The 230686-nt window shown below is 54.9% G+C and carries 225 protein-coding genes and 4 tRNA genes (2 of these 229 cut by a window edge); 69 read left to right on the top strand and 160 right to left on the bottom strand.

The annotated features are described in order from the left end of the window. Positions 1-1153 carry the 3' portion of an efflux transporter outer membrane subunit gene (locus QQJ87_RS03695; protein WP_284280027.1) on the top strand. Its footprint begins 284 nt before the window's first position, so 1153 of the gene's 1437 nt are visible here — the last part of the coding sequence; its start codon lies off the left edge, out of view; it ends in the stop codon at positions 1151-1153. Between the two features lie 6 nt (positions 1154-1159). Here the strand turns inward: QQJ87_RS03695 and QQJ87_RS03690 are convergent, their stop codons facing one another. The 6 genes from QQJ87_RS03690 to QQJ87_RS03665 all read right to left on the bottom strand — a co-directional run bounded on the left by QQJ87_RS03690 (position 1160) and on the right by QQJ87_RS03665 (position 8891). Next, the gene (locus QQJ87_RS03690) at positions 1160-2440 is read right to left on the bottom strand and encodes a M20 family metallo-hydrolase (RefSeq protein ID WP_284280026.1); all 1281 of its coding nucleotides are present in this window, start codon (positions 2438-2440) and stop codon (positions 1160-1162) included. Continuing rightward, positions 2437-3732 (bottom strand): amidase, encoded by a 1296-nt coding sequence (locus QQJ87_RS03685; RefSeq protein WP_284280025.1) that lies wholly within the window; start codon positions 3730-3732, stop codon positions 2437-2439. Before QQJ87_RS03685 ends, QQJ87_RS03690 begins: the two co-directional genes overlap by 4 nt. 144 nt (positions 3733-3876) lie before the next feature. After that, complete coding sequence (locus QQJ87_RS03680) at positions 3877-6579, bottom strand: L,D-transpeptidase Cds6 family protein (protein WP_284280023.1); 2703 nt, start codon at positions 6577-6579, stop codon at positions 3877-3879. A gap of 127 nt (positions 6580-6706) precedes the next feature. Next, positions 6707-7396, bottom strand: coding sequence for a response regulator (locus QQJ87_RS03675; RefSeq protein ID WP_284280021.1), 690 nt, complete (start codon positions 7394-7396; stop codon positions 6707-6709). Beyond that, on the bottom strand, positions 7389-8543 hold the full coding sequence (locus tag QQJ87_RS03670) for a sensor histidine kinase (protein ID WP_284280020.1): 1155 nt from the start codon (positions 8541-8543) through the stop codon (positions 7389-7391). The genes QQJ87_RS03675 and QQJ87_RS03670 overlap by 8 nt, the downstream gene beginning before the upstream one ends. A 3-nt stretch (positions 8544-8546) precedes the next feature. After that, positions 8547-8891, bottom strand: a complete 345-nt coding sequence (locus tag QQJ87_RS03665) for a DUF2845 domain-containing protein (protein ID WP_284280018.1) — start codon at positions 8889-8891, stop codon at positions 8547-8549. A gap of 111 nt (positions 8892-9002) precedes the next feature. Between QQJ87_RS03665 and QQJ87_RS03660 the strand changes: the two genes are divergently transcribed. Next, a complete protein-coding gene (locus QQJ87_RS03660; RefSeq protein WP_284280017.1) occupies positions 9003-10880 on the top strand; it encodes a c-type cytochrome in 1878 nt (625 codons plus the stop codon). Between the two features lie 15 nt (positions 10881-10895). On the opposite strand, the gene QQJ87_RS03655 is transcribed toward QQJ87_RS03660, so the two are convergent. Then, complete coding sequence (locus QQJ87_RS03655) at positions 10896-11453, bottom strand: glutathione peroxidase (RefSeq protein WP_284280016.1); 558 nt, start codon at positions 11451-11453, stop codon at positions 10896-10898. A gap of 132 nt (positions 11454-11585) precedes the next feature. On the opposite strand from QQJ87_RS03655, the gene QQJ87_RS03650 reads away from it, so the two are divergent. The 3 genes from QQJ87_RS03650 to QQJ87_RS03640 all read left to right on the top strand — a co-directional run bounded on the left by QQJ87_RS03650 (position 11586) and on the right by QQJ87_RS03640 (position 13978). Then, complete coding sequence (locus tag QQJ87_RS03650) at positions 11586-12074, top strand: DUF6795 domain-containing protein (protein ID WP_284280015.1); 489 nt, start codon at positions 11586-11588, stop codon at positions 12072-12074. 77 nt (positions 12075-12151) lie between these two features. After that, positions 12152-12322: a hypothetical protein gene (locus QQJ87_RS03645; protein WP_284280014.1), complete on the top strand. Its 171-nt coding sequence runs from the start codon at positions 12152-12154 to the stop codon at positions 12320-12322. Between the two features lie 57 nt (positions 12323-12379). Further along, entirely contained in the window at positions 12380-13978 is a 1599-nt protein-coding gene (locus tag QQJ87_RS03640) for an alpha/beta hydrolase family protein (RefSeq protein ID WP_284280013.1), read from the top strand. Here the strand turns inward: QQJ87_RS03640 and QQJ87_RS03635 are convergent. The 3 genes from QQJ87_RS03635 to QQJ87_RS03625 form a co-directional block, all read right to left on the bottom strand. Continuing rightward, positions 13975-14403: a hypothetical protein gene (locus QQJ87_RS03635; protein WP_284280012.1), complete on the bottom strand. Its 429-nt coding sequence runs from the start codon at positions 14401-14403 to the stop codon at positions 13975-13977. The genes QQJ87_RS03640 and QQJ87_RS03635 overlap by 4 nt on opposite strands. 65 nt (positions 14404-14468) lie before the next feature. Next, positions 14469-14981 (bottom strand): single-stranded DNA-binding protein, encoded by a 513-nt coding sequence (gene ssb, locus QQJ87_RS03630; RefSeq protein ID WP_284280011.1) that lies wholly within the window; start codon positions 14979-14981, stop codon positions 14469-14471. A gap of 28 nt (positions 14982-15009) precedes the next feature. After that, positions 15010-16251: an MFS transporter gene (locus tag QQJ87_RS03625; RefSeq protein ID WP_284280010.1), complete on the bottom strand. Its 1242-nt coding sequence runs from the start codon at positions 16249-16251 to the stop codon at positions 15010-15012. Positions 16252-16364: 113 nt separating this feature from the next. Between QQJ87_RS03625 and uvrA the strand changes: the two genes are divergently transcribed. Both uvrA and QQJ87_RS03615 read left to right on the top strand, forming a co-directional pair. Continuing rightward, on the top strand, positions 16365-19244 hold the full coding sequence (gene uvrA, locus QQJ87_RS03620) for an excinuclease ABC subunit UvrA (protein ID WP_284280009.1): 2880 nt from the start codon (positions 16365-16367) through the stop codon (positions 19242-19244). Between the two features lie 13 nt (positions 19245-19257). Further along, positions 19258-20142: a mechanosensitive ion channel family protein gene (locus QQJ87_RS03615; protein ID WP_284280008.1), complete on the top strand. Its 885-nt coding sequence runs from the start codon at positions 19258-19260 to the stop codon at positions 20140-20142. 28 nt (positions 20143-20170) lie between these two features. On the opposite strand, the gene QQJ87_RS03610 is transcribed toward QQJ87_RS03615, so the two are convergent. From QQJ87_RS03610 to QQJ87_RS03600, 3 genes are read right to left on the bottom strand one after another with little or no spacing between them, the layout of a single operon-like run. After that, on the bottom strand, positions 20171-20995 hold the full coding sequence (locus QQJ87_RS03610; protein ID WP_284280007.1) for a copper resistance protein B: 825 nt from the start codon (positions 20993-20995) through the stop codon (positions 20171-20173). A gap of 43 nt (positions 20996-21038) precedes the next feature. After that, entirely contained in the window at positions 21039-22937 is a 1899-nt protein-coding gene (locus tag QQJ87_RS03605; protein ID WP_284280006.1) for a copper resistance system multicopper oxidase, read from the bottom strand. Between the two features lie 18 nt (positions 22938-22955). Continuing rightward, on the bottom strand, positions 22956-23501 hold the full coding sequence (locus QQJ87_RS03600; RefSeq protein ID WP_284280005.1) for a c-type cytochrome: 546 nt from the start codon (positions 23499-23501) through the stop codon (positions 22956-22958). 158 nt (positions 23502-23659) lie between these two features. On the opposite strand from QQJ87_RS03600, the gene QQJ87_RS03595 reads away from it, so the two are divergent. Continuing rightward, positions 23660-24337 (top strand): heavy metal response regulator transcription factor, encoded by a 678-nt coding sequence (locus QQJ87_RS03595; RefSeq protein ID WP_284280004.1) that lies wholly within the window; start codon positions 23660-23662, stop codon positions 24335-24337. After that, on the top strand, positions 24334-25731 hold the full coding sequence (locus tag QQJ87_RS03590; protein ID WP_284280003.1) for a heavy metal sensor histidine kinase: 1398 nt from the start codon (positions 24334-24336) through the stop codon (positions 25729-25731). Before QQJ87_RS03595 ends, QQJ87_RS03590 begins: the two co-directional genes overlap by 4 nt. 12 nt (positions 25732-25743) lie before the next feature. Here QQJ87_RS03590 and QQJ87_RS03585 read toward each other — a convergent pair whose 3' ends face one another. From QQJ87_RS03585 to QQJ87_RS03530, 12 genes are all read right to left on the bottom strand, one after another. Beyond that, positions 25744-26457 carry a DUF4396 domain-containing protein gene (locus QQJ87_RS03585; RefSeq protein WP_284280001.1) on the bottom strand — a complete coding sequence of 238 codons (714 nt, stop codon included), beginning with the start codon at positions 26455-26457 and terminating at the stop codon, positions 25744-25746. A gap of 128 nt (positions 26458-26585) precedes the next feature. Continuing rightward, the gene (locus QQJ87_RS03580) at positions 26586-28073 is read right to left on the bottom strand and encodes a glutamate synthase subunit beta (protein WP_284280000.1); all 1488 of its coding nucleotides are present in this window, start codon (positions 28071-28073) and stop codon (positions 26586-26588) included. 30 nt (positions 28074-28103) lie between these two features. Beyond that, positions 28104-32825, bottom strand: coding sequence for a glutamate synthase-related protein (locus QQJ87_RS03575; RefSeq protein WP_284279999.1), 4722 nt, complete (start codon positions 32823-32825; stop codon positions 28104-28106). Between the two features lie 202 nt (positions 32826-33027). Then, on the bottom strand, positions 33028-33723 hold the full coding sequence (locus QQJ87_RS03570) for a hypothetical protein (protein ID WP_284279997.1): 696 nt from the start codon (positions 33721-33723) through the stop codon (positions 33028-33030). A 10-nt stretch (positions 33724-33733) separates the two neighbouring features. After that, positions 33734-34873: a deoxyguanosinetriphosphate triphosphohydrolase gene (locus QQJ87_RS03565; RefSeq protein ID WP_284279993.1), complete on the bottom strand. Its 1140-nt coding sequence runs from the start codon at positions 34871-34873 to the stop codon at positions 33734-33736. Next, positions 34873-35961, bottom strand: coding sequence for a 3-dehydroquinate synthase (gene aroB / locus QQJ87_RS03560; protein ID WP_284280085.1), 1089 nt, complete (start codon positions 35959-35961; stop codon positions 34873-34875). Before aroB ends, QQJ87_RS03565 begins: the two co-directional genes overlap by 1 nt. Further along, complete coding sequence (locus QQJ87_RS03555) at positions 35961-36515, bottom strand: shikimate kinase (RefSeq protein WP_284279992.1); 555 nt, start codon at positions 36513-36515, stop codon at positions 35961-35963. The genes aroB and QQJ87_RS03555 overlap by 1 nt, the downstream gene beginning before the upstream one ends. 53 nt (positions 36516-36568) lie before the next feature. After that, positions 36569-38629, bottom strand: a complete 2061-nt coding sequence (locus QQJ87_RS03550; RefSeq protein WP_284279990.1) for a type IV pilus secretin PilQ — start codon at positions 38627-38629, stop codon at positions 36569-36571. After that, positions 38626-39153, bottom strand: coding sequence for a hypothetical protein (locus QQJ87_RS03545; protein ID WP_284279989.1), 528 nt, complete (start codon positions 39151-39153; stop codon positions 38626-38628). Before QQJ87_RS03545 ends, QQJ87_RS03550 begins: the two co-directional genes overlap by 4 nt. Continuing rightward, positions 39150-39794, bottom strand: coding sequence for a type IV pilus inner membrane component PilO (locus tag QQJ87_RS03540; protein ID WP_284279987.1), 645 nt, complete (start codon positions 39792-39794; stop codon positions 39150-39152). The genes QQJ87_RS03545 and QQJ87_RS03540 overlap by 4 nt, the downstream gene beginning before the upstream one ends. Then, complete coding sequence (locus QQJ87_RS03535; RefSeq protein ID WP_284279986.1) at positions 39781-40404, bottom strand: PilN domain-containing protein; 624 nt, start codon at positions 40402-40404, stop codon at positions 39781-39783. The genes QQJ87_RS03540 and QQJ87_RS03535 overlap by 14 nt, the downstream gene beginning before the upstream one ends. Further along, positions 40395-41375, bottom strand: a complete 981-nt coding sequence (locus QQJ87_RS03530; protein WP_284279985.1) for a hypothetical protein — start codon at positions 41373-41375, stop codon at positions 40395-40397. Before QQJ87_RS03530 ends, QQJ87_RS03535 begins: the two co-directional genes overlap by 10 nt. Positions 41376-41555: 180 nt before the next feature. Here QQJ87_RS03530 and QQJ87_RS03525 point away from each other — a divergent pair, with 180 nt between their 5' ends. Beyond that, entirely contained in the window at positions 41556-44003 is a 2448-nt protein-coding gene (locus QQJ87_RS03525; protein WP_284279984.1) for a penicillin-binding protein 1A, read from the top strand. A 4-nt stretch (positions 44004-44007) separates the two neighbouring features. On the opposite strand, the gene cyaY is transcribed toward QQJ87_RS03525, so the two are convergent. Then, complete coding sequence (gene cyaY, locus QQJ87_RS03520; RefSeq protein WP_284279983.1) at positions 44008-44337, bottom strand: iron donor protein CyaY; 330 nt, start codon at positions 44335-44337, stop codon at positions 44008-44010. Here cyaY and lptM point away from each other — a divergent pair. Both lptM and lysA read left to right on the top strand, forming a co-directional pair. Next, positions 44336-44506 carry an LPS translocon maturation chaperone LptM gene (gene lptM, locus QQJ87_RS03515; RefSeq protein WP_348534572.1) on the top strand — a complete coding sequence of 57 codons (171 nt, stop codon included), beginning with the start codon at positions 44336-44338 and terminating at the stop codon, positions 44504-44506. The two genes, cyaY and lptM, sit on opposite strands and share 2 nt — an antisense overlap. Positions 44507-44529: 23 nt before the next feature. Then, positions 44530-45837 (top strand): diaminopimelate decarboxylase, encoded by a 1308-nt coding sequence (gene lysA, locus QQJ87_RS03510; RefSeq protein WP_284279982.1) that lies wholly within the window; start codon positions 44530-44532, stop codon positions 45835-45837. On the opposite strand, the gene msrQ is transcribed toward lysA, so the two are convergent. The 5 genes from msrQ to QQJ87_RS03485 form a co-directional block, all read right to left on the bottom strand. Continuing rightward, positions 45834-46445: a protein-methionine-sulfoxide reductase heme-binding subunit MsrQ gene (gene msrQ, locus QQJ87_RS03505; RefSeq protein ID WP_284279981.1), complete on the bottom strand. Its 612-nt coding sequence runs from the start codon at positions 46443-46445 to the stop codon at positions 45834-45836. The two genes, lysA and msrQ, sit on opposite strands and share 4 nt — an antisense overlap. Further along, complete coding sequence (gene msrP, locus QQJ87_RS03500; RefSeq protein WP_284279979.1) at positions 46436-47476, bottom strand: protein-methionine-sulfoxide reductase catalytic subunit MsrP; 1041 nt, start codon at positions 47474-47476, stop codon at positions 46436-46438. Before msrP ends, msrQ begins: the two co-directional genes overlap by 10 nt. A 68-nt stretch (positions 47477-47544) precedes the next feature. Next, the gene (gene ccsB, locus QQJ87_RS03495) at positions 47545-48894 is read right to left on the bottom strand and encodes a c-type cytochrome biogenesis protein CcsB (protein WP_284279978.1); all 1350 of its coding nucleotides are present in this window, start codon (positions 48892-48894) and stop codon (positions 47545-47547) included. Beyond that, the gene (locus QQJ87_RS03490) at positions 48891-51077 is read right to left on the bottom strand and encodes a cytochrome c biogenesis protein ResB (RefSeq protein WP_284279977.1); all 2187 of its coding nucleotides are present in this window, start codon (positions 51075-51077) and stop codon (positions 48891-48893) included. The genes ccsB and QQJ87_RS03490 overlap by 4 nt, the downstream gene beginning before the upstream one ends. Positions 51078-51144: 67 nt before the next feature. Continuing rightward, positions 51145-51783, bottom strand: coding sequence for a c-type cytochrome (locus tag QQJ87_RS03485; protein ID WP_431310069.1), 639 nt, complete (start codon positions 51781-51783; stop codon positions 51145-51147). Between the two features lie 115 nt (positions 51784-51898). Between QQJ87_RS03485 and yihA the strand changes: the two genes are divergently transcribed. The 3 genes from yihA to QQJ87_RS03470 are packed head-to-tail and all read left to right on the top strand — an operon-like array spanning position 51899 to position 54618. Continuing rightward, the gene (yihA, locus tag QQJ87_RS03480; RefSeq protein WP_284279974.1) at positions 51899-52567 is read left to right on the top strand and encodes a ribosome biogenesis GTP-binding protein YihA/YsxC; all 669 of its coding nucleotides are present in this window, start codon (positions 51899-51901) and stop codon (positions 52565-52567) included. Next, entirely contained in the window at positions 52564-53559 is a 996-nt protein-coding gene (gene hemB / locus QQJ87_RS03475; RefSeq protein ID WP_284279972.1) for a porphobilinogen synthase, read from the top strand. Before yihA ends, hemB begins: the two co-directional genes overlap by 4 nt. A 6-nt stretch (positions 53560-53565) precedes the next feature. Then, positions 53566-54618, top strand: coding sequence for a magnesium transporter CorA family protein (locus tag QQJ87_RS03470; protein WP_284279971.1), 1053 nt, complete (start codon positions 53566-53568; stop codon positions 54616-54618). Between the two features lie 5 nt (positions 54619-54623). Here QQJ87_RS03470 and dsbD read toward each other — a convergent pair whose 3' ends face one another. The 49 genes from dsbD to QQJ87_RS03225 all read right to left on the bottom strand — a co-directional run bounded on the left by dsbD (position 54624) and on the right by QQJ87_RS03225 (position 90356). Beyond that, on the bottom strand, positions 54624-56507 hold the full coding sequence (dsbD, locus tag QQJ87_RS03465; protein WP_284279970.1) for a protein-disulfide reductase DsbD: 1884 nt from the start codon (positions 56505-56507) through the stop codon (positions 54624-54626). Between the two features lie 4 nt (positions 56508-56511). After that, positions 56512-57276 (bottom strand): ABC transporter permease, encoded by a 765-nt coding sequence (locus QQJ87_RS03460; RefSeq protein WP_284279968.1) that lies wholly within the window; start codon positions 57274-57276, stop codon positions 56512-56514. Then, positions 57269-58186: an ATP-binding cassette domain-containing protein gene (locus tag QQJ87_RS03455; protein ID WP_284279965.1), complete on the bottom strand. Its 918-nt coding sequence runs from the start codon at positions 58184-58186 to the stop codon at positions 57269-57271. The genes QQJ87_RS03460 and QQJ87_RS03455 overlap by 8 nt, the downstream gene beginning before the upstream one ends. 168 nt (positions 58187-58354) lie before the next feature. After that, the gene (gene rplQ, locus QQJ87_RS03450) at positions 58355-58750 is read right to left on the bottom strand and encodes a 50S ribosomal protein L17 (protein ID WP_284279964.1); all 396 of its coding nucleotides are present in this window, start codon (positions 58748-58750) and stop codon (positions 58355-58357) included. Positions 58751-58782: 32 nt separating this feature from the next. Continuing rightward, entirely contained in the window at positions 58783-59763 is a 981-nt protein-coding gene (locus tag QQJ87_RS03445) for a DNA-directed RNA polymerase subunit alpha (RefSeq protein WP_284279963.1), read from the bottom strand. A 67-nt stretch (positions 59764-59830) separates the two neighbouring features. Continuing rightward, positions 59831-60454: a 30S ribosomal protein S4 gene (gene rpsD / locus QQJ87_RS03440; protein WP_284279962.1), complete on the bottom strand. Its 624-nt coding sequence runs from the start codon at positions 60452-60454 to the stop codon at positions 59831-59833. 68 nt (positions 60455-60522) lie between these two features. Continuing rightward, positions 60523-60918 (bottom strand): 30S ribosomal protein S11, encoded by a 396-nt coding sequence (rpsK, locus tag QQJ87_RS03435; protein ID WP_284279961.1) that lies wholly within the window; start codon positions 60916-60918, stop codon positions 60523-60525. A gap of 26 nt (positions 60919-60944) precedes the next feature. Beyond that, positions 60945-61310 (bottom strand): 30S ribosomal protein S13, encoded by a 366-nt coding sequence (gene rpsM, locus QQJ87_RS03430; protein WP_284279960.1) that lies wholly within the window; start codon positions 61308-61310, stop codon positions 60945-60947. Positions 61311-61327: 17 nt separating this feature from the next. Next, on the bottom strand, positions 61328-61441 hold the full coding sequence (gene rpmJ, locus QQJ87_RS03425) for a 50S ribosomal protein L36 (RefSeq protein WP_284279959.1): 114 nt from the start codon (positions 61439-61441) through the stop codon (positions 61328-61330). Between the two features lie 23 nt (positions 61442-61464). Next, complete coding sequence (gene infA, locus QQJ87_RS03420) at positions 61465-61683, bottom strand: translation initiation factor IF-1 (protein ID WP_008249415.1); 219 nt, start codon at positions 61681-61683, stop codon at positions 61465-61467. A gap of 3 nt (positions 61684-61686) precedes the next feature. Further along, positions 61687-63009 carry a preprotein translocase subunit SecY gene (secY, locus tag QQJ87_RS03415; protein WP_414674810.1) on the bottom strand — a complete coding sequence of 441 codons (1323 nt, stop codon included), beginning with the start codon at positions 63007-63009 and terminating at the stop codon, positions 61687-61689. A gap of 16 nt (positions 63010-63025) precedes the next feature. Then, a complete protein-coding gene (gene rplO, locus QQJ87_RS03410) occupies positions 63026-63460 on the bottom strand; it encodes a 50S ribosomal protein L15 (protein ID WP_284279952.1) in 435 nt (144 codons plus the stop codon). Further along, the gene (gene rpmD, locus QQJ87_RS03405; protein ID WP_284279951.1) at positions 63460-63642 is read right to left on the bottom strand and encodes a 50S ribosomal protein L30; all 183 of its coding nucleotides are present in this window, start codon (positions 63640-63642) and stop codon (positions 63460-63462) included. Before rpmD ends, rplO begins: the two co-directional genes overlap by 1 nt. Position 63643: 1 nt before the next feature. Then, complete coding sequence (gene rpsE, locus QQJ87_RS03400; protein WP_284279949.1) at positions 63644-64168, bottom strand: 30S ribosomal protein S5; 525 nt, start codon at positions 64166-64168, stop codon at positions 63644-63646. A gap of 9 nt (positions 64169-64177) precedes the next feature. Next, the gene (gene rplR / locus QQJ87_RS03395) at positions 64178-64540 is read right to left on the bottom strand and encodes a 50S ribosomal protein L18 (RefSeq protein WP_284279948.1); all 363 of its coding nucleotides are present in this window, start codon (positions 64538-64540) and stop codon (positions 64178-64180) included. A gap of 18 nt (positions 64541-64558) precedes the next feature. Continuing rightward, positions 64559-65092 carry a 50S ribosomal protein L6 gene (gene rplF, locus QQJ87_RS03390; RefSeq protein WP_284279946.1) on the bottom strand — a complete coding sequence of 178 codons (534 nt, stop codon included), beginning with the start codon at positions 65090-65092 and terminating at the stop codon, positions 64559-64561. 10 nt (positions 65093-65102) lie between these two features. After that, entirely contained in the window at positions 65103-65498 is a 396-nt protein-coding gene (gene rpsH / locus QQJ87_RS03385; RefSeq protein ID WP_284279945.1) for a 30S ribosomal protein S8, read from the bottom strand. A 12-nt stretch (positions 65499-65510) separates the two neighbouring features. Beyond that, on the bottom strand, positions 65511-65816 hold the full coding sequence (gene rpsN, locus QQJ87_RS03380) for a 30S ribosomal protein S14 (protein ID WP_284279944.1): 306 nt from the start codon (positions 65814-65816) through the stop codon (positions 65511-65513). 8 nt (positions 65817-65824) lie between these two features. Next, positions 65825-66364, bottom strand: a complete 540-nt coding sequence (gene rplE / locus QQJ87_RS03375; protein ID WP_284279942.1) for a 50S ribosomal protein L5 — start codon at positions 66362-66364, stop codon at positions 65825-65827. A gap of 10 nt (positions 66365-66374) precedes the next feature. Beyond that, entirely contained in the window at positions 66375-66686 is a 312-nt protein-coding gene (rplX, locus tag QQJ87_RS03370) for a 50S ribosomal protein L24 (RefSeq protein WP_284279940.1), read from the bottom strand. Between the two features lie 7 nt (positions 66687-66693). After that, positions 66694-67062: a 50S ribosomal protein L14 gene (rplN, locus tag QQJ87_RS03365; RefSeq protein WP_284279939.1), complete on the bottom strand. Its 369-nt coding sequence runs from the start codon at positions 67060-67062 to the stop codon at positions 66694-66696. A gap of 106 nt (positions 67063-67168) precedes the next feature. Continuing rightward, a complete protein-coding gene (rpsQ, locus tag QQJ87_RS03360; protein ID WP_284279937.1) occupies positions 67169-67441 on the bottom strand; it encodes a 30S ribosomal protein S17 in 273 nt (90 codons plus the stop codon). Continuing rightward, complete coding sequence (gene rpmC, locus QQJ87_RS03355) at positions 67438-67632, bottom strand: 50S ribosomal protein L29 (RefSeq protein WP_284280083.1); 195 nt, start codon at positions 67630-67632, stop codon at positions 67438-67440. Before rpmC ends, rpsQ begins: the two co-directional genes overlap by 4 nt. A gap of 2 nt (positions 67633-67634) precedes the next feature. Then, a complete protein-coding gene (gene rplP, locus QQJ87_RS03350) occupies positions 67635-68051 on the bottom strand; it encodes a 50S ribosomal protein L16 (protein WP_284280082.1) in 417 nt (138 codons plus the stop codon). 13 nt (positions 68052-68064) lie between these two features. Beyond that, a complete protein-coding gene (gene rpsC, locus QQJ87_RS03345) occupies positions 68065-68865 on the bottom strand; it encodes a 30S ribosomal protein S3 (RefSeq protein ID WP_284279936.1) in 801 nt (266 codons plus the stop codon). Positions 68866-68874: 9 nt separating this feature from the next. Further along, entirely contained in the window at positions 68875-69204 is a 330-nt protein-coding gene (gene rplV, locus QQJ87_RS03340) for a 50S ribosomal protein L22 (protein WP_284279935.1), read from the bottom strand. A gap of 9 nt (positions 69205-69213) precedes the next feature. Further along, positions 69214-69489: a 30S ribosomal protein S19 gene (gene rpsS, locus QQJ87_RS03335; protein WP_284279934.1), complete on the bottom strand. Its 276-nt coding sequence runs from the start codon at positions 69487-69489 to the stop codon at positions 69214-69216. 14 nt (positions 69490-69503) lie between these two features. After that, complete coding sequence (rplB, locus tag QQJ87_RS03330) at positions 69504-70331, bottom strand: 50S ribosomal protein L2 (RefSeq protein ID WP_284279933.1); 828 nt, start codon at positions 70329-70331, stop codon at positions 69504-69506. Position 70332: 1 nt separating this feature from the next. Further along, on the bottom strand, positions 70333-70629 hold the full coding sequence (gene rplW, locus QQJ87_RS03325) for a 50S ribosomal protein L23 (RefSeq protein ID WP_284279932.1): 297 nt from the start codon (positions 70627-70629) through the stop codon (positions 70333-70335). Continuing rightward, positions 70626-71246 (bottom strand): 50S ribosomal protein L4, encoded by a 621-nt coding sequence (rplD, locus tag QQJ87_RS03320; RefSeq protein WP_284279931.1) that lies wholly within the window; start codon positions 71244-71246, stop codon positions 70626-70628. Before rplD ends, rplW begins: the two co-directional genes overlap by 4 nt. Before the next feature lie 11 nt (positions 71247-71257). Beyond that, entirely contained in the window at positions 71258-71902 is a 645-nt protein-coding gene (gene rplC, locus QQJ87_RS03315; RefSeq protein WP_284279928.1) for a 50S ribosomal protein L3, read from the bottom strand. A 110-nt stretch (positions 71903-72012) separates the two neighbouring features. Continuing rightward, on the bottom strand, positions 72013-72324 hold the full coding sequence (gene rpsJ, locus QQJ87_RS03310; protein WP_284279927.1) for a 30S ribosomal protein S10: 312 nt from the start codon (positions 72322-72324) through the stop codon (positions 72013-72015). Positions 72325-72421: 97 nt separating this feature from the next. Continuing rightward, positions 72422-73615, bottom strand: a complete 1194-nt coding sequence (gene tuf, locus QQJ87_RS03305; protein ID WP_284279908.1) for an elongation factor Tu — start codon at positions 73613-73615, stop codon at positions 72422-72424. Between the two features lie 38 nt (positions 73616-73653). After that, complete coding sequence (gene fusA / locus QQJ87_RS03300) at positions 73654-75756, bottom strand: elongation factor G (RefSeq protein WP_284279926.1); 2103 nt, start codon at positions 75754-75756, stop codon at positions 73654-73656. Between the two features lie 18 nt (positions 75757-75774). Beyond that, a complete protein-coding gene (gene rpsG / locus QQJ87_RS03295; protein WP_284279925.1) occupies positions 75775-76245 on the bottom strand; it encodes a 30S ribosomal protein S7 in 471 nt (156 codons plus the stop codon). 119 nt (positions 76246-76364) lie between these two features. Continuing rightward, positions 76365-76745, bottom strand: a complete 381-nt coding sequence (gene rpsL / locus QQJ87_RS03290; RefSeq protein WP_284279924.1) for a 30S ribosomal protein S12 — start codon at positions 76743-76745, stop codon at positions 76365-76367. A 121-nt stretch (positions 76746-76866) separates the two neighbouring features. Next, positions 76867-81105 carry a DNA-directed RNA polymerase subunit beta' gene (gene rpoC / locus QQJ87_RS03285; protein WP_284279922.1) on the bottom strand — a complete coding sequence of 1413 codons (4239 nt, stop codon included), beginning with the start codon at positions 81103-81105 and terminating at the stop codon, positions 76867-76869. A gap of 23 nt (positions 81106-81128) precedes the next feature. Continuing rightward, the gene (rpoB, locus tag QQJ87_RS03280; protein WP_284279921.1) at positions 81129-85238 is read right to left on the bottom strand and encodes a DNA-directed RNA polymerase subunit beta; all 4110 of its coding nucleotides are present in this window, start codon (positions 85236-85238) and stop codon (positions 81129-81131) included. Between the two features lie 133 nt (positions 85239-85371). Further along, positions 85372-85752 carry a 50S ribosomal protein L7/L12 gene (gene rplL, locus QQJ87_RS03275; RefSeq protein ID WP_284279920.1) on the bottom strand — a complete coding sequence of 127 codons (381 nt, stop codon included), beginning with the start codon at positions 85750-85752 and terminating at the stop codon, positions 85372-85374. Between the two features lie 45 nt (positions 85753-85797). Then, positions 85798-86328 (bottom strand): 50S ribosomal protein L10, encoded by a 531-nt coding sequence (gene rplJ / locus QQJ87_RS03270; protein WP_284279918.1) that lies wholly within the window; start codon positions 86326-86328, stop codon positions 85798-85800. Positions 86329-86522: 194 nt separating this feature from the next. After that, positions 86523-87221: a 50S ribosomal protein L1 gene (gene rplA / locus QQJ87_RS03265; protein WP_284279916.1), complete on the bottom strand. Its 699-nt coding sequence runs from the start codon at positions 87219-87221 to the stop codon at positions 86523-86525. Next, positions 87221-87652: a 50S ribosomal protein L11 gene (rplK, locus tag QQJ87_RS03260; RefSeq protein WP_284279914.1), complete on the bottom strand. Its 432-nt coding sequence runs from the start codon at positions 87650-87652 to the stop codon at positions 87221-87223. Before rplK ends, rplA begins: the two co-directional genes overlap by 1 nt. A 94-nt stretch (positions 87653-87746) precedes the next feature. Further along, positions 87747-88280: a transcription termination/antitermination protein NusG gene (nusG, locus tag QQJ87_RS03255; RefSeq protein WP_284279913.1), complete on the bottom strand. Its 534-nt coding sequence runs from the start codon at positions 88278-88280 to the stop codon at positions 87747-87749. After that, entirely contained in the window at positions 88280-88663 is a 384-nt protein-coding gene (gene secE / locus QQJ87_RS03250; RefSeq protein ID WP_284279911.1) for a preprotein translocase subunit SecE, read from the bottom strand. Before secE ends, nusG begins: the two co-directional genes overlap by 1 nt. A 57-nt stretch (positions 88664-88720) precedes the next feature. Further along, positions 88721-88796, bottom strand: a tRNA-Trp gene (locus tag QQJ87_RS03245). A 14-nt stretch (positions 88797-88810) separates the two neighbouring features. Further along, positions 88811-90004 (bottom strand): elongation factor Tu, encoded by a 1194-nt coding sequence (gene tuf, locus QQJ87_RS03240; protein ID WP_284279908.1) that lies wholly within the window; start codon positions 90002-90004, stop codon positions 88811-88813. Between the two features lie 56 nt (positions 90005-90060). Next, a tRNA-Thr gene (locus QQJ87_RS03235) sits at positions 90061-90135 on the bottom strand. A gap of 12 nt (positions 90136-90147) precedes the next feature. Then, positions 90148-90221: transfer RNA gene (locus QQJ87_RS03230), tRNA-Gly, on the bottom strand. A 49-nt stretch (positions 90222-90270) separates the two neighbouring features. Beyond that, positions 90271-90356, bottom strand: a tRNA-Tyr gene (locus QQJ87_RS03225). A 48-nt stretch (positions 90357-90404) separates the two neighbouring features. Here QQJ87_RS03225 and QQJ87_RS03220 point away from each other — a divergent pair. Next, entirely contained in the window at positions 90405-91631 is a 1227-nt protein-coding gene (locus QQJ87_RS03220) for an AmpG family muropeptide MFS transporter (RefSeq protein WP_284279907.1), read from the top strand. Between the two features lie 67 nt (positions 91632-91698). After that, positions 91699-92508 carry an SDR family NAD(P)-dependent oxidoreductase gene (locus QQJ87_RS03215; protein ID WP_284279906.1) on the top strand — a complete coding sequence of 270 codons (810 nt, stop codon included), beginning with the start codon at positions 91699-91701 and terminating at the stop codon, positions 92506-92508. Positions 92509-92534: 26 nt separating this feature from the next. On the opposite strand, the gene glmS is transcribed toward QQJ87_RS03215, so the two are convergent. The 11 genes from glmS to QQJ87_RS03160 form a co-directional block, all read right to left on the bottom strand. After that, the gene (gene glmS, locus QQJ87_RS03210) at positions 92535-94376 is read right to left on the bottom strand and encodes a glutamine--fructose-6-phosphate transaminase (isomerizing) (protein WP_284279905.1); all 1842 of its coding nucleotides are present in this window, start codon (positions 94374-94376) and stop codon (positions 92535-92537) included. A 7-nt stretch (positions 94377-94383) separates the two neighbouring features. Beyond that, the gene (gene glmU, locus QQJ87_RS03205; protein WP_284279904.1) at positions 94384-95757 is read right to left on the bottom strand and encodes a bifunctional UDP-N-acetylglucosamine diphosphorylase/glucosamine-1-phosphate N-acetyltransferase GlmU; all 1374 of its coding nucleotides are present in this window, start codon (positions 95755-95757) and stop codon (positions 94384-94386) included. Positions 95758-95760: 3 nt separating this feature from the next. Continuing rightward, on the bottom strand, positions 95761-97032 hold the full coding sequence (locus QQJ87_RS03200) for an FIST signal transduction protein (protein WP_284279903.1): 1272 nt from the start codon (positions 97030-97032) through the stop codon (positions 95761-95763). Beyond that, the gene (locus tag QQJ87_RS03195; RefSeq protein ID WP_284279902.1) at positions 97032-97706 is read right to left on the bottom strand and encodes a PhaM family polyhydroxyalkanoate granule multifunctional regulatory protein; all 675 of its coding nucleotides are present in this window, start codon (positions 97704-97706) and stop codon (positions 97032-97034) included. Before QQJ87_RS03195 ends, QQJ87_RS03200 begins: the two co-directional genes overlap by 1 nt. 34 nt (positions 97707-97740) lie before the next feature. Next, positions 97741-98628, bottom strand: a complete 888-nt coding sequence (gene argB / locus QQJ87_RS03190; protein WP_284279901.1) for an acetylglutamate kinase — start codon at positions 98626-98628, stop codon at positions 97741-97743. Positions 98629-98658: 30 nt separating this feature from the next. Next, positions 98659-99108, bottom strand: coding sequence for a copper chaperone PCu(A)C (locus tag QQJ87_RS03185; protein WP_284279900.1), 450 nt, complete (start codon positions 99106-99108; stop codon positions 98659-98661). A gap of 26 nt (positions 99109-99134) precedes the next feature. Further along, positions 99135-100466, bottom strand: a complete 1332-nt coding sequence (gene hslU / locus QQJ87_RS03180; protein WP_284279899.1) for an ATP-dependent protease ATPase subunit HslU — start codon at positions 100464-100466, stop codon at positions 99135-99137. 15 nt (positions 100467-100481) lie between these two features. Continuing rightward, positions 100482-101027 (bottom strand): ATP-dependent protease subunit HslV, encoded by a 546-nt coding sequence (gene hslV / locus QQJ87_RS03175; RefSeq protein WP_284279898.1) that lies wholly within the window; start codon positions 101025-101027, stop codon positions 100482-100484. 62 nt (positions 101028-101089) lie between these two features. Further along, positions 101090-102205, bottom strand: a complete 1116-nt coding sequence (locus QQJ87_RS03170) for a septal ring lytic transglycosylase RlpA family protein (protein ID WP_284279897.1) — start codon at positions 102203-102205, stop codon at positions 101090-101092. A gap of 20 nt (positions 102206-102225) precedes the next feature. Continuing rightward, positions 102226-102873: a thiol:disulfide interchange protein DsbA/DsbL gene (locus QQJ87_RS03165; RefSeq protein WP_284279896.1), complete on the bottom strand. Its 648-nt coding sequence runs from the start codon at positions 102871-102873 to the stop codon at positions 102226-102228. A gap of 19 nt (positions 102874-102892) precedes the next feature. Continuing rightward, positions 102893-103480, bottom strand: coding sequence for an SPOR domain-containing protein (locus QQJ87_RS03160; RefSeq protein WP_284279895.1), 588 nt, complete (start codon positions 103478-103480; stop codon positions 102893-102895). Positions 103481-103650: 170 nt separating this feature from the next. On the opposite strand from QQJ87_RS03160, the gene ilvA reads away from it, so the two are divergent. Next, on the top strand, positions 103651-105171 hold the full coding sequence (gene ilvA, locus QQJ87_RS03155; RefSeq protein ID WP_284279893.1) for a threonine ammonia-lyase, biosynthetic: 1521 nt from the start codon (positions 103651-103653) through the stop codon (positions 105169-105171). A 22-nt stretch (positions 105172-105193) separates the two neighbouring features. On the opposite strand, the gene ttcA is transcribed toward ilvA, so the two are convergent. The 3 genes from ttcA to QQJ87_RS03140 are packed head-to-tail and all read right to left on the bottom strand — an operon-like array spanning position 105194 to position 107259. Beyond that, positions 105194-106078, bottom strand: coding sequence for a tRNA 2-thiocytidine(32) synthetase TtcA (gene ttcA, locus QQJ87_RS03150; RefSeq protein ID WP_284279892.1), 885 nt, complete (start codon positions 106076-106078; stop codon positions 105194-105196). A 21-nt stretch (positions 106079-106099) separates the two neighbouring features. Next, positions 106100-106498 (bottom strand): dihydroneopterin aldolase, encoded by a 399-nt coding sequence (locus tag QQJ87_RS03145; protein WP_284279891.1) that lies wholly within the window; start codon positions 106496-106498, stop codon positions 106100-106102. Then, positions 106495-107259, bottom strand: coding sequence for an SDR family oxidoreductase (locus QQJ87_RS03140; protein WP_284279890.1), 765 nt, complete (start codon positions 107257-107259; stop codon positions 106495-106497). The genes QQJ87_RS03145 and QQJ87_RS03140 overlap by 4 nt, the downstream gene beginning before the upstream one ends. Before the next feature lie 74 nt (positions 107260-107333). On the opposite strand from QQJ87_RS03140, the gene QQJ87_RS03135 reads away from it, so the two are divergent. Then, positions 107334-108449, top strand: a complete 1116-nt coding sequence (locus QQJ87_RS03135) for a class I SAM-dependent methyltransferase (protein WP_284279889.1) — start codon at positions 107334-107336, stop codon at positions 108447-108449. 2 nt (positions 108450-108451) lie between these two features. Here QQJ87_RS03135 and QQJ87_RS03130 read toward each other — a convergent pair whose 3' ends face one another. Genes QQJ87_RS03130 through QQJ87_RS03120 form a run of 3 tightly spaced genes read right to left on the bottom strand, consistent with a single transcriptional unit; the run spans position 108452 to position 110801 of the window. Beyond that, entirely contained in the window at positions 108452-109204 is a 753-nt protein-coding gene (locus QQJ87_RS03130) for a hypothetical protein (protein WP_284279888.1), read from the bottom strand. A 2-nt stretch (positions 109205-109206) separates the two neighbouring features. Beyond that, complete coding sequence (locus QQJ87_RS03125) at positions 109207-110034, bottom strand: type III pantothenate kinase (protein WP_284279887.1); 828 nt, start codon at positions 110032-110034, stop codon at positions 109207-109209. Between the two features lie 2 nt (positions 110035-110036). Further along, positions 110037-110801, bottom strand: a complete 765-nt coding sequence (locus QQJ87_RS03120) for a biotin--[acetyl-CoA-carboxylase] ligase (RefSeq protein WP_284279885.1) — start codon at positions 110799-110801, stop codon at positions 110037-110039. A gap of 77 nt (positions 110802-110878) precedes the next feature. Here QQJ87_RS03120 and QQJ87_RS03115 point away from each other — a divergent pair, with 77 nt between their 5' ends. The 5 genes from QQJ87_RS03115 (at position 110879) to QQJ87_RS03095 (ending at position 114519) form a co-directional block, all read left to right on the top strand. Next, positions 110879-112024 carry a VanZ family protein gene (locus QQJ87_RS03115; RefSeq protein WP_284279884.1) on the top strand — a complete coding sequence of 382 codons (1146 nt, stop codon included), beginning with the start codon at positions 110879-110881 and terminating at the stop codon, positions 112022-112024. A 31-nt stretch (positions 112025-112055) separates the two neighbouring features. Then, on the top strand, positions 112056-112367 hold the full coding sequence (locus QQJ87_RS03110) for a (2Fe-2S) ferredoxin domain-containing protein (protein ID WP_284279883.1): 312 nt from the start codon (positions 112056-112058) through the stop codon (positions 112365-112367). After that, positions 112364-112999 (top strand): alpha/beta hydrolase, encoded by a 636-nt coding sequence (locus QQJ87_RS03105; protein WP_284279882.1) that lies wholly within the window; start codon positions 112364-112366, stop codon positions 112997-112999. Before QQJ87_RS03110 ends, QQJ87_RS03105 begins: the two co-directional genes overlap by 4 nt. Positions 113000-113112: 113 nt before the next feature. Next, on the top strand, positions 113113-114234 hold the full coding sequence (locus tag QQJ87_RS03100; RefSeq protein WP_431310070.1) for a D-alanyl-D-alanine carboxypeptidase family protein: 1122 nt from the start codon (positions 113113-113115) through the stop codon (positions 114232-114234). A gap of 12 nt (positions 114235-114246) precedes the next feature. Further along, positions 114247-114519, top strand: a complete 273-nt coding sequence (locus tag QQJ87_RS03095; RefSeq protein WP_284279879.1) for an HP0495 family protein — start codon at positions 114247-114249, stop codon at positions 114517-114519. A 28-nt stretch (positions 114520-114547) separates the two neighbouring features. Here QQJ87_RS03095 and pyrE read toward each other — a convergent pair whose 3' ends face one another. Next, positions 114548-115252: an orotate phosphoribosyltransferase gene (gene pyrE / locus QQJ87_RS03090; protein WP_284280081.1), complete on the bottom strand. Its 705-nt coding sequence runs from the start codon at positions 115250-115252 to the stop codon at positions 114548-114550. Positions 115253-115276: 24 nt separating this feature from the next. On the opposite strand from pyrE, the gene QQJ87_RS03085 reads away from it, so the two are divergent. Further along, on the top strand, positions 115277-116056 hold the full coding sequence (locus QQJ87_RS03085) for an exodeoxyribonuclease III (RefSeq protein WP_284279878.1): 780 nt from the start codon (positions 115277-115279) through the stop codon (positions 116054-116056). A gap of 12 nt (positions 116057-116068) precedes the next feature. Here QQJ87_RS03085 and gatB read toward each other — a convergent pair whose 3' ends face one another. The 3 genes from gatB to gatC all read right to left on the bottom strand — a co-directional run bounded on the left by gatB (position 116069) and on the right by gatC (position 119386). Next, positions 116069-117508, bottom strand: a complete 1440-nt coding sequence (gene gatB / locus QQJ87_RS03080; RefSeq protein WP_284279876.1) for an Asp-tRNA(Asn)/Glu-tRNA(Gln) amidotransferase subunit GatB — start codon at positions 117506-117508, stop codon at positions 116069-116071. A gap of 16 nt (positions 117509-117524) precedes the next feature. Continuing rightward, entirely contained in the window at positions 117525-119003 is a 1479-nt protein-coding gene (gatA, locus tag QQJ87_RS03075) for an Asp-tRNA(Asn)/Glu-tRNA(Gln) amidotransferase subunit GatA (RefSeq protein WP_284279875.1), read from the bottom strand. Between the two features lie 83 nt (positions 119004-119086). Beyond that, complete coding sequence (gatC, locus tag QQJ87_RS03070; RefSeq protein ID WP_284279874.1) at positions 119087-119386, bottom strand: Asp-tRNA(Asn)/Glu-tRNA(Gln) amidotransferase subunit GatC; 300 nt, start codon at positions 119384-119386, stop codon at positions 119087-119089. Between the two features lie 217 nt (positions 119387-119603). On the opposite strand from gatC, the gene QQJ87_RS03065 reads away from it, so the two are divergent. From QQJ87_RS03065 to QQJ87_RS03035, 7 genes are all read left to right on the top strand, one after another. After that, positions 119604-120647, top strand: coding sequence for a rod shape-determining protein (locus QQJ87_RS03065; RefSeq protein ID WP_284279873.1), 1044 nt, complete (start codon positions 119604-119606; stop codon positions 120645-120647). Between the two features lie 90 nt (positions 120648-120737). Further along, positions 120738-121745, top strand: a complete 1008-nt coding sequence (mreC, locus tag QQJ87_RS03060; protein WP_284279871.1) for a rod shape-determining protein MreC — start codon at positions 120738-120740, stop codon at positions 121743-121745. Further along, positions 121735-122259 (top strand): rod shape-determining protein MreD, encoded by a 525-nt coding sequence (gene mreD / locus QQJ87_RS03055; RefSeq protein WP_284279870.1) that lies wholly within the window; start codon positions 121735-121737, stop codon positions 122257-122259. The genes mreC and mreD overlap by 11 nt, the downstream gene beginning before the upstream one ends. Next, a complete protein-coding gene (gene mrdA, locus QQJ87_RS03050) occupies positions 122256-124145 on the top strand; it encodes a penicillin-binding protein 2 (protein ID WP_284279869.1) in 1890 nt (629 codons plus the stop codon). Before mreD ends, mrdA begins: the two co-directional genes overlap by 4 nt. Continuing rightward, positions 124142-125260, top strand: a complete 1119-nt coding sequence (gene rodA, locus QQJ87_RS03045) for a rod shape-determining protein RodA (protein WP_284279867.1) — start codon at positions 124142-124144, stop codon at positions 125258-125260. The genes mrdA and rodA overlap by 4 nt, the downstream gene beginning before the upstream one ends. Then, on the top strand, positions 125260-126096 hold the full coding sequence (locus tag QQJ87_RS03040; RefSeq protein WP_284279866.1) for an NUDIX hydrolase: 837 nt from the start codon (positions 125260-125262) through the stop codon (positions 126094-126096). Before rodA ends, QQJ87_RS03040 begins: the two co-directional genes overlap by 1 nt. A 12-nt stretch (positions 126097-126108) precedes the next feature. Then, positions 126109-128010 (top strand): ATP-binding cassette domain-containing protein, encoded by a 1902-nt coding sequence (locus tag QQJ87_RS03035; RefSeq protein ID WP_284279864.1) that lies wholly within the window; start codon positions 126109-126111, stop codon positions 128008-128010. A gap of 6 nt (positions 128011-128016) precedes the next feature. Here the strand turns inward: QQJ87_RS03035 and QQJ87_RS03030 are convergent, their stop codons facing one another. Both QQJ87_RS03030 and QQJ87_RS03025 read right to left on the bottom strand, forming a co-directional pair. Next, positions 128017-128877, bottom strand: a complete 861-nt coding sequence (locus QQJ87_RS03030) for a hypothetical protein (RefSeq protein WP_284279862.1) — start codon at positions 128875-128877, stop codon at positions 128017-128019. Positions 128878-128933: 56 nt separating this feature from the next. After that, positions 128934-130013 (bottom strand): phospholipase A, encoded by a 1080-nt coding sequence (locus QQJ87_RS03025; RefSeq protein WP_284279861.1) that lies wholly within the window; start codon positions 130011-130013, stop codon positions 128934-128936. Between the two features lie 61 nt (positions 130014-130074). Here QQJ87_RS03025 and QQJ87_RS03020 point away from each other — a divergent pair, with 61 nt between their 5' ends. Next, entirely contained in the window at positions 130075-130968 is an 894-nt protein-coding gene (locus QQJ87_RS03020; protein ID WP_284279860.1) for a MerR family transcriptional regulator, read from the top strand. Here QQJ87_RS03020 and QQJ87_RS03015 read toward each other — a convergent pair. Then, positions 130961-134143, bottom strand: a complete 3183-nt coding sequence (locus tag QQJ87_RS03015; RefSeq protein ID WP_284279859.1) for a response regulator — start codon at positions 134141-134143, stop codon at positions 130961-130963. The two genes, QQJ87_RS03020 and QQJ87_RS03015, sit on opposite strands and share 8 nt — an antisense overlap. Positions 134144-134151: 8 nt before the next feature. Continuing rightward, the gene (locus tag QQJ87_RS03010) at positions 134152-134484 is read right to left on the bottom strand and encodes an STAS domain-containing protein (RefSeq protein WP_284279857.1); all 333 of its coding nucleotides are present in this window, start codon (positions 134482-134484) and stop codon (positions 134152-134154) included. 225 nt (positions 134485-134709) lie between these two features. On the opposite strand from QQJ87_RS03010, the gene bcsB reads away from it, so the two are divergent. Genes bcsB through bcsR form a run of 9 tightly spaced genes read left to right on the top strand, consistent with a single transcriptional unit; the run spans position 134710 to position 147295 of the window. After that, complete coding sequence (gene bcsB, locus QQJ87_RS03005; protein WP_284279855.1) at positions 134710-136959, top strand: cellulose biosynthesis cyclic di-GMP-binding regulatory protein BcsB; 2250 nt, start codon at positions 134710-134712, stop codon at positions 136957-136959. Continuing rightward, positions 136960-138138 carry a cellulose synthase complex periplasmic endoglucanase BcsZ gene (gene bcsZ / locus QQJ87_RS03000; RefSeq protein ID WP_284279854.1) on the top strand — a complete coding sequence of 393 codons (1179 nt, stop codon included), beginning with the start codon at positions 136960-136962 and terminating at the stop codon, positions 138136-138138. Further along, on the top strand, positions 138095-140539 hold the full coding sequence (locus QQJ87_RS02995) for a cellulose synthase subunit BcsC-related outer membrane protein (RefSeq protein ID WP_284279852.1): 2445 nt from the start codon (positions 138095-138097) through the stop codon (positions 140537-140539). The genes bcsZ and QQJ87_RS02995 overlap by 44 nt, the downstream gene beginning before the upstream one ends. A 4-nt stretch (positions 140540-140543) precedes the next feature. Next, positions 140544-141959, top strand: a complete 1416-nt coding sequence (locus tag QQJ87_RS02990) for a hypothetical protein (protein ID WP_284279851.1) — start codon at positions 140544-140546, stop codon at positions 141957-141959. After that, positions 141956-142162 carry a hypothetical protein gene (locus tag QQJ87_RS02985; protein WP_284279850.1) on the top strand — a complete coding sequence of 69 codons (207 nt, stop codon included), beginning with the start codon at positions 141956-141958 and terminating at the stop codon, positions 142160-142162. The genes QQJ87_RS02990 and QQJ87_RS02985 overlap by 4 nt, the downstream gene beginning before the upstream one ends. A gap of 5 nt (positions 142163-142167) precedes the next feature. Then, positions 142168-142908, top strand: a complete 741-nt coding sequence (gene bcsQ / locus QQJ87_RS02980) for a cellulose biosynthesis protein BcsQ (protein ID WP_284279849.1) — start codon at positions 142168-142170, stop codon at positions 142906-142908. Continuing rightward, positions 142905-145412: a UDP-forming cellulose synthase catalytic subunit gene (bcsA, locus tag QQJ87_RS02975; protein WP_284279848.1), complete on the top strand. Its 2508-nt coding sequence runs from the start codon at positions 142905-142907 to the stop codon at positions 145410-145412. The genes bcsQ and bcsA overlap by 4 nt, the downstream gene beginning before the upstream one ends. Beyond that, positions 145412-147091: a cellulose biosynthesis protein BcsG gene (gene bcsG / locus QQJ87_RS02970; RefSeq protein ID WP_284279847.1), complete on the top strand. Its 1680-nt coding sequence runs from the start codon at positions 145412-145414 to the stop codon at positions 147089-147091. The genes bcsA and bcsG overlap by 1 nt, the downstream gene beginning before the upstream one ends. Next, positions 147092-147295 (top strand): BcsR/BcsP family cellulose biosynthesis protein, encoded by a 204-nt coding sequence (gene bcsR, locus QQJ87_RS02965; RefSeq protein ID WP_284279846.1) that lies wholly within the window; start codon positions 147092-147094, stop codon positions 147293-147295. On the opposite strand, the gene QQJ87_RS02960 is transcribed toward bcsR, so the two are convergent. Together QQJ87_RS02960 and QQJ87_RS02955 are read right to left on the bottom strand one after the other, a co-directional pair. Further along, on the bottom strand, positions 147292-148704 hold the full coding sequence (locus QQJ87_RS02960; RefSeq protein ID WP_284279844.1) for a WS/DGAT/MGAT family O-acyltransferase: 1413 nt from the start codon (positions 148702-148704) through the stop codon (positions 147292-147294). The genes bcsR and QQJ87_RS02960 overlap by 4 nt on opposite strands. Before the next feature lie 34 nt (positions 148705-148738). After that, complete coding sequence (locus tag QQJ87_RS02955; RefSeq protein ID WP_284279843.1) at positions 148739-149548, bottom strand: crotonase/enoyl-CoA hydratase family protein; 810 nt, start codon at positions 149546-149548, stop codon at positions 148739-148741. A 62-nt stretch (positions 149549-149610) separates the two neighbouring features. Here QQJ87_RS02955 and QQJ87_RS02950 point away from each other — a divergent pair, with 62 nt between their 5' ends. The 3 genes from QQJ87_RS02950 to QQJ87_RS02940 all read left to right on the top strand — a co-directional run bounded on the left by QQJ87_RS02950 (position 149611) and on the right by QQJ87_RS02940 (position 151598). Further along, positions 149611-150144 (top strand): thermonuclease family protein, encoded by a 534-nt coding sequence (locus QQJ87_RS02950; protein WP_284279842.1) that lies wholly within the window; start codon positions 149611-149613, stop codon positions 150142-150144. Then, positions 150141-150548 (top strand): acyl-CoA thioesterase, encoded by a 408-nt coding sequence (locus QQJ87_RS02945; protein ID WP_284279841.1) that lies wholly within the window; start codon positions 150141-150143, stop codon positions 150546-150548. Before QQJ87_RS02950 ends, QQJ87_RS02945 begins: the two co-directional genes overlap by 4 nt. A gap of 126 nt (positions 150549-150674) precedes the next feature. Next, positions 150675-151598, top strand: a complete 924-nt coding sequence (locus QQJ87_RS02940; protein ID WP_284279840.1) for a metal-dependent hydrolase — start codon at positions 150675-150677, stop codon at positions 151596-151598. Positions 151599-151619: 21 nt separating this feature from the next. Here the strand turns inward: QQJ87_RS02940 and QQJ87_RS02935 are convergent, their stop codons facing one another. Further along, positions 151620-152555, bottom strand: a complete 936-nt coding sequence (locus QQJ87_RS02935; RefSeq protein ID WP_284279839.1) for a DMT family transporter — start codon at positions 152553-152555, stop codon at positions 151620-151622. Positions 152556-152608: 53 nt separating this feature from the next. Here QQJ87_RS02935 and QQJ87_RS02930 point away from each other — a divergent pair, with 53 nt between their 5' ends. Next, positions 152609-153847: an NADH:flavin oxidoreductase/NADH oxidase family protein gene (locus tag QQJ87_RS02930; protein ID WP_284279838.1), complete on the top strand. Its 1239-nt coding sequence runs from the start codon at positions 152609-152611 to the stop codon at positions 153845-153847. Here QQJ87_RS02930 and QQJ87_RS02925 read toward each other — a convergent pair whose 3' ends face one another. Genes QQJ87_RS02925 through QQJ87_RS02910 form a run of 4 tightly spaced genes read right to left on the bottom strand, consistent with a single transcriptional unit; the run spans position 153848 to position 157310 of the window. Beyond that, entirely contained in the window at positions 153848-154597 is a 750-nt protein-coding gene (locus QQJ87_RS02925) for a class II aldolase/adducin family protein (RefSeq protein ID WP_284279836.1), read from the bottom strand. A 15-nt stretch (positions 154598-154612) separates the two neighbouring features. Beyond that, entirely contained in the window at positions 154613-155398 is a 786-nt protein-coding gene (locus QQJ87_RS02920; protein WP_284279835.1) for a glutathione S-transferase N-terminal domain-containing protein, read from the bottom strand. After that, positions 155399-156310 carry a DMT family transporter gene (locus tag QQJ87_RS02915; RefSeq protein WP_284279834.1) on the bottom strand — a complete coding sequence of 304 codons (912 nt, stop codon included), beginning with the start codon at positions 156308-156310 and terminating at the stop codon, positions 155399-155401. Beyond that, complete coding sequence (locus tag QQJ87_RS02910) at positions 156303-157310, bottom strand: acrylyl-CoA reductase family protein (RefSeq protein WP_284279833.1); 1008 nt, start codon at positions 157308-157310, stop codon at positions 156303-156305. The genes QQJ87_RS02915 and QQJ87_RS02910 overlap by 8 nt, the downstream gene beginning before the upstream one ends. A gap of 114 nt (positions 157311-157424) precedes the next feature. On the opposite strand from QQJ87_RS02910, the gene QQJ87_RS02905 reads away from it, so the two are divergent. Then, entirely contained in the window at positions 157425-158243 is an 819-nt protein-coding gene (locus QQJ87_RS02905) for a PaaX family transcriptional regulator C-terminal domain-containing protein (RefSeq protein WP_284279832.1), read from the top strand. A 75-nt stretch (positions 158244-158318) separates the two neighbouring features. Beyond that, the gene (locus QQJ87_RS02900; RefSeq protein ID WP_284279831.1) at positions 158319-159518 is read left to right on the top strand and encodes an alpha/beta fold hydrolase; all 1200 of its coding nucleotides are present in this window, start codon (positions 158319-158321) and stop codon (positions 159516-159518) included. 71 nt (positions 159519-159589) lie between these two features. Here QQJ87_RS02900 and pstS read toward each other — a convergent pair whose 3' ends face one another. The 7 genes from pstS to QQJ87_RS02865 all read right to left on the bottom strand — a co-directional run bounded on the left by pstS (position 159590) and on the right by QQJ87_RS02865 (position 167492). After that, positions 159590-160630: a phosphate ABC transporter substrate-binding protein PstS gene (pstS, locus tag QQJ87_RS02895; protein ID WP_284279830.1), complete on the bottom strand. Its 1041-nt coding sequence runs from the start codon at positions 160628-160630 to the stop codon at positions 159590-159592. Between the two features lie 91 nt (positions 160631-160721). Further along, complete coding sequence (gene pstB / locus QQJ87_RS02890) at positions 160722-161492, bottom strand: phosphate ABC transporter ATP-binding protein PstB (RefSeq protein ID WP_431310068.1); 771 nt, start codon at positions 161490-161492, stop codon at positions 160722-160724. 25 nt (positions 161493-161517) lie between these two features. Then, entirely contained in the window at positions 161518-162432 is a 915-nt protein-coding gene (gene pstA, locus QQJ87_RS02885; protein WP_431310067.1) for a phosphate ABC transporter permease PstA, read from the bottom strand. A 2-nt stretch (positions 162433-162434) separates the two neighbouring features. After that, positions 162435-163385 carry a phosphate ABC transporter permease PstC gene (gene pstC / locus QQJ87_RS02880; RefSeq protein ID WP_284279826.1) on the bottom strand — a complete coding sequence of 317 codons (951 nt, stop codon included), beginning with the start codon at positions 163383-163385 and terminating at the stop codon, positions 162435-162437. A gap of 127 nt (positions 163386-163512) precedes the next feature. Then, a complete protein-coding gene (locus tag QQJ87_RS02875) occupies positions 163513-165513 on the bottom strand; it encodes a peptidase U32 family protein (RefSeq protein ID WP_284279825.1) in 2001 nt (666 codons plus the stop codon). Between the two features lie 120 nt (positions 165514-165633). Next, complete coding sequence (locus QQJ87_RS02870; protein ID WP_284279824.1) at positions 165634-166512, bottom strand: AEC family transporter; 879 nt, start codon at positions 166510-166512, stop codon at positions 165634-165636. An 89-nt stretch (positions 166513-166601) separates the two neighbouring features. Beyond that, a complete protein-coding gene (locus QQJ87_RS02865) occupies positions 166602-167492 on the bottom strand; it encodes a LysR family transcriptional regulator (RefSeq protein WP_284279823.1) in 891 nt (296 codons plus the stop codon). Between the two features lie 107 nt (positions 167493-167599). Between QQJ87_RS02865 and htpX the strand changes: the two genes are divergently transcribed. After that, positions 167600-168478: a protease HtpX gene (gene htpX, locus QQJ87_RS02860; protein WP_284279822.1), complete on the top strand. Its 879-nt coding sequence runs from the start codon at positions 167600-167602 to the stop codon at positions 168476-168478. A gap of 14 nt (positions 168479-168492) precedes the next feature. Here the strand turns inward: htpX and QQJ87_RS02855 are convergent, their stop codons facing one another. Both QQJ87_RS02855 and QQJ87_RS02850 read right to left on the bottom strand, forming a co-directional pair. Further along, complete coding sequence (locus tag QQJ87_RS02855; protein ID WP_284279821.1) at positions 168493-169827, bottom strand: OmpP1/FadL family transporter; 1335 nt, start codon at positions 169825-169827, stop codon at positions 168493-168495. 103 nt (positions 169828-169930) lie between these two features. Then, positions 169931-171091 carry a methyltransferase gene (locus QQJ87_RS02850; RefSeq protein ID WP_431310066.1) on the bottom strand — a complete coding sequence of 387 codons (1161 nt, stop codon included), beginning with the start codon at positions 171089-171091 and terminating at the stop codon, positions 169931-169933. A 233-nt stretch (positions 171092-171324) separates the two neighbouring features. Between QQJ87_RS02850 and QQJ87_RS02845 the strand changes: the two genes are divergently transcribed. From QQJ87_RS02845 to QQJ87_RS02835, 3 genes are all read left to right on the top strand, one after another. After that, complete coding sequence (locus tag QQJ87_RS02845; protein WP_284279820.1) at positions 171325-172248, top strand: TAXI family TRAP transporter solute-binding subunit; 924 nt, start codon at positions 171325-171327, stop codon at positions 172246-172248. A 105-nt stretch (positions 172249-172353) separates the two neighbouring features. Continuing rightward, on the top strand, positions 172354-174486 hold the full coding sequence (locus QQJ87_RS02840) for a TRAP transporter permease (protein WP_284279818.1): 2133 nt from the start codon (positions 172354-172356) through the stop codon (positions 174484-174486). Then, positions 174483-175007: a DUF1850 domain-containing protein gene (locus QQJ87_RS02835; protein ID WP_284279816.1), complete on the top strand. Its 525-nt coding sequence runs from the start codon at positions 174483-174485 to the stop codon at positions 175005-175007. Before QQJ87_RS02840 ends, QQJ87_RS02835 begins: the two co-directional genes overlap by 4 nt. Here the strand turns inward: QQJ87_RS02835 and QQJ87_RS02830 are convergent. Beyond that, positions 174904-175422: an NlpC/P60 family protein gene (locus QQJ87_RS02830; RefSeq protein ID WP_284279814.1), complete on the bottom strand. Its 519-nt coding sequence runs from the start codon at positions 175420-175422 to the stop codon at positions 174904-174906. The two genes, QQJ87_RS02835 and QQJ87_RS02830, sit on opposite strands and share 104 nt — an antisense overlap. A gap of 10 nt (positions 175423-175432) precedes the next feature. After that, the gene (locus QQJ87_RS02825; RefSeq protein ID WP_284279813.1) at positions 175433-175774 is read right to left on the bottom strand and encodes a DUF4870 family protein; all 342 of its coding nucleotides are present in this window, start codon (positions 175772-175774) and stop codon (positions 175433-175435) included. 488 nt (positions 175775-176262) lie between these two features. Here QQJ87_RS02825 and QQJ87_RS02820 point away from each other — a divergent pair, with 488 nt between their 5' ends. Genes QQJ87_RS02820 through QQJ87_RS02805 form a run of 4 tightly spaced genes read left to right on the top strand, consistent with a single transcriptional unit; the run spans position 176263 to position 182138 of the window. Further along, entirely contained in the window at positions 176263-178692 is a 2430-nt protein-coding gene (locus QQJ87_RS02820) for a hypothetical protein (RefSeq protein ID WP_284279811.1), read from the top strand. 15 nt (positions 178693-178707) lie between these two features. Then, complete coding sequence (locus QQJ87_RS02815) at positions 178708-180477, top strand: hypothetical protein (protein WP_284279810.1); 1770 nt, start codon at positions 178708-178710, stop codon at positions 180475-180477. A 20-nt stretch (positions 180478-180497) separates the two neighbouring features. Further along, complete coding sequence (locus QQJ87_RS02810; protein ID WP_284279809.1) at positions 180498-181274, top strand: hypothetical protein; 777 nt, start codon at positions 180498-180500, stop codon at positions 181272-181274. 9 nt (positions 181275-181283) lie between these two features. Next, on the top strand, positions 181284-182138 hold the full coding sequence (locus QQJ87_RS02805; RefSeq protein ID WP_284279808.1) for a hypothetical protein: 855 nt from the start codon (positions 181284-181286) through the stop codon (positions 182136-182138). A gap of 4 nt (positions 182139-182142) precedes the next feature. On the opposite strand, the gene QQJ87_RS02800 is transcribed toward QQJ87_RS02805, so the two are convergent. Together QQJ87_RS02800 and QQJ87_RS02795 are read right to left on the bottom strand one after the other, a co-directional pair. Next, on the bottom strand, positions 182143-182562 hold the full coding sequence (locus QQJ87_RS02800) for an MAPEG family protein (protein ID WP_284279807.1): 420 nt from the start codon (positions 182560-182562) through the stop codon (positions 182143-182145). 103 nt (positions 182563-182665) lie between these two features. Next, a complete protein-coding gene (locus QQJ87_RS02795) occupies positions 182666-184228 on the bottom strand; it encodes a hypothetical protein (RefSeq protein ID WP_284279806.1) in 1563 nt (520 codons plus the stop codon). Between the two features lie 78 nt (positions 184229-184306). Between QQJ87_RS02795 and QQJ87_RS02790 the strand changes: the two genes are divergently transcribed. The 3 genes from QQJ87_RS02790 to QQJ87_RS02780 are packed head-to-tail and all read left to right on the top strand — an operon-like array spanning position 184307 to position 187120. After that, on the top strand, positions 184307-184861 hold the full coding sequence (locus QQJ87_RS02790; RefSeq protein ID WP_284279805.1) for a type VI secretion IcmF C-terminal domain-containing protein: 555 nt from the start codon (positions 184307-184309) through the stop codon (positions 184859-184861). A 1-nt stretch (position 184862) separates the two neighbouring features. Beyond that, complete coding sequence (gene tagF / locus QQJ87_RS02785) at positions 184863-185447, top strand: type VI secretion system-associated protein TagF (RefSeq protein WP_284279804.1); 585 nt, start codon at positions 184863-184865, stop codon at positions 185445-185447. Positions 185448-185449: 2 nt separating this feature from the next. Continuing rightward, positions 185450-187120: a serine/threonine-protein kinase gene (locus QQJ87_RS02780; protein ID WP_284279803.1), complete on the top strand. Its 1671-nt coding sequence runs from the start codon at positions 185450-185452 to the stop codon at positions 187118-187120. Here QQJ87_RS02780 and QQJ87_RS02775 read toward each other — a convergent pair. The 4 genes from QQJ87_RS02775 to QQJ87_RS02760 all read right to left on the bottom strand — a co-directional run bounded on the left by QQJ87_RS02775 (position 187081) and on the right by QQJ87_RS02760 (position 189304). After that, a complete protein-coding gene (locus tag QQJ87_RS02775; protein ID WP_284279802.1) occupies positions 187081-187911 on the bottom strand; it encodes an FTR1 family iron permease in 831 nt (276 codons plus the stop codon). The genes QQJ87_RS02780 and QQJ87_RS02775 overlap by 40 nt on opposite strands. Before the next feature lie 3 nt (positions 187912-187914). Continuing rightward, entirely contained in the window at positions 187915-188238 is a 324-nt protein-coding gene (locus QQJ87_RS02770) for a cupredoxin domain-containing protein (RefSeq protein WP_284279801.1), read from the bottom strand. Between the two features lie 83 nt (positions 188239-188321). Then, the gene (locus QQJ87_RS02765) at positions 188322-189086 is read right to left on the bottom strand and encodes a glutathione S-transferase C-terminal domain-containing protein (protein ID WP_284279800.1); all 765 of its coding nucleotides are present in this window, start codon (positions 189084-189086) and stop codon (positions 188322-188324) included. Then, positions 189065-189304, bottom strand: coding sequence for a hypothetical protein (locus QQJ87_RS02760; protein ID WP_284279799.1), 240 nt, complete (start codon positions 189302-189304; stop codon positions 189065-189067). Before QQJ87_RS02760 ends, QQJ87_RS02765 begins: the two co-directional genes overlap by 22 nt. 208 nt (positions 189305-189512) lie before the next feature. Between QQJ87_RS02760 and QQJ87_RS02755 the strand changes: the two genes are divergently transcribed. Beyond that, positions 189513-190109, top strand: coding sequence for a TetR/AcrR family transcriptional regulator (locus QQJ87_RS02755; RefSeq protein WP_284279798.1), 597 nt, complete (start codon positions 189513-189515; stop codon positions 190107-190109). A 14-nt stretch (positions 190110-190123) separates the two neighbouring features. Here QQJ87_RS02755 and lipA read toward each other — a convergent pair whose 3' ends face one another. Both lipA and lipB read right to left on the bottom strand, forming a co-directional pair. Beyond that, positions 190124-191113 (bottom strand): lipoyl synthase, encoded by a 990-nt coding sequence (lipA, locus tag QQJ87_RS02750; RefSeq protein ID WP_284279797.1) that lies wholly within the window; start codon positions 191111-191113, stop codon positions 190124-190126. Between the two features lie 31 nt (positions 191114-191144). Next, positions 191145-191786: a lipoyl(octanoyl) transferase LipB gene (lipB, locus tag QQJ87_RS02745; protein WP_284279796.1), complete on the bottom strand. Its 642-nt coding sequence runs from the start codon at positions 191784-191786 to the stop codon at positions 191145-191147. A 44-nt stretch (positions 191787-191830) separates the two neighbouring features. Between lipB and QQJ87_RS02740 the strand changes: the two genes are divergently transcribed. Beyond that, entirely contained in the window at positions 191831-192511 is a 681-nt protein-coding gene (locus tag QQJ87_RS02740) for a GNAT family N-acetyltransferase (RefSeq protein WP_284279795.1), read from the top strand. A gap of 10 nt (positions 192512-192521) precedes the next feature. On the opposite strand, the gene QQJ87_RS02735 is transcribed toward QQJ87_RS02740, so the two are convergent. The 14 genes from QQJ87_RS02735 to QQJ87_RS02670 form a co-directional block, all read right to left on the bottom strand. Beyond that, positions 192522-193172, bottom strand: coding sequence for a cupin domain-containing protein (locus QQJ87_RS02735; RefSeq protein WP_284279794.1), 651 nt, complete (start codon positions 193170-193172; stop codon positions 192522-192524). A 78-nt stretch (positions 193173-193250) separates the two neighbouring features. Continuing rightward, positions 193251-193949: a VIT1/CCC1 transporter family protein gene (locus tag QQJ87_RS02730; protein WP_284279793.1), complete on the bottom strand. Its 699-nt coding sequence runs from the start codon at positions 193947-193949 to the stop codon at positions 193251-193253. A gap of 20 nt (positions 193950-193969) precedes the next feature. Next, complete coding sequence (icmF, locus tag QQJ87_RS02725; RefSeq protein WP_284279792.1) at positions 193970-197287, bottom strand: fused isobutyryl-CoA mutase/GTPase IcmF; 3318 nt, start codon at positions 197285-197287, stop codon at positions 193970-193972. Further along, on the bottom strand, positions 197247-197558 hold the full coding sequence (locus QQJ87_RS02720; RefSeq protein WP_284279791.1) for a sodium/substrate symporter small subunit: 312 nt from the start codon (positions 197556-197558) through the stop codon (positions 197247-197249). Before QQJ87_RS02720 ends, icmF begins: the two co-directional genes overlap by 41 nt. A gap of 1 nt (position 197559) precedes the next feature. Further along, the gene (gene metW / locus QQJ87_RS02715; RefSeq protein ID WP_284279790.1) at positions 197560-198189 is read right to left on the bottom strand and encodes a methionine biosynthesis protein MetW; all 630 of its coding nucleotides are present in this window, start codon (positions 198187-198189) and stop codon (positions 197560-197562) included. Next, positions 198186-199325, bottom strand: a complete 1140-nt coding sequence (gene metX / locus QQJ87_RS02710; RefSeq protein WP_431310065.1) for a homoserine O-succinyltransferase MetX — start codon at positions 199323-199325, stop codon at positions 198186-198188. The genes metW and metX overlap by 4 nt, the downstream gene beginning before the upstream one ends. 41 nt (positions 199326-199366) lie before the next feature. Beyond that, entirely contained in the window at positions 199367-201112 is a 1746-nt protein-coding gene (ptsP, locus tag QQJ87_RS02705) for a phosphoenolpyruvate--protein phosphotransferase (RefSeq protein WP_284279789.1), read from the bottom strand. Positions 201113-201173: 61 nt separating this feature from the next. After that, positions 201174-201443 carry an HPr family phosphocarrier protein gene (locus QQJ87_RS02700; RefSeq protein ID WP_284279788.1) on the bottom strand — a complete coding sequence of 90 codons (270 nt, stop codon included), beginning with the start codon at positions 201441-201443 and terminating at the stop codon, positions 201174-201176. Next, on the bottom strand, positions 201412-201876 hold the full coding sequence (locus tag QQJ87_RS02695) for a PTS sugar transporter subunit IIA (protein WP_284279787.1): 465 nt from the start codon (positions 201874-201876) through the stop codon (positions 201412-201414). Before QQJ87_RS02695 ends, QQJ87_RS02700 begins: the two co-directional genes overlap by 32 nt. Position 201877: 1 nt before the next feature. Then, a complete protein-coding gene (gene gshB / locus QQJ87_RS02690; RefSeq protein WP_284279786.1) occupies positions 201878-202849 on the bottom strand; it encodes a glutathione synthase in 972 nt (323 codons plus the stop codon). Beyond that, a complete protein-coding gene (gene gshA, locus QQJ87_RS02685) occupies positions 202846-204135 on the bottom strand; it encodes a glutamate--cysteine ligase (RefSeq protein WP_284279785.1) in 1290 nt (429 codons plus the stop codon). The genes gshB and gshA overlap by 4 nt, the downstream gene beginning before the upstream one ends. 176 nt (positions 204136-204311) lie before the next feature. Further along, positions 204312-205727 carry an ammonium transporter gene (locus QQJ87_RS02680; protein ID WP_284279784.1) on the bottom strand — a complete coding sequence of 472 codons (1416 nt, stop codon included), beginning with the start codon at positions 205725-205727 and terminating at the stop codon, positions 204312-204314. A 22-nt stretch (positions 205728-205749) separates the two neighbouring features. After that, the gene (locus QQJ87_RS02675) at positions 205750-206088 is read right to left on the bottom strand and encodes a P-II family nitrogen regulator (protein WP_284279783.1); all 339 of its coding nucleotides are present in this window, start codon (positions 206086-206088) and stop codon (positions 205750-205752) included. Between the two features lie 73 nt (positions 206089-206161). After that, a complete protein-coding gene (locus QQJ87_RS02670) occupies positions 206162-206938 on the bottom strand; it encodes a TorF family putative porin (RefSeq protein WP_284279782.1) in 777 nt (258 codons plus the stop codon). 208 nt (positions 206939-207146) lie between these two features. Here QQJ87_RS02670 and QQJ87_RS02665 point away from each other — a divergent pair, with 208 nt between their 5' ends. Beyond that, positions 207147-207392, top strand: a complete 246-nt coding sequence (locus QQJ87_RS02665) for an accessory factor UbiK family protein (protein WP_284279781.1) — start codon at positions 207147-207149, stop codon at positions 207390-207392. A 79-nt stretch (positions 207393-207471) separates the two neighbouring features. Then, entirely contained in the window at positions 207472-209001 is a 1530-nt protein-coding gene (locus tag QQJ87_RS02660) for a YifB family Mg chelatase-like AAA ATPase (RefSeq protein WP_284279780.1), read from the top strand. Positions 209002-209037: 36 nt separating this feature from the next. Here the strand turns inward: QQJ87_RS02660 and QQJ87_RS02655 are convergent, their stop codons facing one another. The 5 genes from QQJ87_RS02655 to QQJ87_RS02635 all read right to left on the bottom strand — a co-directional run bounded on the left by QQJ87_RS02655 (position 209038) and on the right by QQJ87_RS02635 (position 213474). Then, positions 209038-209622 carry a DUF3501 family protein gene (locus QQJ87_RS02655; RefSeq protein ID WP_284279779.1) on the bottom strand — a complete coding sequence of 195 codons (585 nt, stop codon included), beginning with the start codon at positions 209620-209622 and terminating at the stop codon, positions 209038-209040. Positions 209623-209641: 19 nt separating this feature from the next. Further along, positions 209642-211024 (bottom strand): (Fe-S)-binding protein, encoded by a 1383-nt coding sequence (locus QQJ87_RS02650; protein WP_284279778.1) that lies wholly within the window; start codon positions 211022-211024, stop codon positions 209642-209644. A 114-nt stretch (positions 211025-211138) separates the two neighbouring features. Next, entirely contained in the window at positions 211139-211558 is a 420-nt protein-coding gene (locus QQJ87_RS02645; RefSeq protein ID WP_284279777.1) for a rubrerythrin family protein, read from the bottom strand. A gap of 106 nt (positions 211559-211664) precedes the next feature. After that, positions 211665-212942, bottom strand: coding sequence for an MFS transporter (locus QQJ87_RS02640; protein ID WP_284279776.1), 1278 nt, complete (start codon positions 212940-212942; stop codon positions 211665-211667). Beyond that, positions 212935-213474 (bottom strand): hypothetical protein, encoded by a 540-nt coding sequence (locus QQJ87_RS02635; protein WP_284279775.1) that lies wholly within the window; start codon positions 213472-213474, stop codon positions 212935-212937. Before QQJ87_RS02635 ends, QQJ87_RS02640 begins: the two co-directional genes overlap by 8 nt. A gap of 67 nt (positions 213475-213541) precedes the next feature. Here QQJ87_RS02635 and QQJ87_RS02630 point away from each other — a divergent pair, with 67 nt between their 5' ends. Continuing rightward, positions 213542-213877 carry a DUF1840 domain-containing protein gene (locus QQJ87_RS02630; protein ID WP_284279774.1) on the top strand — a complete coding sequence of 112 codons (336 nt, stop codon included), beginning with the start codon at positions 213542-213544 and terminating at the stop codon, positions 213875-213877. Between the two features lie 3 nt (positions 213878-213880). Here the strand turns inward: QQJ87_RS02630 and QQJ87_RS02625 are convergent, their stop codons facing one another. Beyond that, complete coding sequence (locus QQJ87_RS02625) at positions 213881-214390, bottom strand: Mpo1 family 2-hydroxy fatty acid dioxygenase (RefSeq protein WP_284279773.1); 510 nt, start codon at positions 214388-214390, stop codon at positions 213881-213883. Between the two features lie 120 nt (positions 214391-214510). Between QQJ87_RS02625 and QQJ87_RS02620 the strand changes: the two genes are divergently transcribed. Next, positions 214511-215221 carry a Crp/Fnr family transcriptional regulator gene (locus QQJ87_RS02620; protein ID WP_284279771.1) on the top strand — a complete coding sequence of 237 codons (711 nt, stop codon included), beginning with the start codon at positions 214511-214513 and terminating at the stop codon, positions 215219-215221. A 55-nt stretch (positions 215222-215276) separates the two neighbouring features. On the opposite strand, the gene QQJ87_RS02615 is transcribed toward QQJ87_RS02620, so the two are convergent. From QQJ87_RS02615 to QQJ87_RS02600, 4 genes are read right to left on the bottom strand one after another with little or no spacing between them, the layout of a single operon-like run. Continuing rightward, positions 215277-216002 carry an anti-sigma factor gene (locus tag QQJ87_RS02615; protein ID WP_284279770.1) on the bottom strand — a complete coding sequence of 242 codons (726 nt, stop codon included), beginning with the start codon at positions 216000-216002 and terminating at the stop codon, positions 215277-215279. Continuing rightward, a complete protein-coding gene (locus QQJ87_RS02610; protein WP_284279769.1) occupies positions 215999-216547 on the bottom strand; it encodes a sigma-70 family RNA polymerase sigma factor in 549 nt (182 codons plus the stop codon). Before QQJ87_RS02610 ends, QQJ87_RS02615 begins: the two co-directional genes overlap by 4 nt. Before the next feature lie 46 nt (positions 216548-216593). Continuing rightward, positions 216594-217112: a Dps family protein gene (locus QQJ87_RS02605; RefSeq protein WP_284279768.1), complete on the bottom strand. Its 519-nt coding sequence runs from the start codon at positions 217110-217112 to the stop codon at positions 216594-216596. 16 nt (positions 217113-217128) lie between these two features. Next, entirely contained in the window at positions 217129-218250 is a 1122-nt protein-coding gene (locus QQJ87_RS02600) for an SMP-30/gluconolactonase/LRE family protein (protein WP_284279767.1), read from the bottom strand. Between the two features lie 200 nt (positions 218251-218450). Between QQJ87_RS02600 and QQJ87_RS02595 the strand changes: the two genes are divergently transcribed. The 3 genes from QQJ87_RS02595 (at position 218451) to QQJ87_RS02585 (ending at position 221951) form a co-directional block, all read left to right on the top strand. Beyond that, positions 218451-218888, top strand: coding sequence for a VOC family protein (locus QQJ87_RS02595; protein ID WP_284279766.1), 438 nt, complete (start codon positions 218451-218453; stop codon positions 218886-218888). 127 nt (positions 218889-219015) lie between these two features. Continuing rightward, on the top strand, positions 219016-220560 hold the full coding sequence (locus QQJ87_RS02590; protein ID WP_284279765.1) for a DUF1800 domain-containing protein: 1545 nt from the start codon (positions 219016-219018) through the stop codon (positions 220558-220560). Between the two features lie 5 nt (positions 220561-220565). Beyond that, positions 220566-221951: a DUF1501 domain-containing protein gene (locus tag QQJ87_RS02585; protein WP_284279764.1), complete on the top strand. Its 1386-nt coding sequence runs from the start codon at positions 220566-220568 to the stop codon at positions 221949-221951. A 4-nt stretch (positions 221952-221955) separates the two neighbouring features. Here QQJ87_RS02585 and QQJ87_RS02580 read toward each other — a convergent pair whose 3' ends face one another. Genes QQJ87_RS02580 through QQJ87_RS02565 form a run of 4 tightly spaced genes read right to left on the bottom strand, consistent with a single transcriptional unit; the run spans position 221956 to position 229347 of the window. Beyond that, entirely contained in the window at positions 221956-223524 is a 1569-nt protein-coding gene (locus QQJ87_RS02580) for a carbon-nitrogen hydrolase family protein (protein ID WP_284279763.1), read from the bottom strand. 29 nt (positions 223525-223553) lie between these two features. Further along, a complete protein-coding gene (locus QQJ87_RS02575; RefSeq protein ID WP_284279762.1) occupies positions 223554-224972 on the bottom strand; it encodes an efflux transporter outer membrane subunit in 1419 nt (472 codons plus the stop codon). Beyond that, positions 224965-228099 (bottom strand): efflux RND transporter permease subunit, encoded by a 3135-nt coding sequence (locus QQJ87_RS02570; protein WP_284279761.1) that lies wholly within the window; start codon positions 228097-228099, stop codon positions 224965-224967. Before QQJ87_RS02570 ends, QQJ87_RS02575 begins: the two co-directional genes overlap by 8 nt. A 12-nt stretch (positions 228100-228111) precedes the next feature. Beyond that, on the bottom strand, positions 228112-229347 hold the full coding sequence (locus tag QQJ87_RS02565; protein WP_284279760.1) for an efflux RND transporter periplasmic adaptor subunit: 1236 nt from the start codon (positions 229345-229347) through the stop codon (positions 228112-228114). Between the two features lie 125 nt (positions 229348-229472). Between QQJ87_RS02565 and QQJ87_RS02560 the strand changes: the two genes are divergently transcribed. Continuing rightward, entirely contained in the window at positions 229473-230093 is a 621-nt protein-coding gene (locus tag QQJ87_RS02560) for a TetR family transcriptional regulator (protein ID WP_284279759.1), read from the top strand. Positions 230094-230096: 3 nt separating this feature from the next. Here QQJ87_RS02560 and QQJ87_RS02555 read toward each other — a convergent pair whose 3' ends face one another. Continuing rightward, a protein-coding gene (locus tag QQJ87_RS02555; RefSeq protein WP_284279758.1) for an SDR family NAD(P)-dependent oxidoreductase crosses the window boundary here: on the bottom strand, positions 230097-230686 show its 3' portion. Its footprint extends 94 nt past the window's final position; the window shows 590 of its 684 coding nt (coding positions 95-684); the start codon falls outside the window, past its right edge; its stop codon occupies positions 230097-230099.

The following is a 230686-nucleotide window of genomic DNA, read 5'->3' as shown; positions in this document are numbered from 1 at the left end:
GCAGGCGCTTGAACAGGGTGTACAGGCATCCACTGGCGTGCAAACCACCCTGACCGGCGGCGCGACAGTGGGCCAAACCAGCAACCTCGGTTTGGGCCATGCTGCGGGCGCGCACACCACCTTCGATGGGGGCTTGGGCGTGTCGTATGAAGTGGATGCCGTGGGCAGAATCAAACGGCTGCTGGAGGCATCAGCCGCCAGCACCGAAGCACAGGCTGCTGCAACCGACCTGGTCAAAATCACTGTGGTGGCCAATACGGTGGGGGCGTACAGCGACGCCTGCAGTTTCGGGGCGCGGCTGAATGTGGCCAAGCGCCTGATTCAGCTTCAAGAAAACAACCTGGCACTGTTGCAACGCGGCGTGCAGGGTGGCATTTACAGCGAACTGGATTTGACGCGCAGCCAGGCGCTGCTGGCGCAGTTGAAATCGGCTGTGCCCGTGCTGGAAAGCGGACAGACGGCTGCGCTTTACCAATTGGCTGTGCTGATGGGCAAACAGCCGGAGCAATACCCGCCAGAGGCCGCCCAATGCGACACCCCATTGGATGTAAAGGCGGCACTGCCCGTGGGCGACGGCACCGCACTGATTGCGCGTCGGCCCGATATTCGACAGGCCGAACGACTGTTGGCCGCCAGCACCGCCAACCTGGGCGTGGCCACAGCCGACCTTTATCCACGTGTCACCTTGGGTGCAAGCGTGGGCAGCACAGCACGCCAGTTCAGTCAGCTTTCTGAGAATTCTGCGGTGCGTTTCAGCGTGGGGCCTTTGATGTCATGGCAGTTTCCGAACACTGCTGTGGTGCGTGCCAACATTGCGGCCAGCAACGCCCAAGCCAAAGGCGCACTGGCCCAGTTCGACGCCACTGTGTTGAATGCGCTGCGTGAAACAGACACCGCTTTGAACAGCTACGCCAAAGACCTGGATGAACACCAGCAATTGCAGATTGCACTGGATGAAAGCCGAAAGGCCACCGAACAGGAAAACCGCTTGTTCAAGGGCGGGCTCGCCTCAGGGCTGGAGTTGCTGGACGTGCAGCGCAGCCTGGCCACGGCCGAAAATGCACTGGCCGTGTCAGAGGGGAAGTTGTCTTCAGACCGAATTCGCCTGTTTCTGGCGTTGGGTGGGGGCTGGGAACCGACTCAGCACCCCTGAGCCGACTCATTCACAGGCAAGCGCCACAACGGTGTAGGCCAGCGCTTGCACCCCCAACACGAGGTCTTTTAAATCGGTCTCCTCGGCGGCGTTGTGGCTGATTCCATTGACGCTGGGTACGAAAATCATGGCTGTTGGGCAATGGTCTGCCAGGTACATGGCGTCGTGAAAGGCACCCGATGTGAGCCGCATGGGCGGGTGGCAACCGGACTTGCCTGACGCGCGGGTGCAGCCCTTTTCAATGACTTGCAACATGCCCTCTGGAAAGTAAGTGGGCGCGCGGTGAAAGAACTTGCTGACCACCGCTGCCTCACTCTCGCCACTGTGTTTTTTGCAAGCGGCATACAGGGCTTGTTCGGCGGCATCCAGTTCACTGTCGTCCAGGCTGCGCATGTCGACGGTGAATTCGACACGGCCGGGGATGGTGTTGACAGAATTGGGCTCCACCTGCCAACGGCCCAGGGTCATTCTGAGTTCCGGGGTGCCCGGCGCTGTGGCTGTTCGGGGTGCCAGGGCATAGAGTTCGTTGGCGATGGCATTGGCGATCACCATGGCGTCGCGGCGCACACCCATGGGCGTGGTGCCTGCATGCGCCATGGTGCCAGTGCACTGCACGGTAAACCAACGCACCGCCTGAATGCCGCTGACAACGCCTAGGGGGGTGCCTGCACTTTCAAGCACTGGGCCCTGCTCAATGTGAAGTTCCACACAGGCCGCCATGGGTCGAGCCATGGCAACACGGGGTACATCCGCGCATTCGGCCAGCGCTTCGTCTAGCGCGTTGCCGAAGCGAATGCCTTGTGGGTCGACAGATTGGCGGTATTCAGCAAGACGATCCGGTTGTACGAATGCGCTGGAGCCCATGGCCCCAGGCCCAAAACGGCTGCCTTCTTCGTTCGTCCAGGAGACCACTTCAATGGGGCGCTCGGTTTGCACGCCAGCCTCGTTCAATGCCGCAATCACTTCAAGCCCCGCAAGCACGCCGTAGGCCCCGTCGTATTTGCCACCCACAGGTTGGGTGTCAGCGTGGCTTCCGGTTAATACCGGGGGCAGGTTTTGCAGGCCTTCACGACGGAAAAACAGATTGCCACAATCGTCGATGGACACTGTGCAACCCAGACTGCGGGCGTAGTCAATCAGATACCGGCGTGAAGCCTTGTCGATGTCGGTCAGTGTTTCGCGGGAAACGCCACCATCGGATCGGCCACCGAATTGGGCCAATTCAACCAGCGTGCGATTCAATCGGTCTTTGCTGACGTGGTCTTGTGCAAGTTCTGCAATGTTCACAACAAATTCTCCAAGTGATGCGCCACGGCCAATACACGAATGTCCGCATAGCGGGCACCGGTGACTGTGACGCCGACGGGCAGGTTGTACGCCCCAAGGCCGGTGGGTAGGTGCACACAGGGCGTACCCAGCAAAGTCCACATGCGGCAAAAAATGGGGTCGCCGGTGGCCTCCAGACCAACGGGGGCCACCCCTTCGGTGCTGGGTGCGATCAGGGCATCAAAACCTGCCACTGCGCATTGAAATGCGGTTCGAGCCTCTTCAGCCAAAGCCAGAGCCGCACGAAAACGCACCGCGCCCACAGCCTGCCCGGCCTGTAGAAAACGCGCAAACGCTGGACTGAAACCCGAGGGATTGCTTTGTGCCTCTGCCTCAAAAGCCGCTGCGGCTTCAAACGCCATGATGTCAATTTGCGCCTGAGTCAGCCCTTCGCAGGCCGTCGGTAATTCAAATTCATGCACCTGCACACCCTGCTTTTGAAGGGTCTGCACGGCCACTTGAACGGCAGCCCGTGTGTCCTCATCGGCTCGCTGCCAATGCGGCGTTCTACACACCCCCACTTTCAAAGACCCGATCGCCGGCTGTTGTGCGGCTTCCATGAGTGCAGGGTCACTCATCAAGGCACCCGCCGTGTAAGCCGCATCGTCCACAGTACGGGCAAACACACCCACGGTGTCCAGGCTGGGCGACAAGGGCTTGATGCCTGCCAGCGGCAACAAACCGTGCGTGGGTTTGTAACCAACCACTCCACAATAGGCTGCAGGCCGAACAATTGAACCGGCGGTTTGGGTACCGAGCGCCACTGGCACCATGCCCGCAGCCACGGCGGCAGCGGAACCGCTGGAGGATCCGCCGGGCGTGTGATTTGCGCCGGCCGGTGACCGCGGATTGCGGGTTTTGCCAGGATGAAAGGTGGCAAATTCAGTGGTAACCGTTTTACCGGGAAACACGGCGCCCAGTGACCGGGCCTTGGCCACCACCGCCGCATCCAGTTTTGGGCGATGACCTGCGTAAATGGGCGAACCGTACTCCGTGGGCATGTCGGCTGTGTCCATCAGGTCTTTGATACCCAGGGGCACGCCTGCCAATCCACCTTTTGGTTGATTGCTGGTATCCAGTAAACGGGCAGTGCCAAGGGCTGCCTGCGCAGCCAGATGCTGCCATGCCCGCACGTCCGGGTCACGCTCAGCAAGTGTGGCCAGACAACTGAGCATCAAGGCCTCGGCGCTTAGCCGACCACTTGAGATTTGCAGCGCTGTGTCACGGACAGAAAGGTTTATGGGGTGGGTCATTGTTGACTTGCTCAATCCAGTTGCTTAAGCGTACTGCAAATGCCGCTGCGTGACAGTTCTGGATGACCCTGAGACAAGCTGGCCCGCATTCAAACCATAAAAAAAGCGCCCCGCAGGGCGCTTGTGAAGGTCATGCAAAAAGTTTCAGTGACTTGCGGTTTCAGACACAATCAACCACTTGCCGTCCACCTTTTTCCAGGTCAGCAATTTCTTGGACTCGTCTTTGAAGTGATCGGAAGAATAGGATTGGTCAAAGGCAACCACGACCTTCTCACCCTCCATGTGCACCTGAACATTGCTCATTTCGATCTGGATCGACTTCTTGCCCTCGATCAAACGCTTGCGGGTGGCATCCCACTTGGGGCGGGCTTCGCCGTTGGCAGCCTTGAAATCGGGCGCATAAAAAGCCAGGTACGCGTCCACGTTTTTCGACTCCCAGGCTTGCGCCCACTGATCGGTCAAAGCCTGAACTTCAGCCATGGCGTTGCTGCCTGCGGCAGCCGGGGCTGGTGCAGGTGCTGCGGCAGAAGCGGGTGCACTGGCAGGTGCTGCGGCGTCCAGTGCAGAGGTGTCGCTGCTGGCTGGCGCAGGGGCTGGCGTTGCTGCCGGGGCTGCTGGAGCGGGTGCGGGCGTGGCCGCGCTGCTGGTGTCAGCCGGTGGTGCAGACCCACCCACGTCCGATTCAGCAGGCGCAATGATGTGCGCCAGCGGCTTTAAGGCATCGAACCGCTCCACAGCCAAAGGCAGGTAGGCTGTCACCAACAAGCCCACCGTCATCACGGCAGTGGGCAAAATCCACCGCTCATAGCGCCAGTAAAACGACTTGTTGCGCACCTCGTGGTCGGCCTTGCTCACCTCGTCCTCACCAATGACCAACCGGGTCAGCAACTGGTTCAGGGCCACAGGCGGCATCAAATAACCCAACTCAAAGGCGACCAACACCATCATCCAGAAGTGAATCGGGTTGATGCCATTGCTGTAAGCAATCGGGGCCAGCGTGCCAGACACCAAAATGACCGCACCAAACGGATCCATCACCATGCCCAGAATCACCTTGGTGATCATCAGGAAGGTCATTGCAGCCCATGGGCTGGAGAAGTGGGTTGGAGCCAGGCTCATGACGCCGGAACGCTCGACCAGACCACCCACCGCCAGCGACATGGCCATCAGCATGATCAGGGCGCCGATGTGGCCGATGGCCTCGTTGGTGGCGTAGCGAATGGAACGCTCAACACCTTCCTGCCTGTGGTCGGAGTGGTCTTTGTGAATCTCGGCTTCCAGAGTGGCCAGCTTGGGGTCCTTCTTGGCGCGCAGTTTGTCAAAAACCAACAGGAACAGCATGATGGTCGGCATGATCACGGGTGCCGTACTTTCGTTCAGCTTGCTGTCCAGCAAGTATTCGTAACCCAGCACGACCAGTGCAATCCCCACGAAGAATGGCACCACGGGCACCATTTCGCGCATCATCTTCGGAATGGCCACCAGTGGGCGTTCAACTGCTGCGCGCTTGCGGCGTGTAATTTGTGAGAACACCAAAAACAGGGTGGAAGTCAGCAGGAATACGAAGAAGCCCCAGTGATACAAGGCACTCGACGTGACCTGCTTGTTCAAAGCGGCAATCAAGACCACCAGCAAACAGGGGCGCAACACCACACCCAGAGAGCCTGACATGGCCGTTGCGGCCAGCGCGAACTGACGTGTTCCGCCCGCCTGACGCACCTCGTGATACACAATGCCGCCGGCGGCAATCACGAAAATACCGGACGCGCCCGTGTAAGCCGTTGGCAAGGCCGCAATCAGCAAAATGATGTAAGTCAGCAATTCAGGCGACAGCTTCCAGGGGCGAAGCGTGTTCATCAACAGGTCAACGATCGAGCTTTGTTTGAGGAGCATGCCCGCCCAGATGTACAGCGACAGGCTCAGGAAGATGCTGGGCAATTCCAGCAACTGGTTAATGTAAATCGCCAGCTCGGGCCAGTTGCCGTGGGCAAAAAAGTATCCACCGGTGATCATGCCCATCATGCCAAACAGCGGGATGGACAGCAGGGCTTGGCCCAGGCTTCCGCCGCGCTTCAAATGTGCCGGCGGAAATACGATTTGCTTGAGGCTGATGCCGGCCAGCACCAGAAACAAGGTGATCCAGATGTAGTGCGTCAACGGGTGTTCAATCGCAATGCCCGCCTTGCTGGAAAGCCGGTAATACGAAATCGAAGAGATCTCGGCAAACACGCTGGCAATGCCGATTGCGGCGGACGAGACTCGATAGTCGAGCACAGTTGACGGGGGTCGAATCACGACGTGGTGAGACCCGCGTGTCGTGATGATCGCAGCCAGTGCCACCATCAACAGCAAGGTCAATGGCCGGTTTTCTGTGCCCACGCGGAACACCTTGAAAAAGCCGGTTTCAAACGCCCTGTAGGCTTTCAAACCTGTGGTTTGAAGCTTGGCCACCTTGTTGTAGTTGTCAATTTCTTCCTGACACAACTGGTTGGCAGACACGATCGAGCTTTTGATTTCCTCGGGCTTAAGCGGGGCCTGATCGCCAAAAAGGCTGTCCATGTCCTTCTCGGACTGACTGGGCGCTGCGGTCAACTGCCGCTGAACCTCGGCGTCCACATCGGTGATCAATTTGCAGGTGGGGGGTGTGGGGTTTGAATCCCGCAGCATGAAATACTGAACGCCAACCTCTGGATGGCCAAACATGGCCTCGCCCATCTTGAGCAGCTTGCCATGCAGCATTTCACCTGTGCCGACCAGCAAGGTGAAGGCCAGCAAAATGAAAATGGGCAAGCCGAACAGCCATTCAGAAATTGAACGGCCGAGCAGCAAACGACCTTTTGTCTCCATGGATTTCCCCACGCAATTTGGATTGTTATGAATTTGTGATTATTTTGGGAAGCAATGTAATCACAAAGCGTGTAAAGAACGCGTAAAAATCCAGCGGGGTCAGGCGGGTGGAATCGGAGGATGCACTCTAAAAAGAGGCGTTCAGACGGTAGCCAACACCGGGTTCCGTCAGCAGCATGACGGGCTCGGACGGGTTTCGTTCCAGCTTCACCCGCAGCTTGCTCATCAGGATTCGAAGGTAGTGGGTGTCGTTGACGTACTCGGGGCCCCACACCGACTGAAGCAGCTCACGCTGGCGAACCAGCTTGCCCGGCGAGCTGGCCAGCACGTACAGCACCTGAAATTCTTTGGCAGTCAGGTGCACCTTTTGCCCGTCACGCGTGATCAATCCTTGTTGAAGGTCAATCACGACCGAATCACAAAACAGCTTGCCCCCCGCACTGGCGTGTGGCTGGTAACGTCGCAAAGTGGCCCGCAGCCGCGCCAGCAATTCGGGCAGGCCAAACGGTTTGCAAAGGTAATCATCGGCGCCGTTGTTCAAGGCATTCACCTTGTCATGCTCTTGCGACCGGGCAGACAGCACGATTACGGGGGCTGAATGCGCCACCCGAAAACGGCTGAGCCATTCAATGCCGTCGCCGTCCGGCAAGTTCAGGTCCAGCAGCACCAAACCGGGCGACTGCTTGCCCAAGGCCATCCAGGCCCCCGCCAACGTGGTTTCGCAGGCCACCCTGTAGCCTTCCACCATCAAGGCCCGTTCGATCAGGCCTGCAATGGCCTCGTCGTCCTCAACCAGCAAAACATCCAGCTCAGACAAGGTGCTCCCCCAACTCCGGTTCAAAAGCCTCAAAACGCAACACCACCCGCGCCCCGCCCTCTGGCCGGTTTATGCAGCGCAGCTGCCCGCCGTGCAAGTCCATGATGGTTTGAATAATGGGTAGCCCCAAACCAAACCCGCGGTGATAACCCGGGCGAATGTGCTCAAACATTTTCAGGTTGCGCGGTGAAAAATTGTCAGGAAAGCCCGGCCCTTCGTCCAGCACGGCCAAATCCACCCACATGCGCCCTGCCTCCTGCGTTTGGCGAATTTCAACCACAATCGGCGTGGGTTTTTTGTGCACAGCAAAAGCGTTGTCCAGCAGATTGCTCAAAGCCTGTGTCACGCTGCCCACGTCGGCGCGGATCAAACCCACGTCCTGCTGACAATCGGCCACAATCGCGGTTTTCAGGCGGCGCAGGCGATAACGGCGCACCACCTGCTCCACCAACTCCTGAGGCGCCTGCCAACCCAGCGGCTTGGGCAGTGCGGGCAAATTGCGAAGCGCAATCAGGGCGAGAATGTTTTCAGAGGACGACACCAAGTGAAAGGCCTCTGACTCAATTGACTCGACCAAGGCGCGCCGATCCGCGTCGTTCAACCGTTCAAATTGCTCGCTCAAGGCGGTGGATGCCGCAAGAATGGCCGTCAAAGGCGTGCGCATGTCATGAGAAAACGAGGCCAGCAGGCGGCTGCGAATTTCGTCGTCCCTTTCCTGGCGCAACTGACGCATGGCGGCGATGGCCTCTCGCGTCTTCTGATTCAGGCGATACACCAGTGAATTCACCAGCATGGACACCAGCAAGTAAGACACAAGCACACTGAGCGATTGCCAATCGTTCACGTGCAGGGAATAGCGCGGCTCAACCACCAAATAGTGGACCACACAAAACGACACCACCGCGATGAAAAAAGACACCTTGGGCGAGGCAAAGTAGGCTGCAGCCACCACCAACACCAAAAACAGCAAAATGGAAGTCAGCGGGCTGAGGTCGAGCAAAAAAAACTCAACACAGGCCGTGGCCAATGCAAGCGCCAGCGAGAACACCACAGTCTGTAAAAATGCCGAGCGCTGAAAGGCCGCACCCCACTCACGAAGATAGAGAACGCGAAAATGGCGAAACCGGCGCGCGAGTGTGTTTGACAAGTTTTACCCGGGGCTTTGACTGTATTGAATGGAGGTGACTTTGCCGGACCTGAACTTCACTGTGGCCACGAGATTGCCCTCCCCCCTGTTGTAAATCCAGGTTTCGACCGGAAAGCAAGGCACATAGGCCCGACCAATGGCGTCGGGCACAGGCTGATAGCTGCCTGAATAATACACATCGTCGCAGGCACTGTCTTTAAAAGCGGGTTCGCCACATTTGTAGAGCACAGAAACGCGCGAGTCTCCTTCCGTGGCGCTGCCCTTGGTGCAGCGAAGCGATTCGGCGTGCGCAGGCAGAGCCAGCCACAACAAGGCACCGACAGCGATCCATCGCACAAATGCACGCATAGCGAAACCACACCCGCCCAAATACTCTATGGGCCATTGTAACAAAATCAACTGTCGGCAGATGTGATAACTTGAAGCTTGGCCTCAACCTCAAGCACCCGCCTTTGTTGCATGAAATTCAAATTGCCCAATCCGTTTGAAGTGATGTTGGCCCTGTGGGTGTGTGCTGCACTCAGCAACACTGCCCATGCCCAAACCACCGCAAAAAGCCCGCTGGATGACAAACTGCAGGCCTGCACCACTTGCCATGGCGCACAGGGCAAAGCCACCCGCGACGGCTACTTTCCGCGCATCGCCGGCAAACCGGCGGGTTACCTGTACAACCAACTGCTGAACTTCAAGGAAGGCCGCCGGCAATACCCGCTGATGCAACACATGGTCAGCGGCATGTCGGGCGACTACATGCACGCCATTGCCGACTACTTTGCCGACCAACACCCGCCCTATGCGCCACCCGTGCCGGGCACAGCCACGGCGGCTGAACTGGCCTTGGGTGAACGCATCGTCAAGCACGGCCTTCCCAATCAAGAAATTCCTGCCTGCAGCGCTTGCCATGGTCAAAACCTGACGGGCAGGCTACCGGCCATACCCGGACTTGCGGGCATGCCCAAAGACTATCTGAACGCTCAAATCGGTTCATGGCGCTCTGGCAAACGCAAAGCGCAAGAGCCCGATTGCATGGCCCACATCGTTCAAAAACTGGGCAATACGGAGTGGAATGCCATTGCCAGCTGGCTGGCCAGCCAGACCGTGGCCGACCAGGCACAACCCGAGCCGCCATCGGACAGCCCATTGCCCATGGAGTGTGGCTCGTTAAAGCCAACCCAGGTGCCCAAAGCAACCGCCGGGGCAAACATGCCCGGCGAATACCTGGCCAAGGCCGGCAATTGTGCCGCCTGCCACACCGCCCAGGCGTCCAAGCCTTTCGCCGGTGGCGTACCCATTGAAACCCCCTACGGCACCGTGTACAGCAGCAACCTGACGCCGAGCAAAACCCATGGCCTGGGCCGCTGGACAAAAGCCGATTTTTGGCAAGCCATGCACCATGGCAAATCCAGAGACGGGCACCTGCTTTACCCGGCATTTCCGTACACCAGCTACACCAAGCTGACACGGGCAGACACCGATGCCTTGTTTGATTACCTGCAGGCTCAAACTGCTGTCGACAAACCGACACCTGAAGCGGACATGCGCTTTCCGTTCAACTATCGCCCCCTGCTGGCCGTGTGGCGTTGGGCGTGGTTCAATCCCGGAGAATTCACACCCAACGCACAACGAGGTGCCGCCTGGAATCGCGGAGCCTACTTGGTGCAGGGCCTGGGCCACTGTGCGGTGTGCCACAGCAGTTATGACACCTTGGCGGGTCAGGCTGAACCCTTGCAACTGGCAGGCGGGCTGGTGCCGGGGCTCGGTTGGTATGCGCCACCACTCACAGCCCGCGCCATGCAACAGCAAACCAGTGAGGAATGGCTGCACCTGCTGCAAACCGGAGCCAATTCCGACAAAGCCGTGTACGGCCCCATGGCCGACGTGGTTGCTCACAGTCTGCAACACCTTCGCCAAGCGGATTTGCAAGCCATGGTGGTTTATCTACAAAACCCGGGCGTTAAAGCCACAGCAAGCGACGATGCCACTTTAAAAGCCCTGCCTGACACAGCCTTTGGCATGGCCCAGGGCCAAGCGATCTACAACGCACACTGCGCCACTTGCCATCAAAAGGACGGCAGGGGCCAAGCCAGCGCCTACCCCAGCTTGCGATACAGCACGCCACAGAACGCAGACACGGCGGTGAACATGGTCAACATGGTGCTGTACGGCGGATTTGCCCCCAGCACAGTGGGCAATCTACAACCCTACGGCATGCCGCCCTACAGTTTGGTGCTGAACGACGACGAGATCGCCAATGTGCTGACCTACGTGCGTAACACCTGGGGCAACGCTGGCACGCGGGTAAAGCCCCATGAGGTCAACGCACTGAGAGGACGTTGAACAAACAGGCGGTGCCTAGCGCTTCAGCTCTTCGACGATCAAGTCTTCCAGTGGACTCCCCAAGGGCGGCACCTCAGACGGGAAGTATTTGATGCGGGTTTCGTCTTTGCTGATCAGGTACTTGTTGAAGTTCCACTGAACAGTTTGCCCCGTGGCTTTTTGCAGCGCCTTGAACAGGGGCGCGGCATTGGGCCCTACCACTTCCATGTTGGCGAACATTGGAAATTTGATGCCGTACGTGTTCTTGCAGAAATCTGCAATTTTGGCGTTGTCGCTGTATTCCTGACGGAATGAGGTCGACGGAAAACCCAACACCACCAAGCCCTTGGCTTTGTACTTGGCGTACAGCTTCTCGAGATCGTCGTACTGATTGGTAAAACCGCACTTGCTGGCCGTGTTGACCACCAACACCACCTTGCCTGCATAGCTTTTCAGATCAACAGGGGCATCGTCTTGAAGTCGCTTGTATTGGCCCACCAACACTGGGGCTGAAGGGGCTTGCTGCGCAGCCCAAACAGGCCCAACGAACGCCATGCACAACACGCTCAAAACCGGGGTAATCGACCACTTCATAGCTGCATCCTCCTACTGCTGAAGCCTTGATTCTAACTGCACGATAACCCGATTTAGGCATGCCCCAAGCCACTTTTTGCCCAGCGCCATACGCTGCCCTACACTTCAGGGTTTAGCACTGAATCAACCCACATGCGCGCGCGTTACCTTGTACCTGTCGTACTGCTTGCCGCAATTAGCCACCACCCCGCAGCCGAGGCTTTCATGTTCTTCAAGGAAAACTACTACTGCTCCCCAGTGCAAGGGCGAATTGTGTTGAACGGAAAGCCGTTGGGGGGAATCACCATCAAGCGACGAATCCTCAACAATGGTCTGCCAGGTGGCCAATTACGAGATCAAACAGAGACGGACAAAAACGGGAATTTCTCGCTCCCTTCCGTTAAAAATCGAACGTTTCTTCAACCCGACCTATTCGCCAGCGCAACCCTTATCGATCAAAGGTTGGAACTTGTTTACGAAGGCAAAGCCGTGTTGATTTGGGATCAAACCAAATCCGACTTCGATCCGTCTTCTGACGCCAACACGCCCAACGGCTTGATTAGCCTGAAATGCGAATTGGCCCACATTGAAGAAACAACCATTCCAGGTGTTATGCCCTTCGTCAAATGCTCTCCTGAATAAGCTATGCAAAACCAAAATCAAGTCTTAACACCCACTGAAGTGTTCGAATTCGCCATGTCATCATTTTCAAGTCATCCGTGTATGAGCTGACGGGCATCCTGTCGAGCATCATGCGGTTTTTGGGCAGACCCGCTGTTTCGGTCCAGCAAATGGGAATTACGCTGCTGAAATGGGCTTTTCACTTGCTGGCCCACGCGCTTCAGGCCATGGCGCAAAAAGCGATTGGCCTCTCAATGTTCAAAATGTGAATCCTATTTGAAGCGCGCGAAGTAACACTTCTAATTAACACCCTCCGAAGTGAAGCAATGCGCGCCAATCCCCACCCACTTTTAACCGCTCTGGCAGCGGCCAGCCTGCTGCTGAGCGCCTGTAACAGCCAGAATGACTCGAACTCTGCCAATGCCGTCTCGCCCAGTGGCGCATCGGTCAGCAGTTCCGAAGTAACAACCAGCAATCCAAATTTGAAACTGGATTTGAGTTGTGACGACGCAACTTTCCCTTCGACCCTGTTTGCACAATGTGAGCAAACCAACGTTGCACACACCTTTGAAGCCACGCAGGAACAGCTGAACCCCGCTTTTCAACAGCGCTTACAGGCCCAAAACGCAGCCAATCTGCAGGCCTCGCTTGAACGCTCAATCAACGACCCCAGCTGGAATTTGCCGCCTGCGTATGGCAACACGGGGGTCACCCCGCTGTGCGCCGCTGGTTTTGGTCCTTGCGTGGGTGACCCGTTTCGCTACCCTGGCGTAGACGGGCCCGATGGCAACACCTTCTACCAGAAAGAGGCTGAAGTGGTGCCCGTGGTGTATTACGACCAGGGCTGCGCGCGCATTTCCGGGCATGTGTGGCGGCCACGCAATGCGGGCAACAAAAAGCTGCCCGCGATTGTCGTGAAAAACGGGTCGGTGCAGGCCAGTGAACAACTGTATTGGTGGGCCGTTCAGGCGCTGGTTCGCGATGGTTATATGGTGCTGACCAGCGACCCGCGCGGGCAAGGTCAGTCTGATGCCGCCACCCCCACTGGTGAGCAGGGTGGCAACCTCAACGGCGCTGTATTTTTTCAAGGTCTGGTCAACGACATCGACTTTTTATTGTCCAGCCCCAACAAGCCCTACCCGCATCAAGCCCAATGCGCGGGCACCTACCCCACCAAAACGGCAAGCTTCAACCCGTTCTACGACAGTCTGGATGCCAACCGGATTGGCTTGGCTGGGCATTCCTACGGTGCAGGCGGTGTGACCTGGGTGCAAAGCTACGACGCGCCCGACAGCAAACCCTGGCCCGGGCTGCTGACCAAGAAAAACCCGGTCAAAGTGATTGTGGCTTGGGATGCGTTGGGTTCGCGTGAAACGCCCAACGCGGCCACACTGACCAGCCTGGCGGGCTCGGGTAGCGCTGGCGCATTGCCATCCAACCCTTTGACCGCCCCTACCGATGCGCCCCCAGTGAGCGCAAGAGTTCCAGCCCTGGGCTTTTCATCTGAATATGGCTTCACGCCGGTGCCCTTTGTCCGAAAGCCACCGCGTGAAGAGCATCTTGCAGCTTTCAATCAGTGGAGTGCCGCCAACGTGCCAGTGATGCAGATCACGATTGCAGGCACCACGCACCTGGATTACTCGCCTGGTTTTGGTTTGCCCGCCAGCTCTTGGTGCCCGAAGATCGAGAACAACGCCTGTGTGGGCGGCTGGGCCAAGCCCATGATTTTGCATTACACCTTGGCCTGGATGGACCGCTACCTGAAAAACCCGGATGAGCCAGGTTACGCCGATGCCGATGCCCGTTTGCTGGACGACACCGATTGGGCCAGCCGATTGAGTTTCCACTTCGCCAGTGCGCGCAAATTCACCACGCGCAATGGGCAACTCATCCAGAGCGACGACATTCGGGCTTTGTACCGCTAGGCAAACCGCGAAATCAGGAAAGCCACCGCCACCCAGGCAGCCCCCAGGGTGACGGGTATAAAACCCGCGTGTAACAGCACCTTCTCAAAGGTGCTTTGCGGGTTGGCTTTCTGGGGTGCAAACGCCAGCACGATAAAACCGGTCGGGTTGTACACCGCCCCCACGCAAAAAAGCACAATGACCCAATCGGGAATGCTCAGATCAACACCCTGAATGATGTAGTGCGCAAAACCCAACAAGAAGGTCATCATCAAAAAATCGATGTGGGCACGAATAAGCTGCCGGGGCGCTGCAATGCGGCGCTTGAGCCATTCCACCTTGCCGTAAATCACAAAGGCACTCACCCAGGCCAGCACCAGGGAGATCAAAATATTGAAGCAAGCCGTGCCCAGCAATGCGTTGGTTTGAAATTCGGAGGGGTTCATGGTTTGCCTTTGTTCAAAAAAAACCCGCCAGCCGGCGGGTTCGTTGCATCACATTCTCGATTCAATCAGAACGGAATATCGTCGTCCATGTCGCTAACGCCCATGGGCTGCTGCGGGGCCTGGCGTGCCGGGGCAGAGCGCATGCCACCACCAGAGGACTGCCGTGGGGAACCCATCGCTGGTGCGGAGTCGAAATCGTCGCCGCCCCCCATGGAGGACGATGAACCACCGCCACCACCGCCTTCACGACCACCCAACAACTGCATTTGATCAGCCACAATTTCGGTGGTGTATTTGTCGACACCACTTTGGTCCTGCCACTTGCGGGTTTTCAGGCGACCCTCGACGTAAATAGAGCGGCCCTTGCGGCAGTATTCGCCCGCAATTTCAGCCAAGCGACCGTACATCACCACGCGGTGCCATTCGGTTTCTTCGCGCTTTTCGCCTGAGGTTTTGTCACGCCAGTTTGAAGTGGTTGCCAAAGACAGATTGACCACGGCCCCGCCGTCTGGCAAATAGCGAACCTCTGGGTCTTTGCCGAGGTTTCCAACGAGGATGACTTTGTTTACAGACGCCATTAAGCACTTACTCCTGAATGAATTTGATTTATGAACTGGCCTTGGCCTGTTGCACGGCCTGTCCGCGGGGTGGCAATGCCTTGATTCCAGCCGCAGCCAAAAACCACAATGCGATCAACAGCAGCACCCCTTCGAACACGCCATCGGCACCGAAGTTGCGCAAGGCCCAACCCCCAAGGGCACCACCTGCAAACAAGCCCAAAGCCTGAGACGTATTATAAACACCCAGTGCCAGGCCCCTGTGACTGAGGGGTGCCACGCGTGATACCCATGAGGGGAGAGTCGCCTCCAGCAAATTGAAGCCCACGAAGTACATCAACAGCAAAGCCACCACACCCCAGCCCGAACCTGAAAACTCGATCAGACCAATCAAGACCAGCGCCATCAGGCCGATGGCAGCCAGTTTAACCACTTTGGTTTTGGCCTTTTTTTCAGACCAAACCATGGCTGGCACCATCATGATGAAAGAGACGATGACCACTGGCAAGTAAATTTTCCAGTGCTCGGCCAGCGGCAACCCCAGGTCTTTCACCAACAAACCGGGCAGCACCACAAACAGCGCCATTTGCGTCAAGTGCAAGCTGAAAATGCCAAGATCAAGACGCAGCAAATCGGGCTGAACCAGCACCTTCAAGGTGGACTTGAAGCCCTTGCCCCGCATTTCCTGATGCGCCACAACCGTCTGCTTTGGCAAGCGCCAAATGACCACGCCGATTGCAAACAGACTGAGCACAGCCGTTAGCCCAAACAGGCCGTTCAACTTGAAAAAACTGTACAACACCGGCGACAAAACCAGCGACAGGGCAAAGGTGACGCCGATGGACGCACCAATCATGGCCATGCCTTTGGATCGAACTTCATCCCGCGTTACATCGGCCAAAAAAGCAGACAGTGCGGCGGAAACGGCCCCTGCACCTTGCAAGGCACGTGCGGCGATGAGTTGCGGCACCGTGTTGGCTTCAAACCCCAGCACACAGCCCAGCGCAAAAACCAGCAGGCCTGCAATGATGACGGGCTTTCTGCCCAGTTTGTCGGAAGCCCAGCCCAAGGGAATTTGCATGACCGCCTGGGTCAGTCCATAAATGCCCATGGCCAGACCAATCAATTCCGGGTTTTTGCCCCCAGGCATGGACGCTGCATGCACAGCGAACACGGGCAGAATCATGAACATGCCAAACATGCGCAGGGCATAAATGCTGGACAGCCACGCGGCCGATTTGCGCTCAGCTGGCAGCATTTTGAATGCGTCAGATTGCGTAGTTGTGCTCATAGGGTCTGGCTAATCGTTGTGTTGTTGACCTCTGGAAGACCGGTTGAAGGTGCAACAGTTCCCGAAACCATCTATAGTAACAGGTTGCCTGTTGTTTCCTTAAGTTGTCACGTATGAACTCCATTCGCATTCGAGGTGCCAGAACACACAACCTGAAAAACGTGTCGCTGGACCTGCCGCGCGACTCGCTGGTGGTGCTGACCGGGCTGTCTGGGTCCGGTAAATCGTCTCTCGCATTTGACACCCTGTACGCTGAAGGGCAGCGCCGTTATGTGGAAAGTCTGTCGGCCTATGCGCGGCAGTTTTTGCAGCTGATGGAAAAGCCCGACGTGGACATGATCGAGGGCTTGTCGCCCGCCATCTCGATCGAACAAAAGGCAACCAGCCACAACCCCCGTTCAACAGTGGGCACAGTCACTGAAATTCACGACTACCTGCGCCTGTTGTTTGCGCGCGCCGGTACACCCTGCTGCCCAGAACACAATCTTGAGCTCAGCGTTCAAAGCATTTCAGAAATGGTAGACACCGTGCTGAACTGGCCCGAAGAGACCAAGGTGATGGTGCTGGCCCCGGTGATCAGCCAACGCAAGGGCGAGCACACCGACTTGCTGAATTCGCTGAGGGCACAGGGTTTTGTGCGCATCCGCCTGAAAAGTGGGCCACAGGCCACGGCAGACATTGTTGAACTGGACCGTCTGCCCGCCTTGGACAAGCACCACAAGCACGACATCGAAGTGGTGGTGGACCGCCTCAAAGTGCGCCCCGATGGACGCCAGCGCCTGGCCGAAAGTTTTGAAACCGCAACGCGCTTAAGCGACGGCAAAGCCATCGCGCTGAACCTGGACAACAACACCGAAACCGTGTTTTCAAGCAAGTTCGCCTGCCCGGTGTGCGACTACAGCCTGACCGAATTAGAGCCGCGCCTGTTTTCATTCAACAACCCGGCGGGCGCCTGCCCGGTGTGTGACGGTTTGGGGCATGAAACCTTTTTCGATCCGCAACGTGTGGTGGCTCATCCCGATTTGTCGCTGGCGGCAGGTGCCATTTCAGGCTGGGACAGGCGCAACGCCCTGTATTACCAGATGATTCAAAGCCTGGCCGAACACTACGGTTTTGACGTTGAAAGTCCCTGGAACGAATTGCCCGCAGATGTTCAACACGTGGTGCTGTGGGGGTCTGGCAATGATGAAATTCAATTCAGCTATGCCACCGAGCGCAACAAAAACGTGTTTAAAAAGCACCCTTTCGAGGGCATTTTGCCCAATTTGTCGCGCAGGCACCGAGAAACCGATTCACAAGCCGTACGGGAAGAGTTGGGCAAGCTGATGGCCAGCCGCCCTTGCCAGGCCTGCGAAGGCAGTCGCCTGAAAACAGGCGCACGCCACGTGTTTGTCGGTGAAGGCGAGCAACGCAAGGCGCTGCACCACATCACCGAGCTGCCCATTCACCGTGCACTGCAGTACTTTCAAACCCTGGCACTGAAGGGTTCAAAAGCGCAGATCGGCGAGCGAATCATCAGTGAAGTGCGGGCCCGCCTGCAATTTTTGGCCGATGTGGGCTTGAATTATCTGAGCCTGAACCGCTCGGCAGACACACTCAGCGGGGGTGAAAGCCAACGTATCCGCTTGGCCAGCCAGATTGGCTCAGGTTTAACGGGCGTGATGTACGTGCTGGATGAACCCTCCATTGGCCTTCATCAGCGCGACAACGACCGGTTGATACAGACGCTGTTGCGGCTTAAGCAACTCGGCAACACCGTGCTGGTGGTAGAGCACGACGAAGACGCCATTTTGCACGCCGACTACGTGGTTGACATGGGCCCAGGCGCGGGTGAACACGGTGGCCAGGTGGTGGCGCAAGGCACGCCCGCCGAAATTCTGAAAAGCCCAGAATCGCTGACTGGCCAGTACCTCAGCGGCAAACGCAGCATTGAACGGCTTACCCCGCTGAGAAAGCCTGACCCGGCGCGCATGTTGACCATTCACAAGGCCACAGGCAACAACCTGAAGAACGTCACTGCCAGCATTCCGGTGGGGCTGTTTGTGTGCGTCACCGGTGTGTCTGGTTCAGGCAAATCCACCCTGATCAACGACACTTTGCTGGCGCAAGCGTCACACGACCTGAACCGCGCACACCGCGAAGGCGCGCCGCACGAGTCCATCACCGGGCTGGAGCACTTCGACAAGGTCATTGCCGTGGACCAGAGCCCGATTGGCCGCACCCCGCGCAGCAACCCGGCCACCTACACAGGCCTGTTTACACCCATTCGTGAATTGTTTGCCGGCGTGCCTGCGGCCCGTGAACGTGGCTATGACGTGGGTCGTTTTTCATTCAACGTGAAAGGTGGGCGCTGCGAGGCCTGCCAGGGCGACGGCGTGGTCAAAGTGGAAATGCACTTTTTGCCCGACCTGTACGTGCCCTGCGACCTGTGCAAAGGCAAACGATACAACCGTGAAACGCTGGAAATTCAATACCGCGGCAAGAACATCGCCGAAATTCTGGAACTGACGGTGGAACAGGCCCTGGACGTGTTTTCCGCCGTGCCAACGATTGCGCGCAAACTGCAAACACTGATTGATGTGGGCTTGGGTTACATTCGTTTGGGGCAAGCAGCCACCACGCTGTCAGGTGGCGAGGCACAACGCGTCAAACTGTCGCTGGAACTTTCAAAGCGCGACACCGGCAAAACCCTGTATATTCTGGACGAGCCCACCACCGGCCTGCACTTTCACGACATCGCCATGTTGTTGAAAGTGCTGAACCCGTTGGTGGAACAGGGCAACACCGTGCTGGTGATCGAACACAATCTGGACGTCATCAAATGCGCTGACTGGATTCTGGACATGGGGCTGGAAGGCGGTGACAATGGCGGGCAGTTGATTGCGCAAGGCACACCCGAGGACCTTGCCTCGAATCCGGACAGTCACACAGGCCAATATCTGGCCAAAATATTGCGTACTTCCAAATGCTGTAAAATGGGTGGCCCCAGTTAACCCAAGGAGTGACATGAACCAGAAGTTGGAAACACTGTTTAAATACATCGAGCCTGCCAAACTGATTGAATGGGGCTTCATGGCCGTTCAGTTTGTCGCAGTCATCGTCATCGCGGTCGTCTTGCTGAAAGTGGTGAAAAAGAGCATTCACCGCATCGGTGACAGAATGCAGAACCGCACCGCAGACACCGGCGAGAAAAAGCGGATTGACACCCTGATGCGGGTGTTCGATTACCTCGCAAACGTAGTCATTTTGCTGTTGGGCACACTCATCGCCCTGGGCACCATCGGCATTTCAATTGGCCCCATCCTGGCCGCGGCCGGGGTTGTTGGTCTGGCGGTCGGCTTTGGTTCGCAAAGCCTTGTGAAAGACTACTTCACTGGTGTGGTGCTGTTGCTGGAGAACCAGATTCGTGCCGGCGACTTTGTTGAAATTGCGGGCAAGGCCGGCACTGTTGAAAACGTCACACTGCGGTATGTTCGTTTGCGCGACGGCCAGGGCAACGTGCACTTTGTACCCAACGGGCAAATCAGCTCGGTCACCAATTCCACCATGGACTTTGCCTACGCCATGATCGATGTCGGGATTGCTTACAAAGAGGACGTGGATTCCGCCATTCAAGTCATGCAAAAGGTCGGCACCGAACTGGCTGAAGACGCCGACTGGAAAGTCAAAATAACCGAACCCATGGCCACCTTTGGCGTGCAGGAACTGGGCGACTCAGCGGTGGTGATTCGCGTCCGCTTCAAAACCTTGCCCGGCGAACAGTGGGGCGTCAAGCGCGAGTACAACAAGCGCATCAAGGCGGCCTTTGACAAGGTGGGTATCGAGATTCCGTTCCCCCATATCACGATGTACAAAGGCGATGCAGAGCCTGCAAAGCTCGAAAACGCTTAAAGCATTGCGCGGTTGCCGGCGCGACGGATTAAAACCACATCCTAACGCCTGCAACCACTTTGGTTTCACCAGTTAACTTACCACCAGCGGCCAACATATCAGCAGTTTGGCCAAAACGCTCAACTCGCTCTATGCCAACATACGGTGCAAATTGCCGAGTAATTTCATAACGCAGTCGAAGCCCAATCAATCCATCGGACAAACCGCTTCCAATTTCACGTTCAGTATCTTGCTTGCCGTAGTAATTCATCTCAAAGCGAGGTTGCAATATGAGATGCTGCGTGAGTAGCAAATCGTATTCAGCGGAAGCGCGCGCAGCAGAACGTCCCTCAGTGCCCAAGTACACGGTTGCCTGTACATCAAACCAATAAGGTGCAAGGCCCTCTACGCCAAAGGCCAACCAATTCCGATTTGGGCCAACACCACTGTCGTTTCGAACACCAACCTGTGAATCAAAAAAACTGGAAATTGGATGCCCCCAAAGTGCCTCGGTGCGTGCCTCCTGAAACTTGCCTTTTGAATAGTCGCCCTCTGCCTTCAAAACCAGACGATTGTGATCGTTACCAAACCACCCCTGAAAATCATAGGCAGTTGATAAGTCGCCTGCGTTGTTTCTGCTGCGCTCCAAACGATCAAATCGAATGCTCTTGTAATTGTTGCTGTCTCCCAGCTTGATGGTTTGGTGACTTGGAAGTGCATATTCACCGCTGCGCAACGTGTATCCATCTGAGTAAGCATTCGGGTCTCTCCCGTCCACCGGGTTCTTGCTATTCATGTCTTGCTGCATCGCAAAGGCGGAGTGCAAACAGGCGGCCGTTAAAACTCCACCCAATGTAATTTTGGATTTTCTCATTGTCGTCTATGTCCAATTCTTGAATTGATGTCGATTCCTCAGTTCAGGAAACCACGATTTCCCTGAACATGCCTGCATGCATGTGAAAGGCCAAGTGACAATGCCAAGCCCAGCGCCCAAGCGCATCGGCAGTCACAAGGTAGCTAACGCGCTGCGCAGGTTGCACGGGGATCGTGTGCCTGCGAACCTGAAATTCGCCTTGATCTGTCTCCAACTCGCTCCACATACCATGCATGTGCATCGGGTGGGTCATCATGGTGTCGTTTTGTAAGATCACGCGTAAACGTTCGCCGTGTCTAAAATGCACCGGTGTACTTTTAGAAAACTCCAACCCATCGAAAGACCAAGTGTAGCGCTCCATGTTGCCCGTTAAATGCAACTCGATTTCCCGACTGGGAAGTCGCTTGTCCAAGGGGCCACCGATTGTAGAAAGGTCGGCCAAGGTCAGCACCTTTCTGCCATTTTTACGTAAACCTACACCAGGGTCATCCAAATTTGTTCTGGGTGTATTCACACGCATGTCGGTGCTAGGCCCATACTCAGTGCTTGCGTGGTGTACTGCTTCTGAAGGCTTGGCAAGTGGATTCGACATTGCACCGCCATGACCCATGTGCATGTCGTGCTTCTGCATGTCCATCTTCATATCCATAGGCATGTCGCCATGGCTCATACCACCCATCGACATACCACCCATCGACATACCACCCATCGACATACCACCCATCGACATACCACCCATCGACATACCACCCATCGACATACCACCCATCGACATACCACCCATCGACATATTGCCCATCATGTCGCTCATGCTCAGCCACTGCACGGCATCCAAAGGTGGCACCTCGGCTGACAGCCCTTCCCTCACAGCAAGGGTGCCTTTCGCGTAGCCAGTTCGATCCATTGTTTGAGCAAAAATAGTGTGCGCCTCATCGCGTGGCTGCACCAATACGTCATAAGTTTCACCGGGACCAAATCGAAACTCGTCCACAGAGACTGGCTCAACAGGCGTGCCGTCCGATTGAACCACCGTCATTTTCAAGCCAGGAATTCTCACATCATAAAATGTGTTGGAAGCCCCGTTAATAAAGCGCAAGCGTACCCGCTCACCCGGCTTAAAAAGTCCAGTCCAATTGCCGGCAGGCGTGGTGCCATTCATCAAAAAGGTATAGCCCATTGAGGACATGTCCGCCAGATCTGTGGGATTCATTCGCATTTGATTCCACATCTCTCGCTTCTTCACCGCTGAAGACAAACTCGAATGTTCAACATCGTCCACAAAGCTTCCCGCAGTGGGTTTAATAATATTGTAGTAATCGCTTTGAATTTTGAGCTTTTCAAAAACACGCTCGGGGTCTTCATCTGTCCAATCCGAAAGCTGAACGACATAGTCTCTGTCTGTGCGAATTGGATCACCGTGCTTGGGTTCAATGACAACCGCACCATACATGCCAGTTTGTTCTTGAAACCCCGAGTGCGAGTGGTACCAGTAGGTTCCACTTTGCTGTACTTTGAAGCGATAAACAAACGTTTCGCCTGGGGCAATGCCTTTGTAGCTAATGCCTGGCACACCATCCATCTGATAGGGAACGACAAAACCATGCCAGTGTATTGAGGTGGGCACCGACAACTTATTGGTCACGCGAATGATGACATCCTGACCCTCTTTCAATCGCAAGGTAGGGGCTGGAATTGAGCCATTGATCGCGGTGGCCACTCGACCGTTGCCGGTGAAGTTGACCGCTTTTTCCTCTATCACCATCTGAATGTCGTTACCAGACAAAACAGGCACTGGCAGTCTTGATCGCGTTTCAGAAGCCATACTGGCAGCCTGGGCCAAAGGCCCCCATGCGGCCGCTACCCCACCGGCGACCAAGCCCTGCACGAATCGACGACGGGGCGAACTAATTGATTTCGGATATTCCAGAAAAAACTTATTCATTGACTACTCCTGAACAAATTAATGTTGGTGGTGGTGACCGTCGCTGGATTCCACCAACGCGTCATATTGAGTTTTCGAAAGTGTCGGGGCTTTGCTCAAAAATGCGACCAAATTCCAAGCGTCGTCGTCGGACAAGCCCGCCTTTGACCAAGCGGGCATTGCCGAGCCCTTGATGCCGTGCTTGATGGTCCAAAAATGCATAGCCATGTGCTCGGGGGTTGATTCATGGCCTTCGCCTTCCATCAAATTGGGCGGCTGTGGGTATAAACCCAGGCTTAACTCAGTGTTTTGCTGGCCCGGTGCAAGATGACACTGCGCGCACATTGCAGCGTAATTGCCAGCACCTCTCACAATACGGGCTTGGCTGCTTAAGTCGCTGGGTGGCGTAATGCTGGCTGAGGCATTGGCCACAAACTGCTCACGCGACTCGTCGATTAAATTAAAAACAAAGGGTGAATGTGGGGTGTCTGCAGAGAAATCAATATATCCAAGGCGTAAACCGAGCAACATGGCCGAACCCAATAACAGCGCACCTAAAACAACGCCCAATACAAAATTTTTCATAAAAAAGTATGAGAAGAAGTGGATATTGACGTTGAGGTTAAGGCATTGCACCCAACGTCAGAATGACAGCAACATTACATTTTTGTCAGCTTGCCTTGATTCACAGCCTTGGAAAGCGAAAGTGCGCAATAATTCATGCGGACGATACTAGGCACACCATGAAAATTCTACTGATTGAAGACGAACCCAAAACGGGCAGTTATTTGCAAAAAGGATTGTCGGAGGCGGGGTTTACTGTCGATTTGGTGAGGGATGGCATAGACGGCTTACACCTGGCATTGACAGAGAACCCAGACATGGTGGTGCTTGATGTCATGCTACCCAGCATGGATGGCTGGCAAGTTTTAAAGCAAATTCGAGTAGCAAAAAAAGAGCTTCCGGTCATGCTGCTGACCGCCAAAGACGCGGTGGAAGACAGAGTCAAAGGGCTCGAACTTGGGGCAGACGACTACCTCATTAAACCCTTTGCGTTTTCTGAGTTGTTGGCGCGAATAAAAAACCTTTTTCGTCGAGGCAGTAAAACCAAAGAACCCGACGTGTTGACCTTTGCAGATTTAGAGCTCGATCTCATTCGAAGGCGAGTCAACCGAGCGGGCTCACGCATTGACCTAACATCCAAAGAATTCTCTTTGCTTGAACTGTTTATGCGACGGCCTGGCGAGGTCATACCCAAGTCCATTATTGCCTCGCAAGTGTGGGACATGAACTTCGACAGCGACACCAACGTGATAGAAGTGGCAGTTCGACGACTGCGCGCCAAAGTAGATGACCCTTTCCCCACCAAGTTAATAAGAACTGCCCGAGGCATGGGTTATGTTTTGGAGCAAGAAGCTTGAGCACATTCAACCGTACATCGCTCACCCTGCGCCTCACGCTGCTTTTTACTCTAATTTCGACGCTGGTGCTGCTCACGCTGGGTGGCACAATCAATTCGCTTGTGGAACAGCACTTTGTTAAGCTGGATAGCGAACTGCTCAACGGAAAACTCAGCCTGGTTCGTGCAGCACTTGCTGAATGTAAAAGTGCAAAAGAACTGCAAAAACTGCCCCCAAGGCTAAACGATGCACTCATCGGTCACCATGGCCTTTCTGTTGAAATTTTAGAGCCCTTATCTGGCATTGTGATATTTGCACACCGCCCAGAGGGCTTGCCGGCCAATATTGCTGCTCTGCCACTGAACAAGGTCATGAAAAAAGAAACGACCCGCAATGGTGAGCCCATTCGGTACTTGGGGGGCCAAGCAAACGCGGCCTATGCCAATTCACCAACACTTATAGTGGCCCTGGCCAGTAACTTAAACGAACACGAAGCCTTTATGCATTCATTTCGCATCACCCTTTGGGTAATCGTTCTGAGTGCCGCACTCGTAAGTGGTTTGCTGGGTTGGGCTGCGGTGCGGCGCGGGCTTGCACCGCTTAATGAAATCCGTAAAAACACCGCAGCGATCACAGCCAATAAGCTCAGTCAACGGCTGCTCACCGCCCACATGCCCGCAGAACTTGCACAGGTTACGCTCACTCTGAACGAGATGTTTGCACGCTTGGAGGACTCGTTTCAGCGTTTGTCACACTTCTCATCCGACATCGCCCATGAACTGCGAACGCCCGTTAATAACCTACTCACGCAAACTCAAGTCACGCTATCGAAAAACAGGTCAATTGAAGAATACCGCGACGTGCTGGCGTCTAACGCAGAAGAATTTGAGCGACTGTCTCGCACAATCCGCGACATGTTATTTTTGGCAAAAGCGGACCACGGGTTGGTGATCCCAAACCCACTGCCCGTTCATTTACACGAAGAAGTCCAGGGCGTATTGGATTTTTATGAACCCCTTACAGACGACAAAAAAATCACCGTTACACTGACCGGCGAAAGCACAGTGCGCGGCGACAGTGCCATGCTTGGCCGAGCGATCAGTAACCTTATTTCCAATGCGGTAAGACACACACCCGAAGGTGGTTACATCAATGTGTCGATCACCAGTGAGCGCAACCGTGTTTGCCTTTCAGTGATCAACAGCGGCCAAACCATTGCACAGGAACACTTAAAAAAACTGTTTGATCGTTTTTACAGAACAGACGCGTCTAGGCAACGTGACTCGGAGGGCTCTGGACTAGGGCTACCCATTACTCGATCAATCGTTAAAATGCACGGAGGAGATGTGTCAGTTCGTTCTGAGAACGAAAACACCCAGTTCGACATTTGGCTTCCAACACATACCCCCGATTGACAGCTAAAGCGACTACATCGCCTCTTTGATCCCCTTGCGCACCAACCACCAATTCACTGGGTAGCTGGTAGCAAACCCAGCCAGCATGGCGATTTGCATCATGAACCAAAAAACCGCGCTGCCTTTATCAAGTTCGTGACCAAAAATTACAAACGTAACGACAGCCATCCAGCCGTACATACCCACCTGCCATGCAGACAATGAAAGCGCATCCACTTTAAGTGCATCCAGAAGGACTTTACCGGCTGACATCTTTTTCATCGCAGCGATTGAAAAATACTGAAAAGCCACACCAAACAGGAATGCAGCCACAAAATCGACCAGCCAAGTGGCAAATATCGCGTGACCAAACAAGGTGAATGGAATCCAAGAAATCAGAAAACCTTCAACCACCAAATCGCCCAATGTACAGCCACTGCCGCAATGGGTAGTGGCCAGGCCCACCGACTGCCAAAATGGCCTTGAATGGCCCGAATGATTGTGATGAGCCTCGTTATGACCGTCATGATGATGCGTTGGCTTGGCAGCGCGCCCGATAGCCCAATATGCCCACAAACCAAGCGGTCCCGAGTAAAGCGCGGTTATGGGCCACACCACATTCATAATCCACATGTGCTGGCGACGACCAACGGCAATATCCAGCGTAATCACAAGTGCACAGACCAATGCCAGCACGAGCGAAACCACAGAAACGGTGCTTAACCACAAGGGCGGATTCATCAACATCAATATTCCTCCATACTATTTCAGCACTGTTTATGTTATCAGCCGAAATACGCCTGAAGGCCTAAGCAATAAAAAACCCCCAACCCTGTTGGGGGCTGGGGGTTTTCCGAGTGGTCTTAAAGTATGAATTAGCGCGGTAGTACAGTCGCACCCATAAGGTACTGGTCAACCTCACGCGCAGCCTGACGGCCTTCGCGAATGGCCCAAACCACCAGTGACTGACCACGGCGCATGTCGCCTGCAGCAAACACTTTGTCGACGTTGGTGCGGTAGCAACCTTCACCATCGGTGGTGGCTTTGGCGTTGCCACGGTTGTCTTTCTCAACGCCAAACGCGTCCAGAATACTTTTCGCGGGGTTGGTGAACCCCATCGCAAACAGCACCAGGTCGGCTGGAATTTCAAACTCGGACCCAGCCACTTCCTGCATCTTCATCTGGCCTGTGGCTTCGTCTTTGACCCACTCCACCTTGGCGCACTTGGCGGCGCGCACATTGCCTTTGCCGTCGTCGATGAATTCTTTGGTGGTCACGGCCCAATCGCGCTCTACACCTTCCTCGTGGGAAGACGAGGTGCGCATTTTCATGGGCCAGTATGGCCACACCAAAGGCTTGTTTTCGTGCTCGGGTGGCTGTGGCATCAGTTCGATCTGAACGACCTGCTTGGCGCCATGGCGGTTGGAGGTGCCCACGCAATCAGAGCCGGTGTCGCCACCGCCAATGACCAACACGTTTTTCTTGGTGGCCAAAATCTGGTCTTTCAACTTGTCGCCAGCATTCACGCGGTTCTGCAGGGGCAGGAAGTCCATCGCAAAATGCACGCCTTTCAGCTGACGGCCCGGCACGGGCAGGTCACGCGGCACTTCAGAGCCACCGGTCAACACCACCGCGTCAAACTGGGCCATCAATTCTTTCGGGCTGATGCTTTCTTTGGCCAGGTTGGTGATGCCACCCTCGACCAGCTTTTCTCCGACAAACACACCGGCCTTGAAGGTGACGCCTTCGGCCTGCATTTGTTCAACACGGCGGTCGATGTGCGTTTTTTCCATTTTGAAGTCAGGAATGCCATAACGCAGCAAACCGCCGATGCGGTCGTTCTTCTCGAATACGGTTACATCGTGACCCACGCGGGCCAGTTGCTGTGCAGCGGCCAAGCCGGCAGGGCCCGAACCGACCACAGCCACTTTCTTGCCGGTTTTTTGTGCAGCGGGCTTGGGCACGACCCAACCGTTGGCCCACCCTTTGTCGATGATGGCGTGCTCGATGGACTTGATGCCCACTGGATCTTCGTTGATGCCCAGCGTACAGGCTGCCTCACAGGGTGCAGGGCAAATACGGCCCGTGAACTCTGGGAAATTGTTGGTGGAATGCAGTGTTTCCAGCGCATTCTGCCAGTCCTGACGGTACACCAGGTCGTTGAAGTCGGGGATGATGTTGTTAACAGGGCAGCCGTTGTTGCAAAACGGAATGCCGCAGTCCATGCAACGCGCGCCCTGAATTTTGGCTTCGCTGTCAGTCAGCGTGACCACAAACTCTTTGTAATGCTTTACGCGAGACTCGGGTGCCTCAGAGGCTTCCTTCAGTCTCTCGAATTCCATGAAACCAGTAACCTTTCCCATTTTTTGAATCCTTTTTAAACAGGTGGTTAATCAAGCGGCAACTTTGCCAGCGGTTTGTGCAGCCACGTACAGCTCTTTCAGCGCGCGGCGGTATTCGGTCGGGAATACCTTCACAAACTTCTTGCGTTCAGTTGTCCAGTTTTCGAGAATTTCCTTGGCGCGTTCGCTGCCGGTGTAACGGGCGTGGCGCTCGATCAGGCCTTTCAAAATGGCCTCATCAGTCATGCGCTCCCCACCAGAGGTCAGGCTGTGCCAGATTTCGCGGTCGCCGCGGGCCTCCTGCTCAACGGCTGACACCACTTCCTCCAGCTCAACCTGCGCCAAGTTGCAGCGCTTGGCGAACAGGCCATCAATGTCGTACACATAAGCCATGCCGCCGCTCATGCCGGCTGCGAAGTTGCGACCGGTCTCACCCAGAACAACCACGGTACCGCCAGTCATGTATTCGCAACCATGGTCACCCGTGCCCTCGATCACAGCCGCTGCGCCCGAATTGCGAACCGCAAAACGCTCGCCTGCCACGCCACTGAGGAATGCCTCACCGGCAATCGCGCCATACAGCACCGTGTTGCCGACAATCATGTTTTCCTCGGACAGGCCACGGAAGTCGTTGGTTGGACGCACGATGATGCGGCCGCCGCTCAGACCCTTGCCCACGTAGTCGTTGCCTTCACCCACCAGGTCGGCGGTAATGCCGTGTGCCAGGAAGGCGCCGAAGGACTGACCCGCCGTGCCAGTGAACTGGATGTGGATGGTGTCGTCAGGCAGACCTTCGTGGCCGTACTTCTTGGCCACTTCACCCGACAACATGGCACCTACGGTGCGGTTGACGTTGCGGATCGGTGTAATGAAGGAGACGCGCTCGCCTTTTTCAATGGCGGACGCAGCCTGCTTGATCAGCTTCTGGTCCAAGGCCTTTTCAAGACCGTGGTCTTGTGAACCAGTGTGGTAACGGGGTTCGTCACCGCCCTCTGGGGCCCACAACAGGCGGCTGAAGTTCAAGCCCTTGGCTTTCCAGTGTTCAATGCCTTTCTTCATGTCCAGCAGGTCGGAACGGCCAATCAGCTCGTCCATCGTGCGGATGCCAAGTTGCGCCATGATTTCGCGCACTTCGTTGGCGATGAAGAAGAAGTAGTTCACCACGTGCTCAGGCTTGCCCTGGAACTTCTTGCGCAGTTCGGGGTTTTGCGTGGCCACGCCAACCGGGCAGGTGTTCAAATGGCACTTGCGCATCATGATGCAGCCTTCAACCACCAGCGGTGCAGTGGCAAAGCCGAATTCGTCGGCACCCAGCATGGCACCGATCACCACGTCGCGACCTGTCTTCATTTGGCCGTCAACCTGCACGCGAATGCGACCACGCAGGCCGTTCAGCACCAGCGTTTGCTGGGTTTCAGCAAGACCCAGTTCCCAAGGGGTACCGGCGTGCTTGATGGAGGACACCGGTGATGCACCAGTGCCACCGTCCTGACCCGCGATCACCAGGTGGTCGGCCTTGGCCTTGGACACACCCGCTGCAATCGTACCCACGCCGACTTCGGACACCAGCTTCACGGAAATGGAAGCGTGGCTGTTGACGTTTTTCAGATCGTGAATGAGCTGCGCCAGGTCTTCAATGGAATAAATGTCATGGTGCGGGGGTGGGGAAATCAAGCCCACGCCAGGCACGGAGTAACGCAATTTACCGATGTACTCGGACACCTTGCCACCCGGCAACTGACCGCCTTCACCCGGCTTGGCACCTTGTGCCATCTTGATCTGGATCTGATCGGCAGAAGTCAGGTATTCGGCAGTAACGCCAAAGCGGCCAGAAGCCACCTGCTTGATGCGTGAACGCAGGCTGTCACCCTTTTTCAAGGGGAAGTCAGCAACCACCACGTCACCCAGGAAGCTCTTCAGGGTTTCGCCTTCCTTGATCGGGCCGTTGCCGGGCGTGAAGTTTTCCAGGCCACCACGCAATTCGGCGCGGTAACGTTTCTGGTCCTCACCGCCTTCACCGGTGTTGCTCTTGCCGCCGATGCGGTTCATGGCCACGGCCAGTGTGGAGTGGGCTTCTGTTGAAATAGAGCCCAAAGACATCGCACCCGTTGCGAATCGCTTGACGATTTCTTCAGCAGGTTCCACTTCCTCAATCGGAATGGCTTTGCTTGGATCAATCTTGAACTCAAACAGGCCACGCAGAGTCATGTGGCGCTTGCTTTGATCGTTGATGATCTGCGCGTACTCTTTGTAGGTGCTGTAGGAGTCTGAGCGTGTGGAGTGCTGCAATTTGGCAATGGCATCGGGGGTCCACATGTGCTCTTCACCGCGGGTGCGCCAGGCGTATTCACCACCGGCATCCAGTGAATGTGCCAGCACGGGGTCGGGGCTGAACGCAGCTTGGTGAATGCGAATGGCTTCTTCAGCCACTTCAAACACGCCAATGCCCTCAACCTTGCTGGATGTGCCTGCAAAATAAGCGTCTACGAAAGCCTGGTTCAAACCCACGGCTTCGAAAATTTGCGCGCCGGTGTAGCTCATGTAGGTGGAAATGCCCATCTTGGACATCACTTTCATCAGGCCTTTGCCCACCGCCTTGATGTAGTTGTAAACGGCTTTGTCAGTGCTCAGTTCACCAGGCAGGCCTTTGCTCATCTCGGCAATGGTTTCCATGGCCAGGTAGGGGTGAACGGCTTCGGCACCGTAACCCGCCAACAGGGCGAAATGGTGGGTTTCACGGGCAGAACCGGTTTCAACCACCAAGCCGGTGGACGTGCGCAAGCCCACCTTCACCAGGTGCTGGTGAATGGCAGAAGTCGCCAACAAGGCAGGAATGGCCACGTGATCGCGGTCCACCAGGCGATCGGTGATAATCAGGATGTTCACACCCTGCTTCACAGCGTCGCGGGCTTCGGCACACAGTGACGCAATGCGCGCCTCAATGCCTTCCTTGCCCCAGGCAACCGGATAACAGATGTTCAATTCGTGGCTCTTGAACTTGCCGCCAGTGAATTCTTCAATGTTGCGGATCTTGGCCATGTCCTTGGAGGTCAGCACAGGCTGATGCACTTCAAGACGCATGGGCGGGTTGATGTTGTTCAGGTCCAGCAGGTTGGGCTTGGGGCCGATGAAGCTGTTCAGGCTCATCACCAGGTTTTCGCGGATCGGGTCGATCGGCGGGTTGGTCACCTGGGCAAACAACTGCTTGAAGTAGTTGTACAGGGGCTTGAGCTTGTTGGACATCACAGCCAAAGGGCTGTCATTGCCCATGGAACCCGTGGCCTCTTCGCCGTTTTGCACCATTGGCGCCATCAGGAACTTCAGATCTTCCTGGGTGTAACCAAAGGCTTGCTGACGGTCCAGCAGCGATTCACGCGGCTCGATCGGCTCAGGCTGGCCATCCACTTCATCCAGCTTGATGCGAATGGTGTCGATCCACTGCTTGTAGGGCTTGGCGTTGGCCAGCTGGTTTTTCAGCTCGTCGTCGTTGATGATGCGGCCGGCTTCCATGTCGATCAGGAACATCTTGCCGGGCTGCAGACGCCATTTCTTGACAATCTTGCTTTCAGGAATCGGCAGGGTACCGGATTCAGAGGCCATCACAACCAGGTCGTCTTCAGTGACGATGTAACGCGCGGGGCGCAAGCCATTGCGGTCCAGCGTGGCGCCAATCTGTTTGCCGTCGGTGAACGCCATGGCGGCGGGGCCGTCCCAGGGTTCCATCATGGCGGCGTGGTACTCGTAGAAGGCGCGACGGTTGTCGTCCATCAGGGTGTGCTGTTCCCAGGCTTCCGGCACCATCATCATCATGGCTTGGGAAATCGGGTAGCCTGCCATCACCAGCAGTTCCAGACAGTTGTCGAAACAAGCGGTGTCTGACTGGCCTTCGAAAATCAGGGGGTACAGCTTCTGCAGGTCGTCACCCAGCACGGCGGACTTCATCACGCCTTCGCGGGCGCGCATCCAGTTGAAGTTGCCCTTAACAGTGTTGATCTCACCGTTGTGGGCCAGCATGCGGTAGGGGTGGGCCAGGGGCCACTCGGGGAATGTGTTGGTCGAGAAACGCTGGTGAACCAGTGCCAATGCAGAAATGCAGCGGGGGTCTTGCAGGTCGAGGTAGTACTCGCCCACCTGGTTGGCCAGCAGCAGGCCTTTGTAAACCACGGTGCGCGCACTCATGGAAGGCGTGAAGTATTCAGTGCCGTGGGCCAGATTCAGGTTTTTGATGGCGTGCACAGCGCGTTTGCGGATCACATACAGCTTGCGCTCAAGTGCGTCGGTCACCATGATGTCGCGGCCACGGCCCACAAAGACTTGGCGGATCACCGGCTCTTTGGCGCGCACAGTGGGGCTCATGGGCATGTCGCGGTTGATCGGCACATCGCGCCAGCCCAACAGCACTTGACCTTCAGCCTTGATCGCGCGCTCCATTTCCTGCTCGCAAGCGATGCGGGAGGCGTTTTCTTTCGGCAAAAACACCATACCCACGCCGTATTCACCAGCGGGGGGCAATGTCACGCCCTGCTTGGCCATTTCTTCGCGATATAGCTGATCCGGAATTTGCACCAGGATACCGGCGCCGTCACCCATCAGTGGGTCAGCACCCACCGCGCCACGGTGGTCCAGATTTTCCAGAATCTTCAAACCGCCCTGAACGATGTCATGGGTTCGCTTGCCCTTGATGTGCGCCACAAAGCCAACGCCACACGCGTCGTGTTCGTTTTGGGCGGAATAAAGGCCTTTGTCTTCGGCAACTTTCCGAATGTCTTGCATCTGCATTCTCCGTTGGGAAGGGGCTGCGCAGCAAAAAGGCGCAAAAACCCCGTCAGTTCAGTACGGGCATACTGTACTGCAGTGCGTCAATCAAGACAAGGAAAATAATAGGGGTCTGACCCTATTTAGTTTCAATCAACCAAGTCTGCGATAAATAAATAGGGACAGACAAAAATACCGATCTTTCACAAACACTTGCAAATCAATCGCGTTGCAACCTGGGTCGTCCGCGCGGCTTGGGCCCCACACTTCGGTTTGCCAAGGCCTGAACCGCGTCTGCAAAGCCGGGGTCACTCCACAGCCAGCCTTTCTGCAAACAGAATTCAATGCCCTGCACGTCTTTCGACGACAAGCCCTGCTCGCTGAACTGACGGTATCGCGCCTGACGTTCAAAAGGCGTGTTACCCAACTGCCAGTAAACCGGCAGATCGGTTAGCCAAGGCTCATTGACTGCGCCGGTGTGCGCCGCGAAACTGGACCACGGGTAAGTGGTCAAATCTTGCGACTGCCCAATGCGCAGGGCCAACTGCTCAGTGAACAGGCAAGCTTTCAGACTGTGCTGCCCGGGCTGAATTTCAGTGGATTTGAACCGAGGGGTCCAGAGGCTGACCATGTCGGTTGACTTGATCAACTTGATGACTGGGGAGTAATGCCGATTGAGATTTTGCACAAAGCGCCCCACTTGGGCAGCCTCACGGCAGTTAATCAGCAACAGGGCCTGCCCGGCTGTCAGGCAGTAGGCATGAACATCCACGCCCTCCTCCTGCGCACTCAGTGGCAAACGGTCACGAAACGACGAGAATGCGCTTTTGTTGGGAAAGACAACCTGTCCTGCAACCCCTTGCAGCAAGATCAAGGTCGGGCAATCGGGTATGAACAAGCGTGCCTGGCGGGCCATTGCAACTCACCTAAACACTGTGACCAGGTACAGTCAGCCGCTGGTGCTCCTTCATGGCGTAGCGGTCTGTCATGCCGGCGATGTAATCGGCTATCGCACGGGGCACATCGCTTTCGGCCCGCTCAAAAAACTGGGGTGGCAACAAGCGGGGGTCGCCATGGAAGGTGTTGAACAGGTCTTTGACCACCATACGGGCTTTTAAGGTAGCGCGCAGCACTTGGTAGTGCTGGTACAAACCTTTGCGCAAAAAAGCCTTCAACTCGCGATTGAGTTCGTTCATTTCGTCACTGAAACCGATCAGCGGAGGGGCGTCCTGAACTTCAGCCACATTGGCTGGTTTGTGACGGGCCAAACGTCGTTCTGATTCCCGCAGCAAATCACCCACCAGGGCATTGATGATGCCTCGCACTGTTTCATGAATCAGACGACGGCCACTCAAACCCGGATGACGGTCTTTCACGCGATCCAGATGATGCTTGAACAAGCGAACCTCTGCCGCCTGTTCAAGCGTGATCAACCCGGAACGCAGGCCGTCGTCCATGTCGTGGTTGTTGTAGGCGATTTCATCGGCCAGGTTGGTGACTTGCGCTTCGAGCACGGGCCGCCGCCGGTCCACAAACCGCCTGGCCACGTCACCCAATCGCTGGGCATTGGGCAATGAGCAATGCTTCAAAATGCTTTCACGCGTCTCGAAACACAAATTCAGCCCATTGAAGTCGGCGTACTTTTCTTCAAGATCATCCACCACCCTCAGGGACTGCAGGTTGTGCTCAAACCCCCCGAACGGCTCCATGCATTCGTTCAACGCATCTTGCCCCGCATGCCCGAAGGGCGTGTGCCCCAGATCGTGGGCCAGGGCGACCGCTTCGGTCAATTCTTCGTTCAGTGCCAAATTGCGTGCAATGGAGCGGGCAATCTGCGCAACCTCAAGGCTGTGGGTCAGACGGGTGCGATACAAGTCGCCTTCCGTGTTCACGAATACCTGGGTTTTGTACTCCAGGCGCCTGAAAGCGGCGCTGTGAATGATTCGATCCCGATCGCGCTGAAATTCAGTGCGCCCCTGAGGTGCAGGCTCGGAAAACGCCCTCCCCTTGCTGTTTTTGGAAGTCACCGCGTAGGGTGCCAAATTGGCTTCGGGGTTGAAACTCATCAGGCACCCGCCCCCAGGTCAGTCAGGGTTTGCCGCACCAGCGCCTCATCGGCAGGCGAGGTGGACGCTTTGCCCAGCCCACTGAGCAACACATACTTGATGGCACCGGCGTCGTTCTTTTTGTCGTGGGCCATCAATTCCAGAAAGCGGTCAACGCCCAGCGCGGGTGGTATGGCCGGCAGTTTGGCCTCGATGACGATTTTTTTTAATCGGGCCGCCTCGTCAGCGGACAAGCGCCCCATGCGCAGGCACAGTTGCGCGGCAATCACCATGCCACAGCCCACCGCCTCGCCATGCAGCCATTGGCCATAGCCCATGCCTGCTTCGATGGCATGGCCAAAGGTGTGTCCGAAATTCAGGATGGCCCGCAATCCGCCCTCGCGTTCGTCTTTGGAGACCACATCTGCCTTGATTTCACAGGAGCGCTTGACCACAAGGGCCAAAGCCTCCGCGTCACGCGCGAGCAAGCGGGGCATCCATTGTTCAACCTGCAACAGGTAATCCGTGTCGGCAATCGCGCCATGCTTGATGATCTCGGCCAAACCGCAGGAGAGCTCTCGATCAGGCAACGTATTCAGGGTGGCGATGTCGGCCACCACCGCCTGCGGCTGGTAAAACGCGCCGATCATGTTTTTACCCGCAGGGTGGTTGATGCCTGTTTTTCCGCCGACGGAACTGTCCACCTGCGACAGCAGGGTGGTCGGCACCTGAATAAAAGGTACACCCCGCATGTAAGTGGCCGCGGCAAAGCCAGCCATGTCGCCGATCACACCACCGCCCAAGGCGACGATGACGGTTTTGCGGTCGCAATGCTGAGTCAGCAAGGCGTCAAAAATACGCTGCAAAGTCGGCCAGTCCTTGTAGGTTTCACCGTCGGGCAACACCACGGAATGGGCAGCTTTGGCTCCAGCCAACTGCAAGGTTCCCAGTATCCTTTCCAGATACAGCGGGCCTACGGTGGTGTTGGTGCACACCATGACGGTTCTGCCAGCGACATGCGGCGCAAACAGACCCTGCTGTTCCAGCAGGCCTGCACCGATGTAAATGGGGTAACTTCGATCACCCAGATCGACTTCTAAAGTGTGCATCATTCGGATGTTTGAACCTTACGATTGGCAGGATGGCCAGATTCCAGGCCCAGTGCCTTACAAATTTTCTGAACAATCAAGTGTACAGGCTGACGCCCGGTTTCGACCACCAGGTCGGCACAGGATTCATACAGGGGTTTTCTTTGGGCCAGCAACTCTTCAATGCGCTGGCGCGGATTCGGCGTTTGCAACAGGGGTCTGTTTTTATCGAGCTTTGTGCGTTGAAAAAGCTCTTGAACGGATGCCTTGAGATAAACGACTGGGCCAATTTGCTTCAGCAGGCGCCGGTTTTCCTCGGCCAGCACAATGCCCCCGCCCGTGGCCAGAACGACCGCAGACTTGTTCGAAAAATCAATCAGGCACTGGGTTTCTCGCCTGCGAAAGCCCGCCTCACCCTCAATTTCGAAAATGACTGGAATGGACACCCCGGTCTGATTTTCAATCACGTGGTCCGTGTCTGAAAACTCCCAGGACAAATGTCGGGCAAGTGCTCTGCCCACTGTGCTTTTTCCGGCGCCCATCATACCGATCAGCACAATACTCTGATTTGACACGGCAATACTTCATCGTTCTTAATCAGGGCATTGTACGGTATGACAGGCAATTTTTATTGATCTTCCATAACCTGCGGGGTGAGGAAAATCAGCAACTCGGTTTTGCGGTGATTGGAGCTGAGCGTTTTAAACAGATTACCCAGCACAGGGATGTCGCCCAACACAGGAATCTTGCCATTTTCATCGGTGTTTTGATCTTCAAAAATTCCGCCCAAAACCACGGTTCCGCCATCTGAAACCAGTACTTTGGTCTTGACATGACGCGTGTCGATGGCAGGGCCGTTGCTGGTATTTTGCCCCACCGAATCCTTCGCGACGTCCACGTTCAACAGAATGGATCCATCCGGCGCAATTTGTGGCGTGACTTCCAGTTTCAAATTGGCGGACTTGAATTCAGTGGCCGTGGCTCCGCTACTTGTGGCCACCTGATAAGGAATTTCCGTGCCTTGCTCGATCAAGGCGGTTTCCTTGTTTGAAGTGATCACACGTGGATTGGAAACCGTCTTGACCTTGGTGTCCTTTTCAAAGGCCTTCAACTGGAGATTAATCAACCTTGTGCCGTCGGCATTGAACAGGGTGTAGGCAAAATTGGTGGCGGCGTCCCCCCCACTGTCCACAAAAGAACCCCTGCCGAAATTGTCGCCCACAGTGACGTAATCGAGTGCCCGGCTTGAATCAACCTTCAACCTGACACCGATGTCTTTGGCAATCGTTGCATCAGCCAGAACCACCTTTGCCTCAATCATGACCTGCTTGACCGGTTTATCCAGGCTCTTGATGACCGAGGCGATGCGCTCCACCCGACTCAACGTGTCCTCGACAAAAATCTGGCTGGTTCGCTCGTCCGAAATCAGGGTGCCTCGACTTGACAAAAGCTTTGACTTGTCTGATTCAATTAACGCCACAAGATCCGCTGTTTTTTGATAACTGATGACAAACGTCTTTGAAACCAGTGGCTCCATGTCGTCGCGTGCCCGAATGGTGGCCTGAATGGCCTGATCATTGACCACATCGCTGGGCGTAGACACCAACAACACATTGCCCGACTGCGTACTAATCAGATTCTTCGACTTAAGCACGATGTCCAGCGCCTGATCCCAAGGCACGTCGTTGAGGAACACGGTCACTTTGCCTTGTACCTGATCTGTCAACACCAGATTCATGTGGGTAAAGTCGGCAAAAACACGCATCACAGTACGAATGTCTGCATCCTTGAAATTCAGCGTAATCGGTCTACCCGTGTATCTGGACACCTTGAAATCGTCGACTGGCGTCACAGACTTGGGTTTGGCGGGTTCCGCAGTCTGGTTTTCTTTCGGCGTCAGCACCACCTCAACCATGTTGCCAAGCTGTCTGACCATGTGCGTTGCATGCACCAGCGTTGCTGTCAGCACCAGGTTTTCCTCTCCCCCCTGAATTTGTACATTTGACACAAGGTCACCGTCTTTCGTCATCAACGCCTCGGAGACGCCATCGGCCAAAAGTCCATGGGAGAAGCGCACCCGCAATCGATCATTGTTAAGCAAGGCATCGGCCTTGATGTCACTCCGGTCAAACTTCAACCGGATCACCTCACGTCCATCCTCTTTGTGACCCAATGTCCACGACAACAGCTTTGGGCCCTCACTTGGCACAACTTTCACACCCAGTGCCTTTTCAGCCTCTTCCTTCAGACCGCTGTTGGCAGGCAAACTCACCGGATTGCTCATCTTGGGGTGAAAAGGCGCAGGGCCAGCCACTCGAATTTTCAGCGTATGACCCTGCTGTTCTTTGGTAATTTCATAATCAGAGGCCACCTGCAGCACGAGCCGTGTGCGGCCCTGCCCCTGAACCAATTCAGCCTTCACCAAACGGCCACCTGGGTTCAAAGTCAAAGGCAAGGCTTCATTGTCCAGCCGGACTGGAAAATCGACAATTTGACGAGCGGGCGAAGTCACCCGAAAAAAGCCCAAATGATCGGGAACTGGCCCATCAAACTGTAGAGTCAGTTCGGAGTGGTCGTTGTCGCTCTCAAGTTTCGCCGAGGTCACATCAAGTGCCCAAGCCGTTGATACGACAGAAGTCAAACCCACAAGCACCAGGAACCGCCCCATGCATTGAAATGCCTTTTTCATTGTGTACCCCCCGAGACTGACTCCCCGCTCAGTTGCAGCTCTGTAATCTGCCCCGTGCGGTCTTTGTTGATGCTGCGCAATTGCACCGATGTGCCCTTGACATCAACAACCTGCATTGATTTAAGAACGTAGCTACCTTTGGCAACCACAAAGTCTTCCGAACCGTTGTTTAATATCGCCACCAGCTCATGGCCGACCCGCAACACACCGGTCAAAACCAGTGGGTTTTGAGGTTGACTGTCCTCGACCCCAGAAGAGTCATGCGCAGCAGCCAATCGTTTGGGTGCGATCAAATCCTGAAGCAAGCGACCGTTGATGGGTTTGACCTGCACGCCCTGCTCATCCTCTTGATCTGCCTTGGCTTGCGCATTTGCAACCGCATCAATCTCCGCCTGGGTGGGAGGTGCACTGTCCTTTTCAAGTTGTTGAACAACCACCGACAACTGATTCGAGTAAGTGAGCTGTGGATCCGCCAATTGAGGAAAAAAGGGACCCAATAACAGCCCCAGCAAGAAGGACATCATTGACCTGTACTCCCTGTCAAAGGCGCCGATTTTTCAACAGCAGGCGGCGCACTGAGTCGAACCCCCAACTGTGCAAAGGCTGAAATCTGACCCGACAGAACCCATGCCTTTTGCTCGGCTTGATAGTTCATTTGAAAATTGGTGAGACTGACCTTTCGGGGAAATTCAGCCAGGAAGTTGGGAATTCTCGACACATTGCTTGAATCGCCTTGAATTCTCACTTTCACGGGAATAACCGTCATCACGTCGCGATCCATGGGCGACAATGGCTTGAACTCGCCCAAGGTCAGTGAATGACTCAGAATGCTGGCATTTAGACGATCCAGCAGAGCAGGCATTTCCTTGTCGTTGGGCAAGGCACTCTTTAGCTTGGGCAGTTGCCTTTCAAGTTGCGCCAACTCAATTTCCATGCGCGACTTGTCCTTGAGGGCAGTCACCTGACGATTCAGATCGCCCAATGTGGACCGTATGGTCTGATCCAGTTCAATGGCATTTTCAACAGCATCCACCCAAAAGACCATCGTAAAAATGGCCATGCAAACCCCCACAATGCCCAAATGAAGCGCCAGCTTGAACCTCCTCGGCTGTCGGTGCAGACCCTTTACGAAACTCTCCAGACTTTCCTGATCAAGTTCTATCACTGCCATCCTCCGCGGGTTGTCCCAAATCAAGCGAAGGGGCCGCCACCTTCAGCTGCAATTCAAAATCGTGGAGCGCATCTGCCGGTGCTATTCCTTTGTCGTTGGTCTTGGTGTCTTGGGCCAAGGTGACACTGATCAACGAAGCATCGCTGTACACTTTGGGAAACCGCTTTAGGTAGGCAACCCACCGTGCCAAGGTGTTGACATTGTCGGTACGCCCAATCAAAAACACCTTGTCTCGACTCACCACAATTCGCTTCAATGCCATACCTTGGGGAATGGACTGGTCGATGACAGACAACAGTTCACTGGAAAACCTGGAATCCGATTCAATCGATTTCAGGACACTCACCTGCCGACGAAGAGTGGTCAGCTTCTTCTTGATGCCATCCACCTCAGCCACACGGTCTGCCACAGTTTGTTGAAGGGCATGAATTCGATCCAGATACGCCTGTTTGGCGTTCACCTTTTCATCGAGAACCGAGTTCACTGACCAGCAAAGCAACAAGGCGCCGAGCAACACCAACATCGACTCACCCAGAAACAATTGCCGCTGCAATGCCTCGCGACGTTCCCGATAAGGGGTCAAATTGAAAAGGATTACGCGCATGGCATGCCCTCCAGCGCGCCATATGCAACCACATCGGCATGCCAGTGTTCCCGGATTTGTGGCAATGGACGAATTTCGAACAGCTTGTCAGCCAGTAAGCGACTGCGTTTGATGGTCGATATTGCAGTTTTGGATGCCATCAAATCGCCACCGACAATCAATCTGACTGTGCCCTCGCCCTGGTCTTGATCACCGCGAGCCCACACACCGACGAGCTTCTCCAGCGACGCTACAGACTGGACGACCGAAAAGCCCTGATCGCTGAAATCCTGACTTTCATGGCACAAAAAGCCCTCAATAAAAACCGCCAAGCGAACCCGGTGCTTGCAAATTTCTCCATACAACAAAAATTTGGGATTGCCCGTCTGGTGATGTTTGCTTGCAGCCTGTAAATAGCCGTTCACGGCCGCGATGTTGTCGAGTGTGACCCCCAAACATTTCAACTGGCTGGCCTTGCTGGCCTGCAAAATCTCATCCAGCAATTTTTTGAGAACTGCGGCCACAACCAGAGGATCGCCCTGATCATTTGTCGAAGTATCCAGCTTGGTTTGCCAGTCGTAGACCATCTCATCAGTCTGGTCGCCCACCGCTGCTGCCAGCAAATCTTCAATCTGAAACCGGAGGTCCTCCTCTGAACTTCCCGACTCAGAGACCAGCTCGCACATGAAGGCCCGACTTGCGGGTATTGAATAGACCACTGCGGAGGGCTTGACCAGGCCACAGGATGAAATCTTTCCCAGGGCATCTTGGATGAAACCACCCAATAGACCTGCGTTCAATGAATCACCGGAAATGCTTGTTCCCGATTCGAGATCAGATCCCCCCGAACAACGAATGGCATTGAATGACAATACGTTGGATTGACGCACCATTCCGTAGACCCATCTGCACCCATGCTCATGCACGGACATCGACAGGACAGGAACCAAGGGTTTTAACTTCTGTCTGAGATCAAGCAGATAATTTTTCATAACCAAACACTGGGATTGAAGACCTTCAGGTTAGTCAAAAAGCGGATTGATCCTAACCCTCATGCGAGGGTCAATCCGTTAGGGTGAGGAAGCAGCGCACCCCCACCTTGAGTCACCCCTCGGTTATTCCATCGGTTTGGCGATTACAATGTTGCAACCTTACTCACAGACAAACAGCCCGTGATCCATTCAAAATCATCCACGAAACAGGCCCAACAAGGATTTGTCACCAAATTGCTGATGGTGTTGGTCGGCCTGGGCCTGGCTGGTGCACTGCTGGTCGGCACCGCACTGGCCCTTGTGTACCCCAAGCTGCCCGATCTGGCCTCGCTCACAGACTACCGCCCCAAGGTGCCGCTGCGCGTGCTGACCTCCGACGGTGAACTGATTGCCGAGTTCGGAGAAGAAAGGCGTCGCCCGGTGGACATTTCCCAGGTGCCGCTGGTCATGCAGCACGCCATTCTGGCTGCTGAAGACGACCGTTTTTATGAACACGGGGGCATTGATTACCTGGGCGTGGTTCGGGCAGCTTTGTCCAACCTGATTCACGGCGGCAAAGGCCAGGGTGCCAGCACGATCACCATGCAGGTTGCGCGCAACTTCTTCTTGAGCCGCGAGAAAACCTGGACCCGCAAATTCTATGAAGTGTTGCTTTCTTACAAAATCGAAGCCGACCTTTCCAAAGACAAAATCCTGGAGTTGTACATCAACCAGATTTACCTCGGCCAGCGTGCCTACGGTTTCTCTGCAGCCTCACAGATTTATTTTGGCAAGCGTCTTCAGGACATCGACCCCGCCGAAGCGGCCATGCTGGCAGGGCTGCCCAAAGCGCCATCGGCATACAACCCGATCGTTAATCCAAAACGGGCCAAGCTGCGTCAAGAGTACGTGCTCAACCGCATGCACGAACTGAAATACATCACTGACGACCAATACAAGCAAGCGCTGACTGAAAAACTGGTTTACCGCGGCAAGCGGTCAGCCAGCCTTTATCCGGTTGACGCTGACTACGCCGCTGAAATGGCGCGCCAAGCCGCCGTCGAAATGTATGGAGATGAAGCCTACACAGCAGGCATCACCGTGATCACCACTTTGAAAGCCAAAGAACAGAACGCGGCTCAAACAGCCCTGCGTGATGGCCTGGAAGAGTATGAAACCCGCCAATACTATCGCGGCCCTGAAGGCTTCATTGAATTACCGGATGACGCTGCGAAAGCCGAAGAAGTGATTGCGGACAGCATCGGCGATTACCCGGACTACGACGAACTGCAGAGTGCCGTGGTTCTGTCAGCCACTCCACAGGAAGTGGACGTGTCACGAGGTGCAGGTGACGTCATCAAGCTGACTGGCAAAAACATCAAACCAGCCGAAAGCTGGTTGAACCCACGTGCCCCTTCCAACAAACGGCTGAAACGCGGTGCAGTGGTTCGTATTTTGGTCAAAGACGGGCAGGATCCGATTCTGACCCAGATCCCCGAAGTGCAGGGTGCACTGGTTTCACTAGACTCCCACAATGGCGCAATCCGGGCATTGGCAGGCGGTTTTGAATACAGTCTGAACAAGTTCAACCACGTGACGCAATCCACACGTCAACCCGGTTCGTCGTTTAAACCTTTTGTGTATTCCGCGTCGCTCGAAAAAGGCGTCACACCGACCACCATCATCAATGACGAGCCCATCAGTTTTCCGGCCAACACGCCAGGCGGCAAAGACTGGAATCCCAAAAACTACGACAACAAATACGATGGCCCCATGCTGATGAGGGACGGCCTGGCCCATTCAAAGAACATGGTGTCCATCCGGATTCTGCAATACATCACACCCGCCTACGCCCAGCAATGGGCAACCCGCTTCGGCTTTGACCCGGCAGACGTGCCCCCTTACCTCACCATGGCACTGGGTGCGATCACAACCAACCCGCTACAAATGGCCAGTGCTTACTCGGTCTTCTCCAACGGGGGTTATCGAATCAAGCCTTACCTGATTGAAAAAATCAAGGACGGACAAGGCCGCATTGTCGCCCAGGCTCGCCCAGCGGTCTCAGGCGACGAAGCCAACCGCGTGATCGATGCGCGAAACGCATTCATGATGCAACGCTTGCTTCGCGGTGTTGTTGAACACGGCACTGGCGTCAGGGCAAAGGCACTTGGCCGAGACGACATCATGGGCAAAACCGGCACCACCAACGACAGTCACGACGCCTGGTTCGCCGGATTTAACCCCGACCTGGTGGCCATTGCATGGGTGGGTTACGATCAACCCAAAAACCTGGGCAATCGCGAAACAGGTGGCGGTCTCGCCCTGCCGATCTGGCTGGACTACATGAAGGTGGCACTGAAAGATGCACCCGTGAAACCCCAGGTGGTGCCGCCCGGCGTGACCTTTGTAAACGATGAATACTATTACTCGGAATTCACACCAGGCAACGGTGGCATTGAAAAACTAGGTGTCAAGAACGATGGCGGTGACATTCCCAGCCTGTTCAATTTCCTGAAAGGGCTGGGCAATGCCATCACCGGGGGGGATGGCGCGAAAACCTCACCACCAGCCCCCCACAGCGACAACAACACGCCGTCCAAGTTTGACAAGCAAGGGCCAGATCAGATCGAAAAACTGTTTGGACGATGAAACGTCAGCTCAGCGGGGGGCATTGCTGCCCCAGCTGGCCTGACAAAATTTCAACGAAGTGGCTTGCAAAAGGCTGGCCCGTGCGTGTGTTGACCCATTCGTTGTCGGTCAGACGGTAGTGAAATCCACCCGATTTTGCGGCCACCCAAAGCTCGTGATTGGCAACCTGACTGTTCAGAATGATCTTTCCGAACCCATCGAAATCCAGAGTGAGTACGTTGCCCGCACGGCTTGAATCCGCATCAATATCAAGCGCATCCACAAGAGATTCAATATACTCTTCAACTTGAACTAGTGTGTTGTCAACCCGGTCGCCAAATTCTGAATCTGTCATGTCACTTAAACCTCTAAAAACTGTTGCCCTGATGATTGGGTTGCTGCTTGGCCTCAGCGCTTGTGGCCAACGTGGGCCGCTCTACCTGCCTAATCCGCCAGCACCTATGCAGAAACCGGCTGGCTATGATTCTCCGTCGCAACAACAGCAACCATCCAAACAGCCTTGAAACCTTTACAATCCGATTCTACCGTGCAAAACAACCAAGTCGCCCCAAGCAGCCTGTCGCGTCACCTTCAATTTCTGGGCTCGCCGGCCAAACTCCATATCGAACACGCCGACCTGCAGAGCCTGGCGACACAGTTCGGTACGCCTTTGTACGTGTACAGCGGGGCGGAAATTCGGGACGCCTTTCAGAGTTATGCCCAAGCCTGCAAAGGCCTGGCCGAGGTCACCATCTGTTACGCGGTTAAAGCCAACTCCAATATTCACATTCTGAAGTTGCTGGCCGATGAGGGTGCGGGTTTTGACATTGTCTCCGCCGGTGAACTTGCCCGCATCATCGCGGCCGGGGCTTCGCCAGCCAAAGCGGTGTTTGCCGGGGTTGGAAAAACAGTCGAAGAAATTACCTACGCCCTGAACCAGGGTGTGGGCTGCTTCAATGTCGAATCCGAACAGGAAATGCACCGCATTGCCGAGGTGGCTGAGAAGCTGGGCAAGCCAGCGAAGGTCTCTCTGCGTGTCAACCCCGATGTGGATGCCAAAACGCACCCCTACATTTCCACAGGCCTGAAAGAAAACAAATTCGGCATCAGCATGCAGCTGGCACCCCGCGTGTACGCTTTTGCAAACGCACACCCCTTCCTGCAGGTACACGGCATCGACTGCCACATCGGGTCTCAATTGACCGATGCCAGTCCCTACTTCGATGCCCTGGACCGTGTGTTGGCGCTGCTCGACCAATTGGCCACACAAGGTATTCACATTCACCACCTGGATCTTGGCGGTGGCATTGGTATTCGGTACCGAGACGAAACTCCCCCCAAACCAGCGGACGTGCTGCCCAAACTGATCGAAAAAATCCGGCACTGGGCTGCACAGTCCGGGCGCGCCATGCCCAGCCTTTCGTTCGAGCCCGGCCGCTCGATTGTCGGAAACGCAGGCGTGTTGTTAACGCAGGTTGAATTCTTGAAGCAAAATGAAGACAAGAATTTTGCCATTGTGGATGCAGCCATGAACGACCTGATGCGCCCCGCCATGTACGAGGCTTTCCACGGCGTCACACCACTGATCATCGAACAAGACAAGCCAAGCGCCGTCTATGACGTCGTAGGACCAGTGTGCGAATCGGGAGACTGGCTTGCACGCAACCGTGAACTGGCCGTCGCACCGGGCGACGTGTTGGCAATCCTGTCTGCGGGTGCCTACGGGCAAACCATGGCATCCAATTACAACAGCCGGGGGCGTGCTGCCGAAATACTGATCGACAAGGGTCAGGTTCGCTTGATCCGCAAGCGCGAAACCATCGAGGACCAGCTGCGTTGCGAGCAAAACCTCTAAGCTGAATCCAGTGCCGATCGCGAGGCTGACCGGCGCAGCCTTGCGACTACTCGGTAGCCCAGCAAACTGGTCAACACCGCTGCATAAATCAGCGGATCCTCCAGCAGGTTTTTGTCCCACTTCAACCACAGGTAATGCCCCACCGCCAAAGGCGCGGCCAGATAAGCCAGGCGATGAATCACTTTCCACCTTTGCGCACCAAGCCGCCGAACCACGCGCTTCGGCGATGTACAAGCCAACACCAGCAAAGTCAGCAAAGCGGCCATACCCAGCATCACATAGGGACGCTTGGTCAAGTCTTTCAATATCTCTGACCACAACAAAGACCTGTCCAAAAACAGGTAGATCGAAAAGTGCAAAACTGCATAGGAAAAGCCAAACAAACCCAGCGTTCTTCTTAAGGGGGCGAGCTCATGACGACCGGTGAGCGTCCGCAGAGGCGTAACCGCCAAACTGGCCAACAGAAAATTCAGCGCCCAGCTGCCGGTTTCGTGCTCCAGTGTCTCAACGGGGTTGGCACCCAGATTTACCGTGAATGCCCCTAGCAAAAGCCACAAAAAAGGCAGGCTGCACAACAGCCATGCCAGCCGTCTCACATTCAGAACCACTTTCGCAAATCCATTCCTTTGTAAAGGCTGGCCACCTGTTCACCATAGCCATTGAACATCTCGGTTTTACGTCGCGGAGTGAACAGGCCACCCAAGGCCCCCTCGCCCAATCGGCGCTCTGTGGCCTGGCTCCAGCGTGGGTGATCCACCGTCGGATTGACATTGGAATAAAAGCCGTACTCTCTGGGATTGGCGGCATTCCAGCTGGTTGCCGGTTGCTGCTCCACCAATCTGATTTTCACGATCGACTTCGCACTTTTGAATCCGTATTTCCAGGGCACGATGAGCCTGACGGGCGCACCGCTCTGATTCGGCAATACCTTGCCATACTGGCCAAAGGTCAGAAGGGTGAGTTCGTTGTATGCCTCGTCAATGCGAAGCCCTTCTTTGTAGGGCCATTCCAGCACGGGCGAGGCCACACCAGGCATCTGTTTGGGGTCGGCCAGTGAATAAAAGGCAATGTACTTGGCCTTGGATGTGGGCTCAACCGCCTTCAACAGGGCAGACAGCGGAAAACCAATCCAGGGCACAACGACAGACCAGGCTTCCACACAGCGCATCCGGTAAATGCGCTGCTCCATGGGTGCCAACTTCATCAGGGAGTCGATTTCAAATGTTCGGGGCTTTTTGACTTCACCCTCCACAATCACAGACCATGGCCTGGTTTGAAGGGTGTCGGCGTACCGAGCGGGGTCTTTTTTGTCGGTTCCAAACTCATAAAAATTATTGTAGGTGGTCACAATTTCAGAAGGGGTTGGCTTCTCGAGAGTCGACAAAGGACTGGGCCGAGCAGGCAGGTCGGGCAACTCCTCAAGCTTGGTGGACGACGCAAACGCATTGGCTGACCACAAGGTGCCTGCGGTGGCAGTGGCAGCCGCACCGAGGGTTGCACCCAAGCCAGACAACCCTTCCAAAGGCCCAGCCACAGAACCGGCACCCAGCGCCTGAATGAATTTGCGTCGCTTCATGAACACCTCCTCGGGTGTCACGTCCGACTCCTTCAGAAAATCCCAGCTGTGTCTGTTTGCCATAAAAAAACCCCCAAATGAACAACATCTAGGAGTTAGTCTAGCCGAAATACAATTTGTTCAATCGAAATTCACAGCTCACCGTAGGAATGCAAGCCCGACAGGAACATGTTGACCCCCAGAAACGCGAAGCCCGTGACCAGCAAACCGACCAGAGCCCAATAGGCAGCCACATTGCCCCGCAATCCCTTGACCAAACGCATGTGCAGCCAGGCTGCGTAATTCAGCCACACCACCAGCGCCCAGGTTTCTTTCGGGTCCCACTGCCAGTAGGCACCCCAAGCGTCAGCCGCCCACAGTGCGCCCAAAATGGTCGCTACAGTGAAAAACGCGAAGCCCACGGCAATCGACTTGTACATCAAGTCATCCAGCGTTTCCAGGGGCGGCAGTGCCTCTGCAATTCGACGCCTCATCAACAAAATGCCGCCTACAATCACGCACCCAATGCCGAAATACATACCCCAATAGACCGAGATGCCCTTGCCATGAAACACCAGAGGCTCGATGAACATCAATACGCCCAACGAACCAACCGGCACCAGGGCTTTCATGCTTGAGGTGTTGGCATGCACCTTTAACAGGTAAGCAAAAGCCACCATGGCCGCCAAAGAGAAAGTGCCATAACCAATAAAGTTTGCAGGCACGTGGATTTTCATCCACCAGCTTTGCAAAGCGGGCACAAGGGGCTGAATGGCATACGCCTGCCTTTCAACGCCATACCAGGCCAAAAAACCAACCGCACCGACCACCACCAGCAATACAAAAGCACCAAGCTGGCGGGTCTTGTAAACCTGTTCATAAAACAGATAAAACAAGCCAGTAATCAGCGAGAACAGCACGAACACTTCATACAGGTTTGAAACTGGAATGTGCCCCACATCCGCGCCGATCAGATAGCTTTCATACCAACGCACGAACATGCCAGTAAAGCCCATGCCAACAGCGCACCAGGTCAAGGCCGTACCCACAAAAGACGCCGTGGGTGACCTGCCCAGCAGCCCGAGCCAGTAACAGACTGTTGCGCAGACGAACATCACGCCCATCCAGAGAATGGCCGACTGACTGGACAACAGGTATTTCAGGAAGAACTTCTTTTCCCCGTTCTGCAAATCACCCGCATACGAAGACACACCGAGCAAACTGAGTGCAGCCACCACCAAGACGAGAATCTGCAAAGACCGCCAACGGTAGCCCATGTAGCTGACCACGGGCACAACAGCCCACAAAATGCCCATCTCATAGTAATTGATGGACTGCCCGTAGCGGTGCGTCACATACCCCGCAGCGGCTGCCATCAGTGCCGCAAACAGCACATCAAACCAACCCACCGATTTGCTAAACAATCCGGATCCCCGCGGATTTCCGCGTTCGCCACCCGCACCAGGTCCCGTGCCCTGTGCGTCAATCCAAGTTGAACTCATTCCTGCTTGCCTCCAGACTTCCCTTCATCCACGCCGTCGGCTCGTTCGTCGAGCTCTTTGACAATGCGCTGATATTCATTTTCAAAATCCATGGTCTTTCGCGTCGTCGACATTCCCATCCATACTTTAGACCCCTGCCCCTCTGGTGTCACCCAGAAAAACAAACGGCGCTCACGAATGTAAAACATCGAAAAGACCCCAATCACCAGCAGCAAACAGCCAGCGTACACCACCCATTGACCGGGTGCTTTGGCCACCTGAAATACACTGGCCTTCACTTCGTTGAACTGATCCATTTCGAGCAAAACAGGTGCACCGAAAAATGCGATGTCCGACAAACCCAATTGCGCATCCTGCACAAAGCGCCCCTCAAAGGCATTGGCTGCCACATCCGGCAATCCCGCTTTCTCGCGGGAAATCTGGTACAACTCCCACATGGAACCCTGAATCAGGCGAATCAACACGCTGCCAGCGGTTTCCCGATCCTTCTCAGGCACCGTTTTGTCAATGAAGCTGGCAATGGCGGCCAGACCACCAGGCTGACCATCCACGCCTGCAAATCGGTCCAATGCCTTGCTCGCACTGTCGGCAACTTTCGCCCGCAAATCTGGCGAATCGCCCTTCTGTCCAAAGGCCTGTGCCGCAAAACGCTCGGCGGCCTGACGCCGCAAAGCAGGGTCTTGCAACGCTGCCCGCAATCGCATGAATCCGGTGATTTGACCATCTTCATCCACAGGAATGCGCAAGTATTGAAAGTTGTCAGCGGGCGTGTCACGCATTCCCGCCAAGTAATACTGGGCACCATCCAGGGAGACCGGCAGCATGTAAGTCTTGAACTCTTTGGCCTGACCCGCCTTGTCCCGCAGTTTGTAAGTCACACTGGGCCCGATGTTCGTGAACCGATTTTTCTGATCGCGCTTAACCCCCGGGCCAACCACACTGGCCAGGTTTTTTTCAAACGCCTTCATGTCATCAGACAAGGCCACCGGGGCCGGGTTCCCCCCGTCCTTCGCACTTGCTTCCTTGTCGCTATTGTTGACCGGCATCGACTCCACGTTAATGGATTTAAAGCCCGTCAATTCCAGCGAGTACCGGTCATCGAACCCCTTCAGAGGCAGCGTGTCGCCAATCACACCGTTTAAAGACCCGGCGGTCGTGCCGGTTCCGCTCAGTGGAATGGCATTCAGCTTGACCTGCGTGCCACCATCGTCAAAGCTGGACTGATAGATGGTGACTCCGCGATAAACAAGCGGCTTGTTAACCTCAATGGTCGCATCAAAGCGCTTGTTGCGTTCAGGATCAAACACCTCAACATCGCTGGCAAACAGGCGCGGCATGCCAGTGCTGTAAAAATCAATCCTGAACTTTTTAAGCGTCAGCGAGAAGGGCAAATCCTGAATCAACAAACCATTGTCCGTGTTCAACACAGCCACTCGGCTGCTCTGGCCCTCCGGCAGCAGCAAGTTGGCCCGGTAACTTGGATTTGACACACCCAACCTGCTTTCTTGCGGAATCTGGTTAGAAATGAAACCACCCTGAACCGGCTTCTTATCCAGCGCCCAGATGGCCACTTTCAGGGGGACACCACTGTCCAGCAAGCCGCCAATGCAAATCACGATGATGGCCACGTGCGTAAACACATAACCGAGTCGATTCAGGCTGCCAGCCTTGGCAGCCACCATGGTGCCGCCATCCCTCTTGGACAATCGGACACGATAACCCTTGAACTTCAGCCATTCAGTGATTGTGTCAGGCAAAGTACCGGGCGATTGGGAAAACGTCCCCTGCCAACGGTGTGCAAAAGCATTCAGACTGCCTTCCCGGATGTTTTCGCGATAAACACGCATTTCCCGAATCATCTTCGGTGCGTTTCTCCACACACACAAAGAAGTAGAAGTCACCAGAAAAGCCATGACCGCGATGAACCAAGGGGCGTTGTAGATCTTGAAAAGCCCCAGAGACTGAAAAAACCCGGCCCAGAATGGTCCGAATTGATTGACGTAGTTCACCCATGGCTCGTTCTGGCGAACCATGGTGCCGATCGCGGATGCGACACAGATCAAAGTCAACAAGCTGATGGCAAAACGCATGGAACCCAGAAGTTCCATCCAGTTGGCCAACATGGATTGGCTTTTTCGGTGCTCTAGTCTGGGCTCACCCAAGGCACTGTTGCTTGCACTCAAACCCGGTCTTCCTCCAAAAAAAAGGGGCTAATCAGCCCCCTTTTCGACACTGTTTATACGCATTCGTTCAACGAAGGCCTGCCACATAATCAGCGACTGCTTTCATTTCCTTGTCGGACAGACGGGACGCGATCATGGACATGGCTTCATTGTTGTGACGTGTGCCCTGACTGAAAGCCACCAACTGGCTGTCTGTGTATTGCGCAAACTGACCACCAATGCGCGGATACTGTGACGGAATACCGGCACCAGTGGGCCCGTGACAACTGGCGCAGGCGGGCACCTTCTTCTCGGCGATTCCGCCCCTGTAGATACTCTGACCCAATTCAATCGTGTCTTTGTTCTTGGCTGAATCAGGCTTCATCTCCACGCTTGAAAGATAGGCTGCAATGTTGTGCATGTCCTCATCCGTCAGCGCCGCAGCCATGCCGTTCATGATGGCATTTTCGCGCTGGGGTTTTTGTTTGCCTGGCTCAACCTTGAAGTTTGCAAGCTGCTTGTACAGGTATTCAGGATGCTGACCAGCCAACTTGGGGTACATGGGTGAAGCGCTGTTGCCATCGGCCCCGTGGCACGCTGCGCACTGCGCAGTAAAAACGGTCTTGCCTTTGGCTGCATCATACTTTGGCATGCCGGCGGATTCCGCAGCATTTGCACTGGCACCGACGAAAAACAACGACGCAAAAATCGCAACGACATGTCGCATAGTTCAACCCATTTAAAAGTTAGCGAACCGCACCCGGACGAAATACCTGACAAAGAATTCTACAAACCTCAGATTATAAACACGCAAAATCATGATATGCATCTAAAATGCCGGTATGACACTCAATTTCCACAACACTCAGTTTGAAACCAGCGCCTCAAAAATGAGCGAATGCCCAGGCGCGATCGTGCCCGAAATCGTATTCGCGGGCAGGTCCAACGCAGGCAAATCAACGGCCATCAACACACTGTGCAAACAGCGCCAACTGGCCTACGCCAGTAAAACGCCCGGGCGCACCCAATTGCTGAACTTTTTTACCCTGCAGCTTCAAGGGCAAGTCATCGCCCGGCTGGTCGATCTGCCAGGCTACGGTTTTGCGCAACTGGCGCAAACAAGCCAAAGCGCCTGGGACCGCGAGCTGGGTGGTTATCTCGCCGAACGAGGCAGTCTGAAAGGCTGCGTACTTATTGTCGACAGCAGACGCGGACTGCAAGAACTGGACTTGGCCCTTCTGGATTGGGTGTCAAAGCGTCAACTTGCTGTTCACATTGTGCTCTCCAAATCAGACAAGCTGACCCGTCAGGAACAGATCCTGTGCAAGAGAAAAGTGGAATCGCAAGTCAAACCTTACGTTGAACTCGGACAGGCCGTTTCAGTCCAGTTGTGGTCTGCCTTGAAAAAATCCGGCATCGAAGCACTTGAGCTTCGCCTAAGCCACTGGATCTCACCAGAACAGTTTCCGCTGCCTGAAGTGCCACCTGCAACCAAACCCGTGACATCATGAGTCAAATTCTTCCCCATCGTCCCCGCAGACTTCGTCGAACCGATGCCTTGCGCCAGCTGGTCACCGAAAACCGATTAAGCAGCAGCGACCTGATTTATCCAGTGTTTCTGCTGCCAGGCTCAGGACAACGGCAAGCGGTGTCTTCCATGCCAGGCGTCGAGAGACTCTCGCTTGACCTTCTTTTCGAGCAGGCCGAACGCTGCCTGAAACTGCAGGTGCCCGTCATGGCGCTTTTTCCAGTCATCGAAGCCGAGAAAAAAACGGAAGATGGACGTGAGGCCACCAATCCGGATGGACTGGTTCCCACCGCGGTTCAAGCACTGAAAGCGCGGTTTCCCGAACTCGCATTGCTCACCGATGTGGCACTCGATCCTTTTACCACGCACGGACAAGACGGGGTCATCAATGATCAGGGTTATGTGCTGAATGATGAAACGGTGTCCATGCTCGAACAACAAGCGCTGGTGCAAGCCCAGGCAGGTGTCGACATCGTTGCGCCCAGCGACATGATGGATGGCCGAATTGGTGCCATTCGCCTTGCACTTGAGCACAAAGGCCTGATCCACACCAGCATCATGGCGTATTCCGCCAAGTACGCCTCCGGGTTCTATGGACCATTCCGCGACGCAGTGGGCTCTGGTGGCAATTTGGGCAAGGGCAACAAAAAGACCTATCAAATGAACCCGGCCAACAGCGACGAGGCCCTCCTTGAAGTCGGGCTCGACCTCGAAGAAGGGGCAGACATGGTCATGGTCAAACCCGGTATGCCTTATCTCGACATCCTCTGGCGCGTCAAAGAACACTTCGGACGCCCCACTTTTGCCTACCAAGTCAGTGGCGAATACGCCATGCTCAAGGCCGCTGCACTCAATGGCTGGCTAGACGAAAAATCCGTCGTGCTTGAATCGCTGCTGGCTTTTAAACGCGCAGGCGCAGATGGTGTACTGACCTACTTTGCACTTGACGTTGCCCAATGGCTTCGTGAGGGCTGATTAGGCATGGCATTCTGGTACCACCTGCAAAGCGGCGCAATCACGGCCCTGCAGCAGGCACCGACCGCACTGCCTGAGCAAGGGTTTTACTGGTTCGACTGCACGCTCGACGAAGATCTTGCCTGGGTGCCCGCCGTCGAATCGCTGTCCGGGTTGAGCATCGACGAGCTTCATCTTGAAGATCTCGCCAACCTCCAGCACCCCAGTCATTTCGACGTGGGGCCTGGCTACACCCTGCTGATCATTCGGTCACTGTCAACCAAACCCCTGTTCGATGACAACAACCGACTGAGCATTAAAACCCGTCCCGCATTCTTTGTGCTCAGCGACCGGCTTCTAGTCACCTATCGCTCTCAAGACAGCAAAACCTTTGAGGCGCTGCACCACTTCATTGAAAGTGGCACCATCCAGACCTCCAAGGGCGTCCGGTTTGCGGTCTCTGACCAGTTTTTAAAATTCAAAAAGCAACCCAAAAATGCCGAAGAAATGCTGATTCAAACCGTCAGCGGATTAATCGACCGGTATCTGGACATTCGTGCTGAAATTTCTGAGAAGCTAGATCGCTGGCAACGCGACCTATTGAATACACGCAGGCGCTTCGAAGACTGGGAGGCTCTTCTTTTTGCCCGAAACGAACTGATTCGTCTTGAGACAGTGGCAGAAGACCAAACAGACGCCCTGAGTGACTGGCTCGACTACCACTGCAAGAAAAGCAAATCCGACTCAACCATCGTTTTGAAGGCGAAAGACTCACTGGAGCATCTAGAGAGGGTGTCGGGCCTCGCTCGCAGACTGGGGGAAAGCACAGAAGCCGCCGTCCAGCTGCACTTTTCGGCAACTGCGCACAAGACCAATGAAATTGTCACCGTGTTGACCCTGCTGTCCGCCGTATTCATGCCCTTGACCCTGTTCACAGGTCTCTTTGGCATGAACTTCGACGACATGCCATTGCTGAAATCGCCTCATGGATTCTGGATCGCAGGTGCCATGATGGTTGCTTCCAGCCTTGGCCTGGTCATTCTGATCTGGCGTATACGCAACAAAGGCACTCGAAAGTAAAGGCTCTACAACTTTTGCTTCACGTCGCCCAGGGTTTTCAAAAACTTGTTGGCGTCTTCAAACCCGATCATCTGATGAACCGGATCCACCTGCCCTGGAGCAAAAAACAGCAAAGCGGGCGGTCCAAACAAGGAGTACCGCTTCATCAACGCCTTGTCGGCCTCTGAGTTCTTGGTCACATCGACGCGGTATCTGGCGTATCCCTCCAGACCCGCAGCCACCCTGGGGTCGGTCAACGTGAACAACTCAAACTCCTTGCAACTCACACACCATTCGGCGTAAAAATCCAAAACCACAGGTTTGGTGGATGCCTTCAAGGCTGCATCAACAGCGCTGCTTTCAATCGGCTGAAACTCAATGGCATGCCCGCTTGAAGCAGGTCCCGACTGGCCATACTTGGACGCCCCCAACCCAGCCAAAGGCGAGAGCAAACTGTTGGCCTGGGAAGCAAAACCCACCAAATAAATGGCAGCAGCCGCCGCCGCCAGCATCGCCAATGCTCGGGCCACTACTGCGCTACCGGCTTGTAGACTAATCGTACTTGGCAAACCAACCCACAAGGCTGACGCCACCGCAAAGCCAAGAACAGACCAGGCCAGCATCATCCACTGAGTGGAAGCCACAGGGGTCACAGTCCACAAGGCCACGCCGATTAGCAAGAAGCCAAAGGTTACCGAAATGACGTTCATCCATTGACCTGCTTTCGGCAATGCGCTGCCTGCGCCTGCGGCCACAAGAACCATGGGTAGCCCCATCCCCAAAGCCAGCAAAAACAGCGCCGCACCGCCTAACAACGCATTCCCGGACTTGCCAATAAACAGCAACGCACCTGCCAACGGGGGTGCCACACAGGGGCCCAACAACAAGGCAGACAGCACTCCCATCAACAACACGGGGGCGAACGAGCCACCCTTGAGTGCTCCAGTCTTGTTCTGCAACCAGGTCTGCAAACTCGCGGGAATCTGTATGGAATAACCAGCCAACATCGCCACGCCCAAGGCGGCCAACAATGCGCCAAAGCTCCAGAGCACCGCTGGTGTTTGCAGGGCTACAACCAGGCTTTCACCCGACAATCCGGCCACTACCCCCAACACTGAATAAGTGAGGGCCATGCCCAACACATAGACCAGCGCCAGCAAGACTGGCCGCCATCGACTGCTTGCCCTCTTTGCATCGCCCAACACAAGGCTGGTCACGATGGGCAGCATCGGAAAGGTGCAGGGCGTAAACGCCAGCAACAGTCCCAATCCAAAAAAGCTTAGCAAGACCACCCAAGCGGACTCTGTTGCCAGCTGATCTGCCAGTTGGCTTGCTGAATCTGTGGAAATGGCAGACCCGGAATCGGCTATCGGGAGAGGCTGAGGTCGAGATTTTTCGACAGTGGCGCCATCCAGCAATACATCTCTTGACGGACGATCTCTTTGAAAAAGCTTGTCCATCAATCCGGCCGACCGGAATGGAATCTCAACTGGCATGGGCGGGTAACACAAACCAGCGTCGGCACAGCCTTGCACCACCAGCTTCCCGGCAGGCTGATTCGTCGATTTGCCGAGGCTGTATTTCAACTGAAAGGACAACTCGCCCCTGAGCGCCTCGATTTCATGATTCAGATTTTTATCAAACTTCACCTGCCCATGGGGCAATCCAACAAACTCCAGTGCCTCAACACCATTGCCAGGTTGCAGGGCGAATCGCTCACGATACAGGTAATAGCCTTCATGCACCTGAATGCTGACATCGGCCAGACAGTCAGTCGTACAACTTGCATCCTGTGGCTTGATTTCCACCTTGAATGCCTGATCTGGCGGCAAGAAATCTTCCGCATGGGCAAGCCAGGCAGTCCCTGCCAACACGACCGCAAAAATGCTTTTGATCCAAAACCTGTCCATCTGCTTACCCCAATTTCACAAACCGCTTTCGGGTTAGATATACGGCCAGAGCCAAGCCAGCGACCATGTATGCAAAAACCCAAAACAACATCGACACACCATAAAGCCATTGCCCCTGATAAACGGCGCGCAGTGCATCCACCACAAATGACAAGGGTAGAACCTCCGCCACGGCATGTAACCAATCGGGCAAGCGGTCCCTCGGGAAGAATGCGCCCGACAGAAAGGTCATCGGCGTCACCACCAGCGTGAAATAGAACATGAAAAAATCATATCCCGGCGCCTTGGCATTGACACACAAAGCCAGGGCCGAAAACATCGCTCCTGCCACGATGAGGAACGGCCAAGCCATCAACCAGAAGGATGGTGTCCCAACCCCCAACACGGCAACCACCAACAACATCAAACCGGTGCTGATGGCGCTTTTGGTGGCTGCCCAAGCCCATTCACCCAACACCACTTCATGAAGTCGGACCGGTGTGTTCATGATGCCATTCCAGGTCTTTTGAACGTGCATTCGTGAAAACGCCGAGTAAAGTGCCTCAAACGTTGCGGCATTCATGGCACTGACACCCAATGCACCCACAGCAAGGTAATGCAAATAGGGAAGCCCCCCTACTCTGGGCAACATCGAGCCAAGACCCAACCCAAAAGCCAGCAAGGCCATCACAGGATCAATCACATTGCCCAGCAACGAGGGGACTGCCAATTTCCGCCAGACCAGTGAATTTCTGGCCCACACCCTGTACACAGCGAACCAATTAGTCATCGCGCAAATCTCGTCCGGTCAAATGAAAAAACACGTCCTCAAGGTTACTTGGACGGAAAAGGTATTCGATTCCATCGGGTTTCAGCGCATTCAACTTGTCCAGAAACTGCCTGGCAAGATCACCAAACAGGTAAAAGGTCTCACCGCGCTGCATCGGTGCTTCCTCTGCAGCGACCAAGCGAGTAACCCAATGCTGGGCCTTCATTCCCCAAACCTCCAACACAGGTCCCTTGACGAATTGCTCAATCAACTCCACGGGGGATCCTTGGGCCACAATGACGCCGCGATCAATCACAATCACGCGATCCGCTAGCCGCTGTGCTTCATCCATATAATGGGTGGTCAGGAAAAGCGACAAGCCTGCACGCTTGAGCTGGATTAACCGCTCCCACATCAAATGCTTGGCCTGTGGATCAAGCGCAGTGGTCGGCTCATCAAGAAACAACAACCTGGGTGTGTTGATCAAGGCACGTGCCAAAGTCAGTCGACGCCTCATGCCCCCCGAGAGCACGCTAACGCCCTCGGCACGTCTCGACTTGAGCGCGGCAAAGTCGAGCAGCTCCTCAGTGCGCTCTGCGAGTTGCGGCTTGCCAACGCCAAAATACGTGCCGAAAACCCGCAGGTTTTCCTCAACCGTAAAATCGGGATCAAGGGCATCATACTGGGGCACTACACCGACTTCATAGCGAGCCAGATGGGCGTCAGACTGATCGCGGGAGGCCAGCAAATGCACCTCGCCGCTGCTTGGGGTCATGAGCCCCAAGGCCAGTTGAATGATGGTGGATTTTCCAGCGCCATTGGGGCCCAACAAGGCAATGCATTCACCTTCTTGCAAACGCAGGGAAATGTCCTTCAATACTTCACGATCACCAAAACGCTTGGAAACAGAAGTGAAACTGAGTACATCCAAGATATCTACCTATCCAAAATACCTACAACCAAAATGGCCGACCGAGCTCATCATACAGCCCAAAACAAAAAGCCGCGCTGACCTGAAGTCAACACGGCTGATTGAATGCTTTCGCGAAGCCTACGTCAGATTGTCACTGAACGGCAATCAAACACGGGCAATCCGAATTTAAACCTCTTCGGAAGCTTCTACGACTTCGCCACCTTCTGGACGGTCAACAAGCTCAACAAGAGCCATAGGCGCATTGTCACCCTTGCGGAAGCCAAACTTCAGAACACGCATGTAGCCACCAGGACGGGTTGCGTAACGTGGGCCAAGCTCATTGAACAGCTTAACCACCATGTCACGATCACGCAGACGATCGAATGCAAGGCGCTTGTTGGCCAAAGTAGGCTTCTTGCCCAAGGTCAGGATAGGCTCAGCAACCTTTCTCAACTCTTTGGCCTTGGGGAGCGTGGTTTTAATGACTTCGTGACGCAGCAAGGCGTTGGTCAGGTTTCTGAACATGGCCAAACGATGGCTGCTTGTACGATTTAGTTTACGTAATCCGTGACGGTGACGCATTTCTCTATTCCTTCAATCTATCAAAGGCAAGCTCAAGGCTTGTCCAAACCAGCGGGCGGCCAGTTTTCTAGTTTCATACCGAGTGTCAGACCGCGTGCAGCCAACACCTCTTTGATTTCATTCAATGACTTGCGACCCAGGTTTGGAGTCTTGAGCAACTCATTTTCGGTGCGCTGAATCAAATCGCCGATGTAATAAATGTTCTCAGCCTTCAAGCAGTTCGCAGAACGCACTGTCAATTCCAGATCATCCACAGGACGCAACAGGATCGGATCAACCTGAGGTGCACGTGTTGCCACCTCTGGCTCTGCAGTATTCTCAAGGGCAGCAAACACAGACAGCTGCTCCACCAGAATACGGGCTGCATGGCGAATCGACTCTTCAGGAGACAGTACGCCGTTGGTTTGAATCGACATCACCAGACGATCCAGATCGGTGCGTTGCTCAACCCGGGCACTTTCCACCAGATAAGACACGCGCTTGACCGGACTAAAAGAGGCGTCCAACACGATGCGACCGATTGCCTTGCTTGGCTCGTCTGGGAAACGACGAACGGAACCCGGCACATAACCCCGACCTTTCTCAACCTTGATCTGCATATCAAGCTTGCCGCCTTGGGACAAATGAGCAATCACGTGATCGGGATTAATAATCTCGACGTCGTGCGGTAGCTCAATGTCACCAGCGGTGACAACACCCTCAGTTTCCTTTTTCAGAGTCACAGTGACAACGTCCCGTGATTCCAGTTTGAAAACGATCCCTTTCAGGTTCAACAGCAAATCGACTACATCTTCCTGCACGCCGTCCAGCGTGGAATACTCGTGCACCACACCCGCAATTGACACCTCAGTGGGCGCGTAACCGATCATTGAAGAGAGCAACACACGACGCAGTGCGTTGCCGAGAGTGTGGCCATAACCACGCTCAAACGGCTCCATCACGACCTTGGCACTGCCAGGACCTGTGGTTTCAACTTCAACAATCCTGGGCTTTAACAAGCTGGCATTAAACATCAAACATCCTCATCAATACCCTCGGCTCGTTACACCGATAAGGCTGGTTGGACCATTAAAAATCTGATTAGCGTGAATACAATTCGACGATCAAGCTTTCGTTGATTTCCTGAGACAAATCAGCACGATCAGGAACGCTCTTGAATGAGCCTTCCAGCTTCTTCGCGTCAACAGAAACCCATGAAGGGAAACCGCTCTGTTCAGCCAGAGACAGTGACTCTTGGATGCGCGCCTGCTTCTTGGCTTTTTCGCGAACACTCACGACGTCATTGGGCTTTACTGAGTAGGAAGGGATGTTCACAACCTGTCCATTCACAGTGATCGCCTTGTGGCTGACCAATTGGCGTGCTTCAGAGCGAGTCGCACCGTAGCCCATGCGGAACACCACGTTGTCCAAACGGGACTCGAGCAACTGAAGCAATGTTTCACCAGTATTGCCCTTGCGGCGTGAAGCCTCGGCAAAGTAGCGGCGGAACTGCTTTTCCAACACACCGTACATGCGCTTAACCTTCTGCTTTTCACGCAGTTGAAGGCCGTAGTCGGATGTGCGCGCACCAGAGGTGCGACCGTGCTGACCTGGCTTGGAATCGAGCTTGCACTTGGAGTCAAGACTACGACGTGTGCTCTTCAAACCCAGATCTGTCCCTTCACGGCGGGACAACTTACATTTTGGACCAATATATCTAGCCACTTGAAACCTCTTTCATTACGCGGATGGAACCGCTTCAGTTCACTGATGTGAACAATGGTCTTAAAAAATCAGATGCGACGACGCTTGGGAGGACGACATCCGTTGTGTGGTACAGGAGTAACGTCGCTAATGCTAGTCACTTTGATACCCAAACCGTTCAAGGCACGAACGCTTGACTCACGACCGGGACCAGGTCCCTTGATACGCACTTCAACTGTTTTAATGCCACATTCTTGGGCCGCTTTACCAGCAACTTCTGCAGCCACCTGTGCCGCAAATGGAGTGGATTTACGAGAACCCTTAAAACCCTGAGCACCAGAAGTTGACCACGCCAAAGCGTTGCCCTGACGGTCAGTAATTGTGATGATGGTGTTGTTAAATGAAGCGTGCACGTGCGCGATGCCGTCAGAAATATTCTTTTTGACTTTCTTGCGTCCACGTGAATTGGCTTGTCCTTTGGCCATGTCCTTAACCTTCCCTTATCTACGGATTATTTCTTCAAAGCGATACCAGCGCGCTTTGGTCCCTTGCGGGTGCGAGCATTGGTACGCGTACGCTGGCCTCGAACTGGCAAACCCTTGCGATGACGGAAGCCACGATAACAACCAAGGTCCATCAATCGCTTGATGCTCATGGTCACTTCGCGACGCAAATCACCCTCAACAACGTACTTGGCAACCTCGTCACGCAATCTTTCCAGATCGGCGTCATCGAGGTCCTTGACCTTTTTGTTCTCAGCAATTGAAGTCGCTTCGCAAATCTTGCGTGCGGTTGAGCGACCAATACCAAAAATAGCGGTCAGACCGATTACGGTGTGCTGATGGCTTGGAATGTTAATGCCGGCAATACGAGCCATATGGAATACCCCTTAAATTAACCTTGACGTTGCTTATGACGTGCATCTTCACAGATGACGCGAACAACGCCCTTGCGCTTGATTACTTTGCACTTCCTGCAAATCTTTTTTACAGAAGCCTGAACTTTCATGGCTAACTCCAATAAAGAGCGATTTACTTCGCTCGGAATACAATACGAGCTCGAGACAGATCGTATGGCGTTAATTCCACAGTCACCTTATCACCAGGCAAAATCCGGATGTAATTCATCCTCATTTTCCCTGAAATATGTCCGAGCACCACATGACCATTTTCGAGCTTCACTCGGAAAGTGGCGTTGGGAAGGTTTTCAACAACCTCACCCTGCATTTGGATTACATCGTCTTTAGACAATCATTACCTCGTCAACCCAGAACCCTTGAAGTTTGATTTCTTCAAGAGACTGTCATACTGCTGCGACATCACGAAGGCTTGTACCTGAGCCATGAAGTCCATAGCAACCACAACAATGATCAGCAAAGATGTACCGCCAAAATAAAACGGCACGCTGAGCCCCAAAACAAGAAACTCGGGTAACAAACACACCAAGGTGATGTAAACAGCGCCGACCAGCGTAAGCCGAGTCAGTACCTTGTCGATGTATTTGGACGTCTGTTCGCCTGGACGAATACCTGGCAAAAACGCTCCGCTCTTCTTCAAATTGTCTGCAGTCTCTCGGCTGTTGAACACCAAGGCCGTATAAAAAAAGCAGAAAAACACAATAGCGGACGCATACAGCAACATGTAAAGGGGATGCCCAGGCGACAGGGTCTGGGACACACCCTTCAGAAACTCCACAACTCTACCCGTACCTGTGCCGAACCAGCTTGACAGCGTAGCGGGCAACAAAATAATACTCGAGGCGAAAATGGGTGGGATGACCCCAGCCATGTTCAATTTCAGGGGCAAATGCGACGACTGACCCTGATAAACCCGATTTCCGACCTGACGCTTCGCGTAGTTGACTGTGATCTTTCTTTGGGCACGTTCAACGAAAACAACCACGTAGGTAACGCCAGCAGCAAGCACACAAATGAACAGGGCAACAAGCGCACTTAAGGCACCTGTGCGCACCAATTCAAACAACCCACCCAGCGCACCCGGCAAACCAGCTGCAATACCACCAAAAATCAGGATCGAAATGCCATTGCCCAGCCCACGTTCCGTGATTTGCTCACCCAACCACATCAAAAACATGGTCCCCGTGACCAACGAAACAGCAGTCGTGAAACGAAAAGCCATGCCGGGGTCAATCACCAAACCAGCCTGGGACTCCAGCGCCACAGAAATACCAATGGCTTGGAAGGTTGCCAGAAAGAAAGTACCGTAACGTGTGTACTGAGTAATCTTTCTGCGTCCCTGCTCGCCCTCTTTCTTCAGCGCTTCCAGAGAAGGCACTACAACGCTCATCAATTGCATAACAATCGACGCGGAGATGTAGGGCATGATCCCCAAAGCGAATACCGTGAACCTAGACAGCGCACCACCCGAAAACATGTTGAACATGCCGAGAATTCCGCCCTGCTGGGAGTCAAACAGACTCTTCAGCTGAACTGGATCGATTCCAGGCACTGGAATGTGTGCGCCCACTCGATAAACAATCAAGGCAAGCAGCAAGAAAACCAATCGTTTACGCAGATCGGAAAACTTGCTTGACCCTGCTAATGTTGACGGATTAATTGCCACTGGCTGCCCTTTACGCGCTTACAGAACCACCGGCTGCGGTAATCGCTTCCAGTGCGCCCTTAGTGGCTTTGATACCGTTCAGCGATACTGCCTTGGAAATTGTTCCGGCCAGAATCACCTTGACCGCCTGAGCACGCGCTGGAACCAGACCGGCACTCTTCAAAGTCAAAAGATCGATTTGATCAACAGCCAATTCCTGCAGATCACCCAACCTCACCTCAACTGAAAAAGGCGCAATACGAGACTTGAATCCACGCTTGGGAAGACGACGATGCATTGGCATCTGGCCGCCCTCAAAGCCGACCTTGTGAAAGCCACCAGCCCGAGATTTTTGACCCTTGTGTCCACGACCTGCAGTTTTACCGAGACCAGAACCAATGCCACGACCTACACGGCGCCTATTGAATTTACTGCCTTCAGCAGGCTTGATTGTATTCAGTTCCATCACGCAGCCTCCACCTTCAACAGGTAGCTTACCTTGTTGATCATCCCGCGAACTTCAGGCGTATCAACCAAGACGCGACTGCTGTTCAGTTTACGCAAACCCAAACCTTTAACGGTGTCTCTATGGGCCTGCTGGGTACCAATTACACTCTTCACAAGTGTTACTTTGACGTTAGCGCTCATATCAAGCCTCAAATAACTTTTCCACAGACAGACCGCGCTTCGCAGCAATCTCTGATGGAGTTTTCAACTTGGACAGCGCGTCCAGTGTGGCGCGCACAAGGTTGTAAGGATTAGAAGAACCGTGACTCTTGGCCACGATGTTTCTAACACCAACCACCTCCAAGACGGCACGCATGGGTCCACCAGCGATAATGCCAGTACCCTCTTGAGCGGGCGCCAAGAAAACCTTGGACGCACCATGACGACCAAACACCGTGTGGTGAATGGTGCCGTCTCTCAAAGACACGCCAGCCATTTGCCGACGAGCCTGCTCCATGCCCTTTTGAACAGCGACAGGCACTTCACGAGACTTGCCCTTGCCCATACCGACCTGACCATCGCCGTCACCAACTACTGTGAGCGCTGCGAAGCCCAGAATACGACCACCCTTCACCACTTTTGTTACGCGGTTAACGGCGATCATCTTCTCTTTCAGACCGTCATCGCGAGCCTCTGGAGCAGCATTCTTACCTTGCATTCTTGCCATGATAACCTCTTAGAATTTAAGACCGGCTTCACGAGCCGCTTCGGCCAATTCCTTGACCCGACCATGATAGGCAAAGCCAGAACGGTCAAACGCAACCTCAGTCACACCAGCCGCCAAGGCACGCCTCGCAACGGCAGCACCGACCAGCGCTGCAGCAGCTTTGTTGGAACCTGGCTTTCCGCCGAGTTCAGCCTTGATCTCTTTGTCGGTACTTGAAGCAGCGACAAGAACCTTTCCACCATCAGCCGAATGAACCGCCGCATAAATGTGCGAATTGGAACGGAATACACACAGTCTGCTTGCGCCAGCAAGCGCAATCCTTCTGCGAGTTTGCTTGGCACGACGAAGGCGTGCCTCTTTTTTAGTTTCCATGATTTATCCTTCGGAGCCTTATTTCTTCTTAGTCTCTTTGATAACCACACGCTCGTTGGCATAACGAACGCCCTTGCCCTTGTAGGGCTCTGGCGGACGATAACCACGAATCTCTGCTGCGGTCTGACCAATTACCTGCTTGTCTGGACCCTTCAAGATAATCTCAGTGGGAGTCGGGGTTTCCGCCTTCACTCCGGCCGGAAGCTGATGCTTGACGGGATGCGAGAAACCAAGAGCAAGGTTGAGCTCATTTCCCTGTACGGCGGCTTTGTAGCCAACGCCTACCAGTTGAAGCTTGCGCTCGAAACCCTTGTCCACACCCTGGACCATATTCGCCAGCAGAGCACGACTTGTACCTGCCTGAGCCATGGCGCCGGGAAGATCAGAAGATGTCGAAACTGACAGCACACCATCCTCAAACTTGGCGATAACCTGCGGATGCAAGTTCAGCTTTAGCTCGGCGGTAGACGATTTCACTGTAACCAACTGACCAGCCACTGTTACCTGGACAGACTTTGGCACCGCAATCGGAGCCTTCGCAACTCTTGACATTGCCCTCTCCTTAAGCGACGTAGCAGATGACTTCCCCACCGATACCGGTAGAGCGAGCCTTTCTGTCTGTCATCAAACCCTTGGATGTTGAAACGATTGCAACACCAAGACCATTCATTACCTGAGGAATGTCATTCTTGCCCTTGTAGATCCGGAGACCAGGCTTTGACACACGCTCAATCTTCTCAATGACTGGACGACCAGCATAGTATTTAAGCTCGACGCTCAAAACTGGTTTTGCAGCTTCGCCGATCACGGAGAAATTCTCGATATAACCTTCATCCTTCAACACTTGGGCAATGGCCACCTTCAGCTTTGAAGAAGGCATCTGGACAGACGTCTTCTCAACACCTTGCGCGTTGCGGATACGGGTCAACATATCGGCGATTGGATCACTCATACTCATATCATCAACCCCTTACCAACTTGCCTTTGTGAGCCCTGGAATTTCGCCACGCATGGCGATTTCACGGATCTTGTTTCTGGCCAAGCCAAACTGACGGAATGTGCCGCGTGGACGCCCTGTCAAGCCACAACGATTGCGGACTCGGGTAGGACTGGAATTTCTTGGAAGGGCCTGAAGCTTCAGACGAGCTTCATAACGCTCCACTTCGCTGACGGATTGGTCAGCGATAACGGCCTGAAGCGCCTTACGCTTTGCTGAGTACTTTTGTACGAGCTGAGCGCGCTTCTTCTCTCGATTAATTAAAGACAGTTTTGCCACAACTCACCTCAGTTACGGAAAGGGAACTTAAACGCAGACAGCAATGCCTTCGCTTCGTCATTGGTCTTTGCAGTCGTGGTAACACTAATGTTCAAACCACGCAGAGCGTCAATTTTGTCGTACTCGATTTCCGGAAAAATGATCTGCTCTTTGATACCGATGTTGTAGTTGCCTCGACCATCAAATGATTTGCCAGACACACCACGGAAGTCACGAACCCGAGGAAAAGCAATCGTTACAAGACGATCCAAGAATTCGTACATCTTTTCACCACGCAAGGTGACCATACAACCAACAGGATAGCCTTCGCGAATCTTGAAACCCGCAATCGCTTTTTTGGCCTTGGTTACAACGGGCTTTTGACCGGCAATTTTGGTGAGATCACCCACCGCCAACTCAATTACCTTTTTGTCATTGACTGCCTCACCGACGCCCATATTGAGGGTAATCTTGGTGATTCGGGGCACTTCCATGACAGACTTGTATGAAAACTGCTTGGTCAACTGACCAACGATTTCATTTCGATATAAATCTTGAAAACGTGACACGAAAATCCCCTTAAGCCAATTCGGCGCCAGTGGCGACCAATACTCTGACAGACTTGCCGTCTACCTTCTTAATGGCGACACGTGAAGGTTTACCAGTGGCCTTGTCGAACAGACTTACATTGGACTGGTCAATAGGCATGGTCTTTGTTACAACACCACCAACCTCACCCTTCATTGGGTTTGGCTTCTGATGCTTCTTCACTTCATTCACACCTTCAACCAGAAGATGCGTATCGTCTACGCGCGCCAAAACCACACCGCGCTTACCTTTGTCACGGCCACTCAGGACCACAACCTCATCACCTTTGCGAATTTTGTTCATAGCTTCCTCACAATACCTCTGGCGCCAGAGAAACGATCTTCATGAACTTCTCTGTACGGAGCTCACGCGTGACCGGGCCAAAAATACGGGTGCCGATTGGCTCAAGCTTTGCATTCAACAGCACTGCTGCATTGTCATCAAATTTGATCAACGCACCGTCAGGCCTGCGGACGCCTTTGGCAGTACGCACGACTACAGCGTTGTAAATTTCGCCTTTTTTAACTCGACCGCGCGGCGCCGCATCTTTTACGGAGACCTTAATGATGTCGCCAATTCCAGCGTAACGACGCTTGGAACCACCCAACACCTTAATGCACATAACTGCACGCGCACCTGTGTTATCGGCTACCTTGAGCCTAGATTGCATTTGTATCATTGATTTCTAACCAACTTAACCATCAGAATGGCCAGTTTTGGTCCCGCATGGGTTGAAAGGATAGCCTGCTATAGTAGCAGGCCGAATTTCATTTAACAAGCAAAAATTAGATAACTTTTGCTTTTTCCAACACTTTAGTCACACTCCAAGACTTGGTCTTGGAAATTGGACGGCCTTCAGAGATTTCAACCAGATCACCAGCCTGCACTTCATTGGACTCATCGTGCGCTGTGTATTTGTGTGACTTCACAATGTACTTGCCATAAATGGGGTGCTTGATGTTGTTCTCAACCTTCACCACCACTGACTTCGTCATCTTGTCACTGACAACGCGACCAACGAGCACCCTCTTCAGAGCTACTTTACCTTCTGTACTCATACAGACCTCTTCAATTCAGTCATCACAGTCTTAACGCGGGCGATGTCCTTGCGTACCTTCTTCAACTGTGAAGTGTTTGACAACTGCTGTGTTGCCACTTGCATTCTCAATGAAAACTGGGCTTTCAAAAGAGACTCCAGCTCCGCAGTCAATGCTGCCTTGTCTTTACCCCGTAATTCAGAAGCGTTCATCATTAACCTCCAATTTGACGAGTGACGAACACGGTGCGCAAAGGCAACTTTGCAGCCGCGAGGCGGAATGCCTCACGAGCAAGCTCTTCCGACACACCGTCCATTTCATAAAGAACCTTTCCAGGCTGGATTTCTGCAACGTAATACTCGACGTTACCTTTACCGTTACCCATACGAACTTCAGCGGGCTTGTTGGTAATTGGCTTGTCCGGGAACACACGAATCCAGATCTTACCGCCACGTTTAATGTGGCGGACCATGGCACGACGTGCTGACTCAATCTGACGGGCAGTCAAACGACCACGGTCCGTAGACTTCAGACCAAATTCACCAAATGAAACACTGGCGCCACGAGTGGCCAGACCGGTGTTACGACCCTTGTGTTCTTTCCTGTACTTGCGACGTGATGGCTGTAACATCATGCGCTCCTAACTACTGTTCCGAGGAAGATCCAGCAGCGGATGCTTCCTCCTTGTTAGACCCGCTAGCTGCTGCGCTAGCACCATCGGACTTCTTGCCACGACGAACGCCAGGACGACCGGCTGGACGACGAGGGCGACGATCTTCTTTTTCAGCTTCCGGGGCGGCGGCCAAAACGTCCGTGCGTCCCAAAGTGTCACCTTTGTATACCCAGACTTTGATACCGATGATCCCGTAGGTCGTAGAAGCTTCGCTGGTGGCGTAATCAATGTCTGCGCGCAGTGTGTGCAGAGGCACACGACCTTCGCGATACCACTCTGTTCGAGCAATCTCAATACCGTTCAAACGACCGGATGACATGATCTTGATACCCTGTGCACCCATGCGCATTGCATTTTGCATGGCGCGCTTCATAGCACGTCGGAACATAATCCGGCGCTCGAGTTGCTGAGAAATTCCATCAGCGATCAACTGAGCATCAATTTCAGGCTTGCGAACTTCTTCGATGTTCACATGCACAGGCACGCCGACCAACTTTTGCAAATCGGCCTTCAACAACTCGATGTCCTCACCTTTCTTACCGATGACCACACCAGGCCTGGCCGAATAAATGGTGACACGCGCGTTTTTCGCTGGGCGCTCAATCAATACACGTGCGACAGATGCGTTTTTCAACTTCTTCTTCAGAAAATCGCGGACCTTGATGTCCTCGATCAACATCTTAGAAAAATCGCGGTTTGAGGCATACCAACGAGAGGCCCAGTTGCGAGAAACTGCCAAACGGAATCCGGTTGGGTTAATTTTCTGACCCATGAAACCCCCTTAGTTACCAACGGTCACGTAAACGTGACAGGTTTGCTTCAAAATGCGGTTACCGCGTCCCTTGGCTCTGGCTGTGAATCGCTTAAGTACGGGACCCTCTTCGACGTAAATGGTCTTGACCTTCAGCTCATCGACATCAGCACCATCATTGTGCTCGGCGTTGGCAATAGCGCTCTCCAATACCTTCTTGACGATGAAAGCACCTTTTTGAGGAGAAAAAGCGAGAATATTCAACGCTTGGTCGACCTTTTTGCCACGGACCAAATCAGCTACCATTCGGCCCTTTTGTGCGGAGAGGCGCACACCCTTCAATACTGCACGAGTTTCCATGCTGCCCCCTTACCGCTTGGCCTTCTTGTCCGCCGCATGCCCTTTGAAAGTGCGAGTCAACGCAAATTCACCCAGCTTGTGGCCAACCATGTTTTCATTCACATAAACAGGAACGTGCTGACGTCCGTTATGCACCGCAATTGTCAAACCAATGAACTCTGGAAGAACAGTGGAACGACGAGACCATGTTTTAATTGGTCGCTTGTCCTTGGCTGCTACCGCGGCCTCAACCTTCTTGATCAGGTGGGCGTCGCAGAAAGGACCTTTTTTTAATGAACGTGACATATTAAATTCCCCGCTTAGCGCTTGTGGCGACGCTGAACAATCATGGAGTTGGTACGCTTGTTACTGCGCGTACGGTAACCTTTGGCAGGCACACCCCAAGGACTAACTGGTACACCACCTTCGCCGGTTTTACCTTCACCACCACCATGTGGGTGGTCAACCGGGTTCATGGCTGTACCACGGACTGTTGGGCGAATACCGCGCCAACGTGTCGCACCAGCCTTACCGATCTTGCGCAGGCTGTTCTCTTCATTGCTAACCTCACCGATCGTGGCGCGGCATTCAATGTGAATACGGCGGATTTCGCCGGAACGCAGCCTTACCTGAGCATAGGATCCATCTCGGGCCAGCAGCATGGCTGAACCACCTGCGGAACGAGCAATCTGCGCACCCTTGCCTGGCAGCATTTCGATACAATGAATTGTTGTACCAACGGGGATGTTACGGATAGGAAGCGTATTGCCGATCTTAATCGGAGCCTCGGAACCATTGACCAAAGTTTGCCCAATTTCCAGACCGCGCGGAGCAATAACGTACGAACGCTCACCATCAGCGTAACAAATCAGAGCGATGTGTGCTGTGCGGTTTGGATCATACTCAATACGCTCAACCTTGGCAGGCACACCGTCTTTGTTACGCTTGAAATCAACAAGACGATAGTGCTGCTTATGACCACCACCCATGTGGCGAGTGGTAACGTGACCATTGTTGTTACGACCGGCTGTCTTTGATTTCTTTTCAAGCAAAGGTGCGTATGCATCACCCTTGTGGAGATGCGGATGCACGACCTTGACCATGGCGCGACGGCCAGGTGATGTCGGTTTCAGTTTTACGAGTGGCATATTACGCTGCCTCCGAGAAATTGATTTCTTGACCGTCCTTCAGCGCAATATAAGCCTTGCGCACGTCTGAACGACGACCAATTGATTTGCCGAAACGCTTTTGCTTGCCTGCCTGGTTTAACACTCGGACAGACTCCACTTCCACTTTGAACAGAAGCTCAACAGCAGCCTTGATCTCCTGCTTGGTGGCAGTCGAAGACACTTTGAAAGCAATCTGGCTGTGATTATCGGCCAACATTGTGCTTTTCTCTGAAACCACAGGGGCCAACAGAATTTTCATTAGACGCTGGTTATTCATGCGAACATCTCCTGCAGTTTCTCAACAGCCGCACGAGTCACCACAATCTTCTTGAAATGAATCAAAGAGAGTGGATCTACATAGCGCGGTTCAACCACAGCCACGTGAGGCAAATTGCGAGAGGCGAGATACAGGTTTTCGTTGAAATCCTCAACAACAACCAGTACAGACTCAAAGCCCAAGGACTTGATTTTGTCATTCAGCAACTTGGTCTTGGGCGCCTCGAGATTGAGACTATCCACAACAACCAAACGCTCTTCACGACCCAGCTGAGACAAAATTGAACAAATACCTGCGCGGTACATCTTTTTGTTCAGCTTCTGCGTAAAGTTCTCATCAGCAAGGTTAGGGAACGTTTTACCGCCTCCGCGCCACAATGGGCTTGACGACATACCAGCACGGGCACGACCTGTACCTTTTTGCTTCCAAGGCTTACGTGTGGAGTGCTTAACGTCAGCACGACCCTTTTGGGCACGAGTACCTTGACGGGCATTGGCTTGATAAGCCACCACAAGCTGATGAATCAAAGGTTCATTGTATTCCCGACCGAAAACCACGTCGGACACCTGAACAGTCTGAGAGGACTGCCCAGAATCATTAATCAGTTTCAATTCCATCTGGGATCCCCTTAAGCCTTCGCTTTAATAGCTGGGCTAACCAACAACTGCCCACCCTTTGAACCGGGTACGGCACCTTTGATCAGCAGCAAACCGCGCTCAGCATCAACCCGAACAATTTCAAGGTTTTGAGTGGTGCGGTTTACATTACCGAGCTGACCGGCCATGCGCTTACCCGGAAATACACGACCCGGGTCCTGAGCCATACCAATGGAACCAGGCGCATTGTGGGACACAGAGTTACCGTGAGAGGCACGCTGAGAGCTGAAGTTGTGACGCTTGATGGAGCCGCTGAAACCCTTACCCTGGGTAACACCACTCACATCAACCTTTTGACCAACTTGAAATAGCTCGGCTGAAACAGCGGCGCCGGGGGCATACTGAGAGAGTGCATCTTCTTCAACGCGGAACTCAACGAGGCTGGAGGCAGCCTCGACTCCAGCAACAGCCAGATGCCCGGCGGCTGGTTTGCTTACACGACTCGCCTTGCGGGTGCCGTATGCAAGCTGAACGGCGGTGTAACCGTCTTTTTCTTTGGTTTTGAGCTGCGCAACACGGTTTGATGAAACGTCTACAACGGTCACCGGGATTGAAACCCCAGCTTCACTAAAGACGCGCATCATGCCAATCTTGCGACCAATAAGGCCTAGACTCATGATTTCTCCAATTCCAGCTACGATTGGCTGGATGATAAATTCACTGTTTGATAACTGGCCAATTCAAGCCAGCCAAGGAGTATAAACTAAAACAACAACTTATTGCAATCTTATTGCAGCTTAATTTCCACATCCACGCCAGCCGGGAGATCCAGCTTCATCAATGCATCAACGGTCTTGTCTGTAGGATCAACGATGTCCATCAAACGCTGATGGGTGCGAATCTCAAACTGATCACGTGATGTTTTGTTGACGTGAGGTGAACGCAAAATATCAAAACGCTTGATGCGGGTTGGCAGCGGAACCGGACCGCGCACAACGGCGCCTGTTCTTTTAGCGGTCTCTACGATCTCCAGAGCCGATTGATCGATCAACTTGTAATCGAAAGCTTTCAAACGAATTCGAATTTTTTGATTGTTCATGTTTATTCCAAAAAGAGCGACTGAGTATGCCCGGTGGTTTTCGGCGCATCTCAATAAATTCTCCGGTTACCGACTGGCAACCGGAGGCATGCATCAATTACTTAGTAATCTTGGCCACAACACCGGCACCAACTGTGCGCCCGCCTTCACGGATCGCAAAGCGCAGGCCTTCTTCCATCGCGATCGGTGCAATCAATGACACATTGATCGACACGTTGTCGCCTGGCAGTACCATCTCTTTGCCTTCTGGCAGAGAAATTGAGCCTGTTACGTCCGTTGTGCGGAAGTAAAACTGAGGACGGTAGTTGTTGAAGAATGGCGTGTGACGACCACCTTCGTCTTTGCTCAATACATACACCTCAGCACTGAAGTCTGTGTGCGGGGTGATTGTACCGGGCTTGGCCAGAACCTGACCACGCTCAACGTCTTCACGCTTGGTACCACGCAGCAACACACCCACGTTGTCACCAGCCTGACCCTGATCCAACAGCTTGCGGAACATTTCCACGCCTGTACAGATGGTCTTCACGGTGTCTTTGATACCCACGATTTCAATTTCTTCGCCAACCTTGACCACGCCGCGCTCGATACGACCTGTGACCACTGTACCGCGGCCAGAGATTGAGAACACGTCTTCGATTGGCATCAGGAACGCGCCATCAACCGCACGCTCTGGCGTGGGGATGTAGCTGTCCAGCGCATCGGCCAGTGCCTTGATGGCCACTTCACCGAGCTCGCCTGTGTCGCCTTCCAGCGCCAGCTTGGCTGAACCCTTGATGATGGGCACATCGTCACCTGGGAAGTCGTAGGAGCTCAAGAGCTCGCGCACTTCCATTTCAACCAGCTCCAGCAATTCGGCGTCATCAACCATGTCGCACTTGTTCAGGAACACGATGATGTAAGGCACACCAACCTGGCGGGCCAACAGGATGTGTTCACGGGTTTGTGGCATGGGGCCATCAGCGGCTGAACACACCAGAATCGCGCCGTCCATCTGCGCTGCACCGGTAATCATGTTCTTCACGTAGTCAGCGTGACCTGGACAATCTACGTGGGCGTAGTGGCGGGTCGCTGTTTCGTACTCAACGTGCGCTGTGTTGATCGTGATACCGCGCGCTTTCTCTTCGGGCGCTGCGTCAATCTGGTCGTAACCCTTGGCTTCACCTGAACCGTTCAGGCGCGCCAACACGGTCGTGATCGCCGCTGTCAACGTTGTCTTGCCGTGATCCACGTGACCAATTGTTCCTACGTTTACGTGCGGCTTGGTCCGCTCGAACTTTCCTTTTGCCATTGCAAATACCTCTCAATCTTTGATAGTTAAATTAACAATTACTTGCCGCGAGCGCTAATGACTGCATCCGCCACGTTTTTAGGCGCATCCGCATAGTGCTTGAATTCCATGGTGTAGGTTGCGCGACCCTGAGTCAGAGAACGCAGCGTTGTGGAATAACCAAACATTTCTGCAAGAGGAACCTCTGCGCGAATGGCCTTTCCGCCGCCCACCATGTCTTCCATGCCCTGAACCACACCACGACGTGAGGACAAATCGCCCATCACCGTACCTGCATAATCTTCGGGTGTTTCAACCTCAACAGACATCATTGGCTCAAGAAGCACAGGGTTTGCGCGACGCATACCTTCTTTGAAACCCATGGAAGCCGCGATCTTGAACGCAGTTTCGTTGGAGTCCACATCGTGGTAAGAACCGAAGTGCAAAGCAACCTTCACGTCAACCACTGGGTATCCAGCGATCACACCGCTTGTCAAGGCCTCTTCAATACCCTTTTGAACAGCAGGAATGTATTCGCGAGGAACTACACCACCCTTGATCTCATCAAGGAACTCAAAGCCTTTGCCAGCCTCGTTAGGCTCGACGCGCAGAACCACGTGACCATACTGACCGCGACCACCGGACTGCCGAACAAACTTGCCTTCCACCTCATTGACAGTTCCGCGAATGGTTTCGCGGTAGGCCACTTGAGGCTTGCCGATGTTGGCTTCAACACCGAATTCACGCTTCATCCGGTCAACAATAATTTCAAGGTGCAGCTCGCCCATACCTGAAATGATCGTCTGGCCGGTTTCCTCATCAGTGCGAACTCGGAAAGAAGGATCTTCCTGGGCCAGCCGGCTCAGCGCAATACCCATTTTTTCCTGGTCTGCCTTTGATTTAGGCTCAACGGCTTGAGAAATCACTGGCTCAGGGAACTCCATGCGCTCAAGCGTGATGATGCTTGCAGGATCACACAGGGTTTCACCGGTTGTTACTTCTTTCAAGCCCACACAGGCAGCGATGTCACCCGCGCGAATTTCTTCGATTTCCACACGATTGTTCGCGTGCATCTGCACGATACGGCCAATGCGTTCTTTTTTGCCACGCACAGGGTTGAATACGGAGTCACCCTTACTCAAAACACCGGAGTAAACGCGCACGAAAGTCAATTGACCCACGAAAGGGTCGCTCATCAATTTGAAGGCCAGCGCGGAGAATTTCTCCTGATCGTCGGCCTTACGAACGGCAGGCTGCTCGTCGTCATCAAAGCCTTCAACCGGTGGCACATCCACAGGCGAGGGCATGTAGTCGATAACCGCATCCAGCATGGCCTGAACACCTTTGTTCTTGAAGGCGGAGCCACAGAACATAGGCTGAATTTCACCCGCGATGGTGCGGTGACGGATGGCCTGCTTGATTTGCTCTTCTGACAGATCGCCGTTCTCAAGATAGGCGTTCATCAACTCTTCGCTGAACTCGGCTGCCACTTCCAGCAGGTTTTCGCGCCACTTGGCGCAGTCTGCCTTCAATTCGGCTGGAATTTCGCCGTATTCAAATTTCATGCCCTGTGAAGCTTCATCCCACCAGATGGCCTTCATTTTGACCAAGTCAACCACACCCTTGAAGTTCTCTTCAGCGCCGATTGGCACCTGCATAGGAACCGGATTGGCGCGAAGACGCAGTTTCATCTGGTCATAGACCTTGAAGAAGTTTGCACCTGTGCGGTCCATCTTGTTGACGAAAGCCAAACGTGGAACACCGTACTTATTGGCTTGGCGCCATACGGTCTCAGACTGTGGCTGTACACCACCCACTGCGCAATAAACCATACAAGCGCCATCCAACACACGCATTGAACGCTCTACCTCGATGGTAAAGTCAACGTGCCCTGGGGTGTCAATGATGTTGATACGATGCTCGTCGTAACCCATGTCCATGCCTTTCCAAAAGCATGTAGTGGCAGCGGACGTAATCGTAATGCCACGCTCCTGCTCCTGCTCCATCCAGTCCATGGTGGCAGCACCGTCGTGAACCTCACCAATCTTGTGACTTACACCGGTGTAGAACAGGATTCGTTCTGTCGTGGTGGTCTTTCCAGCGTCAATGTGCGCAGAAATACCAATGTTTCTATACCTTTCAATAGGCGTCTTACGAGCCATTTGACACTCCAGTTAAATTTAGAATCGGAAATGAGAGAATGCCTTGTTGGCTTCTGCCATACGATGTACCTCGTCGCGCTTCTTCATTGCGCCGCCACGACCTTCTGCTGCCTCAAGCAGCTCACCAGCCAAGCGCAAGTCCATTGACTTTTCGCTACGCTTTTTGGCTGCTTCACGCATCCAGCGCATGGCCAAAGCGAGACGACGTGAGGGACGAACTTCAACCGGAACTTGATAGTTCGCGCCACCTACACGACGTGACTTCACTTCTACCACTGGCTTGACGTTGTTAATCGCGGTGTTGAATACCTCAAGAGGATCTTTGCCAGTTTTCGTGGTGATGCTTTCAAACGCACCATAAATGATCCGCTCTGCAACAGCCTTCTTGCCTGACAGCATGATGACGTTCATGAACTTGGCTACTTCTACACTCTTGAACTTTGGATCGGGCAGAATGTCTCTGCGCGGTACTTCGCGACGACGTGGCATACTTCTATTCCTTTTTCTTCAGCGTAGGACAATTCCTACTTTTGCATCTGCTTACTCGACTCCCGCTAATCAGGGAGCCGCACGGAATGCGTTAATAATGGGCTCAAAACAAAACCGGCTTACTTGGCCTGCTTTGGTCTCTTTGAACCATACTTCGAACGAGCCTGCTTACGGTCTTTAACACCTTGAAGGTCCAGTGAACCGCGTACGATGTGATAACGAACACCGGGCAAGTCTTTGACTCGACCGCCGCGGATCAGAACCACTGAGTGCTCTTGAAGGTTGTGGCCTTCACCACCGATGTAAGAAATCACCTCAAAGCCGTTGGTCAAACGCACTTTGGCGACTTTACGCAGGGCTGAGTTGGGCTTTTTTGGAGTTGTAGTGTAAACACGGGTGCAAACGCCACGCTTTTGAGGACAGTTCTCAAGCGCTGGGCTCTTGCTTTTCATGGTCACACTGGTGCGTGGTTTGCGCACAAGTTGATTAATGGTTGGCATATTTCCAGTTCCGGTTAGAAAAAACAAAAGGGCTGCAAGATCACTTGCAGCCAATTTAGCCCGCGATTGTAGTCTGAAATACAACCGCAGGTCAATCCTGTTTCAGAATAATCTCAACGAGTTAGGACTCATCTGCAACATTGTTGCTGTCATCTGAAGGCATGTTGAACAGTGCCTCGGCCTGGGCGCGGGGATCCTGTTCGGCTTCGATTTGACGCAACTCTTCGGCCTCTCGCAACTCTTTGGCTTTTCTTGCCTTGTGGAAGGCAAGGCCAGAGCCCGCGGGAATCAGACGGCCGACAATAACGTTCTCTTTCAAGCCACGCAAATCGTCCCGTTTGCCCATGATCGCGGCTTCTGTAAGCACGCGCGTGGTTTCTTGGAACGACGCCGCAGAAATGAAAGAGTCTGTGGACAAGGATGCCTTCGTAATACCCAACAACACGTTTTGGTAGGTAGCAGGCTGCTTGTCTTCTTTGATTGCCAGATCATTGGCATCCAGCAACTCAGACCGCTCGACCTGCTCAGCAGGAATAAAGCCTGTGTCACCTGGATTTTCGACGATTACACGACGCAACATTTGACGAACAATCACTTCAATGTGTTTGTCGTTAATCTTCACGCCCTGCAATCGATACACGTCCTGTACTTCATCGACAATGTAGCGAGCCAGTGCTTCGATACCTAGCAGTCGAAGGATATCGTGTGGGTCTGCAGGACCATCAACGATCGATTCACCCTTGTTGACCACTTGACCATCGTGGACCAGTACGTGCTTGTCTTTGAGAATCAGGAATTCGTGAGAAACCCCATCCAGATCGGTGATCACCAAACGCTGCTTGCCCTTGGTGTCCTTACCGAATGAGACGGTGCCTGTGACCTCGGCCAGCATACCGGCATCTTTCGGAGAACGCGCTTCAAAGAGTTCAGCCACGCGAGGCAAACCACCTGTGATGTCACGGGTCTTCTGGCTTTCCTGCGGAATACGGGCCAGAACTTCACCCACAGACACCTGCTGACCATCACGCACGGTAATCAACGCACCCACTGGGAAGCTGATGTTCACAGAGTGATCACTGTTGGCAATTTTGACTTCATTGCCGGCTTCGTCAAGCAACTTGACCTGAGGACGCTCACCTTTACCACCCGCAGTACGGCGTTTGGCATCGATTACCACCAGGGTGGACAAACCGGTCACTTCGTCAATCTGCTTGGCGACTGTTGCACCTTCCTCAATGTTTTCAAACTTGATTTGACCACCGTACTCCGTCACGATTGGACGAGTCAGCGGATCCCAAGTGGCCAGATTTGTACCGGCCTTGACCTGGTTGCCATCCAATACGGCCAGTGTTGCACCATAAGGCAGTTTGTGGCGCTCACGCTCACGACCGAAGTCGTCGGTAATCAACAACTCACCAGATCGAGAGATGACAATCTGCTCGCCCTTGCCATTCGTCACATAACGCATGGTTGCGGTAAAGCGCACGATGCCGTTTGACTTGGCTTCAATGCCTGACGCTACAGCAGCACGTGACGCGGCACCACCGATGTGGAAGGTGCGCATCGTCAACTGGGTACCAGGCTCACCAATGGACTGGGCGGCGATCACACCGACAGCCTCACCGATGTTGACCAACGTTCCGCGTCCAAGGTCACGACCGTAACACTTGGCACACAAGCCATAACGGGTTTCGCAATTCAGAGGGGTACGAACACGCACTTCGTCAATGCCGTAATGGTCAATCAGTTCGACCGCAGATTCGTCAAGCAACACGCCTGATTCAAACACGGTTTCCTGGGTCTCAGGGTTGACCACCTCGGCAGCGGTTACACGGCCAAGAATACGATCACGCAAGGCCTCGATCACTTCACCGCCTTCCACCAAGGCCTTCATCGCGACACCGTTGCTGGTGCCACAATCCTCTTCAACCACGACCAGATCTTGGGTTACATCGACGAGACGTCGGGTCAAGTAACCGGAGTTGGCTGTCTTCAGGGCCGTATCGGCCAGACCTTTACGTGCACCGTGGGTTGAAATGAAGTACTGCAGAACGTTCAAGCCTTCGCGGAAGTTCGCAATAATCGGCGTTTCAATGATTGAGCCGTCGGGCTTGGCCATCAGACCACGCATACCGGCCAACTGGCGAATCTGTGCGGCTGAACCACGAGCGCCAGAGTCAGCCATCATGTAAATGGCGTTGAATGACTCTTGACGGACTTCATTGCCATTGCGGTCAACCACTGGCTCAGTAGAAAGCTGCTCCATCATGGCCTTGCCGACCTGATCGCCAGCACGACCCCAGATGTCCACAACTTTGTTGTAGCGCTCGCCTTGCGTAACCAGACCTGAAGTGTACTGAGCCTGAATCTCTTTCACTTCCGCTTCAGCTGCGGAAATGATGGTGTGCTTTTGCTCTGGGATAACCATGTCACCCATGGCGATGGAAATACCACCACGTGTGGCCAGACGGAAACCCATTTGCATGAGCTTGTCAGCAAAAATCACCGTCTCACGCAAGCCGCAGCGACGGAAAGAGGCGTTGATCAGACGGGAAATTTCTTTCTTCTTCAATGGTCGATCAATGAAGGAGAAAGGCAGACCTGGAGGCAGGATTTCAGACAACAGGGCGCGACCAACCGTCGTTTCATAGCGGTTTCGCTTGGTCGACTTCTCGCCAGTTTCTGGATCCACCGTCACTTCATCGATACGCACCGTGATTTTGGTGCTGAGCTCGACTTCCTTGTTGTCGTAGGCACGGTTCACTTCACAAACATCAGCGAAAACCATGCCCTCGCCACGTGCATTGACTCGCTCACGGGTGGTGTAGTACAGGCCCAGCACGATGTCTTGCGACGGAACAATTGAGGGCTCGCCGTTGGCTGGAAACAGAATGTTGTTCGAAGCCAGCATCAGCGTGCGGGCCTCAATCTGAGCTTCCAGTGACAAAGGAACGTGCACAGCCATCTGGTCACCGTCGAAGTCGGCGTTGAAGGCAGCACAAACCAAAGGATGCAGTTGAATTGCCTTGCCTTCGATCAGCACGGGTTCAAATGCCTGGATACCCAAGCGGTGCAAAGTTGGGGCGCGGTTCAGCAGAACCGGATGCTCACGGATCACCTCTTCGAGAATGTCCCAAACAATCGGCTCTTGGTTTTCAACAAATTTCTTGGCCTGCTTGATGGTTGTCGCGATACCCATCACTTCCAGACGGTTGAAAATGAAAGGCTTAAACAGCTCAAGCGCCATCAACTTCGGAAGACCGCATTGGTGGAGCTTCAATTGTGGGCCAACCACAATCACTGAACGACCCGAATAGTCAACGCGCTTACCCAGCAAGTTTTGGCGGAAACGACCACCCTTGCCTTTGATCATGTCTGCCAAGGACTTCAATGGGCGCTTGTTGGCGCCTGTCATTGCCTTGCCGCGACGACCGTTGTCGAGCAGTGAATCAACAGCCTCTTGCAACATGCGCTTTTCGTTGCGGACGATGATGTCTGGTGCAGCCAGTTCCAGAAGACGCTTCAAGCGGTTGTTACGGTTGATCACGCGACGGTAAAGGTCATTCAGATCAGAGGTCGCAAAACGGCCACCGTCCAGAGGAACCAATGGGCGCAACTCAGGCGGCAGTACAGGCAACACCTCTAGAATCATCCACTCTGGCTTGATTCCGGATTTCTGGAACCCTTCCAGCACCTTCAGACGCTTGGCAATCTTCTTGATCTTTGCTTCGGAATTGGTCGCAGCCAGTTCGTCGCGCAGGGTGTTGACCTCACGATCGATGTCGATGGACTTCAACAACTCACGAATACCCTCAGCACCCATCAGGGCACGGAAATCGTCACCGTACTCTTCCTGCTTGGCGAGGTAGTCCTCTTCGGTGAGCAACTGACAACGCTTCAAAGGGGTCATGCCGGGATCAACCACCACGAAACCTTCGAAGTACAGCACCCGCTCGATGTCGCGAAGTGTCATGTCGAGCACCATACCCAGACGGGATGGCAGTGACTTCAAAAACCAAATGTGGGCAACGGGTGAAGCAAGGTCGATGTGACCCATACGTTCACGACGCACCTTGGACAGCGTGACCTCGACGCCGCACTTCTCGCAGATCACTCCACGATGCTTGAGGCGCTTGTACTTGCCGCACAGACATTCATAATCTTTGATCGGGCCAAAAATTTTGGCACAGAACAAACCATCTCTTTCAGGCTTGAAAGTTCGATAGTTAATGGTCTCAGGCTTTTTGACCTCTCCAAAAGACCATGAACGGATTTTGTCAGGTGATGCGACCGCAATTTTAATTGCGTCAAACTGTTCGTCCTGCTGGACCTGTTTAAACAGATCTAGTAATGCTTTCATCTAAATACCTCCGTCTAGGTCGCTCAGAAGCGATCCAGATCAATGTCAATGCCCAACGAACGGATTTCTTTCACCAACACGTTGAATGATTCCGGCATTCCAGCATCGATTGTGTGATCACCTTTGACCAAATTCTCGTACACCTTGGTTCGTCCATTCACATCGTCTGACTTCACGGTCAACATTTCCTGCAGAACGTAGGATGCACCGTAGGCCTCAAGCGCCCACACTTCCATCTCACCAAAGCGCTGACCACCAAACTGGGCTTTACCGCCCAACGGTTGCTGAGTAACCAGCGAGTATGGTCCTGTTGAACGCGCGTGCATCTTGTCATCAACCAGGTGGTGCAACTTGAGTACGTGCATGTAACCCACCGTCACCTTGCGATCGAATGCTTCCCCTGTGCGACCGTCGTACAACGTCAATTGGGTTTTGTCTTCGTTGAAACCAAGGGCCTGCATGGCGGGATCATCGCTTGGATAAGCCAGATTCAGCATGGCTTTGATGTCGTCTTCCGTCGCACCGTCAAACACCGGCGTTGCGAAAGGCATACCCTTCGACAGGTTTTTGGACATGGCGACGATTTCGTCATCGGACAGCGAATCAAGATCAACCTTGGTGCCGGTGCTGTTGTACACACGGTCCAGATAGCTTCTCAACTTGGCCACACCTGCCTGCTGCTCAAGCATCTCGTTGATGCGATCACCGATGCCCTTGCCTGCCCAACCCAGGTGGGTTTCCAGAATCTGACCCACGTTCATCCGCGAAGGAACACCCAGCGGGTTCAGCACGATGTCAACCGGACTTCCGTCCGCCATGTAGGGCAAATCTTCAACCGGCACAATTTTGGACACAACACCCTTGTTACCGTGACGACCGGCCATTTTGTCACCGGGCTGCAGACGACGCTTAACGGCCAGGTACACCTTGACCATCTTGAGAACGCCTGGGGGCAGCTCGTCACCTTGTGTCAACTTCTTCCGCTTCTCTTCAAACGAAAGGTCAAACTGGTGGCGCTTGTCTTCAATGGACTTCTTCAAGCTTTCAAGCTGGCTGGCAACTTCCTCGTCTGCCAGACGAATGTCAAACCAATGGTGCTTGTCGATGCTGTTCAGATAGTCCGCTGTGATGGCACTGCCCTTGGCCAAACGACCAGGACCGCCATTGGCGATCTTGCCTGTCAGGAATCGCTCGATACGACTGAATGCGTCCATCTCCACAATTCGCATTTGATCGTTTAGATCAAGGCGATAACGCTTCAGCTCGTCATCAATGATCGACTGTGCTCGCTTGTCTCGTGTAATGCCTTCACGTGTGAACACCTGAACGTCGATCACCGTGCCGGTCATGCCGGAGGGCACACGCAGTGAGGTGTCCTTCACATCTGATGCTTTTTCACCAAAAATGGCGCGCAACAGCTTTTCTTCGGGAGTCAGTTGTGTCTCGCCTTTTGGAGTCACTTTACCGACAAGCACGTCACCCGCCTGCACTTCAGCGCCGATGTACACGATGCCGGACTCGTCCAGACGCGACAGCTGAGCCTCAGACAGATTGGAGATGTCACGCGTGATTTCCTCAGACCCCAATTTGGTGTCGCGGGCAACCACTGACAGTTCTTCGATGTGAATGGAGGTGTAGCGATCGTCTGCAACAACTTTCTCAGAAATCAAGATTGAATCTTCAAAGTTGTATCCGTTCCAGGTCATGAAGGCGACCTTCATATTTTGACCCAGAGCCAACTCACCCATGTCGGTGGATGCACCATCGGCAATCACGTCACCTTTGGCAATCACATCGCCACGATTGACGATAGGACGCTGGTTGATGTTGGTGTTCTGGTTGGAACGTGTGTACTTGATGAGGTTGTAAATATCAACGCCCACGGAACCCGGTTCGACCTCATCGTCGTTCACACGGATCACAATTCGGTTGGCGTCTACGTAGTCCACGACACCACCGTGATCGGCAACAATCACAGTGCCTGAGTCAACCGCCACCGTGCGTTCAATTCCAGTACCGGCAAAGGCTTTCTCTGGACGAAGACAAGGCACAGCCTGACGCTGCATGTTGGCACCCATCAACGCGCGGTTGGCGTCGTCGTGCTCAAGGAACGGAATCAAAGAGGCCGCTACAGAGACGATTTGTCCGGGCGCAACGTCCATCAACTCGACATTCGCGGGGTTCACCAATTCAAATTCACCAGCCACGCGGCAGGACACCAGATCGCCCACCAGGCGCTTGTCCTCTCCGATCTCTGCGTTCGCCTGGGCGATTACATAGCGACCTTCTTCAATGGCAGACAGGTATACGATTTCATCGGAAACCACCCCGCCCTCAACCTTTCGGTATGGAGTCTCGAGAAAGCCATACTCGTTCAGGCGAGCATACATGGCCATTGAGTTGATCAAACCAATGTTTGGACCCTCAGGCGTTTCGATTGGACACACACGGCCGTAGTGGGTTGTGTGAACGTCTCGAACTTCGAAGCCGGCACGCTCGCGGGTAAGACCACCAGGACCGAGTGCAGAAACGCGACGCTTGTGCGTGATTTCTGACAGAGGGTTGGTTTGGTCCATAAACTGGGACAACTGAGACGAACCAAAGAACTCCTTAATGGCAGCAGAGATTGGCTTGGAGTTGATCAGATCGTGGGGCATCAGGTTTTCCGCTTCAGCCTGACCCAAACGTTCCTTAACAGCGCGCTCAACGCGCACGAGGCCAGCACGGAACTGGTTCTCAGCCAATTCGCCGACACAACGCACGCGACGGTTTCCAAGGTGATCGATGTCATCGATTTCACCCCGACCGTTGCGCAGATCAACCAGAATCTTGATCACGGACAGAATGTCGTCGTTGGTCAAAACCATGGGCCCTTCAACTTCTGGGCGACCTACGCGACGATTAAACTTCATGCGCCCGACACGAGACAAATCGTATGAGTCTTCGCTGTAGAACAGGCGGTTGAACAACATTTCAACGGCTTCCTCGGTGGGAGGCTCGCCTGGGCGCATCATTCTGTAAATGGCTACGCGCGCAGCAGTTTGATCAACAGTTTCATCAGTTCTCAGCGTTTGAGAAATGTACGGACCATGATCCAGTTCATTGGTGAACAGAGTGAAGATTTCTTTCACACTGGCCTCACGAATCTTGGCCAGAAGGTCTTCAGTGATTTCATCGTTCGCGGAGGCAACAACTTCGCCTGTGTCCTTGTCGATCACGTTTTTGGCCAATGTGCGGCCAATCAGGAAATCTTCAGGCACAGAGATCTTCTCGAGGCCAGCGGCCTCGATGTCGCGTACATTCTTTGCGTTAATGCGCTTGTCCTTTTGGACAAGCACTTTTCCAGCCTTGTCCAGGATGTCGAACTTGGCAGTCTCGCCTTTAAGGCGGGACACGACCAAATCCATCAAGGCACCCTCTTCTTTGACTTCGAAACGATCGAAATCGAAGAAAGAGGAAAGAATTTGCTCCGAATTCATGCCGATTGCTTTCAGCAGAATGGTGACCGGCATTTTTCTGCGACGGTCGACACGGAAGTACAGAATGTCCTTTGGGTCAAACTCGAAGTCGAGCCATGAACCGCGATACGGAATGATTCTGGCGGAAAAGAGCAGCTTACCTGAGCTGTGTGTCTTACCGCGATCGTGCTCAAAAAACACGCCAGGAGAACGGTGCAATTGAGACACGATGACACGTTCGGTGCCATTGATCACGAAGGATCCGTTCTGGGTCATCAGGGGCAGCTCGCCCATGTAGACTTCCTGTTCTTTGACTTCCTTGACGGTGGGCTTGCTGGCCTCACGGTCAAGCAGAACCAGCCGCACGCGAGCACGCAAGGGCGAGCAGAAGGTCAGGCCGCGCTGTTGACATTCCTTAACGTCAAAAACCGGGTCGCCCAAGGTGTATTGAACAAACTCAAGCCGGGCGTATCCATTGTGAGAAGTAATGGGAAACACAGACTGAAAAGCAGCCTGCAAACCCTTCTCTTCACGGGAGACCACTGGGGTGCCCAGTTGCAGAAATTCTGTGTAAGAGTCGAGTTGAGTGGTGAGAAGGTAGGGCACATCCAGAACTGGAGGCCTTTTCGCAAAACTTTTACGTATGCGTTTTTTCTCGGTGGCAGAGTAAGACATATTTTCTGTCCTGATGTCGAGCGGATTAAGCGATATGCATTGTTACACACATGGCTTAAATCACTCTCATAGAGCGGGCGATTTAAGCGCAAAAAGCCCAGGAGTAAACTCCTGGGCGCAGGGGAAAGCGAAATTACTTAACTTCGACCTTCGCACCAGCTTCTTCAAGCTGCTTCTTGATGTCTTCAGCTTCAGCTTTAGATACACCTTCTTTAACGGGCTTTGGTGCACCGTCAACCAGATCCTTGGCTTCTTTCAGGCCCAGGCTAGTGATTGCACGAACAACCTTAATCACGTTAACTTTGCTTTCGCCAGCAGCTGTCAGAATAACATCGAACTCAGTCTTTTCTTCAGCGGCGGCAGCGGCACCACCACCAGCAGCAGGCGCAGCAACTGCAACAGCAGCGGCGGCAGCAGAAACGCCAAACTTCTCTTCCATTTCTTTGATCAGTTCGGACAGTTCGAGTACGGTCATGCCAGCGATGGCGTCAAGGATTTCGGCTTTAGTTGCCATTTTGATTTCTCCAGTAAAAATTTGATTTCAGCTATCTTTAAAAGTTCAAGCGCCTTGCGTTTCTTTCTGGTCACGCACAGCAGCCAAACCACGAACAAATTTGGACGGCACCTCGTTGAGGGTACGTACAAAAGTCGCGATTGGGGCTTGCATGGTGCCCAGCAATTTGGCGAGCAATTCTTCACGACTTGGCATTGTGGCGAGTGCTTTCACACCGTTCACGTCCATGACTTGACCGGGCATTGCACCGGCAGTCAAAACCAACTTGTCGTTTGATTTCGCAAAATTGACCAACACTTTCGCTGCCGCCACGGGATCAGCACTGATCCCATAGATGAGCGGGCCTACCATTTTGTCGGACAAAGCCTCAAATGGTGTGCCAACCACAGCACGGCGAGCGAGCGTGTTTTTCAAAACGCGCAGATAAACACCTGATGAACGGGCTTCTTGACGAAGCTTCGTTACACTTTCCACAGATAGACCACGATATTCGGCCACAACAATTGCTTGAGCATCCTTAAGCTTCTCGGACAGCTCTTCAATTACTGCAGCTTTTTCTTGGCGATTTAGTGCCACGGTCTTTCTCCAAAAAAGCGCTTATTGCACTGTTTAAAACAGGCGACCGAAAATGAAGTCAGGAAATCAAATTCACAACTTTTCTTCGGGACCGCCATCTACGCTGGATTGTGTTTTAAAGCACTAAGCTTCCAACGGTCTTTGATAACCCGAAGTGCATTGGCAAATAGCCATTGCACCCCGGCCCAAAGTTCTTATTGACCAAGCACGCTGGCTTGATCTACCCGAACACCACCACCCATGGTGCTCGACACGGCGATCTTCTTCAGGTAAACCCCTTTGGAAGATGCAGGCTTGGACTTGTTCAAAGCCTCGAGCAGTGCGTTCAGGTTTGTTTTCAATTGCTCCACTTCGAAAGAAGCACGACCGATTGTGCAGTGAATGATACCGGCCTTGTCGGTCCGGTATTGAACCTGACCAGCCTTGGCGTTCTTCACTGCAGTGGCAACGTCGGGAGTCACTGTACCGACCTTGGGGTTTGGCATCAGACCACGTGGACCGAGGATTTGACCCAAAGTACCTACGACACGCATGGTGTCAGGTGAAGCGATAACCACGTCAAAGTTCATGTTGCCAGCCTTGACTTCGGCAGCAAGGTCTTCCATGCCCACGATGTCAGCACCGGCTGCTTTGGCCTCTTCGGCTTTTGCACCCTGCGCAAATACCGCAACCCGAACAGACTTACCGGTGCCCGCTGGCAATACCACTGAACCACGGACAACTTGGTCAGATTTACGCGCATCGATACCCAGCTGAATTGCCGCATCGACCGACTCGTCAAATTTGGCTGTGGATGTTTCTTTCACCAATGTCAATGCCTGCTCAACCTGATACAGGGCATTGCGATCAATTTTGGCGCGCAGAGCCTGCACGCGCTTGGATACTTTAGACATTACAGACCCTCCACCAGAATACCCATGCTACGGGCAGAACCCGCGATGGTACGAACAGCTGCATCCATATCGGCGGCAGTGAGGTCGGGCATCTTGGTTTTCGCGATTTCTTCAGCTTGTTCACGTGTGATCTTCCCGACTTTGTCGAGGTGTGGACGTGGTGAACCCTTGGTGATTTTCGCAGCCTTCTTGATCAGAACTGTTGCGGGAGGCGTCTTCATCACAAAGGTGAAGGACTTGTCCGCAAAGGCAGTAATGACCACTGGAATTGGCAGACCTGGCTCCATGCCTTGTGTCTGGGCGTTAAACGCCTTACAGAATTCCATGATGTTCAAGCCGCGTTGACCCAAAGCTGGACCAATGGGAGGCGATGGGTTGGCTTTACCTGCAGGCACCTGCAGCTTGATAAAGCCGATAATTTTCTTTGCCATGATTTTCTCCGTGAGTACAAACGCAGCTTAAGCTGCTCCTCGTATTGCTACAAAGCGAATTCCCCGCCGCAATTAAAACGGGGCGCCAGAACTTTTAAACCTTTTCGACTTGATGAAAGTCGAGCTCAACTGGAGTGGCACGACCGAAAATGGTGACCGACACGCGCAGTTTACTTTTCTCGTAGTTGACTTCTTCAACGTTGCCATTGAAATCTGCAAACGGACCGTCTTTGACTCGCACCATCTCGCCAACCTCAAACAGCACTTTCGGACGGGGCTTTTCGGCGCCTTCCTGCATTTGCTGCATGATTTTGTCCACTTCTTTCTGGGAAATCGGCGCAGGCCTGTTGCCGGTGCCGCCCACAAAACCGGTCACTTTGGAGGTGTTCTTCACAAGGTGCCAAGAGTCGTCTGTCATCTCCATTTCAACGAGCACATAGCCCGGAAAAAAACGACGCTCAGTGATGGACTTTTGCCCACCCTTGACTTCGACAACCTCTTCAGAGGGAACCAGAATGGTACCGAACAAGTCGGAAATGTCTGACCTGTCGATCCGTTCCTGCAAGGCTCGCTGCACACTTTTTTCCATTCCGGAATAAGCATGTACTACATACCAACGCTTTGCCATTAACGAGTCCACCCCAAAATCAAGTCGTACAGTACGTATTCAAGCGTTTTGTCAACCACGAGCAAGTAAACCGCCATGATTGCCACGAACGCAAAGACCACACCAGTCATCTGAAGCCCCTCTTTTCGAGTAGGCCAGACCACGCGCTTGGCTTCGTTGATCGAATCTTTTGCAAAACCCACAAAACGCTTTCCGGTTTGGGACAGTACAAAACAAACCACCGCAAGCACGATGCCGAGCAATACTACGCCGGTTCGGATGAAAAAGTCTTGGGCGGAAAGAACCTGGAAGGCAATTGCCCCACCGACCGCAAACACAACCGCCAGGGCAAGCAGCGCTTTGTCCTGGAACGTTGAGACGGTTTGAATATCGTTTTGAGCCATATTGCTTAAATGTAATCCGCCGCTGAACAAGTTCAGCGGCGTAACTCCTACCAAATTTGGCAGGGCAAGAGGGAATCGAACCCCCAACCTTCGGTTTTGGAGACCGACGCTCTGCCAGTTGAGCTATTGCCCTAAGTAAACCACTAATTACTTAGTAATCTTGGCCACAACACCGGCACCAACTGTGCGCCCGCCTTCACGGATCGCAAAGCGCAGGCCTTCTTCCATCGCGATCGGTGCAATCAATGACACATTGATCGACACGTTGTCGCCTGGCAGTACCATCTCTTTGCCTTCTGGCAGAGAAATTGAGCCTGTTACGTCCGTTGTGCGGAAGTAAAACTGAGGACGGTAGTTGTTGAAGAATGGCGTGTGACGACCACCTTCGTCTTTGCTCAATACATACACCTCAGCACTGAAGTCTGTGTGCGGTGTGATTGTACCGGGCTTGGCCAGAACCTGACCACGCTCAACGTCTTCACGCTTGGTACCACGCAGCAACACACCCACGTTGTCACCAGCCTGACCCTGATCCAACAGCTTGCGGAACATTTCCACGCCTGTACAGATGGTCTTCACGGTGTCTTTGATACCGACGATTTCAATTTCTTCGCCAACCTTGACCACGCCGCGCTCGATACGACCTGTGACCACTGTACCGCGGCCAGAGATTGAGAACACGTCTTCGATTGGCATCAGGAACGCGCCATCAACCGCACGCTCTGGCGTGGGGATGTAGCTGTCCAGCGCATCGGCCAGTGCCTTGATGGCCACTTCACCGAGCTCGCCTGTGTCGCCTTCCAGCGCCAGCTTGGCTGAACCCTTGATGATGGGCACATCGTCACCTGGGAAGTCGTAGGAGCTCAAGAGCTCGCGCACTTCCATTTCGACCAGTTCCAGCAATTCGGCGTCATCAACCATGTCGCACTTGTTCAGGAACACGATGATGTAAGGCACGCCAACCTGGCGGGCCAACAGGATGTGCTCACGGGTTTGTGGCATGGGGCCGTCAGCGGCTGAACACACCAGAATCGCGCCGTCCATCTGCGCTGCACCGGTAATCATGTTCTTCACGTAGTCAGCGTGACCTGGGCAATCTACGTGGGCGTAGTGGCGGGTCGCTGTTTCGTACTCAACGTGCGCTGTGTTGATCGTGATACCGCGCGCTTTCTCTTCGGGCGCTGCGTCAATCTGGTCGTAACCCTTGGCTTCACCTGAACCGTTCAGGCGCGCCAACACGGTCGTGATCGCCGCCGTCAACGTTGTCTTGCCGTGATCCACGTGACCAATTGTTCCTACGTTTACGTGCGGCTTGGTCCGCTCGAACTTTCCTTTTGCCATGACGACCTCTTTACAAGCACCCACGACGATTTCGCAAGCGCGGTTATCAAAACGGTTGGTGCCCATGGCGGGAATCGGACCCGCGACCTCTCCCTTACCAAGGGAGTGCTCTACCACTGAGCCACATGGGCGCTATCTTTTTCTGGAGCGGGTGAAGGGAATCGAACCCTCGTCTTAAGCTTGGAAGGCTTCAGCTCTACCATTGAGCTACACCCGCGACCGACACGCCCCTTTTTAGGGGCTTGCTCAGTTAAACTTCAGATTCTTGGTGGAGAGAGCTGGATTCGAACCAGCGTAGGCGTAAGCCAACAGATTTACAGTCTGCCCCCTTTAGCCACTCGGGCATCTCTCCAAAAGAGAACCACGGATTATGTCTTCTTTTTAATTACCCGTCAACCCCATGCCACCATTACGCCTTATTTCAATCCTTATTCTCGGTTTTTCCAGTGGTTTACCGTTGGCTTTAAGTGGCAGTACGCTTCAAGCATGGCTGTCTGTCGAGAACATTGACATCAAAACAATTGGTTTGTACGCCATAGTAGGCATGCCCTACACCTACAAATTTCTATGGTCACCCCTGCTGGATTACCTACAGCCCGGATTTCTAGACCGGCGTAGAGGCTGGATCTTGATCATGCAACTGGTTTGTGCCGGCTTGCTGTGCGTGATGGCCACTCTGGATGTGCACAACGCCTGGCAAGTTGCTGCTGTCGCCATGGGCGTTGCACTGTGCTCGGCAACGCAAGACATGGCCATTGATGCCTATCGGACTGAATTGCTGCCGGAAGAAGAACGTGGGCTGGGGGCCGCTTACTACGTGGCGGGTTATCGCGTAGCCATGTTGACCTCCGGAGGGCTGGCGCTGATTTTGGCAGGCCAATGGCTCGGCTGGCGTGGCACCTATTTCCTGATGGGTGCTTTGATGGTTGCCGGCGCTGTGGCCACGGCCTTGAGCCCGGCGGTTTCGGGCCAGACCCACAGCAACACACGCGGCCCTAGCCTCTCGGAAATCGTCAAGGACTCCACCAAGGATTTCCTGACCAAGGATTCGGCGATCTGGATATTGATTCTGATCGTGCTCTACAAGATAGGCGATGCGTTTGCTGGCTCTTTAAGCACCGCCTTTTTGTTGAGAGGTTTGGGTTTTACCCTGACGGAAGTCGGAACGGTGAACAAGACGGTCAGTCTGGTGGCCACCTTGGGCGGTGCATTCATTGGCGGGCATTTGATGAAAAAAATGGGCCTGTTCAGATCGCTGCTCGTGTTCGGCATTTTACAAGGCCTGTCCAACCTGTCGTTTTGGGCGCTTTCCCTGTTTCCTGCCCATGTGTACAGCATGGCCGCTGCGGTCTTTGTGGAAAACCTGTGTGGCGGCATGGGCACTGCGGCCTTTGTCGGCTTGCTGACCACACTGTGCTCCAGACAGTTTTCAGCCACGCAGTACGCGCTTTTGTCTTCTTTGGCTGCGGTTGGTCGCGTTTATTTGAGTGCACCCGCGGGCTACCTGGTGGCCGCCACGAGCTGGGGTACATTCTTTCTCTTTTCAACGGCCGCAGCCGCACCCGGTCTGTTGCTGCTGGTGTATTTGAAGAAAAGCATCGACAAACTGACAATACATCATGCCTGAATTTCAGAATGCATTCCGAAACGTCTACACTGCTGGCTGATGGGTATTCAACAACAGGGGATAGACAGTGAAAGACAAAGTGGTGTTCATCACGGGGGCTGCTCGCGGCCTGGGCGCCGGGCTGGCTCAAAAGGTGGTTGAAAACGGCGGCTCTGTTTTTGTGGTCGATCTGAATGCCAAAGCAGTTGAAGCGCGAGTGCTGGCTTTGGGCAACTCTGCCGACGGCTGTGCGGGCGATGTGCGTTATCTGGATGACATGAAAAGGGCGATGCAACTGTGCATTGATTCATTTGGACGAATTGACGTGGTGGTGGCCAACGCAGGCATTTTGAGAATGGGCTCCATCGAAAAGATGGACCCCAAGGATTTTCAGATGACACTGGATGTCAATGTGGCGGGTGCGTTCAATACCATTCGGGCTGCCGTGCCCCATTTGCGGGCAAGCAAAGGGTATTTGCAGGTTGTTTCTTCACTGGCCGCCGCGATTCACACGCCATTGATGTCGCACTATGCGGCCTCGAAGGCGGCCGTTGAAGCCCTGGCCGATGTGGCAAGGCAAGAGTTGGCACTGGATGGCATCGGGGTTGGATGTGTACACCCCACGTTCACGAAGACGGCCATGATCGAGGAGGCCAAACCGGGGCAACTGTGGGGCGGTCACAAAGGCGCATTTGCAGCCATTGAACCCGAGCAGGTGGTCGAGGCCATGTACGAGGCGATTGTGAAGCGAAAACGCAAAACCATTGTACCCAAGCCCATCGCCCCACTGGTGCTTGCCCCAGGCCTGTTTCACTGGGCCGCCGAGCGCATCAGCAAAATGGAGGGCTCGGACAAGGCCATTCGGGCATTTCAGTCCACAGAGCACAATGACGAGTGAAAAAACCCGGCCTGAGCCGGGTTTTTTCATTCAACCGTAACAGACTTGGCCAGATTGCGCGGTTTGTCGACATCGGTGCCCTTGACCAGGGCCACGTGATAAGACAGCAATTGCAGCGGAAGGACATGCAATATGGGGGACAGGTGGCCTGCATGGTCCAACAAATTGATGACGTGTACGCCCTCTGAAGCCTCAATGCGGGTGTCTCTGTCCGCAAAGATATACAGCTCGCCGCCCCTGGCTTTCACCTCTTGCAAATTGGACTTGAGCTTTTCGATCAGGGTGTCTTTGGGTGCGATCGCCACCACCGGCATGTCGGCATCCACCAGCGCCAACGGACCGTGTTTGAGTTCGCCCGCTGCATAGGCTTCTGCGTGGATGTAGCTGATCTCTTTGAGCTTGAGCGCCCCTTCCTGCGCAATCGGAAAATGCACACCACGCCCAAGGAACAGGGCATGGCGCTTGGACGCAAAACGCTGGGCAAGGGCCTTGATTTCCGGTTCAAGGGAAAGCACATTTTGAATCGCCAAAGGAAGGTGGCGAAGCTGGGCCAACAGCGTCTTTTCCTGCTCAGCGGTCATCGTGGCACGCAACTTGGCCATCACCATGGTCAAGGTAAAGAAAGCAGCCAGCTGCGTGGTGAACGCTTTGGTGGAAGCCACGCCGATTTCAGGGCCTGCACGGGTCAAAAAGCGCAGGTTGCTGGCGCGGATCAAGGCGGACTCGGGCACATTGCAAATGGAAAGGGCGTTGGTCATGCCCAGACTTTTGGCATGCTCCAGTGCAGCCAGTGTGTCCGCTGTTTCACCGGATTGCGACACGGTAATGACCAGTGTGTCAGGGATGGGGACACTCTTGCGATAGCGATATTCGCTGGCGATTTCGACGGTGGTGGGCACGCCCGCAATGGATTCTAGCCAGTAGCGCGCCACCGATGCGGCGTGGAAGCTGGTTCCGCAAGCCAGAATGAGAATGTGCTGAACATTGGGCAGGATGGCTGCAGCCTCGGTGCCAAAGAGTTCTGGAGTGACTGCAGAGGCGTTGCTGACCATTTCCAGTGTTGCGGCAATTGCGCCAGGCTGCTCGAAAATTTCTTTTTGCATGTAATGGTCATAGGGCCCCAATTCGACCGCGTCGGCCGACAACTGGCTTTCGATGACCGGGCGCTCAACCACGCGCCCCTGTGCATCCTGAATGGCCAGACCCTTGGGGCTGATGCAGACCGTATCCCCGTCTTCGAGATAGGTGATCATTTTGGTTTGACTGACCAGCGCAGACGCGTCGGAGGCAAGGAAATACTCATCTTGCCCCAGCCCGACCAGCAATGGCGCACCCTTCTTGGCAGCCACCAAGGTGGCGGGCTCACGATCGCAGATGAGCGCGATTGCAAAAGCGCCTTCCAGCTGGGCAACGCTGGCTTGCACCGATGTCAACAGTGACAGGCCTGACTTGAGGTGCTTGTGGGTGAGATGGGCGATGACTTCGGTGTCGGTGTCCGAGTTGAACTGATAACCATCCACGCGCAACTGCCGACGAATGTCTTCATGGTTCTCAATGATGCCGTTGTGCACCACCGTGACAGCAACGCCCTGCCCGGTGCTGATGTGGGGGTGGGCATTTCGCTCACTGGGCACACCGTGGGTTGCCCAACGGGTGTGAGCGATGCCCAGGTGGGCTTCCAACCCCTTGGAAATGGTTTCAAGCTCTGCGACACGCCCAACACTGCGCGCGCGTTCAATGGCGTGGCTGTCATCGAGCTGAATGGCAAGACCCGCCGAGTCATACCCGCGGTATTCCAGTTTTTTCAGACCATCGATCAGGATGGGCACACAATTTTGCCTGGACAGGACGCCGACAATTCCACACATGAGGAGCCTACGCTTTCTTGGGTTGTTTAACGGGACGGACCCAACCGGTCACGGTGACCTGCTTGGCCCTTGAGACGGTCAGCGCATTGGCTGGCGCTTCTTTGGTGAGCGTGGTGCCGGCACCCAGCGTAGCCCCCTTTCGCACAGTGACTGGGGCCACCAATTGCGTGTCAGAGCCGATGAACACATCGTCTTCAATGACAGTGAGGTGCTTGTTGGCTCCATCGTAATTGCAAGTGATGGTGCCGGCGCCGACATTGACCCGCTCGCCAATGACCGCGTCGCCGATGTAGGCCAGGTGATTGGCCTTGGAAGCACGCGCAATGGTGGCGTTTTTGACTTCAACGAAGTTGCCGATGTGCACCTCGTCACCGAGCGTTGCGCCAGGGCGCAGACGGGCATACGGTCCGATGACGGCGGCGTTTCCAACTTGCGCATCTGACAGGCTGGAAAAGGCCTCGATTCGGGTGTTGTTGCCGACGCGCACATTCCTGAGGACGCAATTGGGTCCGATTTGAACACCATCACCCAACTCAACTTGGCCCTCGAATACGCAATTGACATCAATACTGACGTCTTGACCACACACCAGCGAGCCGCGAATGTCGATGCGGGCTGGATCCATCAACTGGACACCCCGATCAAGCAACACGCTGGCTTGATGGCCTTGCCAAATGCGCTCGAGTTCGACCTGCTGCGCACGAGAATTGACACCTGAGACTTCCCAGGCGAACCGTGGTTGACTGGTGCGAATGGTCACACCCTGTTGGTGGGCCATCGCGATGATGTCGGTCAGATAGTATTCACCCTGAGCATTTTGATTGCCGAGGGCACCGACCCACTCCACCAGCTTGTCAGTGGGGCAGGCCATGATGCCCGTGTTGATTTCCTGGATGTTGCGCTGCGCCTCTGAGGCGTCTTTGTGTTCGACGATGCCGCACACTTCACCGACCTGATTGCGCACAATACGGCCGTAGCCGGTGGGGTCATTCATGTTGAGCGTCATCAAGCCGATCGAGCCTTCTTCGGCAGCCTGAACGAGTGGCGGAAGACTTTCAGGCTGAAGCAGGGGGACATCGCCATACAGAATCAGGGTCACCGCGTGTTGAGCCAGCTCGGAAACCGCACATTGCACCGCGTGACCTGTGCCCAATTGTTCAGCCTGTTCCGCGAAATGGACGCCTGTTTCTGCGGAGCCAAAATGCTTGCGGATGTCCTCTGAACCATGCCCAATGATGACGATGACTCGGGCATCGGGAAGGGCTTTTGCTGTATTGACCACCCGCTGAACCATGGGAATGCCGCCGACAGGATGGAGCACCTTGGGCAGACGGGATTTCATTCGGGTGCCTTTGCCGGCCGCGAGAATCAATACGTTCATGGTTCAGAAGAACAGAGCCAAAACGCCAGTGTAACCGTAAAGCTCACTCTTGAAGATTTCACCATTTGCGGAAAAACCGATTAGAGGAATGTCTCCCAATTGTTCACGGACAATTTGCAACTCCACCCCCTGCTGACCAAACAGGGCTGCCCCTCTGCCATTGCAGGCGATGTAGACTGCGCCGCGAGGCCTGCGAACGGCAGAGATACCGCCAAAACCAGCGGCTTGAAGGGAGTTCAAGCGGGGAGCGGGTGCGTCCAGGTCTTCACGAAGCTCTGCGCACATGCGCGTGAGGTCGATGCGAGCGGAGTTTTCATCGCGGGTACAGAAGGCCAATCGATCGCCGACCTTGAAATCTTCCGCAATCGCGATGGCTCGATTTGCAGGGTCCATGCCCACAACGGGCCTGACCTTTAGCTGATGGGGCTCGGACCGCATGCTGGAAAAACGCAACAGGTCAGCAGACCGGGCAAGTGCCCCTTCGGTCAGTCCGACAAACAAACCGTGCGAAAAACGCTTGGCCAGCAAATCGGTCGCTTGGTCCAGCATGGCGTCTTGGCCGTCGCCAGCCGGCAACTCCAAATCCGACAACAGCACTTCCAGCGCAGGCCGTCCATCCAGCCCCATCACAAAATTGCCTCGCGCCTCCGTGATTTCATGCTCACTGCCGACCATTTCAACCCCTTGGGTCATTCGGACCTCAATGGGAATGTTTTCAGAAAACAGCACCCCCGAGACACCGCCGGCCAATGGCTCCATGGCGATGTGGGTAACCGGGGCGCCCGCACTGACCAGCCCCCCAAAGGTTTGGTTAGAGCCCAGCTTCAGGGCGAGATCTTCAAGCAGATCGTCAATTTCGTCGGTGAGCGGATCAATGTGCACCAAGGCCGCGGACATCGCGTTTCGACCCGCTGCGTTGACCTTGCCCGCCTTGGGCAGTGGGCGCTTGCCGGAGAAAACCTGTGCAGACTGCGCGGGAAGCTCCATGAGCATGATGGCGATTGCAGGTTCTTGATAGTACTCGACACCACTGCTGCATATGCCAGGCACCACCGCCCCCACCCAGTCCGGAAAACCGGTGCGTCGCTTCAAGGTGGCGAGAATGGCATCGACGTGCTCGCTGTAAGCCTCTGTGCAATACATGAGCCCCAGACGTTGGGGACGAGTCAGGTCGGAGGCAAATTGCTCAAGCTGCAGCTGCCCCTCCACCTGCACGAGCACCAGCTCAAGTGCTTCTCGCCAGTCGGGGTGTGTGGCATGACCGAATCGGAACATCAGGAACGGCCTGTGGAAGACTTTCGGGCAGCAGCGCGTCGCGGGGCAGAGGACTTCGAAGCAGCGGGCTTTTTCTCGGTGGCCGCCTTGCCTGCCGAGGACTTGGTCTTCTTGGCGGACTTGTCCGATTCAGCCCCACCCGAGGAAATGGCAGCGGCGGCGACTTTGTTGAATTGATCCTGCAGCAAGCCCCACCAGGCCGTTGCATTCGAGATCAGCGCTTTGGACGCCTCGGGCGTGGGGTCGCCTGAGGTTGTGCCCGGCGTCTTGCTTTGACTGGAAACCGAGGGCACCGGTGGCGGTGAAGCCTCGCGAACAGCCTCGGTGACTGCCTTGCGAAGGATTTCTTCGTCCATGTAAGAGGACACGCCGCTGAGATCAAGCTCACCGGCCTTGTCAACGGTGGCCCCTCCTCGCCCCAGGCTTGCGCCGAACGATTTGATGGTGGCAATGGTGCCGCGCTGAACCTCCAGGCCCTGGATTGTGGCGCGCAGCATACTCAGGTTGACGTTAAGCCATTGCTCAACAGCCTTGAGATCGGATATCCGTTTGTCCAGCTCTTCAAGATCGGTGGTGGGGGTCATGACGCTTGGCAGCGGCAGACTTCCCCAGATTTTCTTCACAAAATCGACACCATCGGTCACAGACAAACTTGGAATGAGCTTATTGGACATGGGACCTCTCAGGTTTGGTGAGCAACAAAGGCTGTCAATGGCTTCGGATCATTGTTCCAACGCCTTGATCAGTCAGGATTTCAAGCAATAAACAGTGGGGCACTCGGCCATCAACCACGTGAACGGAGTTCACGCCGTTTTTGGCGGCCTCAATGGCAGACGACAACTTGGGTAACATGCCGCCCGAAATGGTGCCGTCTTCAAACAACTCATCGATGCGTTTCGCAGTCAGGCCGGTCAGCAGGGTGCCACTTTTGTCGAGTACACCCGGCGTGTTGGTCATCATGATGAGCTTCTCGGCTTTGAGTACTTCCGCAATTTTCCCGGCCACCAGGTCTGCATTGATGTTGTAGGCGTGCCCGTCTTCACCGTAGCCGATGGGAGAAATGACCGGGATGAAGGCATCGTCCTGCAACGCTTTAACAATCGAGGGGTCGATGGATTTGATTTCACCCACGAAACCAATGTCGTGAAATTTGCCGGGTTCGGACTTGTCGGCCATCATCAGCTTTTTGGCCTGAATCAAGGCACCGTCTTTGCCGGTCAACCCCACCGCCTTTCCGCCATGTTCATTGATCATCATCACGATGTCTTGTTGCACCTGGCCGCCGAGCACCCACTCCACCACTTCCATGGTTTCCTCGTCGGTGACCCGCATGCCCTGCACGAACGAGCCTTGCTTGCCCACGCGCCGGAGCGCTTCGTCAATTTGGGGTCCACCCCCGTGGACAACAATCGGATTGATGCCCACCAGCTTGAGCAGCACGACGTCGTGCGCAAATGATTTTTGAAGTTCGACGTCGGTCATGGCGTTGCCGCCGTACTTCACCACCACGGTTTTGCCGTGAAACCGGCGAATGTAAGGCAGCGCCTCGGATAGGACTGTCGCCTTGACAGTCGGATTCAATGCTTCGGATGTCATGAAATGCCCGGTAATGTTCGTCTTCGGGAGTCAGCGAGCGATCAGACCACGCACCGGGGCGTTGAATTCACGCTCGACTATTTCCCCTTCCTTGCTTTTTATTTTAAGACGAATCTGAACGGTTTGCCCTGAGTGGACCCCCGAAGGTTTCAAATTCATCAGCATGATGTGATAGCCCTGATTGGCCAGCACGTTGACCTCATCGGAAGTAACGGGAATTTGCCGGAGTATTTTATTGGTGACGAAACCGGAGGGATGGCGCTGCACCTGTGCCAGCAATGCGCTTTTGGACACATTGGAAGAGGCCGCCACGATGGCGGCATCTTCATCGGCGCGAAGGGTCACGAATGCGGAGGTGACTTTTTCGCCACGGAGACTTTGCCTGACCCAGGCGTCAGTGATCTGCGGATCAAACGCGAAGGCTTGTGTGGCAAAAGCACACAACAAGGCCGTAGCACTGAAAGACACCCACCCACGCATGGCCGAAGCCCCCACGAACAATCGATTTAAAGGATGAATTGTGCCAGATCCTCGGACTTGGCCACTTCACCAAGGCGAGACTCGACAAATTCAGCCGTGATTTTAACGGTTTGGGCCTTTCCTGAGGCCTCAAAACACACTTCCTCCAATAAACGTTCCATCACCGTGTAAAGTCTACGCGCACCAATATTTTCTGTTTTTTCGTTCACGGAGTAAGCGATCTCGGCCAGCCGCTGCACGCCATCGTCCGCAAACTCGAGTTCAACTCCATCGGTTTTGAGAAGCGCGATGTACTGCTCGGTCAGGCAGGCGTCGGTGCTGGTCAGAATGCGCTTGAAATCGTCCACGGTGAGCGATTCTAGTTCAACCCGGATCGGAAAACGGCCCTGTAACTCGGGAATGAGGTCAGAGGGCCTCGACAGGTGAAACGCGCCACTCGCGATGAACAGGATGTGATCTGTTTTGATCATGCCGTATTTTGTGTTGACCGTGGTGCCTTCGACCAAAGGAAGAAGGTCTCGCTGAACACCCTGCCGGGAAACGTCACTGCCCTTGGCGTCGGTGCGGGTTGCAATCTTGTCGATCTCATCCAGGAAAACAATGCCGTCCTGCTCCACCCGCGAGAGAGCACTGGCTTTGATGTCATCTTCGTTGACCCGCTTGGCCGCCTCTTCTTCCTGAAGTACCTTCAAAGCCTCGGCCACTTTCATTTTTCTGAGCTTCTTTTTGCCGGATGACAGATTGGCAAACATGGATTGCAACTGGCCAGTCAGCTCTTCCATGCCTGGGGGGCCGACCACGTCCAGAGACGGATTGCTTGCCAGCACTTCAATTTCAATTTCCTTGTCATCCAGTTCACCCGCGAAGAGCTTTTCGCGAAATCGCAACCGGGTCTTGTTTTCTTCCTGACTGACCGAGCTTTCCGTGAAGCCAAAATCTCTGGCTGGCGGCAAGAGCGCATCAAGTACGCGATCAAAAGCAGCGTCCTTGGCCTGTTCGATCACCGCCTGCTGGGCCTCTTCACGCACCTGCTTGATTGCGATTTCCATGAGGTCGCGAATAATGGTGTCTACATCGCGGCCCACATAGCCCACTTCCGTGAATTTGGTCGCTTCAATTTTGATGAACGGGGCATTGGCAAGCCGAGCCAATCGGCGGGCAATTTCTGTTTTTCCCACACCTGTGGGGCCGATCATCAAAATGTTTTTGGGTGTAATTTCATGACGAAGCGGCTCGGCCACCTGCATGCGACGCCAGCGATTACGCAGGGCAACTGCCACTGCCCGCTTGGCGGCAGCCTGGCCAACAATGTTTTTGTCCAGTTCTTCAACGATGGTTTGAGGTGTCAATTGAGTCATTGTGTTTAATCCGGTTTATTCAGGGGCGCCCAGCGTCTCGATGATGTGATTCTGGTTGGTGTAGATGCACAGGTCGCCGGCGATCGTCAGTGCCTTTTTTACAATTTGATCGGGCGGCAGATCCGTATTTTCGAGCAGCGCCCTGGCGGCTGAGTGGGCATAAGAACCACCGCTGCCGATGGCAACCAGACCCTGTTCAGGCTCCAGTACGTCACCATTGCCCGTAATAATCAGGGAATGCTCTGCGTCGGCCACCGCCAGCATGGCTTCAAGTTTGCGCAACATGCGATCGGTCCGCCATTCTTTGGCCAGCTCGACCGCAGCCCTGAGCAGGTGACCTGAATGCTTTTCAAGCTGAGCCTCAAAATGCTCAAACAAGGTAAAGGCGTCGGCTGTGCCGCCCGCGAAACCGGCCAGGATTTTACCCTGATAAAGGCGTCTGATTTTGCGGGCAGAGCCCTTGACCACAATGTGTCCGAGCGTGACCTGGCCGTCGCCGCCGATGGCCACGTGGTTGCCACGACGCACAGAAAGAATGGTTGTGCCGTGATATTGCTCCATGATTGTCCTTTGGATGAGAAGCGCCACATCGAAGTGGCCAATGAGACAGATGGTGGGGGCGATCAGGGAAGAATCAAGTCTTCTTTGATGACCGGTTTGGCGGTGACGCTGGCAGTCAGCTGGATGGCCGCCTCGTTGGCTTGTTCTACAGATTGAAAAGGCCCCACTATGACCCGGTACAGCCCTTCTTTCATGAGTACCTGCGTGTTTTTTCCAAGTTCCGCATTGCTGGTCAACACGTCATTTTTCAAGGCCTGCGCATTCACCTGCTGACCAAATGCACCCAGTTGCAAAAACACATTCTTTGATGCGGAGGCGGTGCCAGCGGCTGTGGACACAGGCATGACAGGCTTGGCCACGACTTGACCAGCAGCTTGCCCCGCAGAACCAGAAGGCGGAACGGCGACCGCTTGCGCCGCTGCAGCCTGCGCCGGAGCAACTTGCTGGCTTACGGGTGTGGCATTGGCGACGGCTGTGGCTTGGGCGGGGCCCGACTGGGGTTTGGCCTGATATTGAGCAATCAAATCCGGGGTTAATTTTTCAACCTGCACCTCTGCGCTGCCGTGTTTGATCAAATCAAGTTTGAGGGCGGCTGCGTAACTGAGGTCGATGATTCGGCTGCGTAAAAACGGACCACGGTCGTTGACCCGGACGATGACCGACCTGCCATTGGTCAAATTGGTGACTTTTGCATAGCTGGGCAGCGGCAGGGTGGGATGCGCGGCCGTCATTTGATACATGTCGTAAATCTCGCCGTTGGCCGTTTTTGCACCATGAAATTTTCGACCGTACCAACTGGCGCGACCTGTTTCCTTGTAGTTCTCGTCCAGAGAACTCTGTGGCGTAAAGGTCTGCCCCATCACCTCATAAGGCCGGGTGTTTGCCGGATTGATTGGCTCGACATCGGGCACAGGATCGGGCATGTCGGCAAGATTGACAGGGCGTTGATCGCCGGGGCCGTCGTCGAGGTAATAGCCACCGCCTTTCTGAACGGGTTCCCAGCCGTAGGGGGCATCGCCTTTGCCGGCTTTGGCTGTGGTGCTGCCTTTGCTGGAGCGCTCAACCTTGGAGGGACCCAGCGGCACGCTGGAACAGGCACCCAAGACCAGGCAAAGCCCCAAAACCATCGCTGTCCAGAAAGGTTGCGAAACTTCGGGGGCTTTTGCGGATACTGGCATGGGAGTGTCTCTCAAGGCTGTCAGGTTTTGGAGGCTTGGCGCTCACGTTCAATGAGGGCGCTGGCCACGCGCAGAGCATTCTCTTCAGAGCCTGCCACTGAAGCCGAGGTCGTGAATTTGCCATCGATACCGAGGGTTGGCACACCGTCAACACCGTAAGCCGTGGCCAAATCGACGGCCTGTTTGCACTTGGCATTGACCGAGAATGACTTGAAAGTATTGGCAAATTGTTCGCGGTTCAAACCGAAAGACTGGGCAAGATCAAAAATTTCGGCGTCGCTGTCCAGGCGCTTTTTCTGAACGTGCATGGCGTCAAACACTTTGTCGTGATACTGGTCAACCAGCCCCATGGCTTCAAGGGTGAAATACAGCTTTTGATGGCCTGCAAAATTGACCCGTTTGCTGGGCCATGCCACTGGAATTCGGTGAAAATAGACATCCGCAGGCAGCTTCTTGACCCAAGCATTCAATGCAGGTTCAAAATGGAAACAGTGCGGACACCCGTACCAGAAAAATTCGATGACCTCAATTTTATTGGGCTTGCTGCGGGGAATGGGGCGCTCCACCTTGCGGTAGGCGCCTGCATCTTGAGACCACGCCATGGGCAATCCCATTTTGGCCATGGCACCCAGCAAAATTCCGTTTTTGATCCAGTTCCTGCGATCCATTCTTACTCCTTGATTGTAATTACTCCTTCACCACGGTGGCCTCGAATCCACCTTTGGTGAGGGGTGCGCGCGCGAGGTAGGCGTCGTTGGCTGAAGCAAACGGCCCTACGCGAACTCGGTTGACTTCGGTGCCGTTGGAGTCACCGACCACGATTTCAGATTCGGTGCCCACAAAGGCCAGTTTTGCACGAAGCTGTTCGGCGTCCTCACGATTGCGAAAACTGCCCAACTGCAGGTAATAGACCGTTTGAGCCACGGGCTGGTTCCCCGAGTTTCCGGCTGCAGCGGGCGCAGTGGCATCGGGTGGCGTGCTTGAGGTGACCGGGGCAACCGCATTGGCGTCACCCGAACCAGTTTTGTTGTACAAGGCTGAATTGGGGTCCGGGGGAATGTTGCCAGGGCCGGGATTGACATTGGCCACGGCACCTTGCGTGTCCACACCCGAAAAAGGCAGCTTGGCTTTGCTGACATACATGGCCACACCAAATGCGATGACCAAGCCAAACACCATTCCGAATACGAAGGCCACAATGGTGTTTCCACCCTGTCGCTTGCCGGGCTTCTTGGCGGATTTTCCGGAGGATGGGTTAGATTTCGCTTTTGCCATTGAAATGACCTGTGTGTCCAAAATAAAAGAAGATTATGCCCCATCCAACGCCGGGTAAACGCCGCAATTGTGCGTGAGCCCTTTTGAAATCCCCGGAACGCCTCGGGACAACATTCAAAATCAGCCAGTTGCGGTAAAGTGTAGCCTTCATCAGCCGGAAGGAATTTGTTGTGGGCCTGGATTACCTTAAACGCATTTTAAACGCCAAGGTTTACGATGTGGCCATCGAAACGCCACTGGAGCACGCCCACGCCCTTTCAGAGCGAACAGGCAACCGTGTCTACCTGAAGCGCGAGGACATGCAAAAGGTGTTCAGCTTCAAACTACGTGGGGCCTACAACAAAATGGCACACCTGACACCGGCCCAACTTGAACGCGGTGTGATTGCCGCCTCGGCAGGAAACCATGCACAGGGTGTGGCTGTGTCGGCGGCACGCCTGAAATGCATGGCCACCATCGTCATGCCCACCACAACCCCTTCGGTCAAAATCGAAGCGGTGAGGCGATTTGGAGGTGACTGGGTAAACATCGTGCTGCACGGCGAAAGCTACAGTGACTCGGCAACACGCGCATTCGAATTGGCCGCGCAAGAGGGTCTGACTTTTGTACACCCCTTCGACGACCCGGATGTGATTGCCGGACAGGGCACCGTGGGCATGGAAATTCTGCGCCAACATCAAGCGCCCATTCATGCCATTTTCGTGGCCATTGGTGGCGGCGGTCTGGCTGCAGGCGTGGCCGCCTATGTCAAGCAGTTGCGACCCGACATTCGGGTCATCGGCGTGCAAACCGCCGACTCAGACGCCATGGCGCAAAGCATCGAACACCACCGACGCGTCACACTCAATGACGTGGGGCTTTTTTCAGATGGCACGGCAGTCAAGCTGGTTGGTGAAGAAACCTTCAAATTGTGTGAGCAGTACCTGGATGGCGTGGTGCGTGTCAGCACCGACGAAACCTGCGCTGCCATTAAAGATGTCTTTCAGGACACCCGCAGTATTCTGGAGCCTGCTGGCGCACTGGCTGTGGCTGGGCTCAAGCAGTATGCAGAACTTCATGGTTTGAGCGATCAAACCTTGATTGCCGTCTCTTGTGGGGCAAACATGAATTTTGACCGGCTGCGTTTTGTGGCCGAACGGGCTCAGGTGGGTGAGCAGCGTGAGGCTGTTTTTGCCGTAACCATTCCCGAAGAGCGCGGCAGTTTCAGGCGTTTTTGCGAACTGCTTGGGCCACGAAATGTGACCGAATTCAACTACCGCATGGCTGACGATTCAAAAGCCAACATCTTCGTGGGTGTTGAAACGTCGCATCGCGGTGAGGCGGATGAGCTGTTGAAGCTGTTCACAGGCGCAGGATTTGACGCATTGAACCTGACCGACGATGAGTTGGCCAAGGCCCATCTGCGGCACATGGTGGGTGGCAGGTCGACTTTGGCCGACCACGAACTGCTGCACCGCTTTGAATTTCCGGAACGCCCGGGCGCTTTAATGCGGTTTTTGTCCAGCCTGAACCCCGGCTGGAACATCAGCCTGTTTCATTACCGGAACCACGGCTCAGACTACGGACGCATTTTGGTCGGCATCCAGGTGCCGCCAGATGACCGCCAGGAATTTGCGGACTTCCTGAGCAAGCTGGACTATCGCTTCTGGGACGAAACCGACAACCCCGCCTACAAGCTTTTTCTGAAATAAGCTTGATACGGCTTAATGAGGTTCAGCAGGCCTCGTCGTCGTCGAAAGCCTTGTCGCCGTCGGGTGCGGGCTGCCCCTCGGGCTGAATGGTTTCAAATGGAAACAGCTTCCTGTCCATCAAGTGCGAGGGCACCACGGTGGACAGAGAGGTAAACAGGTTGGCAATCCAGCGAGGATTGTGCTTCTCCCACTGCTTCAACAGGGCTGACATTTCTTTGCGCTTCAGATTTTCCTGACTGCCACACAGGTTACACGGAATGATTGGAAACTGTTTTTCTTCGGCATACCGGGCCAGATCCGATTCGCGACAGTAGGCCAGCGGCCGAATTACCGTGTGCTGGCCGTTGTCGCTGACCAGCTTGGGAGGCATGCCTTTGATGCGCCCACCGTAAAACAGGTTCAACAACAACGTCTGCAGAATGTCGTCTTTGTGGTGACCCAAGGCAATTTTGGTGGCGCCCAACTCAGAGGCAACGCGATAAAGAATTCCGCGACGCAGACGGGAGCACAGCGAACAGGTGGTCTTGCCTTCGGGGATGACCCGCTTGACGATGGAATAAGTGTCCTGTTGCTCGATGTGAAATGGCACGCCCAGCGCGGTCAGGTATTCAGGCAACACCTCTTCAGGAAAACCAGGCTGCTTCTGATCAAGGTTCACCGCGATGATCTCAAAATCAATGGGCGCACGCTGCTGCAGGATGAGAAGCAGATCCAGCATGCTGTAGCTGTCTTTGCCGCCAGACAGGCACACCATCACCTTGTCACCGTCCTGAATCATGTTGAAATCACCAATGGCCTCACCCACCTGCTTCAAAAGACGCTTTTGCAGCTTGTTGAATTCAAACGCCTCTTTCTGTTCCTGACGGGTCGGAAAAATGGTGATGGCCTGTACAGCAGTGTCTTGCATGGTATTTCTCTGAATGGAAGGTCAGGACTGACTTTTAAAACGGAATACTTCTACCCCAGCCGATTCGCAATCGGGATAGACCTCTGATTTTTCGGCCCGCACCCGGGCTGCCAGCACCTTGGGATGATCTAGCACCAGCGCAATGGTTTGATCGACCAGCCGTTCGAGCAGGCCAATGTGACCCGACTGAATCAGCCGATGAATGCCGGGCCGGACGAAGTCGTAATCGACCACGTCTTCAAGCACATCGCGATCAGATGGCGTGTCTGCACACTTCACCCAGAAATCGATGTTCATGCGAACAGCCTGGGTACGCCCCAACTCTTGAGGAAAAACGCCGATGGCCGCGGAGACGTCGAAATCGCGAATAAAAACCCGGCGGCAGCCCGCAAGGCGGGAATCAAAGAACCAGTCTGTCATGAATTCATCATACTAAAGTCGCGCGCCATGGGCACAAGGTGCTGGCCACCATCGACCAGCAGGGTGGTGCCGGTAATGGCTGGGCTGTCGACCAGAAAACACACTGCGCTGACAATGTCTTCTGGCTGGCTTGAGCGGTTGATCGGAGAAATTTGGTGAGCCTGTTCAAACTCGGCCTGGGTTTGCAGGTGTGAAATCAGGGTTAGACCGGGGGACACACCAACCACTCGCAAACGAGGCGCCAGTTCGGTGGCCAACAGGCGCGTGGCGGTGTTTAGACCGGCTTTGGCCAGCGTGTAACTCAAAAAATCGGGATTGAGATTGTCCAGCTTCTGGTCGAGCAGATTGACCACGACGCCCTGCTCGCCATCCGGAATGTGCTCATAGAGCTTGCGGGTCAGTACAAGCGGCGCCAGCAAATTGGTGGCCATGTGCCGATTGAAACTTTCAGGCTCAATGGATTTGCCACAATCAAACTCAAACAGCGAGGCGTTGTTAACGAGACAACGCACCGGACCACTTTCAATGGCACAGCGCATGAGTTTGTCCAAGTCTTCCGGTTGACTCATGTCGGCCTGACAAATGACGCATTGCACACCCAATGCGCGAACTTCAGCCGCCGTTTGTTCCGCCTCGGCTTGCGAATTGCGGTAGCCCAGTACAATAGACCAACCGTTGCGCGCAAGCCCCAGGGCAATAGCGCGCCCCAGGCGGCGGGCCGCGCCGGTAACAACTGCAAATCGTGGGGTGCCGGGGTTCATGGGTACAATCTTGATTTTTAAAGAAATTAGCCCGCCATTGTAAACCACTCACCGACACGACGACAGCCTTTCTGATGATGAACGCAACCGATGCCTTGAAGGAACGCTTGAAAAAACAAGGGCCTATGCGATTCGACGCCTTCATGGCCTTTGCACTTTACGACCCGGAATATGGCTACTACACCTCAGGACAAGGTATTTTTGGCCGACAGGGCGACTTTGTTACCGCGCCGGAACTGACTCCGCTTTTCGGCCAGACCCTTGGCCAAGCCATTCTCGAAGTGCTGCCATTGTGCAAGCCAGTCATCTATGAATTCGGGGCTGGAAACGGCAAGCTCGCCAGTGATTTGCTCAATACCCTTGGGGACACGGTCGAGCAATACAACATTGTGGACGTGTCCGGGGGTTTGAAGCAGGTACAAAGCGAAACCATCCGGGCCAGCGTGCCCGGGCATCTTGCAGATCGCGTGCAATGGCTTGAGCAATTGCCAGAAGGGCTGGAAGGAGTATTGATCGGCAATGAGGTGCTGGACGCCATGCCTGTGCGCGTGTTTGAGTACCACCACGACGCAAGCCTTGAATGGTGGATCAGTGAAGACATCACCCTCGAAAAAAGGCCCTTGCAAGTCAGTGACAGGGGCATTTTAGAAACCTTGCACACCCAACATGGCCCTTGGCAAGACGGTCACTTGGTCGAATGGGCCGAGCAAGCCCATGGTTTTGTGAAAACATTGACAGAACGCCTGAAAGGCCTTGCACTGATGATTGACTATGGCGACTGTGCCGAAAAATTGCTGCACCCTGCAAAGCGCCAAGGCACGCTCAGGGCGCACAAAAATCACGTTGCACACGATGGTTTTCTGACCGACATCGGAGAACAAGACCTGACGGCCCATGTGAACTTCAGTCAGATCTACGAAGCCATGCATTCTGAAGGTGGTCAATTGGAGGGCTACTGCACCCAGGCTTCCTTTCTGCTGGCCCACGGCATTCTTGAGCTGGCTGGCCAGAACCCCGCCCTCACTGACCCGGTGGCCGGTGCACAGACCCGCAAGGCCTTGAACACCTTGTTGTCAGAAGCGGAGATGGGTGAAAACTTCAAGGTGTTTGCATGGTCTCGCGGTGTGGATCTGGACGCCACCCGCTTGAATACCCTGTTTTTGATGAATGACCGCAGCGGCGAACTGTAGATTCAGGAAGCGGGACAATCGTCCAGACGCCCTAATCGGATTGAGGTCTGAATGCGTTCCAATTGGTTTATCTGCTCTGCAGTGCCTTTGGCGATGTAATACACACGGGGTGGCCCAGGTCTTTCGGCAATTTCGACGCCAGGTATGCCTTTGCTCGTCAGATTGTCCTGTTGCTGTTGGGCATGCTCACGGTCACGAAAAAGCCCCAGCGACACGGCGCCTTGCAGAGGCCCCGGAGAAGCCATGAAATACACCTCGGAAACCCCCTTGGCCTGCAATTGAGGAATACCCAGGCCCTTGGCGACCAGGTCTTTGGGCAAATAGACCACATACCCCACCGGCACCTGCTTTTCGGTTTGCTCAAAAGTACCCGACCACCCTTTCAGGCTGTCTGCGACCCGCCCCGACTCACTGGCCAGCAAGGGCCCCCAAACGCGGCAAAGCAAGGGGGCCGGTGTGCTTTTTTCAACCACGGCGGAACCTGTGCCCATGGCCTTCTCAAGTGCGGCCTGCCCCGATTTCAAGTCAATTCTTGGTGCTGACGGCTGAATGGTCTTCTGTGGCTCAGGCTGGGCCTGAGCGGTCTTGGCCCAGGGACGATCAACCTCAATCAGATCTGCCCGCATCCCCGGGCTGGTGGAGACCTTTTGAACCTCAGATGCATGCCAATTCATGGCCAGTGCGGTGGCCAAACCAAGGTTGAGAGCCCCCAGCAGAGCGAGCACGAGGTTCAAGCGGGACACTTTGAAATTCATGGTTAACATCTGCCAGCAGGTTGCGCATGGAACTGGCTAAAAAGACCGAGCAATACAGCGTCTGACAACACCGTCACAGGGGGATCAAAAGCGCCAACAAAGGCGTCGGTTGAACCACCGGTCAACCACAGCGCTGCGGATTGCCCATTTTTCTCCGCCAGGCGATTGCGCGCAGCCTGGATCAACTGGTACTGGGACTCAAACACCCCAGCCCCGATTGCCTTGGTGGTGGATGTGGGCCAATCGGTCTGGCACACAGAGGCCAAGGGCAATTGGGCAGTTTGCTGATGGAGACTTTGCAGCATGGTTGCCACGCCGGGTGCAATAAAGCCACCCAGATGGAGAAAAAAAGACCCGTCGCTGTGGTCAGAATCAAGTCTTACAACGGCATCCACCGTGGTGGCGGTACCCAAGCTGACCACCAGATTGCTCGCCTGGTCTGTTTGACAAGCCACGGCGTAGCAGGCCGACCATCGGTCTTGCCCAAGGGCGGCGGGATTTTGATAGGCAGTCACCAAGCGCGCCCCGACCTGCCCGACTGCCTGAGCCACAGGATTGAGAAAGCCAAGCCCCATGCGCAGGGCGAAACCACGGCAATCATCCACAACCCCATTCCCCCGAACCGAAGACACGGCGATGGCCTCGGGCTTGATGACACACCATGGAAACACCACCTGAGTGAGCCAGTCGGACACCCCCAGGGACTCCACATGCGCAGTGATCTCAGCCCCGGCTTTTAGCGTGCTGGCCCGTCCATCAAACAAGGCCCACTTGACGCGGGTATTGCCAAAATCCAGACACAACAAGGCTTGGGTTGAAAGGGAAGCCATGCCTACAACTCCTCGGCAAGTCTAAGCGAGAGATCGCCAACCACCATGGACTTCAAGGAACCGTCAGCCAAGGCAAGCAAATAAGTGCCATCGTCCGCAACACCCATGGCCTGGCCTTCCGCCAGCGCGTGCCCATTGTCGATGAATCGAACCGCCTGCCCGGCGAAGGCATCTCGCGCTCTGAAGCGTGCGGCAAATGTCTGGAACCCGTCTTTTGAAGCCCGATAGACTCCAAGTATCACCTGCTCGACCAGCGCCACATACAAAGCCTGTAAATGGTCAGCCTCCATTGAGAAACCAGCCTCGGAGAGAGACACCGGCGCCAGCCCACTGACGGAGGGCATCCCGCCGACTGGCTTTGTGTTCAGTCCAATGCCGGCAACCAACCAGGGCCGGCCCCCGACGGTGGTGGACTCACACAAAATGCCACCCAACTTTGCGCCATCGAACACCAGATCGTTGGGCCATTTCAGCCGCACGTCCAGCCCGGCTTTTGCCAGCGTGCTGGCGCACTGAACACCGACCACCAAAGACAACCAAGGCATGGTAGCCGCAGCCACCGGCATTCCGATGGAAAACCACAAACCCGCGTCTTGCGCACTTTCCCAGCTGCGCCCCCGCCTGCCACGCCCGGCCGATTGTGCGCGGGCACGCACAGCCACGGCCTGAGCCGAGAGCCAGCGGTCGTCAACCTGCTGAAGCAGAAAGTCGTTAGTGGAAGGGACTGTGTCCAGATCAATCCAGAGGACGTCGCCTTGGGTTACCATACCTGATGCCCGAATATGCCAGAGGCCCTCAGTTTAACGCCTTACCCCCATTTCCGGACGCTTCACACACACGCTGCATGAACACAATTCACCACACCCTGGCGAAAAACAGGCCATACCAAGGCATCATGATGGCCGCCTGGATGTATGCATTTTTAATTGTGCACCTCAGCCTGTACCCCTACAGCGACTGGCGCAACATCGGAATCGGCCCTTTTGAGTTTCTGTGGGGTCCCTGGATTCCCGTCTACCAAACGGTGCTTTGGAGCGACATCGGAATCAACATTGCCGGTTACATGCCACTTGGCATGCTGCTGACGGTCGGGCTGAATCTGAAGAACAGGAAACTGGATCAACTGGGCGCTTTTTTGGCGTGTGCTTTGCTGTCTCTGTCGATGGAGGCCATTCAAACCTATTTGCCCAGCCGAGTACCCTCCAAGATGGATTTGCTGACCAACGCCCTGGGTGGGCTGATTGGCGTGGTGATCGCGGGCAGGCTGATGGAGAAACGCGCCGCAGTGGCGCGCATCAACCAACGCATTGAACACTGGCTGATCGACAGGGCCTGGTTGGGCATGGCCATTCTCGGACTCTGGTTTTTGAGCATTTTGGCCCCACAAAACCCCGCTTTCGGCACTGGCCTGTGGCTGGGCAACCTGATTGATCCGAATTCAGACATGGTGTCAGGCACCCTTTTTGGTCTGCCGGGCAGCTTGATCTTGTGGATTGAAAATGCAGGCCCGGATCTGATCAACTACTGTTTTTTGATGTGCGCCTGGATGATCGGACTTGCCCAGACCCAATCGGGTGCCCCACGCACCCGCCTATTGGTCGTGCTGGTCACACTGACCATTTTCATTCGCTTGCTGGACAGCATGGTGGCCAACCCGCCGGGAGCCTGGCTCTATCAAATCAACCTTTGGTTTCAGCAAAACTGGGAAGGATTGCTGGCAGCCATTCTCATTGGAGCGCTGGTGGCACTGGTTCGTCTTTCCCATCGGACACTGGCCAGAATTGGAATAATCCACCTGTTGGCAGGCTGGGCAACCACCGCATTGATACCCGGCGTTTATTCGCCAGACATCGACACCCACGGCAGCGGAATGCTCCGTATTTTCTTTGTGTTGCAGGACGCTGGGCGCTGGGTCAGCGAGGTTTGGCCCCTGGCCGCACTGGCCGTTTTGACCTTCATCGCCAAGTCGAAGCCGCATTTTAGACGATAATGAGGCTTAGACGCTTTTAACGCCAAAACCCATGAGTTACTTCGAAAAACACGTCTTTTTTTGCACCAATCAGCGCGACAACAACGAACAGTCATGCGGCCAGTGCAATGCAGCCAGTCTGCACGCCTATGCCAAAAAGCGCATCAAGGACCTGGGACTCAATGGCGCAGGCAAAATTCGCATGAACAAGGCAGGCTGCCTGGATCGCTGCGAACTCGGACCGGTGCTCGTGGTGTATCCCGAAGCAGTCTGGTACACCTATCTGGATGAATCTGACATTGACGAAATCATCGACACCCATCTGATTGGCGGGCAAGTCGTCGACAGGTTGCGGTTGCCATGAACCCCAAAACACAGCACGAAATCTGGCAGGGAAAGGCTGGCCGGATCGAGGTTTCCATTGATCGGCCGGACCACAACCCAAAGGGTTTGGCAGTGATTGCGCACCCGCACCCTTTATTTGGCGGAACCAAAGACAACAAAGTGGTTCAAACGCTGGCCAGGGCTTATTTGCAATTGGGCTACATCTGCGTTCGGTTCAACTTCAGAGGCGTCGGAGAATCGGATGGTGTTCACGACCATGGCAATGCCGAAACACAGGACATGGTCGATGTGGTGCTGCGGGCGCACCAGGAGCTGCCCGCTGAGTTGCAGGCCGAGCCCATTGCACTGGCTGGGTTTTCGTTTGGCACGCACGTGTGTTCACATGCAGCCCCAGTGCTGGCGCAGGCGGGCCTGAAGCTTGGAAAAATGACCCTGGTCGGCACTGCTGCAAGCCGATTCAGGGTGGCCAATGTGCCTGAAGACACCCTGGTCATCCATGGGGAACAGGACGACACCGTGCCTTTGCAGTCGGTGCTGGATTGGGCTCGCCCGCAAGGTCTGCCCGTGCTGGTCATTCCCGGTGGAGAACACTTTTTTCATGGTCGCCTGCCTCAACTAAAACAGCTGGTTGTGCGTTACTACCCCAGCTAGTTTGTTTAACCTTTATTTACACAGGAGCTTTTTACTTGTTTACAACAGGCACAATCCGATTCAAAAACCACTTCAACCGCTTCTTCACCACCCTGGGTTGCGGCCTTGCGCTGATGACAGCGCAGTTGCCGGCCGCGCAGGCGCTGACACCCGTGCCCCCACCCGAAATTGCGGCCAAGGCGTATGTGCTGTATGACGCAACCACCGACCAAACCCTGGCGGAATTCAACAGCCATGAACGTCTGGAACCCGCGTCGCTGACCAAACTGATGTCGGCTTACCTGATTTTCGGTGCCATTGAAAACAAGCAGATCTCATTGAACCAGAACGTACCGGTCTCAGTGAACGCCTGGAAAGCCGAAGGTTCGCGCATGTTCATCGAGCCCAACAAACCAGTGACCGTGGCAGAACTCTTGAAAGGCGTGATTGTAGATTCGGGCAACGACGCAACACGCGCACTGGCCGAGTTGTTGGCGGGTGACGAATCGAATTTTGCTGCATTGATGAATCAGCAGGCCCAGCGCCTGGGCATGAAAGAATCACATTTCGTAAATTCAACCGGGTTGCCTGACCCACAGCACTACACCACGGCACACGACCTGTCTATTTTGGCCCGTGCCCTGGTTCGCGACTACCCTGAGTTTTACAAGTTGTATTCCACCAAGGAATTCACCTACAACGGCATTCATCAGAACAACCGCAACCGCCTGCTGTGGATCGACCCCTCCGTCGACGGCATGAAAACCGGTCACACCGACGCAGCGGGTTATTGCCTGATCAGCTCCGCCAAACGGACCCTGCCCAACAAGGCTGAACGACGGCTCATTTCAGTGGTTCTGGGCACAGCCAGCGACCAGGCCAGATCACAGGAAAGCCTGAAACTGCTGAATTATGGCTTCCAGATGTTCGACACGGTCAAACTGTACGCAAAAGACCAAGTCATCAGCACCACCCCCATCTACAAGGGTGAGGACAAGGAAGTGAATCTGGGCGTTCAGAAAGACCTGCTGATCAACGTGCCCCGCGGAATGTCCAAAGAACTGAAAGCCACCGTGGTGCGCAAAGAAAACCTGATTGCCCCCATTAAGGCCGGCACTGAATTGGGCACCCTAAACGTGACGCTGGACAAAGACACCATCGCCAAGATTCCACTGGTGGCCCTGAAAGATGTCAAGGAAGCAGGCTTCATCGGTCGCATGATCGACTCGACTCGCCTGTGGTTCAAGAAAAACTGACGAGATCTGCAGATGCCAGCAGGTGAACAAAAAAGCTTGATTGAATTTCCTTGCCACTTTCCCATCAAGGTGATGGGAAAGCGGGTGGACGAATTCACCCAGGTGATTTGCGACCTGCTGGTCGAGATGAGCCCGCAATTTGACGCATCCACCGTTGAGATGCGCCCAAGCAGGTCTGGCAACTACATCAGCCTGACCTGCAAGGTGTGGGTAGAAAACAAAACCCAGTTGGACAATATTTACATTGCCCTGTCGGGTCATGCGTTGGTGTCAGTGGTTCTTTGAGACCGCTGATTCGCCACGCAACGCTTGGTCAAACGCCATAACGGGCACGATATTCCTTCACTTTTTCATACCAGCCAGCCAGGCGCACATTGGCCGCCTGACGGGTCAACAGGTAACGCAACAAGTCCTGAAGACTGGCGATTGAAATGACCGGAATGCCGTAGTGCTGTTCAACCTCTTGGACGGCGGAGTGAACGGTGTCTTCACCGTTGCGCACACCCTTTTCCATTCGATCCAGCGCAATCAGCACGGCGGCAGGCTCCGCGCCATTGTCACGAATGATTTGAACAGACTCGCGCACAGAGGTGCCGGCAGAAATCACGTCGTCAATGATCACCACACGCCCTTCGAGTGGTGCGCCCACGAGTGAGCCCCCTTCGCCGTGGTCTTTCACTTCCTTGCGATTGAAGGCGTAAGGAATGTCCCGCCCTTTGCGGGCAAGTTCAATGGAGGTGCCAGCCACAAGGGGAATGCCTTTGTAGGCAGGGCCGAAGATCATGTCGAACTGCAAATCAAGCGCGGCTGTCTTTTCGAGCAGGGTTTGCGCGTAAAATTCACTGAGACGTTGCAAAGAAGACCCGGTGTCAAACAGGCCCGCATTGAAAAAGTAAGGAGACATGCGCCCCGCTTTGGTTTTGAATTCACCGAAGCGCAGCACCTGCTTTTCGACTGCGAACTGCAAAAACTGGTCTGACAGGGTTTGACCTACAGAATTGGACTCGACCACGATAATTCCTTCACAAAGCACAAGCTAATCATGACTCGCATTATCTCAGCAAATCTAAACGGAATACGCTCAGCCCACACAAAAGGATTTTTCGATTGGATGGCGCAAAGCCAGGCCGATGTGGTGTGCGTTCAAGAGATCAAAGCGCAGATTCCTGACATTGTGCCGGCCCACACGCCTGAAGGGTACAAGTCCTGGTTCGCAGCGGCTGAGAAACGGGGATACAGCGGCGTGGGCATTTACAGCCGGAAGGAACCGCTGTCCATTCGGTTTGGATTGGACAACGCCGAGTTTGATGCCGAAGGTCGCATGATCACCGCAGAATTTGACAACTTGATTGTCGCATCCATCTACTTTCCCTCTGGCAGCAGCTCTGAAGAGCGGCAAGAGGCCAAATTCCGGTTTCTCGATCATTTCAATCAGGAACTGGATCAGTTCGAGAAAGCCGACAAACCCGTGGTGTTGTGTGGCGACTGGAACATTGCCCACCGTGAAATCGATCTGAAAAACTGGAAAGGCAATCTGAAGAATTCAGGATTTTTACCTGAAGAACGCGCCTGGATGGATGAAGTTCTGAAAAAACGAAACTGGAACGACGCCTACCGCTGCCTGTACCCAGAGGAAACAGAGGGCTGTTACACCTGGTGGAGCAACCGCGGGCAGGCGTATGCCAAAAACGTGGGGTGGCGCATCGATTACCAGATCACCAGCCCTGAACTGGCGCCCGCCATTCAACACGCCAGTGTGTTCAAAGATGCACGGTTTTCAGACCACGCACCCCTGATTGTGGACTACGACACCCCGCTGTAAACAGGCGGGGCCTTAACCCGCCAGTTTGTCTTTGAGGATCTGGTTGACCTGCGCCGGGTTGGCCTTGCCGCGCGCGGCGCGCATCACCTGCCCCACGAGGAAGTTGAATGACGCTTCCTTGCCAGCCTTGTATTCCGCAACGGGCCCCGGGTGGGCAGCCAACACCTCGTCAATCATCTTTTCAACGGCGCCTGAGTCTGAAATCTGCTCAAGGCCCTTGCCTTTGATACAGGCGTCCACCTCTGCGAACTCGCCAGCCCACAACGCAGAAAACACCACCTTGGCCGTTTTGTTGTTCAAGGTGCCATCCACCACGCGAGCAACCAAACTGCCCATCAACGCGGGCGGAACGGGTGATTGCGCCGGCGTAAGATCTTCCCGATTCAAGGTGGCTGAGAACTCGCCCAACAGCCAGTTCGCCAAAGGCTTGGCATGCGAGTGACCCAGGGTGGCCAGTGCCGCTTCGAAGTAATCCGCCATGGCCTTGGACGCCGTCAGTGTGATGGCGTCGTATTCACTCAAACCCAGCTCAGACTGATACCGTTGCTGCTTTTGACCGGGCAACTCGGGCATGGTGGCCGCAACTTCCTGGATCCAGGAGGGTGAAATCACCAATGGAGGCAAGTCGGGATCGGGGAAATAGCGGTAGTCCTCAGAGTCCTCTTTGCTGCGCATGGATCGGGTTTCGTTGCGATCGGGGTCGTACAGACGGGTTTCCTGACGGACCACGCCGCCGTCTTCAATCAGCTCGATTTGGCGCTGGGCCTCGTATTGAATGGCGGCATGCAAAAACTTGAAGGAGTTCAAATTTTTGATTTCACAGCGGGTGCCATAGGTGTCGGACCCCTTGGGCCGAACTGACACGTTGGCATCGCAGCGGAAACTGCCCTCTTGCATGTTGCCATCGCACACGCCCAGCCAGGTCACCAGAGTGTGCAGCGTTTTGGCGTAGGCCACCGCTTCGTCGGCCGAACGCATGTCAGGTTCAGTCACGATTTCAAGCAAAGGCGTGCCTGCGCGGTTCAGGTCGATGCCCGATTGACCGGCGAAATCTTCATGCAGACTTTTGCCGGCGTCCTCTTCCAGGTGCGCGCGGGTCAGTCGGACAGTTTTCATTTGGTCGCCCACCAGAAAACTGATCGTGCCGCCCTGAACGACAGGCAATGCAAACTGGCTGATTTGGTAACCCTTGGGCAAATCCGGGTAGAAGTAGTTTTTACGGGCGAACACGGAAAACGGCGCCACAGTCGCGCCAATGGCCAGGCCAAACTCGATGGCACAGCGCACGGCCTCGCGGTTCATGACCGGCAAGACACCGGGCAGGGCAAGGTCAACGGCACAGGCCTGGGCGTTTGGCTCTGCGCCAAAAGCAGTGCTGGCCCCGGAAAAAATTTTCGAGCGGGTGGCCAGTTGGGCGTGGGTTTCAAGACCCACTACGATTTCCCATTGCATGGTGTGCTCCAAAGAATCAAACGGGTGTGCGCAAATGCCAATCGGTGCCCTGCTGATACCAGTCAGCAGTCTGCAGCAATTCGCTTTCCCGGAAATAGTTGCCGATCAGTTGCATGCCAACCGGGCGATTTTTGTCACCGAAACCCACAGGCACCGACATGCCCGGCAAACCGGCCAGGCTTGCGCCCAGTGTATAAATGTCCGCAAGGTACATTTGCGTGGGGTTGGCGGATTTTTCACCCAGGTTCCAGGCAACGGTCGGGCTGACCGGGCCCGCGATGAGGTCACACTGGGTAAAGGCGGCCTGAAAGTCTTGTGCGATCAGACGGCGCACTTTTTGCGCCTGCAGGTAATACGCGTCGTAGTAACCGTGTGAAAGCACGTAGGCGCCCACCATGATGCGGCGCTGAACCTCCAGGCCAAAGCCCTCGCTCCGGCTGTTTTCGTACATGCTTTTCAAATCGGTGTACTGCTCAGCCCGATGACCATACCGAACCCCATCAAAACGCGACAGGTTGGAACTGGCCTCGGCCGGGGCAATGACGTAATAAGCGGGAATGGACAGCTTTGTGCGTGGCAGGGAAATGTCGACCAGTTCTGCGCCCAATTGCTTGAGGTGGGTCAGGGCTTCATCAATGGGTTTGCGTACATCGTCGGCAAGGCCCTCGCCAAAAAACTCGACGGGCAGCCCGATTCGCAAGCCTTTCAAGGGTTGATCCAAAGACGCAGTGGCGCGCGGCTGACCCAGTTGGGCTGCAAAATCTTCAGCGGGCCGCTCCACCACAGTGCTGTCTTTGGGGTCAAAGCCGACCATGTGGTTCAACACCAGCGCACAGTCTTTCGCGCTGCGGGCCATTGGGCCAGCCTGATCCAGGCTGGAAGCGTAGGCGATCATGCCGTAACGGCTGCAACTGCCATAGGTGGGCTTGATGCCGGTGATGCCACACAGCGAGGCGGGTTGACGAATCGAGCCACCGGTGTCGGTGCCAGTGGCAAACGGCACAAGCCCCGCAGCCACCGCCACGGCAGACCCACCGGACGAGCCACCAGGCACAGCCTGGGTGTCCCAGGGGTTTAAGCATGGGCCATGGGCGCTTTTCTCGTTGGAGGAGCCCATCGCGAACTCGTCACAGTTCAATTTGCCCAGACTGACCGAGCCTGCCTTGTTCAGGCGATCAACCACCTCGGCGTCAAACGGGCTGACATAGCCCTTGAGCATGTTGGACGCCGCGGTGCTGGCCCACCCGCGGGTGACAAAAATGTCTTTGTGCCCGCAAGGGATGCCGAGCAAGGCACCGGTTTCACCACGCGCAAGGCGCTCATCGGCGGCACGCGCCTGCGCCAGCGTCAACTCGGGTTGAACATCCACGAAGGCGTTGAGCTGTGCGCTGGACTGAATGCGCTGCAAGGCGTCTTGCGCAAGTTCGGTGGCGCTGGCCTTCTTGTGATCAAGCAGGGCGCGCAGTTCGGAAATTTGTAATGCAGAAAAAGACATGGATTTTGCCGTAATAGTCGGATCAGAACAGAGCAGTGCGGTAAACCTGAACAGGGTGGTCGCCGTTGTTTATGGGCCGGTGGTTATTCAATCACTTTGGGTACGAGAAACAGGCCGTTTTGAGTGGCAGGTGCATTGGCCAGATTGGCCTCACGCTGGTCAGTCTCGGTGACTTCGTCGGGACGCAGGCGCAAGGCCACTTGCTGGACTATCGCCAAAGGGTGCGCCAAAGGTTCCACACCAGTGGTATCCTGCTCGCCCAGTTGATCGACTAAGCCCATGATATCATTGAGCTGTTCTTGAACCTGAAGCAGTTGTTCACCCGGCAATTTGAGGCGGGCCAGTGCAGCCACTTTGGCAACTTGGTCGGCATTCAATGACATTTCAAGGACTCCACGGCAATTTGGTTCGAAGAACTGTTCTAAACCCCAAAAGGCTTTCTTTGAAAGCGGAAGGTGTTTAAGGTCTTCATATTTTATAGGTTATCATCATCGATTACGCCAACCGACTCTGAAGTTCAGGATTTAGTGAGCGCATCGATTAACAAAAACCGGCCCTGCCAGGCGGGTTTTATTCTCTAGTACAGGTCAGAAATTCACCATGTTCGGTTTCTTACGCAGCTATCTTTCTAATGATCTAGCCATCGATCTGGGTACAGCCAACACACTGATTTATGCGCGTGCCAAGGGCATCGTGCTCGACGAACCATCAGTGGTGGCCATTCGCCAGGAAGGCGGCCCCAATGGCAAAAAAACAATTACCGCAGTGGGCCTGGAGGCCAAACAGATGCTGGGCAAAGTGCCCGGCAACATTGAGGCCATTCGCCCGATGAAAGACGGCGTGATTGCCGACTTCACTGTAACCGAGCAAATGCTCAAACAGTTCATCAAGATGGTGCATGAGAGCCGTCTGTTTTCTCCAAGCCCCCGCATCATCATTTGCGTGCCTTGTGGTTCTACCCAGGTTGAGCGCCGCGCCATTCGCGAAAGCGCGCTGGGTGCCGGTGCATCACAGGTGTACCTGATTGAAGAGCCAATGGCGGCCGCCATCGGCGCTGGCCTGCCCGTGTCGGAAGCCTCAGGCTCGATGGTGGTTGACATCGGCGGCGGCACCACGGAAGTGGGCATTATTTCATTGGGTGGCATGGTGTACGCAGGCAGCGTGCGCGTGGGTGGCGACAAGTTCGACGAGGCCATCATCAGCTACATTCGCCGCAACTACGGCATGATGATCGGCGAGCCTACGGCTGAAGCCATCAAAAAGCAGATCGGGTCTGCGTTCCCAGGCTCGGAAGTGAAAGACATGGAAGTCACGGGTCGCAACCTGTCAGAGGGCATTCCGCGCCGCTTCACCATTTCTTCCAACGAAATTCTGGAAGCACTGACCGAACCCTTAAATGCGATTGTGTCCGCGGTCAAGTCTGCATTGGAGCAGACGCCCCCCGAGTTGGGCGCCGACATCGCCGAGCGCGGCATGATGCTGACAGGCGGCGGCGCTTTGCTGCGCGACCTGGACCGCTTGTTGATGGAAGAAACCGGTTTGCCTGTGCACGTGGCTGAAGACCCGCTGACTTGCGTGGTGCGGGGCTGTGGCATGGCACTGGAGCGAATGGACAAACTGGGCACCATTTTCACCAGCGAATAAGCTGTAGCGAACTGCAACCAGCCCGCCATTTAGACGCAATAACCCAGCCTCTGATTCAGGGGCTGGTCTGGAAAGAAACCTGCATCCGTCATGGAGTATTCGCCACCACCTTTGTTCAAGCAAGGTCCGTCTGCCAGAGTCAGACTGACTTTCTACGTGGTGCTTTCCCTGACACTGCTTGTACTCGACAACCGCTACGGGGCGCTGGAAGTGCTCCGCAAAGCAATTGGCACCGGATTGTATCCACTTCAATCGCTGGCCAGCATGCCGGTACAGGCGGCCAAAGACATTTCCTCCTACTTCACCACCCTCACCAAGCTTCAAGCTGAAAACGAAGAGCTGATCAAGCAAAGACTGTTCGACCGGCAAAAGCTGCTGGAGCTAAAAACGGTAGAGGCTGAAAACGAGAATCTGCGCAAACTCAATCACGTCGGCAAAACACTGGAAGTTCAGCACGCCATTCTGACGGAGGTGACCAGCGATGCCAACGACCCGTTTTCCCGAAAAGTAATTGTGGGCAAGGGTCTGATCCAAGGCGTTCGTGAGGGCATGCCGGTCATTGACGAACTGGGGCTGGTCGGTCAGGTTACACGTGCATTTCCAAGCCGTTCTGAAATTTCACTGATTACCGACAAAGACCAGATCATCCCGGTGGAGAACCTCCGCAATGGCTTGCGCAGCGTGGCTTATGGCGGGCTGGATGGTGGCTTGCTGGAGCTTCGCTTCATGGCGAACAACGCTGACATTCAGAACAACGACCTGATGGTGACCTCTGGTCTGGATGGCATTTATCCACGAGGAATTCCTGTTGCGCGGGTCACTCGGGTTGAACGAAACGCCCGTTACGCCTTCTCGAGCATCTTTTGCACGCCCATTGCCGGCGTTGAACAACATCGGTTTGTGCTAATTCTTGACACGGTGAAACCACCCGAGATCGCACCACAAGGTCCCATTCCACCCAATGTACCCGTGATGGAGCCTCCGCTTCAGCCAGCCAAACCCGAGGCCCCCGCCGATCCGGCTAAAAAGGCCGACAATGACGCCGTGAAGAAGCCGCACACCGAGAAGAAACCGGAGGGCAAAAAACATGGCGCTTAATCCGGTTGGAGCCTCTCCCATTCTGCGACCGGTCAAACTGTGGTTTGTCATCGTGTCCCTGATGGTTTCTTTGCTGTTGAAGTTGGTGCCAGTGGATCGCAATCTGGTGCTGCCAGACATACTGGTGCTGGTTTTGGTGTTCTGGAATATCCGGCAACCCCGACTGGTTGGCATTGGCGTGGCCTGGACTCTCGGTATGATCATGGATGTGCATTCGGCCAGCGTCTTTGGTGAACACGCGCTGGCCTACACACTGCTGTCCTACTTCGCCATTACGATTCACAGGCGGGTGCTTTGGTTTTCTCCAGGCATGCAGGCTGTGCATTTGTTACCCCTGTTTCTGGCTGCACAAATCATGACCATCGTCGTGAGAATGGCAGTGGGTGGCATGATGCCCAGCCTCTGGATACTGTCCGAAAGTTTTATGACTGCTGCGCTTTGGCCACTGGCCCAGTTCGTATTGCTCGCACCGCAGAAGCTGCCTGAAAACCGCGACAACGATCGTCCGATATGACGGAATTCAAGCACCCCGAACAAACACTGAAAGAATTCCGACTTCGGTTGTTGATCGGAGCCGCCGCCGTTTTTCTTTTTTTTCTGGTGTTGCTTGTGCGTCTAACCTGGCTTCAGGTCATCAACTACGACAAGTACCAGTCCAAGGCCGAGGACAACCGAATCACCATTGTGCCACTGGTGCCGAACCGGGGTCTGATTCTGGATCGAAACAGAACCGTTCTGACCGACAATTATTCGGCCTACACACTGGAAATTACCCCTTCTCGAGTGAATCATCTCGACAAATTGCTGGATGACCTGTCCAAGATTGTCGAAATCACCCCACTGGACAAACGCCGCTTCAAAAAATTGCGTTTTGAATCCAAGCGTTTTGAATCGATTCCCATTCGCACACGCCTGACCGACCAAGAGGTGGCTCGCTTTGCCGTGCAAAGCTACCGTTTTCCGGGTGTTGAAATTCGGGCCCGTCTGTTCCGTCAATATCCTTTTGGCGAGGACGCTGCGCATGTGCTTGGCTACATTGGCCGAATCTCAGAGCGGGATCAGAACGCGATTGACGACTCGGACCAAAGCGACAATTACCGAGGCACGGTCTACATTGGCAAAGATGGCCTTGAAAAGCGCTATGAAACCGAGCTGCACGGCAAGACTGGCTTTGAAGAGGTGGAAACGTCTGCCGCAGGTCGGGCCGTCCGGGTGTTGTCGAGATCGCCTGCCATTCCGGGCAAGAACCTGATTCTTTCACTGGACATCCGCTTGCAGGAAGTGGCCGAGAAGGCCCTGGAGGGCAAGCGGGGCGCTGTGGTGGCACTGGACCCCAACACGGGCGACATTCTGGCCATGGTCAGCCGGCCCAGCTTTGATCCCAACCTGTTTGTAGAGGGCATTGACAGTGAAAACTGGAAGGCCCTGAATGAATCGCCCGACAAGCCCTTGTTGAACCGCCCCTTGGCAGGCACCTACCCGCCGGGCTCAACATTCAAACCGTTTATGGCACTGGCTGCGCTTGAAAAGGGCTTCAGAACGCCCTCTTACGCCATTCATGACCCCGGTTACTTTGATTTTGGCGAACGCCGTTTTCGGGATGACAAACCGGGGGGGCACGGCCTGGTGGACATGTACAGATCGATTTCTGAATCCTGCGACACCTATTACTACATGCTGGGCAGTGAAATGGGGATTGATGTCATCTCGGATTTCATGCCGCAGTTCGGGTTTGGCCAGAAGACTGGTGTTGATCTGGATGGCGAACGCACCGGCACGCTGCCCTCTCGCGCCTGGAAGGCGAGGCAGTTCAAACGACCTGAGGCACAACGGTGGTACTCGGGCGAAACCATTTCTGTGGCAATTGGTCAGGGTTACAACCACTACACGCCCATTCAGGTTGCGCACGCAGTGGGCGTGCTGGCCACGGGCGGTTTGGTGGCCAAACCCAGGCTGGTAACGGCCTACCAAAACCCGGTGACGGGTGAAATTACGCCCAAACCCCTTGAGGACATGCACCAATTGAACCTGAACCCGAAAAATGTGGAGGTGATCAAAAATGCCATGCAGGGCGTGGTGCTGGACGGAACCGCCAAAGCCGTGTTCGCGGGTGTGCCCTATACTTTGGGCGGAAAAACCGGCACGGCGCAGGTTTTCAGTTTGAAAGAGGGCGAAAAATACAAAGCCTCCGAGGTGGCCGACCGCTTGAAAGACCACGGCTGGTTTGTCGCATTTTCGCCAGTGGAAAAGCCGCAGATTGCCATTGCAGTGATTGTGGAAAACGGCGGTTTTGGTGCACAGGCGGCAGCGCCCGTGGTGAAGGCCACGCTGGATGAATACTGGAAAATTCACCCCATTCCCGGACAGCCTGCTGCCAACCCCCAGGGAGTCAACCAATGAACAAAACCATGGGTCGCGAGCCCCTGTGGCCCCGCTTCAAGAAGCTGTTTACCGTGTTTGACCCAGTGCTCAGCATGATTTTGCTGTCGCTTGTGGTGCTGGCCCTTGTGACCCAATACAGCGCGGCATTCGATTACGAAGGGCGGTTTCTGGATCAGGTGCGCAATTTCGCAGTGGCCTTTCTGGTGATGTGGGCTGCGGCCAATATTCCGCCACAAACCCTGATGAAAGCTGCGGTTCCCCTCTACACACTGGGGGTGATATTGCTGATCGGCGTAGCGCTGTTTGGTGACATTTCCAAAGGCGCAAGGCGTTGGCTCAATCTTGGTTTTGTGCGCCTTCAGCCCTCGGAAATCATGAAAATTGCCATGCCATTGATGCTGGCCTGGTTTTTCCAACAAAGGGAGAACATTTCAGGATGGCGAGAATTTCTGGTCGCCGCTGTGTTGCTGATTATTCCTAGCGTGTTGATTTTGAGGCAACCCGACCTCGGCACGGCCATGTTGGTGTTGGCAGCCGGGTTTTTCGTGATGTTTTTTGCCGGTATTTCATGGCGGGTGTTGGCCTGGATGCTGGTGATCGCATTGGCCAGCCTGCCTTTGGTGTGGTCGATGATGCACGATTATCAACGCGAGCGGGTTTTAACCCTGCTGGATCCGTCCAAAGACCCCTTGGGGAAAGGCTTTCACATTATTCAGTCGACCATTGCAGTGGGCTCTGGCGGGTTGACGGGCAAGGGGTTTCTCAAAGGAACCCAGACCCATCTGGAATTCATTCCCGAACGCACCACCGACTTCATCTTTGCAGTGCTGGCTGAAGAATTCGGATTGTTGGGCTGTGTGGTTCTTCTGGTGCTGTACACCTGCCTGATCATTCGTGGATTGGTGATTGCAGCCAATGCGCCGACGCTGTTTTCCAGATTGATGGCGGGCAGTATTTCCTTGATCTTTTTCACCTATGCTTTTGTCAATATCGGGATGGTTAGCGGCATCCTCCCGGTGGTGGGTGTGCCTTTGCCCTTGATGAGCTACGGAGGCACCGCCTTGGTGACGCTGGGCTTGGGGGCAGGTATCCTGATGAGTATCCAGAACACGAAAAAGCTGGTTCAAACCTGATGCACCAATCTGAAAACTGGGCAGATCGATTGCCTGCAGGTTTTGAAGGGCTGAAAACGCGCCTAAGCCAGGCGGCCCAAACCCGACCTGCCGGCTTCTATCATCTGTTCATCAACGGTCAATTGCTGGGTCGCTTGCATGGTGAGCTGGGTGAAATTGTGCGTCAACAGTCGACCGCATGGACCAGCCAATGGAATGCCCAACGGTGCGAGCTGTACTGGAACCTGCCCCTGGATACGCTGGTCAGTGCCTTGACCGACCTGGGCCGCTGGCTGGCAGATCAAGGTTGGGTGCCCAACTGGCGCGGCGAAACCCAGACCCTCTTTGACCGAAATGGCGTGGCAATCGGAGAACTGGAACGCGCACTGTTCAAGGTGTTTGGCTTGCGCAGCCAGGCTGTGCATTTGCATGTTGAAACGGGTGAAGGCCTGATCTGGGTGGGCGTTCGGGCAGACAGCAAAAAGGAACATCCCGGGCTGCTGGACAATCTGTGCGCAGGCGGTGTTTCATCGGGAGAAACACCTCAAGGTGCAGCCTGGCGTGAACTGTTTGAAGAGGCTGGGCTTGACTCAACACACCTGAGGGGGGCCTGCTTGACGCCATTGGGTGGCGTTGAGGTCAGCCGCGCCCAGGGTAATGGTTGGCACCTGGAACAATGCCACCTGTATTTCGCTACAATGCGCGAGGGCGTTCACCCCCACAATCAGGATGGGGAGGTCTGCGGCTTTCAACTGATGACGCCGATGGCTTGCGCCCAAGCGGTGAACCAAAACCGCTTTACACCGGATGCGGGTCTGTGTTGCGCGCTCGCCATGCGCCGCGCCCATGCTGTTTAACAAAGGATACTCATGCTGTTGGGATTGAAAGGGGTGACCTACCGGATAGGCACCACCGTGTTACTGGACCAGGTTGAATTCTCTCTGGAAGAACGCGAACGCGTGGCTTTGGTGGGACGCAATGGCGCTGGAAAAAGCACCCTGTTCAGGATCATCAGCCGGGAAATTCAGCCGGAAGACGGGCAAGTCATTCAACAAGACGGCCTGAAACTGGCACGCCTTGAACAGGCTGTACCTGAAGGTCAGGATTTGACCATTGAAGATGTGGTGGCGCAAGGGCTCGGCGAGATCGGCTCGGCAGTACTCACCGCAAAAAGGCTGGCAGAACGGATGGATGGTCTGTCTGATGCAGACATGCAGGCTTTGCATGAGGCGCAGACCCTGCTGGGTGAACACAACGGCTGGCATCTGCAAAGCGAGCTGGACCAGATGCTGTCGCGCATGAACCTGCAAGCGGATCTTCAATTCGCCAGCCTTTCAGGCGGCATGAAGCGCAAGGTGATGTTGGCCAAAGCCTTGGTGAACAAGCCCGATGTACTGCTGCTGGACGAGCCGACCAACCATCTGGACATTCCCAGCATTGAATTGCTGGAAGAACAAATCCGCCAGTTTCCGGGCGCGGTCATTCTGGTAAGCCACGACCGCGCATTCATGCGCAGGCTGGCCACACGCGTGTGTGATCTGGACCGGGGCTCACTGAAAAGCTGGTCGGGAGGCTACGAGGGTTACCTGAAAGGCAAGGCGGAATTTCTGGCCGCCGAAGAAAAAGCCAATGCACTGTTTGACAAACGCCTGGCCGAAGAAGAGGTTTGGATACGCCGTGGCATTGAGGCACGCCGCACCCGCAATGAGGGCCGCGTGCGTGCCCTTCTGGAAATGCGAAAGCAATACGCCGGGCGACGCAACTTTCAGGGTAGCGCCAAAGTACAGGTGCAAGAAGCCGACCGAAGCGGCAAGGTGGTTGCAGAGATTGAGCATGTCAACCTGACGCTGGATGACTTTGTGGTGCTGGACGATTTTTCGGCCGTGATTTTACGCGGGGAAAAAATTGGCGTATTGGGACCAAACGGCATTGGCAAAACCACGGCCCTGCGGGTATTGCTTGGGCAGATCAAGGCCGATTCAGGCTCGGTCAAATTGGGCACCAAACTGGAAATCGCCTATTTCGACCAGTTGCGCAACCAATTCAATGAAGAAGACACGGCAGTGGACATCATTGGTGGCGGCAAGGAATTCATTCAGCAAGGGGGCCAATCCAAACATGTAATCGGCTATCTTCAGGACTTCCTGTTCACCCCGGACCGAGCCAGACAACCGGTCCGCAGTCTGTCTGGTGGGGAACGGGCGCGCCTGCTGCTTGCGCAACTGTTTGCCCAACCCTCCAATATTTTGGTGCTGGATGAGCCCACCAACGACTTGGACATTGAGACACTGGAACTGCTTGAAGAAAAGTTGTGCGACTACACGGGCACTGTCATCCTTGTTAGCCATGACCGTGAGTTTCTGAACCAGATCGTGACCCGCTGCCTGGTGTTTGAGGGCGAAGGCCGGGTTGGGGACTATGTGGGGGGCTACGACGACTGGCTGCGCCAGAGAACAGTGGACCCCTGGTCTGCGAAAAAGGCCGACAGCCGGCCCCGTGCGACTGCCGCAACACCTGGAACGCCAGCAGCACCAGCCACAGCGCCCAAAACCAGAAAACTGAGTTACAAAGAAACCAGAGAACTTGAAAGCCTGCCCGGGCTCATCGAGTCACTCGAAAATGAGCAGGCCGAGCTGGTCAAGACCATGAGCGAGCCCGACTTTTACAATTCAGACCCGGCCAATATTCAAAATGTGAATGCGCGAATGGCCAACATTGAAAAAGCACTGACGCAAGCATACGCTCGATGGGAAACCCTGGAAGGCCAGTAAGGTCGACTACTGCAAATTGTGCAGGCTGGCCCAAACGTCTTGCGCCTCAGGGTAAGCGCCTGCCATTTGCAAGGTAAGGGCGTACAACACCAGATCAATTTTGGGGGTGTCGGGCAAAACGGGCACCTTCGCGCTGTAGAGCTGGTAGGCCTGTTGCTCGGTGGCAATTTTGAATCGACCTTTCAAGAGCGAGCCACCCGTGAAATTGCGGATTTCCCAGCTGTAGTTTTCGCCCCAGTGAAATTCGGCAGCGGGCGGAAAAGTGACGTGTTTGTCTTCAAGGGGTTCGACCCAGAATCGGCGATTGTCTTTGTCGTAAATCAGCAATTTGGCGTCTCGTGGCAGCGTGCCAGTCAACAGGAATTCAGGCTGGCGCGACAGAAAAAGCGCGCCATCCAGTGGTTTGATCACATCAAAGGTGAGCTTGCCCAAGCCTGTGGGTTTTGGCATGTCACCCAGTCCATTGGGATGCAAATTGAGCCATTGTTGAATGACTTTCAGTTGCTCAGGGGCAACCGGAAACACCTCGGGTTCTGCACCAGATCGCAAAGACACCGTGTCTTTGATCACACGCAGACTGGCCGGGCCGGTGTAGTCGCGCCGCGTGTTGTTGGAAAACACAATGACCGAGAGCTGGTCGCCTTTTTTCAGGCTGATTTGACTGCCGAATGTGAGCGTTGCCAGCGTGGGTAGGGGCACTGATTTTTTGGCACCCGGCACCCAAATTTGAGCACCCTTGGAGTAGGCCACCCAGCCCACCGATTTGGCCACTGGAGTGGCTGCATTTGAATGGGGAGACACCCCGACCAACAACAACAGACCCAACAGGCCGGCAAGACGTTTGAACAGGGTGCACGAGGCAATCACGGCTGAACTCTCAAGTAACAATGTTGTTAAACAATGGCACTGAGGGTAACACAGCCTCAGTACCAGTCAACCAGAGATAGCCCCAGCCCAAAGTAATCCGACCGATGGTTGTAATCGATCAGGCTTTCACCATAGCCGGAGAAGATCTGCATGTGCCCTTTCAGGCTGCTGCTGATGGGAAATGCCCAGTCAAATTGAACAGCCCCGCGCGACACATCCCCGCCGCGCAAGTTGTGGCGCAACAACCACGACAACTCATGGCCATGGGTTTTGTGCACGATGAGCATGTCGGCACGCCCCATGTAATCCTCAATGTCCGGGTTGTCGTCATTCTCAGGCTTTTCAGGAATACGGACCCACGGCCTGAACAGCACCATGGTGTTTTCCCGTTCCATGCCGATCATGCCGATGACTCGGTTCCAGGAACGAGACAGTGGATTGGCTCTTCCATTGGATTGGTGATTCAGGCTCAAGCCCAACAGGCGAGGATTCCAGCCGGTTTTCTCGGCAAAATCGTTCCAGCTGGCACGCCAGGTGAAAATCATTTCTGGCTCGTAATTTGTTTCACGGAAAGGCCTTGACTGGCCTGCGTTGTAGACCTGCCAGCGACTGGACTGCGTGTAAGCAAACCACAGGTCGCCATTGTCGCCAAACATGTTTTCCCACACCTTGGTTTTCAGACTGAGCTGAAACTTGGCCTCGTTTTGATCAAGATCCTGGGAGCTGGTTACGACGTTTGCCGGGTTGGGACTGCTGGGCAGATTGTTCGGTTTGCTGTTGTGAAACAGAGGCAGAAGGTACACTGGCTTGTATGGGCTGATGCTGAAGGTGCCACGTTTGGATTCAGGTGCCAGTTCCCAGCGACGGTCAAACCAGGACAACGTGGTGTCGCTGGCTTTTTTGTAAAGCAGCAAGCCCTGACCCAGCTTTTCGACCACCTGGGGTGGAGCACCGTTTTTGGAAACCTCGCTGCGGCCAGTGGCGTCGTCGAAGCAGCGAAGTCTCAATTGATCGTCTTCAATGAACAGGCAGGAACGAATGGCCTGCGCGTCGAGCTTGGTGTAGTAGGCGTCTTGCGCGTGACCAATGTGGGTGAACAAAATGAAAACTGAACCAAAAACCAGACGTCGTTTCATAATCACTGTTGCCTCAACTTATCATTGGCAAGATACACGGACTCTTGGATAAAATAGTCGCATGGTTTCATTTCGATTTAAAAAATCGCCTTCCAAAAACCCTGCTGGCAATCAGGCTCGGGAATTCACGATTGACGAGTTGGCCCGATCGGCCAACACCACCGTCAGAAATGTACGGGCCTACCAGGATCGTGGCTTGCTTGCGCCGCCGGAAAAACGCGGCCGTGTGGGTGTTTATCACGAAGACCATCTTTCCCGACTACGGCTGATTGGACACATGCTCGGCAAGGGCTACACCCTGAACAACATTCAGGAAATGCTGGACGCCATCGAGAAGGGCTATGACCTTCGCCAATTGCTCGGTTTAACCCACGCCATCACCAGCCCCTGGACCGACGAAGTTCCCAAGAACTACAACCCTGTTCACCTTGCAAGTCTGTTCGGCACCAACCTGAGCCGCACCGCATTGAGCAAGGCCATCAATCTGGGTCTGCTCGAACCGGACGGTTTGAGATACCGGGCACCAAGTCCGAAAATACTGCACGCCGGTGCAGAAATGGCCAAAGCGGGTGTGCCTCTGGCAGATCTGCTCGATCTGATTGGGTCGCTGCGTGAACACCTTGAAGTGTTTTGTGATCAGGCGGTGTCACTGTTCGTAAAGGAATTGGACAGATACGGCGATGGTTTACCCCCTCAGGAAGAGCTGCCTCGCCTTTCACAGCTGATCTGGAAAATCAGGCCATTGGCCATGACGGCCATTGAGTCGGAGGTTTCCCGCGCTTTGCAAAAGTCAGCCAGCAAATTCGTGGATGAGCGCATTCTTAACCTGCTGGACAAAATGTCTGCAAACGACACAGACCCGCAAGCAATCAGTGTGGCCAACTGGATTACTCCGCTGGCGCCCACGGACGAACCGGGTCAATTGCCGTCCGACGGCAGCTCCACCCTTAAATAAACAGCGCCAACTGGTTGTACTCAGCGCCGTCGTGGTGGGCTGGTGTGTAGGCAAATCGCCTTGAGGACATCCGGATGAATGTCAAGCCCATTCCACCCTCTGGCAATTCCTGAAGAGAAAGCTTGTCCATGTAGGCCATGTCACTGCGGATTGAAGCCACCACACGTTCAGGAATTCGAAGGCCTGTGTCTCTCAGTAAAATGGCCACACCTCGCTCAAACAGAATCAGTGTGAGGTGAATCGGTGCGGGGTACTGATTGCGGAACCCGTGATTCATGACGTTGGTCATCGCCTCGGAGAGCACGAGATCCACTTTGTACGACAAGGTGTCGTCGCATCCGTGACTTTCAACCCAATTGCGCACTTCCGTGCTGATTTGGCCGATGTTGGCGGTGTCTGCGACCGCCTCGTAGCTTAGCCATGCCTTGGCTCGGCCCGCAGTCAAGGCTTGTTCTGAAGGCTCATCAGGTGCAGCCTCCCCCAATTCAAGCAAGCGATCCACTTCCAGCAAGATGGCCTGCTTTTCAGTGTCTGACAAGGCTGGGCGATGCACCGGAAAATACTCTCGCCATTGAAAACCCATGATCGCAATGTCATCGGTCCCGGCCTGACCTGACAGAGGTAACTCACTGACCTCTGACTCAATGCCGATGTGGGGTTCTAAATCAGAGCCGGACTGCATGCTCAAAGCAGACAGCCTGGAAAAATCGTTGATCAGGATGGAGCCGTCCTGCTGCTTGTCGAGCACCAGTTCCATCCATTTGGACTCCGAACCTAGCCCCATGCTTTGCAGGGAAGAGTCTGGCAAGGCAAACACACGAGAGCCCGGTCGAATGACATCCCGGTACAAGATGGCCATTGGCTTTTTGCCCGCCTCTGCCTGATCGACTGTTTTCAGAAGCACAGGCGGTCTGCCCGGCTCGGCCAACAGCAATGACCAGTGGCCCACACCGGCCACCAACAAGGTGCCCTGATCCAGATTGATCAGCCCGTACAGCAAGTCGAACTCGAGCAATTCACGGTCAATGGTGGGGGAAAGCTCGCTGACCTGATCCCAAACCGCGTGGGGCTCGGCCAGATAGCGCCGGAACTTGCTGCTGAACTCTTCCACTGGAAACAGCACCTGGGTGGCCCGCGCCATTGAAAACCACCTTGCCAATGCCATGGCCTGTAGCGCGGTTGAGGTGCCATCGCCTTGCAATGACAACATGAAAAATCCAAGTTCATTGGCCTGGGTTTGCAAGGTGCCCATTTGCTTGCCACACACATACCGACGTGGCCGATACAGAGTCTGAGTGGTAATCGGCCAGGACGAAGTACGCCCTTTGGGCAACAATGAGCGCTGGATACGGGACACCTCGCGCATGTCGCGCTGCAGTGAGCGATACAGGTCGGAAAGCTCAAGGTGCTTCCTCTCCAGGTCTTTGTGCAGACTGGAAATGCGAAGCGCGGTTTTTAACCGAACCTTCAACTCACTGGGGTTGACCGGTTTGGTCAGAAAATCGTCGGCACCCACCCGAAGGCTGCGCAAGAGCTCCTCGCGGGAAGCAAAGCCGGTGATCATGATGATGTAAATGTAATTGCTTTGCTGGGAACTTCGAACCTGTTCGCACAGTTCGATTCCACTCATGCCGGGCATGTCCCAGTCGGTCAATACGAAGTCGGGCTGAACCTCTTCGATCAGGCGAACCGCTTCATCACCACTTTTGGCCGGATGAACCCGATAGCCCCAACTGCTTAACATGGCCTCGAAGATACGCAAAAAGCTGCGCGAATCGTCTACGATCACGATGGAGGGCTCGAGCTGGGATTGTTCGTCTGCCTGCAGGGCCTGCTCATCCATGACCTGCCAGGCCTGGCTTCTGAACACCGGATCGCTTGCAGGTTCCTCTTCGCAAAGCGCGTCCAGATTTTCACACGAAGGGTTGATCACCCCTTTTTCAGGCGTCAGCATCAAGATGGACACGTCATCCTCAAAACCGCGATCCAGCACGGCTCGCCCGCCCCACTGCTGCACCGCATCCTGAAGATGATCAATCAAGGCCGGGGTGTTGCCACTGGCCAGCTCTTTCTGCAAAAAGCTCAGCAGTCGGTCTTCACCAAACGGTTCTCCACTGGCGTTCAGCACCTCGGTTACGCCATCGGAATAAAGCATCAATGCGTCATGTGGACCCAGGTCAAGTTCAATGTCCTCGTATTCGTCCACATCAAACAGGCCCACCGGATAACCACCGTTGCCGATGGCGGTCACTGAACCATCGGCACGCAGCAGCAGCGGATTGGGGTGACCTGCCTGACACAGGGTGACATGACGCAATGGGGCATCAAACACCCCGTAAATCAGCGTGAAATAGGAAAGATCCGAATCGGTTTGCTGGAACAGACGATTTAAGCGAGCCACCACGTCGCGCGGACGCGCCACGGAACGACCGCCGATGCTTGACAGGGGAGGGTCGTAAACCAGGCTTGATGCAGACTGATCCGAGAACATTTGAACAAGTTGCATGGACTTGACGGCGGCCGGAATGCCGTGCCCAGACACATCCAACACGTAAAAGCCAAATTTGCCGCCGCCCAGCGCAAACACACTGAGGTGATCGCCAGACACATATTGCGAGGGAATGGACAGCCACCGGTAATCAAGCTCGGGGGTTTCACAGATTGCATCGGGTAGATAGCTTCGCTGCAGTTTTGAGACGGTCCGAAGGTCTTGCGCGATCAGATCGTAGGCTTGAACGAGACGGTTGTTTTGCTGAGCCAGGCTGGCCTGAAGACCGATTCGACGCACTGCAGATTGCAGGCGTGCTTCAAGCTCATTGTTGTCGACCGGTTTACTGAGCACGTCGTCCGCACCCGCATCAAGGGCCTTGATCAAGAACTCTTCAGCATTTTGCGCCGACATCAGGATGATGTAGGTGTAATGAGAAAGGCCGAGTTTGCGCAACCGGATACACAGATCAGTGCCCATCATGCCGGGGATTTGCCAATTTGCAAGCACCAACTGAATACGCTTGCTGCGAATGATCTCGATGGCTTGCTCGCCATCAGAAGCCACTTCCACCGGATAACCCCACTTCTCGACCATATTTACATACAAGGTTCGATCGACCAAGGAATCGTCCACCACCAGAACGGTGGGCTTGGTCAGATCGCGTGGGGCGGGGCTTGACTGCACGTGGGGCCTTATTTCATCAATTCAATCGCTTGATCCACCGACTCGGCCATTTTGAACTGGCGATCCATTCGGGACAATTCAAACATCAACTTGACCGACTTTTGCATGCCGACCAGCACGAGACTGGCCTGCTGGCTGGTGATGTTTTTCAAAACAGCCACCAAGGCACCCAGGCCACCCGAGTCCACGAGCTTGACGCTGGTCATGTCAAGTGCGAACTTTGAATGCGAGTCAAATTTGGAGACGATTGAGTTGCGAATGACCGTACCCACTGAACTGTCGAGTCGCACCGTTGACAATCGAATGACGCACACGTCGCCAATGTCATCTAGAGAAACCATGTTGTACCTTTTTAAATTTCTATTTCAATGACTGAAATATCCAATGGTTGAAGTTGCAGACCCACCACCTAGATATCACCGGGATTGATTATGATTACCTTAATATGGATGATAGCAAGGCAGCAGAAGCGATTCAGCCAAGGCCCCTCAAAGGTGTCATAAATACTATCTCAGTATTTCTAGCAGGGTTCGTTCTATAAACGCCACAATTATTGATCTATTTTAATGTTCAAAAAATCGCTGACCGTTGCGTCCATGTTCTGGCTAGCCCTGACTTCCGTCCATGCACAGGCCCCTGAACTTTCCCAACCCACGGCAGCGCAGCAGGCGGCTGCGCCGGTTACCGCATCAGGCCTCAAATCGAGGGTGTTGACGCTTGCCGCGATGGGACAACCGAACGGGATCAAGCTGACAGGACTGGTGAAATCGGTCAACCTGTCAACCGGTGTGCGTCTGGATGAATTCATCACCTCAGCAAAGCTGGATTTGAAGGCGATTTACCCGCCGGGTATGCGCCATGACCAGTCTTTCATTCGGGTGTATGTGAATGACCAACTGGCCGGCATGGCACAACTGAAAAAAGAAGACGCTGGCGCATTGCATGACATGCAAATTGACCTGAACCCGAACCTGTTCAGCGATTTCACCAACCTGCGCATTGAATACGACGGCACTTACGATGCGCAGTGCGTGTCGCAGGAAAACCCGACCCTTCGTTTCGACATCAGCCCGGACAGCACGCTGACCCTGGTTTCAAAGCCGCTGACACTGGTCAATGATTTGGCGCTTCTGCCGGCACCGTTTTTTGACCCTCGCGACAACAGCAAATTGAATCTGCAGGTGGTGTTGCCTGCCTCACACTCGGCGCAAGTGCTGAAGGCCGCTGGCATTTTGACTTCGTGGTTTGGTGCGCAAGCCTTCTATCGGCAAGCTGAATTTCATGTGGTGTCCGCGCCCGATGATGACCACAACACGGTTATTTTGAGCCTTGGCGACCAGTTGCCCCAAGGTCAGACCAAGGCTGACATCCGGGGCCCCACCCTTGAAATTGAAGCGGATCCTGTGAAGCCCTGGATCAAGCGGCTTTATGTGATTGGCCGAAACGAAGACGAACTGACGCAAGCAGTGCTGGGCCTTGTGCTGGAGGCGCAAACCCTGAGCGGGCAAAAAGCCGAAGTGAAGAAGGTGGACCTGGGACCAAACCGGAAGCCTTACGACGCACCCCGCTATGTGCCCACCAGCAGGCCAGTGCGATTTGCTGAACTGATGGATTACCCACGACAACTGGAGGTCAGCTCTGACAACCCGACAGCAACCCTGAACCTGCGCCTTCCTCCCGATTTGTTCAGCTGGGCGGGAAAGAACATTCCGATGTCGCTGAAATACCGATACACCGCACCATCCCGGTGGAATGACTCCTTGCTGAACATCGAAATCAACAACAATCTGATTCAATCGTTCAGGCTACCCCCGAGAGAAAGCCAGAACCAGAATCGATTGGGCTTGAACCTGTTGGGGCAGACCGAACTGGCTCAGGAAGAATCTTTTCAGATTCCAGCGTTCAGGGTGGGCGGATCCAACCAGTTGAGCTTCGGATTTGCATTCATGCCGGAAGGCGAGAAAAACTGCTCGGGCACCACACTGCCCGCGCGCGGCTCCATCGATCCGGAATCCACGCTGGATTTCTCTGACCTGCCGCATTACACCCCCATGCCAAACCTGACTGCATTTGCCAACGGCGGCTATCCATTTACAATTTATGCGGATTTGTCGCACACCGCTGTGGTTCTGCCTGTGCAACCCAACACACAGGAGGTGAATGGCTTTTTGAATGTGATGGGACTGTTCGGACAATGGACCGGGCTGCCTGGTACGCGCGTCACCGTGCTGTTTTCAGATCAGCTTGGTCAAATCCAGAACAAAGACTGGCTCGCCTTGGGCACCACAGACCGGATGGGATGGCTGGACAAAAGTAAACAATCCTTGCCCATGGTTTTGACTTCCATGCTGCGCACCATGAATGCGCCTTTGCCCATTCGGTGGTTTGATCAGTTCAGCAAATCCAGAAATCGCCCCAACAACCCGGAACAGGGTCGAGCCCTGATCGAGGCCAAAGGTGAGCTGGGTGCAATCATGGGCTTCGAATCGTCGTTTGCGGCCAAACATGCGGGGCTGGTCATTACAGGCACTGACTCCACCAGCTTTGAAAGAGCACTGGGCGGTTTGTCGAACTACGACGACGTGGCAAAAATCAGGGGCAACGTCACCTTGTTCCGTGGCGAACAAGTGGAAAGCTTTAACCTCGGACATTCCTACGTCAGCGGCAACCTGCCTTGGTGGCTGCGCGTTCGAATTGCGTTCTCGGAATACCCTGCGCTGATTGCCGTGACAGGTGCAGTGGCTGGCATCTTGATTGCTGTACTGCTGTTTGGCTGGCTTTCAAAGCGGGCAAGCCGACGCATGCAGGGTAAATAATTGAAAGGCTGGCGCATCGTCTTCGGCATGCTTGCGATGGGGGTGGCTTTGGCAACCACTGCCCCAAGCGCACGTGCGGGGGTCATGGGGACCATTGAATCCCTGTTTGGTGCCCACTCCGACTGGCCCGACTGGGCGCACTTCAAGCGCGCTTATCTCAGTGAAGACGGGCGAGTCGTCGATCACAGCGAGAGCGATCTTCGAACGGTCTCTGAAGGGCAGGCCTATGCCCTTTTCTTTGCACTGGCTGCCAATGACAAAGACAGTTTCAACCGAATTCTGACCTGGACGCAGAACAATCTGGCCGCGGGCGATCTTCGGAAAAACCTGCCCGCATGGATTTGGGGCAAAAGTGACAAAGGTTGGGCGGTCATTGACTCAAACAGCGCTTCGGACGCCGACTTGTGGATGGTTTTTACGCTGGATCAGGCCGGGCGCCTGTGGTGCAAGCCCGAATACACAGCCACTGCGAAGGCCATGGGCATGAATTTGCTCAACCGCGAAACCCAGGTGGTGACTGGTTTGGGGCTGTCACTGCTGCCCGGTGAAAAAGGATTCAGCAATTCGTCCGGCGATGTCCGACTGAACCCGAGTTATGCACCTGCATTTATTTTGGGCTATTTGGCCCAATCACAGGCCGAAGAGCCACGCTGGGCTGAGCTGTATCTCTCAAATCAGCGCCTTTTAATGCAAATGGCAAGTCATGGCAGTTTTGCAGACTGGGTCACGCTGAAAAACGGCCAATTGGGCCCGGCCGAGGACGGACGCGGAGATTACGACGCCATTCGAGTGTATTTGTGGCTGGGCATGGACGGTGGTGCAGACCCGATGGAGAAGAGCCTGATTCAACAAATCAAACCCTTTACCCGCGAAATTGCCAAGCGGGGTGCCGTGCCCTTGTGGGCCAACCCCTGGCAAGGCAAGGTGTCAGAAGACAACGGTCCAGCTGGGTTTCAGGTGGCTGCAGCGCCCTTGATGATCAAGCTGGGCGACAAGACACTGGCCCGGCAACTGGAATCAAAAGGCTTGACAAGCGATTCAAGCAAAGCATGGCTGGATTACGGCTACTACAACAGCGTTTTAACTTTGTTTGCCCGCGGCAATCTGCAGCAACGCTACAGCGTGAGCAGCCAGCATGGCATGCAACCCAGGACGTGGAAAGGCGGACATTGTGGCTAAACAGATCTGGACTTTGAGCACTGCCGGACTTTTGCTTGCAGCCACGCAAGGGGGGGCTTATGCCGTTGCCACGCCCAATGCGGGTACCCCCACGCAAAGTGTGGCTGAACAAACCTTGCTCTCCAAAGGCATTTATTGGATTAACCAGTACCGATATGATCTCGCCGTTCAGGCGTTTAATAAAATTTTGCTGACTGACCCGCACAATTCAGAGGCATTGAAATGGCAGGGCCTGGTTGACATGGCCAAAGGCAACACACGGTCTGCACAGGTTTGGCTGAACCGACTGCAAAGCGAGGCAGGTGCTGACGACCCCAACACGATTGAGTTGCGTCAGACCATTGAACTGGCCACCACCAAGCGGCAAAAATTCGCAGAAATCAAGTTCAGGGCCAATACCGAACAAGCGCGAAGCGGCCGTTGGGCTGACGATCTCAAGTCTCTTTTTGATCGCCCACCGCTGGGGCAGGCAGCCGTGGAGTACTACAAGGTTTTGAATCAAGACGCGAATTCAAGACCCGCAGTGCGCCAGGCGGTAGAGGCTCTAATTCGACAATTCCCTGAAGACCCCAGGTACCGGACCCTGCTGGCCGATCTGGGATATGGAAAAGGCGAGTTGAACTCGCCACCACAGGTGGCCAATTCAGCGCCTGCGCTGACCAAACAGACACCAAGAACCAAGACCAAGGCGCCTGACACACCCAAACCACCCGCGGTGGTCCAGCCGCCTAATCCGGAAACTGCCAAAGCGGCTGGGAATCCCGAAAAGACACCTGAGCTGTCAACATTTGACCAGGCCAAACAGCTCAGCGACGATGCAGACCAGCTGCTGGTCAAAGGTGAAACAGCCAAGGCTGAAGACAAATGGCGAGCCGCCATCGCGAAGGTGCCTGACTACGCCTGGTTCAGATACAGCCTGGCATCGGCATTGAATGACCAGAAGAAGCCTCAGGAAGCGCGAGACCTGATGGAGACTGGCCTTGCGCTGAAGCCGAATGACCCGGACATGATTTTTGCCAGCGTCCTGATTGCCAGTCAGCAAAACCGCGATCAAGACGCCCTGGCCTTGCTGAATCGCGTACCCAAAGACCAGTGGTCTTCGGGCATGTCAGGCATGGAAAGGCGGCTGAGCTACAACCAATATCTGGACCGCTTGAGGGCAGCACAGCGGCGCGATGACTACAACCAGGTGGCGGGCATTATTTCAGAGACCCCTCGCTGGCGGGCGGAACCTGAAGTGCAGGCGCTTGAAAAAGAAATCCGAATGCGAACCAGCCCGCGCATCCAAATGTCCACCGCGTCTTCAAAAATCGACGGCAGTGCAGGCGTGTCGGGCATCAAAACACAGGAAATTCCACTGCAGGTTGATTTGCCGCTCGACGCCAATCAAACCCTGTTTGTGCGGGCCGACTCATTGAAGGCAGAGGCTGGCACGGTTGACCCCGCCACCGCCAACACCTTTGCACAGGTGGGCACCGTGGTGACCAACTCGCCTGCGGTGCAACAGAATCTTTTGAATCAGAATTTCAGTGGCCAAGTGGTTGGCATTGGTCTGCAACAAGACCGACTGAGGCTGGACCTCGGCACGACAACCGGCAACTTGCCGGTGAATGACTGGGTGGGCGGTGTTCAATGGAAAACCGATCTGGGGCCGGGTTCGCTACGCTTGGAGCTGGCGCGGCGCATGGTGTCGGGCAGTGTGCTCTCCATGACTGGCGCAATTGACCCGGTGTCTGGGCAAGCCTGGGGTGGTGCTCGCCGAAATGGTGTGTCTGCCGTGGTGTATGAACCCATCACACCAACACTCGATTTTGTCGGCATCGCGCGGGCCAATCTGATTACCGGACATCATGTGCCCGACAACACCGAGCTGAACGCACAGGGCATTCTGAGCAAAACCATCTACCAAAAGGCGGGGCAGAAGGTCGAGGTAGGCGCCTCACTTTTTCTGTGGAAATTTGACAAGAATTTGCGCTATTACACCTATGGGCAAGGCGGCTATTACAGCCCTCAATCCTTCGCAAGCCTGACTTTGCCGATCACCTGGACTGGCAGCACCGAAAAATGGTCGTGGCAAGCGCAACTGGGCATTGGCGCAAGCCAATCGCGCGAAAGTGACGCGAACCTTTACCCACTGGACCCTCAACTGGCTCAGCAAGCTGCGGCACAGGGCAACCCCACGGTGATCGCTGGTGGCAAAGGTGGAGGGGCCAGTACCAGCTTTAAACTGGCGTTGGAGCGGCAAGTTTTGCCCTCGCTGGCCTTGGGAACCACGATCAACATTGATCGATCACAGGGCTACAACCCGGATGTGTTTTCGGTGTATCTCAAGTATTCGTTTCTGGATGAATTCCCGATCAGCCGACCACCGGAACCACTGGTTCCCTATTCAAGGTTTTGATGGCATGGACGCGCTGAATCCAGGGGTTTATGTCATCCAGACCCGATCCGTTGAAGGTCTAACCAAGCATTGGTTGAGGCTTTGGCTAAACAACAAGCACAACGGGCAATTCAAAGGCTGCTTGTGGTTGACCGGGCAACCTGCACATGAAGTTCAGGACTTTCTGGCCCCATTTCTGAAAGGGCCCAAACGCAATACCCGAGGTCTGGACGTGATCTCCATTCGCCCCACATTGAAAAACGGCAAGGCAGACACAGACATTCGAGGCCTGTGCAGGGCGCTGGACACCCACCTGTTGTTGACGCCCAATTTGGTGCTGATTGAAAGACCGGATTTGTGGATTCACTGTGACCGGATTTCACTGACTGAATCCAGTCCATTGAGGCAGATGATGCTGCTGCAACGTTGGGCTGCATTCCACAAAGCCTCCGTCATTCTGCCGCTGGCAGGGCGATTGAGCTCATGGGCGGCCTTTGCGGATGGACTTGCCAATTGGGACGCTCAAGCGGAAAAAACCACGCGATCTTGGTGGACGCAACCCTGGGGCAAAGTGTGCAATCTGTGGGGCGATTTGTCGGAAGACGCGGATCCAGCTGTATCAAAAATCGGCATCCGACTGACCAAAGCCGAGCATCTACACTTTCTTGCACGACGCGTATACCAGCTTCGATTTCAGAACGCGGAGCCCTGCGACATTCATGTCGTCAGCAATGGCCTGATCAGCGAGGCAGATAACACCATGCTGCTGCGCATGGGCGCCAACACAATCATCACCGACGAAGCGCGTTGGCGTCAGTCGCATGCGGAATTGGCTGAAGAGCGAATTCAGTGGATACCCGACTACAGCCACGACGACGCAGAACAATCCAGTAGCCACTTTGCCCAAGACCTTCATGAGGCGCTGACGCCCGGTCAACTGGTGCTCTTGAGTTCACGTGATTTTTCAGTCAACTGCCTGCAGGTGATTCATCAGGCCGCACGCTGGGGTATTTACTGCACCATCACCCGGCTGTCGCTGCTGAACCACGTGACGGCCAGCCAGGCTGCACGCCTGCTGAACCCCTTGGAGACTCGCGCCAGCGCCCTGGCCACCCTGGATGGGGTGTATTTGTTTCGGGTTTGGGCAAGCCCGCCTGACACAACGGCCCTTGACAACTGGTTGTCCGAGTGCTTTCAGGATGACCGAGCCACGTTGTTTGGCGGCCTGGTTCATTACGACGAAAAGCAGGCCCAGATCGAGCTGTTGCGGGCGCTCTCCAAGGAGCGGGAAGCTTTAAGCGCGATTGACCTGGAGCCCAAAGACCTCGGGGAACAGACCTCGCTGATTGACGTGTGGCGCGACGACCCGGCGCGCGGAAGGCTGAAGCGTCCCTGGATGCGAAGACTGGAAAAACTACTGCAAATGGAGCGACAATCGTGATCATCCTCGCATTCCTTGTCGTTGGCTTGCTGCTTGGCCTGTGCGTCAGTATTGTTCTCTTCCGTCTGATGCTGGCAATTCCGGCCACCCGGATCTGGCTAAGCGACAGGGTGAACTGGAGCAACAACGAACTACCCGACAACACCTATCAACTGGTCCGCCACGGCAAGTGGATTGCGGCCCCTAGCGACAGCGACGATTAAAACAGATGATCACCATCAACCTCATTTCATCCACAGGCGGCAGCGGCAGAACGAGCATTGCACTCAACCTGGCGCTGCTGCTGCACGAACTGGGTCGTGATGTGCTGCTCGTACAGGCAGACCCTGTGAACATGATGACTTATCAGCTGGGTCTGGAACATCGTTCTGCACTGGGCCTCGCACACTGCCTGTCTGAAGGGCGGGCGCTGTCAGAATCCATCGTAACGGCCGACAGTGGTCTGCGCTTGCTGCCCTTTGGCGACATGCAGGGGCAAGACCTTTACAGCGTTCAGAACCTTCTGGCCCGCACCGCAGATCCACTTCTGAACCTGATGGGGCAGCCCCCCCTTCATGAAAAGACTGTGATGGTGGTCGACCTGCCAAGGTGGCCCAATGTGTGGTGTGAGCGATTCATGGCGATCTCGGACATGAACCTGATCACCATGACCCCGGATTCAGGGTCGGTTCTGTCCTGCAACGCGCTGCTGCCCGCACTGCAAAACAGTCGCGGGGCGTCCTATTTTCTGATGAACCGATTTGAATCGACCCACGTACTGCATCTGGACATCTGGACCTTGTGCAAAATCAAGCTGGGACATCGATTGCTGCCGTTTTACCTGCATCAAGACCAGGCCCTGCCCGAGAGTTTTGCCACAGGCTCGCCCTTGAAGGACTATGCGCCGCTGTCACAACTGACGGAAGATTTTCAAAAGCGCTCCAACTGGATTGATCTGGAGATCGGATGAACGAGGAGACCATCAACCGCAGTCAGGTGATTCTTCAGTGGCTGGAAGTCAATCTCGGCCTGCGCGCTTACCCCCAACTGAACAGCCGCCAGCGGCTGCTCCGAATTTTCAGGGCGATCTGGTTCAAACCCGACAACCTGAATAGCGCGGGCTCGTCATTCAAAACTGGGCGCAACCTGTTTTTCGAGCTGTTTCTGATTGCAGGTCACATCCTCAAAACCGCAGTAATGGACCTGCTCGGGCCGCCACTGCGGCTGCTGTGGTGGCTACTCATGCCAGTGCGTCTGCTTCGGCACAGGCTTGCCAAATCAATCGACCAGTCGGTCCGACAAATGGGGCTGGTCAACCGGCTGGTTGAATTCAGTCAATTGAGTGTGTCCTCCAGATGGCTGTTCTTTCCGATCTTTCTGGCAGGTCTGGGGCTTTTTGCGTTCGTCGCGCAGGTGTCTCTACCGCTTTACGGTCAATGGGTATTCATTGGGGTGTGTTATGTGTTTGCCATGCTGTTCAAACGCATGCCCAAGCGGTTTGCCCACCTGTGCCTGATGATGCTGACCATGCTGGTGCTGAGTCGCTATGTGTTTTGGCGTTTCACCAGCTCGCTGGACCTGAATTCGGGCACCGAGCTGTTCTTGGGCTATCTTTTGGTGTTTGCAGAGGCCTACACCTGGTTGATTCTGGTTCTGGGCTTCATACAAACAGCCTGGCCATTGAACAGAAGGCCATTGCCCCTAACCAGCGATGTTGGGGACTGGCCGCATGTTGACGTGTTCATTCCGACCTACAACGAACCCCTTTCTGTGGTGAAACCCACGGTGTACGCCGCACGGGGTTTGGACTGGCCACAAAACAAAATTTCGATCTACATTCTGGATGACGGGCACAGGCCCGTGTTTGAGGAGTTCGCCAAACAGGCTGGCGTTGAATACATTTCCAGGCCAGACAATTCTCACGCCAAAGCGGGCAACATCAACTATGCGCTGAAGCACACCCACGGCCAGTACATCGCCATTTTTGATTGCGACCACATTCCCACACGGTCGTTCTTGCAGACCAATATGGGCTGGTTTTCCCGAGACCCCAACCTTGCACTGGTGCAAACACCTCACCACTTTTTCTCGGCCGACCCCTTTGAGCGTAACTTCAACCTGTTTCGCCAAATGCCCAATGAGGGCAGTCTGTTTTACGGTCTGATTCAAGACGGCAACGACTTCTGGGACGCCTCGTTTTTCTGTGGCAGTTGCGCAATCATTCGGCGCGATGCGCTACTGTCTGTGGGTGGAATCGCTGTAGAAACCGTGACTGAAGACGCACACACTTCTTTGAAGCTGCACTCGAAAGGGTACACCAGCGTGTACCTGAACAGCATTCAAGCGGCTGGCCTGGCCACTGAAACGCTGGCAGACCACATTGGCCAACGCATTCGCTGGGCCCGTGGCATGGCCCAGATTTTCCGGGTGGACAATCCCTTCTTCAAAAAAGGTCTGAATCTGTTCCAGCGGATCTGCTATGGCAACGCGATGCTGCACTTTTTCTATGGCATTCCGCGGCTGTTGTTCCTGATCATGCCACTGGCCTACCTGTACTTTGAACAACACCTGATCAATTCAGCCGCGGTCACCATCTTGAGCTACGCACTGCCCCAACTCATCATGGCCAGTTACACCAACTCGGCCATTCAGGGCAAATACCGTCGCTCGTTCTGGTCAGAAGTGTATGAAACCGTGCTGTCGTGGTACATCATTTTGCCAACCACCCTGGCCTTTTTTAATCCCAAACTGGGCAAGTTCAACGTGACCTCCAAAGGGGGGTTGATCGACTCCGACTACTTTGACTCAAACATTGCACGCCCCTACCTCGTGCTGATGCTGTTAAACCTCATCGGCTTTTTTGTCGGACTCGGTCGACTTGCTTTCTGGAACACCTACGAAACCGGCACCGTGCTGATGAACCTGCTGTGGTGCTTTTTCAACCTGGCCATTCTGGGCGCAGCGGTGGGTGTTGCCACAGAAGTCAGCCAGAAACACATTCACCACAGGGTGCGCATGGTGATACCCGCATTTCTGAAGCTGCCTGGGGGCTACACGCTGAATTGCCACACCGAAGAATACTCAGCCGCATCCATCACTTTGGCCGTGGCGCAAACCGAGCAATTGCGCGAATTCAGCGATGTGCAGGTGGGTCTGAATCGCGGCGATCGGGAGTTTCTGTTTCCAGCCAAACTGCGCCACATTGAAAGTGGCCGGGTCGAGGTGCACTTCACAGACCTGCGGTCCGAACAGGAGGCCCAACTCATTCAGTGCACCTTCGGGCGTGCCGACGCCTGGTTAAACTGGCAAGAACTCGAAGTCAAAGACCGAGCACTGAATGGCTTGAAGGACGTACTCCAACGTGGTCTGATCGGCTACGGGCGTCTGTTCAAGTGGATTGGGCGCGGTGTGAACGCGGGCGTTGAACGCCTGGTGCGAGGAAAGACCTCAACCCGCAGGGAGTGGGAACTGTAATGCTGTTTTGGAACCTTTATTTTTTAGTCAAAATAGGCTTGCAACTGGGTGGCAAACTTCAAATGTCCCCCTGGCTCAATCTCTTGCTGTTTGTCGCCCTGCTGGCGTTCCAGTGGATGCCCATTCGACGCGCTGGCCTGAAGGTGGCCTTGTCATTGCTGATTTTCCTGCCCTTGGCGTTTGTACTCGCGCTGCACGAATTTGGACTGGTGTTGTCCACCCAACTGTTTGACGAAATTCTGGCTCTTCGCAACTTTTCAGGTGACTACCTGCTGGAGCTGGTTCAACGGTCGATCTCGCCCACCCTGCTTTGGGGCGTTGCCATTGGCCTGTTGGCTTTGCGGGTGTTGTATCGCTATTTACGCATCACTTCCTGGGTGGGCGGCACACTGGCTTTGGTCTGCATCGGCCTGCTGCTGCCAGGCAAGTCGCAAAACCAGGCCCCACTGCAAGCCGCGCATTACACACCGGTCAGAGATGGCGCCTTGGCGGCTGAACAAATCGCGCTGGGCCCGCAGGATTTTGCAAAGCTGCAAAAGGCCAGAAATCTGCTGGATGGTCAAGGTGCGCCCGGCAGCGAAAGCACAGACAGCCCGCAATCCATCTTGACCCTATTCTTCCAGGAGCAAAAAGCAATCGCGCTGAATCACTTCACCCGAGGCATCGGGCAGCCCGACTTCGATCTTGTGTTTTTGCACATCTGCTCGCTCGCTTGGTCAGATCTTCGTTTCGCCAAACAAACTCAGCATCCACTGCTCAAGCAAGCCAATTTTGTCTTCACGCATTTCAATTCCGCCACCAGTTATTCCGGCCCTGCTGCGCTCAGACTTCTGCGCAGCAGTTGCGGACAGCCTGAGCACAATGCGCTGTATCAACGAGCCGACCCATCATGCCTGCTGTTTAATCAGCTGAATCAGGCGGGCTACAAAATTGAAGTGGGCCTGAATCACAACGGCAGTTTCGACAATTTCAAGACTGAAGTGCTTGACAACATTGGCGCACCCTACACGCAGCCCATCCAGTACAACCAGGTGGCCTTGGGCACGGTGGCCTTCGATGGCTCACCGGTGGCCCGAGACGGCGACTACCTGAAAGCCTGGTGGAAACAGAGAATGGCCAAGGACGCTGGCCCTGTTGCTTTGTACTACAACACCATCACCATGCACGACGGCAATCAGCTGCCCAACCATCGCATGAGCAGTGTACAAAGCTACCCGATTCGACTCAGCGGTCTGCTTGACGACATTGAGAGCGTGATTGCCCTGATCAGGCAATCGGGCAAACGCGCCCTGGTGGTTGTTATTCCGGAACACGGTGCAGGCATGACGGGCGAGTACGGGCAACTGGTGGGTCTGCGTGAATTGCCCACCCCAGCCATCACAGAAGTGCCTGTGCTGGGCTACTGGATTGATCCACAAGCGACCGAACAATCGACCAACAGCGCACCGATTGAAATCAAGCAGCCAACCAGTTACTTCCAACTGACCCGGCTGATTGACAACTGGATGACCTTAAGCCCGACCGATCAAGACAAAAACAACTGGGCACAGGTTGCAGCAGGTCTGAAGACCACACGGTTTGTGGCACAACAGGGCGACATCACCATTCTGGAAAAGCAGAATCAGTTTTTGATTCACACCCCGGGTGAGCCCTGGAAACCTTTGGGAGCAGCCAAATAAATGAGTCAACCATTCGACCCCGACAGCCCACCGTTTATTTTTATGCCGCCGGTTGACACGGCACACGACATCTACACCTTGAGCGCGCAGCTCGAAGGTTTCGATCACAACATGTATCAAGACATCCAGTATGACCAGGCTGTGTTCGACTCATTCCAGCGCTGGCCATTCCTGTTTCAACTGGCCATGAACCCCCAAAACTAAGCGGCCCGCTTGGCCTTCACCCCCGTTTTTTCGGGAATGCGCGCTGCGGCCTCCAGCTCCTCAAGACCCTCTTCAAGAAATTGCAGCAACTTCTGCATCGAGGGCAGTGTTCGCCGGCAAGCCACCAAACCGAACTCCAGCTTGCCGTCGTAACTGTTCAAAGTAATGTTCAAGGCCTGACCGTCCAGCAACAGAGACACAGGATAAACGCCATCCACCCCTGCGCCGTTGAAATAAAGCTTGTGCTTCGGCCCGGGCACATTGGAAATGACAATGTTGAATGCCTGTAGCTTCGGGGCGATACCCGTCAACATGTTGACACCACTGATTCCCATCATCGTGGCCACATAATTCATGATCTCGGTTTGCGACATGTTGGCAAAGCGCTGCTTTGAGTCGTTCACGGATCGGGCCACTTTTTCAATGCGCTCCACAGGATCTTCCGTGTCTGTGGCCAGGTTGGCCAACAGCAAGGCCACATGGTTTCCGGTGGCAGAATCGTCGCGTCGCAGTGAAACCGGCACCATGGCCACCAAAGGGCGCGCGGGCAAGGCATCCAGTTCCAGCAAATACTTGCGCAGGGCGGCACCGCACATGGCCAGCACCACGTCATTCAAGGTCATCTCAAGCTCCAGCGCGCAAGTCTTGATCCGCTCCATGGACCAGGACTGCGCGGCAAATCGTCGTGAAGCCGTGATGCGCTGATTCAATACACTGCGTGGCGCTTGAATCACAGACACAAAATCAGGGTCAGCCACGCTGGTTTGCCAGATCGAGCGGGCAACCTCTTTGATGACCTTGGGCAAACTGCTCAATTGAGTCTTCGTGGTGTCCAAAGCGCGGCCCAACAAAGTCACCAGCCCCTCAGCCTGTGCTGATCGCTGAGAATGGCCACGCAACTCAGCGTTGGCCCAAAACGGGGGCATGTCGTGAATATCCGGGCTGTCAGCCATGGAACGCTGCAGCATTTTCATGCAGGCAACCCCATCGACCAATGCATGATGCACCTTCACATACAGGCCCACTCGCCCGTCTTCAATCCCGTCAATCAAATAGGCTTCCCACAGTGGCTTGGCCCGGTCCATCTGGCTGGCATGCAACTTGGAAACCAGCTCCAGCAGTTCACGAATTCGACCAGGCTTGGGCAGGGACAAATGAAAAAAATGCGCCTCAAGGTCAAACTCGGGGTCTTCGTCCCAAAACCACATCCCCAGGCGAGAAACCAGCCGCTGGTTGAATGGCGCCACTGCCTCGGTGTAGGTGCGCATTTGCGCCACCATTTTCCGCACAAACTGCTCGCCGCTGCTTCCACCGGGGGCATCCAGCAGGATCAGGCCACCCACGTGCATGGGTTGGTTGCGACGTTCCAGCCACAAAAAAAGCTGGTCGTTGGGGGTCAAAGCTTTCATGGGTCTGTCTCCTGATCAACCTGACTTTTTGCTGTCAGTGTATTTGCCGCCTTGCAAAGGCGATGTCTTTGTTTTCAGCCTTGGAATTTCGCATCACCGAGACGCGCTGGTTTTTAAAGCCCAACAAGCGACGTTGCCAGCGTCTTTCCTGCGTGAGATTGACCGACTCATCGAGGCCCCAAATGCGCTGAATCATGAACTTGCTGGCGGCCACCGAGTCGGGCGAACGTTGCAGAATCTCTTGCAACAAAGCGTCGGTTTTGCTTTCAGGATTGTCGCACACGTGACTGACCAGGCCCAGTTGGCCCGCGTCAGCTGCAGGCAGAATACGTCCCGTCATGGTCAACTCCTTGGCCACATCCACGGGCACCAACTCATGCAGCAGGGCAGCGCCACCCATGTCAGGCACCAAACCCCACTTGGCCTCCAGAATGGACAGTTTGGCGTCCGAATGACAAACGCGAATGTCTGCACCCAAAGCCAACTGGATGCCGGCGCCAAAGCAGTTTCCGTGGATCTGGGCAATCACAGGCACCGCCAGCTGGCGCCAACCCGTACTCCAGGTTTGAAAAATGTTTCTAAAGGGCATCCACAAGTGGGCATACATCACTGCCGCCGTTTGGGGGTCTGACAAAACAGACTTAAAATCCAGACCGGCACAGAATGAACTTCCTTCACCGCGAATAATCACAGCGCGAAGGCGCTTCATGCCCTGCAACTTTTTTTGAACCTGGCGCATCTCTTTCAACATGAGCCAGTCCACCCCGTTGTGTTTGTCGGGCCTGTTCAGAACCACATGTGCCACCGTGTCTTCGTGACTGAATTGCAACGCGAGTCGTTTCATGCAAGCCCTTTGAATTGAAATTGTTTGTGAATCAAGTATAGATCAAGTAACTTCCATGCATCATGAACGCAATCTCTAAATATTTCATCCTGTTGGGCCTGTTGGCGATGCACGCATTGGCGTGGCCAATCACAGCGCACCACATCGTGTCTGGGCACGTCGACCAGGTTGTTGACGGAGACACCATTCACCTCACAGACCAGCACGGCATGAAGCGCAAGATCCGCCTGCAGGGCATTGACGCCCCTGAAACCCAACAAGCCTGGGGCAAGCAATCGACCAAGTGGCTTGAAAAACAGATTGGCGACCACGTGGTGGAAGTCGTGCTAAAGGGCAGGGACGGTTACGGCCGCGATCTCGGCGTTGTGTTGCTGAACGGCGAAGACTTGAATCTGAAAGCGGTTCGGGAAGGACAGGCCTGGTGGTACAAGCATTACGCCAAAGACCAGTCCCCCGAGGACCGAGAACTGTATGCACGCGCACAACGCGATGCCAAAATTCAATACAAGGGCCTTTGGAGCCAGAAGCGCCCCGAAGCCCCCTGGCAATGGCGAAAATCACATCACATCGGCAAAAACAACAAAGCAGCATCATGAACTCCACCATTTACCAAACTGACATAGCCCTGCGCTGGGGCGACATGGACGCCATCGGCCACGTCAACAACACCGTCTACTTCCGGTTTTTTGAGCAGGCCCGCGTGGAGTGGATGGCCACCGTACCCGAGGCCCGCCTGGACCCCGAGGTGTACGTCGTCATCGTGCACACAGAATGCACTTTTCTGTCTGAACTGAAAGCGCCCGGTGCCGTGACCGTTCGAATCAAGGCAGGCACCATCGGTCGCACCAGCCTGACCCAGCATTACGAACTGGTGCGCACCGATGCACCCGATGCGCTGGTCGCCACAGGCAGCGCCAAAATGGTGTGGGTCGACTCCCGCACCAAAAAGTCCACGCCCATCCCACTGCCTTATCTGGATCTGGTCACGGTCAACACCTGAATTCGAACGGTCGTTCGCTTTAGAAGGGGGTCTCAGGAAAACCCTATTGTTCACTTACGCGTTTATTGTTACATTGAACAATGTCACCTTTAGTGATGACGCAAAAATAGAACGAGGAGTCAATCCATGAAAAACGTAATGCCAGTCCGCCGCGACGTCCGTTTGAACCTGCCCGAGGAGCGTGCCACCAATTGGCATGAAGCAGGCCCCCACGTGACGCACTTCCTGAACGCCCTGTCGCTGTTCTTCCCCGCCGGAGAACGCTTCTTCATGGACGCTGTTCGTGCCTATCGCGACGACATCAAAGATCCCGAACTGAAAAAGGCAGTGGTTGCGTTCATTGGCCAGGAAGCCATGCACAGCCGCGAGCACGCGGAGTACAACGAATTGCTGGACCGCGCCGGCCTGCCCGCCAGCAAACTGGACGCTTGGCTGTGGAGCTTTCTCGGATTCCTGAAAAAGCGCCTGGGCAAAAAACTGAATCTGGCCGCCACTGTGGCGCTGGAGCACTACACGGCCTTGATGGCCGACTCACTGCTGGGCAACAAAGACGTGCTGGGTAAAAACTCGGTGCAAGCCTACAAGGAAATGTGGTTCTGGCACGCCTATGAAGAGACCGAACACAAGGCCGTCAGCTACGACGTGTGGAATGAAGTGCTGCCAGACACCGCCTGGAACCGCTTTTTGCGTCGCCTGGCCATGGTGCTGGCCACTGTGATCTTCTGGCCTTTGGTGATGACCTTCCACGTGCGCCTGGTGCTGGCTGACAAAAACACCAAGGGCAGGCACCTTCAGGGATTCTGGACAGTCACCAAATTGCTGTGGCAGAAGGGCGGCGTGCTGCGCAAGCCACTCAGCAACGGCGAATTTCTGGACTTTTTCTCCAAAAAGTTTCACCCCTGGCAGCACGACAACAGCCACTACCTGCGTGAAATCGACAACTTTGTGGCGCAGGTTGAACAGGCCGGTCGCAAGCCCAACGACGAAATTGCAAATGCAATTCGCGCCCGCATGAACAGTCAGCTGAAGCAAAACGCCGCTGCAGCCTGATCAAATCGACAACCCGCCGGTTCAATCCACCGATTGACTGGCGGGTTTTTTCTGTGGGTTCAACACCCAATAAATACCCCCCAGTGTCAGCACCATAGACACAATCAATCGCACACCCAAAGCCTCACCCAACATCAGGGTACCCGCCAGGGTTGCCAACACCGGCACGGCCAGTTGCACAGTGGCAGCCGACGTGGCTGGCAGGGCTGGCAATACGCGGTACCACAGTGCATAACCCATGCCGCTGGCCAGGGCCCCCGACGCCACTGCCAACAACAGCCCGCCCCAAGTCGGCATCGGCCACACCACTTTTTGAAACACGTTGCCCTGCAGCGCAGTGACACCGGGAATGTGCACGCCCCTGCCTGCCAAAAAATACAACACCGCCCACACCAACAACATCAACACACCACCCCTGCAGAAATTGCCTACCGTGTCGGCCAAAGGCGATTTGGAACCCCGCCCAAGCAAGGAATAAGCACCCCACGCAGCACCCGACAAAGCCATGCTGAGTGCCGCCAGCAGTGAGTCTGGCGCCTGAAGCTTGGGCCACAACAGAACCAGTAAACCGACGACGGCCAGCAAAGCCCCCAAAAGCCGCAAGCCCTTCAGCACATCGCCCTTCATGGCGGCATAGCCCATCATGGTCAATTGCACCAGTCCGAACAGCACCAAGGCCCCAGTGCCGGTCGCGAGGTGAACGTAAGCCAGTGAAAAAAACACCGCATACGCCAGCAGGGCCAAAGCCCCAGCCCAACTGCCCGAAATCCGCCCCAAACCCTGCATCCGCAGCAACACGACCAGCGCCACCGCACCGCTGAGCAAGCGCACCAGCGTGTAAGTCAAAGGGTCGATCTGAGCACTGCCCAACGCGGCTCGCCCCAAAAAAGAATTGGCGGCAAACGCACACAGCGTGATGCCCGTCAGAATTAGTGGATTGACTTCAAACTTTTTCATTCGCCCAAGCTACCATGCACACACAATCAAAATTCAACGGGAGACCGAACACCATGACCAATCTGCTTCGCAGCCCCCTCACACTGCCCTGCGGTGCCACCCTGCCCAACCGCCTTGTCAAGGCGGCCATGAGCGAAGCCCTTGGCACGCGGGACAACCGAATCACCCCCGGATTGGTTCAAGTGTACAGGCGATGGGCCGCAGGTGGCATCGGCATGAACATCACCGGCAACGTCATGATCGACCACCGCGCCCGCGCAGAGCCTGGCAACGTGGTGGTTGAAGACGACCGCGACATGGCCATGCTGCGGGAATGGGCCAAGGCCGGCCAGATCAACGGCAGCAAAATCTGGGTGCAATTGAACCACCCCGGCAAGCAGTGCCCCAAAGGCATGAACAAGGAAACGGTGTCCCCCTCGGCCATCCCATTTCGCAAAGACCTGCAAATGATGTTCGGCACCCCACGGGCACTGACTGAAACCGAAATCCTCGACCTCATACAACGCTGGGGCAAAGCCGCCAAGGTGTTCAAGGACGCTGGTTTTGACGGCGTACAGATTCACGGCGCCCACGGCTACCTGATCAGCCAGTTTTTGTCGCCACACCACAACCAGCGCACCGATCAATGGGGCGGCAGCGCTGAAAACCGCCGTCATTTCGTATTGGCCGTCTACGACGAAGTGCGCAAGCAAGTCGGCCCCGACTTTCCCGTGGGCATCAAGTTGAACTCCGCTGATTTCCAGAAAGGGGGCTTCAGCGAGGAAGAGTCACTGGCCGTGATTCAGGCCTTGTCAGACCGCGGCATCGACCTGATCGAAGTGTCTGGTGGCACCTACGAAGCCCCAGCCATGACAGGCGCCACCCAGCCCGTGAAAGAAAGCACTGCCAAGCGCGAGGCCTACTTTCTGGATTTCACCGAAAAAGTGCGTGCACAGTGCAAAGTGCCGTTGATGCTGACCGGCGGTTTCCGCACAGTGGGCGGCATGAAGGAAGCCTTGAACACAGGCGCGGTGGATCTGATTGGACTGGCCAGGTCCATCGCCATTGAACCGGAACTGCCCAACCGTTTGCTGAACGAACAAGAGGCGCTTTACCCCGTCAAGCCACTGACCACCGGCATCAAAGCGGTGGACCAAACCGGCTTGCTGGAAATTCAGTGGTACACCCGGCAAATCAAGCGCATGGCCAAGGGCAAAAACCCGGTGCCCAACGAGCACCCGCTTGCCGTGTTGTTCTTCTATCTGATTGAAAGCAGCTGGGGCCTGTTCAGATCGCGCAAAATGCGCGCCTGATCAATCGGCATAACCGGGCGAGAGCCGGTCCAGTCTGCGCAACAATGCAGGCCAGGCCAGGTTTCCGCCCAAACCTCGGGTTACCTGCGCAGCCGCCTGTGCAATGCCATCCACAATGACCTTCGGCACCTGCACCAGCGGCGTGCCTCCGGCTTGTGCTGCAATCTGGATTTCACAGGCACGCTGCAGCAGGAACAGATTCAAAAAGGCGTTGGCCACGGTGTCGCCGCAGCTCAGCAGCCCGTGGTTTCGCAGAATCATGACATTGGCCTGCCCCAAATCGGCCTGCAGACGGACCTTCTCATCCTCACGCAGCGCAACACCCTCATAGTCGTGATAAGCCAGATTGGCCAGCGGGAACAGCGACTGCTGCGACAAGGGCAACAAACCTGAAGCCTGTGCCGACACCGCCACGCCGGCCACAGTGTGGGTGTGCATCACGCAGTGTGCGTCATGCCGCACCGCGTGAATGGCGCTGTGAATCGTAAAGCCAGCCGGATTGACCTCATGGGGGCTGTCCATCACCTTGCGGCAATCCATGTCCACTTTCACCAGACTGGACGCGGTGATCTCATCAAACATCCAGCCATACGGGTTGATCAGAAAATGGCCCTCTTCACCTGGAACACGGGCCGACAGGTGCGTGAAAATGAGATCGTCCCAGCCGTAAAGCGCCACCAACCGGTACGCGGCTGCAAGATCCACCCGCATCTGCCACTCTGCTGCACTCACCTTGTCAGCCCTCGCCATGTTCGTCCCTCCCGATTATTGCGCGTACGTTTTTTCAAGGTAAGCCAAAATGTCCCTGGATTCAAACAGACCTTTGCCCGTATTGGGGTCTTCCAGATAAGGCACCATCATCTTGTGGTGGGCATTGAGAAAACGCTCGCGCTTGCCGCCAGCCACTGGCGCGTACGGCCCCACACTGGCGTGAATGCCATTGACCCCTGCATCGGCCCACTGCTCTTTGCCCAAACTCACCGAGGTGTAGGGAATTTCAAGCTCGCACAAGCGCTCACGCACGGGTCGCGTGAAAGGAGAGGCCTCAAAACCGTACAGAATCAAAGGCTTTTCAGGCTGACGTGATGCACGCGCAGAAAACCCGTCTGCACCGCCCACCGCCGTGTTCAAATAGCTGCCCAGCAATTGCAGATTGCGCAAACGATGGCGGGCAGGCACCGGCCTTTTGGCGTATGTTGCATACAAATACTGCACAATGCGGTCCGATTCATACAGCTGGGCACCCGTGTTTTCATCGACCAAGAAGGGAAACTGTGCCTTGCCACCCAGCGCTTTCGCCTCAGGCCGAAACCGTTTGCCACCCTTGGGGCAGGGGCGAATGTTCACATCCAGCCCCAACTCGGTCAACACCTCGCGCACCAGTCGGCAATAAGGACAAGCCTCAAATTCGTACAACACGATCGGACTGGGCGGCTGCCCCACTTGCTGCAAGGCAACCATTCCCTGCCAGCCCCGAACGGTGGACGCTGCCGTACCCCGTGCCACCTTTAACCAATGCCGCCAAATCGACGTTTCACTGCGCTGTTTCATTCAATGTCCTTCCAAGGGGGCTTTTGCCCCGTGCAGGGCGCTCAACACCGCTGCAGTAAATATCAACAAACCACCCATGCCCACCTGCAGGGTTAGTCGCTCATCAGTCAGTGCGATGGCCGACAAGGTGGCAAACACCACCTCGGACAGCATCACCACGGCCGTCACATTGGCTGGCAATCGGGATGCACCGTATTGCAGCCCGTAATTGGCCAACAGCAACAGCACCGAGAACACCAGCAACACAGCAACACCCCACGCACCAGGCCAGTGTGGATAACCCACCACCACATTGCCGCTGCCAAGGCTGAGGGTCAACAAAAAAGCCACGGCTGCAGGCGCCACAATGCCACCCACAAACATGCCAAAAAGCCGACCTTGTGCCGATCTGGCTTCCTGATGCTTCAACATGACATTGTTCAAGGCAAAAGCAGCGCCACCCATCAGACCCAACCATTCAGCAAGACCAGAGGGCACCGGCATGCCGAGGTGACCAGGTGGACTCAGGATCAACACCGCACCTGCGAGGGCAATGGCGACCCGCACCAGTGCAGCAGGCGATATCGGCTCTTTCAACACCACACGGGCGATCAGCACAGCCCACACCGGCATCAGATAAAACAAAAGAACAACCCGAATGACCTCACCAATGGCCACGCCCCAGTTGAAACCCACCATGGTCGAGCCTGCCGCCAGCGACAGCACCCACAAAGCCGGGTGACGACGATATTCCGACCACAAGCCGGGTTGAACGCACAGCAGTACACTGGCACCCAACAAATAGGTCATCGAAGAAGCCCAAAGGGGGTGCAACCCGGCCTGCTGCATCTGGCGCAAAGGCCACCACGACATGCCCCACACCGCGGCATTCAAAAGGAGCGCCAGGTAGGGCCTGAAACCACGTTCAACCACAGTTCACAACCACCCTGCCTTGAATGGTGTTGGCCAGCAACTCACGTGCGGTGTCCAATGCCTGTGCCAGAGGCACCTCCTGAATCATCCAGTTCACATCGTGTTCACCAAAACAGGCGGCCAACATGGCCCAGGCACGGTCGCGATCTTCATGCGTGCGATACACGCAATTGATGCCTCGAAGCGTAATTCCCCTCAGAATGAAAGGGGCCACTGAAGACTGAAAATCCATGCCTTGCGCCAGGCCGCAGGCTGCAACCATCCCACCATATCGGGTTTGCGCACAGGCGTTGGCCAGCGTGTGGCTACCGACGCTGTCCACCACCGCGGCGAAGTGCTCTTTTTGCAAAGGCTTGCCGGGGCGGCTGAACGAATCCCGGTGAATCAGGTGCGTAGACTCCAAGCCCAGCGACTCAAAATGCGCCGCTGCACCAGGGCTTGAGGGCTCACCTGTTGCATCCAAAGAACCTGTCAACCCCACCACCTCATAACCCATGGATTTCAGCAACATGCATGACACCGTACCAACTCCACCGGTCACCCCGGTGACCAGCACTGGGCCATCCTCAGGTTTCACGCCATGATCCAGCACGGCCATCACACACAGGGCGGCGGTGTAACCGGCAGTACCCAGGCTGGCAGCCCATCGTGCGCTGCGGCCTTCCGGAACGGCAGAAAGCCAGTGCGCGGGTACACCCAACCACCCCGACAAGCCACCCCAGTGCGTTTCACCAAGCCCCCAATCATTCACTTGGCACAGGGTACCCACCGGCCAGCGCGCATCCGCGCTGCGATGCACCACACCCACAGCATCAATACCGTGCACCATGGGGTAGGTTCGCGCGATCGGGGCCGAGTGGGTCAGTGCCAGAGCGTCTTTGTAATTCAGGCAGCTGTATTGAACACGAATCAGCACCTCTTCCGAGTCAAATTCAACAGCTTCAACGTCGCACAGGCTTGCTTCCTGTTGATCGGCTTGCTCAGACTTCCAGGCTTTCAAGTGTTTGTCTCCATTCGATTTGCCCTAATGATCGCACAAAGCGACGCAAACAATTGCAGTCGGTCGCGCTGTTCAATACACTTGCACATTACACAACGTCATTGCCGCATTCCCGTGAAAAAGCCCACCGCCAAAAGTCTCATTCTCGACCTCTTGCTCGCCTCCAAGGGCCGCCCCATTTCAGCCAAGCAGGCCATTACCGCCTGCGGCATCTTCGACATCAGTGTCAACAACACCCGTGTCGCCTTGGTGCGCCTGTCGGCGGAAGGTCTGATCGAGGCCGCCGGGCGCGCCCTGTATCAACTGACGGAAGACGCCCACACGCTGGCCGACCACGTGGCTTCATGGCGATCCAGATCATTGGCGATTCGCCCATGGACTGGCGGTTACATCATGGTGCAGGCTGACAAATTGCCCCGCAATGAGGCCAAACAGCAGCGCACCCGCGACAGGGCCTTGTTGATGCGGGGGTTTCGCCCTCTGAATGAGCAGCTGTACATTCGCCCGGACAACATCGAAACCTGTGTGGCCGACGTTCGGGAAAGCCTGTACCGGTTGGGCCTTGAAAAAACTGCGCCGGTGTTTTTTGCCAGCGAATTCGACAGTGAACTGGAGAGCCGAATCAAAGGGCTCTGGAACATCACCGAAATTGAACGCAATTACGCGCACTTCCAGAAAAAAATGTCCTCATGGATTCAAAGGCACCACGAGCTGGAACCTGAAGTGGCTGCCCGTGAATCGTTTCTGCTGGGTGGCGCAGCGATCAAACACGTGCTCTACGACCCCCTGTTGCCAGAGCAATGGACAGACACGCGGGCGCGCGCTGAATTCCTGAACGTTGTGCAGGAACTCGACCAGACTGGCCAGGACATCTGGCTGAAATACTGGGAATCTTTGGACCTGAAAACTGCCAGTGTGGAGGCACTAGAGTAAATACTCATCCATCGCGGGTGCGGGCGGTGTATAAACTGCCAATCAACACCCATTTCCCTTGCAGCAGAAACAACCGTGAACAAACTCATCCGCTCCGCGCTTCACAAAGGCTTGCAAATCAACGAATTGATTGCAAGCACCGCCGTCAACGCCTCTGACTGGCTGTTCAGAAAGGACATTCTGATTCAGTCCGGAAAAACCGAGTACGAGGTGATCGCCGAAGAATCGCCGATGCGGGTGCGCTATTACCCGCCCCAGGAACACGAACCGACCGCAAGTCTGGCTGAGGGCGACGAAGAAACACGGCCGGTGCAGCAGCACAGCATTCCGCTGGTGCTCGTTCCACCCCTTGGCGTCACCACAGAAACCTTTGATTTGATGCCCAACCGAAGCCTTGTCAAATACTACCGGGACGCGGGTTATCGGGTCTATATGGTGGATTGGGGAACGCCAACCCGCGAACAGGCCCACCTCGGCTTGAACGACTATTGCAACCTCATGATGGGCAAGGCCCTGCAAGCTGTTCGGGCCCACAGCGGAACAGAACAAGTCACGCTGTACGGTTGGTGCATGGGTGGTTTGCTGTGCCTGTTGTACACAGGTCTGGGTGAAGACAAACACATTCAAAACATTGTGACCGTGGCCAGCCCGATCGACCTTCGCGATGGCAAGAATGTGATGGCACTGGGTGCCACCGCCTTGAACGTGACTGCACGCTTCATTCGCAAATACAGTGAATTTCGCCTGGATCAAATCAACCCCAGCCGGTTGGGGTTGCCGGGCTGGATGGTCAGCCTGGGGTTCAAATTAACAGCCCCAGTGGCCAGCGTGACCACGTATTGGGACCTGATCACCGGCCTGACAGACCGGGAGTTCATCGAGCAACACACAACCACGGCCGATTATTTGAACAACATGCGCCTGTACCCCGGTGGTGTCGTTCGCGACTTCATGGTGCGTTTTGCCATCGACAACCACATGGCCAGGGGCAAAGTGAAATTGGGCGAATCCGTGTCCCAATTGCAAAACATCAAGGCCTCCTTGCTGGTTTTTGCCGGGGAAACAGACCACCTTGTACCAGCCAGTATGGCCAAACGCAGTCTTGAACTGGTGTCGTCGACCGACAAAACCTTTCTGCGGGCACCGGGCGGACACATGGGGGTTATTTTGGGCAGCCGCGCAAAAAGCAATGTCTGGCAAATTGCTGACGATTGGCTACAAACCCGATCTGCGTTGAAAACAGGCAAAAAGCCCAAATCAGAAAAGGCCGCCTGAATAAAAAAAGCCGCTCACTTGAGCGGCTTTTTCAATGAAGCACCCAAGGGTGCTTCATCAATGGACCCCAATTACTTGCTGGCCACTACTTTGCCGTCGGCAGCTTTGATGCCTTTCCACTCTTTCTCGATCAACTTGACTGTTGCATCGGGCAGAGGAACATACTCAAGCTTCAACGCGATGTCGTCGCCGTGGGCATAAGACCAGTTGAAAAACTTCAGAACGTCTGAACCACGGGCTGGCTTGTCCTGCACCTTGTGCATCAGCACAAATGTAGCGCCAGTGATGGGCCATGCTTTCTTGCCTGGCTCGTTGGTCAGGATTTCATAGAATTCCTTGCTCCAGTCGGCACCGGCAGCAGCAGCCTGGAAGGCTTCGGCTGAAGGCTCAACAAACGCGCCGTCTTTGTTTTCCAGCTGTGTGTAGGTCAGGCCGTTTTGCTTGGCGTAAGCGTACTCAACGTAACCGATTGAACCTGGCAGACGCTGAACAAACGCAGACACGCCTTCGTTGCCCTTGCCACCCAGACCCACTGGCCACTTCACTGCAGTACCCATGCCCACTGTATCGGCCCAGTCTTTGCTGACTTTGGACAGGTAGTTGGTGAAGATGAAAGTGGTGCCTGAACCGTCAGCACGACGAATCGCGCCGATGTCTTGGTCTGGCAGGTTAACGCCGGGGTTCAGGGCAGCAATTTCCTTGTCGTTCCACTTGGTGATTTTGCCCATGTAAATCTTGGCCAGCAGGTCACCATTCAGCTTCATTTGACCTGGCTTCACGCCGGGCAGGTTCACCACAGGCACCACACCGCCAACCACGGTTGGGAACTGCACCAAACCTTTCTCTTTCAACTCTTCGGGCTTCAGGGGCATGTCGCTGGCACCGAAGTCCACTGTTTTGGCCAGAATCTGCTTGATGCCAGCGCCGGAACCGATGGATTGGTAGTTCAACTGTGTACCAGCCACTTTGGAGTAAGCGTCAGCCCACTTGGTGTAGATGGGGGCAGCAAAAGAAGAGCCAGCACCAGTTACTTCAGACGCATTGGCAGTTGCTGCTGACAGAGCGATTGCGCTCAATGACAGGGCAGCCACGATGGTTTTTACGTTAAACATTGTTCACCTCACTGATTAAAGTGACCGTATATTGCAACAGCAATGTTTCAGAATCATGACAGAAATATTTTTTGTCAGTGACATTCAGAAATCAACCAAAGCGGCCTGTGATGTAGTTTTCTGTTTCCTGCTTCTTGGGCTTCAGGAAGATCTGGTCGGTGATGCCAAACTCCACCAGCTCACCCAAGTACATGTAAGCCGTGTAATCCGACACACGCGCAGCCTGCTGCATGTTGTGGGTCACAATGACCACGGTGTAGTCCGATTTCAGCTCTGCAATCAATTCTTCAATGCTGGCGGTGGAAATTGGGTCCAGCGCAGAACAAGGCTCATCGAGCAACAGCACTTCAGGACGAATGGCAATACCGCGGGCGATGCAAAGCCTTTGCTGCTGGCCCCCGGAAAGGCCGCTTCCACTCTTGTGAATTTTGTCCTTCACTTCATTCCAGAGGGCGGCTTTGGTCAGTGCCCACTCCACCCGCTCTTCCATTTCGCCTTTGGACAGTTTTTCAAACAGGCGGACACCGAATGCAATGTTTTCAAAAATCGACATTGGAAAGGGCGTGGGCTTCTGAAACACCATGCCGATTTTTGAGCGAATCAGTGCGATGTCCTGTTTGGTGGTGATCAAATTCTCACCATCCAGCAAGATCTCACCTTCAGCACGTTGCTCGGGGTACAGCGAGTACATTTTGTTAAAGGTGCGCAGCAGCGTGGACTTGCCACAGCCGGAAGGTCCAATGAACGCAGTGACCTTTTTCTCGGGCACGCGCAGATTGATGGATTTCAGCGCATGAAAATCCCCGTAGTAGAAGTTGAGGTTGTTCACCTCCAACTTCACCTTTTCTGGCATGTCATTCATGTTCATAAACCAATAACCTTTGTAATTACTTAGAATTTTTCAACAGGGACCGAGCCAACACATTCAGGCCAAGCACACCCATGGTGATGATGAATACGCCCGCCCAAGCCAGCTCCTGCCATTCCTTGAAAGGACTAAGGGCAAAGTTGTAAATCACCACCGGCAAACTGGCCATCGGCTTCATCATGTTGCTGTTCATGAACTGATTGGACAAAGCCGTGAACAACAATGGCGCCGTTTCACCAGCAATTCGGGCAATCGACAACAACACACCCGTCAAAATACCGGCGATTGAAGCCTTGAAGGTGATGGCGGCGACCATTTTCCACTTGGGTGTGCCCAGTGCAAAGGCGGCTTCACGCAGCGCATCGGGCACCAGCTTCAGCATGTTCTCGGTGGTGCGGATCACAATCGGCAATTGCAGCAAGGCCAGGGCGACAACACCAGCCCAGGCAGAAAAGTGCCCCATTTTGGCCACCATGACCGCGTAGACAAACAGGCCAATCACAATCGATGGCGCTGACAACAAAATGTCGTTGATGAAGCGAACAAGGCCAGCCAATTTACTGCCCTTGCGGGACTCCGCCAGAAAAATACCAGCCAGTACCCCCAATGGTGTACCGACCAGGGTGGCAAAGCCCACCATCATCAAGGAACCGACAATGGCGTTCGACAGACCACCCCCGGCAGTACCTGGCGGCGGCGTGGTGTGCACAAACAAATTCAAAGACAGACCACCCACACCCAGACGGAAGGTAGTCCACAAAATCCAGATCAACCAGAACAGACCGAAAGCCATGGCAAGCATGGACAGGGTCAGCGCCAACGCATTGACTGCCTTGCGCTTGGCCTGCATCTTTTCCTTGTCAGTCTTTGAGCGCTCGATGGTTTGGATGTCAGCGGTACTCGGCGAATTGGGCGGCATAACAGGCGTACTCATGTTCAGCGTCCGTTTTGTGAAAGGCGATTCAACAGCAGCTTTGAGGCCACCAACACAAAGAAAGTAATCACAAACAGGATCAGCCCCAACTCCATCAAGGCCGAAGTGTGCAAGCCGGGCTGTGCCTCGGCAAACTCGTTCGCCAACGCGGAAGTAATGCTGTTGCCCGGTGAAAACAGGGAAATGTCATTCAGATAGTTGGTGTTGCCGATCACAAAGGTGACGGCCATGGTTTCACCGAGGGCACGCCCTAGCCCAAGCATCACGCCACCAATTACACCGACTTTGGTGTGGGGAAGAATAATTTTCCAGATCACCTCCCAGGTGGTGCAGCCCATGCCATAACCTGCCTCTTTGAGCATCACGGGGGTGACTTCAAACACATCGCGCATCACGGCAGCAATGTACGGAATGATCATGATCGCCAGAATAATGCCTGCGCACAGCAAACCAATGCCGATCGCAGGGCCATGAAAGAGCGCACCGATCACGGGCAGCTTGCCAACGGTGCTGCCCAGCGGTCCTTCCACGTACTTGGCAAAAATGGGTGAAAACACAAGCAGACCCCACATGCCGTACACAATGGAAGGCACTGCAGCCAGCAACTCAATGGCTGTACCCAAGGGCCTGCGCAGCCAGGGCGGGGCCAGCTCGGTCAAAAAAAGCGCAATGCCGAAACTGACGGGTACGGCGATAATTAAGGCAATTAAGGAGCTGACCAGCGTGCCGTAAATGGGCACCAAGGCACCAAACTGTTCAGCGGGGGGGTCCCAATCTGCCGTGTACAGGAAACTGAAACCGAACTTGGAGATGGAATCCCAAGACGCGAAAATCAGGGAAACGATGATTCCGCCGAGCAACATCAGGGTCAGCAGCGCAGCCCCTGTGGTGACGATCCCGAACACGACATCGCCGTTTTTGCCGGGAGGCTTGATTTCAGATTGCTTGGACATGTTGTTTACCAGCCCTATACATGCAGGCTACGTTGCAATAGACACAGGCATCGGGACGCCTGAGAAAAGATCGCCTCAGGTTACCCAAGAATTGTGACAATGATATGACAAAAAAAAGACTTCCAGTTTACTGACCCGCAGTCGGGGCCTTCAACTTTCGATCCATGAACACCACAGGCGCGACCGACGGTGGCGCACTTCTGAATATTTCAGGGCGAATTTTACCCATCACATGCATCTCACAGGGCTTGCAATCAAATTTCAGCGTGTATTTTTGATCGCCGTTGACCAAAGTCATGGGCTCGGCCTTCACCTGCCCTTGCACACCCTTGACCCCTTTGGCCTGCTTGGGGCAAAGGTTGAATGAAAACCGCAGGCAATGCTTGGTGATCATGACAGGCACTTCGCCTTTTTCCTCGTGGGCCTCATAAGCCGCCTCGATCATTTCCACCCTGTGGCGCGCATAAAAGGCGCGGGCTTTGTGGTTGTAGACATTGGCCAGAAACGACAGAGACCTTTCAGGGTATTGCGCCAGCGGCTGCGCCTCGGGTTTGCGAAGACCCCGAACCCAGACCTCCTGACGCTTTTGCTCAAGCTGGGCGATGGCCTGGCGACGCAAGGTGTTGAGCACTGATGCGGGCACAAACCAGGGCGCAGACCACTCGACCTGAATGCCCAGGGACTCAAAACGGGTTTCACCCAGCTTTCCGAGTTGACGATGTGCAGCAGTCTCAGCCTGATCGGCCTGCTTGGCAGGCTCCGGGCTGCAGGCGACTGTTTCCACGGCGACCACACCATCCTCGTCGGTCAACTGAAGCGCCAAACCCTCAGGACGATTGTTGGGTGCCCATTCTTTCAGGGTCATCCACACGCCGATGCGGCGCTCGGCGCTTTTTTTGCTCAAGGCCATGTCCCAGGCGTGATCCCGATTGCGATGAATGGGCAAACCGGCTTTCAAGCCTGTGTAAGTTTCAATCGGGTCTTTGGGAAATAGTCGGTACAGCGAAGTTTGCTGGTCATCGGCCTGCGCGCCAATTGGCTCAGCCCTGTTCACCTGGACGCCAATCACTTCACGCTTGTGCATGAAGTTCAGTCCATCGGCATTGTGCAAAGGCTCGGATGCCTGAACATCGAACCAATTGGAACCCACTGCAGCCACGTGACCCACTGGCAGGCCAATGAACTTCGGTGAATCAAACGCACCAATGTCTATTTGGCGGCCATTGGCAAAGTAATCCGTGGCTCCACGGTGAAAATTGCGGTCGGGGTCGGGCCTGAAATAATGACGGGTGGTGCCGCTGGAGGCCCGGGTAAACTCCCCCCGGCGCTCGATGATGTCGTCAAGCAGCAAACGATAATGGGCCGTGATGTTCTTCACATAGGCCATGTCCTTGTAGCGCCCTTCGATCTTGAATGAGCGCACACCTGCATCAATCAGTGTTTCAAGATTGTTGCTCTGGTTGTTGTCTTTCATCGACAGCAGGTGTTTGTCAAAAGCCACCACCGCCCCATTTTGGTCTTTCAAGGTGTAAGGCAATCGGCAGGCTTGCGAGCAATCGCCACGGTTGGCACTTCGACCAGTTTCGGCGTGGCTGATGTAACACTGACCCGAAAAGGCCACGCACAGGGCGCCGTGGACAAAATATTCCAGCGTGGCGTCTGTGGCCTGGCGGATCTGCGCAATTTGCTCGACTGTCAGTTCTCGGGCCAGCACCAGCTGTGAAAACCCGCTTTGCCCCAAAAAACGCGCTTTTTCAAGCGTGCGAATGTCGCACTGAGTGCTGGCATGAAGCTCAATCGGCGGAATGTCGAGCTCAAGAATACCCATGTCTTGAATGATCAGGGCGTCCACCCCAGCCTCGTACAGCTGAACGATCAGCGCTTGAGCCAGCTCCAGCTCGGAATCGTGCAGGATGGTGTTGATGGTGACGAACACCCGTGCGTGAAACAGGTGGGCAAACCGCACCAAAGCCGCAATGTCACTGACGGAATTGCTTGCATTGTGACGGGCACCAAAAGTAGGGCCACCGATGTAAACCGCGTCGGCGCCATGCAAAATTGCCTCTTTGGCAATTTCAACATCGCGGGCAGGCGCCAGCAATTCAAGCTCGTGTGCAAGCAAACTCATGATTTTTTTCAGACTTTTCGCGACAGGGTGCCCATTATTTCAAAAAGGCAGACGGCTGAAAAGGAAAAATGCACCAGGCGGGCATTTTGGAGACAAGCCTTCGGATTTAAGAACTGGTTTTCACTGTTTCAACACCAAAAACAGCGCCAAAGGAATAAACACCAGGCTCATCAGGTTTCCGACCATCACCAAAGAGGCCACCCGGTGCGGCTCCACCTGATACTTTTCAGAAAACACATAATTCAGGACAGCGGGCGGCAAACTGCCAAACACGATCAACATGGCCTTGTGCTCTGGCGACAAGGGCAGCAGATAAGTTAAAGGCCACGCCAGCAACAAGCCAGACACGGCGCACACCACGCCCCCAATGACCCCAAGCCGAAAATCGGAAAAATCCGATTGCGTTAAACGCACCCCCAGGGAAAACAACAACAGTGGAATGGAAATGTCACCCGTCATCTTGATGGCATACAGCAAAGGCGGCCACACCTCCATTTGCAACACACTGAAGAGCAGCCCCACGATGGCGGCGAAGATGACAGGCTCGCGCCACAGACGAGTCACTTTGGCCTGTTTGTCCAAGGCCCACGTGCCCAAGGCGTAGTGCAAGGTGTTCTCTGCCATGAACAGCATCACAGCCGCCGGCAGTGCCTGCTCACCAAACGCAAGCACAGCAAGGGGCAAGCCCATGTTGCCGCTGTTGGTGAACATCATGGGAGGCACAAACACCTTGGGATCGATCCTTAACCAGCGCGCCACCGGGTAAGCCAGCAAACCAGAGCCCAAAACGATGACAACCGCACCCACCGCCAACATGCCGTAGGCGTGCAAATCAAACGATTTGCTGGCCATGGCACTGAACACCAAGGCAGGCACAAACACGTCCATGTTCAGCTGGTTGGCAAACCGCATGTCTGGGCGCTTGTACCGACCATACAGGTAGCCCAAAGCCACAATGGCAAAGATTGGAAAAATGATCGAGACGATTCGGGCGAACATGCGGGTCACACGACTTTGAAAGAGAGGCAGTCTAACGAATTACCGCACGGCGATCGACTCAGACAAGCCCGCTCCGTACACAATTCAACTCAAATATTTCTGCTGTTGAGCAAAAGGTGAAGCGCAGGGTGATCCATGCTTCTGGGGTGAACAAAGGCAAAGCAACGCTCCTCAACCCCTTGGGCCACCCCCAAACACCGAAGGCTGCCGCCCGTGGCAATGTCTTCCACATCGGCGGCAGGCAGCGCGAACAAGCCCATGCCCTGTCGGCCGAAAGTCTCCATCAGCGCGAGGTCATCAAACTCGCCAACCACACGCACCTCGACATTCAGATCTTCAAGCCATTGCTCCAGCCGCGCACGCAGCATGTTGTTGCGCGAGGGCATCAGGAAGGGTGCCTTGTTCAAACTGGCCGGAAAGCCACTGTCGTATTGATTGGCCAGGTTCGGGGTGGCGAAGACACGCACCGCGATGCTGGCCAACTCTTGATGATGCAACTGACTGGTGCCCTGCCCACCGGCCCGCTCGGCCAATACGAGATCAATGCGGTGCTGTGCCAACTCGGAGCTCAGCCATTCAAAACGCCCTTCCTGGCAGATCAGGCGAACCGGGCGCTCCATGTTCAGGATGGGTTGCAGCAAACGGTAGCAAACCGCTTTGGGCAACGCATCGGCAATGCCCACTGTCAGGCGCAGGGCATGGTCCAGGTCCGGATCCTGCAAACTGTCCTGCAATTGGTCACCCAATTGAAAAATCTGATCGGCGTAACGCAAGGCCACTCGCCCGGCCTCGGTTAAAGCCAAGCCCCGCCCCTGCGGGCGAAACAAGGCGCGCCCCAAAGACTGCTCAAGGTCTGAGATCTGGCTGCTTAAGGTCTGCGTGCGCAGGCCGAGCCGGTTGGCAGCGGCCGTCATGCTGCCCAACGTGGCCACCATCCAGAAATACCGCAGGTGATGAAAATTCAGATTGTCCAGCTTCATTGTTCGATTTACTTGAAAATAACTTCAATTTTATTACTGTTTATTCTGACATTCTAAACCACTACACTCCATAAGTCTGTTTTAACTTCTCATCGAGAGACCACGTCATGAAACGCATTTTTCTGTTTTTAGCCACCAACATTGCCATTATGGTGGTTTTGGGTATCACTGTGCATGTGCTGGGGTTGAACCAGTTCATGGCCGGCAATCAATTGAACCTGACCATGCTGCTGGGCTTTAGCGCTGTACTGGGCTTTGGCGGTTCGTTCATCAGCTTGCTGATGAGCAAAACCATTGCCAAATGGAGCACGGGCGCAAAGGTCATCGAGACACCCCGCAACAGTCAGGAACAGTGGCTGGTTCAAACCGTTGAAAGCTTGGCCAGACGGGCTGGAATACCTACACCGGAAGTGGCCATTTACGACGGGGAGCCCAACGCCTTTGCCACAGGCCCCAGCAAGTCCAATTCGCTGGTGGCGGTCAGCACCGGTTTGTTGAATTCCATGAGCCGCGAAGAAGCCGAAGCCGTGTTGGCCCATGAAGTGGCCCACGTGGCCAACGGCGACATGGTTACCCTGACTTTGATACAGGGTGTGGTCAACACATTCGTGTTTTTCATTGCCCGCGTCGTGGGCTTTGTGGTGGATCAAGCACTGCGCAAAGACGACGAGGAAAGCAGCGGTACTGGCATGGGCTATTTCATCACAGTGATCGTGATGGAAATCACCCTGGGCTTGTTGGCGTCCATTATCGTGATGTACTTCTCGCGCAAGCGTGAGTTTCGTGCTGATTCAGGTGCCGCCAAACTGATGGGCAGCCCACGCCCCATGGTGTCTGCCCTACAAAGGTTGGGGGGCCTGCAGGCTGGGGCATTGCCCTCACAAATGGCAGCATCTGGCATATCCGGCAAGGGCGGCATGATGGCCCTGTTCAGCAGCCACCCTCCGATCGAGGAGAGAATTGTTGCCCTCAGCCAGACCCGATAAGCGGATCAGTCTGGTCAATATTTGTAACCCACACTGACACTCAATGACTGCTGCCGCATGTCGATCGACTCCACAGGAGACCCGATGGGCAGCGGCAGTGCACTTGGGCCAGTCACTGTTTCCCGGGGTGCCAGCATGTAGTGTGCTGACAACTCCAGTTTTTTGCTCCAGTCATAGGTGGCACCCAGCGTGTAGTGCTTGCGTATCACCCCCGGGGCCAGAATGTTGAAGGTGACGTCACGGCTTGAAACCGGATTGTCGCCCACGTTAAAGCCGCCACGCAAGGTCAGCTTGTCGGTGGCTGCATATTCCGCACCAAATTTCAGGGTGTGTACGTCAGACCAGCCAAACCCTGGGCCATTGGTGGCCCCCAAGCAGGCCGAACCGGTGTAATTTTGCCGGGCGGTGCGACTGCTGTTGCCCACTGAGGGCACATCGCTGTAGTTCACCCGGTTGTAGTCCACGCCGAACAACCATTTCGGGGTCGCTTTCCAGGCGAACCCAACACCGTAATTGGCTGGAATGTCAAAGTCCCCTTGGTCCGCAAACAAGCCAGCATATTTCTTGAACTTGCTCATGTTGATGCGGGGTGAATACGCGGCGCCGACCGACAATCGGCCAAACGTGCCCAGGTAGCCCAGTCGATAGCCTATGCCCGTGCTTGAATCGTGATCGTTGTTGGTGACGTGTGCGGCGTCGCTGCTGTAACCCGCATCGCGAAACAGTTGCAGCCCTTCGGCCGCAAAGGTTTGGTAAACCAGCAGGGGCTCAAAACCCACCGCGTGATGATCATTGATTTTGTAGGCCAAGGCAGGGGCAACCACCAGTTGGGCCAAGTCGACGCCTGCAGGCCCTTTGCCACAAAATGGGTTGCCCGCGTAAATGCCAGCCAGCGGGTTGGCCGGCGACAAGCAGGATTTTGCACTGTCGCCCTGTTTGTAATCAGTGTTCAATCCGCCATTGCCGTAAATACTCAAGCCAAAAACCATGCGGTCATTCAGACGACGGCTGTAACCCACATCCGGAATGTTGAACTGGTTGCTGCTGCTGCGTTCCTCAAAGTTGTACAAACCACCCAGAGGTCCATTGGTTCGGCTTGCGCCACGCAGGGGCATAAAGGCGTCCACGCCCACATCCAGCCGGTTGTCCAGTTTCAGAAACAGAGCTGGGTTATTGGCCCCAGCCATGGCATCGTCAGGAATGGCCAGCGCGACGCCACCGCGCCCCTTGGCCTTGGTGCCGTACCCGTGGGAAAAATAGCCGTTTGTTGCCCAAGCGGATGGGCCCACCGCACACGTTGCAGCAAACCCCAAACCCAGCCCGATGCAACGCAAAATAGATAATTTCATGACGCGCCTTTTATTAACTGCTTGTAATTTAGGCGCAGGTGTACTGAAGGAGTTTATTTCCAACAATCACGAATAAGTCATGTTCTTATACCGAACTGTAATATCACGCAGTCTTGCGTTTCAAACGCCAGAGCGAGGTGATCTCACGCGCCCTTGCGGCGTGCAGTGGATCGCTTTCGTCAGTGGCTTTGGCGTGCGTGGGGCGACGATCCATTCGTTCAATCACGGACAGACCTCCCGCCTCAATCCAGCTGTTCAATTCGGGGCGGGTACGCAGTTGAAGATGCTCCGCGATGTCCGACAGAATCAACCAGGCTTCGCCATTGGGCAGCAGGCGATCAGCCACTCCCGCCAGAAACGCCCTTAACATCTGGCTGCCCTCGTCATACACCCCTTGCTCCACAGTGCTGACCGGTTTTGCAGGCACCCACGGTGGATTGCACACCACCAAGGCGGCTTGTCCCTCGGGAAACAGGGTGTCAGCACAAATTTGAACTTTGTCTTGAATGCCCAGCCGCTTCAGATTGTCTTTGGCACAGGCCAGCGCACGGGGCGCAGAATCGCTGGCAAAGACTTGTTCAACACCCCGCGCGACAAGAATGGCGGCTAAAACGCCAGTGCCGGTGCCCAAGTCAAACGCAACCGACTGCTCAGACAACGCTGCAGGCAGTGGCGCTTTGGCCACCATGTCCAGGTATTCGCCACGAACCGGCGAAAATACGCCGTAATGCGGATGAATGCGCCCTGTGCCCAACTGGGCCAGTGCAGGAATTTGTACACCCTTCTTTCGCCATTCATGCGCACCAATCAAACCCTGAAGGTCGCGCAGGGGGATCACACCCGGCAATGACACTGGCTGAAATCCGAAAGCCTCCACAATGGCTTGCTGACAATCCGGCGCACGGCGCAGAGGGATGCTGAAGTCGGGTTCAACGGGCACCAGCAAGCGCGACAAAATGTTGGCGCGCTGTGCCTGATTCATTCGATGCCGGTTGAAATCGAACGCATCGGCTGCAATCGGCTTTGCCTTGGCGGTCAATCGTCGCACCACGGCCTGCAACAATTGGCGTGCGTTTTGAAAATCACCCTGCCAAAGCAAGCTGGTGCCTTGGGAGGCCATACGAAATGCCTGATCCGCAGTGCAGGTGTCATCCACCGCTTGAATTCGCTGCGGGGACGGAGCCTGCTTTTCACTCAGCCACAGAAGCTCTTTTCCATCTTCCAATGAAATCGAGGGCAATACAAACAAAGGAGATGTGGTCAAAGACAGTTACCCGATAAATGCGGATTCAAAAAATCCGGGTTGGACAGCGTTCAGGGCAGGGCAGGCAGAACTGACCTAACCCTTCGTATTTTCCCGTAGTTTTGGTAACAATTGCACGTTCAAACTTGCAACACACCCTTTTCTCGGGGATATTTCAAAGTACCTATAAAACTCCAACGACAACCAACAAGGGGGAATGTGAAATGGTCTTTTCAAAAGCCAGGCGCGTCATCATGTGCGCAACTCTAGCCGGATTTGCAGTGGCTGCAATGCCCGCCAAGGCAGACTTCATCAATATTTTGACTGGGGGCACATCGGGCGTCTACTATCCAATCGGAGTCGCACTCTCCAAAATATACGCCGATGCCATGCCCGGTGTACGCACTCAGGTGCAATCCACCAAAGCGTCTGTTGAAAACCTGAACCTGCTGCAACAAGGCCGTGGCGAACTGGCCATCGCGCTGGGCGACTCTGTGAAGTCCGCAGTACAGGGTGACGAAGAGGCAGGCTTCAAGGAGCCATTGGACAAACTACGCGGCATTGCTGCGCTGTATCCCAACTATGTCCAGATTGTGGCGGCAAAGGGCTCCAACATCCACACCCTGGCTGACCTGAAAGGCAAGCGCGTGTCTGTTGGTGCGCCAAAGTCAGGCACAGAGCTGAATGCAAGGCGCATTTTTGAAGCGGCGGGCATGTCTTACAAAGATTTCGCCAAAACCGAATACCTGCCCTACGCCGAGTCCGTTGAATTGATGAAAAACCGCCAACTGGACGCAACTTTGCAATCTGCAGGTTTGGGTGTTGCTTCACTGAAAGACTTGTCATCGTCCATGGAAATTACCATGGTCGCCATTCCGGCTGATGTCATCAAAAAGCTGGGCCCACCCTATGTTGAAGGTGTGATTCCTGCCAACACCTACACAGGGCAAGACAAAGACGTTCCGACAGCAGCCATCGTCAACTTCCTGGTGTCCACGACCGCAGTGTCAGACGATGAAGCCTACAAAATGACGAAGTTGCTTTGGGAAAATCTGCCTGCGTTGCGCTCAGCACACAAAGCTGCAGATGCCATCAAATTTGAAAATGCAATCAAGGGAATGCCCGTTCCCCTGCACCCTGGTGCAGCAAAGTATTACAAAGAAAAAGGTCTGATGTAATAGCCTTTGCCCTGCGCAATTAGCGGGCCTTCTCCTCGCCTGGCTTCTTGCGCAGCTTCATTTTCAGAACCCTTTCTGGAGCCCCTCAAAGGGGCTTTTTCCGACATGTCAAACACTGCTACTGCTTCCAGCCACCCCTCCGATTCGGACATTTACGGCCATGGTGAGGCTGTCAGCTCTTTCCCCCTGTCTTTTGAGGGAAAGCTGCTGTTTCTGATCGCCTTGATGTTTTCTGCATTCCAGATCGCAACCGCAGGTCACTACCTGGATCTTCCCAGTCAGGTCATTAGGGCCTGCCACGTTGGATTTCTAATGCTTCTCGGATTTCCCTTTATCACGCTGAACAAAACAGCACCCCTAAAAACACTTGCCTGGCTACTTGCGCTCGCAGGTGTAGCGGTTGCAACTTATCAGGTGATTGAATACAACCAGCTGATGCTGCGCGCCGGTGACCTCAATCAGCTCGACCTCTACATGGGTGCCCTGTGTATTGCCACGGTCTTTCTGGCAACCTGGTTCATCATGGGGCCAGCTTTGCCAATCATCTGCGGCGTGTTTCTCGCCTACTGTTTTTTTGGTCAATATTTGCCAGCGCCGCTGGACACGCGCGGATATGCCTCATCTCAAATTATTGAGCAAATGGCCTATGGCACAGAGGGCATTTACGGCATCCCCGTCTATGTATCGTCCTCCTACATTTTCCTGTTTATTTTATTCGGCGCATTTCTTGAAAAAGCCGGCATGATCAAGCTCTTTACGGACGTGTCTCTCGGCCTGGTTGGCCACGCACAGGGCGGTGCTGCAAAAGTTGCGGTGGTTGCATCCGGATTTATGGGCACGATCTCGGGCTCGGGTGTGGCCAACGTGGTTGCGGTCGGCCAGTTCACGATCCCCATGATGAAACGCTTTGGCTATCGCTCGGCTTTTGCGGGCGGCGTTGAAGCCACGGCCTCCATGGGTGGGCAAATCATGCCACCCGTGATGGGCGCTGTGGCTTTCATCATGGCGGAAACACTGGGCGTTGAATACCACGTGATTGTCAAAGCGGCCATTATTCCAGCGGTTCTTTATTTCATTTCCGCATTCTGGATGGTGCATCTGGAAGCGGGCAAACAGGGGCTGGTGGGTATGCCCAAAGAGAAACTGCCTTCAGCCAAAAATGCAATCGTCAAACAGTGGTACCTCATCATCCCGTTGGCGGCACTCGTCTGGTTGCTGGTTGCTGGGTACACGCCTCTCTTCGCTGGCACTGTCGGCCTGGTTTTCACTGTGGTGCTGATTTTGGGCTCCTCGATTGCGATTGGATTACCAAGCACCGTCATTCGATTCATGTTCTGGATCGGACTGGGTCTCATTTGCGCCAGCCTGGTTTACTACGTTCCCCAGCACCAAAGAATCTGGGTATTTGCCGGTGCAATTGCGGCGCTGGTTGCAATCAATTTCTTTAGAAAAGGGGGCCGGGAAACCATTGTCGCCTGCCGCGATTCCCTTGCGGAAGGAGCCAAGTCTGCACTACCGGTTGGTGTGGCCTGCGCAATGGTTGGTGTCATCATTGGCACAATGACGCTCACCGGCGTGGCCAACACTTTCGGCGAGTTTGTGGTGGGGGTGGGTGCACACAGCCTGTTTTTGTCGCTTGTGCTGACCATGCTGACCTGTATTTTCTTGGGCATGGGCATTCCAACCATTCCCAACTACATCATCACATCCACCATCGCAGGACCCGCGCTTGAACGCCTGGGTGTGCCGTTGATCGTCAGCCACATGTTTGTGTTTTATTTTGGCATTCTGGCTGACCTTACACCCCCTGTGGCACTGGCGTGCTTCGCCGCAGCCCCGATTGCCAAAGAAAGTGGTCTGAAAATTTCCATGGAAGCCATCAAAATTGCAGCGGCCGGCTTTGTGGTGCCCTACATGGCGGTCTACACGCCGGCATTGATGCTACAAGATGGTGGTGCGCTTGCGCAGCAAATCGGCTACTTGCCTGCAGTCATCTACGTTGTCATCAAGGCTTTGTTGGCGATGGCGCTTTGGGGTGCAACCGTGATCGGCTTTTTGGGTACACGTTTGACAGTGCCTCACAGGCTGCTTGGCTTTGCAGCGGCAGCGGCACTGATCGCGGCCTATCCGATCAGTGACCAGATCGGCTTTGTATTGGCCATCGTGTTTGCCGTGGTTGTATGGCGTCACAACAAGGCCATGAAGTCTGGCGCCAATTTGGGCCACTCTGCAGCATGAGTGTGTGCGTCTATTACGGCGGCAAGGCGCTGATTGCGCTTTCCGCCACCGTCTTTTCGCTGGGATGGACCCATTCGGTTGAAAAATTTGGATGGTCCGAAACCTGGCGAGTCGACAATGGGCAGTTGGTCGAGGAACAAGTGAAGGTGCAAGGCAGCGGTGCGGGTATAGACCCCGCCGACAACGCCAAACTGGTGGGCAATTGGTATGTCTGGAAACCAGAGCCTGAACTGCGTGTACCTGAGCTGAACCTGGCGGTGTCGGGGTTTACACCGTCGGCCTGGAAGCTCTGCAAGCTAGACGATGGGCACACACCCACATGCTATGAACTTGACTTGAAAAACGCCAGGTCTGAAATCGAAAATCCGAATTCGGAGGGCAAACATCTCGATTTGCCGCCAGGTACTTTTGACAACGTCAAGGTTGTGCCCGGGCAATGCCAGACGGGGCAAGGTCAATCACCCGTCTTATCCGCCAAAAAGTCTTCTTCCAATACAGATCATTCAGTACGCTTACAGTGACGCCCTCCTGCGTTGAGGCGTGCATGAATTCACCCTCGCCGAGATAAATGCCCACGTGTTTGCCCACGTAACCAATTCTGAAAAACAGCAGATCGCCCACCAGCAGGGGTTCTCCCCTGTTGACCTCAGTGCCAACATGCATTTGCTGTGAAGTGGTGCGAGGCAAAACAACATTGAATTGGTCTTTGAAAGTACGCTGCACAAAAGCGGAACAATCAATGCCCTGTCTGGATTCACCACCCAGACGATAAGGCGTACCTCGCCATTCATCCAACTCGCGAACAAGTGCAGCCCGCGTTTCCTTTTCATTTTGAGTCAAAGGGGTTCGACCGTTTGAACCCGGCAGGGGAATGCTGGAACACGCGGCCAGCCACAGAACACCCACCACAGGCAAAAACCTCAACAACCAAGGCATGGATGCGGCCTCAAACCACGGCTCGTTTTTCGGAAAAACGCAACAACCCTTTGACGAAACGGTACACCAGCCAAATGCACAAAATGCCATACAGCAAGAAGCCCAGACCCAGAAAGAAGGTGGCTACGCAGATCACAAACCAGAATGTGCCAATCCAGAATGTCGATATCAGCCAGTCGTAGTGGCTGTAATAAATCGACCCGACTGAGTCGCCACGTTTCACATAACAGATGACCAATGCAATCAGAATGGTGAGAAAGCCAGTGAACATGCCAACAATACCCAGCAGGTAGGCAACAAGCACCAGCGTGCGGTTACTTTCTTCGGAAGGGCTGTCGTAGGGGGATGTCATAAAGGCTCGCCTCTTGAGAAGTCAAACCTTGATTGTAGTCCATGACCCTGACATTTTTGAAAGTGGCGCCTGTCCTGATTGAGAGATCTGGAATGCCACATTGTCAGAATAATTACGGAAAATGAAAAATACACTATTTTTTGTAATCTTCACAAGTCATTCGAATGAATCGTCTAGTCAAAACATTTGTTAACTCAAGTACTTGGATGATTTTTGAGGAATTTAAAGCACTTTACAAAGTTGCATGGCGAGCATTAATAATTACTTAAGTCATTGTTTTAAAAGATATTTAGTAATTGAAGCCGGCTGGATCAGCCTTCCCTTCTGGTGTGAATTTCGTCGATTTAGATCCAATTCGGGGCGTTTTGTACGACTTTTAACGATCTTGTCAGTGCATCCGCTATCCACTTACACTGAGTATACAAATCAAGGCGTCCGTAGTCCGCCCTTATTCTTATAAACATTTACCCGCCCGGGAGACAGTGACCATGCGTCCCATGTTGTCTTTTACTATCGCACTGCTGGGTGCGACCACGTTGTTTGCGGTTCAGGCAGAAGAAGTCAAGATTCCCAAGAAAACCGACGTCATTGACACCTCAGGTGAGCACTGGCCAGACGCGGGCAAATACCCGGTCAGCAATGCGCCCTACCGGAAAACGCTGCGTTCCGTATCACTGGAAGATCTGGCAAAGCGGAACATCCTGCCTCTGGGCATCTACCAAGGCACGCCACAACTGAACGCCAATCTGGACTGGTACCAAAAAAACTTTTACAACACCCTGGCGGCCAAAAAGGTGTGGGACAAGGGAACGAGCCCTCAAACCCACGAATTTCAGGGTCCGATTACCTGGAAGTATGTGCCCATTCCCCAGCTTCCACCCCCACCCTGCGATCAACCACAGCCCACCGGTTATGACGCAGAGGGCTGCCGCTACGTGAACTCATTGTTCAAAGACGTGGAAGCCAAAGACCCCGCGAAAGCCAAAGCCTTGCGAGAGCAGGTTCGTCGCGGACGAGATGTCTGGTTCAAGGGAACGTTTGGCAACCAGGACGAGCCTTATCTGCATTTTGCAAGGGTGGCAGGTGGACAGGACAAGATTTTCTACCCCTGGCTTGACACGCGCGAGCGCAACCAGCGCTTCAGCAAGTACGGCCTGATTAACGACCCAGATTGTGTGCAGGGCGATGCCAGCACCAATTATTGGGACAAGTGCCCAGACCCTCACAGCTCGGGTGTATTGGGTTATCGAAAGTACTACGCAGACCCCACCAAAGACGCCAGTGGCAAAGTGGTGTTCGACCCCAAGGCATCGCCCTACCGCAAGGACGAGTTGCAGAAAAACATGCGCTACGTGATTGGTCACCCTTGTGTGCAATGCCACGTCGGATTTAACCCTGACAATCCGCCACTGAACCCCAACAAACCCACTTGGGACAACCTGTCAGCCACGATTGGCAACCAGCACATCGTGCAGCCCCTGATGTTCTTCCAGGGAACCGACCCACACGCCGTGGTTCGGCAAGTGCTGCGTGCAGGCAGACCGGGCACCATTGACACCTCACTGGTGGCCAATGACTTCCAGAACAACCCGGGCACCCAGAACAACATCATGGACTTCCAGAACCGCAGGGTTTTTGAAGAATTGATGAAAGACCCAGTCACGGGGCAGCTCAAAAAGGGCCTGACCCAGCACGTGTTGAAAGGCGGTGAGGACTCTGTGGGTGACCGACTGGCCCTGATCCGTGTGTATGTCAACATTGGCATGTGCACCGAGGAATGCTGGGCGCCACACTTTCCAAAACCCGGCGTTCTGTTTGGTGAAAAATCTCATCAAACGCCCTTCCGCATCAAACAATGCGCAGCCCAGTGCGAACCCTGGAATTACGCCGACGCAAAAATGGAAGACCTGGCTTCGTTCCTGGTCACAGGTGGCCCCACTTATCTGCTGAATGCAGTGGACAAAGACGGCACCCCCGGCATGAAGTACATCGACCTGACCAAGGTGCCGCAGGGGCGCAAGGTGTTCGCCCGTGAATGCGCAAGCTGTCATTCATCCAAGGTCGCCCCTGAAAACATTCGGCGAGACAAAGACGCATTGGCCCGCTTCTACGAAGGCCATGTGTTCGGCAGCGAGCAATTCTGGAAGTACGAATTCACGGATGCAGAGCGCAATTCGCCTGAGTTCATCGCGAAGTACATGCAAAAAGACCAACAGGGCAATTTGCGACCCAAGCAATTTGTTGAAAAAGAGGTGTTCGGCCAGGACTGGCTGGGCAATGACGAACCCACGCCGTTCAACATCATCGGCACGAACATGTGCCGGGCCTTGCATGACAACCACAACAAAGGCCACATCTTTGAAGAGTTTTCATCGGAAGACTACAAGAACCGCAAGTCGCCCGGCAAGGTGGACGTGGTGCTGAACCGCATGGTGCCCGTGGTTGGCGGCATGAAAATTGGGGAACGCGAGATCACAGGCGGCCCGGGTTACATGCGCAACATCAGCTTGTTGTCAGTGTGGGCAACAGCGCCGTTCCTGCACAACAATGCGATCGGGGAAATGCCAAGGCTGCCGGATGGCACGCCCGACACCACCGTAAAAGGCCGAATCAAGGCCTTTGAGGAGTCATTCAACGAGTTGTTGATGAGCGACGATCCAAAGGTGAACCCACACCGTCCACAGAAGATCTCGACCACCGACACGGACATCAAACTGGCCCTTCAGGAAGACCAGGGTGGCCTGATCAAACTGCCAGTGGCCAAGGGCAGGCCGATTGCAGATTTCACATCAAGCAACCCACATCAGCCTTTGACCCAGAAATGCGACGACCGCATTGAAAACAAGGGGCACCAGTTCGGCGTGTCATTGTCGCCGGCTGACAAGATGGCCTTGCGGGAATTCCTGAAACTGATGTGATTGCTGGAGCGTGAAATGAGGAAATCGGTTTGGCTGGGTGGCGCTGTGTTGGCTGGAGTGGCAGTGTGGTCTCTGGTTCGATGGGTGTCGCCGGATGAACCGATTTCACAGACCAACATTGCCGCCCTGGCCAAGGCCAACGCCGGCGCATTGATCAACGAGAAACTGGCGGTTAGCCGCAAGGTGCTGTCCAATGAAAACCTGCCCCCCGAGGGCACGCGTTCTTTGTTCGATCACATTGCCGCAGAAAACAACGGGGTGCCCTACCCGTTTCCAAAACTGGTTGAAGCGCTTCAAAAAATGAGCCCGGACGGCTCAGCTCCGATTGCCGTGATGTTGCCCCACGGGCGTTCCCTGCTGAAAGGACTTGCCGATGACGCACACCCCCGCGTGCTCCTGGCTGCTGATTTTCAGGTGCCCAACAGCGCGGCCAGCCTTGGAGTGAATACACGCGGCCAGCTTTTCATCGGATTCGTTGAGAACGCCCATGAAATCGAGGTGATCAGTTACAACGAGGCGGCTGGTCGCTATGAATTCCAATTGGTGCAAGACTATCGGGAAACCGGTGCCCGCAAACTGGTGTATGCCCCCAGACAGGTATGCATGACCTGCCACCAGGGTGGTGCGCCCATTTTCCCGCAGCGCCCCTGGAATGAAACCAATGCGCAGCCAGAAACCCAGCAAGCCATTGCACAGGCGCGCAAGGCCGCCGGGCTTGACCCAAATCATTATCTGGGTTTGCCCACTGCAGTGCCTTTGGGCAACCCCGAACGGTTTGATGAATTGACCGATGTGGGCAACTTCTTTGCGGCCACCCAAAAGCTGTGGCTGGATGGATGTGGCAATGATTCAATGTCTGTGCAATGCCGGCGCGACATGTTCAAGCTGTCTTTGCGCTACAAGGCGGCACCGGGCGACTTCAAAGAAGAAGGCCCACTGGTTGAACGGTTGCGAAAGGCACAGATGGCCGCCCTTGGGAACACCGTCATCTCTGTGCCTGAAAGTGATCTTGTGAACCGCAATCCGGTGGCGGAGCAGGCCGGCATCAAAGGCTGGATACGGAAGGTGTCGATGCCGTCCATCAAACTGGGCGATGGTGCAAAAAACAACGAGGACCTGGACGCCTTCGACAAGCTGCCCAAGTTGCCAGTCAACATGGACCCCTTGACTAAGCGCAGTCCAAAGCGCGAAATTTCGGCCCAGCAAATTGACGGTGTCTACGGCGTGGCCAGTTTGATGACAGAGAGTGACATTGACACCCTGATGCAGGCGGCCCATGGAGACCTTGCCACGCTGGAAAAAGCAGTGGACCGCCTGCCTGACACCCTGTTTGGCGTGCATCAGTTTGAAAGGGTGAAGCTGATTCAGGCCCTGCTGGCCGAGGGTGGATTGCCTGCCGGCCCCAAAAACCTGCAGTACGCCTACACCGAAACCAAAGACATGTCGCCACCCATTGCCAGCGGGGCACCGCCCTTGAAGCTGAGCGCGAATTCACCGCTTCACCCCTTTCAGACCTACTGCTTTTCGTGCCACAGGGGAAACCCATCCAAGCGGCTGAATTTCATGGGCGCTGACACTGAGGCGCTGGTGCTGAAAGACGTGCAAGACAAGAGCAAGATTCGCGACGCGCTGGACTGGGCTCGCTATGAAGGCACCGACAAAGCCTCCATGCTGATGCCACCCCGGGATTCAGCGCAATATGCAGCATTGTCTGAAGAATTGAAGAAGAACCCGGAATTGCTGAAAAAAATGAGAGACACCGTCCCCAACATGTTCGGGTTCTGATCAAACACAAGGAGACAGACATGATTCGCAAGTCACTGGGCAAAGCCAGCCTCGTTTTGGCGACTGGTTTGCTGTGGACACAGGTTCAGGCTCAACCCCTGTTTGCCAACTGGTACAAACAGCAATACGGCTACACTCCAGCCTGCATCGCCTGCCATCGTGACGGTGGCGGCTCGCCGCTGAATGCCTATGGCAACCAATTCAAATCGGCTGGCAAGTCAGCGGCTGCATTGAAGGCCATTGAGGGGAAAGACGCCGATGGCGATGGGTTTCCAAACGGGGTTGAAGCGATGGCAAAATCGAACCCTGGCAACAAAGAGTCGACCCCCAACAACAAAGGCCAATGGCTGGATGTCTCCAGCCTGATACCCAAACAGGTGCAGGACCAATTCCCGGGGGTTCACGAATATTTGCCACGCGACGCACTGCTGACCAATGCGGATGTGGAGCGCGCAAAAGCCATGGGTGCGCAACTGGGCCAGCATGACAACAACACGATATACATTCCGCTGAAAGACAAGCGCCCGGCGGGCACTGCCATGATTTTCGAGGCTGACTTTCAGGGCAAGCCTTTCTTTTTGATGTTAACCACAGACCGAACACTGACGGTCACCAAGGTTGAGCCCATCAACACTCGACAGGTTAAGGCCGCTGAAAAGGCCAGCATTTATGACACCTTCAAAGGGATTCAACTGGACAAGTTGCCTGCGCCAAAAGGCAACGATTTGAATGCCGCCATTACCGAAGCCGTCAAAAAGGCAGGTACGCTGATTTATGTTCGCCTGAAAAATGCCTGAGGATTTGACATGACCCGATTTGGAATTTTGATCAGCAAATTGCTGGAACGCTGCATCATTGCGCTGGTACTCGGCCTCGGCGTGGGGGTTGGACTTGGACTAACCCAGCAGCACGGCTTAGAGCTTGCCCACGCTGAACAGCCATTGGCCAGCCAAGCCCAAGCCAGTGAAGCGCCGTCTTCCGGCAAGGCGGACGATTTCAATTTCTTCAGCGACAAACCCGTTGAAAGCAAGGACATTGTTGTTCTTCCACCCGAGAAGTCAAAGTGGCTGACCGTAGGGGGCCCAGCTGCGCTGCTGACCTTCATGGTGGGCATTCTGCTGCTGACCTGGCGTCTTATTCCGTTTGACAAACACTCAGTGGACATCAACCTGCGCAATTTTCCGCCTGCAGCCAAACGGGGCATGGCCTTGGCGGTGGTGCTGTTCGGTATTGCCTTTGCATTTGGTGCGTCCGAACTTTGGTATCAATTGCAGTTTTTTGGCAGTTCAGCCGACTTTGTAGCCAGCATGTCCTTGGGCAAACTGATCGTCATGACGCACGCCCACCTGTTCGGATTCACAACCGCGTTTTTCATCGTCGGTATCCCGTTTTCAATGCAGTTCAATCACATCAAACTGTACCAGTGGATCTTTCCGATCGGTTTGGCTGCCTGTTTGACTGACGTCATGAGCTGGTGGGGAATCAAATACGTAGCCCACTCGTTTGAATATGTGTCGATGGTGTGTGCCGTGTTGTTCTCGGTGACCTACATGTGGATGCTGATCGGTCTCTTGAGAACCCTGGCATTTCCAGAGGTGATTTGGGCCTCGGACAAAGACAAAGCTGCCCGGGCCCAAAAACTGGGAAAAAGCGGCAATTAATGGATCAGGCCACGGTGCTCATGCTGAACATTTTCCAGGCCCAGTACACGGCGATGCCCCACTGAATGACAAAAAACAGAAAGCGGGCCTGAACCGCCATTACGCTGGTTGAAGCCAGGTGAATCAAGGATTGAAGCACCCGAGCGCCTACGACAGCCAGAGCCAAGCCATCGGTGATTGCACCGTGGCCGGTCACCAAAGCCAGCAACATCAAACCCAGAATGTAAGGCGCGTTTTCATAGGTGTTGGCATGTGCCCGACACAGACGCGCTGAAAATGGCGACACGTCTGTGCCATCGGGTTTAAAACTGTTGGCTGCTTTTCCGGTTGTAACAATCAAGAAGGCTCTTGAGGCCCAGATCAGGCCGGTCAAAAACAGGTGCCAGGCGGCAAACGCCAATACAGCCAATGCAGTGGTGGTCATTTCAGTGTCTCCTTCGGTTGTGATTTTATGTACCTAAATCAGCATAACCGAAGGAAATACGTAACGAACCAGAGACCATCCCGTTTTTTGGAAAAAGAACGGTTTAACAGCCACCGTCTGCATTGTTTGAACCACAGGTTGCAGGCTTGGCAATTCCACCAGTGCCCTCTGTGGCGGGTCGCCCGGTGCCCACTTCCATGATGACGCCGTTGATCACCTGACCTGACACATTTTCGGTTCTGACGACCGACTGCTGTTGTTCTTGACGTGCCAAATTGACGGAGCCCTGTGACGAAGTCAGTGCTGCCGATTCTTGTGGGCTGAGAACAATGTAACCGTTGTAGCTAACAGGAATGCGCGTGACATTGCCAGCCCCGTCGTAATAGAACGAATACAGACGATTGACTTTCGGCCCCCTTAAAAACACCAACTGGTCGGGTGCAACCACAGCCCCTTGGAACGGCAGTACGGTGGTGAAGCCGCCAAGCCCTGGAAGAGCCGGGTTGCCCACCTCCACATTGATCGCCCCCTTGGTGCTGTTGCCCGACTGCTGCGCGCCAAACTCGAACAAGCCGTTGTTGTTGACCCGATTTGCACTGTCTACAGGAATGGACAAAAGTAAACCTGGATAGGACTGAGAAGCCCCCACCAACAGGTCGTTGTAAGGCAAACGTGCACGCAACACAGAGTCATCCAGCGTGGACAAACCATTGGATCGAATCGCAATCAGATCAGCCTCAATGCCATTGCGATCGGTGGACAATGGAGCCAGATTGTTCACGCTGACCAGGCTGGCCCCTTTAACATACGAATACACGTACTGGGTGCCGTATTGAGAGCCGGCCAAGGCAGTGAACAAACCATTGATTTGGTTGGATCGATTCAAAATGATGGACGCATTTTCTGTGCTCTGGAAATGCGTGTGAGCACCCGCGTTGCTTTGTATGACGCCACCCGTCTGTTGAATTCCAGCTGACGCGAGGGACAGGTCGGAAACACCAGCGAATGGATCCACGGCGGACTTGCCAGAGTAGGCATCCAGTTCTGGAATTTGTATGGCTTTGATCTGGGCACTGGACAGCGCCGCCGGAGTGACGTGGGTTAGGAAAGTGAAGTCACCGCCGCCTTGAAACACATTGCCCTCTAGATACAGAACACCATCGCTCTCCAGTTTGCCGCCTTTGGAGCTCAGAGAGGCCAGATGACTGGTCAGTGTGTTGCGCAACATAACCTGGTCACCCGAAAGCGCCAAGGCGCCCTTCAATTCGTTGGCTGACTGCAGATTGATGTCTCCGGCTGAGGCCTGAACCAGCGTATTGCCGTTGACTGACAAAACACCGGTTTGAGCCACTTGGTTGGATGAAATCTGAAGATTCCCGCCCACCTTGCTGGCCCCCAACACCACATTCTGACCAGCCAGACTGGCGTCACCCTGCGAGTTTAAGACCTCGTTACTGCCCCATTGATTGTCCAGATTGGAGAGATTGATCGACTGGGCCTGAATTCGGGTCGATTGACCAACCGCGACCGCATCAGTCTGGCTAATATTCTTCGCCTGAATGGTGAGGTTTTTAGCCACAGTTGCACCACGAATCAGCAAATCGTTCTGATCGCTGATTGACGCGTCATTCACCCCCTGGCTGCCACTTGCCGCACCACCGTTCACAACCGATATCCTTTTGCGGCCAGTTCTGCAACCGACACACTGCCAGAGGATTTCATACGGCTGTTCGGCCCGACCGGCTTGCTCAAACAGTTTTTTGACAGTCACCTGATCAATTTGGTTGACACAGGCACCGACCCTTGGCGTTTCAAACCCCTCAGCGACGGCAGCCGTCCGCCAGAAACCGACGCTTTGGCCCAATTTCAACGTGCGGACCAAATTCGACAGGTGATGTTCGCGGAAAATCCCAATGAGCCTGGCTTTTCAGTCCGGCTGACCTTGGTGAAATCCAGCAATCCCCAAGATGTTCTGTATTTGGACCAAGATGGCAAACTGACCATGTTCTCCATGCAGTTCGACCCCACGCACAGTCTTCAATGGAAAGCCAGGCCCGCATCGGGCAAAATCTCATTGCGAAGTTCTGACGACGCCCAATCCCTGGTATTCAAAGGCCCTTGGGCACTGTTTCGTCTGTTTGACGCCGCTCAAATCAAAACCACCGACAGACCTGAACGCTTTTTGGCCACCATTCACCTGGGCGCCAAGTCGTTTGAGCTGGAGGTCATGGCCAATTCAGCCTTCAATCCCCTTCGCATGCGCGCCTTGCACGCCTTCCGCTGCCCGGAGAGCCTCTGACATGTACATGTGGTTCGGAAAAATACCAGCGGTCGGTGACTTTTGCGCTTCAGACATGCCTGCGGCAGTGGAAGCAGAACTGGATCAGTGGATTTCGACTTGCATGCAGAGGTGCGAGCTTCTTTTTAATCAGCAATGGCTGACGCTCTACTTTGCTGCCCCCATGAGCGCCTTCTACTGGCCCCCGGGCGTGTGCAAATCGCTGGGCAGCGCCCATGCTGTGGGCGTATTAATGCCTTCGGTGGACAAAGCGGGTCGCGCATACCCCTTGATTGTGCTGCAAACACTGCACAGTCAGCCAGACACATGCCGCGAAAGTCTCCACTTTGAAGACTGGCTAAAGCACATGCACCGCATTTGCAGCCAAACCCTGGATGAAGATTGGCCCCCGGAGGTGCTGAACCGCGCGCTGTCAGAACTTCCTGCTTTGCACCAACAAACACTGCAACTTGACCTTCAGACCAGTGCACTACCAAAGCCACTGTGGTTCAGCTTGCAGCTTGACGGCATTGAGCCACATCAGCTCGACTGTGAGGGACTGCCAGATGCCGCGCAGTTTTGTCGACTCTATGGCTACACGGAATAGCGATGGACGACAGCAAAACAGTCATTCTTCGGGCACCTCACAGGGCTGCGCCCACATGCGACACCGCCCAGACACTGCCCATCGGCTTTGTACTGCACGACTTTGAAATTCGAGGAGTCTTGGGGGTGGGTGGTTTCGGCATCGTCTATCGGGCTTGGGACATCAGCCTGGAACGCGAGGTCGCGCTGAAAGAATATCTTCCGGCCACACTTGCACTTCGACACCCGGGCGGCAGCATTCAACCTCGTTCAGACAAAGACCGAGACACCTTCGAAACCGGCCTGGGCAGCTTCATGAATGAAGCCAAACTGCTTGCACAGTTCGATCATCCGGCGCTGGTCAAGGTATACCGGTTCTGGGCAGAGCACGGCACTGCTTACATGGTAATGCCCTTGTACAAAGGGCAAACACTGAAGGCCATGCTTGAACAACGCGCGGGCACCCTGTCCGAGCGCGAAATTCTCGACATACTCATACCCATCGCTCAAGCACTGGGCGTCATGCACGAGAAGCAATGTATTCACCGTGACATTTCGCCAGAAAACGTCATCATTCAGACACCGGACCAACAACCCGTATTGCTTGACTTTGGCGCCGCGCGCCGCACCATCGGGGAAATGAACGAAGCACTGACAGTGATCCTGAAAGCCAGCTACGCACCGGTGGAACAATACGCTGAAATACCGGGTTTGAAACAAGGCCCATGGACCGATGTGTACGCGCTGGCCAGCGTTGCGCACTGGATGCTGACGGGCAAAGTGCCGCCCTCGGCCATGGGTAGAATGGTTAAGGACAACTACCTCCGCCTGACGGAGCAGACCCTACCCTATTCAAACCACTTGTTACAAGCCATCGACCGAGCGCTGGCGGTCAAACCTGAAGACCGCACCGTGAGCATGGAACAGTTTGTGTTGGACATTACGGCCAATGAAGCGCCCACATCTGCAAAATTCAACGAAATGACATCAAGACCGCGCCGCAAAACAGTGTTGCTGGTCGCAAGTTTCGTGATCCTGTGCCTGCTCAGTTTTGCTGCAACCCGACTGGTGCCGCACTGGATATTGCAGAGGCAACCGCTTCATGGCAAAAAGCCATCCCCAGCCGCCGGCAGGAAACCCCAGGCAGCGCCCCGTCCAGCAAGCCAAACCTTGCCTCCCTCGGCGACAGCTGTTCGCCCCCAAGAACAGTTGCCCGAATTCGACGCCTTTCGACGAATCATTAACGGACTAACCCACGGCGAGGAACTGACGGCACGCGCCACAAGCCCCACGCTGACCATCGGGAAAAGCCATCTGAATTTCACGGTGCAATCACTACTCAGTGGCTATGTCACCGTGTATGTGTTCACCACCGATGGCAATCTGGTGCAGCTCATCCCGAACAAGCGCACCCCCCGGTTGTTTCTGGCCGCAGGTCAATCGCTGTCCTTACCACCGGCCAATGACCCCCTTGACACCACGGGCCCTGCCGGCAAAGACGAGTTTCTCGTTCTTGTTTCCACTGAGCCGCGCAAATACGACGCGCTGCAAATGACCGACCTGTACGGGTTTGGTCTGGTTCAAAGGCTGAACGCCACTCCGGAAAACCTGATTGGTCAACCAGAGTGTGTGAACCGTGCAGACTGCGAAAACCGTTACACAGCCGCCTGGTTTGCTGTGCGTGAAGTGCCCTGAACCCAGCGGGCCGCTACGACAATCGCCAAGGCGGTGGCCAGATAAAACACCACCTGAATGCCTGACGGCTCTGGGTCATAACCAACCAGCACATGCAACATCGCGCCCGGCAGGGAATCCAGCGAAAGCAACCAGGAGGTGTCCCACAAAGGCGTGACCAGTGTCGGCAACAAGTCAGCCTGCACCAAAAACCGCGCCATCTGACTGGACAAGCCGGCCGCCAGCAAAACCAGTAAAACACCGGTCACCGAGAAAAACCATTTGAGCGGGATTTTCACCAAACCCGCGTACAGCAGGCAACCCAGTATGCCACCGGTCAAAATGCCGGCGAACGCGCCCATCAGCATCTGAACCGGGCCCTGATCACTGGCACTTGAAATGCCCTGAAGGAACATCACACTCTCAGCCCCTTCGCGCAACACGGTCAAGGCAATAAGCACCACGATGGCGGACAAACCGACCGCGCCATCACGAACACCCGCACCGACCTTCTTGGCCTGTCCCGCCAGTTCGGCCCCGTGTGAGCGCATCCAGATGTGGTGCCAGGCCAGCATGCACACTGCAATGCCCAACACCATGGCATTGAACAGCTCCTGACCCAAACCGTCTGCCATGTTGGCAAGTTGCCCCATGACAGCGGCAAGCAGCACCGAGCCGACCAGACCGAGACCCACGCCCATCCACAGCGCACGGCCGCGGCCGAATACCCCGCGCGTTGCGGCGGCCACAATACCAAGAATCAAGGCCGCTTCCAGGGTTTCACGAAAAAGTATGATTGCAGCTGCCAACATGATTTACTCCGCGATCAACACGCCCTTGGCCGTGGCTTCATTGAATTCGCCAAAAAATTCGTAACGACCGGGTTTCAAGGGACCCACATGGATGATCGCCTTCGAGCGCCCCGCGATCACTTTCTCGCGCTTCAGGGAATGGCTTTCGAACTCCTCGGGAGTGGGGTCCTGATTGTCCACAGTCAGTTTGATTTTCTGACCGGCAGGCACCTTGAGCTCCGAAGGCGTGAAAAGATGATCCTTGATGGTCAAGGTGAACTCATTGCTGGCTGCTGAAGCCCAAGTTGACACGCAGAGCAGGGAGGCCAGAAGAATGCTGTTTTTCATGATGATTGAATTGAGTTAGTAGTAACGCAAATGGTAATTGTTTGCATTTACTAACACAAGCTAATAATCCTGAAGACACACAATCAAATCGGCGGGTACTTGCTAGGCGGAGATGGAAACGGGGTTGGACGACCCCAGCGGCAGTTCAGCAATCGGCGGCGCAATGAGCCGCGGAACCGGATTGAACAACACGGAAAATACCGAGGGCAACCATTCCGCCACCTGACTTCGACATTCTGGTGAAAGCGCATGGAAGCGTTGCCGCAAACGCTGGATGCGGCAGGCATCGTGACAGGCATCGGCTTGTCGTTCAGTTCATCCAACCGGCAATTCCACAGTCTGGCGATCCATTCCTGTACCGCAGGCGCCCGGTTTTTGAGAATTCGGGCTGGCGTGGGGTCACTGAAGAAATGTCTGAACATCGGGCCGAACAGGCCATAGTCTGCCAACGTGGGGCGCTGACCAAAAACAAAAGACTGTGACGCCAAAACAGGTTCCAATGCGTCAAGCAACTGAATATAGTGCGACAACAGTCGTTGAACTGTGCGCGAAGTGCAACCCGCGCGCTTGAGAAAGAGATTGCGCTGGCGACGGAGAATCGCCCAGCGCTTAAGGGGATTGGGAACCGCAAGATCACCCAGTACCGAGTCGGCCAATTGGGCACTGACGAGTCTGGCATCGTTCAGATGACTCCAACGGTGGCAGACTGAGGACCGTTTGACCCATTCGTCCCCGAAATCTTCAAGCAATTGCGCCATGAATTGCATGAAGGGGTCTGTCAAGGTCACCGTGTTGTGCGCGTAAAGCTTTTCCAGGTATTCAATAATCAAGGTGGTTCGGTCAACCACTGACCTGCACCCCACTCCACCTGGGGCATTTGCGCCACTCCGGTGGCCTTCGCACAGCGCTTGTAATCGCGATAGTCCATGGGGACAAGGCGATACACAATGCCCTTGTTTCGCAGATATCCCTCCAGCTTTCCGGTGCTGGATGACACCTCCAAACCATGCATATTCAAAACACCGCCGGACCATCCTGCTGTAGAAATCACCGAGGGTTTGCCCATTTGTCACCTTGAATTGATCAACGACACCGTCAGCAAGGGGGTTACTAAACCCGGCAAACACAGCCACCACACCAGGATACGCCATTTGATTTTGATTTAACGCCAAAATATACAGTGTGTCAATTTACTATTTTGGGGGGGCTATCCCCAGCCCTACAAATCTGCTTGAATGTGTCACAATCCGGTTTGGACCAACAAATAGACAACAATGACCGAAGCAATCAGAAAGTCGGGAAAACGCCATTACCTGGACAAGGACGCCCGAAAAAAGCAGTTGATTGAACAGGCAGCCGATTTGGTAGAAGGCAAAGGATGGGCCGTACTCAACATGAGTGCGCTGGCCGATCACGCCAAAGTCAGTCGGCAATTGGTGTATCAGCATTTTCCCAACCTGGATGGGCTCTTGGTTGAAACCGCCCGCCACATTTTCATGGAAACCATGATGATGTCTCAAGCTGCAATCATGGGTCATCAGGGCAACATTCGCGACGCAGTGCGCGCCGCAGGCATGGTGTCACTCGACCTACCGCAAGGCAGGGGTGACGCACTTTGGCAGCTGATCGCGGGCATGAATTACGGATCCGAAGCGCTGGAAAAACTCCGCATGCGCATTCGTGAACTGATTTTAAGCCTCTGGGTACCCCTGTTCCAGAAAACCTATGAGATGGAAGAAACCTCCGCACGCAGCCTGGTGTGGATGCTGATCATCGCCTTTTGGGGGTTGCGTCAAATGGTGCGCGACGGCATGGTCAGCCGTGAGCAAGCCATGGATGAAATGGACCGTGTGGTGAAAGCAGTGCTGTAAGCCAGCGACGTGCTTTACACCACACCCGCGCCGTGTGCTTGCTGGTCCGCGTGGTAGCTGGATCGAACCAAAGCCCCGACAGCCGCGTGGGTAAAGCCCATTTCATAGGCTTTTTCTTCAAACACCCTGAAAGTGTCAGGGTGTACATAGCGGCGCACGGGCAAGTGATGCCCAGACGGTGCCAGATACTGGCCGATGGTCAGCATGTCCACATCGTGATCACGCAGGTCTTGCATGGTTTGAAGAATTTCCTCATCGGTTTCACCCAAACCGACCATGATTCCGCTTTTGGTGGGTACATCCGGATGTGAGGTCTTGAAATCTTTCAGAAGCTTCAAGGAGTGGTGATAGTCTGACCCGGGGCGTGCTTCTTTGTACAAACGGGGCACGGTTTCCAGATTGTGGTTCATCACGTCCGGAGGGGCGGCATTCAAAATTCCGATGGCCCGATCCAGGCGCCCCCGAAAATCGGGTACCAGAATTTCAATGCGGGTATTGGGTGAAAGTTCTCGGGTTTTCTGAATGCAATCCACAAAATGACCGGCACCGCCGTCGCGCAAATCATCCCGATCCACCGAGGTAATCACCACGTAAGTCAGCCGCAAAGCAGCAATGGTTTTTGCAAGGTTCAGGGGCTCGTTCACATCCAGCGGATCGGGCCGACCATGACCCACGTCGCAAAACGGACAACGGCGCGTGCACTTGTCACCCATGATCATGAAGGTGGCTGTGCCCTTGCCAAAACATTCCCCGATGTTGGGGCACGAGGCCTCTTCGCACACCGTGTGCAGCTTGTGTTCGCGAAGAATTTCCTTGATTTCATAAAAACGTGTGGACGGCGAGCCTGCCTTGACCCGAATCCAACTTGGCTTTTTCAGTTGTTCGGCAGGCACGATCTTGATTGGAATGCGCGCCGTTTTGGCAGCGGCCTTCTGTTTGACGGTGGGATCGGCCACATCATTCACTTCACGGGCAACGACGGGCTTGGTATCTTGGCTGGACACGGAACAGACTCCTTGCCTTGGGGTACAAGGCTTATTGCGGGTTTGCGGCGGATCGCGCGGCTTCAAGTTGGCAAACCAGATTTTTCACAAGGTGCGTTTGCATTTCATTAAATGAAATTTTAACACCTGTGCTGGCAATGTCCACCGTTTCAAGTCCGCGATATCCACATGGGTTGATTTGCAAAAACGGTGAAAGATCCATGTCCACATTCAAAGACAGGCCATGATAGGTACAGCCCTTGCGCACCTTGATGCCCAGCGCCGCTATTTTGGCCAGCTCACCGCCGCCCGGAATGTAAACTCCAGGTGCACCCGGTTTGCGTTGCGCGCCGGCCACACCCACTTCGTCCAGTGTGTCGATGATCACTTGCTCCAGCAAGTGCACATATTCACGCACACGCAAGCCATGACGATGCAGGTTGATCAGGGGGTACAGCACAATCTGGCCTGGGCCATGGTAGGTGATCTGGCCGCCCCGGTCCGACTGCACCAAGGGGATGTCACCGGCGTTGAGCAAATGCGCAGGATCTCCCGCCAAACCCAGCGTAAAAACCGGATTGTGCTCAACCACCCAGAGTTCATCCTCGGTTTCATCGGTGCGGCTCTCGGTAAAATTGCGCATGGCCTGAAACACCTGCAAGTAGTCGGCACGGCCCAAGTGTTGTATGTTCATGATGTCGTCTGTGTTCAACCTGTTACAAAACGAGTGGTGCAAACATGTCCAACGAATCCTACGAATGGTTTGACATTCCTGCGGGCCTGGGCCGTTCCATGGCCTCGCTGCTCGGCTTGTCAAAGATCCCGATCGTTGAACTGGATGACTCACATCGCCCTCTCATTCTTGCACATTTGCTTGCACTCAGCCCTGAGGATCGACGTTTGAGATTCAGTCATTCCCTCAGCGATTCTGGCATTGCGAAATATCTGGACGGCATCGATTTCTCGACAGACTCCATGTTCGGCATTTTTGGCCGTGAATCGGAACTGCTGGGCGTTGTGCACCTGGGGGTACTGAATCAGAAACCAGACGGCACGCCCTGCGAAGAGGGAGAGGACTGCCCGAAAGCGGCTGAATTGGGCATATCGCTGCTGGCGCAAGCCCGTGGGCACGGACTGGGTACACTGCTTTTTCAACGGGCTTTGAAAAGAGCCCGCAATGAAGGCGTTGAGCTGTTGTTCATCCACACGCTGCTGGAGAACCAGCCCATGCGTCGAATCGCCCAGAAACTGAACATGCAGATCAGCAATGCTGGGGGTGAGACCGAGGCCTACCTTCAGGTCAACCCGGCCAGCACTACCTCAAAAATTCGGGAGTATCTGGATGAACATCTGGCCGACTTTGACCTGATGTTCAAGGCACAGCTCAACCAGTTCAAACGCTGGGCAGACGAGCTGTAACACGGGCTTTCTAGAAATGACCGGTTTTGAAGAAAAGGGTGCACCCTTGCGGCCCGGCCTTGATTTGGCTCTGATTGCGGGGGCTGCGGATCCAGGTGTACTGGGTGTATTCACCGCAGTCGTCTGAATAGCTGCCCCCTAGAACCAGCACTTCCTTGCCGTTGGGCCTGGCGTTGAAGGTAAAGCCGGCATGGGGATCAAGCCTGACAAACACCGAGTATTCGTCCTTGAAAGCCGACAGCACCATGACAGAAGAGCCGCTGCTGTGACCAGGATGCCACAGGTCGTCATTGAGGCTTCGAACAACCTGAAGTGAATCGTCAGGCTGCATGTACATCAGCTTCACGAAGATCAGACACCCACCCGCCGAGCGCGGTGCATGCGCACTACCCACCGGGTTTTTGAGATAGGACCCGGCAGGGTATTGGGCATGCTCATCTTCAAACACACCCTCCAGCACCACGATTTCTTCACCGCCAGGGTGTTGGTGCAAAGGAAATTCGCAACCAGGATCGTAACGAACGATGGACGTGGCCTTGGCCAACTCCTCGCCCTTGCGCTCGAGCATTTTGCGATGCACACCGGCACTGGGTGAAGGCACCCAAGGCACTGCATCCGCTTCGATGACGACTCGTTGGGAATAATCCTGATTCAACTGCATTTTGACACTTTTTAACAAACAACACGGATTTTAACGCTGGGACCAATCTGAAAGCATACAACCCGACCTGGAAAAAAATCAGGCTCCGGCCACACCGAACAAATGGCCGATCAAGGCAGTCAACGCCATGGCGGCAGCGCCCCAAAAGGCAACGCGAAACGTAGATCGACCCACCGGCGCACCACCCGCATTGGCTGACAAGACCCCCAGCACGATCAGCCCGACCAGCGAACCCACACTGACCACCCATTGCGCGGAATTACCCGGTGCAAGGATGGCCAGCAGGATGGGCAGAAAAGCCCCCGCAGAAAATGTGAGCGCAGAGGTGAAAGCCGCCTGCACTGGCTGCGCCGATGCCACGTCGGTGATGCCGAGTTCATCGCGCAAATGCGCGCCAAGGGCGTCGTGGGCCATCATCTGGGTGGCCACCTGGCTGGCCAGGTTTTCATCCAGACCCCGATTCATGTAGATGTGGGTAAGTTCCTGATGCTCATGCTCCGGGTGCTCTTCAAGCTCCTTGCGCTCTTTGGCCAGGTCCGCCTGTTCGGTGTCCGATTGTGAACTGACCGACACGTATTCGCCAGCCGCCATGGACATGGCACCGGCCACAAGACCCGCCACGCCGGAAAGCAAAACATTGGCGAGTGATGTACCCGACGCAGCCACCCCGACCATCAAGCTGGCTGTGGACACAATGCCATCGTTGGCACCCAGCACCGCGGCCCGAAGCCAGCCGATTCGGTGCACACGGTGATTTTCGTGATGTCGTCTTCTCATGAACTGCCCGGAAAACACCCTTACATGGAACGGCGGTATTGACCACCCACCTCGAACAGGGCCTGTGTAATTTGACCCAAAGAGCATACACGAACCGCGTCCATCAGGACAGCAAACACGTTTTCGCCCTCCATGGCAGCGCGTTTGAGGCGCTCCAGCATGGGGCCAGACTGCTGCGCATGCCGCTGCTGAAATTCAGCCAGCCGTTGAAGCTGTGACTGCTTTTCGTCCTCGGTGGCCCGCGCCAATTCCAGTGAATCGGTGGTGTTGTCTTGCCCGTTGGGCGACGTAAAGGTGTTCACCCCGATCACCGGCAAGGTGCCATCGTGCTTCAGGATCTCATAGTGCATGGATTCTTCCTGAATCTTGCTGCGCTGATAACCCGTTTCCATGGCACCCAGCACACCGCCGCGCTCACTGATGCGCTCCAGTTCGGTGAGTACGGCCTCTTCCACCAGCTCTGTCAATTCGTCGATGACAAACGAGCCCTGGTTTGGGTTTTCATTTTTGGCCAATCCCCATTCGCGGTTGATGATCAACTGAATGGCCAGGGCACGACGCACGCTTTCTTCAGTGGGCGTGGTCACCGCCTCGTCATAGGCGTTGGTGTGCAAGCTGTTGCAGTGGTCGTAGATGGCAATCAGAGCCTGCAGGGTGGTGCGAATGTCATTGAATGAAATTTCCTGCGCATGCAGGCTGCGGCCGCTGGTCTGAATGTGGTACTTCAACTTTTGGCTGCGTTCGCTGGCGCCGTATTTCTCGCGCATGGCCACCGCCCAGATGCGTCTGGCCACGCGGCCAAGCACGGTGTATTCCGGGTCCATGCCGTTGCTGAAGAAAAAGCTCAGGTTGGGCGCAAAATCGTCGATGTGCATGCCCCGGGCCAGATAGGCCTCCACAAAGGTGAATCCATTGCTGAGTGTAAACGCCAGTTGTGAAATGGGATTCGCACCCGCTTCGGCAATGTGATAGCCACTGATGGACACACTGTAGAAGTTACGCACGTGATGGTCGATGAAATACTGCTGAATATCCCCCATCACCCGCAGGCTGAACTCGGTCGAGAAAATGCAGGTGTTTTGGCCTTGGTCTTCTTTCAGGATGTCTGCCTGAACCGTGCCGCGCACGGCCTTCAGGGTGTCCGCCTTGATGCGTGCGTATTCTTCCTCAGTAGGCTTGCGCTTGTGTTCCGCCTCAAAACGCACCAACTGCTGATCGATCGCGGTGTTCATGAACATGGCCAGAATGGTGGGTGCCGGGCCATTGATGGTCATGGACACGCTGGTGGAAGGTGCGCACAGGTCAAACCCGTCGTACAGGGTTTTCATGTCGTCCAGCGTGGCCACAGACACGCCACTGGTGCCCACCTTGCCGTAGATGTCGGGGCGCAAGTCAGGGTCGAAACCATACAGCGTGACCGAATCAAATGCCGTTGAAAGTCGCTTGGCCTCGCTTTGCGCTGACAGCAGCTTGAAGCGTCGGTTGGTTCGCGCTGGATCACCCTCGCCCGCAAACATTCGGGTCGGGTCTTCATTGTCGCGTTTCAGCGGAAATACGCCAGCAGTAAACGGAAAATAACCGGGCAGGTTTTCCAGCATGACAAATCGCAAAAGGTCAGCACGGCTGGTGAAACGAGGCAGACTGATGCGGCGAATCGGGTTGCCGCTGAGCGTGGTGCTGACCAATGGGGCCTCCAGGGTTTTGCCCCGCACCTCGTAACGCAGCACATCGCCCTGGTAACTGCTGGCCAGTTGATCGTAGGCCTTCAAGGCCTCTTCGGCATTTCGTGGCAATTGGCTCAAGCTGCCATCGACCAAATCCCCCAAAGCCTCGACTGCTTTGGTTTTGTCCGGATTGGCTTTCTCCAGAAGGCTACGCGCGCGTTGCAGGCATTCCAGGTCGTACATGGCGGCCACCGCCTTTTGAACGCCCAATTTGTATTGGCGAACGGCCTGCGCAATGTCAGCCAAATAACGGCTACGCTCGGCTGGAACCACCATGTGCAGGGTGGTGGAATGGCGGGTTTGAATGCCCTTAAACAGCCCCAGAGGGTGCGCCCAGGCGTTAAGCGACTGCGCCACTTTGCCTGCAACCAAACCCCGCAGCGCCTCGTAGAGGGCGCTGACCCCGTCGTCGTTGAACCGACTGGCCAGCGTACCAAACACGGGCATGGAATCTGGCGACTCATTGAATGCAATGCGATTGCGCTGAACCTGCTTTCGGACATCCCGAAGTGCGTCCAGCGCGCCCTTGCGGTCGAATTTGTTCACCGCCACCAAGTCTGCAAAATCGAGCATGTCGATCTTTTCCAACTGGCTGGCTGCACCGTACTCGGGGGTCATCACATAGAGACTGAAATCCACGTGCGGCACGATGGCGGCGTCACCCTGACCAATACCCGGGGTTTCAACAATCACCATGTCAAACTGGCTCGCCTTGCACAAGGCAATCACGTCGGGCAGGTTTTCAGGCACTTCCTGTGCTGAATCGCGGGTGGCCAGAGACCGCATAAGGACGCGCGCACCCTTGGACCAGGGGCCGATGGCATTCATGCGAATCCGGTCACCCAGCAGCGCGCCGCCCGTCTTGCGACGGGAGGGGTCCACACACACCACAGCAATGCGCATTTCATCGTCGTGATCCATGCGCAAGCGTCGAATCAATTCATCGGTCAAACTGGACTTGCCTGCCCCGCCTGTGCCGGTAATGCCCAACACGGGCACCACGCTTTGACTGGCTGCGTGGCGAATCATGGCCAAGGCAGAATCAGGCAGTTTGCCCCCCTCAATGGCAGTGATCAGACGGGTCAACCCACGCCAATCCAGCGCGGCAAGTGCATCCGCATCCGTGGGGCACATCGCAGCTTCCCGCTGGTCACGTGCGTGGGCGGCCCGGGCGATCATGTCACCAATCATGCCTTCCAGACCCATTTTCTGACCATCCTGGGGGCTGTAGATGCGGTTGACGCCATAGGCCTGCAAGGCTTGTATTTCGGAGGGCAGAATCACGCCACCACCGCCGCCAAACACCTGAATGTGTCCGGCATCACGGGCGCGCAATTCATCAACCATGTACTTGAAAAACTCGTTGTGACCGCCTTGGTAGGAGCTGACCGCCAAGCCATCTGCGTCTTCTTGAATGGCGGCGTCAACCAGTTCCTGAACGGACCGGTTGTGCCCCAGATGAACCACCTCGGCACCCTGTGCCTGCAACAAGCGGCGAATCATGTTAATGGCCGCGTCATGGCCGTCAAAAAGGGATGAACCGGTTACAAATCGGATTGGGGTGGTGGTCTTTTCACGAAGGTGATTGCTCACCTCCTTTTGACTGATCTTCATGGGTCTCCTCGTGTACTGCTTTTTGATTGTTGTTATTTGATTCTAACTGATCCATTCCTCTTGCAAAAACAATCACCAACAAAAGGAAGGAGAGGAGCAAGACACTTGAAATGAGACCGTAAGTCAGGGGCACGCCAAACAGCGTGAACTTGAAAAAGGGGGGAACCAGAACCACGCCCAGAATCAGCGCAATCCAAATGGACAACAGACGAAATGTCAAACGTCGCACCCGAGCCCAGTACTCCGAACTGGTGTGGTGCGGCGTCTTCATTTCAGGGCCTGAACCGGTAGACAGCCAAGGTGCTTCGCAAAGCACCCAGCCACTGTACAGGCTGCCCGTTTAAAAAAAGCACCTTGCCGGTGATTTGGAAACCGGTTTGAGTGACAAGTGCCTCGAAGTCTTTCACCGTACACAGGTGAATGTTGGGCGTGTTGTACCACTCGTAAGGCATTTGTTTGGACACGGGCATGCGACCCAAGGCGATGGACCAGATGTGATACCAATGGCCAAAATTGGGGAAAGAGACAATGCCTTCTTTGCCAACACGTGCGATCTCTCGCAAAATGCGCTCGGTGTTGTGCATGGCCTGAAGGGTTTGAGACAGAATGACCACATCAAACGCATGGTCCTCAAACATCGCCAGTCCCGCCTCCAGGTCTTGCTGGATCACGTTCACGCCATTGCGTACGCAGGCGTGCACTTTGACATCGTCAATTTCAACCCCGTAGCCAGTGGCCTTGCGGGTTTGCTGCAGACGGGCCAGAAAAGCACCGTCGCCACAGCCCAGGTCGAGTACCCGCGCGCCTTCAGGAATCCACGATTCAATCAGATCCAGATCGGCACGTGGCACTGTGATGGGCAAGGGCGTTTGATCGACTCGAACGGTCTGCAGGTTTCTCATGACAGCTCCTGCGCAATGCGGTCAAAGTAGCTGCGCAACACATTGTGATAGCGGGCATCCGTCAGCAAAAATGCATCATGTCCGTGCGGCGCGTCAATTTCAGCGTAAGTGACATCGCGCTGGTTGGCCATCAAGGCTTCAACAATTTCTCGGGTTCGTTCCGGTGCAAAACGCCAGTCTGTTGTGAACGACACCAGCAAAAACCGGGCTTTGGCGATTGCAAGCGCTGCTTTCAGGTTGCCGCCGTGGTGGCGTGCAGGGTCGAAGTAATCGAGTGCCTTGGTAATCAGCACATAGGTGTTGGCGTCAAAGTAATCGGCAAATTTGTCACCCTGGTACTGCAGGTAGGACTCCACCTGGAAGTCTCCGCCCAAATCATATTTGTAATTGTCACCCTGCAGGGTTCGGCCGAACTTTTCGGCCATGTCATCGCCCGACAGGTAAGTGATGTGGCCAATCATGCGGGCCAGTCGTAAACCCCGCTTGGGAACCACGCCATGGGCGTAGTAGTCGCCACCATGAAAATCGGGGTCAGTGACAATGGCCTGACGCGCCACTTCGTTGAAAGCGATGTTTTGTGCGGACAATTTGGGCGTAGAAGCAACCACCATGCAATGGCCTACACGATCCGGAAAGCTCAGGCTCCATTGAAGCGCCTGCATGCCGCCAAGGCTGCCGCCAATGACTGCCGCAAATTTTTGAATGCCGAGCCGGTCGGCCAAACGGGCTTGGGTTTGCACCCAGTCGTTGACCGTCACAATCGGGAAGCTGGCGCCAAAGGGTTTGCCCGTTTCCGGATTGATGGAGCTGGGCCCTGTGGAACCGAAACAGGATCCCAGGTTGTTCACCCCGATGACGAAAAACCGATTGGTGTCCAGAGGCTTGCCCGGGCCAACGAGGTTGTCCCACCAGCCCGCGCTCTTCTCTTGTCCGGCGTAGTGGCCCGCCACGTGGTGAGACGCGTTCAGCGCGTGACACACCAGCACCGCATTGCTTTTGTCGGCATTCAGCTTGCCATAGGTTTCCACCATCAGATCGTAGCGTGGCAACACGCGACCGCAGTCCAGCGTGATTGCTTCCTCAAAGGAATGCAACACGGGTTCAACAAAACCGACAGAATGCGGATCAGACACCATGGAAATGCGACTTCAAAGCGGGAATCAGGCCAACAGTATAATTACTCTTCAAGGAGTTCACGCATCACCTGTTCAATTTTGTCGGGATCGAAGCCCCGAACGATGCGTTTGACCAGTTTCTGGGTGGCGTCGAAATCGGTTTTAAGCAGCAGCTCCTTGACGTCCAGCAGCTGGGCTGGATGCATGGAATACTGTGTCAAACCCATGCCAAGCAACAGACGGGTCAGACGAATGTCGCCCGCCATTTCGCCACACACGCTGACGGAGGCCTGCGCCTTGTTGGCGGCCTGAATCACCTCATACACCAGTCGAAGTATGGCTGGGTGAAGCGGATCGTACAAATGCGCCACCTGATGATCGACCCGATCAACCGCCAGCACATATTGAATCAGGTCATTGGTGCCGATGGATACGAAATCCAGGTATTTCAAAAAATAGGGCATGCTGAGCGCCACAGCCGGCACTTCCACCATGCCTCCCACTGGCACGGGCTCACCCAGTTGGAACCGTCGTTCGAGCAGTTGTTCACGCGCCATGTCGATGTAAGTCAGTGCCTGCTGCGTTTCCTGAAGGTTGGTCAGCATTGGCAACAAAACCTTGACAGGCCCGTATTTGGAGGCGCGCAGCAGGGCGCGAATCTGAGTCAGAAAGATGGCAGGTTCAGACAGGCTGAAGCGGATTGACCTCAAACCCAACGCAGAATTGCTGGACGCAGGCGGACTGTTGGCACTGTCGAACTGAAGGGTTTTGTCTGCCCCCAAATCCAGCGTACGCACGGTCACCGGCTTGCCTTTCATGGCCTTGATGACTTTGCGATAGGCCTCAAACTGCTCGTCTTCCGACGGCCATTCCTTGCGATTCATGAACAGAAACTCGGATCGGAACAAGCCGACGCCATCGGCCCCAACGTCCACCACACTGGACACGTCCTCGGGCAATTCAATGTTCGCCATCAATTCAATGCGTCGCCCGCACTGGGTTTTGGCCTCAGAATTTTTGAGGCGCTTCAGACGCTGGCGCGACAGAGTCAGAATGGCTTGCTTGCGCTGGTATTCATCAATGACGGATTGAGTGGGGTCCAGGAAAATGGCGCCCACCTTGCCATCCACCACCACCAGGTCACCGTTGTGTACATACTCCAAGGCACGCGGAATACCCACCACCGCCGGAATACCGAGGCTGCGGGCCACAATTGCCGTGTGGGAAGTGGAGCCCCCCACTTCCGTGACAAAAGCACCCACCCTGCGACCCTTCAATTGAACCATGTCCGCCGGTGAGATGTCGTGGGCCACGATCAGCCAGGGGTCTTCCGAATCGCCCTCTGGGGGCAATGGCAGCGAGGTGGCATGACCCCGCAGCGACTTCAAGACCCGCTCCACCACCTGTCGCACGTCGGCATTGCGCTCACGAAAATACTCGTCTTCAATGCTGGAAAACTGTTCAAGCAACACCTCCATTTGCTCCAGCAGCGCCCATTCGGCGTTGATCAGTTTGCTCTGAATCAGTGCCTTGGGCTCTTCGCTGAGAATGGGGTCTTCAAGAATAAGACGGTGCAAATTGAGTAGCGCATCAAATTCTGCAGGCGACTCGGTGGTGAGGTTGGCACGCAACTCGCCGAGCTCAGAAGTGACTCGATTGACTGCATTGTCAAAACGCTTTTTCTCGAAGCGGACCGACTTTTTGTCGATGCGGTTTCGAGGCACGTCCTTGAGTGCACTGTCCCAGACCAGCGCCCGGCTAAGCGCGATTCCGCGGGACACAGCGATGCCATGCAAGGCAAGCGTCATTCTTGAATGCTCCTTGTCTGAGGGGCCTTTTCAGGCCTTCTTGTCTTTTTGGGGCGAGGGCCTATTCGCCTTCGCCGAATTTGTTTTCGATCAGCTCGATCAGCGCGGCCACTGCGTCCTGCTCATCAGCACCTTCAGCTTCAAGGGTTACGGTGTGGCCCTTGCCTGCGGCCAGCATCATTACACCCATAATGCTTTTGGCATTGACCTTGCGGCCAGCCTTGGAAATCCAGATTTCAGACTGGAAGCGGCTTGCAGTTTGCGTCAGCTTGACCGAAGCCCGAGCATGCAAACCCAATTTATTGCTGATGCTGATTTCTTGCTGAATCATCGCTTTCTGCCGGGTTAAAGGTTTGTCGTTGCGGTGCCGTCGCACCAGTGCTCACTATGCCATTTCGACCGCCCATCACCAAGCGTTCAGCCACCTGCGACACGGAAAGTTCGCGAAAACCCAACGCGCGCACCAGCATCGGCAAATTCACGCCGGACACCAGCACAGTGGAAACTTCGGTCAACTCGGAACCCGCGCGAACAGCGGCATTGGAGGGTGTAGCCCCAAACAGATCGGTCAGAAACACCACACCACTGCCCGAGTTCACCTTCAACGCCTGTTCACGCACGCGCGCCACAGTGTGTTCAACGTCTTCAGCCGCAGGCACGTTGACGGCAACCAAACCCTCGGGAACGCTGCCCATGACATGTCGAATGCAATCCAGCATGGCGTCGGCCAGTGTTTCATGCATGACCAGCACCAGCCCCAACATGTCAAACAACCCCGGGCACGCGACCGACTGCCTTCTCAATGGCTTTGACAAAGGTGTCAGCCACCGGAAAGCCGGTCTGGTCCATGATTTCACGGAAACAGGTCGGGCTGGTTACATTCACTTCGGTCAGGTTGTTGCCAATGACATCCAGGCCGACCAGCATCAAACCTCGGGATTGAACCACAGGCCCAATGGCGTGGGCAATTTCAAGATCAGTGGGGCTCAATGGCTGGGCACGACCCGTACCACCGGCGGCCAGGTTACCCCGATGCTCGCCCTCTTTGGGAAGGCGTGCCAAGGCGTAAGGCACGGGTTGACCGTCGATCAGCAAAATGCGCTTGTCACCGTCCACAATTTCAGGAATGTAACGCTGGATCATGGCGGTTCGACTGCCGTGATCGGTCAAGGTTTCAAGAATAACGCCAATGTTCTGATCGCCCTTTTTCAGGCGGAAAATGGAAGACCCACCCATGCCATCCAGTGGCTTGACGATTGCATCGGGGTAGTGTTCAACAAATTCGCGCAACTGGCCCGGGTTGCGAGACACCAGGGTGGGCACCACAAAACGGGAGAATTGCGCAATGGTGAATTTTTCGTTGTGATCGCGAATGGCGCTGGGTTTGTTGAATACGCGAGCACCTTCGCGCTCAGCCTGCTCGAGCAACCAGGTGGACGCCACAAACTCGGCAGTGAAGGGTGGATCCTTGCGCATGATGATCGCACTGAGGTCTTTCAGCTTGACTTCTTCACGACCCAGTTCGGAGTACCAGGGCTTTTGACTGCGATCGACGTGAATCCAGATCACGGTTGCGCACACGCCTTGATCAAGCGACCACCAGAGACCACCGTCTTCAATGACGCCGACTTTCCAGGCGCGGGATTGCGCCGATTCCATCATGGCGATCGACGAGTCCTTTTTCGGGTTCAGGCTTTTGAGTGGGTCAATGACGCACACAAACGACTGTGTACTCATGCAGCCAGCTCCACATTGGGCACGGTTTCCAGTTCATGAGAAGCCGCCAGTGCAGCCAATCGTGCAATGACGCCATAGGCATAAAACCGGTTGACCGCGGCGTCGGGCCTGTCGCTGCAATCCGGGGTGTTGCAGGGTGACTCAAAGGCCAGCGGTACAAAGTGCATGCCCGGGGCGTTCAGGTTTTCATCGCGCCCACGACCCGTGTGCACCCGGTAAAAGCCACCCACCACATAGCGATCGATCATGTACACCACGGGTTCGGCCACGGCGTCGTCGATGCTCTCAAAGGTGTGCACGCCTTCCTGAATGATGACGTCAGACACCTGCAATCCTTCCTTGACAACGGACATCTTGTTGCGCTGCTTGCGATTCAGACCCACCACCTCGGAGGCGTCCTTCACGGTCATGATGCCCATGCCATAAGTGCCCGCGTCGGCTTTTACCACCACATAAGGTTGCTCGCTGATGCCATATTGCGCGTATTTCTCACGCGTTTTGCCCAACACCTCGTCCACGGCGGCCGCCAAATCCTCTTCACCCACGCGCTCATGGAAATTCAATTGATTTCGATGGGCGAAGTAAGGGTTGATCAACCAAGGGTCGATCTCCAGCATCTGGGCAAAACTGTCGACCACGCGATTGTAGGCCGCAAAGTGGGCGCTTTTGCGACGAGTGGCCCAGCCTGCGTGCAAAGGCGGTAACAGCACCTGCCCATCCAGATTTTGCAGAATGGGCGGCACGCCCGCAGACAGGTCGTTGTTCAGCAACACGGCGCAAGGGTCCAGGCCCTCCACACCCACGCGATTGCCACGACGCACCAAGGGCTCCAGCAAGAGGGATTGTCCATCCGGCAATTCGAAGCGGGTCGGCTCAGTAATTTCATCGGACACAGAGCCCAAACGGACGTTGAGCCCGGTCTGTTTCAGGATGGAGGCCAATCGAGCCACGTTGGTCAGGTAGAACGTGTTGCGGGTGTGTCGCTCTGGAATCAGCACCATGCTTTTTGCATCAGGGCAGATTTTTTCAACAGCGCTCATGGCCGCCTGGATGGCCAGAGGCATCATCTCGGGGGCCAGGTTGTTGAAGCCACCAGGAAACAGGTTGGTGTCCACAGGTGCCAGCTTGAACCCCGCATTTCTGACATCCACCGAACTGTAAAACGGTGGGGTGCTTTCTGCCCAAGCCAGGCGAAACCAGCGCTCAATCTCGGTGGTTTTGTCCAGCATGCGCTTTTCAAGATCCAGCAGGGGGCCATTCAATGCGGTTACAAGATGAGGGACCATCAAACTTCCTGATTTAAAACACTAACGCTAGTGTAATCGAAATCAGCACAGCGCAAGGAAACGCGCCGAACTTTGACCAGAAGGACAAACCCCTATCGTCACCAATGCAAAAAGCACCCGAAGGTGCTTTTTGCTTCCGGTTAGTCCGGAATATTTACACAGCAAATCGCAGGGATTTACTTGGTGTAAGCCTGCTCGCCGTGTGAGCTGATGTCCAGGCCTTCGCGCTCTTCTTCTTCAGAAACACGCAGACCAACTACCAGATCAACCAGCTTGTAGGAGATGACAGACACAACACCTGACCACACCAGGGTGACCAGAACGCCTTTGGCTTGCACAAACAATTGGTGTGCAATCACAAAGTCAGGTGCACCTGTACCGCCCAATGATGGTGCAGTCAATACACCAGTCATCAGCGCGCCCAAAATACCGCCCACACCGTGTACACCGAACACGTCCAGCGCGTCGTCAGCACCCAGCATGCGCTTCAGGCCGTTCACACCCCACAGGCAGATCACACCAGCCATCAGACCAAGCACAATCGCTCCCATTGGGCCGATCGTACCGCAGGCAGGAGTAATCGCAACCAGACCAGCCACAGCACCTGAAGCAGCGCCCAACATGGAGGCTTTGCCTTTGTGCAGGCCTTCAGCGATAGACCATGACAGCGTAGCGGCTGCAGTGGCGTACAGTGTGTTGATCATGGCCAGACCGGCTGTGCCGTTGGCTTCCAGGTTTGAACCGGCGTTGAAACCGAACCAACCCACCCACAACAGTGATGCGCCAACCATGGTCAGGGTCAGGCTGTGCGGAGGCATCGCTTCCTTGCCGAAACCAACACGCTTGCCGATCATGTAAGCACCCACCAAGCCAGCAACAGCGGCGTTGATGTGAACAACGGTACCACCAGCAAAGTCAATCGCGCCCTGCTTGAACATGTAACCGGCAGAGTCCCACACCATGTGTGCGATAGGCACGTAGGCGAAGGTGAACCACAGGGCACAGAACAGCATGACCGCAGAGAACTTCACGCGCTCGGCAAATGAACCCACGATCAAGCCGCAGGTAATCGCTGCAAAGGTCGACTGGAAGATCACGAACACGTATTCGGGGATCATCACACCAGGTGTGAAGGTTGCAGACAGCGATGCTGGCGTAATGCCATGCATGAACACCTTGCTGAAGTTACCCATGAACAGGCTGTCACCACCGCCGAAGGCAGCACTGTAACCGTAGATGCCCCACAGCACGATGATCATGCAGAACACAGAGAACACCTGCATCAGCACGGACAACATGTTTTTGGAACGAACCAGACCACCGTAGAACAGGGCCAGACCGGGAATGGTCATCAAAATCACCAGGATGGTGGCAACCATCATCCAGGTGGTGTCGCCTTTGTCCACGGTTTGCTTGGGTGTTGCTGCAGGTGCTGCAGCCTCAGGCGCGGCGGCAGGGGCTGCAGCAGGCGCAGCAGCAGCAGGAGCAGCCACTGTAGCAGCCGGTGCTGCGTCGTCAGCAAACACGGCGGGGGCGGCAGCGCTTAGGCCGATTGCCGCAGCTGCAAGCCAAATTGATAGAAGTTTTCTCATGATTTCCTCACCATCTTTCTGGTTAGAGTGCGTCTTTGCCAGTTTCACCGGTGCGAATCCGGGTCACGCTGAGCAGGTCAAACACAAAAATTTTGCCATCGCCGATCTTGCCGGTCTTGGCTGCTGCCTCAATGGCTTCGCAGGCCTGATCGACCAACGTGTCGTCTACGGCGGCTTCAATTTTTACCTTGGGCAGAAAGTCAACAACGTACTCTGCACCACGATAAAGTTCGGTGTGGCCCTTTTGGCGGCCAAAACCTTTAACCTCGGTCACTGTGATGCCCTGAACGCCAATTGCAGACAGCGCTTCACGGACTTCATCCAGCTTAAAAGGCTTAATGACTGCTGAGATTAGCTTCATTACGCTCTCCTGAAAGTTTGAATCGAAGAGGGTTAAACAGCGCCCCTCTTCGGAAGCGCTGTGCAAACCCGATTTAGAACGTTGTACCGACTGTGGCAATCAATGTGCCCTTGGTCAGTGTTTTGCCAAACAAGTCTTGAGCCTTGCTGTTCGTATCCACGTAAGCCAAGCTGAATGTGTATTTGCCGACAGTGTAAGCACCCGTCAAGCTGTAGTCGTCATAACTTTTGTTTGTACCTGCGGCAAAACCGTTGGCAATGGACTTGTCGTAAGTGGTGTGACCGTAATGGCCAGTAAGGCTAAACTTATCAGTCACGGGGTAGGTATAGCCCAGATCGTAATAGAGAGATCCGCGCAGGTCTGGCTTGGTTCCGGTTGAAGAAATCAGACCAAAGTAATTCTCGGAAGCTGCATATGACACTTTGGCGTAAGCATTCATATAAGAGGCTTTGCCGTACAGTTCGAACGTATTCAGCTTTTTGCCGTTGGTGTCCGTTGTTGCACGCTCATAGTAATAATACAAACCGCCCAGATCGTAACCAACTCCTTTAAACTCACCGCGGTATCCACCGTAAATGTCGGTTTCCAATCCATTGCTGCCGCTGCTAGTCACAGGACCTGTGCCGGCAAAGTTTACGTTTGAGTTCCAGTTACCCAAGTAAAATCCGTTGCCGAAATCAGCGTCGAATCCACCCTGGAACGCAGCACCACGGTTGGTTTGGGAAATACCACGGAACTTGTAGTCTGTGGTCAGGTTGGCGTTGGCTGTTACTTCAACAGCCATTGCAGAAGACATTGCTCCAAATGCAGCAGCCAGTACTACAGCTTTGGCGATTGCGGTTTTTCTCATTTCACTCTCCTAAAATTAGATGAATGCCGTGTATTTTTTATGGCAAAGGGGCATAAGCGAGAAGTGTGCCAAGCATTAAGAACTGCTTTAAAAGCGCGCAAACACGTGATTTCAGGCAAAATAGACCGCTCTATTACCGGTTTTAAAGAATACGCACCAAGTTTTTGCACCATTGCGGTGCATCAAGTGATTTCAGGAGAGCTCGACATTGAACAATTCGCCCATAGATCAGCTACAGGCACGCGTTGGCGGGTTTCTCAAGGCACGCGGCCTTGAAAATCTTGAAAACCCGGTTGCCCAATTGATGCGCCAAACCCTTCAGGAATTGAATTTCGTCAGCCTGGACGATTTTGAGGTTCAAAAAGAAATTCTCAATCGACTTCGGGAACGGGTGAAAGCGCTGGAAGCGCGCGTCGCCGAGCTGGAAGGCAAAACAGGTAGCACCCCCACCTAGCATCACCCCATGCAGCGAGGCATTGGTGGATTGTGGCGCACTGGGGTAAACAACAGGGTTTGCCTTCGCCACACACATCATGCCACTTGCCACACTGCACAGCCTGACCTTTCAAGGGGTCAAGCCGATACCGGTTCAAATTGAAGTGCATCTGTCTGCCGGGCTCCCCTCGTTCGCGATTGTGGGCCTGGCTGACACCGAGATTCGTGAATCCAAAGAACGTGTCCGGTCAGCGCTGATCAATTCAGGCTTTGAGTTTCCAAGCCAGCGAATCACAGTCAACCTGGCGCCCGCTGATTTGCCCAAAGGCACAGCGGTGTTTGACCTGGCCATCGCGTTGGGCATCGCCAGCGCATCGGGTCAACTTAAAAATGCGTCTTTGGATGACTGGCTGTTTGCAGGAGAACTCAGCCTGTCGGGGGCTTTGAAAGGCACCCGCAGTCCTTTTGCGCTGGCAGTGGCCGCGCGGCGAGAAAGCCAGCGACACCCCGCCCTGAAATTCATGCTGCCCGCCTGTGATCTACCGCACAGCCAAGGCGTGCCGGACCTCGAAATGTATGGCACCCCCACCCTGTTTGATGCCGCGGCGCACCTGGTGGGTCACGGTGAACCCCTGGAAGCGGCAAGGCACACACCATCACCCAAAGCAGTGGATGACCCAGTGGATTTTGCGGAGGTCACGGGTCACGATGCAGCCAAGCACGCCTTGCTGGTGGCCGCTGCAGGTCAACACCATGTGAGGTTGGTGGGCAGCCCGGGTAGCGGAAAGTCCATGCTGGCACGCCGTTTGGGCACCATATTGCCCCCATTGCCCTTCGACGACGCGCTCGACGTGGCCGCCATACGCAGCCTGAAGGGGGAGGGCAATGCATTGTCATTGAACCGCCCATTTCGAAATCCGCACGCCGGAAGCTCATTCATGGCACTGATTGGCGGTGGAAATCCACCAATGCCGGGTGAAATTACCTTGGCGCATCAGGGTGTGTTGTTCACCGACGAGGTTCTGGAGTTCGACCGGCGCAGCCTGGAGTCGCTGCGTGAGCCACTTGAAACGGGTCGAATCAACGTGTCCCGCGCGGGCCATCAGGCCACGTTTCCTTCCCGTTTTCTGTGGATTTGTGCGCACAACCCCTGCCCCTGCGGCTGGTTGGGGCACCCCGAAAAAAACTGCCGCTGCACGCCCGAACAAATTCGACGTTATCAAGGCAAACTGTCAGGCCCGCTGGCCGACAGGCTTGATATTTCGGTGGAAGTACACCCGATCGCCCCCGAGTTGCTGATCCAGGGCAAGCCAGATCCACAGGGCGAAGGAAGCTCGCGTGGCCTGAAACTACGCGTGGAAAAAACTCGGAAAGTGCAACTGGACCGCCAAGGCTGCCTGAATGGCGAATTGACCGCGGGGCAGGTGCAGCAGCATTGCCGAAGTGATTCGGAAGGCGAACGATTGTTGCTGCAATTCGCCCACAAGCATCATCTGTCGAGTAGGGCGCTGCACCGGATCAGCAGGGTGGCTCGCACGCTTGCCGATCTGGACGAGTGCACCGACATTCAGCGAAGGCACTTGGCCACCGCCATTCAATACCGCAAATCGCTTCACGGAGTGGCCTGACAGCAAACGAACCGCACCAAAACAGTGCAAACCCGCTTATTGAAGGTCTTTGACCAGCGCAGCCTGCGTTTCAGGCGCCACTTCAGGCAGCTCGAAACGGTAATTGGCGTGGTCAACGCCCACCGCCAGTGCTGCGCCCGATTTCAACGCAGCAATCATGGCTGGCGTCAATTCAAAGCGTAAAAAATGAACCGCCGAGGTTTTTTCGGCGTTTTCGCGGTCCAGATCCTCGTCTGCGATGGCAAACACCTTGTCAAAACCATCTGCACGAACCCACACACGGTCCTCAACACCGATCAACTTGCGCAGGGCCAGTGCGCGTTCTTCAGGGTCGCCGTACTCAATCATCATGGTGGCCTTGAAATTGTTGCCATCGGGCACCAGAGGGTTGTAGGCGTCCAGCTCGTCACGAATGCCGGTCTCCTCAAAGGTCTTTTCGATGCGAAGCATTTCCTGAATCTGATAACGAATGGTCAGCTCGTCTTCAAAAATCAGGGTGACATGGTCGCCCACATGCACAGTTCTGGCGCGCTTGTGGGGAATCAGCTTGTCTTTCCACGCCTGACGTTCTTTGGAATATTTTTCCAGGCTTAACAAACTGTCGAGGGTAATGGCTGGCATATTCAAACACTCCTGCTGCTTAAAGTCCGTATGCAATTCTTAACAAGGTCAAGGGATGGGCCATCTCGGGTGTTTTTTCAAGCTTGGCCTGTTCGCCAAGCTCGGCAATGCCCTGCGCGATGTGATGCCCGGCCAGTTGGCAATCGGAACTGATGTAATCGGGCGCTTTGGCGGCCATTTGCTTGAACACCGGTTTGCCGATTTTCATGGCCATGGCGTGAAATTCCTTTTTGACGCCCCAAGTGCCTGAATGACCCGAACAGCGTTCCACGGTGTTGACCGTGGTGTCTGGGATCATTTTCAGCATTTCTTCGGTTTTCTTGCCCACGTTCTGGACACGGCCATGACAAGGCACGTGATAACTGACATTGCCCAAGGCCTTCGGAAATTCCGCCTTCAATAATCCGTCCTTGTTGCGCGCAACAAAATATTGAAACGGGTCCCACATGGCGGCCTTGACCGCCTGCACGTCGGCATCGTCCGGGAACATCAGTGGCAATTCCTGCTTGAACATGAGTGTGCAAGAGGGAATGGCGGTCAAGATGGCGTAACCCTCGCGGGCCAGCCGCGCCAGAACCGGAATATTTTTGCTGGCCAGCTTGGCCACCGAATCCAGATCACCCAATTCAAGCTTGGGCATGCCGCAACAGGCCTCTTTTTCAGCAATCACATAGGGGATGTCGTTGTGCTGCAGAATTTTGACCAGGTCTTGGCCGATACCGGGTTCGTTGTAATTCACGTAGCAGGTGGAAAAGATCACCACCTTGCCGGGTGTTCGCTCACCGTCGATGACATTCGCGGGTGCGACAGCGCGATCGGCGCGGCTGGCTTTTTCAATGGATCTGAATTTTTTGGGTGCATAGGCTGGAATCCAGGCTGTTTTGTCGACACCCAAAGTGCTGTCCAGCGTGGAACGCATGGCCGCTGTTGAATTGATGGCATTCACCGCTTGGGTTACGATGGGAATGCCGGCAAAACTGCCCACGGCGTCCGTGCTGGACAGCATTTTGTCGCGAAACGATGCGCCCCCATTTTTGAATTTGATCGCCTTGGCCCGCAACATGGTGTGCGGAAAATCCAGATTGAATTCGTGGGGTGGGGTATACGGGCATTTACTCATGTAGCACATGTCGCACAGGTAACATTGGTCAACCACGTCCCAGTATTTTTCTTTCTCTACGCCATCAAGTTCCATGGTGGGGCTTTCATCCACCAGGTCAAACAGGGTGGGAAATGACCCGCACAGGCTGACGCACCGCCTGCATCCGTGGCAGATGTCGAAAATGCGCTCCATTTCATCGAAGCACTTTTTCTCGTCGTAAAAGTCAGGGTTTTTCCAGTCGATCGGATGGCGCGTTGGCGCCTCCAGGTTGCCTTCCGTCACCGTACCTGCAATGGCCATTCACAAACCTCCTTTTTTATTGTGAAAAAAGCCGCCAAAGCGTCGTGCTCTGGCGGCTTTTGACTGGGCTATCTCAACTCAAACAGCCGCCGTGCAAGTGCACGTGAACAATCCTCAAGCGTCCATGGTGTCCAGCGTGCGCTGGAACTTGTTGGCGTGGGAACGTTCAGCCTTGGCCAAAGTTTCGAACCAGTCGGCAATTTCATCAAAGCCTTCGTCACGAGCAGTTTTGGCCATGCCGGGGTACATGTCGGTGTACTCGTGGGTTTCACCGGCAATGGCTGACTTCAGGTTGTCGGCCGTGGCACCGAATTTCATGCCTGTGGCGGGGTCGCCGCACTGCTCCAGGTACTCGAGGTGCCCGTGGGCATGACCAGTTTCGCCTTCGGCAGTTGATCGGAACACGGCAGCCACGTCGTTGTAACCCTCAACGTCAGCCTTGGCTGCGAAATAAAGATAGCGGCGGTTTGCCTGAGACTCACCGGCAAATGCTGCCTTCAGATTTTCTTCTGTTCTTGATCCTTTCAATTCCATTTGATTGCCTCCAAATGCGTTTGGTCAAACTAAGGAACTTTGATTGTAGGACGATGAGATTTGAAGTCAAATAAATGATGCATATTTAAGCAATAGGCATGACCTATCACAAATGACTGGTTTGACGGCCGGGCCTGACAAACCAAACCCAGCTTGCAAACTGGCAAATCAGCAACACCAGCAGCGTGGCACGCATGGCCTCCTGATAGTCAAAACCACCGGCCAAAAACAGATCAATGCCCGCCCCAATGCCCCATTGAATGCCAAAGGCACCCACGAAAATCATCAAGTTGAGGGCGGTGCTGGAACGGCCTGTGAGATGCCTGGGAAAGGGTTTGTTGCAAATGGAATAAGTCATGATGCTGGACGCGCTGAAGAACGCATTGGCCAGCCACGCCCACAGCCCAGCTTGAGGGCCGTGAATGATCTGCCAAAGAAACAGCAGCATGGACATGCCCATGCCCACCAGCATGACTTGATCTTCATCGCCGCCCGCCTTTGAGATGCGGCGGGTGGCCACGCCCACGAGCATGTAGCCGAGCATCAGGACCACGGAAATCCAGAACATGTTCTGGGCTGCCGCCCGGTTGCTCAAACCTTCCACACGCGTAAACCAGGGGCCGATCCACAGTGCATTGAAAGCCATGAAACCACCCTGGTTGATGGTGGCCAAAGGCGCCATGCGCCAAAAGTGGCGGTGTTTGAAGATCGCCTTGTAGCCGTTGACCATCTCGCTCAGGCTTTGCGACTTTTGCGGTTTGAACAGGGCCGGCAAGGCAAACCACAGCAGGGCGGAGGCCACCAGACACAACACAGCAGTGCCGGCAAAAACGCCGCGCCAACCCAGCGTGGGCAACAGGGCCTCCACGGGCGTGGTAACACTGATCGCACCCACGGAGCCCGCCATCAACATCCACGACGACAATGAGGCCTGCATGTGGGGCCTGAAATACAGGGAGTACGCTTTCACGGCTGCCATCAAACAGGCTGAAGCCCCAATGCCGATCAAGGCACGCGCCAACCAGAGATTCAGGAAGGAGTGCGACATTGAAAACATCAGGGCCCCGGCAGCGGCCAGCACCATCAATGCGGATTCAACGCGGCGTGGCCCATATCGGTCGAGCATCACGCCCAGAGGCAGTTGCATGACGGCGAAGGCCAGAAAATAGGCCGAAGCAAGCAGACCAAGCTGGGTTGAACTGAGATGCAGTTCATCGACCAAAGGTTGGGCAATCACAGCGTTGATGACCCGAAACCCGTAAGACAAAATGTAGGCGGCCGCAAACATGAAAAACATGCGGAAAGCCAGAGTGCCGCCGACGTAGGTGTGTTCTACGCCGTCAGGCCCCAGTTCGCGCTGTATGTCGGGGTGATTTTCAACCATGCGTAACGCCGGACAGACTGAAACCGGAGAACCACTGACTGACAATGTCGGGGTTGAACTGATCTTCTCCGCCAATCAGAAACACCTCATAGACCCGATCGGTATGTTCAAAAAAGAAGGCCCTGGCCTTGAGCTTCTGGCCTTTGGTCGACACCCCCGAAATATCCAGATAACGGGCAGAAACACCGGCGTAGGTGGCATTGGTCAGCGCGCTGCTGTCTGAATTGATGTTGTGGGCCATGGCCAGTGCCAGCGCATCGATCAGCTCGGGCCCTTTGCCGGAAAGCCCACCCTGCAAGGGAATGTAGCCCACCGCGTAGTACAGGCCCTCCACGGCTACAGCCTGCATGCTCAGGGGCACATCCAGATTGAGAATGTTGACGGATCGGGTCACCACGGCTGCACGGCCGGGGAAGGTTGCGGTGTATCCCGCCTCCTGATTGGTAATTTCTCGCCAATTGTGACTGGGTGAACAGGCTGCCAGCGCAACAGACAACAACAGGATGGACAGGGCGTACTTGTAAATTCTCATGGGGACCACAATCTTGATAAGATAAAGACTTGTTAAGCGCATTCAGTGTAATGCATAAGGAAACACCATGAGCATCGTCAAATTCAGATCAAAGGCTGCAGCAGAAATCATCATGCTGGGCGAACACGCCGACATGCTGTTGAAAATCATCGGAAAAGAAAGGGGTGAACGGGGTGTGATTCAACCCCAAGACCTGTCAGAGGCGCACGCCAAACTGGTGGCCGCCGTGAACCGCGACAAAATGAGCCGCAGCCACGAAAACGAAGTCGACCCCCACGACCTGACCCCGCGTGAACGAGAGGTGCAACACAACCACGTCACGCTTGAACAACGGGCTTACCCGCTATTGAAGATGCTGGAAGAAGCCCAGAAGATGGACGTGGACGTGCATTGGGGGTTCTAGAACTCAGGACTGACGGCGCACCGGGCCGCTGCGACTTTCAATGTCGCGCTCAATCTGCTTGCCCAAGCCAACAATGAAGCCCAACTCGGCCACCACAAACAGCGGACCCACGGCAAGGCCGATGAGGTCGTCGACGAAGGCGGGCTTTCGTCCTTCGAAATAATGCCCCACAAACTGGATGACCCAGCCCAGCACAAAAACGCCAACACCCACGGACAGCCACACCGGGAAGGTTTGTACAGCAATGTGATTGGCCAGGCTAAGCAACACGCCATGAATGGCGAACATGGCCAGGCCGTAGACCAGGCTTAGGCGAAAGTAAAAGATGCTGGAAGCGATGAACACCAGCAATGCAGGGGTGAATGACAGGCCAAACAATACAAAGTGGGGCCGCGCCAGCAGCACGAACACTGCCAATACGATCAGCGGAATGCCTACAAAATGCGTGGCAATGTTGCGTGAATCACGGTGATATGCGGCGTATTGGCTAAGCTGATCTACCAGGGTTTTCATGTTGGACAAGTCTCCTTTGGAATAAGGTCATCGTCTCAAATATTCTTGAATTGATCTGTCAAATACGCGACATTAATGCGTATTGTCATCGAAAACCCAACACACTCAACAAAGCGAGACATGCAAGCTTCCCAAATTCATCGCACACTAAGCCGCGGTAAATGGTATGCCAACCTGTCAGCGCCCTTGCAATCGGCGCTGGCCGAGCAGGGGCAGGTGCGACAGCTGCCATCGGGGCAGCGCTTGTTCTCGCGTGGCGACTGTGCCGACGGCATTTACGCCGTCTTAAATGGTTGCGTTCAGATCGTGGGCACGTCCCGATCGGGGGTGGATGACAAACGGGTCATATTGACCCTGATCGAACCCCCCGACTGGTTTGGTGAAATTTGCCTGTTTGACCGACAACCCAGAACCCACGACGCCATTGCAGACGAGCCAGCAACGCTGTTGCATGTTCGTCAATACACCCTTGACACCCTGTTTGCGCAGCACCCCCACTATTGGCGAGAATTCGGTTTGCTGTTGACGCAAAAAATCAGGCTTATGTTCGGTGCGATTGAAGACGCAGCCTTGCTGCCCACGCCAATCCGATTGATACGCCGCCTGGTCCAAATGACCGAGGGTTACGGCATTCGATGCGAGCAGTCGGGCATATTGGGTTCGCGCACTGTCAATGTGTCACAGGAAAAGCTGTCCTCCATATTGGCGATCTCACGCCAGACCGTGAACCAGATTCTCAAGGAACTTGAGAATGAAAACCTGATCGGAATCCGCCGGGGTTCTCTTGAAATACTCGACCTGCAGACCCTGAAACAGAAAGCTCAGTTGTAACTGTATTTTCGAAGTTGAGTGCAGTATTCGCGGCAATCGCTGATCACGCACCCCTCTAGTTCTGGTTCAGGGCCACGGCCCTGCCAACCAGCAACACTGGCCCGGACGGCTTGTCATAAGGCGAGCCGTTGCGGGGCTCCAATGTGACTTCAAACAGCTGTTGATCCATCAAGGCTGGCAATGCCGACGCGGGCAATACCAAGGGTTTGCCCAATTCCACCAGGCCCAATGAGGTAGGACCTTTTGCACCAGGTTCTTTGGTCCAGAACTGCAAGGACTTGCCCTGTTCTTGAGGAGGCGTTTGCAATGGCAGACGACCAATTTGATACAGGGCCACCGTGCCATTGGCTTGCGCTTCGACCAGCCACTCACCTTGATCAAGGTTGCCGCCTGGTTGCGGATTTTTCAAAATGGCCACGTAACGGGCGGCCGGGGAATGCACACTAAACAACTGACTTGAAACGCCGACCAGGGCCACAGTGGCGCCCACCGCCCAGCCTTTCCAGAGCGTGGAGAGCCAACGCGACGAACCGATTGATGACTTGTTGCCCTCCGTGTCCAGAGAACTGCTGATACGGCGCCAAACCCCACCCGGTGCAGGCGGTGCGTCTATTCGGGTGGACAGGGTTGCAAAGTGATCTGTCCAGTCCTGAACCGCGCGCGTCAGCGCCGGGTCTTGAGCCATGCGGGCTTCAAAGTCTCGGCGCTCGCTGTCGGACAGCACGCCCAGCACATATTCACCGGCATCCATGTGTTTGAGATCCGTTTGCGATTCACTCATCCCAAACACTCCTTCAATTTAAGCAATCCACGCCTGATCCACGACTTCACACTGCCAAGTGGCGCCCCTAGTCGATGGGCCACTTCTTCGTGGCTGTACCCGTCCAGAAAAGCCAGCAAAATGGCGTTGCGTTTGGTTTCTTCCAAATTGGCCAGACATCGGCTCAGCCGTTGGGCATCCTGCGCCAACTCCTGATTGTCTTCCTGCCCCAACTCGGGCAAATCGTGGTCTTCTGCGTTGACTTCGCTTTTGTGTTTTCTCAATTCATTGAGGGCCTGATTGCGAACCACGGTGTACACCCATCCGCGGGCCGAGCCCAGCGCGGGGGAATACAGTTTGGCGCGCTTCCAGACCTTCAACATGGCATCATGAAGCACCTCTTCAGCCAGTTCACGGCGTTTGACCAACCTTAGAACCACCGCGTACAACCAGCGGCTGTCACGCGCGTAGATGGCCTGCAGCGCAAAACGCTCGCCCCTGGCACAGGCCAGCAAGGCGGCTTCGTAGTCAAATTCGGTTTGATCGGGTTGAAATTGAGCGCTCACTGATCACACTACCCCTGAGAAGACAGCCTGGATGCACGGCACCGTTTCAATCTTCCAGCAGGGCGCGCAACATCCAGGCTGTCTTCTCATGAATATCCATGCGCTGGGTCAGAATGTCAGCGGAAGGCTGATCATTGGCAGAATCCACCACGTCAAACACTTCACGCGCAGTGCGTGCAATGGCCTCGTGTCCTTTGGCCAGCAATTCAACCATGGCCAGCGCTTTGGGGGGGTTTGCAGGGGCGTCAGCCAGCGTGCTCAGCTTGCTGAACTCGGCATACGAGCCCGGGGCGTGAAAACCGAGTGCTCGAATGCGTTCGGCAATCGGGTCTACCGCATTCCACATCTCGGTGTACTGGCCCATGAACATGGTGTGCAGTGTATTAAACATTGGCCCGGTCACGTTCCAGTGAAAATTGTGCGTGGTGAGGTAAAGCGTGTACGTTTCAGCCAGCAGCCGGCTCAAGCCCTGCGCAATGGCAGCCCTTTGAGATTCAGGAATGCCTATATTGATCGATGGCATGTCTGGCTTTTTGGCGGACTTTGATGGGTTGGACTTGGCCATGGTTTCTCCTTGTCTGTTATGGGTTCATCAGGGGGTTTAATGTTTCTGCAATGCCGTTGATGTGCACAGAGCTGAAATACAGTTTTTTGCCCACAGGGGTGACTTGGGTGATGTAGTAGTAGCCGTTTGCCTTGGGGGCCTGCAGATTTTCAAGCACCTTGCCTTGGGCATCGAATGCAAGCGCCATGGCGTGTGGCTTGACCGGAAACTCGACATGCACCAGCAGTCGGCTGAGCGCTTTGCGCAAAGCGGGTTTGTCAGACAGGAAATCCAGCATGGGGTCGCGCAGGCTTGGAATGGCGACCCAAAAAACATCGTGACCGTCGTTTCGGATGTTGTCGGGAAAGCCTGGCAGGTTGTCCACAAAGGTGTCTGATTGACCCTGTTTGTCCCCCTTGAGCCAGTACCGGGTAATTCGGTAAGCACCGGTCTCGTTCACCAGAACGTAATCTTCGGCGCTGGACAGGGTTACGCCGTTTGCAAACTGAAGACCAGACAGCAAGGTTTGTGTCTGACCTGTTTCAAAGTCATAACGCAAAAGGCGACCGTGGCCTTGATGTTCCAGAATGTCGAGTGTGAATTCGGGATATTTGAATTTGCTGGAAGCATCAGTAAAGTAAGCGTAATGGCCGTCTGCCGTGACAGCCACGTCGTCGGTGAAACCAAACGGAACACCGTCTGCCTGTTGAGACAACACCTTGACACCCCCCTCGGGCTGGATTTGAAGCAGGCCGCGTTGCCCGTCTGCCACAATCAGGCCAACCCGGGGGTTGTACACCATGCCCAGTGGTCGGCCGCCCGTGTTTGCGAGCAAGGCAAACGGCGCAGTGGTTGGCAGATTTTTGACCCGCAAATCACCCGGATTCAAACGCACCACCTCGCCGGTGTTCATGCCTGTGTACAGCACGCCATTGGGCCCGGGGGCAATCGATTCGGGCTGAAGCAGATTGAATGAACCAAACACTTGTGTGTTTTGCAGCTTGTCGTTGCTGGCGTAAACACCATCCGTCAAACTGGGTGCAGCCTGTGGGGTCCAGGCCACCGGACTTGCCGGTGTTTCACCAAACAGGGCCACCGCCACAATAAGTGCCACCGGCACAAACACCACCCAGAACAACCATTTTTTTGAAAGAGTCATGTCCGTATTCAATTCAGATCGACAGTCTTTGATCATAACGTTTTGCACAGCGGCGTCCCGGCAAACGCTGGAAAACAGAACCACTAAGTCGCATCGAATGTGTCAAATTGCGTCAACTGACTTTTAGGGTTTGTCCGATTGGGAAAAGGCCCGGTGAACTCTTATAGTGCATTTTTGACCTTCAACATGAGACCCAAGCCATGAGCACCGCCAGCACATCCTCGCTTCAACCCTTTCACCTGGCCTTTCCTGTGGACAACATCGCGGTGGCGCGCCAGTTTTACGGTGAAGTGATGGGCTGTGAAGAGGGCCGCAGCGCAGAACACTGGGTGGACTTCAATTTTTTCGGCCATCAGCTGGTGGCCCACCTGGCCCCTGAAGAATGCGGGACCACAGCGACCAGCGATGTGGATGGCCACAAGGTGCCCTGCAAACACTTTGGCGTGATTCTCACGATGGAACAGTGGCATGCGCTTGCTGATCGCCTGAAGGCCCGGGGCACAAAATTTGTGATTGAGCCCTACATTCGTTTCAAAGGGCTGCCCGGTGAGCAGGCAACCATGTTTTTCATGGACCCGGCAGGAAACGCGCTGGAGTTCAAGGCATTTGCCAACATGGATCAGATTTTCGCGAAATAAGTACGTCATCTTCGCGGACTGGGGGAACTCTCCCCCAAACGGGTATTTCGTCACCCCAGGGGTACTTTCGGTATTCTGAATTGAATGAAACGACGTTAAGTCAGTCATTCGCTCAGGATGCCAGCCCATGAATTTTTCCCTCACACGCCAGTCCATCACAGCAGAAGATGCGGCCAGGTTTTTGCAGCAGGCCCAGTTCTCTTCCACACCCGCTGAAATCGATCGGGTTCAGAAGATGGGATTTGAGCCCTGGTTAAATGGACAAATCAACCGGCCACCGGAGCAAAGCGGCTGGGACTGGTTGGTCGCTCAAGGTTTCAACCAGGACACCAGTGGGGGCTTCAAAGCCGCCAACAGCATGATCTGGTTTCAGCTGATAGGTCAGGACGATCAAGTCCGCAAGCGGGTTGCGCTGGCATTGTCAGAGTTTTTCGTGGTGTCGGCCAAAGGACTCGGCGGCGTTCCCAAACCAAAATCTTTCGCCGTTGCTGCTTGGTGGGATCTGCTGAACGAGCAAGCCTTTGGCAATTTCAGAACCCTGCTGGAACGGGTCACGCTGTCGTTTCCGATGGGCAAATACCTGAGTACCCTGAACAATCAACGGGCCAATCCGAAAACGGGGCGTGCCCCCGACGAGAATTACGCTCGGGAAGTGATGCAGCTGTTCACAATTGGTTTGGTGCAACTGAATCTGGATGGCACCCCGCGACTGGACGCATCAGGCAACACCGTTGACACGTACTCGCAAGACGACATTACCAATTTGTCACGCGTGTTCACGGGTTGGCACGCTGACCTGGCGGGCGAGCAGTTGCCGGAGAACCCGGCCCGCTTCAAGAACCCCATGCAGTTCGCACCCCGACGCCACAGCCCTGAAGACGTTCAGTTTCTTGGCTTGCACATTCCGGCAGGCACCGACGGTGAATTGGCTTTGGAAATGGCGCTTGACCACCTGTTCGAACATCCCAACACAGGGCCGTTTTTCTGCCGCCAGATGATTCAGCGCCTTGTGACCAGCAACCCAAGCCCGGCCTACGTGAAACGCGTGGCCCAGAAGTTCAACAACAACGGGCAAGGTGTGCGTGGAGACTTGGCCGCGGTGTTCAAAGCCATTCTGCTGGACCGTGAGGCGCGCCAGTACGACCCCCACAATCCAACCCATGGAAAAATTCGGGAACCCATGGTGTGTTTTGTGCAGTGGGCCAAAACATTCAATGCGCAACCCGAGAACGGCGCCTGGAATATTCCGAACCTGGACCGCCCTCTGGGTCAAAGCCCGTTCACGGCGGCGTCTGTTTTCAATTTCTTTCGACCCGATTACGCCCTGAAAAGTGCGAGCCAGCCGGTGCGACCTTTTTATGCCCCCGAGATGGAAATCACGAACGAGTCCACCACGGCAAGCTACGCCAACTTCATGCAGGCGGTCGCGTCCGGACGGATGAAGCAGCTCAAACCCGATTACAGTGGTTTGTTGGCGCTGGCGAATCAACCGGGTGCGCTGGTAGAACAGTTGAACACCCTGCTGTGTGCAGGTCAATTAAGCGCTGAAAGTGCAGAAGTGATTGCAGGGGCCGTGAAAGACAGTGAAAGCGGACCCAAAGGCCCGGCCGCCAAGGTGGCCACGGCGGTCTTTCTGGTCATGATTTCCCCGGACTATCGCGTGCAGAGGTAAACAAAATGGTCAGCAGCACGAAACCCGGATTTCAAAGCCGCAGGCTTTTTTTGAAGCGCTCGGCCCAAGTGGCGGCCATGGGCGCAGCCTCTCCTTGGGCAATGGGCTTGAACAGCCTGTGCGAGGCAGCGGCATTGCATGCGGACGATTACAAAGCCATTGTGTGCGTGTTTCTGTATGGCGGAAATGATTACGCCAACACAGTGGTGCCCTATGACGACGTCAATCACAGCGCTTACGCTGCGGTGCGTGAGGGCATGGCGTTTGACCGAGACCGCTTGACTGCAACGCTGTTGAAGCCAAAAACACCGTTGCCCCAGGATATGCAGTTTGCCCTTGCGCCTGACCTGGCCCCCCTGATGCCTTTGTTTAACCAGGGCCAAATGGCTGTGCAGTTGAATGTGGGCCCGCTGGTGGAACCCACCACCTTCGACACTTACAAAAGTGGCAAAGTGGCTTTGCCCAACAAGCTGTTTTCACACAATGACCAGCAATCCGCCTGGCAAAGCGACCAACCACAGCTGGCACGCAGCGGCTGGGGCGGGCGGATCGGCGACCTCATGATGGCACACAACCACAAAGCGGCGCTGACCTGCATTTCAGTGCATGGCAACGCCCTGTTTGTCAGTGGTGAAAGGGCTGTGTCGTATCAAATCAGCCCGGAAGGGGTCATTCCCTTCCACTGCCTGCAACGTCCACTTTACGGGTCAGACCAAGCCTCTGAGGCGGCGTTGCGCCTGTTGATGCAACGCAGCCCACATGTGTTGGAACAGGCTTATCTGGACGTGGTTCAACGGTCTATCGCGCTGGAAAAAGACCTGTCGGCAGCCCTTGGTGAGCTGCCCGCCCTGAAAACCACTTTTCCGGACAACAACCCACTGGCAGAGCAGTTGAAAATGGTGGCCCAGTTGCTGGCGGCCCACCCCAGGTTGGGCCTGAAGCGGCAGGTGTTTATGGTGGGCCTGGGCGGATTTGACACCCATGACAACCTGGCCGGCAGACACCCTGAGTTGATGCAAACGCTGGCTGCTGGCCTGGCTGCCTTTCAAACCAGCGTGCAAGAACTGGGACTGGAAAAGCAGGTGTGTACCTTTACAGCGTCTGATTTTGGAAGAACCCTGAGTTCAAACGGCGATGGGACCGACCACGGTTGGGGCGGCCACCACTTCGTGATTGGCGGTGCAGTGCAGGGTGGACGTTTCTACGGCACGCCCGAACCCACAGCACTGACCGGGCCCCAATACACTGATCGCGGCCGCTTGATCCCCACCACTTCAACGGATCAGTTTGCCGCGTCCTTGGCGCGCTGGATGGGCGTGCCCACCAGCGAATTGCCCACGATTTGTCCGAACATTCAGCGCTTTGATCTGACCCCCGGACTGTTGGTCTGACCAATTACTCGTCGCCCGTCCACACAATTTTGTAAAGGTCGCGGCGACGATCCAGAAAATTGCGCACCGACCCTTCGTTTTTGAGGGTTTGAAGCTTGTCCAGATCGACGTCCACGATGAGGGTCATCTCAGTGTTGGGCGTGGTCTCAGCCATGATGGCGTCGTGCGGAAACGCAAAGTCGGACGGTGAAAACACCGCGGTTTGCCCGTACTGAATGTCCACATTGTCGACCTTGGGCAGGTTGCCGAAACTGCCTGAAATGGCCACATAGCACTCGTTTTCAATTGCGCGGGCCTGCGCACAGCGTCGCACACGCAAGTAGCCGTTTTTGGTGTCGGTCCAGAAGGGCACCAGCAAAATCTGCATGCCCTTGTCGGAGAGTAGGCGACTGAGTTCGGGAAATTCCGAATCGTAGCAAATCAACACACCCACTTTGCCAAAGTCGGTGTCAAACACTTTCAGACGTGTGCCGCCTTCCATCAGCCACTCGCGCTTTTCATGCGGGGTGGGGTGAATTTTGTATTGTTCGTCCACCGTGCCGTCGCGCCGGCACAGGTAGGCCACGTTGTACAGCACGCCGTCTTCCATCACCGGCATGGAGCCAGCCACCACATTGATGTTGTAACTCACCGCCATGCGCGACATGGCGTCGCGGATCTGGTCGGTGTAACCTGCCAGGTGGCGGATGGCCTCCAGTGAATTGCCATTGCCCGCCAGGCCCATCAGCGGGGCGTTGAAAAACTCGGGGAACAGGGCCACGTCGCAGCGGTAGTCGCTGAGGGCGTTGATGAAATACTCGGCCTGTTTGATGACGTCTTCGGCGCTGTGAAATTCGCGCATTTGCCACTGCACGCAGCCTATGCGGGCCGTGGTTTTGGGCGCTCCAAACAACTGGGGCTTTTCGGCCTCATAGTAAATGTTGAACCACTCCAGCAGGGTGGCGTAACCCATGGATTCCTTGTCTTCGGGTAGGTAGCCCTTCAACACCTGTTTCACCTCGAAATCGTTGCTGAGCTGAAAGGTCAGAATGGGGTCGTAGATGTCTTTGCGCCGAACTGCCTCGATGTACTGTTGCGGCGACATGGTCTCTTTGTAATCCCGATAACCCGGAATTCGGCCACCGGCCATGATGGCGCGCAAGTTCAGGTTCTGGCAAAGCTCCTTTCGGGCTTCGTAGAGACGACGGCCCAAGCGCATATTGCGATATTCGGGGTCGGCAAACACGTCAATGCCATACAACACATCGCCTTTGGGGTCGTGCGTGGTGGCATACACATTGCCGGTGATTTCCATGTAGGTGTGTTTGTCGCCAAATTTGTCGTAATCCACCACCACGGCAAATGCAGCCGCAATGACCTTCCCGTCGTCTTCAATGCAGATTTGACCTTGGGGAAAAGTTTTGAGAATGGACAGAAACTTGGCTTCGGGCAGGGCACCCCCTGCGCTGTGATACACCGCCCGCATGATGCGGGCGATGTCCGGATAGTCGGACGGGCACAGGGTTCGGAGTGTCAAGCGATGCTCGACATGGGTGCTTTCTGTGGAATCCGTTTGATCGATTTGAGTCGTCAAAACGCGTACCTCCTGAGATTGCTACTTTCTCATGGTAACACCTTGAACCCACCCCCCAAAGCACTGACCATGACAAGCAAGGCGCTTTGCTGGCTGCCCCAGGCCTGGGCCCAGTCCAGTTGGGCGTTCAGCAAGTTGCGTTGGGCGTCCAACAATTCAAGTTTACCAGACACCCCGGCGTCGACCCGCTTTTGCGCCAACTCCACCGTGCGCTGCAGGCTTTGTACATGTTGTGCGCGGGTTGTCAGCCGGTCTCGCGCCTGCATTTGCGAAGTGATGGCGTCGTCTACTTCACCGAAGGCCTTGCGAATGGCGGCCTCGTAGTTGATGACGGCCTGATTGCGCTGCGCAAGCACCACATCGCGCTGGCTTTGCAACTGCCCCGCCTGAAAGATGGGCTGGGTGATGTCGGTGGTGAAGCTCCAGATGCGTGAAGGGCCAGTGAACAGGTTTTTCAGGTCAGCGCTTTCTCGCCCTGCCACGCCGGTCAGGCTGATCGTCGGGAAAAACGCGGCCCGGGCTGCAGCCAGGTTGGCGTCAGCGGCCTTCAACTGCTGTTCGGCGGCGGCCAAGTCCGGGCGACGCAGCAGCAAGTCACTGGGGGTGCCTTCCGGCACCACCACAAACTTTGACAAGGTCAGGCTGTCCGTTTGCAGCGGTTCAATCGGTGGCGGATTGCCCCCCAACAGAATCGACAACGCCGTTTGCGCCTGCGCGTAGTTTTGCCGCAAATCGGGCAATTGGGCTTTCACAGCCAGATACTCGGATTCGGTCTGGCGCAATTGGAGCTCGTTGGTCAAACCCACGTTGAAGCGTTGCTGAGCCAGGTCGAGCGCCTGCTTGCGGCTTTCAGTGGTTTCTTCAGCAATTTTGACCAGCAAGCCATAGACGCGCACCCGCGTGTACAGGCTGGCAGCGGTTGTCGACACGCTCAAACGCACGCCCGACAGGTTGTAGCCCTGGGCCATGAACTGTGCAGCGGCGGCGTCTTGCAGGTCGCTGATGCGCCCCCAGAGGTCAAGTTCCCAGCTGGCGCCCAACACCAGCTTGTTGTCTTCATACACACTGTTGGCACCAAACACCGGCACGTTGCCTGCGCGGGTCGGCTTGTTGCGGTTTTTGGTGAACTCGCCAAATATGGCAGGCCACTTGTTGCTTTTGGCAATGCCCAGTTGTGCGCCCGCTTCATTCAGTCGCTGTTCAGCCAAACGAACATCGGTGTTGTTCTTCAAGGCCTGTTCAATGATTGCGGTCAGTTGCGGATTGTTCAACAGCAACCACCACTGTTCGTCCTTGACTTCATTCGGGCCCACTGCAGTGGCGTCTGATGGCACCTGAACTGCTGGCATGGTTTGTGGAACAGGCTTGCTCAAACCCAAGCTTTGAAGCTGGGATGCGCAGCCGCTCAGGGCCAGCGTGACTGCGCTGGCCAAAATCAGCTTATTCATGCTGCTCTCCTTGTTGTTCTTCTTCATCGCCGTGGTGGCGTCCGCCCACTTTGCTGCGGTCAATCAATCGATAGAACAGGGGAACAAAGAAAATGGCCAACAGTGTTGCTGCTGTCATGCCACCCATGACCCCCGTACCCACCGCTGTTCGAGCGCCCGCGCCAGCACCTGTCGAGAAGGCCAATGGCACCACGCCCAGAATGAAGGCCAGCGACGTCATCAGAATGGGGCGGAAACGCAGACGGGCTGCCTCAAGTGAGGCCTCCAGTGCACCCATGCCCTGCGTGCGTTTGAGAACGGCATATTCCACAATCAAAATGGCGTTTTTGGCGGCCAAGCCCAGCAAAGTGACCAAACCAATCTGGAAGTACACGTCGTTGCTCATACCCCGCAGCCAGACCGCCAACAGGGCACCGAACAAGCCAAACGGCATGGCCAGCAACACAGACAAGGGCAAGGTCCAGCGCTCATACTGGGCGGCCAGAATCAGGAACACCATGAGGGCACCCAACACCAGTGCAAAGCTGGATGAGCCAGAGGCCCGCTTTTCCTGGAAGGATGCACCTGAAAATTCATAGGTGAACCCTTTGGGCAAGACCTTGGCAGCCACGTCTTCCACGGCCTTGATTGCCTCGCCAGAGCTGACACCCGGCGCGCCACTGCCCAGCAACTTGACCGCTGGCAGGTTGTTGTAGCGCGTCAGGGTTTCCGGACCCGCCGAATACTCCACCTTGGCAAAGGCACTGACCGGCACCATTGCACCGGTGTTGGACCGCACGTACATGTTGCCGATGTCGGCCGGGTTGGTTCGGTACTGTTTGTCAGCAGACATCAAGACCTGCCAGGTGCGCCCATATTTGTTAAAGTCGTTGACGTAATAGGTGCCCAGGCTTGCGCTCAGGGTGTTGAACACATCGTTCAGGTTCAGACCCAGTGCACCCGCACGCTCGCGATCCACGTCCACGTAGAGCTGCGGCGTGCTGGCCCGCCAGAGGGTCTGCACCATGCCGAGGCGAGGGTCCTTCTTGGCCGCGGCCATGAAGTCTTGCGTCACCTTGGCCATTTCCTGAACAGACGCGTCGCTTTTGTTCTGAATGTAGAACTCAAAGCCACCGGCCTGCCCCAAACCAAAAATGGGCGGGGGCGCGAAAGCCAGCACCAAGCCTTCCTTGATGTTGGCCGTCTGACCGAACAATTCGCCCACCAGTTGCTTGGTGTCCTTGGTGCGTTCGTCCCAGTGTTTCTGAGTCACAAACATGGTGGCGGCGCTGTTTTTGTAGCTGCCCCCCAGGAAGTCGAAACCCGTAAACGCCACAGAGAACTCGTTGGCGGGGTCTTGCTTGATTTTGTCGACCACTTCGCTGACCACCTTGTCAGTGCGTTGCAAGGTGGCGCCATCGGGCAAGAAGACCGCTGCGATGTAGTAGCCCTGGTCTTCGTCAGGCACCAGCGAACCGGGAATTGCTTTCCACAGGCCTGCCGTCAATCCCAGCATCACCACAAACAGCACGATGCCGAGCAAAGGGCGCGCCGTCAGAAACCGCACGCCACCGACGTAGCGCTGGGTCAAACGGCCAAAGCCGTTGTTGAAGGCCCGGAAGATGCGCGAGTCGGATTTGTGCTCGTGTTTAAGAATCAGCACGCACAGGGCTGGCGTCAGCGTCAAGGCCACAATGCCGGAAATGATCACGGCGATGGCAATGGTGATCGCAAACTGGCGATACAGCTCACCGGTCAATCCGCCCAAAAACGCAATCGGCACAAACACAGCGGTCAGCACCAGCACAATGGCCACCACTGGGCCGGTCACTTCACGCATGGCCTGAATGGCTGCGCGCCGAGCCGGCAAGTGGTCTTCGTGCATGATCCGTTCCACGTTTTCAAGCACCACAATGGCGTCGTCCACCACGATACCAATGGCCAGCACCATGCCAAACAGCGTCAGCGTGTTGATCGAGTACCCCAGCAGGTACAGACCGGCAAACGTACCGATGAGTGACACGGGCACGGCCAGGGTCGGAATCAGCGTGGCGCGCCAGTTTTGCAAAAACACAAACACGACGATGAACACCAGCACCATGGCTTCCAGCAGGGTTTTGATCACCTCGCGAATGGAGACCTTCACAAAACGGGTGGTGTCATAGGGCACCGCGTAGTCCAGACCCTCGGGAAATTGCTCTTTCAGCTCATGCAAGGTTTTGTTGACCTCGTCGGCCACACCCAGGGCGTTGGCACCGGGTTGCAGGAAAATACCCACCAGAGTTGCTGGCTTGCCATTGACTCGGCCAATGAAGTTGTAGTCCTTGGAGCCCAGTTCAACCCGAGCCACGTCTTTCAGACGCAAGGCGGAACCGTCCGGATTCACACGCAACAGAATGTTTTCAAACTGCGCGGGGTCGCTCAGGCGGCCTTGGGTGGTGATGGTGTACACCAGTTGCTGGTTGTCCATGATGGGCGCTTCACCCACCTTGCCCGCGGCAAACTGTGCATTTTGCTCGTTGATGGCATTGGCAATGTCTTGTGCCGTCAACTTCAGCTGTGCCATGCGGTCCGGCTTGATCCAGATGCGCATTGCGTAGTCTTTCGCGCCAAAAATCTGGACGTTGGTGGTGCCTGGAATGCGCTTCAAGCGATCCAGCACGTTCAGTGTCACGTAGTTGGACGTGAAAAAGTCGTCGTACTTGCCGCTGGGCGAGAAAAACGCCACCACCTGCAAAAATGAAGACGAGCCTTTTGTAACGGTGACCCCTTGCCTGCGCACTTCAGTGGGCAGAATGTTTTCAACCTGTTTGACCCGGTTGTTGACGTTCAGGGCGGCCTGATCTGCGTCGGTGCCGATCTCGAAGGTGACGTCAATTTCCAGCGCACCGCTGGAAGAGGACGTGGAACTCATGTACATCATGTTTTCCACGCCGTTGACCGCGTTTTCAATGGGGGCAGCCACTGTTTTGGCAATCACCTCGGCAGAAGCGCCGGGGTATGCTGCGCGAATTTGCACCACGGGCGGTGCAATTTCAGGATATTGGGCAATCGGCAGGGCACGCATGGACGCCAGACCCGCCAGCACAATGAAAATGGACAAAACAGCCGCAAACACCGGCCTGTCGATAAAAAATCTCGAAAACATGCTGTGTGCCCCTTATTGTTTGGCAGCAGGGGCAGCCGCGGGTGCGGCCTGCTTGTTTGCGTTGCCGGCCGCCTGCATTTGCGGTGCAACGGGGGTTCCCGGTGGGGTCTTGATGTAGCCATCGGTGATCACCTTGTCGCCGGCATTCAGGCCGCTGGTGATGACCCACTGGTCACCGCTCCACTGTGCAACCTTCACAGGACGGGGCGCCACCTTGCTGTCCTTGTCCACTGTCATGACGATCTTTCCACCCATGGGGCTTTCAATGACGGCGCGCTGGGGCAAGAGAATGGTGTTTTTTTCAACGGCACCGCTGACGCGCACGCGCACAAACTGCCCCGGGCTAAGTGCGTCATTTTTGTTGTCAAACAAAGCGCGTGCATCCACTGTGCCTGTGGAGGTGTTGACGCGAACATCCTGAAACGCAAGACGGGCCTGCATGCCATTGGGTTTGCCTTCGGAGTTCAGGATTTCAACTTTCAGGCCACCCTTGTCGAGCTGAATGTTGCCGTTGGCAAGCCCCTCGCGCAAGGTGGTGTTGTCGCCTTCCGGCATGCCGAAGTTGGCATAAACCTTGTCCACCTGAGTCACTGTGGTCAACAAGTCTTGGGGGCCAGTCACCAGGCTGCCTTCCGTTTTCAGCGAACGGCTGACGTAACCACTGACGGGTGATTCAACACGGGCATAACCCAGGTTCAAGCGTGCCTCACGCACGCGGGACGCGGCCACCGCCTGATTGGCTTGTGCCAGTTCAACGGCTGATTTTGCATTGTCATATTCGGCCTGAGAAACCGCTTTGCTGGCAATCAAAGGCTCAATTCGATTGAAATCGCGCTTGGCCTGCGCCGCCTGTACATCTGCTGTTTTTTGATCAGCCAGGGCCTTGGCGAGTGCAGTTTCGTATGGCGCATTGTCGAGTTTGTACAAGGACTGACCTTGCTTGACCCGACCACCTTCTTCAAACAGTCGCTTCTCGATGATGCCAGACACACGCGGGCGAATTTCCACCTCACGAACACCAGAAATCTGGGCCGGATATTCAAAAGTCAGCTCAAAAGGCTTGGGCTGCACTTCCACCACCGGCACGGGCACCGCTTGCGGCGCACCCTGGCCTGGTGCCTGCGCACCCGCCTTGCTGTTGCAGCCCGCCAGCATTAACAAGGATGCAGCACCGATCAATAAACCGGGAAGTACTGTCACTCTGGAAAACCCGTTCAAATACTGGGAACTGGATGCCGACGTTTGCATGATTTACCTCTGTTGTCTTGTTGCCCGTCGCTGAAGCGACTGATTGATTTATTGACCGATTGGTCAGATAATACATACATACATCAATGTATGTAAACCCGTTTTAATGAATTCTTGATGACACCGTGGCACGAAAGACGCGAGAAGAAGCACTGGAAACCCGAAACCTGATACTGGACACCGCAGAGGCGGTGTTTTCAGAAAGAGGGGTTTCCAGAACATCCTTGAATGAGATTGCCAGGTCGGCGGGCTTGACCCGTGGGGCCATCTATTGGCACTTTAAAAACAAGGCGGATCTGTTTGAAGCCATGATGCAGCGGGTGTTTTTGCCCATGGAAGAATTTGCCCAGGAATCCGCCCAGGCGACCGAAGCAAATCCATTGGACCGCATTCGAAACACGGCCCTTCAAGTGGCCGACATGATGGTGAATGAAGAGCGGGCGAGACGGGTTTTCGAAATCGTGATGCACAAGATGGAACTGGTCGACGACATGCTGCCCATGCGGGACAGACACCTGCACGGCCGCAATGAATGCATCGGCAAAGTGGAGTCGGACTTTCAGGTTGCCCTGAGCCGAAATTTGCTGAAAAGCCATGTGAAACCACACGAGGCCGCAATCGGCCTGCATGCCATTCTAGATGGATTGATTGCCAATTGGGTACTTGAACCTGCGGCCTTTGATTTACAGGCGCAGGCCCGTTTCACCATTGACGCTTTTCTGGCTGGGCTGACTTCGCAGCCCTGAGGTTCACACCCGGCCCGTCACAGGCAAACCAGCACCCGTAATGTCTCTTGCCGCGTCGGACATCAAGAATTCAATGATGCCTGCCAAAGAATCGGGTGTTACCCAATCGCTGTGATTGGCATCGGGCATGGCATCACGGTTGGTGGGGGTGTCCAGCACGCTGGGTAAAACCGCATTCACGCGAATTCCAAAGGCCTTGTTTTCTTGTGCAGTGGCTTCTGTCAGGCGAAGTACGGACGACTTTGCCGCGGCGTAAGCGCCCATGCCCTCCAGTGCCTTGCCTGCCGCGGAAGCCCCGACGTTGACGATGACTCCAGCCTGTTGATCCTGAAACATTGGCAACACCGCCTGGGTCATGTTCACCGCAGTTTGCACATTGCTGGCGTACAGGGTGTCCCACACCTCCAGCGAACCCCCGTTTTGCAATTCCCATGAAAAACCGCCGGCAAGGTTGACCACGGCGTCCACACGGCCGAAATATTCCAGCGCCTGATTGATCACCTCCTGCGCATGGTCGGGTTGGGTCAGATCCACATTGCCAATGGACACGGCGTCGCTTTCACCTTCCCAGGGCGGCTGATTCAAGTCCACCA

This window comes from Limnobacter litoralis, assembly GCF_030160455.1.
Classification (GTDB): domain Bacteria; phylum Pseudomonadota; class Gammaproteobacteria; order Burkholderiales; family Burkholderiaceae_B; genus Limnobacter; species Limnobacter litoralis.
This window is presented reverse-complemented; position numbering and strand designations above follow the sequence as displayed.

What these genes read in the sequence shown, in the direction of transcription:
- QQJ87_RS03685 (WP_284280025.1), bottom strand. Translation starts at nt 3,732, where the DNA reads ATGACCCACCCCATAAACCTTTCTGTCCGTGACACAGCGCTGCAAATC.
- QQJ87_RS03680 (WP_284280023.1), bottom strand. Translation starts at nt 6,579, where the DNA reads ATGGAGACAAAAGGTCGTTTGCTGCTCGGCCGTTCAATTTCTGAATGG.
- QQJ87_RS03665 (WP_284280018.1), bottom strand. Translation starts at nt 8,891, where the DNA reads ATGCGTGCATTTGTGCGATGGATCGCTGTCGGTGCCTTGTTGTGGCTG.
- QQJ87_RS03660 (WP_284280017.1), top strand. Translation starts at nt 9,003, where the DNA reads ATGAAATTCAAATTGCCCAATCCGTTTGAAGTGATGTTGGCCCTGTGG.
- QQJ87_RS03655 (WP_284280016.1), bottom strand. Translation starts at nt 11,453, where the DNA reads ATGAAGTGGTCGATTACCCCGGTTTTGAGCGTGTTGTGCATGGCGTTC.
- QQJ87_RS03650 (WP_284280015.1), top strand. Translation starts at nt 11,586, where the DNA reads ATGCGCGCGCGTTACCTTGTACCTGTCGTACTGCTTGCCGCAATTAGC.
- QQJ87_RS03640 (WP_284280013.1), top strand. Translation starts at nt 12,380, where the DNA reads ATGCGCGCCAATCCCCACCCACTTTTAACCGCTCTGGCAGCGGCCAGC.
- QQJ87_RS03635 (WP_284280012.1), bottom strand. Translation starts at nt 14,403, where the DNA reads ATGAACCCCTCCGAATTTCAAACCAACGCATTGCTGGGCACGGCTTGC.
- ssb (WP_284280011.1), bottom strand. Translation starts at nt 14,981, where the DNA reads ATGGCGTCTGTAAACAAAGTCATCCTCGTTGGAAACCTCGGCAAAGAC.
- QQJ87_RS03625 (WP_284280010.1), bottom strand. Translation starts at nt 16,251, where the DNA reads ATGAGCACAACTACGCAATCTGACGCATTCAAAATGCTGCCAGCTGAG.
- uvrA (WP_284280009.1), top strand. Translation starts at nt 16,365, where the DNA reads ATGAACTCCATTCGCATTCGAGGTGCCAGAACACACAACCTGAAAAAC.
- QQJ87_RS03615 (WP_284280008.1), top strand. Translation starts at nt 19,258, where the DNA reads ATGAACCAGAAGTTGGAAACACTGTTTAAATACATCGAGCCTGCCAAA.
- QQJ87_RS03610 (WP_284280007.1), bottom strand. Translation starts at nt 20,995, where the DNA reads ATGAGAAAATCCAAAATTACATTGGGTGGAGTTTTAACGGCCGCCTGT.
- QQJ87_RS03605 (WP_284280006.1), bottom strand. Translation starts at nt 22,937, where the DNA reads ATGAATAAGTTTTTTCTGGAATATCCGAAATCAATTAGTTCGCCCCGT.
- QQJ87_RS03600 (WP_284280005.1), bottom strand. Translation starts at nt 23,501, where the DNA reads ATGAAAAATTTTGTATTGGGCGTTGTTTTAGGTGCGCTGTTATTGGGT.
- QQJ87_RS03595 (WP_284280004.1), top strand. Translation starts at nt 23,660, where the DNA reads ATGAAAATTCTACTGATTGAAGACGAACCCAAAACGGGCAGTTATTTG.
- QQJ87_RS03585 (WP_284280001.1), bottom strand. Translation starts at nt 26,457, where the DNA reads ATGTTGATGAATCCGCCCTTGTGGTTAAGCACCGTTTCTGTGGTTTCG.
- QQJ87_RS03580 (WP_284280000.1), bottom strand. Translation starts at nt 28,073, where the DNA reads ATGGGAAAGGTTACTGGTTTCATGGAATTCGAGAGACTGAAGGAAGCC.
- QQJ87_RS03575 (WP_284279999.1), bottom strand. Translation starts at nt 32,825, where the DNA reads ATGCAAGACATTCGGAAAGTTGCCGAAGACAAAGGCCTTTATTCCGCC.
- QQJ87_RS03570 (WP_284279997.1), bottom strand. Translation starts at nt 33,723, where the DNA reads ATGGCCCGCCAGGCACGCTTGTTCATACCCGATTGCCCGACCTTGATC.
- QQJ87_RS03565 (WP_284279993.1), bottom strand. Translation starts at nt 34,873, where the DNA reads ATGAGTTTCAACCCCGAAGCCAATTTGGCACCCTACGCGGTGACTTCC.
- aroB (WP_284280085.1), bottom strand. Translation starts at nt 35,961, where the DNA reads ATGCACACTTTAGAAGTCGATCTGGGTGATCGAAGTTACCCCATTTAC.
- QQJ87_RS03550 (WP_284279990.1), bottom strand. Translation starts at nt 38,629, where the DNA reads ATGAAAAAGGCATTTCAATGCATGGGGCGGTTCCTGGTGCTTGTGGGT.
- QQJ87_RS03545 (WP_284279989.1), bottom strand. Translation starts at nt 39,153, where the DNA reads ATGATGTCCTTCTTGCTGGGGCTGTTATTGGGTCCCTTTTTTCCTCAA.
- QQJ87_RS03535 (WP_284279986.1), bottom strand. Translation starts at nt 40,404, where the DNA reads ATGCGCGTAATCCTTTTCAATTTGACCCCTTATCGGGAACGTCGCGAG.
- QQJ87_RS03530 (WP_284279985.1), bottom strand. Translation starts at nt 41,375, where the DNA reads ATGAAAAATTATCTGCTTGATCTCAGACAGAAGTTAAAACCCTTGGTT.
- lptM (WP_348534572.1), top strand. Translation starts at nt 44,336, where the DNA reads ATGTCACTTAAACCTCTAAAAACTGTTGCCCTGATGATTGGGTTGCTG.
- cyaY (WP_284279983.1), bottom strand. Translation starts at nt 44,337, where the DNA reads ATGACAGATTCAGAATTTGGCGACCGGGTTGACAACACACTAGTTCAA.
- msrP (WP_284279979.1), bottom strand. Translation starts at nt 47,476, where the DNA reads ATGGCAAACAGACACAGCTGGGATTTTCTGAAGGAGTCGGACGTGACA.
- ccsB (WP_284279978.1), bottom strand. Translation starts at nt 48,894, where the DNA reads ATGAGTTCAACTTGGATTGACGCACAGGGCACGGGACCTGGTGCGGGT.
- QQJ87_RS03485 (WP_431310069.1), bottom strand. Translation starts at nt 51,783, where the DNA reads ATGCGACATGTCGTTGCGATTTTTGCGTCGTTGTTTTTCGTCGGTGCC.
- yihA (WP_284279974.1), top strand. Translation starts at nt 51,899, where the DNA reads ATGACACTCAATTTCCACAACACTCAGTTTGAAACCAGCGCCTCAAAA.
- hemB (WP_284279972.1), top strand. Translation starts at nt 52,564, where the DNA reads ATGAGTCAAATTCTTCCCCATCGTCCCCGCAGACTTCGTCGAACCGAT.
- QQJ87_RS03470 (WP_284279971.1), top strand. Translation starts at nt 53,566, where the DNA reads ATGGCATTCTGGTACCACCTGCAAAGCGGCGCAATCACGGCCCTGCAG.
- dsbD (WP_284279970.1), bottom strand. Translation starts at nt 56,507, where the DNA reads ATGGACAGGTTTTGGATCAAAAGCATTTTTGCGGTCGTGTTGGCAGGG.
- QQJ87_RS03460 (WP_284279968.1), bottom strand. Translation starts at nt 57,276, where the DNA reads ATGACTAATTGGTTCGCTGTGTACAGGGTGTGGGCCAGAAATTCACTG.
- rplQ (WP_284279964.1), bottom strand. Translation starts at nt 58,750, where the DNA reads ATGCGTCACCGTCACGGATTACGTAAACTAAATCGTACAAGCAGCCAT.
- QQJ87_RS03445 (WP_284279963.1), bottom strand. Translation starts at nt 59,763, where the DNA reads ATGTTTAATGCCAGCTTGTTAAAGCCCAGGATTGTTGAAGTTGAAACC.
- rpsK (WP_284279961.1), bottom strand. Translation starts at nt 60,918, where the DNA reads ATGGCCAAAGGACAAGCCAATTCACGTGGACGCAAGAAAGTCAAAAAG.
- rpsM (WP_284279960.1), bottom strand. Translation starts at nt 61,310, where the DNA reads ATGGCTCGTATTGCCGGCATTAACATTCCAAGCCATCAGCACACCGTA.
- rpmJ (WP_284279959.1), bottom strand. Translation starts at nt 61,441, where the DNA reads ATGAAAGTTCAGGCTTCTGTAAAAAAGATTTGCAGGAAGTGCAAAGTA.
- rplO (WP_284279952.1), bottom strand. Translation starts at nt 63,460, where the DNA reads ATGGAACTGAATACAATCAAGCCTGCTGAAGGCAGTAAATTCAATAGG.
- rpmD (WP_284279951.1), bottom strand. Translation starts at nt 63,642, where the DNA reads ATGAGCGCTAACGTCAAAGTAACACTTGTGAAGAGTGTAATTGGTACC.
- rpsE (WP_284279949.1), bottom strand. Translation starts at nt 64,168, where the DNA reads ATGGCAAGAATGCAAGGTAAGAATGCTGCTCCAGAGGCTCGCGATGAC.
- rplR (WP_284279948.1), bottom strand. Translation starts at nt 64,540, where the DNA reads ATGGAAACTAAAAAAGAGGCACGCCTTCGTCGTGCCAAGCAAACTCGC.
- rplF (WP_284279946.1), bottom strand. Translation starts at nt 65,092, where the DNA reads ATGTCAAGAGTTGCGAAGGCTCCGATTGCGGTGCCAAAGTCTGTCCAG.
- rpsH (WP_284279945.1), bottom strand. Translation starts at nt 65,498, where the DNA reads ATGAGTATGAGTGATCCAATCGCCGATATGTTGACCCGTATCCGCAAC.
- rplX (WP_284279940.1), bottom strand. Translation starts at nt 66,686, where the DNA reads ATGAACAAAATTCGCAAAGGTGATGAGGTTGTGGTCCTGAGTGGCCGT.
- rplN (WP_284279939.1), bottom strand. Translation starts at nt 67,062, where the DNA reads ATGATACAAATGCAATCTAGGCTCAAGGTAGCCGATAACACAGGTGCG.
- rpsQ (WP_284279937.1), bottom strand. Translation starts at nt 67,441, where the DNA reads ATGAGTACAGAAGGTAAAGTAGCTCTGAAGAGGGTGCTCGTTGGTCGC.
- rpmC (WP_284280083.1), bottom strand. Translation starts at nt 67,632, where the DNA reads ATGAACGCTTCTGAATTACGGGGTAAAGACAAGGCAGCATTGACTGCG.
- rplP (WP_284280082.1), bottom strand. Translation starts at nt 68,051, where the DNA reads ATGTTACAGCCATCACGTCGCAAGTACAGGAAAGAACACAAGGGTCGT.
- rpsC (WP_284279936.1), bottom strand. Translation starts at nt 68,865, where the DNA reads ATGGGTCAGAAAATTAACCCAACCGGATTCCGTTTGGCAGTTTCTCGC.
- rplV (WP_284279935.1), bottom strand. Translation starts at nt 69,204, where the DNA reads ATGGAAACTCGTGCAGTATTGAAGGGTGTGCGCCTCTCCGCACAAAAG.
- rpsS (WP_284279934.1), bottom strand. Translation starts at nt 69,489, where the DNA reads ATGTCACGTTCATTAAAAAAAGGTCCTTTCTGCGACGCCCACCTGATC.
- rplB (WP_284279933.1), bottom strand. Translation starts at nt 70,331, where the DNA reads ATGCCACTCGTAAAACTGAAACCGACATCACCTGGCCGTCGCGCCATG.
- rplW (WP_284279932.1), bottom strand. Translation starts at nt 70,629, where the DNA reads ATGAATAACCAGCGTCTAATGAAAATTCTGTTGGCCCCTGTGGTTTCA.
- rplD (WP_284279931.1), bottom strand. Translation starts at nt 71,246, where the DNA reads ATGGAATTGAAACTGATTAATGATTCTGGGCAGTCCTCTCAGACTGTT.
- rplC (WP_284279928.1), bottom strand. Translation starts at nt 71,902, where the DNA reads ATGAGTCTAGGCCTTATTGGTCGCAAGATTGGCATGATGCGCGTCTTT.
- rpsJ (WP_284279927.1), bottom strand. Translation starts at nt 72,324, where the DNA reads ATGAACAATCAAAAAATTCGAATTCGTTTGAAAGCTTTCGATTACAAG.
- tuf (WP_284279908.1), bottom strand. Translation starts at nt 73,615, where the DNA reads ATGGCAAAAGGAAAGTTCGAGCGGACCAAGCCGCACGTAAACGTAGGA.
- fusA (WP_284279926.1), bottom strand. Translation starts at nt 75,756, where the DNA reads ATGGCTCGTAAGACGCCTATTGAAAGGTATAGAAACATTGGTATTTCT.
- rpsG (WP_284279925.1), bottom strand. Translation starts at nt 76,245, where the DNA reads ATGCCACGTCGTCGCGAAGTACCGCGCAGAGACATTCTGCCCGATCCA.
- rpsL (WP_284279924.1), bottom strand. Translation starts at nt 76,745, where the DNA reads ATGCCAACCATTAATCAACTTGTGCGCAAACCACGCACCAGTGTGACC.
- rpoC (WP_284279922.1), bottom strand. Translation starts at nt 81,105, where the DNA reads ATGAAAGCATTACTAGATCTGTTTAAACAGGTCCAGCAGGACGAACAG.
- rpoB (WP_284279921.1), bottom strand. Translation starts at nt 85,238, where the DNA reads ATGTCTTACTCTGCCACCGAGAAAAAACGCATACGTAAAAGTTTTGCG.
- rplL (WP_284279920.1), bottom strand. Translation starts at nt 85,752, where the DNA reads ATGGCAACTAAAGCCGAAATCCTTGACGCCATCGCTGGCATGACCGTA.
- rplA (WP_284279916.1), bottom strand. Translation starts at nt 87,221, where the DNA reads ATGTCTAAAGTATCCAAGCGCGTGCAGGCTCTGCGCGCCAAAATTGAT.
- rplK (WP_284279914.1), bottom strand. Translation starts at nt 87,652, where the DNA reads ATGGCAAAGAAAATTATCGGCTTTATCAAGCTGCAGGTGCCTGCAGGT.
- nusG (WP_284279913.1), bottom strand. Translation starts at nt 88,280, where the DNA reads ATGGCAAAGCGTTGGTATGTAGTACATGCTTATTCCGGAATGGAAAAA.
- secE (WP_284279911.1), bottom strand. Translation starts at nt 88,663, where the DNA reads ATGGCTCAAAACGATATTCAAACCGTCTCAACGTTCCAGGACAAAGCG.
- tuf (WP_284279908.1), bottom strand. Translation starts at nt 90,004, where the DNA reads ATGGCAAAAGGAAAGTTCGAGCGGACCAAGCCGCACGTAAACGTAGGA.
- QQJ87_RS03220 (WP_284279907.1), top strand. Translation starts at nt 90,405, where the DNA reads ATGCCACCATTACGCCTTATTTCAATCCTTATTCTCGGTTTTTCCAGT.
- glmS (WP_284279905.1), bottom strand. Translation starts at nt 94,376, where the DNA reads ATGTGTGGAATTGTCGGCGTCCTGTCCAGGCAAAATTGTGTGCCCATC.
- glmU (WP_284279904.1), bottom strand. Translation starts at nt 95,757, where the DNA reads ATGAACGTATTGATTCTCGCGGCCGGCAAAGGCACCCGAATGAAATCC.
- QQJ87_RS03200 (WP_284279903.1), bottom strand. Translation starts at nt 97,032, where the DNA reads ATGTTCCGATTCGGTCATGCCACACACCCCGACTGGCGAGAAGCACTT.
- QQJ87_RS03195 (WP_284279902.1), bottom strand. Translation starts at nt 97,706, where the DNA reads ATGTCCAATAAGCTCATTCCAAGTTTGTCTGTGACCGATGGTGTCGAT.
- argB (WP_284279901.1), bottom strand. Translation starts at nt 98,628, where the DNA reads ATGACATCCGAAGCATTGAATCCGACTGTCAAGGCGACAGTCCTATCC.
- QQJ87_RS03185 (WP_284279900.1), bottom strand. Translation starts at nt 99,108, where the DNA reads ATGCGTGGGTGGGTGTCTTTCAGTGCTACGGCCTTGTTGTGTGCTTTT.
- hslU (WP_284279899.1), bottom strand. Translation starts at nt 100,466, where the DNA reads ATGACTCAATTGACACCTCAAACCATCGTTGAAGAACTGGACAAAAAC.
- hslV (WP_284279898.1), bottom strand. Translation starts at nt 101,027, where the DNA reads ATGGAGCAATATCACGGCACAACCATTCTTTCTGTGCGTCGTGGCAAC.
- QQJ87_RS03170 (WP_284279897.1), bottom strand. Translation starts at nt 102,205, where the DNA reads ATGCCAGTATCCGCAAAAGCCCCCGAAGTTTCGCAACCTTTCTGGACA.
- QQJ87_RS03165 (WP_284279896.1), bottom strand. Translation starts at nt 102,873, where the DNA reads ATGGATCGCAGGAACTGGATCAAAAACGGAATTTTGCTGGGTGCCATG.
- QQJ87_RS03160 (WP_284279895.1), bottom strand. Translation starts at nt 103,480, where the DNA reads ATGGCAAAAGCGAAATCTAACCCATCCTCCGGAAAATCCGCCAAGAAG.
- ttcA (WP_284279892.1), bottom strand. Translation starts at nt 106,078, where the DNA reads ATGCAAGACACTGCTGTACAGGCCATCACCATTTTTCCGACCCGTCAG.
- QQJ87_RS03145 (WP_284279891.1), bottom strand. Translation starts at nt 106,498, where the DNA reads ATGACAGACTGGTTCTTTGATTCCCGCCTTGCGGGCTGCCGCCGGGTT.
- QQJ87_RS03140 (WP_284279890.1), bottom strand. Translation starts at nt 107,259, where the DNA reads ATGAACCCCGGCACCCCACGATTTGCAGTTGTTACCGGCGCGGCCCGC.
- QQJ87_RS03135 (WP_284279889.1), top strand. Translation starts at nt 107,334, where the DNA reads ATGATGAACGCAACCGATGCCTTGAAGGAACGCTTGAAAAAACAAGGG.
- QQJ87_RS03130 (WP_284279888.1), bottom strand. Translation starts at nt 109,204, where the DNA reads ATGAATTTCAAAGTGTCCCGCTTGAACCTCGTGCTCGCTCTGCTGGGG.
- QQJ87_RS03125 (WP_284279887.1), bottom strand. Translation starts at nt 110,034, where the DNA reads ATGGCTTCCCTTTCAACCCAAGCCTTGTTGTGTCTGGATTTTGGCAAT.
- QQJ87_RS03120 (WP_284279885.1), bottom strand. Translation starts at nt 110,801, where the DNA reads ATGGTAACCCAAGGCGACGTCCTCTGGATTGATCTGGACACAGTCCCT.
- QQJ87_RS03115 (WP_284279884.1), top strand. Translation starts at nt 110,879, where the DNA reads ATGAACACAATTCACCACACCCTGGCGAAAAACAGGCCATACCAAGGC.
- QQJ87_RS03110 (WP_284279883.1), top strand. Translation starts at nt 112,056, where the DNA reads ATGAGTTACTTCGAAAAACACGTCTTTTTTTGCACCAATCAGCGCGAC.
- QQJ87_RS03105 (WP_284279882.1), top strand. Translation starts at nt 112,364, where the DNA reads ATGAACCCCAAAACACAGCACGAAATCTGGCAGGGAAAGGCTGGCCGG.
- QQJ87_RS03100 (WP_431310070.1), top strand. Translation starts at nt 113,113, where the DNA reads ATGACAGCGCAGTTGCCGGCCGCGCAGGCGCTGACACCCGTGCCCCCA.
- QQJ87_RS03095 (WP_284279879.1), top strand. Translation starts at nt 114,247, where the DNA reads ATGCCAGCAGGTGAACAAAAAAGCTTGATTGAATTTCCTTGCCACTTT.
- QQJ87_RS03085 (WP_284279878.1), top strand. Translation starts at nt 115,277, where the DNA reads ATGACTCGCATTATCTCAGCAAATCTAAACGGAATACGCTCAGCCCAC.
- gatB (WP_284279876.1), bottom strand. Translation starts at nt 117,508, where the DNA reads ATGCAATGGGAAATCGTAGTGGGTCTTGAAACCCACGCCCAACTGGCC.
- gatA (WP_284279875.1), bottom strand. Translation starts at nt 119,003, where the DNA reads ATGTCTTTTTCTGCATTACAAATTTCCGAACTGCGCGCCCTGCTTGAT.
- gatC (WP_284279874.1), bottom strand. Translation starts at nt 119,386, where the DNA reads ATGTCATTGAATGCCGACCAAGTTGCCAAAGTGGCTGCACTGGCCCGC.
- QQJ87_RS03065 (WP_284279873.1), top strand. Translation starts at nt 119,604, where the DNA reads ATGTTCGGTTTCTTACGCAGCTATCTTTCTAATGATCTAGCCATCGAT.
- mreC (WP_284279871.1), top strand. Translation starts at nt 120,738, where the DNA reads ATGGAGTATTCGCCACCACCTTTGTTCAAGCAAGGTCCGTCTGCCAGA.
- mreD (WP_284279870.1), top strand. Translation starts at nt 121,735, where the DNA reads ATGGCGCTTAATCCGGTTGGAGCCTCTCCCATTCTGCGACCGGTCAAA.
- mrdA (WP_284279869.1), top strand. Translation starts at nt 122,256, where the DNA reads ATGACGGAATTCAAGCACCCCGAACAAACACTGAAAGAATTCCGACTT.
- rodA (WP_284279867.1), top strand. Translation starts at nt 124,142, where the DNA reads ATGAACAAAACCATGGGTCGCGAGCCCCTGTGGCCCCGCTTCAAGAAG.
- QQJ87_RS03040 (WP_284279866.1), top strand. Translation starts at nt 125,260, where the DNA reads ATGCACCAATCTGAAAACTGGGCAGATCGATTGCCTGCAGGTTTTGAA.
- QQJ87_RS03035 (WP_284279864.1), top strand. Translation starts at nt 126,109, where the DNA reads ATGCTGTTGGGATTGAAAGGGGTGACCTACCGGATAGGCACCACCGTG.
- QQJ87_RS03025 (WP_284279861.1), bottom strand. Translation starts at nt 130,013, where the DNA reads ATGAAACGACGTCTGGTTTTTGGTTCAGTTTTCATTTTGTTCACCCAC.
- QQJ87_RS03020 (WP_284279860.1), top strand. Translation starts at nt 130,075, where the DNA reads ATGGTTTCATTTCGATTTAAAAAATCGCCTTCCAAAAACCCTGCTGGC.
- QQJ87_RS03010 (WP_284279857.1), bottom strand. Translation starts at nt 134,484, where the DNA reads ATGGTTTCTCTAGATGACATTGGCGACGTGTGCGTCATTCGATTGTCA.
- bcsB (WP_284279855.1), top strand. Translation starts at nt 134,710, where the DNA reads ATGTTCAAAAAATCGCTGACCGTTGCGTCCATGTTCTGGCTAGCCCTG.
- QQJ87_RS02995 (WP_284279852.1), top strand. Translation starts at nt 138,095, where the DNA reads ATGGCATGCAACCCAGGACGTGGAAAGGCGGACATTGTGGCTAAACAG.
- QQJ87_RS02990 (WP_284279851.1), top strand. Translation starts at nt 140,544, where the DNA reads ATGGACGCGCTGAATCCAGGGGTTTATGTCATCCAGACCCGATCCGTT.
- bcsQ (WP_284279849.1), top strand. Translation starts at nt 142,168, where the DNA reads ATGATCACCATCAACCTCATTTCATCCACAGGCGGCAGCGGCAGAACG.
- bcsA (WP_284279848.1), top strand. Translation starts at nt 142,905, where the DNA reads ATGAACGAGGAGACCATCAACCGCAGTCAGGTGATTCTTCAGTGGCTG.
- bcsG (WP_284279847.1), top strand. Translation starts at nt 145,412, where the DNA reads ATGCTGTTTTGGAACCTTTATTTTTTAGTCAAAATAGGCTTGCAACTG.
- bcsR (WP_284279846.1), top strand. Translation starts at nt 147,092, where the DNA reads ATGAGTCAACCATTCGACCCCGACAGCCCACCGTTTATTTTTATGCCG.
- QQJ87_RS02960 (WP_284279844.1), bottom strand. Translation starts at nt 148,704, where the DNA reads ATGAAAGCTTTGACCCCCAACGACCAGCTTTTTTTGTGGCTGGAACGT.
- QQJ87_RS02955 (WP_284279843.1), bottom strand. Translation starts at nt 149,548, where the DNA reads ATGAAACGACTCGCGTTGCAATTCAGTCACGAAGACACGGTGGCACAT.
- QQJ87_RS02950 (WP_284279842.1), top strand. Translation starts at nt 149,611, where the DNA reads ATGAACGCAATCTCTAAATATTTCATCCTGTTGGGCCTGTTGGCGATG.
- QQJ87_RS02945 (WP_284279841.1), top strand. Translation starts at nt 150,141, where the DNA reads ATGAACTCCACCATTTACCAAACTGACATAGCCCTGCGCTGGGGCGAC.
- QQJ87_RS02940 (WP_284279840.1), top strand. Translation starts at nt 150,675, where the DNA reads ATGAAAAACGTAATGCCAGTCCGCCGCGACGTCCGTTTGAACCTGCCC.
- QQJ87_RS02935 (WP_284279839.1), bottom strand. Translation starts at nt 152,555, where the DNA reads ATGAAAAAGTTTGAAGTCAATCCACTAATTCTGACGGGCATCACGCTG.
- QQJ87_RS02930 (WP_284279838.1), top strand. Translation starts at nt 152,609, where the DNA reads ATGACCAATCTGCTTCGCAGCCCCCTCACACTGCCCTGCGGTGCCACC.
- QQJ87_RS02925 (WP_284279836.1), bottom strand. Translation starts at nt 154,597, where the DNA reads ATGGCGAGGGCTGACAAGGTGAGTGCAGCAGAGTGGCAGATGCGGGTG.
- QQJ87_RS02920 (WP_284279835.1), bottom strand. Translation starts at nt 155,398, where the DNA reads ATGAAACAGCGCAGTGAAACGTCGATTTGGCGGCATTGGTTAAAGGTG.
- pstS (WP_284279830.1), bottom strand. Translation starts at nt 160,630, where the DNA reads ATGTTTAACGTAAAAACCATCGTGGCTGCCCTGTCATTGAGCGCAATC.
- pstB (WP_431310068.1), bottom strand. Translation starts at nt 161,492, where the DNA reads ATGAATGACATGCCAGAAAAGGTGAAGTTGGAGGTGAACAACCTCAAC.
- pstA (WP_431310067.1), bottom strand. Translation starts at nt 162,432, where the DNA reads ATGAGTACGCCTGTTATGCCGCCCAATTCGCCGAGTACCGCTGACATC.
- pstC (WP_284279826.1), bottom strand. Translation starts at nt 163,385, where the DNA reads ATGTCCAAGCAATCTGAAATCAAGCCTCCCGGCAAAAACGGCGATGTC.
- QQJ87_RS02875 (WP_284279825.1), bottom strand. Translation starts at nt 165,513, where the DNA reads ATGAGTTTGCTTGCACACGAGCTTGAATTGCTGGCGCCTGCCCGCGAT.
- QQJ87_RS02870 (WP_284279824.1), bottom strand. Translation starts at nt 166,512, where the DNA reads ATGTTCGCCCGAATCGTCTCGATCATTTTTCCAATCTTTGCCATTGTG.
- QQJ87_RS02865 (WP_284279823.1), bottom strand. Translation starts at nt 167,492, where the DNA reads ATGAAGCTGGACAATCTGAATTTTCATCACCTGCGGTATTTCTGGATG.
- htpX (WP_284279822.1), top strand. Translation starts at nt 167,600, where the DNA reads ATGAAACGCATTTTTCTGTTTTTAGCCACCAACATTGCCATTATGGTG.
- QQJ87_RS02855 (WP_284279821.1), bottom strand. Translation starts at nt 169,827, where the DNA reads ATGAAATTATCTATTTTGCGTTGCATCGGGCTGGGTTTGGGGTTTGCT.
- QQJ87_RS02845 (WP_284279820.1), top strand. Translation starts at nt 171,325, where the DNA reads ATGTGCGCAACTCTAGCCGGATTTGCAGTGGCTGCAATGCCCGCCAAG.
- QQJ87_RS02840 (WP_284279818.1), top strand. Translation starts at nt 172,354, where the DNA reads ATGTCAAACACTGCTACTGCTTCCAGCCACCCCTCCGATTCGGACATT.
- QQJ87_RS02835 (WP_284279816.1), top strand. Translation starts at nt 174,483, where the DNA reads ATGAGTGTGTGCGTCTATTACGGCGGCAAGGCGCTGATTGCGCTTTCC.
- QQJ87_RS02830 (WP_284279814.1), bottom strand. Translation starts at nt 175,422, where the DNA reads ATGCCTTGGTTGTTGAGGTTTTTGCCTGTGGTGGGTGTTCTGTGGCTG.
- QQJ87_RS02825 (WP_284279813.1), bottom strand. Translation starts at nt 175,774, where the DNA reads ATGACATCCCCCTACGACAGCCCTTCCGAAGAAAGTAACCGCACGCTG.
- QQJ87_RS02820 (WP_284279811.1), top strand. Translation starts at nt 176,263, where the DNA reads ATGCGTCCCATGTTGTCTTTTACTATCGCACTGCTGGGTGCGACCACG.
- QQJ87_RS02815 (WP_284279810.1), top strand. Translation starts at nt 178,708, where the DNA reads ATGAGGAAATCGGTTTGGCTGGGTGGCGCTGTGTTGGCTGGAGTGGCA.
- QQJ87_RS02810 (WP_284279809.1), top strand. Translation starts at nt 180,498, where the DNA reads ATGATTCGCAAGTCACTGGGCAAAGCCAGCCTCGTTTTGGCGACTGGT.
- QQJ87_RS02805 (WP_284279808.1), top strand. Translation starts at nt 181,284, where the DNA reads ATGACCCGATTTGGAATTTTGATCAGCAAATTGCTGGAACGCTGCATC.
- QQJ87_RS02800 (WP_284279807.1), bottom strand. Translation starts at nt 182,562, where the DNA reads ATGACCACCACTGCATTGGCTGTATTGGCGTTTGCCGCCTGGCACCTG.
- tagF (WP_284279804.1), top strand. Translation starts at nt 184,863, where the DNA reads ATGTACATGTGGTTCGGAAAAATACCAGCGGTCGGTGACTTTTGCGCT.
- QQJ87_RS02780 (WP_284279803.1), top strand. Translation starts at nt 185,450, where the DNA reads ATGGACGACAGCAAAACAGTCATTCTTCGGGCACCTCACAGGGCTGCG.
- QQJ87_RS02775 (WP_284279802.1), bottom strand. Translation starts at nt 187,911, where the DNA reads ATGTTGGCAGCTGCAATCATACTTTTTCGTGAAACCCTGGAAGCGGCC.
- QQJ87_RS02770 (WP_284279801.1), bottom strand. Translation starts at nt 188,238, where the DNA reads ATGAAAAACAGCATTCTTCTGGCCTCCCTGCTCTGCGTGTCAACTTGG.
- QQJ87_RS02760 (WP_284279799.1), bottom strand. Translation starts at nt 189,304, where the DNA reads ATGGGCAAACCCTCGGTGATTTCTACAGCAGGATGGTCCGGCGGTGTT.
- QQJ87_RS02755 (WP_284279798.1), top strand. Translation starts at nt 189,513, where the DNA reads ATGACCGAAGCAATCAGAAAGTCGGGAAAACGCCATTACCTGGACAAG.
- lipB (WP_284279796.1), bottom strand. Translation starts at nt 191,786, where the DNA reads ATGAACATACAACACTTGGGCCGTGCCGACTACTTGCAGGTGTTTCAG.
- QQJ87_RS02740 (WP_284279795.1), top strand. Translation starts at nt 191,831, where the DNA reads ATGTCCAACGAATCCTACGAATGGTTTGACATTCCTGCGGGCCTGGGC.
- QQJ87_RS02735 (WP_284279794.1), bottom strand. Translation starts at nt 193,172, where the DNA reads ATGCAGTTGAATCAGGATTATTCCCAACGAGTCGTCATCGAAGCGGAT.
- QQJ87_RS02730 (WP_284279793.1), bottom strand. Translation starts at nt 193,949, where the DNA reads ATGAGAAGACGACATCACGAAAATCACCGTGTGCACCGAATCGGCTGG.
- icmF (WP_284279792.1), bottom strand. Translation starts at nt 197,287, where the DNA reads ATGAAGATCAGTCAAAAGGAGGTGAGCAATCACCTTCGTGAAAAGACC.
- QQJ87_RS02720 (WP_284279791.1), bottom strand. Translation starts at nt 197,558, where the DNA reads ATGAAGACGCCGCACCACACCAGTTCGGAGTACTGGGCTCGGGTGCGA.
- metW (WP_284279790.1), bottom strand. Translation starts at nt 198,189, where the DNA reads ATGAGAAACCTGCAGACCGTTCGAGTCGATCAAACGCCCTTGCCCATC.
- metX (WP_431310065.1), bottom strand. Translation starts at nt 199,325, where the DNA reads ATGGTGTCTGATCCGCATTCTGTCGGTTTTGTTGAACCCGTGTTGCAT.
- ptsP (WP_284279789.1), bottom strand. Translation starts at nt 201,112, where the DNA reads ATGACGCTTGCCTTGCATGGCATCGCTGTGTCCCGCGGAATCGCGCTT.
- QQJ87_RS02700 (WP_284279788.1), bottom strand. Translation starts at nt 201,443, where the DNA reads ATGATTCAGCAAGAAATCAGCATCAGCAATAAATTGGGTTTGCATGCT.
- QQJ87_RS02695 (WP_284279787.1), bottom strand. Translation starts at nt 201,876, where the DNA reads ATGTTGGGGCTGGTGCTGGTCATGCATGAAACACTGGCCGACGCCATG.
- gshB (WP_284279786.1), bottom strand. Translation starts at nt 202,849, where the DNA reads ATGAGTACACAGTCGTTTGTGTGCGTCATTGACCCACTCAAAAGCCTG.
- gshA (WP_284279785.1), bottom strand. Translation starts at nt 204,135, where the DNA reads ATGGTCCCTCATCTTGTAACCGCATTGAATGGCCCCCTGCTGGATCTT.
- QQJ87_RS02680 (WP_284279784.1), bottom strand. Translation starts at nt 205,727, where the DNA reads ATGAGAAAACTTCTATCAATTTGGCTTGCAGCTGCGGCAATCGGCCTA.
- QQJ87_RS02675 (WP_284279783.1), bottom strand. Translation starts at nt 206,088, where the DNA reads ATGAAGCTAATCTCAGCAGTCATTAAGCCTTTTAAGCTGGATGAAGTC.
- QQJ87_RS02670 (WP_284279782.1), bottom strand. Translation starts at nt 206,938, where the DNA reads ATGAGAAAAACCGCAATCGCCAAAGCTGTAGTACTGGCTGCTGCATTT.
- QQJ87_RS02660 (WP_284279780.1), top strand. Translation starts at nt 207,472, where the DNA reads ATGCCACTTGCCACACTGCACAGCCTGACCTTTCAAGGGGTCAAGCCG.
- QQJ87_RS02655 (WP_284279779.1), bottom strand. Translation starts at nt 209,622, where the DNA reads ATGCCAGCCATTACCCTCGACAGTTTGTTAAGCCTGGAAAAATATTCC.
- QQJ87_RS02650 (WP_284279778.1), bottom strand. Translation starts at nt 211,024, where the DNA reads ATGGCCATTGCAGGTACGGTGACGGAAGGCAACCTGGAGGCGCCAACG.
- QQJ87_RS02645 (WP_284279777.1), bottom strand. Translation starts at nt 211,558, where the DNA reads ATGGAATTGAAAGGATCAAGAACAGAAGAAAATCTGAAGGCAGCATTT.
- QQJ87_RS02640 (WP_284279776.1), bottom strand. Translation starts at nt 212,942, where the DNA reads ATGGTTGAAAATCACCCCGACATACAGCGCGAACTGGGGCCTGACGGC.
- QQJ87_RS02635 (WP_284279775.1), bottom strand. Translation starts at nt 213,474, where the DNA reads ATGAGAATTTACAAGTACGCCCTGTCCATCCTGTTGTTGTCTGTTGCG.
- QQJ87_RS02630 (WP_284279774.1), top strand. Translation starts at nt 213,542, where the DNA reads ATGAGCATCGTCAAATTCAGATCAAAGGCTGCAGCAGAAATCATCATG.
- QQJ87_RS02625 (WP_284279773.1), bottom strand. Translation starts at nt 214,390, where the DNA reads ATGAAAACCCTGGTAGATCAGCTTAGCCAATACGCCGCATATCACCGT.
- QQJ87_RS02620 (WP_284279771.1), top strand. Translation starts at nt 214,511, where the DNA reads ATGCAAGCTTCCCAAATTCATCGCACACTAAGCCGCGGTAAATGGTAT.
- QQJ87_RS02615 (WP_284279770.1), bottom strand. Translation starts at nt 216,002, where the DNA reads ATGAGTGAATCGCAAACGGATCTCAAACACATGGATGCCGGTGAATAT.
- QQJ87_RS02605 (WP_284279768.1), bottom strand. Translation starts at nt 217,112, where the DNA reads ATGGCCAAGTCCAACCCATCAAAGTCCGCCAAAAAGCCAGACATGCCA.
- QQJ87_RS02600 (WP_284279767.1), bottom strand. Translation starts at nt 218,250, where the DNA reads ATGACTCTTTCAAAAAAATGGTTGTTCTGGGTGGTGTTTGTGCCGGTG.
- QQJ87_RS02595 (WP_284279766.1), top strand. Translation starts at nt 218,451, where the DNA reads ATGAGCACCGCCAGCACATCCTCGCTTCAACCCTTTCACCTGGCCTTT.
- QQJ87_RS02590 (WP_284279765.1), top strand. Translation starts at nt 219,016, where the DNA reads ATGAATTTTTCCCTCACACGCCAGTCCATCACAGCAGAAGATGCGGCC.
- QQJ87_RS02585 (WP_284279764.1), top strand. Translation starts at nt 220,566, where the DNA reads ATGGTCAGCAGCACGAAACCCGGATTTCAAAGCCGCAGGCTTTTTTTG.
- QQJ87_RS02575 (WP_284279762.1), bottom strand. Translation starts at nt 224,972, where the DNA reads ATGAATAAGCTGATTTTGGCCAGCGCAGTCACGCTGGCCCTGAGCGGC.
- QQJ87_RS02570 (WP_284279761.1), bottom strand. Translation starts at nt 228,099, where the DNA reads ATGTTTTCGAGATTTTTTATCGACAGGCCGGTGTTTGCGGCTGTTTTG.
- QQJ87_RS02565 (WP_284279760.1), bottom strand. Translation starts at nt 229,347, where the DNA reads ATGCAAACGTCGGCATCCAGTTCCCAGTATTTGAACGGGTTTTCCAGA.